This is a genomic window from Rapidithrix thailandica (assembly GCF_039710355.1).
Taxonomy (GTDB): domain Bacteria; phylum Bacteroidota; class Bacteroidia; order Cytophagales; family Flammeovirgaceae; genus Rapidithrix; species Rapidithrix thailandica.
Genome location: NZ_JBDKWZ010000003.1, coordinates 346,029 through 539,713, shown reverse-complemented (window position 1 = coordinate 539,713; position 193,685 = coordinate 346,029). Strand labels below are relative to the sequence as shown.

Genomic DNA, 193,685 nt, shown 5'->3' with positions numbered 1-193,685 from the left:
CCGTTTCAAGAAAAAGGCTGACTGGGCATCCTTTATCAAACGGATAGCTGATGAGATGTACCCGGACGCGGAAAGGATAACGCTGGTGATGGATAATTTCAAAACCCATTCGCCTTCATCCTTGTACGAGGCCTTTGAGCCTGCCGAAGCCAAGCGTATCCGGGACAGGTTCGAGTTCGTGTATACCCCGAAACACGGCAGCTGGCTTAACATGGCCGAGATAGAACTCCATGTACTCAACAGCCAATGCCTGAACCGGCATATGGGAGACCAAGAGACTGTCGCCAGAGAGGTGAATGCTTGGCAAAATGACCGCAACAACAAAGAAAGTCGGATAAACTGGCAGTTTACCACCAAGGAATCTAGAGTGAAACTAAAAAGACTTTACCCGTCATTTAATGATTAACATAACACTAGTTGAATAATCAATATGAACAGGAGTGTTAGTTTTTTCATTTTCCGTTTTTTGTTATGTGTAAACCTTCCAGGTTTTAGAAACCTGGAAGGTTTTTAAGGTCTATTCTCCATAAAGCAGGGTATATTCTTTTTTAGGAGCGTATTGTATTTGTTTCTTTTTCATAGAATGCAGAGACAATTCTTTGGAGATCGTCTCCCCTCCAAAATGATTGTCTGTAATATGCACTTCATCACAATGGGTCAAAGAGAACATGGGTTTATTTTTCCGGGGGAAGGTTTCCGAAAGACGGACTTGAATTTCATTCCCTTTAAACACCAGACCTGTGGTAGAGCGTGCAAATAACAAGGGGGTATCAAATACGGTAAACTCATTATCTATAATCCGGATATTTTCATGTACATACTTTCCTTTCACAAACCGATGAGTTTCCGGTTTGATGGCAATTACATAATTATCAGGAGAAGAGTTGTACCCGCATTCGATAAACTTATTATTGCGAATGGTCACATCCCGTACAGGCCCCGATTCGAACCAAAAATTACAATCGTTAGCGATGAGAATGGCATGCATGCCCGTTCGGAAAAATATATTGTTTTCAACTAACACCTTCCTCCGGGTGGTGATCAACAAGCCACGGGTATTGGTATGTTCAAAGCGGTTATTCCGGATAAGTACTTCAGGGGATTTGGAAATATTTTCAATACAATGTTTCTCTTTCAAAGCTTTAGGAACGGGCCTGTCCAACTCCAGTTCCATCTCTTTTCGGGAAAGCATCCGGGCTTTCTTTACGATGGCCCGATCGTACACTAGCAAATTTGCATTGTCCACATAGGCTATCGTATCTCCGGCTTCAAAGGCCTGTATGCCCCAGGTCTGATGGTGCATAAAACGGACTTTCAATCGAGTTCCTTCACTCGCCACTACCCGCAGATGGGTGCCGTGTACATTGACCGGATCATCATGCGAACCGGAGGCCAGGCAGTCTTCAATTTGAATTTTACCATAACAACCGCTGAAATGGAAACAATCGGCAAAAGCGGCAATTACTCTACCTGAACCCTTCCGGGGCATGACTTTTACGCCTTTTAAGGTAATATCTTTGGAAAACTGGCTTACTATGCCCAGCCCATGCATATAGTGCAAGCGCACATCTTCAAAAGTTACCTGATGTGAAAAGGTATTCAAGACCCCTACAGCTTCACGATAAGGATCACGGATGGTCAGAAGATCTCCTTTTTGAAAATTCGTTTGTGAAAAATCTCCTTTGAACCTTACAGTCAATGGACCCGTTTTTTCTGCTTGACTATTAGCAAAGGGCTTCCAGGAATCGTAATACATCGTTTCTTCTGAGGGAACGAAACGCAACATATGGTGATGACGGCTTTTCCACCCTTCTCCGTACCAAATCAATTTCCCTTGCTCAATGGCAAACCTGGAATCCGGATGGATACGGACAGTGACAAAATCTTTCCCTTTTTCCAGCATTTCCATTTCCGACATGGTGGGCCGCTCATAATCAAAGCTCAGTCCATTTACTGTAAAATTCCGGCAATGATCAATGACCATATGTACCATCTTACCATGGCAGACGATAAGTGTACCGTTCCCCTCCAAAGTAAGGTTGGAAATATTTTCGAAAAGCATTCCGATGGTTTTGATTTTGGGTATCGAATCACTTTCCGTAGCATTGGAAATATAGTACTCTCTTTGCTCTGCCCCTTCCGGCCATAAGTCGATCCTGCCACCGGGAAAACGGATCACTGCATTTTCATACTTGGCAGCGTCCTGTATAGCTTTTGCCAAAGCCGGAGAGGCATTTTGAAAAGCATTTGCCCGAATACCGTACTCTTCCAAATCAATCACCTTGGAAATGGTTGGTTGTGCTTGAATCTGAAATGAAAACAGGAAGTGAACCAGGATGAATAATACTTTATTTCTCATATATCTTTTTGTGAAAACAGTGCTATACTTCATTAGTAAAATAAAGACCGGAAAAATGCAGACATATACAAGGGAAAGAATAAAATCCGTACGGACACAAAAAAACCTACCAGATTTCGAAAACCTGGTAGGTGTAAACATGTTTTTAATGAAGTGAATTAAACTTTTTCTTTTTCCTGAAAAATGTTTCAAAAACGCCTCTTCTGTCTTACTTTTTTCAACAATAGCTTTGGCTATTCTCTTCAAAAAGTGCCTTGATGAGCCGATTTTGATTCCATTTCCGGTCAAAAACTATACGTTTAAACCACTTCAAGGTGAATAATTAGTCTACTAAATTTCAGCTTTTAATAATCCGGATTTTGCTCCAACTAATCATTGATGTCAACTTCGCTTTGTGGTAATGGCCATAAGTAATGTTTCATTTCGAAATTTCTAGGCTGCTGGGTTCCCGTATCGATTATTTTGGGAATTTCGATATGGGCCGTTTTCCAACGCTTCAAGTCAAAATAGTAAATCCCTTCAAAAGCCAGTTCAATGCGTCTTTCGTGACGAATTCTATTTCTCATTTCCTCTTTTGACAAGCCTTCCGGCAGAGGAGGCATATCCACACTTGGCCGCGTCCTTACCCGGTTAACCGCCTCATAGACCTCTGCACCAGGCCCCTCCACTTCATTTTTGGCTTCGGCATACATCAACAATACGTCTGCCAACCGCAAATGCACAATATCCGTCCCGGACTCATTCATGGCAGCAATTGTATTTTTAGCAGGATCCACCCATTTATCTAAACTATAGGAAGTCTGCGACAAGCTTGCATCCCAATAGTCTCTCCCGGCTTCATTGACTCCCACTGGCCATGGCTCTCCTGGCACTCGCACAATATAATCAAGACGGGGATCGCGATTATCATAAGGATTATCCGGATCGTAAAGCGGAGATTCTTCGATGGATTTGCCATCTGTCATTTCAAATTCATCTACGAAATCCTGAATAGGAAGTACAGCATTCCACCAACCGTATACCAAGTCCACATAATGACGTTCTCCCGGTTGATTGACAAAGCCGATAGAAAACAATATCTCCGGATTGTTAGCCTGCCCTGGTTCCAGGAAAAGTCCTTCATACTCCTCAGCCAAAGAAAACTGACTCCCCTTGACAAGTTCTTCTGCAGTGGCTGCGGCTTCTGTATACTGTTCATTAAAGAGCAATACTCTCGTTTTTAAAGCCAGTGCAGACCCTTTCACTACACGACCGGAAAAAGGTCCATCGGATAGGTGTTCGATGGCAAAATTCAGATCATTCAACATTTCGGCCAGTATCGCTGTCTTTGAGCTTTTAGGGATGTAAGCATTTTCCAGTGTTTGTGTTTGCAAAACCAAAGGCACATCTCCATATAACTCCGTCAAATAGTAATACCAAAAGGCCCTTAGAAACCGGGCTTCCCCTTTCCACTGGTTTACCAAACCGGCATCCAAACCTTCGATTTCATCTACTTTTTCCAAAAAGATATTACAAGCAGAAATCCCTTTGTAACAACTGTAATACACATCAGAAATTACACCTCCGGAGATTGGCTCTATCTGTCCAATGGAAGCACTACGAAAGCCGTAATCATGTTGTGTGTAAGCATTATCCGTCATAGCATCCCAGTGAGGCAAAGAAGGGGGAGGCCATCCGGAAGCCTGGGCTCCGATATGAGGTACCTGTAAGCGGCCATATGCTCCTGTCAAAGCCATTTCCGCATCCTGTCGCGTTTTCCAGAAGGTAGACTCCGACAGTTGGTCTTTGGGATTCCGGTCTAAAAAGCTTTCACTACAAGCTGCTAACAAGAAGGAAAAAGCAACCATCAACAGCCCTGTATTTTTTATCATTTTCATATTCTTCTTCATTTAGAATTGAACATTTACACCAAAAGAATATACTGCCAGTTGCGGATACATGGCCAAATCACCGGTATTGGTCGCTCGTTCAGGGTCAATTCCTTCAAAACCATCATCCACTAATGTGAATAGATTTTCTCCGGCAAAGTACACTCGCAACCTTTCCACAAAGAACTTCTCAGTAAGGGATTTCGGGAAAGTATAACCAACGGAAAGATTTTTCAAACGCAGGTAAGAGGCATTTTGCAGCCAATAAGAATTAATCATGGAAGTAGCACTTTTCGGATCGGTCTCTCCATAAAAAATTCTGGGAACAGTTGTAGAAGGATTTTCTGCTGTCCAAGCATTTCTCCACTTCACCGTAGGACTTGAGGCTCCTTGTGAAAACGGTTCTATTCCCCATCGCAACATATACAGTTTACGCCCTTGTACTCCCTGAAAAAATGCCGAGAAATCAAAACCTTTATAGTTTGCAAACAGATTGAATCCGTAAGAAAAATCAGGATGGGCTCCATCAAACAAGACTCTGTCATCCCCGTCCACAACGCCATCATCATTTTGGTCTTTCAGACGCAAGTCGCCCGGTTGAGCCCCAAAGGGTTGTGTGGGCGCATTGTCAATTTCTTCCTGACTTTGGAATATTCCATCCCACTCCCACATATAATAGCTACCCACCGGTTGTCCTTCTTGGTTGATCGTATAAGTACCGATTTCCTCCGCCCCTAGCTTTTCTACTTCCGTTTTGTAAATGGCCAGGTTGATAGTTGCTCCATACGAAAACTCACCCACAGTATTTCTATGACCTAAGATAAACTCCCAACCTTTATTTCGGTTGATCCCGCTATTAATGGTAGGCGCATCAAGCCCGGCACTTCCGGGTAACTGGGCCGTTCTCAAGATATTCTCCGTACGTTTATCAAAATAATCGACAGTGAGGGAAAGCAAGCCGCTCTTGATTTCCGCATCCAAACCTATATCGAAAATGCGGGTAGACTCCCAAGTAATAAGAGGATCTACTAAACGAGTCAGGGTTCCTCCAGGCAAAATAGAGCTGCCAAACGGATAGCTATAATTGGGATTAATAAGGTTTTGGTAAGGGTAATTTCCTATATTTTGGTTTCCCAATACTCCGTAGGATCCGCGCAGTTTGAGGTTTGTCAACCCGGCACTTCCCTTCAAAAAATTCTCTTCGGAAATACGCCAGGCAGCAGAAACGGAAGGAAAGGCTCCCCATTTTTCTCCTTTTTTAAACCGGGAGCTGCCATCATAGCGAAGGTTGACTTCCAACAAATAGCGTTCATCATAGTTATACGCAATACGGCCAAACCAAGAACGGGTAGCCCACTCGGTAGAGGTTCCGGTAGTAGATTGCCCTTCTGCCGACCCTGCATTAATTTCGGATATATCCAGACTAGGCAGGTCTTTACGGTTAGAGGTATTATTTTGCCATTGATACTCTTCCTGGCTGAACCCTGCCATAGCATTCAAATTATGTTTACCGGCAAAAGTCTTTTCATAGTTTAGCGTGGAATACACGGTAAAATGCGTGCTGAAATTATTATCCACATTTAACGTGGTGGTGCCGATGCCATCAAGGGTGGAAAGCCTTCTGCCATCACGATAGTTGTAGGTGGGCACGACCGGCCGCATGGATTTAAAATACCCATGATCATATTTTAGCGCGCCTTTTGTCAACCAAGTCAAGCCTTTGAGCAGCTTCAACTCGGTAAAGGCATTCATATTGACATTGTATTGGTTATTGCGTTGACCGATCCCTTCGTAGGCCGCTGCTACCGGATTTTTTTGTGCAGGTTGGCCAAATTCAGGGTAATCCCCGGGATTGTTGTTGTAGGCTCCTTGAGCATAGTGGCCACTGCCATCGGGTACATAAGGCGCATACGTTGGTGGTGAAGCAAAGGCTGCCAGCATGATATCCGAATCCCCGTTATAGGATTCTCTTCTTTTGGAATACAGTCCTGTAGCACCGCCTCCAACTTTAAATTTATCACTGATCCGCGATTCTAAATTGAGAAATAAGGTATATTTTTCAAACCAGGAACCGATCACAATCCCATCTTGATTCCAGGTACCAATGGAAATATTATAATTGGTTTTGCCTGTAGCACCGCTCACCCCCAAGTGATGTCTTTTCACAGTGGTACTTTTGACCACCTCATTCACCCAGTCCGTATTCGGATATAAAACCGGATCATCGGCATTCCGCCATTCGTCTAACAAAGCTTCAGGCACCAAATTACCTTTCCCGGAGCTTTCGGCAGCCCGGTTATACATCTCCATATATTCTACGGAATTGGTAATCAACTCCGGTAACCTGGTAGCCTTGTGAATACCAATATTTCCATGGTAAGTCACTGTTAACTTCCCCCCACTTCCTTTCTTCGTTGTCACCAGAATTACCCCATTAGCCGCTCGTGAACCATAAATAGCTGCCGAAGAGGCATCTTTCAATACCGAAACCGATTCGATATTATCAGGATCCAAATCTTGTAGGTTGCCTTCTACTCCGTCAATAAGGATGAGAGGAGCATTATTCGTTTCACTGGAAAAAGAGTTGATTCCCCGGATATTCAAATTAAATCCCTCGGCACCGGGCTTTCCCGAATTCTGTATGACTTGCAAACCGGGCATGGTACCTTGTAAGGCTTGAAAGGCATTGGTCACCGGCCGTTTGGCGATCTCTTCCGCACTGATAGTGGCTACCGACCCGGTCAAATTAACTTTTTTCTGTGTACCATAACCTACCACTACTACTTCCTCTAACTCAGATACGTCAGCTTGTAACACAATGTCAATTTGACTCCGGTTACTTATTACTACTTCCTGAGCCTCATAGCCAATAAAGCTGAATACCAACGTGGCATTTTCAGGTGCTGAAATGGAGTACTTCCCTTCAAAATCGGTAGTAGTACCCTTATTCGTTCCTTTTACCAGAATGCTCACACCGGGTAAACCTTCCCCGCTGTCGCCATCCGTTACCCTTCCACTGATGTTCACCTCTTGTTGTTTCTCTTCAACAATTTCGATAACCGGCCGGGCAAAACTTCTCCTGTTACTCACATAAATATGAGAATTCACCCGCTTGAATTGTAGTCCGGCATTTTTTGATAAGTCTCTGAGCAAAACAGCCAATGACTGATTGTTGACCGAAGCCGTCACACGCATCTCTTTCTCTACGGTTTTGCCATTGTACGCAAAAGAAAAGTCGGTTTTGGAACTAATGATTTCCAAGGCCTTTTCCAACTTAACTTGATGAAGTTGCACAGTGATATAGACGTCTTCCAGGCTTTTTTGCTGGGCCAATCCGTCATTGGCCAACAGCACCGTACATAGCCAAGTTTGCACACATATCCCGTACACCATATACTTTGAGAGCATAAGGATTTGTCTTAATATTTTCAAATTCATATTTTTAAATCATCGTTTGTTAAACATTCATTTGTTTAAGAAGCCCGCTTGCCGGAAGGGCAAATTTTGGCAGCGGGCAAGGCCAGGGATTGGCAGATTCCTGGCCTTTTTCAGGTTTAACCGGAATCGTAATTTCCTTTCATAGGCAACTTATTTTTGGGTGAGAATAACTCGATGGTCTTTTAAAGAATAGTGATACGTTGAGGTGTAATTCAAGGCGTCCAACACCTCTTCCAAAGGGGTGTTATAAAAGCTTCCGCTAAATTCTTCCGTAACCTTGAGGTCTTGAGGAACGATAAACTGCACATTGTACCAGCGCTCTAGTATGGATTTAATCTCCGGAAAATCAGCATCTTTAAACAAAACCAGGTTGTCTTTCCAGGCCAGTATTTTCCGGATATCCACCTTTGTTTTTTGTATGCTCGCCTGTTGTTTGTGGTACACCGCCATTTCATTGGGATGTAAAATCAAGGATGTTTTCCTTTGATGCTGTGTCTCCACCTTGTTATGTACTTGTACCTTTCCGGTGCGAACAGCCACTTGAATCTCACTTTCTTCCGGATAAGCCTGTATATTAAAAGAAGTGCCCAGTACCTTGGTTTGTATCTCTCCAGTATGAATGACAAATGGCCTTTCTTCGTCTCTAGTCACATCAAAATAGGCTTCCCCTTCCAAATATACTTCTCTGATGGAATGGTCAAAGGATTGTAGATAACGGAGCTTTGTTTCTGAGTTCAACTTCACTTTGGAATCATCCGGCAAGGTTAATTCGATTTTTTGCCCGGCAAGTGCTTCCTTTCGTACATAAACTGATTTGTGTGGAGGCTCCCCTAACCTACTGAGCATGTACCAATATCCAAGGCCTGCGATGATCAACATTACCAACACCGCCGCATAACGATAAAGGCGTTGGAGAGGTTGCCCGGTAACATTTCTACGTCCCCATCGCAAACTTTTCTTCTTCCGGTGAATATTCTCCAACACCTCCAGGAACTCTTGTTCAGTCGGTTGAAAAGTATGTTGATAAGTGGCCGAATTGATAATTTCTTTGGCAAGGGCCACTTCTTTTGACTTACCGGGGTGCTTGTCAAGCCAAGTTTCCCAGAAGTAATCTTTTTCTTTGGTGGGATATTTTACCCAACTGATGAAGTACTCATCTTCCAAAAAATCTTCCAGTTGATACTCTTTGTATTTCATGGTTTTATTATGCTTTCTAACCCTAGAAATACAAAGAATACAACGGCATATACAAAGAAGTGATTTTTTTTATTCTTTCAAATCTTAGCCATAAATCACTACATAAGCTATCTGAATATAGATTATCACTTTTTCATCATCACCCAAATGCCTCCCCCGATCACAATCACAGCCAATACACCCAATGCATAAAAAACATTGGAGAGCATGGAGGTCTCTACTCCAAGTTCATCGTCATTGTCTGTATCCGACTCGTCAAAATGCACTTCGGGAATGGCTTCGGACAGGCTTTGGTCGCTCAGGCTGATTTCTTTGGGTTCGAACAGGCCCAAACCATCGGATCGTCCGTTTTTCTTGGCTTCTATGGACAGGATCTGGCTCATCTCGGCCATCACCATCGGGTTATCCACATCAAAGTTCAACAGGGTACTTAAGCGGGTTTGAGTAGCGGGTGTCCACTCCAAAGGGATACGGGGTCCCATCATCCACTTACGATCCAGCCCACATTCACAATCGGCCCCGATCAAGGAAAGTAATTTGTACACCACATCGCTTTGAATTTCTTTCGCCTTCAGCACTTCTCCCATCTTCCGCGCTCTGCCGTACAGGATGACTGCCTGCGGATCGGTGTAGGTTTTGCCGGGATCAATGCCCAAACTCCAAAGTAAGGTAGATTCCTTGACCAAGTCATCTTGTTTGACAATGAGCAGCACCGGTCCTTCTTTCACCACCTTTGGCATGCGCACCATCACCTGTTTGATTTCTTCCAACTGTCGTTCAATGGCCTGTTCCGCTTGTTTATTTTGCACAGCATCCGTCCCTTCTAGCAGCAATACGATCCCGTACTTTTGTACAATATTGGCCAGGATCTCCTCCCGGAGGGGCGAAATTATCAGGGATTTTAAAGCCGTTTCAGCACCTTCTGCCAATTCCACCTGGCGGATTCTTCCGTCAGGGGCCAACAGCACTGCCTGGGGAAAGGTCTTTTGATTGCTCAGGTATTGAATCGCCCGGTCGGCAGATTCCATATCCACGTCAATCGCTTTGACTTTGATATTACTATAGTTGAAAAGCTGTTTGGCTTGTTTTTCAAAAGTGCTGACCGTTTGACCGGCTGTCTTTTGATTGTAAAAATAATACAGTACATAGGGGTCAGGCGAAAGCTCGGCAAAGCCTATCTCCCGCACATTGAACCGGCAAGCCATGCTGAGCAAAGCCAACAAAAGCAAGGCGGGTTTGAAATATCTGGAGTGCATCATGAGATTGTTTGATTTTGGGTTTGGAAACCTTCCAGGTTTTGAAAACCTGGAAGGTTTAACAGGCCTATTGTGCCAATGACTGATGAGACAAAGCCGTTGCCGGAACCACTTGTTTTTCCAGGCCCGGTCCTTCGTAAGACAAGTTTAACAACTGTCCTCCCGTACCCTGATAGTGAGTTACCGTAATCGGGTGAAGTCCCTTGGCCAGCGCTATTGACCCGGATTTTTCCGAAGCCCCGTGACTTCCGTCATGGTCCACTACCTTTTCATCACCGATATACACGGCACTGGCATCGTCACTTTGGGTAAAAAAGTGATAGACCCCGTCTTCCGGCACCTCGATATAGCCTGTAAATCGCAAGGCGTATTTGACATCCCGTTGGCGAGGCGTATGATCCACCTGGGCCTGTACCCCACTTTTCAATACAGGGAGTTCGCTAAAGTCAGGAAGCTTTTTAAACGATCCTTCGAAGTATTCAAAACGGATCCCCGGCTGGGTTTCTACGGTGCTGGCGCTGCGCAATACCGGTACTTCCAGTTCTTTTTCCGTAAGGGCACTTTCGTAAATTTTCCCTTTAGGGTCTTTCCAGAAAACCTTGGCCTTTAATACTGTTTTTCCCTGAATTACCACCGGTTTTTCATATACCTCAGCGGCTGTGGTAGGCTCAGAGCCGTCAGTAGTGTAGCGGATGGTTCCGGTAATGCCTTTGTGTGAAAGCTCAATTTCACGGGTCCCGTTTTTAATGGCCGGAAGAGGTTTGATTTCCGGTTCCGGAAATAAGCGGGTAAACGTTTTGCTACGAAGTAAAGGTTTCTGATTTCCTTCTGTGAATAAGCCTACGGTGACTGTAGTGGTGTATTCGATCTCGAAAGGTTTGGTGTATTCGGAGGACGCTTCGGTAGGCAAACTGCCATCCAAAGTATAGCGCAAAGTACCTTTTACACCTTCTTTTACTTTTAAAGTCAATTGTAAGGAATCTATAAATTGGCTAACCCCTCTGGAATCAATCATGACCGGGGCGCGGTATTTCGGAGCAAAAGCCATGGAGGTTTCCAGCCAGCTTCCGCAACTACAGCCTCCTCCGCCTTCAGGTGATAGAACCATTCCCCCGGCCGGAATCGTACTGATCCAACAATCCGGTCGCAGGCGGTTCCAGTCGGAAACATCCGTAGTTTCGGCATTCCACATGGTCACGCTTCCTCCCCGGTAGAATACACTTTGTTCCGTACAGGCATACGAACCGCAGCCATGCCCGTTCTTAGGCAACTCCGTTTCTAATTTTTCACCTGTAAACAGATCGAATAAGTAAGGCTTTGAAAGAACTTTATTATTAAAAATAGCCGGCTTTTGCATATGGCCCCCGTGGTGTCCTCCGTACTTCCAAGGTACCGTTTGTTCCCATACTTTTTCCCCATTCTCCGCCTTTAAACCATATACATAGTATGTCTCATCCGCAGAGGAAGAAGCCACCAACATGCCGTTACTGTACAAAAGATAAAAAACGGATTTGCCAGGCACTACTTCCAAAGGTCTCGACCATTTTTCCTGTCCTGTTTTCAGGTCGATGGCTGTCAGGTGCAGGTTTTTCCATAGCTCTTCTTCCAATCTACGACTGTCAGAGGCCTTGGCGGAAGGGTGGCGCGCCTCAGCGACATAAATTGTCTGTTGATCACTAATCGTGATGGTGGGATTGATAATCACTCCGGGACTTTCATACACCCATTGGGTACTGCCGTCTTCTTTATTTAAGGAAAAAAGATTATCACTACATACTTTCTTGGTTACCTCTCCCTCTACCGCGTCATACCATCCAAATCCCTGTGCCAGCTTCTTGTAGGAAGCACCTGCTTTTTGAGCACTTCCAATCAGTTGGTTATCGATTTGTGCCAGGTATCCCCACTCCTGTTCCCAGTTTTTCGCCTGGCTAGGCACTACATCCAACAAGGCAATCACTTTTCCGGTAGCGGCATCAAGTTGATAGCATTTGCTTTTCAACACCGTATACAGATAGTTCTCATCCGCACACCAGTTGCTGCAATCGCGGGGCATGTTATAGCGCATAAAGCCTGGCATGCTGTTGACCCATAAAAAGCGGCCATTGTACATATCAATCGCCCCAATACGCTTCAAGCCTTGTACAAATAAGCGACCGTTGGTTGCCAGAGGAGAGGTCTTTCGTCCGGAGCGGTCGGCCTGGAATCGTGGCCCGGGACGCCCTACCCATTGGATTTCGAAATCTTCAGCCGTGGTGGTCCCCCACAAGCTTTCCCCTCCGAAGTTGGAATTATCCGGATTGCCGTATTGGTGCGACCATTCTCCGGCCCCATCAATTTCCGGTTTTTGAAATTTATCCCAACTTTTCAATAAAGGTTCTTCTACCGTGGAGGTATGAAGCGTAGCCATGGCTGTTTTAGGGCCGGCATCCGGGGCATAAAAAGCGGTTCCTTTGGGGGCCAATACCCGTTGAGCCTCCTCTGCTACTTTAGCCCCTTTTTCCTGTACGATCACCAAATTGGCAAATTCACTGGGAATAAAGGGTTGTTGATAACTTCCCACATGCCTGACAGAGAGGCGCTTACCATAAACACCGGCATTTTGTAATTGCTGTCTTAATTTTTCCACCGCACTTTTACGGGTATCAAAGACAATGATGTTGAGGTCGCTTTGTATGGCCAGTTCAAAAGCCAATTGTCCGTCTCCCAAACCATACATTACTCCGATACCGTCAATCAAGCCGGAGGTTTCCAACATTTTCGCAGCGGTATTCGCCAGGTTTTCATCCTTTTCAAAAGGACGGTCTTCTTCGTTGAAAGTAAATTGATAGTAATTAAAGAAGTTATCCAACTCAAACTCCTGTGTCCAGGTAGTGGCATTTTCTTCTTCGAATTGTACGCCTACCTGATAGAAATACACGTAGTTTTTTCTAAGGTCGGATAAAACGACTTTATGCGAAGTTTTCAACATTTCATCCTGGATCATCACATCGGTGGTATCCATACCGTACTTGATAAAAGTAGGAGAAGGCTTGGTGGTATGCCAGGTGATTTCGACTTTGTCTTTGGACAAATACTGCACATAGGGCCCGGTTTCCAGCTCGTAGGAGCCGCCTCTTTTTCCTAAAATCACTTCGTCCACCGATTCGAAAGTTACCTTCGGCAAGCCGTCTTGCTCTTCCACCGGTACCGGAGCTGCCGCGGCATTCATCGCCCCGGCATACAGCGAGTTATGAGTAGTGATATTTTCCCGGAAACAATAAATCTGCCCTTCGTGGGTACTGGCAAACAGTGCACTGTCGGCCAAAGCCAAGCCAAAAGCCAGACCTTTTACCGGATTTTTCCAAAGAGCACGGCCGTTTCTGGCATTGATGGCGTACACCGTGTCAATACCCCCAGCATAAATCACATCCCCACCTTGTACAATACTTAAAGCATTGTAGGTTTTATTGGTCCAGATCGTCTTTTTTTCGGTGCGGCTAAAAGCCGAAATCGCATAATCGGAAAGGATAAAAGCCGTATCGCCCGACACCACCATCGCCTTGCCATACTCATAAGTCATCAGGGAAGGCTCATCCAGACTGCCGGTGATGGAAATACTTTTCTTCCGGCTGGTAGGGGTATGTACAATATGTTTTTCGGGGGTGACCAAAACAAAACAACCACCACTTCCGGGAAGTTGTCCGATCTTATCCCCGGTGGCGCGATCGAATAAGAAAGGAGAGATTCTTCCTTGCGGGATAATCAGTTTTTCACCAGAGGAAACCAAGGGGCCTTCCAGGGATAAATCTTCGTATTCTTTGATAAATGTTCCTTTTCCGTCTATTTTTCCGGTAGCTGCATTGACTGCACAGAGATAAGAGGTTTTCCAGGGCATCATGGAAGCGCCAAAATACGCAATGTTGTCCTCTACAATCACTCCGGTTCGAATAGGCCAGAGAGAGATCAAGCGGTCGTTAAAGAGTATTTGCCGGGCTTCCTCCACCGGATTCACTTTCCAAATAAGTTCACCGTCTTCCGCATTCACGCAGTAAGCATAGCCATCGTCCGAACCGAAATAGATATTTCCGTTGTGATAAGTCGGAGCAATCCGGACGGGGGCTTCCGTAGAAAAGACCCACTCTTCCTTTCCGGTTTTGGTATTCAGGCAATGTACTCCATCATCGGCACTGGAACCGAAATACATGCGCTCATGAATCACGATGGGATGGAATACCGGGTCGTAATTTCGCATGGAGGGCAAGGCTTGAATGTCCGCCCAGGCGTCCCATTTGGCCGGGCCAAACCAGGCCGGCTCAGGATATTGCCTGGATTTATACACCCAGGCTTCGCCAAAACGGCTCATATCCAATTGTAGCGCGGACTTGGCACTTCTGAAATTATCGTGTTGGTACATAGGCCAGTCGCCATTGTCTGCCTGATAAGGTTGTTGACAGGCACTCAGCATCCACCAGGCTATGCAAAAGTACAGTGAGGAATAAATCAGACGTTTCATGTAGTTGTTTTGCAAATAAATTAGTGAAAATTAATGAGTCGTGAATTATGAATGAGTTATTAGAAAAATCGTGTATTCAGGTAAAATCCAATGATTCATAGAGCTACTATTTTTTAACACTTCTTTCTATACTAATCCCAGTATTTCTCCGGTCTTCCGTAACTTTTCCATTTTTCAGGCGGATAATCCGTGTGGCCAGGGCATCGGCCTGGTCGCCATGGGTCACCATCACCACCGTTCCTCCTTGTTGGCTGTACCGGGCCAGGTAACGGACCACTTCTTGTCCGGTTTCGGGATCCAGGTTACCCGTAGGTTCGTCCGCCAGGATAAGTTTGGGTTGCTTGAGAATGGCCCGGGCCAGCGCAGTTCGCTGTTTTTCCCCGGCACTGAGTTCGGCCGGAGTATGGTTGAGCCGGTTTTGAATATTCAACTGTATCAGCAATTCCACCGCTTTGTCCCGGTTGATGGCCGGTTGTTGCTTTTTGCTTAAAAGTACATTTTCGAGGACGGTCAGGTACGGTAACAGATGAAACATTTGAAAAACAAAACCTATCTGTTCTCCCCGGAACCGGGCCCTTTCCTTTTCCGACAATTCATACAGATTTTGCCCGGCTACTTCTACCGAACCCCCACTGGGATGCAACATGCCTCCCAAAGCAAGCAAGAGGGTCGTTTTCCCACAGCCGCTGGGCCCTTTGATCAAGACAAACTCCCCAGCTCCGACCTCCAGGGAAATGGGTCCCAGGGCTTCCACCTTGTCTTTGCCCAGTGTATAGTTTTTTGTGATATGATGTAGTTTAATCATTTTCCATTACAAGTTTGAAGGATTGAGGGATGGAAGGACTGAAGGATGGAAGGCTGAGTGATCATAAATTTAAAATTCAATATTTTGAAAATTTTCCCTATTTCGTAAGATTCCTGATCCTTACAATCGACCCCTGCCCTGTACATTATTCTTCCCGCAATGTGACGGCCGGATCTTGGCTAATGGCTATAGTTGTGGGTAAAAAAGAAGCCAAACTGGCAAATACCGGAGCCCCAGCCAATGACCAGAACAGTAAGCTGTAAATCGGCTTGATTTTATTAGCTGTAAATTCGAAAATGTCCGGTCCGTACATCAGGGAAAATGCGCTACCGGCCGCAAAACCGATGATGGCTCCTATCAAACCGATGAGCACGGCTTTTCCCAAAAACAAACCGGCAATGTCCATCGTCCCGTAGCCCATGGCCCGCAAAATTCCGATTTCCTGTTTACGGTCGTTTACGTTGATCCAGGCCATCGCCCCGATCCAGACGGCACAGACTAACAAAACCACCGGTAAGATTTTGGCAAAGTATTGCTCCGTCATTACGCGTTGTTTTTCGCGGGCCGTGGCAATCGTACGGTTCATGGTCACTTTGGCTCCGGGCAAGGCCAAATGCAATTGTTCGCGTAGCTTGTCCAGGGGGTCTTTCCCCTCAATCAGGCACAAGCAATTAATCGCTTTGATCTCGTTAATCTGCCCTTCCATATTGACTAGCTTTTGCAATTCTCCCAATTCCAGATAAATGCGGATATCATCGCTGCTTCCGGTTTCGGCCAAGGTGCTTTGCACTTCGAATTTTTGACCAAACAACACGATGGAATCTCCTTTGTGCAAGCCTTCCCGTTGGGCCAGTTCATAGCCCAGGCTCACCGTGCCCGGATGCAACTGAAAAAGCATCGGGGCTTTTTTGGCTCCTGAGGGTTCCAGCTCGGGCGAAAGCCCTGTTAATATGACCTCTGCGTCTTGCCAGTTTATCCGCTTGTGTAAGGTGGCTGTGACGTGCGCATACAGGATATCTTTGTGTTGAGCCAGCTGGTTTACATACTCCTCAGGCATGGTTTCTTCCGAGAATCCCTTCAGCCAAAAGTCGTTCATATCGGTACCGGAAGGGATGATTCGCAAGTTAAATCCCATATCGCGGGTCAGACGCCTGGTCTCAAAAATAGAGGCGTTCGTCATCGTAAAAAAAGCCACAAACAATCCTATGGCCGTCATCATGGCCAAAAGGGAAAGGGAAAAGTTCAGCTTTCTGTGGAGAATTTCTTTGAAGATTAATCGCATAAATTTTCAGTAATTAGGGATTAGTTCGCTGGTATCCGATACCCATTCCGGCTACTGTTCTTTTTTTACTTCTCTTTTCCACATATTTTACACCCGGCAGCGCGCTCCAGGGAAATTCGCTCAAAGGTCATATCCCGTAAGTCCATGGTCAGTAAAGTATTGGTCAGTGGTTGGCCAATGCCGGTAATCAATTTGATGGCTTCCATCGCCCCCAGGCAAGCAACTGTACCGGACACGGCTCCGAATACCGGAAACTCCCTTTTCCAGGCCGGAGGCATTTCGGGATATAAACAGGAGAGACAGGCTGATTGCCCGGGAAGGATGGTCATGATCTGGGCTTCCAGCTCGTACATGGCGCAGTCTACCAAGGGTTTGTTTTGGGCTACGGCTTCCCTGTTCATTAAAAAACGTTCCTGAAACAAAGGCGCGGCATCCACAATCATATCGACTTGGCTAACCACTTCGGCCGCATTTTCTTCATTGATATTGGAATGGATCATTTCAATCTCCAAGCGGGGATTCAACTCCAATAACCGTCCCTTCGCAGATTCTACCCTGGGCTTTCCCAACCAATCGTCTGTCATCAATAATTGACGATTCAAATCGCTGGGTTTCACATTTCCTCCATGCGCCAGCACCAGCTTGCCCACACCGGCAGCCGCCAGTTCGTAGGCTACCACACTTCCCAGTCCGCCTACTCTCGATACCAGCACACTCGCTCCTTTTAATTTTTGTTGGCCTTCTTCCCCTACTCCGGGCACAGACATTTGCCATTCGTACACGGCTTTCTCTTTCTCCGTCAGTTGTATCATTTTATTTGTTGATTGCTTGTGTGAATAATTGTGTTAAAAAAAACAGGAAAATTACCTTCTCTCAACCTCCGGCAATGGGCGACATCAAGGTAATTTCATCATTTTCTTTCCATTCGGGAGAGGTGGCCGGACTGATACGATTGCCATTATAGGCAATTAACATCGAAGGGCGAAACTGTCCTTTTTCATCAAATAAAATAGTTCTGAACTTCTGGGAATGTTGTTCGGCTACGTTTGCCATAAGCTCTGTAATACTCTCGCCATTTTTCACTTCATATTCCTGGGCCGTTTTTCCTGCTTCACTTTTCAGCTGGGCCGTGTATTTGATTTTTATTTTCATATAAACAATGAGTTATTTTAAAATTATCAGTTATTCATCGCACTCAAGACACTTGAAAGTTAGTCAATAAAAGTTTAGTATATATAAACATTATAAAATTAATCCTTAAGAAACAGCCGCTTATCTCTCCTCTTTTGCCATAAAATGTTTTTCGATTTGTAAAAAGTCACTCAACGGGTGTGCTTGCAACTTTCCTTGATGAAGGTACAGCACCTTATCGGCCAGGTTGCGCACTTCGTCTAAGGCATGGGTAATGTGCAAAGCCGTAATTTGAATGTCTTTTCTGAGTCTGTAAATCAATTGATAAAGCTCTTGTTTCGTACTGTCGTCCAAGGCACTAAGGGGCTCATCCAGGCAGATGACCGAAGGGTAAAAACTCAATGCACGCCCAATAGCCACCCGTTGTTTTTCACCACCACTCAGCCCTTTAGGTTTCCGGTTTAGCAAGTGCGAAATATCCAGTAGTTCGGCCAATTCCTCGGCCCGGGTATCAATGGCTTTTTTAGACCATTTCCTGATTTTCAAGGCAAAGCCCATGTTTTCCCTGACGGTCATGGTTGTAAACAAAGCAGCGTCTTGTGGTACAAAGCCGATGCCCCTTTCGGCAGGTTTTAACTGAGTGATGTCTCGTTCATCCACTAAAATTTTTCCACCCTGTAAATTTCTTAAGCCACAAACCGCTTCCAGAATGGTGGTTTTACCGGATCCGGTTTTTCCCATCAGACAAGCATACTCACCCGTTTCAATGCGAAAATCCACCCCGGACAACCGAAAATCGCCTTGTTCTATTCGTAAATCAATGCATTGAATCATGAGAGTTCAGGGGTTAGGGATTAGGTTTTAGGGATTAGATATTGTGAATATTTTTTTAATTTAAAACAGTATTCGACCCTCAGTTTTTGGCAAACTTACTCTTTACCATACAGGTGTTTCCGCTTGCTCTTTTCCCAGCATTCTGACCAACATTAACACGGCAAATCCGGCTACAATCATTATCAAGGAGACGGCTACAGCAGCTTCAATATTCCCCACCGACATTTCTAAAAACACGGTTGTGGGCAACACTTCGGTACGCATCCGTGTGGCCCCTGAAAACAATAAGATCGGTCCGAATTCTCCCAAGGCCCTGGCCCAAGCCAAGGAAGCGGCCGTTAACATCCCTCGCTTTGCTTCGGGCAATACTACATGCCAAAATGCCTGGCTCCGGTTGCAACCCAGCGTAAGAGCTACTTCTTCCTGTCTTTTATCAATTTGGGCAAAGGTGACATACATAGTGCGGACAGCAAATGCACAAGCCACCATAAACTGCGCGAGAATGACGCTGGGAATGGCATAGGTAACCGAGATGTATTCCTCGATAAACTTACCGGGAGCGGTTTGGAATAAAATCAACAAACTCAATCCGATGACCAAAGGCGGCAAAATAATCGGGATATCCAAAATGGCATCCAGTAATTTTTTCCCCGGAAAGCGATAGCGGGCCATTAAATAGCCAAATGGCGTAGCCACCAATAAGGACAAGATCATGGTGATCGTACAGGAAAACAAACTCAGCTTGATCGCATACCGAATTTCTTCGCTTTTCAGGGCATTTAAAATATGGACCGGGGAAGTAAAAGTAAGATCCGCCAATACCATTCCCACAATCAAAATCACATAAGTACTGGCCATCACTCCCATGACCGCAAAAAATGGGAAATCGGATTTTACCCGGATGCTCGTTGTCTGTGTTTTCACAATTGCCCCTTGTTTAAACTGCCCATCAGTTTGCTTGTTGATATTCCCAGCCAAATCCGTTGTTTTCAAAATTAGCTTTGGAGGTTTGGCTGGTAATGGTTTGAAAGAGTCTTTGTGTCAGGTATTTATGTTTGGAATTTGTGCTTATCCCAAAATTTTGCACCGCCAGAGCACCCTCATTGCTCAAGGGGATGACCGTCAGTTGGTCTTTGACTTGCGAAGTATTGGCTTCGTACACAATGGCGGCTCCTAAAGCCCCTGTTTTGAGTTGATTTACCAACAGGTCTGCTGTAGGAGTTTGTACTTTTACATTCTTCATCACTCCCTCCAATAAGCCCATACCTTCGAGCATACGGGCCGTCAAAGCTCCCAGCGCGCTTTGTTGCGGATTACACACTCCTACCGAAATTCCTTCTTTGGTAAGGTCTTCCAGCGAATGAATTTGATGCGTATTTTCTTTATTGGTAAGAATGACGATCTTAGTATGAGAAACGTCCTGGATGTCTGTAAACCGGCTTTGTACATCGTCCATAAAAGAGCGGTCGCAAGAGAAATAAGCATCGGGATTTTGACCGGCTTTGATTTGGGAAACTAAAATACCACAACCGTTGTACACCCGGGTCACGTTCACACCTTCCCGCTTTTCAAATGCCTGAATGGTCTTTTCAATCGCAACTCTGTTCACCCCTCCGCTATAAAACAGGATTTCAGGTTGGTCTTCCCAAGTATCTCCTTCTACTGCCTGATACCCTAATTCTTCAAACACTTTTAAGCCTTTGTTTTTCGAAGCCATGTACCGGATAAAGTGAAGGGTTTGTGTCGGATTACTACTGCTTTTCAGTACGGCCACAGTGACTTTCTTCCGGTGAGCATCAAATTCGGGAACCGAGATTTGCTCAATTTCCGGGTATTGGTTAGCGGTAGCATCCCAGATAATCCCTGCATCTATGGCTCCCAATTTAATGTCATTGGCCACTTCGTTGACGGTCGGTTTAAGAACTTTTACGTTGGCATTAATCGCGTCCCAATCGCCAGTGCCTTGTAATATTTTTTTGGTTTGCCGGCCAACAGAGGCGGCATCCGGGTTAGCCAGAGCCGTTTTGATTTCCGGGTTTTTCAAATCGTTCAAACCTTGAATATTCTTCGGATTTCCCTTGGCTACGGCAATGACAGGACGCAAAAAAGCGACTGGTTGTACTTCCTCAATCAAATCGTATTCCCGGGCATTATCGATGTAACTCTGATCCGCTGCGAGATAGAGGTCGGCATTTCCTTTGGCAATACGAAGATTGGATAGCAAAGTGCCCGAGCCTCCATATTGAATGTTGACTGTAACGCCAAATTCTTGCTGGTAGGCCTTGGCTATTTTCTCCACTGCAGGTTTCATTCCGGCAGCACAGTAAAAAAAGAGATCTTTCTTTTCTCGATTCTCTTGACTGGGGGCACAAGCCGAAAAGCCCATAACAGTTATCAACAGCAAACATTGAAGCTGTGAATAAACAGTTCTGTTTAAGTTATGCATAATGAGTTAGTGTTATCGTACAAACAAATTTATATATTATATAAAGAAAGTAAAACCAACATTTTACAAGAAGGCTTCTTTATTTGTAAAATCACAGAAAATGTTTCACGAGTACACTAACAATCAAAAGGCTAAATGCATAGATGTTTTAGGGCTCCTTTCCCTCAAAAGAAAAAGGCTTCCATTAGATGAAAGCCTTTCTTTTAAAGATTTTATATAGGTAAGTTTATGCGATTGCAGCAGCATATCTTTTAGCTACTTCTTCCCAGTTAATTACATTCCAGAAAGCGGAAATATAATCAGGTCTTCTGTTTTGATAGTTCAAGTAATAAGCGTGTTCCCAAACATCCAAACCTAAGATAGGAGTACCGCTGCAACCAGCGCCATCCATTAAAGGATTGTCCTGATTAGGCGTAGAGCAAACTGTTAATTTCCCATTTTCCACACATAGCCAAGCCCATCCGGAACCAAAGCGGGTGGCGGCTGCATTGTTAAAGGTTTCTTTCAATTTATCCAATGATCCGAAAGCACTGTCAATAGCCGCAGCCAGATCACCAGAAGGAGCACCACCACCATTGGGACTTAAAACGGTCCAGAACAACGTATGGTTATAGTGACCTCCTCCATTATTTCTTACAGCTGCACCATGCTTAGTAATCGCCTCTTTTAATAGCTCTTCCAAAGAAAGATTTGCTAATTCAGTTCCTTCAATCGCTGCGTTTAGTTTACTCACATATCCTCCATGATGCTTAGTATGGTGGATTTCCATAGTTTTTGCATCGATATGCGGAGCTAAAGCATCATATGCATAAGTTAATTCAGGTAATTCGAAAGCCATTTTAATTGTGTTTAAAAGTTTAACTTTTTACTCAATTTCTATTTAAGTAGTATAAAATTAACAAATAAAAAAGACTCATGCCGCTTTAATTTGAGATAAATTACAACTCAAATTAAATATGGCAATCCTTTAGCTAAGTAGAATTTTATTTACACAAAAACAGAATCCTCAAAGATATTATTTCCTTAGTCTTTTAAAAAAAGACATCAACAATGCTTCACATTCTTGGTGCAATACCCCTCCTTTTATTTCCACTTTGGGAGGAATCAATTTGGGTGAAAATGACCGATACCCTCGTTTTTCATCCTCTGCACCATACACCACCCTTTCCACCTGTGCCCAATTGATGGCGGAAGCACACATAGGACAAGGCTCCAAAGTCACATACAAAGTACATTTTTGCAAATGGCGGGAATGGAGAAACGCGGAGGCACTGGTGATGGCCAACATTTCGGCATGAGCCGTTGCATCTTCCAATTGTTGGGTTTGATTATATCCCTTTCCTATAATTTGATCATTACAAACTACTACCGCACCCACAGGCACTTCATTTTCTTCATCCGCCAAGGCTGCCAGCATCAAAGCTCTTGACATATAGTATTGATCCGTATTCATCTTCAAAAAGTTATATTTTTTATAAGATGGAAACAAGGTGTGGTTACCAAGCGAAAACCATGGACAAACACAGCCTACAGTCCATTTATTATGTATTCTTTACCTTATCCTGTTTATCAAGGCTCATTATTCGATAAACAGCTTATATTCTTAGATTAACATTTGTTTGAAAATTTGCTTTGGCGTAGACTTTGCCATACATTTGTATAGTTACGTAATCCAAATTATTGATTTTCAAACTCATAGTCGACTTTTCATTTTTTACTGTTACTATTCATTATCACTTTAACTACCACTAGTCTATCAATATAGGCTTCATTCTACAATAGGAATTTTAATGTTTTCGTTAATTAAATGTAAACCAAATATGAGAAAGTATAAGATCAGTGACTGCGAACTTATAACCAAATACAAATCCGGTGATGAGAAGGCATTTGAAACGCTATTAATGCGTCACAAAAATAAGATTTATACAACTATATTTTTAATTGTCAAAGATGCCTATGTAGCAGAAGATTTACTACAAGATACATTTATCAAGGCTATCAAAACCATCAAGACAGGCAGGTATAACGAAGAAGGAAAATTTCTCCCTTGGATATCCAGAATTGCTCATAACATGGCAATTGATTATTTTAGAAAGCAAAAGCGGTATCCGACTATTGTGATGGAAGATGGTAGCAACGTTTTCAATACTTTAGAGTTTGCTGAAGAGGCAGTAGAGTCCCTACAAATCAAATCTGAGACTCATGCCCGACTCCGACAATTAATCCAAAAACTTCCCGAGGCTCAAAAGGAAGTGCTTATGATGAGACATTATATGCAAATGAGCTTTCAGGAAATTGCAGAAGTAACAGGTGTAAGTATTAATACTGCGTTAGGAAGAATGAGGTATGCGCTCATTAACCTGCGCAAACAAATGAATCAAAGTAACAGTAATTTTACCTATGACCACAAAAATCTCAGCAACAGAAATCCTTAAATATCTCTATAAAGAGGTGTCTGAGGAGGAAAAAAGAAAATTTGAAGAAAAGTTAAAAAACGATGCCCAATTTCAAGAAGAGTTTTACTCCTTTCTTCACCTTAAAAAAGAATTAGATGGCTTAGAGAAGGCTCCGAGCGAAAAGTCGATTCAAAAAATATTAGACTTTTCTAAGTCCTTTGATTTGAAAAAATCAATTAAATAAAAATAAAAGAGGTTTCTTTAAAGAAACCTCTTTTATTTTTTCTTCTGTTTTCCCTTTAAGAGTATGATTAAACCCTTTGGGCCAAAAACTCTCATTTCAGGAACCTCAGCATAGTATTTTCACTACCAAAGGGATGGCCTTCCGCAACGAATTTTAAATATGCTCTAATCACACCACAGCTCTCCGTCCATTTTTTTAATGCTCCCCTTAACATTTTTCTTTCCAACTAACTAAGAAATATGGTGTATAATACTCTTTCCTAACTATAATTTGTAAAAACACAATGTAAGAGATTTGAATCTTATATTTTTGCCCAAAAGGATTCCAGAGTGGAAATGAACTACACTACCATGAAAAGCTTGTTATTTTTTATATTGAGTTTTAGTATTGTGATGACAGGGTGTAACTACAATGATGATGAGGCACCCGTGGTAAAAAATCTAAAAATCAATGGCCAGGAGCAAGGCCTGATTAAATTAATCCTTCCTGACTCCCTAATCATTCAAGCAGAATTTTCAGATAATTCCTCTTTAGGCTCCTACAGGATTCACATTATGCCAGACCCTGCCGATCAATTCGAAATACCTTTTGGCAACCCTTCTTTATACAGATTAGACACGCTTATCAACATAGGAGGCCAAAAAGTAATTGCTCAACGTATTTTTTATCCAAGTGTGAGTAATGCAGCCAATGGTACTTACTCACTCTCAATGGAATTTGAAGATTTCAATGGCACACCTGGCCAATCACATCAATTTGATTTAACGATTGAAAACCCCGGCCCAAGAATTGAGATGTTTCAACCCCATTCAGACTCAGCAAACGCTTCCTTAAATACTCCTGTCATTTTCTCAGGTAAAACATATTCTCCCAAACATCTGATTGACTCGTTACAATTAACTCTGACGGATATTACCTCCAAAAGTGATGGAGGTATTAATTTAGGGGCTGTTGTCTTAGACACTATGTATAGAAATCTCTCCGAATCTATTTTCGAATTTACCGAAGCTTATCAACCTGATAGCATAGGCACCTATCAATTAGAATTAAAATCTTTTGATAATCAAAAACTCACTTCTATTTTCCAAAGCCATATTTTGATCTCTGAGTAGGCACCTACAAATCCTTTTTGGATCTTAAATGGCGAGTGAGGTAGCCATATAAAAAAGAACAGCCCTTCATTGAATCAATGAAGGGCTGTTCTTTTTTATAGTAAATCAAATATGAGCAAAAAAATTAATGCTTCGCCAGTATTTCTCCATAACGGTCGTTGTCATTTAATACTGCTACTGCAGTAAGCACATCATGATCATGATCAAAGGCAACCTCAATGCGTCCATTCTTTAAGTAATACCTCGAACAAATCTCTTTTTCCAACTCTCTCTTTATTTCTTTTTTGAAGTTATATAAGTCCGACTCTTTGTTGTGAAAAATCTTCTGTTTTAAGGCCTGAATTTCATTTTGAATATCATCATAATATTTTTCTGCCTTAGCACTGATTACAAGCTTATCATAAGACTTTTCCACTTCCGTGCGATAATCATACTCTTTGTCATTTAACCATTCGACAAACTCCTCAAATTCAGCATCTGTCAATGAAAAATCTTTTGCAGGGGGAATTTGCTCATGTTTAAATTTATATTCCGTTGCATAGTTAAAGATCAACCCTCTGTTCAACAGACTCATAGTGATGGTTGCATAATTCATAGGAGACACCCGAAGATCTGGAGACACCCCTCCTCCATCATAGACTGTTCGCCCATTTTGGGTTTTAAAAGCAACTCTCAAAGAATCCGGAATCTTTTCAGGGGATCCGTCTTTACTTTTATGGCTATAGTCAATCTCTTGAATGCATCTGCCACTTGGAATATAATATTTGGCAACGGTCACTTTCAGTTTAGAATTGTACGACAAGGAACGGGTTGCTTGTACCAGCCCCTTACCAAAAGAACGTCTACCTACTAACACTCCCCGGTCATAGTCTTGAATGACCCCAGAAACAATCTCAGCAGCCGATGCACTATGCCCGTTGATCAGTACTGCCAAAGGGATCTCTGTATCCACCGGGCTATTCAGTGCTTTATTGGTCCGGTTCCAATCTTTGATCTTACCTTTTGTACTTACAATTTCAAGGCCTTTTGGGAGAAAAACATTGGAAACATTGATTGCCTCAGACAAAAGGCCTCCGGGGTTACTTCTTAAGTCTAAAATAACTTTCTTTGCCCCTTGATCTTTTAATTTATTCAGGGCTGTAGCGACCTCTTTGCTTGCATTTCTTGTAAAATCCGTTAATTGAATTAAGCCAATATCTTCGGTTACCATTCCAAAATAAGGCACATTACTCAATTGAATCTTCTCTCTCTTCAAGTGAAAGGTCAACGGAGTGGTATGCCCGAACCTTCTTACGGTCAAATTTACTTCCGAACCTGATTGTCCTTTCAATAATTTACTTATATCATCAATATTCCTTCTCTCCACATCTACCTCATCAATTTTAATCAGCTCATCCCCTATTTCCAAGCCGGCACGATCAGCAGCAAACCCTTCGGATGCCATCAGTATCATGATTTTACTATTCCGGTTGCCAATCATAATCCCCACTCCTCCGTATTCCCCGGTAGTCATCGTACGATAATCTTCAATTTCATCCTCCGGAATGTAATCCGTATACGGGTCTAAGGTATTCAACATTGAATTGATCCCCGAATTCATCAAGTCCGTAGGGTTTACATCATCAACATAAAACTTATTTACCTCTTGGTACAAAGTCACAAAGATGTCAATATTTTTAGCTATTTCGAAGTATTTATCATGAGGGCTAAATGCTACCAGAGAACTGATAAGAGTAAATACCACTACACCAAGGCTTAATTTTTTAAATTTCATAGGGAAATAGTATTATGCTTTTGATTAACTATCATGATGCTTTTACAAAAAAGGACGGGATTTGGTTCACAGGCTTTATTGAAGGATTGCAAAAAAATCGTCCAATTTAATTAGCTGCGCCCTTCGTATGGGAAACACAATGGGAGCCAAGTAAATACTAACCTTAAAGCTAGTTAATCCGGTTTTTTTCTTTCAAAAAACCTCTCCTAAATTTAGGAATATCTAGCAAAAACATAACAAACTTCGCTCCTAAAAATTTATTTAGGCCCTTTGTAGGCTTTCCCACTGCGAAGATTACTACTTTTTCCCGATCTTTTGCAGTACAGCCGTCAGCTTTTTTTCCAAGAAATGAAAATCAGAGATTTCCTTGCCCACATAGATAATGGCTAGGCGGTCAGGATTGGTGTCAGAGGTAAATATAGCGGATTTGTGTAATCGATAAGCTTCACGTATCCTTCGCTTAAGCTTATTGCGGTGCACTGCTTTTGAAAATCTTCTTTTAGGCACCGAAATTAACACCCTGGGGTACTTTTCAGTTGAGGTTTCGGGAAAAGTGTACAGGATTTTGAAAGGAAATAAAAAAACAGAGGAGCTTTTAGTAAAAAGCTCCTGGATTGATTTCTTACCTGTCAGGCGTTCACTCTTAGGAAAGGTTTGATCCAAGGACTCTTTCAAAATACTATCTGATAAATAATAATATGAACAAGCCCGAACCGGATTTATTGATCAGCCTTTTTTCTACGCTCGTATCTACCTACAACAGTGTCAGCTTTTCTTAACTGCTCCCGGTTGTATTTCAGGTCTTCTTTTTTCTTTACGATTTTTTTTGCGATCCTAGTTTTCATCCTTCCGTATTGTTTAAGGAGTTTTTATCAAAAACAGATTAAGCTTTGTGTTTTCTTTCGTTAGAAACACTCAATTTTTTTCTACCTTTTGCTCTTCTTTTCGCAATAACCAAACGGCCACCTACGCTTTGCATTCTTGAACGGAAACCGTGTTTGTTCTTTCTTTTTCTATTAGATGGTTGGTATGTCCTTTTCATTTGTCCTCAAATTCAAAGTTATAAATTAGGCCTGCAAAACTAACAAACAATTCAGTAATCCACAAACCTGTTGAAAATTAATTAAGTAGCAAATTCAAAATAATCCTTCCAAATCACTGTCTACGTTCTTTGGTTCTGAATTCGGAAAAGCATTTTTTTAAAATATTCCAACCAAATCCGGTAACATTCCGTCAGAGATAAGGCAAGTAATTTGTACAAAGTAAGTGAAACTAATTTTTTGATATTATGCGAAACTTTCAAAGTAAACTTCTTCTATTATTCGTAGGTGCATTTTTGGCCTTTTCATGTGATAAAGACGATGATTTTGAGGGAGATTATAAAGATTTCTTTTCTGTAGAAGATTTCGACAAAGTGAGGATTAGTACCAATGCCAAACTGATTCTCTTTGAAGAAGACGAGGATGACTCTCATGAAATCAAAGTCACAGCAAATGCATATTTACATGACTTGCTTGAGTTAAAAGTGAGTGATAATACCTTGCATATTCATGGCAAAGATTACATTAAACCTTCTGACAGCCTGGTAATTTACCTGCCCACTGATGATGATCTGACAATTGTGGTAGAAGCAGATGCACAGGTGCTTTTAGAACAAGAAAACGGTGACTGGCTGGACGACTTGGCTTTACTTACTCAAGGGGATAGTAGACTGACAGCCTCCGGACTCCAGGTAGAAGATATTGAAACTACCTTAAAAGGAAGTAGTCAGGTTTGGCTGTCTTCTCTTATCCGTACCGAAGAGAAAGAATTTTTAATTTTAGAAGAAGACGATGTAGAGGTGGTGTATGAAAACGCGTTGATCCTGGATGACTCCCAATTGCTAATTGGTCAATCTATTGTCAATGTAGAGAATGGACTAAAAATCATAGGACCTGTTAAAATTTATCACTTAACCGATGAATTCAGCTCCAAAAATTCCGGAGACACGCGTTTGTATAGCTTTGACCTCCCTACTGATGATATTAAAATCATCAACGAAGGTTCCGCAGAGGCAGAAGTTTCTCCTGTTAAACAACTTAAAGTAACGGGTTCTGGTGCCTCTGTACTTCACTATAATTTACAACCTGATTTGGATTTGGATTTATCAGGGTCAGCCGTTGTAGAACCTGCCAAATAGTTAATGAAAATCATAAAAAAAGCTGGTAGCAGGATGATCCTGCTCCAGCTTGGTACTTTAACTTTACCAATTATATAAACGCTAAAATCATTTAATAGAAATTTTCCGGACAATCTGTTTGTCACCTATTTTGATTACAGCCACAAACAAGCCTCTGTTATAATTTGCTAAGTTGATCTGTAAAGAGTCTTTCTTCAAATGCTCTTCGACATATACTCTTTGCCCTACACTATTAAAGATGTTAATGGATTTTGGTAAATCCTCAGGATCATAAATATCAATTGTAACAACATCCGGAGAAGGGTTCGGATAAACGTCCACCTCCGCTTTTTCTTCCAGCACTTTGGTACTGCTTATAGTACTTGCCAATTTTGCTGAAGAACTATTGATTGGGAGAATCTCAATGGCAGAAATCTTCGCTTTATTAGCTTCCGTTACCAAGGTAATGTTGATTTTGCCATCTCCATTCGAGTCAGTGATTCCTGTAAAGGTTTCCACTACGGCAGTCGGAGGACTCACCACAACATTGATATCATAATTATCAATCAATACCTGTCCATTTTCAATATTGATATCAAACACCCGGTTTCCAGTACCTCCCGGCCCATTTACTCCCCAATACAATTCGACAAAATGTAAATTGACGGTGTACTCACTGGCCGCTTCCACAGGCAAATCATAAGTTAAAGAGCCGGCCCCCCCATCGTTTCGTTCGGTTTGGTACAAAGCATCGTCATTGGTCCCTTCAATGGCTATTTGTTTTTCAAAAGCCGTTCCCATCTGCAATAGATCTTCTGACCATTGTTTTCCATCGTTGGTTTGCAAATCGGGACCTCCGGCATTGATTCGAACAGGCGTTCCTTGCCCTTGTGGAGTTACCGTAATTTGGAATATTTCCATGGTCGACCCGTCCACATCGGATGCCTGAACAGATACATCCAATACACGCCCCGCATCTCCTACTACCGGAGTATATTGGAAAGACCCGGAGCCATTTCCATTATCATTAAAACTATATTCACTGGTAGAAACCGGAGAGCCGTTTTCCGTAACTTGCACGCTCAAACTAATCGCATCTCCTTCATTATCACTGGCAGACACAGGCACCGTGAGTGTTTCCCCTTCTGACACCTGTTGATCGCTTATTGCTGAGATTTGCGGAGGCAAACCGACTGTGCTTCCTTGAGGAACAATTTCAATGGCGGAAATTTTTGCTTTATTGGCTTCCGTTACCAACAAAATTTTGATTTTACCATCTGCATTATTGTCCGTAATCCCTGAGAAGGTTTTTACTGTGGCAGTAGCTGGCCCTACATCAGCATTGATATCGTAATTATCAACAAAAGCTTGACCGTTTTCGATATTGATATCAAACACTCGTTTACCCGGACCTCCAGGACCACCTCCAGGCGCTCCCCACCATAACTCTGCAAAATGTAGGTTGACGGTATAAGAGCTATAAGGCGGCACAGGAATTTCATACAGTAAAAAGCCTACACCTCCGTCATTTCGTTCAGATTGATACAAGGCATCGTCATTGGTTCCTGCAATTGCTATAACACGGGTGGGATTGTACTTATCTCCATCCGGATGTGTATCCGCACTCCAGGTTTTACCATCGCTGGTTTGTAATTGAGATCCTCCGGCATTAATGCGAATTGCAGCTACTGTATTTTCATCCAATACGGTAATGGTAAAAGACTCCGTAGAAGTCCCATCATTGTCTGTCGCACTAACGACAGCATCAACTATTTTTCCGGCATCTCCTGTGGAGGTAAAGAACTGCAGTTCTCCCGTGCCATTGCCAAAGTCTGTAAAGGAATACATAGAGGGAGAGACGGGGGAGCCGTTTTCAGTGATCTGAACATCCAAACTAATCGCATCCCCGTTGCCATCCATAGCACTGACCGGAACCGTAAGAGTTTGCCCTCCAAGCACCTCTTTATCTGGAATAGCAGCTAGCTGAGGGGGGGCTTGGGGCAAATCTCCCACCGGTAGTACTTCAATCGCAGAGATCTTCGGGTTGTTGACCGAGGCAGTTGCCGAAAGGCTCACCGTTCCATCCAAAATATCTACGGTAAAGGTCTTGCTAACGGCAGTGGCAGGTCCTACATCACTGACGATATCGTAGTTATCCAGCACTATATTCCCCTCCAACAAAATGTCAAATACTCTTTCGCCTTGACCACCTTGTGTTTTGACACCCCAATACAACTCGGCAAAGTGCAATACCACTTGATAAGAGCCATTGCTCACAGGTATTTCATATTGAAAATCTCCCCAACGTTCGGTTTGGTATACCGGTTGCATTGCCGAAGAGCTATTTTGAATAAACTCCTCACTGGAATAAGCACTTCCACCTGTAAAATAGGTATCACTAATATATTCTCCTATATTGGTCACAACCGTTCCTCCTCCGGCATTAATCCGTATAGCTTGCTCATTTCCTTCCGGCACCACTACTACAAGAAAGCTCTCCATAGTAGTTCCGTCATTATCCGTTGCACTGATGGTCACTTCAAACTCTCTCCCGGCATCTCCCAAAGCCGTAGGCAATTGAAATTCTCCTGTACCATTTCCATTATCACTATATGAATACAAGGAGGATGAAATTGGTGTTCCGTTTTCTTTTACCAATGCACTTAAACTGATGGGATCATTTTCATTGTCGGTAGCAGTGATAGGTACAAGTAGGGTATCTCCTTCAATGATTTGTTGATCGTTGATGACCGTAATTTGAGGAGGAAACTCCGTTCCGGAAGTAGCCGGAACAATTTCGATGGCAGAAATCTTGGGATTATTTGCCGAAGCTATTCCATAAAGGCTTACAGCACCATCTGTGATATTCACAGTAAATTCTTTGCTGACAGCTGTGGCGGGTCCTACATCACTGACGATATCGTAATCACTCAACACCATACTACCTTCAAGGAATATATCGAACACCCGTTCGCCCTGTCCTCCTTGTGTATTCACTCCCCAATACAATTCGGCAAAATGTAAAATCACACTATACGCTCCATTCGCTACAGGGATTTCGTATTGAAAATCTCCCCAACGCTCGGTTTGATACAAGTCCTGCATAGCCACAGTACTATTTTGAATCTCAATACTACTAGAATAGCTTGTTCCATCGGTAAAATACGTATCACTGATAAAATTACCCCTGGCGGTCTGTATGGCATTGCCTCCGGCATTGATTTGTAAAGCATCCGGATGGGCAGCTGTGAACATCACTTCGTCAAAATAGCCCGCACTGGTGTGGTCGGCATTCATCAATCCCAACCGCGCCCGGTAGATTTGTCCGTGTTTTAAGTCCGTAAATGGAATGGGATTCAAGTCCATATGCATACCGGTCTGCATACTGGTTACCTGTCCGTTCGGTTCCAATTCTTCAAATACCCAGCTGACATGACTGGAATCCTGGCCTACATACCAGTTACTTACGTTAAAGGCCACATCCACACTTAACCCTACTGAACTCTCATTAGTAGGGGAGGTAATTGTAATAGAAGGTTGGTTAGGATCATTGCCTTCTACCTGAACCCATATTTTGGCCGTATCGTAACCTGTGGCAAATGCCTTCAGTTCAAAACTATTTGTACCGGCTGCCAACAGGCTTTCGTCAACCACTAGTTGTACCTCGGCTCCATAGGTCCCTGTCTGGGTATGAGGAACATTAATGGTAAGCCAAGAAGGTAAACTACTCAAATTCAAATTAAAGGCAGTTTCTCCCGTATAAGTCCACAGAAGTAAATTCTTGACAATCGTACCATTAGTAGCCTCGGTATAGCTACTACTGATTTGCTGAGGCCAGAATCCCATCTTAGTACTTCGGGCACGGGTGACTTCGGTAAAATAAGTATCCTTCACCTTGATAGCTCCTCCCCCTTCTGTCACGATAAGAGTATCACCAATCACTTTGGAAGCCGGGTTAAGTCGGGATACGGGTACATTTCCTATATTCTTCCAAGTGTTGGTTTCCGGGGTGTATTCCCAGATATCATCAATTCCCGACCAATCTCCGGTAGTTTTCCCCGATACCACCACTATTTTTCCATCCAATACAAAAGTGCTGCTTTCGTGGTGTGAAATGCCCAAAGGCAAAGAAGCTGCCTGAGACCAAGTATTGGTATAAGGATCGAATATATCCACCCGGCTTTGATCTTGCCAAGGTTGGGGTACATCATCATGCCCAATGGCACCTCCTATTCCATAAATTTTCCCTCCTAAGGCTACTGTAGCCATATGGTTCCGGGCCACAGGAATGGCCAGAGCCACTTGCCAGCCCGCTTGTTGGTTATCCAGGTCCAATACATAATGATCATTGACTTCTACATTACTGGTTCCGTGCCGTACCCCTTTGAGTCCGCTGATGCCATGTAATTTTCTCCCGATACGCACCAAGGCTACCGATCCCAAAGCTTTCGGATAGGCTGGTCCTTCACGCCAAGTATTGGTATTGGGGTTATAAATTTGAACTTTGTTCACTCCGGCCCCCCAGTTGGACTCTTTAAACCCACAAACAATCCATATTTCTCCATCAATCAAGGAGGCCATGGCATGGTGTACCGGAGTGGGCATTTGTGCCTTTACCATCCACTGATTCCCCTGAGGAGCCCGGGGGTCCAATGCATCTGTACTGACGACAACCGGCTGGCCGGTACTGACCTGATCCAAACCTCCGAACACATACAATTTGTTCTGATAGACCGCATTGGGAACATCTACCCGGTGATGCTCGGCCTCGTCTTGCTCAGTCCAAGTGCCAATAGCCAACTCCTGTACTACTTCAAATTGTACAATGTCATATTCCCCGGTACTGGTATTGTCGGAGTTCATCAAATCCAACCGGAGTGTATGCGACCCGTTACCAACGTTGGAAAAGCTAATCGGATTTTCAGAAGTATGTTGCCCTGTTAGGGCTCCGTTGTCCAACGACCAACTGATATAACCGTCAGCCGGAATGGAAAAGCTATGAGCGGTAAAGGCCACCTCAAAACTTCCGTTGACTACAGCCCCTTCTAACGGATCATCAATCACAATGGAAGTAGGCAGTTGGTCTACCACAGTGATTTGGACGTCATCGTAAATGCCGGTACCTGTATGATTGGAATTATACAGTTCCAGGCGAATGGTATGATCCCCTAATTCCAGGTTGTTAAACGTAATTGGCTCCGTATTGTAAACACCTCCCATATTTAACCCATCAATGATCCAATGGAAATGTGTTCCACCCGATTTCACTTCCCAATTTTCAATTTGATACACCAAGTCAAAGGGTTGTAACACCATACTGCCGTCTTCCGGAGCAAGGATAGTGACCGAAGGCGGATCGCTTAGACTTTCATCTCCATAAATTTCAATAGCTGAGATTTTGGCATTGTTGACAATACTGATGAAGTCAATGGTCATAAATCCATCATTCACTTGAATATTGTCAAACGTTTTTGCCAAGGCTGTTGCCGGAGCGACTTCTGTCAAGATATCAAAATTATACAAAGAGGCTTGATTGTTTTCGATATTGACATTAAACACCCTGGAACCTGCTCCTTCGTTATTTTGTACGCCCCAATACAATTCGGAAAAGTGTAAAACCAACCGGTATGTCCCATTCATGGGCACCGGAATATTATAAGTAAAATCTCCCCATCGTTCCGTCTGATACAGTTCATCTTTTGAGGTACCTGCAATATTCAAATTATAATTTTGAAAGGTATTTTCGCTTCCGGTATTGTATTGGTCTATTTCCCAATCTTCACCACTATAACTTACAGCCAGCCCTCCGGTATTCACCCTCACTAATGGCGCCAAAGCTTTGTTGTACACAAAAGAAGCCTGGGTATTGACAGGAATCGTATTACCTACCAAATCTTTAATATTGTTTACCGTAACAGTATAACTCGCACCGTCTGTCATGGCACTGGTAGTCAAGGAAACCGTTTTACCATCTGGCTGCAATACCGCTGAGGAAATACTCAGTCCGTTATTAATCGCATAATTATTCACATTTTGTGCAGTGGCCTGTTGTACAGGCTCCCAAAAAATCACCTGTACTTCCGTTTTGCTTTCTCCTCGCACTTCCGTGATGCCAGGTTGGATATCATCTACCGACTCACCCACACCTTGGAATTCGGCAAAGTTGATATCAAAAATATTCGCACTCACCGATGCATTTTTAAATACAAAGTACAAATCGTGTTTTCCTCCCGGGTCTGTCACGGAGGTAGTAATATATTGCCAGGCATCCGTACTCCCCGTATTGGGTACATTGGCCGAACCCAAAAGGGTACCTGTCGGACTGTCGGCCCGCAACTCCACAATCCCACCGTTATAAACCGAGGCTACCCGGTATTTGACAGAAGATATATTATGCAGATTTCTCCCTTCAAATTTTACATAAGCGCCATTGGAAACCCGGATGGATTTCAGGCCTCCTAACCAGGGGTCCGTATTATTGATCAAGGACACACCACTCTGTTCATCGTAAAACTCCATTTCCTGCCGCTTGGGATAAACAGTCACCTGTCCATAGGCAGTAAGTCCTCCCTGATCCGTATAATTGACATAAAAGACAAAATATAAATCATCATCACCATCCACATCATGATCACCGGAAGCCACTACATAATCTCCTTCACAGGTATTTTCCGTATTATCATCATGAGTATGGTCCAAATGCCCCAGTGAAGGAATAATATTTACCTCATTACAGCTAATTCCGCCTCCACTAGTCGACCCATCTTCTGGGTCAGTGACCACCACTTTGTAATTGATGCGTTCATTCCAGGCAAAAAACCCACCATCCGCAGGATAGTCAAAATCAAATTCGGCAAAATTATTTCCGGCATGAATGGTCAACAGCTTGACACTTTCCCCTCCGTCAGCATCTTTCACTTTGAGTTTGGCATTGTAATCCCCCGGCAGTAGATATATATGACTGGCATTTGCTGTAGTGGCATCTACGATCCCATCCGATTCAAAATCCCATTCATAGGTCAATTCATTTAACGGACCATCCGGATCGTAACTGCCGGCACTGGAAAAATTCACCGTCAAAGGAATGGATCCGGCCACTTTATCCGCACTGATTTTGGCTACCGGGGACAAATTGGAATTCACGCCTACATAGTCCAGCCGTACCAATACACCCGTACCTGAATTATGGTCGCAACAACCGGTTCCGTATTCCAATATATACATATGATCATCCGGCCCGATTTTCATCCGGATAAACCCTTGTCCAAAGATTTTTGTGGGATTCCACAGATCATTGGAAATGATGTTCCCGTCATTATCCATTTTCACTACATAGGCGGTACTCACCTTTTGCCCACTATGCCAATGGGTATTAAAGTCAAAATAGAAAAATGCCCCGTCAAATTCGATCGGCAGTTTTTTATCGTCCACTACTTCCGGATCGTAGTAATAGCGCTGGCCTACCATATGGCATTCACTGGGAATCTCAATCCAAGCCGGTTGGGCGGCTGGCAATTCCGTAGCTCCGGTATTCCATTGCGAGTGGTTTTTGGGAGCATTGGCATCGTACCATTTATTTTCATAGGGATTCCAATAAGGTTGGTTTTTTCCGGCCAAATACGGCCAGCCCATGTTTCCCGTTTGTTTCATCAGGTTGATTTCATCATAGCCCAAGGGGCCTTGTTGAGGATCCGGTCCGGCCGCATCCGGGCCTACTTCTCCCCAATACAACCAGCCGGTTTGGGCATCCGAATGCAATGTATAAGGATTTCTAACTCCCATGGCATAAATTTCCGCCCGGCCTCCTTGTCCGTTGGGAAAGAGGTTTCCGGCCGGAATGGAATAGCTTCCATCCGATTCCGGTTTGATCCGCAGGATCTTTCCCCGTAAGTCCATCGTATTGGAAGAAGTGCGTTCCGCACTGTACAAGCTGTCCGTTTCATTGATTGTAGCGTATTCGGTATGATTGGTGTTATCTCCGGTGGCGATGTACAAATTGCCATCCATATCAAATTCAATATCTCCCGCAGCATGGCAACAACTGACCCGCTGTACCCCCCATTCTAACAACACGACCTCCGAATTCATATCAAAAAAATCCCCCTGCATGGTAAAGCGGGAAACCCGGTTGACCGACTTATTTAAAGGAGAATAATGGACAAATACATGCTGATTGCTTTGAAAATCAGGATGGGGTTCAATCCCAATCAACCCGTCTTCCAATTCGTGAAATACGGGGATTTGAGCAGCGGATACAGTGGTCTGCAAATCCGGTTTGTAAAGGATTACTTCCCCGAAGCGGTCTAGTAACAATACCCGCCCATCGGGCAGAAAGGTAAAATCCACGGCATTTTTCAGACCTGTGACTACGTCTACTTTTTGAAATTGATCAGGAATAGATTGGGCAAAACCTACTATTATTGAGAGCAAACTACATAACAGGGATAGAGTAATTTTTTTCATGGTAAAGCCGAAATTATAATAGCGTTGTAATACATAAGCCTGTAAAGAATTGATAGTTCGAATGACGTTTTTAAGACTTGGCAAATCTTATGGCAGGAGCAACCCCACAAGTACTATGAAAGCGATAAGTACAAGCAATTGATACTTCTCAATACGTTGATTTAGGTTGTAATTAGAATGCTATTGCATGTAACCTTTTTTCCCGGCAGACTCCAACTTAATAATGGGCCGGACCGCAAAAAAGGGTAGGGTATGAGGTAGTAATGGGTTCTCCACTTGGATTTGGTGGCTTAACAAAGTTGATGTTACATTGCTTATAGTTCTAGCCTTTCCATCCTCAGTCAAAATTTATTTGACCGATTTAGCATGTTCAACCAAACAATATAGTGGAGCATTTGTAGTCGGTGATTTTAAAGAAGACTATACCTTACAAAGGTAATCACTCTTGCAGACTTAAACCAATTATTAACATTTATTACCTAGTGATTTTCCATCTGATTATCAAATATTTACATTTCAAAACACTTCACAAAAGCATAAAAAAAGAACCTCTCGAAAACCCATAAAAACAACAGTTGTGCATACAATCAGAATAAAGATCTTGCTGCACTGTAATCTAGTCTGTTATAAAATGTACATTGTTATCCGAAAGTAAAAAATCCCAAGCCACACAATGATGGCTCAGGATTTTTTCAAGTGAAATACTTCTGAGATAAAATTTTAATTTCGGATCAACTTTTTCACCGTAAAGTACTTTTCCAATTCTATCTTAATCAGATAAATCCCTTTGGGCAAATGGCTGACAGATAGTTTTCTTTCCAAAACCTCACCTTCTTTTTTCATGGTCTCTCGGGTTAATACTTTTCCACTGACATCCATTACCTCTACCGACAGATCCCCCCGGGTACTACTTTCAATTTTTAAGTACACTTCTCCCTCGGAAGGATTTGGATACACCGTAATCGCTTTTGCCAGATCGTCAGAATTGATCGCGGTCACTCCTACTCCTTTTCCGATGACGGTAATCTTCCCTGCTCCATCTGCATTGGATACTATTTCAATCGTACCGTTGTATTCTTTTTGTTCTATGGGAGCAAACTCAATAGTAATTTCTGCAGTTTCACCCACCCCAATGACCCCGGAATTCCAATTTCCCGAATACCCTTCAGGAAAGAGAATTTCATTGACACTGATAGAAGCATTGCCTTCATTTTTCACCTTTAGCAACTTGGTGGATGTGTCATTGACCGCGACATCCCCAAAATTCAACGTATCTTTCAGGCTCATGGCCCGGTCGGCTTCCATCGCATATCCCATTGCTCCGGTACTGAATACACTGGCTTCTTCTCCGCTCTCCCCTGTCGCGCCTTTCACAAAATAATAGAAATTTTTATTGGCTTCTACAGGTTCGTCCATATACGTAGTGCCTTCTATCCAATTGCTAATGGCAGAGGCACTGGATGAACTGTTCACTTCAGCTCGGTATATTTTATAGTGAGTCGCATTGGCAGAAGCATTCCAATTCACTTCAACTTTTTCAGGAAGGGTACCTTGTGTAGCCTTGACATTTCCGGGAGCATATACTACCGGTTCAATTACCGTTACGGTCACTTTATCCTTTCCTTGCCCCCCTTTGTCATCGGTCACTGTCAATTCAAACTCATACACTCCCTCCACCATATCACTTACCGTTAAGGTAGCGGTATTTTCACCGGATAAGGTGATGGAAGTTGGTCCCATGAGTTGGTTCCACTCATAACTTACGATATTGCCATCACTGTCTTGCCCACTGCCTATTAATACAATACTATTTTCCGGCAGATACATCTGAACATCACTTCCGGCATTGGCAACCGGGAGAACATTATCAGAATCGCTGACAATGATTTCAATTCCTTTAATACTCGGATTTTCAATTACATCATGCAAGAGTGCAATATCCAGAAGGCCATCTGCGGAAACCTGGCTTGTCGTTTCCAACATAAACCCTCCTCGACTACCCGCAATTTCGAAAGGATCAATGTCATTAAATTCATTGGGAACCACTCCTTCTACTTCAATATCAAATACCCTTTGCCCTGGTTGGGTAATTCCCGCATACAGCTCGGCAAAGTAAACTCTCACTTTTACAATCGTCCCCGGGTACACCGGAAAACTCCACTGAATATTTGTAGCATCATCCGTATTGTCATACCGCTCAGAATTAAACAAACTTGCCGGTACTTGCAAGCCCTGCAAAGATGCATGACTCATGTCGATCGTTCCATTGTCCGAAAAGGTTTTTCCTGTCACGAAAACCAGATAATCACTAGGTTGTCCTTCGGAGTCTTCCTGCCAATCGGGCTCCGGATTGTCCAATGCACTCAGTGTTCCACCACCTACATTCAAGCGATAAAGTACTGTATTGGCCGGTTTGGGTCCTAAGTTAACCCTCCAGGTAAATTTAGCGATATCTGTTCCTTTATCATTACTCACAAAAATTTCGATAGGATATATCCCATTATTATTAGGCCCTCCTTCTGAGGCATCGTTTTGAATGGTACCATTGATAAGCCCGGTAGTAGCATTTATTGATAATCCCGGAGGCAAGCCATTGGCCATAAAGTTCAGGGGAGTTTCTCCTTGTACCACGATTGGGAAATTAATGCTTTCACTTTCAAAACTACTTTGATCATCTATCTTGGAAATAATCACGCTGCCATCGTACTTTATAATTTCAATCGCAGATATTTTCGCATTGTTTACGATACTTTGGGTGGAAATATTCACTGTGCCATCAGTGATTTCCAGATAAAAATTCTTAACGACCGCTGTAGCAGGCCCTACATCTGCCACAATATCGTAATTACTCAATACTTGATTTCCTTCCAGAGTGACATTAAAAATTCTTTTCCCTTCTCCGTTGGGAGTTTTTACCCCCCAATACAGTTCGGCAAAATGCAAGACCAGTTTGTAGGCGCCATTTTCCACCGGAATTTCATAATTGAATTCTCCCCAACGTTCGGTTTGATAGACTTCCTGCATTTCGGCAGTGGCATTGGCAATGGTGACATCACTTACATGGGTAGTACCCCCAGTAAAATAATTATCTGCCATAAAAATACCTTTCACCGTTTCTACCTCACTTCCCCCTATATTGATACGAACGGAACCCGATTGGTCCTCGGCCATAAAAATGACATCATCAAAATATCCGGCGCTGGTATGATCTGCATTCATCAACCCTAAACGCACCCGGTATTTACTGCCATGCTTCAATCCCTCAAATAAGACGGGGTCTGTACTCATATGCATGCCTGTCTGCATATCCAATACATCGTTGTTTGTATTCAACTCTTCCAATACCCAACTGATATGGCTGCTGTCCATGCCAATGTACCAATTTTCCACTTCAAACGCCACTTCCATACTTAAACCTGTGGTGTTGCCTTCTTTGGGCGAGGTAATGGAGATAGAGGGTTCATAAGGATCTTCTACTTCCATAGAGATAAAAATCGTGGCGGTATCATATCCTTCTGCTACGGCCTTTAATGCATAACTGTAATTTCCGGGAGCCATTCCGGTTGTATCCAATGTAACGCCAATGTCCGCTCCGTGAATTCCGGTTTGATACTGCGGAACATTTACTGTCAACCAATCAGGTAAGTTATCGTCTTCCAAAGTGAAACTGGTATTTCCGGTATAGGTCCACAAAATAAGATTCTTCTCGATCGTGCCGTTCTCGGTTTCCGAAGAGTGGAATGACATTTGCTTCGGCCAAAAACCTAGCTCAGAGCGTTTGTAGCGGGTTACTTTGGTATAATAGGTATTTTTTATTTTAATAGCACCTCCTCCTTCTGTAATGATTAAGGTATCCCCAATTACTTTGGAAGCTGGGTTCAATCGAGAAACAGGCACCTCACCTACTACCTTCCATTCATTTGTATCCGGATTGTATTCCCGGATTTCGTCCAAACCGGCCCAATTTCCGGTGGTTTTTCCGGCTACTACGACAATCTTACCATCCATGGCAAAAGAGCTACTTTCATGATGAGAAACACCCAAAGGCAAAGAAGCTACTTCTGTCCAAGAATCCGTATAAGGGTCGTACATATCCACCCGGCTTTGATCCTGCCAAGGCTGTGGTACATCATCATGCCCAATCGCTCCTCCAATCGCATAAATCTTACCGCCCAAGGCAATGGTAGCAATATGGTTTCTCCCTACCGGAATTTCAGCGGCAGGTTGCCAGCCTTCTTCCTGTTTGTCCAAGTCCAACACATAGTGATCTTTCACTTCTACATTGGCACTCCCATGCCTTACTCCTTTTAACCCACTGATACCATGTAACTTGCGACCTAAACGCACAAATCCGACAGAACCTCTGGCATGAGGATATTCAGGCCCTTCCCGCCAGGTATTTGTTTCCGGATGATAGATTTGGACTTTGTTGGTGCCCGGCCCCCAGTTACTTTCCGTAAACCCACACAAAATCCAGATTTCCCCATCAGCTTCCAAAGCCATCGCATGGTGAACAGGAGTAGGCATAGTGGCCATTACCATCCATTGGTTACCCAGTGCCGCTCTGGGGTCAAATGCTTCCGAAACTTCCACTACCGGTTGGCCGGCTGTCACTTGGTCCAGTCCTCCAAAGACATATAATTTATCATTATACACTGCATTAGGCACATCCACCCGGTGATGTTCGGCTTCATCTCCTTCATTCCAATGGCCGATGGCTAGCTCGGGGATTACTTCAAACTGTACAATATCACTTTGTCCGGTACTGGTCCCATCCACATTCATTAATTCTAACTTCAGTGTATGTTCTCCTTGGCTAATATTGGAAAAACTAATAGGATTCGTATTGGAATGGCTACCGGTTTCCGCTCCATTATCCAATGACCATTGGATATACCCCTCATCGGGCATTGTGAAACTATGAACGGTAAAGGCAACATCAAAGCTACTGTTTGTTGTACTGTTCTCTTCCGGACTATCTATAAAAATTGAAGTTGGCAACTGCTCTACCACATGAACTTTCACATCATCATATATTCCGGTTCCGGTATGGTTGGCATTGTACAATTCCAGGCGAATGGTATGTTCTCCCAATTCCATATCCTTAAAAGCAATGGGGCCATTCTGATAGACTCCGCCCATATTCAAGCCATCAATGATCCAGTGATAGTGTGTACCACCTTTTTTCACTTCCCAATTTTCGATTTCATAAGTCAGCTCAAAATCCGGAAGTACATAACTGCCGTATTCAGGCGATAAAATCGTAACTGATGGAGGATTCAATATACTTTTATCTCCATACACTTCCACTCCCGAAAGCTTCGGGTTATTTACCAACTTATTAAATGAGATATTCAATATTCCATCACTGACCTGAATATTGTTGAAGGTTTTGATCAGTGCTGTAGCCGGTGCTGTTTCTGATAAAATATCAAAATTTGATAACGTTGCCTGCCCGTTTTCAATCTCTACATTAAATACCCTTTCGCCTTCACCATTTTCGTTTTCCACGCCATGGTACAATTCGGCAAAATGTAATACTACCCGGTATTCCCCGGCTATAGGTACTGGGATATTGTAAGAGAAATCCCCCCACCGTTCGGTTTGATACAGTTCGTCTTTGTTGGTTTCTTGAATATCAATGATGTTGGAATACGTTTTATCCACACCTGAATAGTATTGATCGGCGACCCACTCTTCCCCGTTAAAATTACCGGCCAAGCCTCCAGAGTTAATTCTGATCAAGGGGGTCATTGGCTTGTTATAGATAAAAGATTTTTGGGTATTGGCAGGAATGACATTGTTGGCAAAATCTTTAATATTATTGACCGTCAAGGTGTAGCTCTCTTCATCACCCATTTCCGTAGTTGTCAAAATAACCGTTTTGCCATCTGCTTGCAAGGCCGCAGCTTGTAAAGTCAAGCCATTATTAATAGCATAATTGCCAAGTGTTTCCGCAGTATTTTTATCCACCGGTTCCCAGTACCGGACATGAATATTGGTCCGGCTTTTTCCCACTACTTCGATAATACCCGGAGGCACATTGTCTTGTGAAACCCCGGAACCGCTAAATTCCACATAGTTGATATCAAAGATATTATCAGCAACGGAGTTATTTTTAAAGACAAAATACAGATTGTGTTTGCCGCCCGGGTCGGTAACTGGCACCGTTATATTTTCCCAAACATCCGTACTTCCTGTATTCGGCACATTGGCTGAAGCCAACAAGGTTCCGTGTTCACTGTCAGCCCGTAGCTCCACTGTTCCACCATCATATACGGAAGCCACCCGGAATGTGGCACTGTTCATGTTGAACAAATTACGCTCTTCCAACATCACATAAGAATTATGAGATGCCCTCACCACTTTCAATCCCCCTACCCAAGGATCAGTATTATTAAGTAATCTCACCCCGCTTTGTTCATTATAAAATTCCAACTCTTGTCGTTTGGGATGCACTATTACCTGATCATATGAGGTCAAGTTATCCTGATCGGTATAATTCACATAAAAGACAAAATACAAATCATCTCCTCCGTCAATGTCATGATCTCCGGATGCCACCAGGTATTCTCCTTCGCAATCGTTAATCGTATTGTCATCGTGAGTATGATCCAAATGCCCCAAAGAAGGGACAATGCTCACATCACTACAATTGATTTCCCCTCCACTGGTCGAACCATCTTCCACATCGCTTACCGCTACTTTGATGGGAATATTCTCGTTCCAGGTAAAAAAAGCCCCATCGGTGGGGTAATCGAATGTAAATTCCGCAAAGTTATTCCCGGCATGAATGGTCAAGAGCTTCACACTTTCTCCGTCATTCTTGTCTTTCACCTTCAATTTTGCCGTATATTTTCCGGCAACGGTATAGGTATGTTGAGGATTAGCATGGGTGGCATCTACATTACCATCCGAATCAAAATCCCATTCGTAGCTCAAGTCGTTCACCGGGCCATCCGGATCGTAACTTCCTTCACTGGAAAAATTCACGGTCAGAGGCAATGATCCCGCTACATTGTCCGCACTGATTTTGGCAATCGGGGACAAATTGGAATTAACGCCTACGTAATCCAAACGCACCAATACACCTGTTCCTGAATTATGATCACAACAACCGGTTCCGTATTCCAAAATATACAAGTGGTCGTCAGGGCCGATTTTCATCCGGATAAATCCCTGTCCATAAATTTTGGTGGGGTTCCATAGATCATTGGAAATAATATTTCCTGTATCGTCCATTTTAACCACCCAAGCCATACTGACTTTTTTTCCATTATGCCAATGTGTATTAAAGTCAAAATAAAAAAATGCTCCGTCAAATTCGATCGGAAGTTTTTTATCATCCACCACTTCCGGATCGTAGTAATAGCGTTGTCCTACCATATGACATTCACTGGGAATTTCCATCCAGGCAGGCTCCGCAACAGGCAGGTCTTCTGCACCGGTATTCCACTTCGAATGGTTTTTCGGGGCATTGGCATCGTACCATTTATTTTCATAGGGATTCCAATAGGGTTTATTTTTTCCAGACAAATAAGGCCAACCCAAGTTCCCGGCTTCTTTTACCAAGTTAATTTCATCATAACCTAAAGGGCCTTTTAAGGGGTCGGGCTCAGCCGCATCCGGTCCCACTTCCCCCCAAAACAACCAACCTGTTTTTTCATCGGAATGTAAAGAATAAGGGTTACGGGTTCCCATGACAAAGATTTCCGGAAGCCCTCCCTGCCCGTTGGGAAAAAGGTTTCCGGGGGGGATCGAATAGCTTCCATCCGGCTCCGGTTTAATCCGGAGAATTTTTCCCCGCATATCCATCGTATTGGCAGAAGTCCGTTCCGCACTGAACAAACTATCGGTTTCGTTAATGGTCGTATACTCCGTGTGATTGGTGTTATCACCGGTGGCAATATATAAATTTCCGTCTTTGTCAAACTCTATGTCTCCCGCTGCATGGCAACAACTCTCCCTTTGTACTCCCCATTCCAACAGTACTACTTCGGAATCCATGTCAAAAACATCTCCTACCATTGTAAACCTTGAAACCCGGTTCACCGATTTGTCTAGTGGAGAGTAATGTACAAATACATGTTGTGTGCTTTGGAAATTGGGGTCGGGTTCGATCCCAAGCAAGCCGTCTTCCAATTCATGGTACACGGGAATAAGAGCCGCTGTCACGGTCGTTTGCAAATCCGCTTTGTACAGGATCACTTCCCCGAAGCGGTCTAATAACAATATACGTCCATCAGGTAGGAAACTGAAATCTACTGCATTTTTTAAACCCGAAACAATCTCTACCTTTTGAAATTGATCAGAAGGTTGGGCAGAAAGAATACAAATCTGAAAAAAAAGTAATAATAAAGATAGGATTATCTTTTTCATGGTAAAGTACTGATTAAATCATTAGCGTTGTTAGTGATCTTCAAAATGTGCCAAGGATTGTCGGTTCAATTCTTTATCAAGGAAAGCGGTTCGTTAATACAATAGTCAGCAAGCCCCACTGATTATGGCGCGTACCTTGAGCCATAATTAGGGGATAAACTACTGATGTTGAATAAGGTTAGTTTGGGTAATTATAGTAAGTAAGATAAACAGTTTGACTGCTATCTAACAAATTTAACGAGATTCAGAAAACTTGATTCATCGGTTAACATTTATTACGTTAATGCTTTCAGTTTTTTTGTGAAAAAGGTGTTTTTCAGAGCTTTACCTCCTTTTTTCATTGTTTTTATTCGGGCTTTTTGGGTATTACTATACAATGTTACTTTACCGGGGGTAAAACTCTTCTATCTCCCCTTCTTTGAATATTTACCTATGGTACAATGGGGACTTTGTTAATAGATAGTTGAGCATCACTCGGAAGAAAAATGTTAAACAGTTTTGAAAAAACCTTGTTTACCAAGAAAATAGAAAATCCTTGATTATTTTTGTCAAAACTTTTTTTCAGAAACACCAAAAGCTTTTATGACTCAAACAGCTGAGGCAGCCCCACAAAAACAAGTACGTAGCAAGCCCCTTCTCAAGCAAGAAATCGGGATGATTTTGATGCACTTAGTACCGCTGGCAGCAATCTGGACAGGAGCCACCCTGTTTGATTGGATTGTTTGTATCTCACTGTATTTTATCAGGATGTTTTTTGTTACCGGAGGGTATCATCGATACTTTTCACACCGATCCTACAAGACATCCCGGCCCTTTCAGTTTTTCATTGCGTTTATGGCAGAAACCTCCGCGCAAAAAGGAGTTCTGTGGTGGGCCGCACATCATCGCCACCACCATAAGCACAGCGATACCCCGGAAGATCCTCATTCCATGAAATGGTATGGCTTCTGGTATTCACATATTGGCTGGATTATCGGACCCGATTTTAAAGAAACCAACTTTGGGGTAATTCAAGATTTTGCCAAGCATTCCGAGATTCGTTGGATTGACAAGCATTACTTGGTACCTCCCACCCTATTGGCCATAGTCATCTTCCTCGTAGGAGGCTTTGTAAATGGCGATGGCAGTTTTGCCCAGATTTTCACACAAGGTTGGTCAAGTTTATTGATAGGCTTCTTTCTAAGTACCGTGCTTTTATACCATGGTACGTTTAGCATCAACTCTATCATGCACAAATTCGGAAAAGCCCGCTACAATACAGGAGATGAGTCGAAAAACAGCTTGGTACTGGCCTTGGTAACCTTGGGAGAAGGGTGGCATAATAATCACCACTACTATCAAGTAGCTTCCCGCAACGGGTTCTTCTGGTGGGAAATCGACATCACCTACTATGTATTGAAAACTTTTTCAGTATTGGGCTTGGTTTGGGATTTAAAGGGGGTTCCTCACCATATCAAATACTCAAAGACATTGGCCGAAGCCAGAGAAAAAATGAGAAAAGAAAAAGAACAACTGGGATAGCAACCTTTAGAAGATAAGAGTAAGGAAGCCGCTTTTACCGAAGAATAGAGCGGCTTCCTTGTTTTCATTATCCTCCAAATCCCTTTTCTTTGGATATATGGAAAATTCTTTACAACGCCTGAAACAAAGCCTTTTTCAGATCACCAAGGTTGAAAACCCTCAATGGTTAGAATTTGCCCAACAATGGGAGCAACGGTCATTTTCAAAACAGGAGATTCTTACTTCTTTCGATCAGGTGGAAAATTATCTATATTTTATCAGTAAAGGTTTAGTCCGGGTGTACTATTTACTAGAAGGGAAAGAACACGGCCTGGACTTTTGTTTTGAAAATGAATTTGTCACCTCTTATTCTTCCTTTCTAACCCGGCGACCTTCCAGAGTGCAAATTACAACCATTTTGCCTACCGAAGTTCTCCGGATTCATTATCAACAAATCCACAAAATGTATGATCAATCCAAAACCAGTGAACGCATTGGCCGGCGAATCGCAGAGGCAATGTATGTCCGGAAAACCCAAAGGGAAATAGAACTCTTAAGCCTGTCAGCGGATCAACGTTATCAGAATCTATTGAACAAAAACCCCCGTTTGGTACAAGCTATCCCTATCAAATATCTCGCATCGTATTTAGGCATTCTCCCGGAAAGTCTAAGTCGTATCAGAAGAAAATTAAGAAATAAAGAAGCATAGCAATCTTCTAACATTTTCCTAACCCAGGTTATTTTTTGGGGTGAAAATACTTCGTTGCTTTGTCAGAAAAAGAAATCATGAAACCATTAATTTGCTTATTGACCGTTTTTCTGATATTGTTTCTGGCCAAAAAGGTAGGCCACTTTCCTCGACTCACGCTCTCCCTTTCAGGACGTATTGCCATGGCATGCATGCTTTTAATGACCGGGATATCACATTTCCCTATGGCCGAAGGGATGGCACTTATGCTTCCGGAGTGGCTACCTTTCAAAATAGAAGTTGTATATACTACCGGAATATTGGAGATCCTTTCTGCTATTGGTTTATTAATGCCCTCAACGCAACGGCTGACGGGGTGGATGTTGATCATCTTCTTTTTCTTGATCTTTCCGGCAAATATCTTGGCTGCTCTTAATCATGTGAACATTCAAGAGGCAAATTTGAATGGGCCGGGTTCTGCTTACCTATGGTTCAGAGTACCCCTGCAAGTATTCTTTATAGGTTGGGTTTGGTATTTTACCATAAAAAATCCCTCCGGAGAAGTAAAACTCACAGAGGGTTGAACAATCATATTGGAAGGAAGATTAGCAATGAATCATTCCTTCCTTTATCCATACGTTATATTTTGAAAATCCAGTTGTGGGCATCTTCTTTATTACCTCGCTGGATACCGGTCAATTCTTTCAATACTTTATTGGAAAACTCTCGGGTTTCGATTGCAGGAAGTTCATAATCCGTACCATCATCACCAATGGCAATGATGTGTGCAATTGTAGCGGCTGTTCCGGTTCCAAAAGCTTCTTTTAAGGTGCCATTCTTAACGGCTTCAAGTACTTCTTTCACCTCCACAGGTCGTTCTTCTACCTCCATTCCCCACTCCTTTGCCAAGGTTAAGACCGTTTTACGAGTAATCCCGTGTAAGATAGAATCGCCGGCCGGAGCAGTGATTAATTTGTCGCCAATGACGAACATAACGTTCATACTCCCTGCTTCCTCAATAAACTCATGTTTGGCGCCATCTGTCCAAAGCAATTGGTGATATCCTTTCTCCTGGGCCAGTTTTGCCGGGTAAATAGAAGCTGCATAATTTCCGGCACATTTGGCATATCCGGTTCCTCCTTTGGCTGCCCGGGTATAATGCCGCTCAATTTTCACTCGTACCGGCTCTGCATAGTAATCCCCCACCGGAGAAGTAATGATCAAAAACTTATAAGAATCGGAAGGTTTTAAACCCAAATAAGCATCGGCCGCAAACATGAACGGACGAATATACAAACTACAGCCCGGCGTATTCGGAACCCATTCGCGATCTAAATTTACTAATTGAAACAGGCCGTCCATAAAAACTTCTTCTGGCACATGTGGCATACACAAGCGGGTAGCGGACTCATTAAAACGTTTGAAGTTTTCATCCGGACGGAACAACAAAACTTTGTCTTCTGTCTCGCTTTTATACGCTTTTAATCCTTCGAAGATGGATTGGCCATAGTGGATTGTGGAAGTGGCTGGACTCAGAGGTAAATCTCCAAAAGGAATGATTTTGCCTCCATCCCATTGGCCGTTTTTGAACTCGGCCACAAGCATATGGTCTGAGTAAATCTTCCCAAAAGGAATGTTGTTGAAATCTACTTGTGGTAATCTCGATTGTTTTACCTTCTCTACAGGTAATGCTTGCCCTATTTCCATATTCATTAGATGTTTAGATGTGTTTTATTATATTAACAGTCATGTGACATTTGTCAACGGACAATGGATAAAAAACAAGGTAGCCGGCACAATAGGTTACGGTATACTTTTTCTTTTTATCCTAAAAACCCTACCATCACTATTGATAAAAATTACGCGCTATGATTTCCTGCATATCTTGATGAACATGCCCGGAAGCGATAATTTCTTTACCAAAGATACAATTATTTCCGTTTTTAAAGTCACTTACTACTCCTCCTGCTTCTTTTACCAATAAGATTCCGGCCGCTACATCCCAAGGTTTAAGGTTGTATTCAAAGAAAGATTCGAAACGTCCACAAGCAACAAAGGCTAAGTCAATGGCAGCAGCCCCCATACGTCTTAAACCATGTGTTTTTTGCATCAATTCCTCTAAGACTTTTATATACAATGGCATTTTTTCGAATGCATAGTAGGGAAAGCCTGTAGCGATAAGACTTTTAGACAAAGAAGCTTCTGAAGACACGTTAATAACAGTATCATTGCGGTAGGCGCCTTCCCCCTTCGCAGCCCAATAACAGTGGTCCTGACATACATCATGAACAACTCCGATCAGGATCTCTTCCTCAGGGCTCATCAGCGCAATGGAAATTGCAAAAACCGGTAGCCCGTGAATAAAATTAGTCGTACCATCCAAAGGGTCGATGATCCAATTATACCCTGAGGCATTGCGCGATCCTGTGCCTTCTTCAGCTATAAATCCGGCCTCCGGCAAAATCTCTCCCAAACCCTTAACCAATTGCTTTTCCGATTCCTTATCCACATAGGATACCAAATCATTAAGCCCTTTATATTCGACCGCATCTGCATCAAAGCGATTAAATTCAGAAATAATAAATTTTCTGACTTCTTTGCTGATTTGTATAACTTGTTGGGTGGTTTTCTTTAAGTCCACTGTACTGAATTTTAGTCGTTTAGTTTTTACAAAAATAATTACTGTAGAAAGATATTCGATGTGTATATGTATTAATTAATCCATGTAATCGATTTTTCTGTACAAAAAAAGCTGCTCAAAAAGGCAGCCTTTCATCTAAGATCTTATAGAAAACAAACGTTTTATTCATTTCAAACTTTCTTTTTTTTAATACCCCAAGCCATAAAATGCTTTTTGACCATCCGGATAAACTCCTTCAATAATGACTCCCGATTCAAGATTTTGAAGTTTCTCTTTAAAATCCTTTAAAGAAGAAACCCGGACCTTGTCAATATGTGTAATGATAAACCCTTCTTCCATACGGGTAGATTTAAGCATTCCCTCATCCAAAGATTTCACCCGGATACCTTCTTCCACGTTTAAAGTTTCTTTATCCGCTTCGGACAATTCTTCCAAAACGGCCCCCATTACTGTTTCTTCTGGAGTTTCTACTTTTCCTTCCGGAATCACCGGGGTTTGGACAATCTTCGTATTGTTTTGTTTATTCTTTAATATGACAGTAACCGTATTTGTTTTACCATTTCTTCGATACACGACCTTAATCTTGTCACCCGGACTGTTACGGGCTACTAATTCCTGTAATTCTGAAGTCATATTAACTGCCACTCCGTTAATCGTAATGATCACATCACCTTCCCGTAGGCCTGCTTCTTCCGCCCCGCTATGAGGCGTCACTCCCAGTACATACACTCCTTCAATGGTTTCCAGGTCCCGGTAATCGGCCAACTGAGCCGTAATATTTTGAATACTAACTCCCATCAATGCTCTTTGCACTTCTCCAAATTCAGACAAATCATTCATTACTTTTTTAACCAGGGACACCGGAACAGCAAATGAATATCCACTATACGTTCCTGTGGTGGTAGCAATGGCCGTATTAATCCCGATCAGGTTTCCATTCAAATCCACCAAGGCTCCCCCACTATTCCCCGGATTCACTGCTGCATCCGTTTGTATAAAAGATTCAATGGAAAGGTTATCCCGGCTTCGAAGGATATTAATATTCCGGGCTTTTCCACTGATAATTCCTGCCGTAACGGTAGAAGTCAAGTCAAATGGATTGCCAACCGCCAGCACCCACTGTCCGATTTTAACATTGTCTGAATCCCCAAAAGGAATAAAAGGCAGCTGTTTTTCTTTGATTTTGATCAACGCTAAATCAGTAGAAGGATCAGTTCCAACTACTTTAGCCTTGAAACTTCTTTTATCATTTAGCACGACTTCTATATGCTGGGCATTGTCAATCACATGGTTATTCGTAGCGATATAACCGTCATCGGTAATGATGACTCCCGATCCGGAAGACATTCGTAAGCCACGGTCTCCGTAATATCCACCACCTTCATCCCCAAAAAACTTTCTGAACAAATCCTCTACCGAATGTTTCCCGTAATCGTTTGCCAACCCATCGTAATAGGTTTTAATATGCACTACGGCCGGAGTTACTTTCTCGGCCGCCGTCACGAAGTTAAGCCCTTCCGGGACGGTATAGTCGGACGTTTCATTCTCCCAAGCCGAAAGGTACTTGGAAAGAACTACATCTTGCTTATTTTCAATATTTTCAGAAGGGAGTATATCTGTGGTAGAGGCCTGAAAAATATAAACCGCTATTAGACCACCAAACAAGGCTGAAAGGAGGATACTTGCAAAGAACTTTGTATTACTCATGGTTGAAGGGATTAGGCTCAAATTGTATTAGGGTAACAGTGAGTAAAGATAAAAGATTTAATTCCTCAAAAAATCCCCGTATTTTTTCAAATACTCTTATTCTACGGAGAAAGCATGATGCAGATTTGTAAATAAATCTATGATTTATTGAAAATTAGATAAAAAATTCTGCTTCGGAAGTAGTAGTTAAAGATAAATCAAAGCAAATAAGACTCGATTTCTTCCATTGAAATATTCCAAGATGTAGCTCACCGAACTCCTAAGTAAATGATGAAAGGAAGAAAACAAAAATTGAAGAATGGTGTATAACTAATAAAGGAGATAACAAGCCGGTTCAATTCAAACCGAAACCCACTCCATCCAATATCCTTTGTCCCGTTGGTTTTATTTACATTCCGATAGTCCCGAATTTCAAGAAAAATTGGAAATAATGAAAATACCTAGTATGTTGTGTTTTCTTTTGAAAAATGCCCCTTTTGAGCGATGGGATTTATAAAGAATTTTGTATATCATCACCTTGAGTTATTGTTTTGGAGTGGTGGTTTAATCGTATTATTTATACTGCCTATAGGAGAAAGTCATTTTTCCATTTGTCCCTTTTACCATTTGGGATTCGACTTTTGCCCGGGTTGCGGATTAGGTCGTTCACTCCATTATCTTTTACATTTCGACCTTAAAACATCTTTTGAACACCACCCTTTAGGAATTTTTGCCGTAATTATAATCATCCAAAGGATTATAACACTTTTAAAAAACAACTTTAAATACAAACCCTATGAACCATAATCTTATTAGAATGCTACCGGGCATTGAAGGTGAGGAATTAATTTATCTGCAAAATCTTACAGAAGAACTTACAGAATCAGAATTACAGACTTTTATTTCCATTTATAGTGGCAAAAGAGTCAGAAGTGACAATTTACTCATTGGTAGCATCGTAGGTTTATTCGGTTTTGCAGGAGTCCAACGCTTTATGATCGGACAAATCGGTATGGGAATTCTTCATTTTTTCACTGCAGGGCTTTGTATGGTCGGAACCATTATTGATTTGATTAATCATAAAAAAATGGCTACTGAACACAACTTAAAAATAGCTTCAGAGACCTTGCATATGGTCCGGATGTTAAATGGATAGGAGCTTTTGAGAAGATTTTTTGATTATCTCAGTCATCTCAATTAAAAAATTTTCAAGTCGCATGTCTATTCGAAGTGCTACACTCAAAGAAGCCGAATTACTTACCCAACTGGCTAGCAGGTCTAAAGCACATTGGGGGTATGACGATGCCTTTTTACAACGTTGTGCCCCTGAATTACAAGTAAAAACAGCAGAAATACGGCTGAATCAGGTGTTTGTAATAGAGCATACTTTGCAAATAGCCGGGTTTTATATGTTTTCTCCTCTTTCTGAACAGGAGGTAGAATTGACCCTGTTTTTTATAGATCCTCCATTTATCGGACAAGGATTAGGCAAGCGCTTGTTCAAGCATGCCCTACAACAAACCCGCCAACGGGGCTTTACACAAATGTTCATTCAAAGTGATCCTTTTGCTCTTCCTTTTTATCAGAAAATGGGTGCTCTCTTACACAGTGAAAAAGTATCGGAGAGCACCGGAAGAAGCTTACCTCTTCTGTTAGTCCATCTTGAAAAAATTCAAAAAAACAATTAACTTCAAAGGACTGGAAAATTATTCATCCTTGACTTCATAAGTTATAACCTTTCATCTCTAATATATGAAAGGTTATACCTGTGAATACTATCATTTCCCTTAGTTTACCCACAAGACTAACTATGAAATCCCTGCATCTCCTCTTATTTATCGTAGTATATACAACCGTATCCCTTAGTTATGCGCAAAGTGTGAAATTTGAAAAGAGTGACTTCTTCACTGCTTTACAAAAAGCACAAACCGAAAATAAATACTTGTTTGTAGAATATGGAGTCTACTGTGGGTATTGCCAATTGATGAAAAAGGAAGTTTTCATCCAACCTGAAGTAGGAAAATTTTACAATCAAAACTTTATCAACATTGTTCTGGATGAAACCAGTAGTATCGGCATAGATATGGGAGAGCGGTTTCATATTTATCTGTACCCTACTTTTTTGTTCTTTAACCCTAAAGGAGAGTTGGTCCACCTCATTGGCTCTTACCGGAAACCAGATGAAATCATAGAAGAAGGAAAAAAAGCCCTTTACGCTCCCTATAGCGTCCCTAATGGAGTATGGTGGAATCAACTGAAAACCCAAGATGAAAAAGTATATTCCTTATTTAACTTGGCTAACCAAGCTTATCAAAAACTGAATGCACCGAGTTTGGATTACACTCAAATGCAGGATTTAAACCTTAAAGACTTTACGGTCACACATCCACAGGAATTATCTTCAGCTCTCTCACTCATCGAGCAATCTCTTGCCATTGAGCATTATTATTTCAATGTATTTACCGGAACCATTATCCATTATTTGGCTGGAAACCGTGTACAGGCATTGGCCTTGGCCAAAGAGGGTTTGAACAATTTCCCTCACCATACCAACAAAAGCCGGTATAGTCGTGATCAAGTATTGTATGAAGTTATAAAAAAATTAGAGTAGTTATCCCTTTACCTGGCCAATGGTGTTCATCTCCTGTCTATTCTAGAAATTCAATTTTGAAAACCTCTTCACCAACTGCACGAACATAACCCTACTTTCTAAAAACAGCGATTTTCCCCTCTTGTACAAGCATAAATTATGAAAGATTTTCCTCTCTATTTTTTGATCCCGCTTATCCAGATTGTTTCCCTCTTGTCCGATAAATTTTGATGAATGACCTACAATCATCTATAATTACAAATTAATTACCTGAGGCTTATGCTTTCATAAGCCATTACGGATAAACTTAACAAAATCAACTAAAAATGTTTAACACAACCCGTTTAGTAACATTATTAATTATCGGATTAGTCAACTGGGGCTATGCCCAACCTTCACTCCAGGAAAAGTTACCTGTAGATGAGAAGGTGAAAATCGGACAACTGGACAACGGATTGACATATTACATCCGTGAAAACAAAAAACCAGAAAATAAACTGGAGCTGCGATTGGTATTAAAAGCCGGTTCAATTCTGGAAAATGAAAAACAACTTGGTTTGGCCCATTTCATTGAGCATATGTGCTTTAATGGAACTAAAAACTTTGAAAAAAATGAATTAGTAGACTATCTGGAATCGATCGGGATTAAATTCGGAGCTGATTTGAATGCTTATACCAGCTTTGATGAGACGGTTTTCATGTTACCCATCCCCACTGATAAAGAGGAGTATATTGAAAACGGCTTCCAGATTTTGGAAGACTGGGCACATAACGTCTCTTTTGAACATGAAGAAATTGATAAAGAAAGAGGTGTGGTAGAAGAAGAATGGCGTTTGCGCAGAGGAGCCCAACAACGTATGCGAGATCAGTATTTCCCGGTCTTGCTGAAAGGTTCACGCTATGCCCAAAGATTGCCGATTGGCAAAATGGAGGTTATCCGGAATTTCCCATACGAGGAGGTAAAAACTTTTTACCGAGATTGGTACCGTCCGGATCTGATGGCTGTCATTGCCGTAGGAGATTGGGACCTCGCCAAAATCGAAGAAAAAATCAAGCAACACTTCGGAAGAATTGCCGGACCGGAAAACCCGAAAAAACGTACTTATTACGATATTCCGGATAACGAAGGTACGCTGGTCAGTATAGCTACTGACAAAGAAGCTAGCATCACCCAGGTACAACTCATTTATAAACATGAACAAAATAAAACAAAGACAGTAGCTGATTTCCGTAGAAATTTGGTGCACTCCCTGTACAATTCCATGATCAGTGCCAGGTTTACCGAATTGAGCAAATCGGCCAAGCCACCATTTTTAGGAGGGGGAAGCTATTATGGAAATATGCTTGCAGATAAAAATGCCTACCAAGGTTTCGCAACTATTAAAGAAGGAGAACTGGAAAAAGGTTTAAAGGCGTTGGTTCGTGAAAACGAGCGGGTAAAACAACATGGCTTTACCAACAGTGAGTTGGAACGTACTAAAAAGCAATTGTTGGTAAGTTATGAACGCTCTTTCAAAGAAAGGGACAAGGCTTTCTCCGGTAGCTATTTGTCTCAATACATGAATCACTTTTTGAAAGAGAGCCCGATTCCCGGTATTGCGTATCAATACGAAACCGTAAAGAATTTATTACCCACTATTCAATTAGAGGAAATAAATGCCTTGCCCAAAAAGTGGATGACAGAGCAAAACCGGGTGCTTATTGTTACTGCTCCGGAAAAAGAAAAAGCCCACTTGCCAGATGAAACTCAATTATTAAAACTGATTGAGGAGGTGGAAAAAGAAAACATCACACCTTATGAAGACAAGCTTACGGCTACTGCTTTAATGGAAGCAACGCCTAAAGCGGGAAAAGTGCTGAGTGAAAAGGTATATGAACGTATTGATGTCAAAGAAATTACCCTTTCAAACGGCATAAAAGTAGTACTGAAAGCTACTGATTTTAAAAATGATCAGATCAGTTTTTCGGCTTTTAGCCAAGGAGGAACATCGTTAAGTGAAGATGATAACTACCAATCGGCTGTGTATGCAAATACGCTGGTGCGTGAAGGGGGAGTCAAAGATTTTTCTCCAATCGATCTCCGAAAACTCTTGGCAGGAAAAGTAGTGGGAGTAGCACCTTACATCAATACTTTAGAAGAGGGAATTTCGGGTAATGCTTCCCCTAAAGACCTGGAAACGGCTTTGCAATTAGTTCATTTATATTTCACTGCTCCTCGCAAAGATCAAGAGTCAGCTCAGTCGTTTATTAATAAATACAAGGCTTATTTAAAAAATGCATTGGTCGACCCTCAAGCCTATTACAATGATCAGTTGGCAAAGTTAATGTCCCAAAATCATCCAAGAGGTGGAGGCTATCCCACAGTAGAAGACTTGGACAAAATCAACCTGGACAAAGCCATTACTTTTTATCAGGAACGCTTTGCGGATGCCAGTGATTTCACCTTCTTTTTTGTGGGGAATTTGGATGAGTCAACATTAATCCCTTTAGTAGAAACTTATTTGGGAAGTCTACCTAATCTGAAGCGCCAGGAAACATGGAAAGACGAAGGTATACGCCCTCCCAAAGGAGTTATTTCCCAGGAATATAAAAAAGGAAAAGAAGAAAAAAGTACGGTTAGACTTATGTTTACCGGAAAGGCACCGTATAGCCGGGAAGCTGCACGGGATATGCAAGCTTTGGGAGAGATCTTAACCATCCGCTTAACAGAAAGTTTACGAGAGGAAAAAAGTGGAGTCTACGGAGCCGGAGCTGGTGGGGGACTGAGTAAGCGACCTTATGAAAATTATTCCTTTTCAGTATCCTTTGGTTGCGCACCGGAAAATGTGGATGAACTAGTTGCTGCCACATTTATAGAAATGAAAAAACTCCAAAAAGAAGGGCCAAGTGCTGAAGATCTTGAAAAAGTAAAAAAAGCATGGATACGCCAGTGGAAAGAAAACTTGAAGAAAAATGGCTATTGGATGGGCGTATTACAAAGCGCTTATCGCAATGCGTTTAATCCTGAAAGTGTACTGGATTATGAAAAAAACTTGAAGAAAGTCACTGCTAAAAGTGTAAAAAAAGCTGCAAAAAGGTATTTCAATTTTAAAAATTATGTGCAAGCAGTGTTAAAGCCAGAGCAAGAACAATAACAAACTATTAATTGATTCTAGGAATTTAAGCGTCAGCAACTCTGTTTGCTGACGCTTTTTTTGCCGTCTACTTTTTTTAAAATCGTAAATTCTTCTTTTTATAATTCATTGAGGCTAAATATTAAAAAAAGAACCAATCCCAATTGAACGTTATTTCATCCATTGGGATTGGTTTTATTTGGCCGCTGGCATTTCAAGTATCCAACTTCAGTGATACCATTAGCTTTTACTTAATCATACGGGAATATTATAACTCCACTGATTGATACTTTTCCAAAGCTTCCTTCAAACGGTTTGATTTGGCATTACATAATTTGATAATATGTACTAAGATATCCGTAGAGTAACCTCCACTTCCCTTGCTTCGTCCGGGATTATTTTCCTCTTTATAAGAATCTTCCGCCAATTTTTTATGCGGCATCCGGAAGCTTTTCAACAATGTACAGATTTTCAAGACTTCTTTGATATTAGCCAATTCCGTATCATTGAGTTTTTTGTTTTCCACATATGTCAAAAGCTTCAAAAGTAAACTCCACTTATTTTCATATTCTTTGAAAATCTTTCTAAACTCAGGTAAAATATAGGGTAAATACGTTTGCCGGAATTCTTCATATGCGGGGTCATCGCAATCACTACCCCATAAGAGATGATCAAATACAAAAACCGGCATTTCTACGGCACCCGGACCGATCCAATCTTTACCTAATAAATGAATTGGGTCATAATAGTAGCGTAATTCATTGGCAAAAAACGCTGGAGAAACAAAGCGCTTTGCATGAACGACCCCATCAATCATACTTTTAAAACCTTCGTGTGCCTGTTTGGCATAATCACTGAACTTGGGGTTTTTAAGAGAAATTTGATGCAAGTTTCTCATATTATAGATTGCATCCATCAAAGGCCCGGTGGATTTTTTCACGCTATGAATCAAATGCAATTCATCCGGCTCTTGTGTATAGCTCCTCATCCTTTTACCATCGGGATTCCAAAGTGTATAGTGGATAAGTGTATCGCGCGGGGGAAGATTGTTTTTGTGTCCCAAAATTTCCAATACAAACTCAATTTCAGGTACCAACCAAACCGGTTCCACGCCATGGCGTTTGATAGACCCAAGCAAAATTCCCAAATCACGCATGGCTGCGGCTGCTTCTTCAAAGGAATAGTGCTCCAAAGCAGCAGGTGTAGGGAGTACTTGGTACAAGAGTTCTGCTAATCCATTTACATCTTTGGCTTGATTTAGTTGGCCTACTTTTTTTAAATACTTATCAAAAGATAGAGGATCCATACTGCAAACCTTCAGGTCTGTGGCTTGTCTATCGACTGGAGAGATAATTGACTTAACAACTTCCATAGGGTTTAAATTATTCGGTTAAGATAGCTAAGAGTCAATCTGGTATATACCAAATGTGACTGATGTTGAAATTTAGTTTACAAACATATCCTCAAAGAAATCCAAGTAAATTTTGGGCAATACTCACCCGGGTGCAATAACAATAAATTATTGCAAATCAGATAGTTACAACTAACCTATAGATAAGTTATATTGAACTTATTCAGATAAGTCAATAGGTAACTCGGATTGTTTCTTGGAAGATGATTGGTTGAGAATAATTCTCAATTAAACAGAAGATATAAGACATAATGTAATTACGGAATATGCACTTGTTGAGCACATATATATTGCCTTTAGCTTAGGTTATTAACTATATCCGTAATAAAGTATTGGCCATGCCAATAATTGAACTTATATGATAGTCTAGTTAAATTATAAGGAGTTGGGAGGATTGTTAACCCAACCCCTTACCTAACTCGTACAGTCAGATTTCATGAATGTTAATATACGAGAAATAAAACTGAACTGTTACTCATTCAACCAATCAAGACACTGTTGGTCCGTGTTGAATGATTTAATAGTCATCTTACCAATTTGAGTCGTATTATTTACTTTTTCTACGGTTGCCACAGCAAAAATATCATCAGCTGTTTTCACCGCTAATTTTGTAATCCCTACTCTTTCAAAAGCAGGAAGGCCATCTTCTACTAAGCGTTTCTGTAAATCAGAAGAAAGCACTTTTAATTCAGTATGATCGCTTAGATGTTTGGTAATTCCCTTTTTTGAGATATTATTAATAAGCGTATTCATGCCCTTTTCCATTTGGTCCGACTTAAGGAAGCCTTTCCAACGGGCCACAATTACTTTATTTTCACTATCGATGAAAATTTCAACATACGTCTCATCTAGTAGGGTAGTTGATGTTACTAACTCACTCATTTTGTTACTTTTTTAAGGGTAAAAAACGTAAATTCACTAGGTAATATTAATGGATAATTGTTTTACTGAAATAACTTATGCCTAATTTACTGTAATATTTTAAATTATAATGCACTCAAAATGTAAATTAATGATTTATTGTATATTAATATTTTATCAAAATCATATGCAATATAAATCTAAAAATACAGATAAATTTACTGTTGATCCAACGAAATTTCAAAATAAATGTTGCTAGATTTCACCGATACACTACAGCATTTTAGCTTGTTAATTCCCCTCAAGTTTCTTTGTACATCTTTCGGATTTCGCCCTATTCATGTATGCTTCTTTTTACCTTTGCAAAAAGTAAACGTATTTACCCCTCCAATCCCTTTATATTCTTGTAATAGTTCAAAATAGGTTTGTACTTAAATAGCGGTCATGCTACATTAATTAGTTTATTTACCTCCTTGATTTGTAATCATTTAATAAGTATTTTCTTCTGTCTTTATAAATAAATCACTCCTTAAACAAATCATATTCAGTGGTAGAGAACATGTATATTTCTCTCAACATGCGAAATATACAATATAAAAAAGCTCATACAGAAGAATTGAAAAACAATATATTTAACTGATTATCAGATACAAGCAAACTTTTATTTTAAAAAAAACCTTATTTCAGGGCCTTGGGAAAAGCAAGATATTCATAAAACTATCCTAAGTAATAAATAGTTATTTTTTGGTACACTTTTTTTCAATGAAGGAGTCGAGAAGGGAGGAAACCAAAGGCATCTTACATAGGGGGCCACAGTAGTATCCCAAAGGATACCGATGCCTTTGAAGGGTAAAATATTAGCTTACTTTTAGGTAGCTTACAGGCCTCTCATTTTTTCTAAAAGTTTGTTAAGCTGGATTGCTTCCAAGTCATTAAGAGGCATTGCTTCTGTAACATCGTGCATTACTTTGCTGGCTTTTTTCAATAGTATCAACCCTTCTTCGGTAATCAGGATGTCCACTTGCCTCCGGTTTGATTCGCACAGGTTTCGTTCCACCAAGCCTTTTAACCGTAATTTCTCTACCAGCCGTGTCGCATTAGAGGACTTATCCAACATCCTTTCCTGTACCAAACTTAAAGTACAGGGTTTAGGATATTGCCCTCTCAAGATTCTCAAAACATTAAATTGCTGGATAGAAATACCAAAGGGTTTTAAACATTTTGTGTGTACACTTGAAAGCCAACTGTTTGTGTACATTAAATTAATGACGGCTTTTTGCCGTTCACTTTCAAATTTCTTTTGCTTGATGGCTTCCTCTATCTTCATTATAAGTGAAATTACTATTCGAAATAATAGGACAAGACATTAACATCTGATGGTAAAACGACTTAGTTGTCCATAAGACTTTTCAATTCATTTAATTTTAACAATGCCTCCACCGGAGCGATGGTATTGATATCCAGTTTCTTTAACAATTCCTTTACCTGTTTGTAATTCGGATCATTGGGTTCAAAAAGATTTAACTGGTAATTTTCTTTCGGCACCTCATTCATCCTGTGTTTACGTTTGTCTTTGATTTTATCTTTTTCCAAATGATGTAAAATCTCATTGGAGCGAATCACCACCTTATTCGGCATTCCCGCCATTTGCGCTACATGAATTCCAAAACTATGCTCACTCCCCCCTTCCTTTAACTTTCTTAAAAATACAACCTTATTTCCGATCTCTTTTACCGAAACATTAAAGTTTTTCACCCGGGGCAAATCTTCAGCTAATTGATTCAATTCATGATAGTGTGTGGCAAACAAGGTCTTAGCTTTCGCTTGTGGGTGGTTATGCAAATACTCAACAATAGACCAGGCAATCGAAATACCATCGTATGTGCTGGTTCCCCGGCCAATTTCATCCATGAGGATTAAGCTGCGGTTACTCAGGTTATTCAGGATACTGGCGGTTTCCGTCATTTCTACCATAAAAGTTGATTCTCCTTTAGATAGATTGTCTGATGCTCCCACACGGGTAAAGATTTTGTCTACCAAGCCTATATGTGCTTCGGTAGCCGGAACAAACGAACCAATCTGACCTAACAACACAATCAAAGCCGTTTGCCTTAACAAGGCAGATTTCCCCGCCATATTGGGCCCGGTGATAATTAGCACCTGTTGTTCGGTATCATCCAACTTGATGTCATTCGGCACATATTCTTCACCGATAGGCAACTGTTGTTCAATAACCGGATGCCTTCCGTCTTTAATCATCAAAGTGCTACTTTCACTGATGCCAGGGCGGCAATAATTATTTTTCAGGGCTATGGCGGCAAAAGAGAGAAGGCAGTCCAAAGAAGCGATAACCTGTGCATTTTGCTGAATCTGCATTACAAAATCCGCTGCTGCCCGGATCAGTTCTTGAAAAATTCGATGTTCGATCACATAAATCTTTTCTTCTGCATTGAGTATTTTTTCCTCATACGATTTCAACTCTTCCGTGACATAGCGTTCGGCATTAACCAAAGTTTGCTTACGGATCCAACCCTCAGGTACTTTATCTTTATGCACATTACGCACTTCAAGGTAATACCCAAACACTTTATTGTATGCGATCTTTAAGGATGATATTCCCGTTTTTTCCGTTTCTCTCTGTTGTAGCTGCAGCAAATAGTCCTTCCCGGAAAAAGCAATTTTTCGCAATTCATCCAACTCTTCATCCACTCCATCCTTTACCAAGTTTCCCTGTGTGGCATTCAAAGGCGCCTCTTCTTTGATTTCCTTATTGATTTTATCAATCAAAAACTCACACGGATTCAGTTGTTCGGCAATTTTTTGAATTTCGGAAGCCTTACAAGTGCTTAACAATTCTTTGATAGGAATACAATGTTGCAGGGCTTTTTTTAGCTGAATCAACTCACGGGGATTAATTCTTCCCACGGCAACTTTCGAAATCAACCTTTCCAAATCGCCAATTTGCTGTAAATGTTGATTCACATCATCCATCAACTCTTCTTGTTCCAAAAAATACTGCACTACCTGATGCCGTTCTTCAATGGCAGCTTTTGAACGCAATGGCAATACAATCCACTTTTTTATCATACGGGCTCCCATAGGTGTAGAGCAATGATCTAAAATGGAAACCAAAGGCACCCCCCCATCGTGTTGGGGATAAATCAACTCCAGGTTCCGGATGGTGAATTTATCCAACCAGACATATTTCTCCTCATCGATGCGAGACACCTTGGATATATGCTTGGTTTCATGATGTTCGGTCACTTCTAAGTAATATAAAATCGCCCCGGCAGCAACAATACCTTCTTGCAAGCTTTCGATGCCAAACCCTTTCAAGGTAGAAGTTTGAAAATGATTGGTCAACTTTTCATACCCGTAATCATAGGTAAATACCCAATCATCCAAGCGAAAGTTATTATAATCAGTCGCAAAATGTTCTTGAAAAGGGTCTTGTTGTGTACGACAATACAATAGTTCGGAAGGAGCAAAACTTTGTACTAACTTTTCAACATATTGCAAAGTACCTTGGGCGGTCAAGAATTCTCCGGTGGAAATATCCAAAAAGGCCACTCCCAAGCGGTCTTTACTAAAGTGAACAGCGGCAAGGTAATTATTGGATTTAACATTTAAGACATTGTCGTTGAATGAAACTCCCGGAGTTACCAACTCAGTCACTCCTCGTTTCACAATACCTTTTACCGATTTGGGATCTTCCAACTGGTCACAGATGGCCACCCTTTGTCCCGCCCGAATTAATTTGGGGAGGTAGGTGTCCAAAGCATGGTGGGGAAAGCCGGCCAGTTCTACTGCGGAAGCCGAACCGTTTGAGCGCTTGGTCAATACAATATCCAGAATTTTACTGGTAGTGACGGCATCCTCGCCAAATGTTTCATAAAAATCCCCCACCCTGAACAATAACAATGCGCCAGGATGTTTGGCTTTAATAGCATTGTATTGTTTCATTAAAGGTGTTTCCTTTTCTTGCTTCTTTTTGACCTTTCCCACTTCAGTTATTGTTTATTCTCCTAATTTGGTTTTGATTGGGTAAAAATAATAGTTTTCAGATAGATTGGAGAAGTGTAAGGCTGAAGGATTTTAAATTCTTCTTGTGATTATCCGCTCTGACAACAGATCTTCAACACAAATTTCCACCCTGCCTGATGGCCCCGGCAATTCGCGAAAAGTAATTTTATAAAAACACCTGATATAGTACATAAGAAACGAAAGAGGTAAACCTAGGCACCTGGCTTCTGTATTAAATTATCAAATCTACCCTATTGCCTTTTTACAATGCAAGTAGCTCATCCAATAGCAGTTGGGGGTAAAAACTGTATAATAGTCAGAATTTTCGAAATATTATTCTTGATTTCTGATTATATAATAAATTATTATATACTTTTGGAGTACCGAACGGTGCTATATCCCCTATGTAATTTTAAAGACCTCTGTAAAAAATAAGTCAAGTCAAGACCATTTTTTGTTTTTAATTTCCTTCTGATTTCCTATACCCTTATTGCATTTCCTATGTAGGATTAAACTATATTGAAGTATTTTTTTCAACTTCAAATAGGACAACATCTCAAATCCTTACAAAGGAGATTCTGTCTATAGGAATAAACTAGTGAGCTATTTGAGGTACTATTCATAGATGTTTTTTTAAACTATAATTCTCTCATTACCAAATATTATCAAAAGAACACTCCACTTTTTTATCTTTTGGTTTTTACCATTAACCGACCCAAAAAAATGATACGTCTAAAAAAAACTAAATTCAACAACAAACAACTTTGCAAAACTTTAATTATGTACGACAACTCTCACTCTACTGGCATATTTTTTTAACCCAAAAATCTAAGAATTAGAATGGCTGAGAACACTGTATTACTAGCTGAAAGCAGATCCATTGATGCAGCATACATGCAACTACTATTAGAGAAAAATGGATGGAAAACGGAAGTTGTAACAGATGGCACGGAAGTGCTAGAACGAATTAGAAGAAAGCAATACTCTCTTATACTCATGAGCGAAGAACTGAACTGTATGGACGGTATCACTACCGTAAGAAAAATAAGAGAATTTGAAAATGGCACTCGTTACCATATTCCCGTTGTAGGTTTCACCTCGTATTCGTTGGAAGGTGAAAAAAGAAAACTCTTAGGTGCGGGAATGGATTTTTGCTTAAGTAAGCCCGTCTATAAAAACAAATTGTTGGAGATTTTACAAACCCTTGCCCACGTGAGCTCTAATGTCTCTGTAGCATAACATTGTAAAACTTAGCCATTTGTTTTTTACATATTAAACTATATAAGAAAGGCAGTGAGGAATCTCACTGCCTTTCTTTATTCTAAGAAACTTCATGTCCGTACCAATAGCAAACTTATAAAGAGGCTACTTCTGCTGCACGGTGGATTTTTTTCACCAACCCTTGTAATACTTTACCGGGTCCACACTCAATAAATTGAGAAGCTCCATCGGCCACCATATTTTGTACGGTTTGTGTCCAACGAACCGGTGAGGTTAATTGCGCAATCAAATTTTCTTTAATTTGAGCCGGCTCAGTAAAAGGCTTTGCATTTACATTTTGATACACAGGGCACTTAGGTGTATTGAATGTTGTCTTTTCAATGGCTGCTGCCAACTCTTCTCTTGCCGGTTCCATCAAGGAAGAGTGAAATGCCCCACCTACTTGCAAGGGAAGTGCACGTTTTGCCCCGGCCTCTTTCATTAGCTCGCAAGCCTTATTAATTCCTTCCAGGGAACCTGAAATTACTAATTGCCCCGGACAGTTATAATTTGCCGGCACCACTACTTCGTCAATTTGCGCACAAATTGTTTCTACTTTTTCATCTTCCAGTCCCAAAATGGCTGCCATGGTTGATGGTTGCGCTTCACAGGCCTTTTGCATGGCTTGTGCTCTTTTTGCCACCAAGCCAAGTCCGTCCTCAAAACTCAAAGTACCGTTGGCCACCAATGATGAAAATTCCCCCAACGAATGCCCTGCTACCATTGCCGGCTGAAAATGATCACTTGTCAATGCTACAATGACTGAATGTAAGAACACCGCAGGCTGGGTCACCTTCGTTTGTTTCAAGTCTTCGGCTGTACCATCAAACATAATGTCTGTAATAGAGAAGCCTAAAATCTGATTCGCTCGATCAAATAATTCTTTCGCCACAGGACTACTTTCATACAAATCTTTTCCCATCCCTACAAACTGCGCACCTTGCCCTGGAAATACATAAGCCACCATAATTCCGTAAGTTATTTTATTCTAAATTCAATTTTTTCAACCCGCAAATATATAAGTTTCGGACTTTGGCTCAGTTAGTATTCACAAAAACTGTCTAAACAAGTCAAGCTTATAAACTCAATTTATATTTCAGTAGTCATATCAAATTGCTCTAAATAATCAGCTACTTTTCTTACAAACATCCCACCTAAAGAGCCGTCCACAATCCGGTGATCATACGAGTGTGACAGATACATTAGTTGTCGAATACCTATAAGATCTCCTTCAGGAGTTTCAATTACTGCGGGCTTTTTACGAATCGCCCCAACCGCCATAATGGCAACCTGGGGCTGCATAATAATAGGGGTGCCCATCACATTGCCAAAGCTTCCCACATTGGAAACCGTATACGTTCCTCCTTGCAATTCGTCCGGTTGCAATTTGTTCGCACGGGCCCGGTTGGCTAAATCATTTACTTTTAAAGCTAACCCCCGCAAACTATAATGGTCGGCATTTTTGATCACTGGCACAATCAGGTTGCCACTGGGCAATGCCACGGCAATACCGATGTTAATATCTTTCTTTTTGATAATTTTATTTCCGTCTACAGACACATTGATCATAGGAAAGTCCTTAATTGCCTGAACAATGGCATGTACAAAAAGTGGCGTAAAAGTCAGTGAATTCCCCTCTCTTTGTTTGAAACTATCCTTTTTTGTATTCCGCCATTTCACCAAATTGGTCACATCCGCCTCGACAAACGAAGACACATGTGGTGAAATTCGCTTAGATTCCACCATACGGTCTGCGATCATCTTACGCATACGGTCCATTTCCATAATTTCATCGGCTCCATTAACTGAAACAGTCCGGGCTATTTCTACATGAGGGGTAGGAGCCGTTTGTGTAGTAGTCGCAGAAGGTTGTGTGCCACTACTTTCTTTCCTATTGGATAGATAATTTAAAATATCGTTCTTCGTCACACGGTTGTCTTTACCCGTGCCGGGAACACGTTCCAACTCTTCAAAAGGAATTTGTTCGGTCCTGGCAATATTCAAGACCAAAGGAGAATAAAACCTTTCCGATTGTTGCAATGAGGCTTTATATCCTCCTGCTGCCACAGGAGCTTCAGCTACTTCCAACACTTTTTGAGCTTCACTTTCACTCCCCTTTTCTTGTACCGGTATATCCGCATCTCCTTCAATTTCAATCATAGCAATCGGATGCCCTACCTGAACTACATCCCCTTCCCGCACCAATATTTTACTTAAAGTTCCATTGTAGGTAGAGGGTACTTCCGTATCCACTTTATCAGTGGCTACTTCCAATACTGACTCATCTTGTTCAATAGGGTCTCCCACATCTTTTAACCATTTCAAAATGGTTCCTTCCATCACACTTTCTCCCATTTTTGGCATGACCATCTCAACTAGTCCCATAGTTTTTTAGCATTTGGTTGTTTATTGATATCTGACTTTCACAAAAATATAAATTTTTACTTCAATCAGTAGCTCCTCAGCCGTGTACCTGATACAATCCATCCCGATTTATGCCCTTGTTAACTAACTCATGTTGTGATTTTTTACCATACTTCAATAGATGCATTTTACAGTGGCTCCACAAAGGGCTTTACCTACATGTCGAAAGGATGCATATTTTCGCAAAAAAGATTATTTGTTGAAAACTTTTAATGGGATTAACCGAATAATTCTCTCAAATAATAAAGCAGAATGCCGTTGATCAATATTTGATTTGAAATGAAAAACATTTCAAATTGTCAGCCTGAATTTATAATATGTGTAGCTACTCAAATTTGTTTCCTTCACAAAATCCCACCATCTTTGCTCTTCACCTTTGATTTATTTTATGAATGTTCATAGGCATCTCTTTTTTGATTTAGATCATACTTTATGGGATTTTGAACGCAGCTCTACAGAGACTTTGTCTGAGTTATTTTATGAGTATGAGATAGGGTCTCTTAGGAAAATTACCTTTGAAGAGTTTTTAGTTTCTTTTAAAAAGATCAACTCCGAGCTTTGGCATTTGTATGATCACAATCAAATTACCAAAGATTACCTCCGGAATAAACGGTTTCATTTAATCTTTGATCATTTAGGAATCGACCCGAAGCTTGTGCCTTCCAACATGAGTCAAATCTATTTGGCGCGTTGCCCACAAAAACCTTATTTAATTGAACATAGCCTGGAGGTTTTGGAGCATTTAAGTCAAAATTATATGCTTCATATTGTCACCAATGGCTTCAAAGAAGTACAGGGAGTTAAACTGAAAAGTGCCAACATTTCACACTATTTCAATTGTGTAATTACCTCAGAATGTAGCGGACATAAAAAACCCAGCAAAGAAATTTTCACCTATGCACTGGAACTCACCGGAGCCCAACTTAAAGAGGCCGTAATGATTGGGGATAACCTGGCAACGGATATCAAAGGTGCCCAGGCTGCGGGAATGGATTGTATCTTCTTCAACCCCGAAAGAATTGCTCACAATGAAAAACTCTTTAAGGAAATCACTACACTGATCGAGTTGAAAAATATCTATTAATCAATGTCCAAAACACTTTCTTATCAACCCGTATCAGAAGCAATATCGGATGCCTTGGCTCAAATGCCGCATCACGATTTACTCCTGCACACTTCCTACGGAGCAACAGAGCAAATGCCTGTAGAGGTATTTTTCAGGTCTTATGAAGAGATGCCCCTTTTAGAACAGTATGCCTTGGAAATGTGTCAAGGAAAAATTTTGGATATTGGAGCCGGAGCCGGAGCACACTGCTTGGTTTTACAGGAAATGAACCAACAAGTGAGTGCGTTGGAAATCTCTCCCCTTTTGACAAAGGTTATGCAAAAACGCGGAGTAAAAAATACCTTCACGGCAGATATTTTTACATTTACTCAACTACCTTTTGATACTTTACTGTTGTTGATGAATGGGATCGGGCTAGCTGGTCAACTCTCCAAGTTACAACAGCTGTTACAACATTTGAAAAGTCTACTTTCTCCTCAAGGCCAAATTCTTTTGGATTCCAGTGATATTCGTTATTTGTACGGAGATACGGATATGCCTGAAAACTCCTATTTCGGAGAAATAGCCTATCAATACGAATACAGAGGAAAAAAAGGCGATTGGTTTTCCTGGTTGTATGTGGATATTGATACTCTTTCTTCCATCGCTTCACAATGCGGCTACCACTGTCAACTTATTCATGAAAATGAAGAGGAACAATACCTGGCCCGACTTACTCTATTGGAAACAGAGTAAGGTGTAACCCGAATGGGTTCGTCTATTGGATTAACAGTGTACAAAGCCATCTACTAAACATGGGATAATTCACAAAACAAGTATACATTGTTACAAAGCAAAAACAACTGGTTAACAATACATAAGCCTTGCAGGCGGATTCAATTTTATTTATTCACAACTTTATCAACATTGTTGATAACAGCACTTTGTAATTGAAGTGGTTTCAACGTATAGTTTTTGACCGAAGATGGAATCAAAATCGGCTCATCAAGGCACTTTTTGAAGAGAATAGCCAAAGCTATTATTGAAAAAGGTAACACAGAGGAGGTGTTTTTGAAACATTTTTCAGGAAAAGGGAAAAGGTTAATTCACTTTATTGATAATAACACACCGTTATCAATGAAAGTTAAAATAGAAAGTAGTACCCTGTTCTTCAACCCCTTTGGCTATAATATTCCCTCCATGGCGGTTAATAATCCTTCTGACAGTAGCCAAACCAATACCAGATCCTTCAAAATCCTTCTTATGATGTAGCCGTTGAAAAGGTTGAAACAAACGGTCTGCAAATTTCTCATTAAACCCTGCCCCATTGTCTTTGATGTAGAACATCGACTTTCCTTCGTACATGATTTTGCCAAACTGGATCTTGGCATTGCGCTTTTTGGAAGTAAATTTCCAGGCATTATCCAATAAATTTTCTAACAAGATCCGTACAAAACGTTTATCAGCCTTCGTCTGCAAGTTTTGCTCTACTTCTATCGCAATGCTACGTTCAGGCAAACGGCTTTGAAGTTGCTCCATAATGTCGAGCACCATTTTGCTTAAGTTCAATTCTTGCCGTTGCATTTCAGAGCGGGTCACATTGGCCAATTGCATGAGGTCTTCGATTAAGACATGCATTTTATCAGTATTGTTAATAATACGCTCAAAGTAGGACTTTGCTTCTGTAGAGGGCCAGGTTTTATAATCACTCAAGATCACTTCCAAATACCCTTTGATTGCCCGGAGTGGGGCCCGGAGGTCGTGAGATACCGAATAGCTAAAAGCTTCCAGTTCGCTGTTTACTACCTCTAATTCCTGTGCCCGTTTGTCTAGCTTTTTGTTCAGGGCCCATGCCTGCTGTTGAGCTCTTTTTAATTGATCGATATTGGCAATACGGATGACACGGATATGGTCGCTTTCTTTGTCCAAACGGGTCACTGAATAATTCCCCCAAAAGGTTCCACCGTTTTTCTTCAAAAAAACTTCCTCCTTGTGAAAAGTGCCTTTCATATTCACATGCATGGCAATCTCTTTCACCTCTTCTTCGGAGTACGCTTTAGGCAATAGATCCATTGCAGGCTTTCCTACCAATTCATCCCAATGCAAAAAGCCAAACATATTTAAGGCTTGAGAGTTACAATCTACAATCTTCCGTTTTTCGCGGTCAATGATGATGATGGCATCAAAAGAGTATTCAAAGATATTTTGCAATAAAGACTCATTTTTTTTGAGTTTGAGGTTTTGTTCATTTTGAGCAAAGAGCAACTGTTGATTTCTGGAAGTCAACTCTATTTCCCTGAGTTTATGTTCGGTAATATCATTCAAACAACAAAATAGATGAGTTACTTTTTCTTCGGAACCTCTTCGAAAAACACTGATACGGTTTTTAATCCAGACTTTAGACCCCGCCCGGTTACTGACCTGGCACACCCATTCATCCAACAGGTCATCAATCAGGCAGTCCACGTTCTCCAAAAGATCACTCCAACGTTTCTTTTCTTCCTCTTCAAACAAATCCTCTACTAAATTCGCACCATCCGTATTGTACCCTAAATGGTAATAAAGGCTCTTATTGGAATATACAAATTGTTGATGGGCTATATCATAAATATAAAGGTAATCCGGAAAGTTATTCAGCAATTTTATCACAAATTGTTTATACTCATGGATTAACTCTTGCCCCTTGCCCATATCACTCTCTACTTTGTCAAATTGAGTATCCTTGATTCTGGGAGGCGGTGGCTGAATCGTATTGTGAATAGCTTTCTTAAATTCAGGTTCCCAATAACATCGCAAAGCTTTATATACCGTGGCAGGCAGTTCTTTTAGATTGCCTTTGGTCAAATAGTCGGCAGCCCCACTTTTGATCAAAGCAAACCCATCCTCTTCTTTTAATTCTCCTGTGATTAGGATAAAGGGTATTCTGGGATAATGTTCCATGGTGTATGCCAAAGCCTCTTTGCCATTAAACCCCGGGATATTCCAATCGGATAGGATCAAGCGAGGAGAAAATTCTTGCAACTCCTTTTCAAATTCCTTTTGAGAAGCCACCCATCGTATGGAAAAGGGAATGCCCAACTTCCGCAAATACAATGAAACTAACTCCACATCATCTTCTGAATCTTCCAGATAAAGAATTTTAATTACTTTTTCGTCCATAGCTACTATGTACTGTATAACTTGCAGGAGTTATGTTTAAAGGAATAAGTTAAAAAATTACTTTTTTAGTAACCTTTCTATGGGGTTATTAGGGATAACTTTTTCATTCAAGTTATTCATTTGTGTCAATAACCCTTCAAACCTATCCGAACGTTGTGATCGTCACAGATACACCCTTCTCTAAAAAGTAGTTCAAAGGCAAAATTTACCATCGTTTTGTATAATTGAAATAGGGAAATGTAAAATAGCCATCGTTGAAAGGTAATTTTAATTCATAAATTAGCCAATACTTTAAAAACAGCAAGTATTACATTGGTAACGGTAGGAAAGTTGTAAGAAAAAATGATAAGATTTACTACGCTAATCTACTAAAAAAATCACCTTTTCTATTCTTTATACCAAAAATAGTACATAGGTAGGTTTCAATTCCAGATACATATATTATGCAGCAATTAAAAAATTTTCTAGACGAAAAAGTACAAACATATAACCGCCCGGACTTTATCGAATCCGACCCTATTTGTATCCCTCATAGCTTCACCCAAAAACAAGATATTGAAATTATGGGCTTTTGGGCCGCTGTATTGGCTTGGGGACAACGCAAAACCATTATCAATAAGTGTAAAGAACTTTCTCAGTGGATGGATAATGCTCCTCACGACTTTATGATCAACCATCAAGAAAGCGACCTTAAAAAATTCGTACACTTCAAACACCGGACTTTTAACGCTACCGATACCCTGTATTTCATTGAGTTTTTCAAACAACACTATCAAAAACACGCTACCTTGGAAGTAGCCTTTTCCAAACACTTGACCCCTGGCTGTACCACTATTGAAAAAGCACTTATAGGTTTTGGAGAGGAATTTTTCCAACTGGAAGATGCTCCTCAACGCACCCGGAAGCACATCCCCTCTCCCACCCGGAAATCTGCTTGTAAACGAATCAATATGTTTTTGCGATGGATGGTAAGAACTGATGACCAAGGGGTGGATTTTGGCCTTTGGCAAAGTATCCAACCCAGCCAACTAATCTGCCCCTTGGATGTACATGTGGAAAGAGTAGCCCGACAAGTGCAACTGCTCCAACGCAAACAATGTGATTGGAACGCAGCCTTGGAGTTGACTGAAAACCTATGTAAAATGGATCGAAACGACCCCGTAAAGTACGATTTTGCTTTGTTCGGATTGGGTTTGGAGCAAAAAGAATCCGAAGAGGTAAAATTTTACCTTCAGTCTATTGCAGCCAATGCATAATCTGGGCCGGAGAACCCACTTCCCGTAAACGGACTATCCGGGTCACCAACCTCAATAAGATGCCCGGTTTGTACACTTTATTGGCCAACCGGGCAATGCGTTTATCCAATTTTTGAATGGCCCGGCCTTGTTCGCTTTCCGTCATGGAAGCTAAATTCATAGCAGCCATCCAGGCTTCATGACGGGCTTTATGTATACTGAAATTTACGATAGCTTCGTCCGTATCCCCTCCCAAATAATCCAAGGTTTTCATGGCAGGCCAGATGCGGGTGAGTTTGTTTTGTACTTCATCCACCATTTCCGCCAAAATCCGATTGATTTCATCAAAATCTTTTTTCAGATTCATGATCTCTGCGCCCGGGGCCGTTTGTGCTGCGGCAATTCCCAAATCCAGATTGATATGAGCATTAATCCCCAAAAGAAGATGTTGAATCACAATAGGCCAATAATCCTGGCTTGCCTTAAAGGCCACTTGCCAAGAGCGCGTGGGTTTGTTAAATTCCAGATATTCCTCCAAAGCTTCAAAATAGCGATTGGCAAAGGTCACATCTAGCTTCTCCATCCGCTCTCCCTCTTCAAAGGTATTCTGTTCAATTCCTTGTTTTACCCGCTCGGTTACCTGCTTATACAAAACCGGAAAATACCCCAAACGGCTCTGATGTTTAATGGACCATTGGATTATCTCATCTAGCTGATTAATCACTTCGTCAATCGAAGAAACAGTGGTAATTTTCATGTTTGTCAGTATACTTTTTTAATAATTGTCAATCCAAGTTCACCACTTTTCGCTAATAATCCAATTAATTTTTCAGGAATAGGTCTGTATCCAGGATGACTATGGCTAATTAGCGGACTTCCGGTAGGCTTTATAAATAAAGAGGAGATGTCCTTAGGGAATTGTAACTTTGCAAAATGATAAGGTGCATAACAGAGTACTTTTTCTTGGGTTCTACTTCTCCTGTTTTACTAAAGTGCTATTGATTTGTCAGGAATTTACATCCATATCCCTTTTTGCAAGCAAGCATGCTATTATTGTGATTTTCACTTTAGTACCAATACTTCACGCCAAGTCGAAATGGTAGATGCGATTTGTCAGGAATTAACCTTCAGAAAAGATTATTTGCAAAGCCCTGTCAAAACTATTTATTTCGGTGGGGGGACCCCTTCTTTACTTACTGATAATCAATTGATTAAAATCTTATCCACAGTTTATCAACACTATTTTGTGGATATCTCCCCGGAAATTACACTGGAGGCAAATCCGGATGATTTGAACCGGAACAAACTTCTTCAATTGAAAAAAGCGGGTATTAACCGCCTTAGCATTGGTATTCAGTCCTTTCATGAACCCCATTTAAAATTCATGCACCGGGCACATTCATCCAATGAAGCGGAAACTTGTGTAAAACAGGCTCAGGATTGTGGATTTGATAACATTACCATCGACCTAATTTATGCCATTCCCGGAGGTACCCATCAACTGTGGGAAAAAGACCTGAACAAGGCAATCGCGTTGCATACGCAACATATCTCTTCCTATTGCCTGACCATTGAAGAAAAAACCGTATTTGGCAATTGGAATAAAAAAGGTCAATTAAAACCCAAAGAAGATGAATATGCCGCCCGTCAATTTGAAATCATGGTGGAAAGACTCACCCACAACGGATTCGAGCATTACGAAGTATCCAACTTTGCACTACCGGGCTATTATTCCCAACATAATTCCAATTATTGGAAACAAACCCCTTATTTAGGCATTGGCCCCGGTGCTCATTCTTTTAATTTGCAATCCCGTCAGTACAACGTATCCAGTAATGCTCAATATCTCAAAGCCCTTCAAGAAGGTACAATCCCCGCTACCAAAGAAATTTTAAGCAAAGAGGATCAAATCAATGAATACTTACTCACCAGCCTGCGAACTCAATGGGGTTGTAATACCAACTACTTATTGGAAAAACTACATTGGGACTTACTAACAGAAAAAGCCGCTATTCTGAACAAATATCAGAAAAACGGCTATTTATCAATTTCTCCTCAAAATATCATCACTTTGGAAACCAAGGGCAAATTGATTGCAGATCAAATCACCGCAGACTTATTTGTATAATGTTCTCCCTTCATTCACATCATGATAGCTTTTACTACCCTTATTCCTTAGTTTGCTCTCCTGTATTTTCTGCTTTCGCAAAAAAACTCGATTCACTCTCTAATTTCTGTTCATGGGCATCAATTTCCTTTTGCAATTCAGCGATTTTCTCAGGGTACTGTTCGGATAAGTCATATTTTTCCGAAGGATCTTCTTCAATATTGAATAAAAGCGGAAGCTTCCCCTCAAAATATTGTTTGCCTGTTTGACTGTAAGTGTGGATATGCAATTTCCAGGCTCCCTTGCGCACAGCATACAAATAGTTGTTCATGCCGTAATAAAAATACGGTTGCTCCACACTGGCTTCACCGCTCTGTTTTAAAAGTGATACAATACTTTTTCCATCGACCGCCCGGTCAGTTGGGATTTCTTGTTTTGCCAATTGCAGTGCAGACACATACAAATCCAATGTGCTGGCAACCTCCGCACAAACACTTCCTTTTTTGATGGTACCGGGCCACCAGGCAATTGCCGGTTCGCGCATACCTCCTTCCCAGGTACTTCCTTTTCCATCCCGAAACAGTCCTGCAGAGCCGCCTTCAATGTCTTTGATGATCCAAGGGCCGTTGTCACTGGTAAAAAATACCAATGTATTTTCAGCCAGTCCCTCTTGTTGAAGAGTTTCCAAAATTTGACCGACACTCCAGTCGATTTCTTCAACCACATCCCCATATTTTCCTCGCATTGATTTTCCTTGGAAGTCTTTTCCAGGCATCAGTGGCACATGGGGCATAGCATAAGGCAAATACAAAAAGAAAGGATCCTTTTTATTCCCTTTGATAAAATTGACCGCCCGTTCAGTATACATTTTTGTCAATTTGGTCTGATCGGGGTTCAGTTCCAAAGTATCGTTATTTTGAAATAGAGCGATGTCCGGAAATTTAGGAGGGATCATATCATTACTGTAAGGCAAACCCAGGTATTCGTCAAAGCCATGCTGTACAGGTAAATATTCATGAAGGTTACCCAAGTGCCATTTTCCAAACATACCCGTTTTATACCCAGCGTCTTTCAGTCCTTCGGCCAAGGTGTATTCTTCGGGATGCATACCCTTGGGTCCATCCGGATACAGTACCCAACCAAAGCCGGAACGTATAGGGTATCGACCTGTCAATAAGGAATAACGACTGGCTGAGCATGCCGGAGAACCCGAATAAAATTGAGTAAATCGCATTCCTTCCCCTGCCATACGGTCGAGGTTAGGCGTTTTGATAGTCGGATGGCCATACACGCCCAAGTCCCCATAGCCCATATCATCACAAAAAAGAATGACAATATTGGGTTTTTCTCTCAGTGGTACAGATGTCTCTGCCTCTCCTTGTTGCTTTTGAGTACAAGAAGTAAAAAATAGGCACGCAAAAAGTAAACTTAGTAATAAGGTTCTCATCATCATTCCGGTACTTTATATCACAAAATTGTTAGTAATCGCTGTTAGTGCTTTGTACAACACTTTATACCTAACAAAATTAAGGAAAGTAAATTAAGAAAAAACCAAACTGGTTTCAGGTAATTTTTCTAATCTTCATTAAGATGAAAATCCTATAACTTCTTGAAAATGAATATTATCAAGAAGTATAAAAAACCGGTGTATATTCAACATTGTCAGAAATTTACTCACAAAAAACCTCCTCTGTAGTCAGAGAAGGCTTTCAAAATTTGACTATTTCATCACGAGCCAAGTTATGTACACAATGAAAAGGTATGAAACCTTAATACACGCCTATTTCGGCTAAGTGGGTAAAAAATACGTTTTCACCACTGCCATTATCATAGCCGCTTATTATGGTTATTTTAAAATATCTAAACGTTTGGGACATATCCAGGTCTTTGACAATACGCTGTGCATCACTCAAGGTAAAATCGCCCACTTTGGTCCAAGAGGTATTATCATTACTTACTTCTAAAGTGTAATCCTTTACCCTGCCGTTGTATTTCTCACCCCGTTGATCAAAGACCAACCCTTTCACCTCATGAGTGGCGCCCATATCCACAGTGAAAGAATGTGGATAATCCGGTTTCGCCTGATACCATTGAGAATGCCAAAAAGAAGCGGCATCCTGATCAATCAGATAAGCAGCCGCACCGTTATCAGCCCCTTCACCTACCAATTCCTCAGAGGATACTGCTATTACCGACCAGGTATCTTTTGGCAACTCTTCCACTTCTTTTAAATGAATATCAATATCCGGTCGACCACTTTGAAATTGATAGCTGTATTTTTGTACGGTGAAATTTCCATTTTCATGGCAAAAGCGTATCCTCAACTCAAAAGGATACTGTTGAAAATCCTTGTCAATTCCTTCCAAAGGCATCGTCAGTGAAAAGCTATTGTCCGGTTCAATTTGTTTCGTTCCCCAGGTAACCGCATTATAATCCGCATCACTTTCACTGGTCTTCGGATCATTGTACACAATTACTCCATTCACCGGTACATCCGTTTCAAATTTTCCACTCACATACAAATTTTGAGCATCCGCATAGATACGCATTGCTTTCAAATTGAATTCGGGTGTTTGAGTGTAATACGTTACCGCACTGTTTTTATTCACTATTTGGTTATTATTCAGAATCAAGGCATCGGCAAGTGTAAACCGAACATTTTCAGGAGCAGAAGCAAACTCATGATTGCCCCAAGCCATCATCGAAATCCAATTGTCGGTTGCTTTGTGTTTATTATGAGGTAAATTCAAACCATGGCCCAATTCATGTATCGTCCCACCAATCCAATGATCATCTGCTTCCTTGGAGTTGCTGCCGAAGTATTTCATATCAAAGTTTTTGTAATCCAAGGCAAAGCACCATTTGCCCAAGCCATAAAAAGGTACTCCTCCGGCATTCCAGCCATTGTCTCCCTCCCGACTGGGCATAAACACCAAGGTATGAGCCCCGTGATTGTCTTCGGGATGTTGCTCAAAATATTCCTTGATTTCCTGAATGGCTTTAGACCCTCCTCCCTCATAAGGGTAATACTCTTGATTGTTTTTCCCGCGAATCACAAGCACTTTCACATAGGAAGGGTCCACTTCGCTCTTCAACAAGCCAAACGTTTTATCAAACCCATAACGGGCCATCTCCTGAGCGTACCAATCTTGCATATACAACATAACACCGGACAAGCGTTCATGATATCGTTCCAAAGGTTCTATATCAGCAGGTACAAAATAGATCACATTTAAGTTATGCTGATGATCCGATGTGAAATTTCCTAAATCAACGGGTTCTTCCGGTGACTGCCCTTCCGGTTCTTCTTTATCAATGACTTCTAGTTGATCCTTTTCAGAACAGGCAATAAGACTGCAAAAACAAAGGAATAAGAGTGGTATATAGTACGCTAATTTTTTCATATTTCATTATTTAAATAAATAGTAATAAGCAAGTTTCAAGTATTTGATAGGGCACCTTAATTGCTTGAATGAAAACTGACTCTCAACCTTACATCCATTAATACAATCCGATTTCGGCGATGTGCACAAAGAAGTTTTTTTCCGTGCCATCGTGATGCCCTGAGTTTACGGTCAGTTTCATATACCTGAAGGTTTTTGTTTCCGGAAAATCAATATTCCCTCCATTGACAGGAATTTCGAAATCACCTATTTCTGACCATGCCGTACAGTCTTTACTCACTGAGAGATGAATGGATTCAGGCCGGCCATTGGACTTTGAACGATTCTGAATAATCATCCCTTTACTCTCCACCTGTTCTCCCAAATCAAGTCTGATAAAATGTGGATAACCCGGTTGGCTGCCCGACCACTGGCTATGCCAAAAAGTAGCCGGATGACCGTCTATTGCATCAGCAGCACGGCCATTTTCCGCCCCTTCCCCTGAAGTTTCTTCCGATGAAAAATCAAGCACCTTCCACATGGACTTATCCAATGGGGTAATTTCGTTTTTCAAAGCCTTGTTTACCCTGCCCTTCAACACATTCAAATCAACAGTGGGTGCAGTCATTTGGCGTTCGGAAATGCTGGTTTTATGCTCTTGAGCTGGTGTATATCCACCGGAACTCATAAAAAATTGAGCAGAAGAACCGGGTCTCAATCCACCGGCATAATCGCTGCGGCCTTCGGGCACTCCATCCGTATGGGTCATGGATGCCAGGTTGAAATTAACCCAATTACCTCCTACTTCTTTTCCCCACATATTGTAATAATAGGCTTTGCGCACCTTCTGACCGTTTCTATTGCCAAAGTTTTCCAAAAAAGAATAAAATCCGTTAAAATAACGGTCTTCCTTAGGTGCTCTCCAAGTAGCCATATATTTCCAACCCTCTGTTTCTACATCTTTGAACCAGGCAGATAACAATGCCGACTTATTTTTCAGCTTCCGGACATTCATGATAAATTTCACAGGTACTCCGGTATTCCAAGGATATTTCCAATACGACTGTCCACCTGTCCCTTCATTTCCAAAGCTTCCTGCATTTACCTGATGACCTTTATCTACCAAAGAAACCAAATTTTCTTTTTGTACATTGTCCCGGTCATTGTGCTCCTCCGAACTATCCCAAACCGAAAAAAGGACTCTTCTTTCAATGGAACTATTGACTTGTATCCCAAAATACCCCCGGTAAAATCCAATACACATGTAAAAAGTATATAAGGGATCATAGCCTTCAGGTACATTGATTTCTCCATAAAGCCAATCGTATTCCCTGGCAACCTGGTCTTCAGGCTGATAACGCAAATGTACGGACGGAGAAGACAACCATTTTGCAAAACGAACCTCTCCATTTGTCTGAAAATTGATACTTTTTACCTTAGCTATTTTCGCCCCGGTTTTGGAAACAGGATTCAATTCCAAGCGGTAAAATCCTTTTTCTTTTACTTGAAAAGTACCCAACTGTACCTCCTGAAAGGTACCTACACCCACAGCCAGTGTTTCAAAAGTTTCGTCATATTCACTTTGGCTGGGTGAGCTTACCGTAAATTGAAAGGAAGATTGTTGACCTTCTTCAACTTGCAAAGTAATGCCGGTTAAATATTCACCGGGAGCCAATTCCAGATACCAAACCAATTGATGCTCCAACGAAGACCAATCACGGACAACATCCCGATCGGCATCAGGATTATATTTCATGGCCGGACTTTGTTCCTCCCAGGGTTCTATATAGGATTTATTCGCAGGGATGGAAATATGATTGTCAAGTGGTGTTTTCCTATTCTCCAAACCTGCATTTGGGTTAGAGGAATCATTACAAGCAGAAAACAATGCAAAAACAGGGAAAAGTATAAAATAAGTGAATGCCTTATTCATTTGTTGCACATTAAAAATAAGAGGCTGTCCGAAAAGTCAAAAGAACATAAAATGCCGCGAAGATTCTAAGTCTCAATTCTTTGATTTACAATTAGTATTTATTCGTATAAATCTTTGTGGCTACATTTCGACTTTTTAGACAGCCTTTCTAAAATTTTAAAAATTATTATTCCCCGTAGGCATATACTTCTGCCAAAAAGGTGTAAAAGTTAGGCCCTTCCAGTCCTGTCACTTTAAAGTAGCGGATTTGGGGATTGGAAGTTAGCCTGAACTTCTGTTCGGCATTGATTTGCTCAAAAGGGAACTCTCCCAGGTTTTCCCAAGTGACATTATCCACACTGCCCTCAATTTTTATTTTGGTCATTCCTTGGGTATTATTTTGACGGTTGACCAAACCTAAACGGCTCACGGTACGAACCTCTTTCATATCAATGGTAAAATGATGTGGGAAATCAGGCTGTGACCCCGCCCAGGCAGAATGCCAGAAACTATCAATAGTATCATCAATCAGGCTTCCTTTTACTCCATTGTCTCCTCCTTCAGCCGGTTCCTCCGATGAAATATCGATCACTTCCCAATTGTTTTTTGCAAACGAAACTTCTTTTAATGGCTTGGCCGTGAAGGTTTTATTTTCAGAGCGCAATCCCTGTGCATTGGATACATACACTTCAAACGTTTGCTCCGTTGCACTTACATTGGAAATAGACATCGATCCTTGAGCTTCCGAAGTATTCACTACATGCGTTTGCGACACACCGTTCGCATCCGTATACACCACATTGATACCCACTTCTTTTTCCGTTTCATTTTCCCAAGAGACTACCACACTGCCAAAATCCGCTATCAAACCGATCGTTTCCTTCACAAACAAATAGGGTGGTTGATAAGGTGTAATATTCACTGATTTGGCATCGGATAAATTTCCACTTTTGTCCCCTACACTGATTTGAAATGTATACTCCCGCTCTTCCAAACCGGAAATAACCGCGATGTCCGTATATTGACTAAATTTTTGATGCAGTGATTTGCCTTCCGAATTTGTATAGTCCACCCGTACATATTCTACGCCTTGCCCTTCCGGAAAATCCCAGGTAAACAATGCTTCTCCATATCCCGGATTCACTTGTACATTTTCAGGTCCTGCAGGTAGTTGAATCTCGTCATCCTTATCACAAGAAAATGCAAGTAATAAGAAGAAAGTTATGATACTCAGATCTCTTATTTTTTTCATGTTCGTTGTCTTTTTAGGTTACCATCCAGGGTTTTGTACTAAGTTTTGGTTTTTCTCCAATTCGGAAATTCTGATAGGAAACAAGTAATAAGAAGGGGTTTTAAAAATTCGTGTTTCCACATTGATCACCTGATAAAACTCCTCTGGTGTACTGGCTTGAATATTAAACCCTCGTGCTGGTACATTAAAATATTCCTCTCCTAACTTCCATCTTCTGATGTCCCAAACCCGGTGTCCTTCAAATGCCAATTCGATATTTCGTTCCTGACGGATCATTTCCCGCATTTCATCTTTAGTAAAAGAGCTCTTACCCACCTTGGCCCAAGCATCTTGCACGGTGGGTATTCCTGAACGGGTTCTGATTTTGTTCAAATAGCTGATGACTTCCGTATGTTTAGCTTCTCCGTAGTATTCATTCAAGGCTTCCGCATAGTTCAGGTACAACTCGGCCAACCTCACCAAAGGCCATGGGTAGTATACCAGTGTATTTTGACTGGAGTTGATGATGGATTGAGGATGCACGCCTTTTTTCACTAAATATCCTGTAGGCGTATAGTTGTTTTGCCCTTCGGACAAACCATGTTCTTCCCCAAACATAAAATTCATGGTATACTCCGTATCATTAAACTCGTATACCCCCCTGTCATAAGCAATACTGGCATAAAAACGCGGCTCACGGTGCTGGTGTAATTTCACCGTGCTCCCGTCAATTTGATATCTTCCATTATAATCGTACTCCGGATCCACTTCTATTGGCAAGCCGTTTTCCGTATAGTATGTTTCCACCATAGTGATAGAAGCCCCTTGGCCGTTATAAGGCACCGAACTGTTCATTCGGGGTGCACTATGCCTCTGCCAACCGTAATAGTCTTCTTTAATCGAATATCCCCAAATCAATTCATCGTTCCAGGGGTCTACCATGGAATAGCGGTAGCTCATCTCATAACGCTGGTCCTCATCGTCCAATGCACCGGTGTATTCATACATTCGCACGCCATTTCCTTCTGCCGACTCAATAGCAACTTTGGTTGCATCTACAGCTTTCTTCCATTTTTCCTGGTCAAAAGAAGTATTGATTAACTGTGTCCCGTCTTTATTAACAAAATCACTATAAAACTCACCATTGCCATTAAACAGCGGACTGGCGGCATACAATAGCATTCTGGCTTTGATGGATTGTGCGATCAGCTTCGTGATTCGTCCTTCTTCCGTAGATGGTATCGATAACGGTAATAATTCTATGGCCTCATCAAATTTTTGAGTGATAAACTCCACACATTCATCATAAGGCTTTCTGGTGGGGAAAAACTCTTCCTCCGGGGCGTTGAAAGACACTTCACTTTCCATCAATACAATCGGACCGTATTGCCGCATCAGGATGAAGTGGTAATAGGCTATTAAGAAATTCACTTCTCCTTTCATCCGGCGGACCTCAGGTTCGGAAAACCCGGGAGTCTGATCAATGTTCTTCAGGAAAATATAACACTGCCGGATGCCATCGTACATATCAATGTCCCCGTTAGTCGTCCAATAGTCGAAAAAGGGGCTGGAAGCATTCAACTCTCCGCGCATCATTCTTTTCGCATGGTAATGGGAACGGTCCCAAGGAGTGACCATTTCATCGGTTCCCCACAAGCCAATGGCATCGAACATATCGTTTTCATTGGGCATAAAGGAATAGGTGGAATATAAAAAATTCAACGCTTCGTTGGGTCGCTTAAAGGCATCGTCCAAGGTAGAGATATCTTTAGGAACTATATCTAAATAATTACATGCATTCAAGCCGATCAACAATGCAAACAGGCAAGTAATTTTTTTGAGTATTCTCATATTCATCATTTTCAAATTTCATTGAGTTCGTTGACTAAAGGTTTACTTGTACACCCAGGTTGATGGTGCGCTGCGGAGGATACCCCAAACCGTTACCTCCTCCCATTTCAGGATCCCAAAGGTCAAATTTGGAGAAGGTTAATAAATTGACTCCATTGGTATAAAACCTCACCTTTTCATTCATTTGATAGCCGATTTCGGCATTTTTCAAGCGCACAAAGGAGCCGTCTCTCAGCCACCAGGAAGAATTTTGAGTATTGTTAGGGTTATCCACATCCGTCAACCGGGGATAAAAAGCGTACAGGTTTTGGTTTTCTTGTGTCCAATAGTCATCGGCAATGGCCTGTAACACGTTTCTTTCGTTTTGTGCAAAAGGCTGGATATTATTGATGAAGAATGATTTTCTGGCAATTCCTTGAAAAAGCACTCCCAAATCAAACTTTTTATAAATCACATTGACACCAAAGCCATAGGTGATTTCCGGAACGGTAGGATGCCCCATCGGAACGCGGTCATTTGCATCAATTTGGTTCATTCCATCAAAGTCATTAGAGACATCCGTATACTTAATATCTCCGGGATAATAATTGGAGATAAAGGATTGCCTGGCATGGTTTTCAATTTCCTCTTGGTCGATAAACAGCCTTTCTGCTTGTAAGCCCCAAAGTTGGTTTACCGGCCGGCCTACGCTGGATAAGTAAGGATAAAGGCGATCCGGATTACTGTCTTTCAAAACTTTATTTTTGGCAAACGTAAAGGTACCTCTGGAAGAGATAATCAAGTCTTTGCCGAAGCTATGGTTGTAGGTCAAGGTAATGTCCATCCCTTTGTTTTCCACTTCGCCTATATTGGCATAAGGGTTCGATTCTCCGATCCCCATCGTACCCGGTACCGTGTTTCTTTGTAAGAAGATACCGCTTCTGACTTCTTTAAAAACATCAGCATTCAACATTAATTTATGGAACAACTCAATGTCAATTCCCAGGTTTAATTTTTTTCCTTCTTCCCAGGTAATCTCCGAATTTTCGTACCGCTCGATAAACACCCCATTCCGGGTATTGTCAAAGTTTTTTCCGAAAGTATAGTTATAATCCCCATTGCTCAGGTTCACTTTACTGACATAAGGAAAGCGATCTCCTCCAATACGGTCATTTCCCGATAAACCATAAGACGCCCTCAATTTCAATAAACTGAAGATATCTTTGGCCCCTTCAAAAAAAGCTTCGTTCGATACCACATAGCCTACAGCTACCGAAGGGAAAAAACCAAAGCGCTTGCCTTCTATAAAATTCTCCGATCCGGTATAGCCAAAATTCAACTCTGCCAAATACCGATCGTCATAAGAATAGGTAAAGCGTCCCGAAATGCCTTGATTACGGCTAGGGAGTGAAGCGGTCAAATTTTCCGTTACCAAATTGATATTATACTGTCGCTGCAGGTAAACCAATAGCCCTGTGACATCGTGTTTTCCAAACGCTCTGGCATAATTTAAGGATGTTTGAAAAAACATAAACCGGTCTCCGTTATTCGAGGCTTCTTGGGCTAAAGTTTCTCTACCTCCGTTTCCTACCAATTCCAAATCGTATTCATACTTCCCGGTTTCTTCATTCAACGAGTAGGAAGTCATTTCGTACAAAAACGGATCATAGGTACGGGTCGTTTGGGTTTGGGCCCAATTTTTAAAAGACGCCAATCCGTTAAACGAAAGCCCTTCTGTCAACATTCCCAAATCTTGTTTTAACCGCACAGTAGAAATCAGCGTAGAAGACATTCTCTCCTTATATCCTTTGACCAGGTCTGCATAGGGATTATTATTGGAAAAACCGGAAGTACGGAATCCGAAGTAGATATGTCCGGATGCATCAGGTGTGGGATAGGTGATAGGAAAGCGCACCGGATTGGAATTCATCACACTGTTAAAAATACTGCTTGCATCTACGGCCGGGCCGTTATAATCCACAATGTCTGCGCTAATATTTAATTCCAACTCTGTAGTAGGCGACACTTTTGCCGAAATATTGTTGACAAAGTTGTAGCGCTCATTAATAATATTATTATTGAAATCGTTGACATTGGTTTTGGTCAGTATACCTTCGTCTCTGTAATAGGAAACTGACATGTAGTATTTGGCCACTTTTCCACCCCCTCTTACATTCACATTCGCATATTGCCGGGTTGCATAATTTTTAAACAACTCATCCAACCAATCGACATTGGGAAACACATAAGGATCCAGGCCTTTTCTGGTACCATCGATTTTTTCTTCACTGTATTTTGGGTTGAGGAATGGATCCCGGTTTCGTTTTGCCTCGTTATACATTTGCATAAAAGTGACTGCATCGGTAAACTTTGGCAACTTGGTCGGGCTTACAAAAGAGTTTTCTACCCGGAAACTCACCCGGGGTTTTCCTTCAAACCCTCTTTTGGTTTCGATGAGAATAACCCCGTTGGCTCCTCTGGCCCCATACACTGCCGTAGCCGAGGCATCTTTCAAAATGGAAAAATTATCAATGTTGGTCGGGTCAATCCGGTTCATATCCGAAAGGGAAATTTCAATCCCATCCAAAAAAACCAATGGGCTGGTATTCCCCAAGGTAGCAACCCCCCTGATCCAAAATTGAGCGGCATCCCTACCCGGTTCACCGGAACTTTGCACCGCCACCACCCCGGAAAGCCTTCCGGCAAACGATTGGGAAAGGGAACTGCTGGGATTTTTTAATGATTTGGGCTTTACGGTAGTGACCGATCCTACTACACTCAGTTTCTTTTGCTCTCCAAACCCTACGACTACCACCTCTTCCAACTCCGACACATCGGATTGCATCACAATATTCAATTTTTGCTGCCCGTTTACTTCTATCTCCTGAGTTTTGTAGCCGATAAAACTGAAAATCAATGTGGCTCCCTCCGGCATAGTCAGGTTAAAACTTCCATCCACATTCGAGGAAGCGCCACGGGTGGTACCTTTGATCAAAATACTGACTCCGGGTAAAGGCTGACCGTCTTCATCCACTACCGTTCCGGAGATTTGAATGTCCTCGGCTTTTTTTACAGCATCGGCAAAAGTCTCAGAATTAACTCTTTTCCGGCTTACATAAATATTTCCATTAACCCTCTTGAAGTCCAAGGGATGATCCGTAGACAACAAGCGAAGTAAATTAGCTAAAGAAATATGCCTTTTGCTCAGCGAAAGTTTGTTGAGGTTTTTAAGAACATTTTTGCTGTACGCAAAGTTAAAATTGGTTTGCTTCTCAATGTCCGTAAATATTTTTTCGATGCTTTGATTTTTAATCTGTACACTCACATAGATGTCCTCTATGCTTTTTTGCGCTTTTCCCTCCGCAGCAATCAACATACTGCAAAGGAAGCACTGAATAGTTAGTCCTAATAATGCATACCTAGACATGGCTAATACTTGTCGTATTAATTTCAATTTCATACTTTTAAGGATGTTTTTGTTGAGAAATCATTTTCATCAAAAGCATTATCTATCTCAATTGCTTGATCAGAGTTCGCCAAAATTCCACAAGCAAGAGGGAGAGAGAAATACTAGTTTCCAAGCCGGAGGTACATTGTTATACTTCCGGTTTTTTGTTTCATTAAAGGTAGCTTATTACGAAAGATCTACTTTGGGAAAGCATGCCCTGTAAAGTGGTAAATAAAAGAGATCCCTGAGAAATGCAATCGTAATGTTTTTTTCATAGGCATACTTATTTAGTTCCGGTGATAATAATGGATTTTCCTTGTTGGGTATAATCAAACCCCAGGGCAAAGCTGGCCCCTTTCAAAATATGACCGAGTGTTTGATTGTGAAATCGCCCGGTAAATTTCTTTTCGATCAGATGCGTTTTGGAGAGTGTTATATCCACCCCATACCATCGCTCCAACTTATGAGCAACTTGGTGAATATCAGCTTCCTTAAATACCAGAATATCATTTTTCCAAGCTAATTCTTCCTCCGGATCAAAAGCAGAAGCCACAATTCCCGTATCCAAACAAATGGCCATTTGGTTGGGGGTCAATTGCACCCTCCGTGATTTTTCCTTTATATCCTCTACTTGCACCTTTCCTTCTACCAGCGCTATTTTAAACACCTCTTGCGAGGGGTAAGCATTAATATTAAAAGAGGTACCTAAAACGGTCGTCTGAAAATTTCCCGTATGGATAATAAAAGGCCTTCCGGCATCTTTTACTACCTCGAAATACGCTTCACCTTCCAAATACACTTCCCGCTTGTCCAAGGTAAACTTCTGGGGAAATTTAATGCTGCTCCCCGCATTGATTTTCACGGTAGTTCCGTCCCCAAGTTTAAGGCTAAGTTTCTGTCCATCAGGTACTTTTCTTTCAAAGTACTCTTTGGTATTTTGTACGGTGTCCGTCTTTTTCACGGTGATCACCTGTGGGTAATAATATAAAAACCCTACGGCACAGACCATTACTACTACTGCTGCTGCCCAACCTCTCTTCCACAAAGGCACAACTTTTCCGCTTTTGCCTATAGTAGCTTGAAGCAAATACTTTTCAAAGCGTTTAATATCCTGTTCCGCATCCTTTATAGAAGGTTTCCGCTTTTGAAAGCGAACCCACTGCAGTATTTCCTTTGCCTCTTCTATTTCGGGCGCTTTGTCCGGGAAGTTTCGTAATATTTCTTCCCAGATTTTTTGACTCTCTTTATCTCCTTCCCGCACATATTTCTGAAAGGACTCATCCATCAAAAAGTCCTCTACAGAATAATTCGAATAATCCATTTTCAATTTACACTTTAGGTATAGTGGAAATAAGGCCGGTTTTGTACCCTATGTTTCTTTAAAAAAAATCAATAAATTTATAAACTATTGATATACAATATTTTAGAAGTAAAAAAAATAATTACAACCAATGATAACAATCGTTTTCTCAGGCTTGTTAAGGCTTTGTGAAGGGTATTCCGAACCGATTGATAGCTCAGAGACATGATGTCTTGTATTTCCTGATAAGAAAGCTCATCGTAAAATTTGAGGTAAATAATTTCCTTTTGCCGGGGCGACAAATGAGACAAAGCCTCCATGATTTTTTGTTGATTTTCCTTCGTAATATCTTGTTGAATCAGGAGGTCTTCAGGAGAAAAAGTGATTTGAAAAGATTCTTGTTGTAGTGAATCGATGGACGTTTGGCGATTTTTCTTTTTCAACTTATGAAAAATCAACCTCCGCAAATACTTCAGTAAATACGCTTTGATATGAAGGACATCATTGAGCTTAGCTCTTTGTTCCCAGAGATTTACAAATATTTCATGGATACAATCGCGTGTCAATTCCTGATCGTTGGATAGTTTTAAGCCATAGCTATACAATAGCTCATAATGAGACTTATAGATTTGTAAATAAGCCTCTTTATTGCCATTTTTCAAGGAGTTCCATATGGTTTGATCAGGAAGCTTCAAAGTGGACAATGGATTAAAGCTATTAAAAAAGTAGCTTAAAGACAGAGCCTAATATATAAATATTGTGGGTAAATTTCCTTCCTCTCATCATTTTACAGGCAGAAAATCTTACTTCTTATGCATTTACAGAGTAAATAACCTGCATCGCAAAGAATTATATATCAGGTTATATGGTATTTGCCAAAGTGCTGTCCGGTAGCAAACAAAAGAGGCTGGAAAATCCAGCCTCTTTTGTTTTTAGCATTTGTAAATGCTATGAATAGGTTTACTAGGTTTTATTTAGTTCTTAATAATTTGGGTTTTGTGGCTTCAAATTCTCATTCAAAAGAATTTCTTCCTGAGGGACCGGAAATAAATAATCTTTTTCGGGATTGAATGAGCGCTCCACCCCACCATAGCGTAAAGTTTGCACTTCGGTTTCACCGCTTTTGATGTACCTCATGCCTTCGATAGGCCCTTGCATCACCACATGGGCTATCTTCCATCTGCGAATGTCAAAAAAGCGAAGTCCTTCCAAAGCCAATTCAACCATCCGTTCATGCCGCAAAATTTGTCTTAATTCTTCTTGCGACTTACCGGCACTCACCTCAGGTAAGTTTACATCATTTCGCTGGCGAACGGCATTGATGGCAGCATACACCGATGCGTCTATTTGGTTGGCTTCTATTTTGGCTTCCGCATACATTAATAAAACATCTGCATAGCGAATCAAGATGAAATTTGTCCCTCCGTTTCCACGGTCATCTTTGTCTTCTCGGTTAATGTATTTTTTGGTGTTAAAGCCGGTCTTGGTCCGGAAATAATCCACTTCCACTTCATCTTCAGTTCCGGAACCGGGACGCGGGTCATAAATGATTCCGTTATACAGTTCATCTCCCGGAACATTGTCAGAGAAAGTCGGAATAAACAATGAATATCCTAAGCGAGGGTCCCGGTTGGCATACGGATCTAAAGGATCGTACAAAGGATCTTCATCAATTGCCAAACCGTTAATTGTTTGATAGGCATCCACCAAGGTCAATGTAGGACACACTCCTACCCCCCCTTGCATTCCTTTGGGTGCATATGCAGCAAAGAAATTATGGTTGGCAATATCTTGCGCATATTGACGGTCGAGGATGACTTCGGTATTGTTTTGCGCATCGTACGAAAACAGGTTCTCATATTCAGGATATAAACCATATACATTCAAATCCATCACCGATTTGGCTGCTTCGGCCGCTTTGGTATAGCGTTTTGCATACAACATGGCCCGGGCTTTCATAGCCCATGCCGCTCCCTTGGTGATCCGGCCAAGGTTTTCCCCTGAGTACGCTTCCGGCAACCAATTGGCTATCTCGGAAAATTCCTTTTCTACGAAGTCCCAGATTTCTTCACTGGAATTTTTGCCAATGGTTTTTCCTTCCGATACATCCAAGGTTTTCGTAACCAATGGAATATCTCCGAACAAAAACACCATTCTCGTATAAAAGAATGCACGGATAAAACGGGCTTCTCCTTTTAAGCGATTCAGTAAATCTTCGTCTATATCCGGCTCGTTTTCTTTTACTTTATCGATATTTTCCAAGAAATAATTGGCTGCCCGGATAGCAGCATAACCATTATCCCATAGATTATCAAAATATCCAAGGGTTGCATTATGCTCTCCTCTTTCAATGGTTACTTTTGCATCGTACGTGGTGTTGGTATGCCCGATGTCAGACATCATATCCCATTGCATTTCGCTAATTCCAGGCAACTTGGTGTACAAGGCATTGACCGCATTCACAGCATCTGCCTCCGTTTTCCAAAACAATTCGCTTCCCAATTGATCCTGGGGGTAAGTATCCAATAGGCTGTCATCACATTGAGTAAACAACAAGCTCGACAAAAAGACGATAGTAACTTTCAATAATTTCTTCATCACAGGTAGTTTTTTAAAATCCGACATTTAGGCCAATGGTGTAGGTTTTCAACTGAGGGTAAAAGTCTCCCCTTCCTGTGGGTGCTTCCGCATCAATACCCCATTCGTTCAGTTTTGAAATTGTAAACAAATTGGTTCCTCCCACATACACTCTGGCTCTACTCATTCCCACTTTATCCAAAAAGATTTCCGGAAGATTGTATCCGATTTGCAAGTTTTTCAAACGCAAATAAGAACCGTCTACCACCCACTTGTCCGAAGGTTGTGTATTTCTATTACTTTGTTTTTCAGGTCTTGGAAAGCGGGCATCCGGATTTTCAGGAGTCCAATAGTCTTTGGCAATATCCAAGGTAAACCCTTCCCAACTACCGGCCTCTACCAATGAGCCCATCACAGCCATGTCCTGTTTGGCCACTCCTTGAAATTGTATATTTACGTCGAAGTTTTTCCAGCCTAAGCCAAGGTTTGCACCATAGGTATATCTTGGAATGGTAGAACCCAGAATTTCTTTGTCCTCCGCATTCAATACCCCATCCTCATTTCGATCCACATACTTAATGTCTCCTACTTTGGCAGAAGGTGCTAACAGTGGATAAGGATTGTCCTCATCAAAATCAGCTTCGGTATAATAGCCATCGGTCCGGTAGCCCCAAAGTGAATTGATGGGTTGTCCTTCCTGCCAGGTCATCCAATCTTTCTCTCCATTGAAATACGGGCCTGTTCCGGCCAAGTCCACAATCTCGTTCTGCACATCAGAAAGGTTCAAGGTTACATTGTACCGAAAGTCTCCTTTCTTCTCCCGGTACGTTACCTGAGCTTCCCAGCCCCGGTTGCGTACTTTTCCCGCATTGATAGGAGATGCTTCCAAACCGATAATTCCGGGAATTTCCAAATCCAATAAAATTCCTTCCGTAAGCTTGTTGAACCAATCAAAAGTGAATAAGATCTTACCATTGAAAACCGAAGCATCCAAACCGATATTGGTTTGATTAGTCGACTCCCAGGTCAATTCGCTACTGGCCAGTTTGTTTTGAAAGACACCTGTTACCAATTGCCCGTTAAACACATAGTTGTTCAGCAACAAGTTTTCATAGGTAGGGTAATACACCCGTTGTCCATTCTGATAAATTTTATTATTTCCGGTTTCACCGTAAGAAGCCCGCAACTTAAAGTTATCCACCACATTTCTCAAAGGATCCCAGAAAGCTTCTTCTGACAGGCGCCATGCTGCTGAAATGGATGGAAACACGGCATAACGTTGGTCCTCTGAAAAGCCCGAAGAGCCGTCATAACGCAAGTTTGTTTCTAAAAAGTACTTGTCGTTATAGCTATACCGGAGACGGCCAAATACGGAACGTAAACCTTCATCCAAATAGCTGCTATTCATATTCCGCTTGGCTTTATCGGCATCATTTCCCAAGCCAATCAAATCATTGTTGTAATAGTTTTGCCCTTGGGCATTCATGCCTATATAATCGTAAGAAATTTGTGAATAGCCGGCCATTACATGAAAGCTGTGCTTATTTACCTCGAAATCATAGCTCAACGTATTATTCCAAGTCATTCGCTTCGATTCATACCTCAACTCTTGCAATTGATTAATGTTCCGCTGCTTTCTGAGAGCTCCGGTGTTGTAATCATAAATTTCGTAAGTAGGCCAATTTTTCAATTGGTTTTCTTTCCAATAGTTCACACCTACTTGAGTATTAAATTTCAAGCCTTCAAGGATTTCATAAGTCCCTTTCACATTCAGGTTTACAAAATCCGAAACCACTTTGGTTCTTCCCACAATGTCCGGATCAGTATACATCAAGGGGTTATGCCCTTGTTTACTTAAGCCATAGCTTCCATCGGGATATTGCGGCACTGCCCACTGCGAACCGTGTAACATATAGTGATAGATATTGCCATTATTGGTCGTATTGCGTTGTTGTCTTTTGTAAGAAATATCTGCTCCCAGGTTGATTTTATCATTGATCTTAATATCGTTGTTCAATCGCAACTGATAAAGTTTGCTGTCCCTGTTCGGAAAGATTCCCTTTTGGTCACGGTAATTGATGCTGGCCATGGTTTTCAGATAGTCCCCACCCCCGGAAATAGAGAGGGTATGGTTTTGCATAGGAGCATAGTTATCGATCACAGAATTAAACCAATCATTGGGTAAGGGATAATTCAAGCGATCCTTTCCACTCACATAATTTTGAATATCTTCTTCAGAATACAAAGGCGCACTACCCCGGTTCTCGTAAGCCAGGTTTTGTAACCTCAGGTAATTTTCCGTACCCATATGTTCCGGTAAGTTAGTGGGATTTTGGAATGCGACCCAGCCGCTGTAGTTAATACGAGGTTTTCCTTCTTCTCCCCGTTTGGTAGTAATAAGCAATACACCATTGGCCGCTCTGGAACCGTAAATTGCCGTAGAAGCCGCATCTTTCAATACGGAAATGGACTCGATCATAGAGGGATCGATAGACTCGTAAGGTTGCTCCACTCCGTCTACAATCACTAAGGGATTATTGTCATTTAACGTAGTAACCCCCCGCACACGAATGGAAATATTATTGCTACCGGGTTCCCCGCCTTTGTCCCAGATAGTCAACCCGGGTACCATTCCCTGCATACTGGATTTCAGGTTTTGTGTAGGGCGTTCTTCCAACTCCGCACCATTCACAGCCGTAACGGCACTGGTCAAAGAGGTTTTCTTCTGAGTGCCATAACCCACTACTACCACTTCCTCCAATTGAGCTACATCAGGCTCCATCACCACATTCAAAGAAGACTGTTTGTCAACAAGAATTTCCTGAGATTTGTAGCCGATAAAACTGAACAACAGTGTACTTCCTTCCGGAATCGTTACTTTGTATTTTCCGTCAAAATCCGTAGTGGTGCCTATGGAAGTACCTACCACCAGGATAGTGACTCCTGGCAAGGGCTGGCCGTCTTCCGAAGAAGTAACCACGCCTGATACCACCACGTCTTTCACAACCAACGGGATTTCCACTAAAGGCTGTTCCGGTTGTGCTCCCAGTTCCTTAACATTGATATTTTGATTGACTTGTTTAAATCCAAGTTGCCCCACTTTGGCAAGCTCTGTCAGAATCGCAGCGATCGTATGCCTTTTCCGTGGGAGAGTCACCTTCACCTGTGTACCGGTTACAGTTCCTTTTTGGTACACAAAACGATATTGAGTATTTGATTCAATGGAAGCAATGACTTCTTCAATGCTAGCCCGCTTAAAACCTACGGTCAAATACACGTCTTTGATACTTTTGACTTTTTGTGCATTTCCGTGAGAGGCAAGCCCTAACGTAAAGAAAAAACATTGAAGAATTGCTCCATACAGAGAGTATTTAGAGTACATTATAATACGCTTAGATAGAGTATTTTTCATATCTTTGATATGTTTTAATGAATAAACAGGTTTATTGAAACAGCACTTAGACACAGCAGGGAACAATGGGCAAATTGTATCCTGCCAAGTGCGCTAAGAGTATATCTGGTCGTTGGGCAAAACGACCAGATTTTTTTGTTTTAGGAGGTATTGTATCTGTTGGGCATACAATTTTTTTTTAATTAAAAATCACTTTCACATTACTATGATCTATTGAAAAGCGAAAGCCACAAGAGTAACTTAAACTGGTCAATACATTTTCCAAACTTTGTCGTTTAAATTCCCCTCTGACATAGATGGGTTTGCCTGGCTTATTCACTAAATCTATCTCCACTCCGTACCAGCGTTCCAAGGTTTTTTCCATATGTTCCAAGCTGGAATTTTCAAAGTAAATGACTCCTTCTACCCAGGCGGTTTCTAGCTTCGGATGAAAGGTGCTCTTTGTTATTGTCTGCTTTTCCGCAGTAAAATTTGCCAATTCTCCCGGCTCCAAAATCAGCTCTTCCACTGATTTCAATTGCGTATGTTTTACAGACACTTTTCCTGAAGTAAGTGCTACTTTTAACTCTTGGTTTGAATAGGCATTCACATTAAATGAGGTTCCCAAAGCTGTGGTGGCAATCCCTTGTGCGTACACAGTAAAAGGCCTTGTGGAGTCATGGGCTACTTCAAAAAACGCTTCTCCCTCTAACGTTACCTCCCGTTTATCTGCAGAAAAGCCTTTGACAAATGAAACCCCAGAGCCAGCATTCAATACAATCCGGCTTCCGTCACCTAACTTCAAGGTTCGCTTCTGCCCGGCTTCCGTTGTATATACCACTTTTTCCTGTTGAACTACGAATAAAGCATCAGGTGTGTTCTCCATTTGAAAATAATACAAGCCCACTCCCAACACGACAAGTATGCTGGCCGCAACTTTCAACCAGTTCCTAGGAAAAATCTTTCGAAGCGGTTGGTGTACCGGCAGTTTTCTATGAATTTGATCGAGTACTTTTTGCTCATCAAATTCTAAGGCTTCTTCTTCACTCTCTGTTGAAATTTGTTGTTCAACACTTTCGAAAATTTCCTCTTTGCCTTCTTGTTTGTTTAGCCAAAGCAGAAAATCCTTTTCCTCTTCTTTACTAAGTTGACCTTTAAAATATTTATCAAATGCTGACGGATCCACAATACATGCACTATCTGGTTTGTGAGTATATATCCCGGAATGAACGGATTTACTCACATACCTTTTAAAAAAAATATTTTTTTTGTGGACTTTTGAGAAAAGCTCTTCAAAAGAAATACATTATCAATTGATAGTCAATCAATTAAAACTATTCATTTTTTTCAACAAAAATCTAGTAATAAGCAAAGCATTCCTACTAAAATCCCGGCTTTGATCAGATCCTCCTTTAAACTTTTATTGGCCCGGTAGATCTGGTTTTCCACTGTACGCTTGCTAAGGGACAATTCTGTAGCAATCTCCTCCGAGTTGAGTCCCACGATGGTGTAGAGTAAAAAGATTTGTTTTTGTTTTTCAGGAAGTTTGTCAATTAATTGTTGTGAGAATTTTTTCATGTCTTCAAATTCCACCTCTGTGTGGCTATTGTTTTGCGGCTCTTTCCGGAAGGAAAGCGCATATTTTTTCAAGGCCAAGTCGTTGGCTTTGGCCTTTAGTGTTTTGTACACCTGATGTTTTGTGATGGTACTTAAATAGGCCTGAAAAGAAAGATTGGGATCTATATTCTGACGATTTTTCCAGATTTTGATAAACACTTCCTGCACCATTTCTTCCGCATCCTCCTTGGTCAAACCGAATTTCAACGCGATCACAAATACTTTTTTGCTGTATTTGTGATAAAGCATTGTAAAAGCTTCCCTGTCTCCGGATTTTAGTCGTTGTAATTCTTTCACTTCCATTATTACCCAGTAATCGTTTACCCCTTAGGTAAACGGCTATGCATTATGGCCAATAAAATTAGGAAAATTAGTGCAAAGTTCGTTTTTCGAATCCTTTTCAATGCGTCCTCTTTATAATTCTCATAAAGAAAATTTGAATCAGCTCATTCGCCATAAAAAAGAAGCCCAAGGGATATTCCCCTGGGCTTCAATAACTTAATTTTTAAAAAACAGATTGGATTTTACACTATGAAAAGCTTTATTGGTACCTTAAACACTCTTGGTGTAATTTCTCAATTCTCCCAACCGGGGTTTTGCGTGAGATGATCATTTAACGTAAGCTCCTGGGTAGAAATAGGACGAAGATAATCGCGGTTAGGATCAAACTGAAATCCGTTGGGAATTTGTGTTTGCAAAGGATCTACATACCCGTCATTATCTACATGTACGTCTAAATCAGGAAAATCACTTTGGTTAAATTTAACCCCTTTAATGCGCTTATTGACAAAAAGTGCATGAGCTCTCCAACGCATCAAATCATCATAACGATAGCCTTCCGCGGCCAACTCTACCCTGCGTTCGCGTCTGATCTCATTAAGAAGCGGTGACAAACCGGGAAAATCCCAATTAGGATCCGTAGTAATAGAAGACAATTCCAATGGAGACATATTTACTCTCGCTCTCAAAAGGTTAATCGATTTGTCCAAATCTCCTTGAGAAAGCGTTCCCAATTCGGCTTTGGCTTCTGCAAAATTCAACAAGGCTTCGGCATAGCGAAAAATGATGCTGCCGGTTTCACTTAAGTACGAACCTTTATGTTGTTCGAAATCGGGATCAGCTCCTTTGAAAATCTGATAACCGGTAGGACAATTACTTTCTCCCGTAGCATCCAAGTCGGATTTTTCAAAAGCTCTGGTTACCTCTCCTCCTTCTACCGTCATGGGGTCGCCCGGGGTGTAAATGGTTTGTTGAAGACGGGCATCCCGGTTAGCGACCACGGCTACTAAATCAGCATCGCCTTGATAGTCCGGACTAACGGCAATGGGCTTACCATCCGTACAGAGATAAGAGTCTACCAATGCTTTGGAAATGCCCCTTCCTCCTCCAACTCTGGCCAGGTAGCGTTGTCCGTTATGGGACATTCCCAAATCGGTATTGTACCTTTTCCACAACATGATTTCGGTATTTCCCGAATAATCTTTTTGATTGAATAAGTGCCAATAATCCTTTTCCGGATCACCTGTACTGTAAACACTGTAATTTCCTGAATTCATGACGGCTTCTGCAGCTTCTGCAGCAATTTGAAAATACTTACTCCCATCCGATCCGTCAACGCCAAATGGGGTTCCTGCATGATATTTCTCCCAAGTGCCTTCGTACAAAGCCACTCTGGATTTGAAGAGTTGCGCAATTTCCTGATTCAAACGATTCCCTCCCAAATTTGCCCCGGGAGCCATATAAGCGATAGCACTATCCAGATCTTCAAGGATATGATCAATCAACTCATTTCGAGGCGTTCTGTTGGAATATAATTCTTCCGAATCCACATTCAAGGGTTTATCTACCCAGGGAACATCTCCATAATTTTTGACCAAATTAAAATAGAAATACGCTCTGAAAAAGCGGCCTTCTCCTACAAACTGTTGGTACTCGCTAAAAGGAGCTTCCACACTTTGGTATTTGCTCAACAAAATATTGACAGAGCGAATGCTTCCATAACTCCAGCTTCCACTTGCCGGTATAGTTGTCCGGCCGGCCAGGTGGTTGTTCACACTATAGTGTGTCATATTATCACTATTGCTGTCAAACCAGAAGATACCACCGTCCCAGCCTCCCCAAGCGGGAAAAGAGGTATAAAATTGATTGACATACAACTCCAAGTCACTTGGGGTTTTCCAATATTCTGCAGCATCCACTTCATCCAATAAACTGCGGTTCAAAAAATCCTCATTACAACTGCTGAATACCGATAGCCAAAAAACACTTAAGAATATATATAACTTTCTCATATCGTCTTGATTTTTTTGATTAGAAACTTACATTAACACCCATAGACAGTACTTTTTGCAAAGGGTAAATTTTACCGCTTCCCCAGGCACCGCCCACTGTTTCAGGGTCAAACAGTTTGGTTAATTTGGTGAAGGTCAATAAGTTTTCACCACTGAAGTATACCCGGGCATTTTCTAATCCGATTTTATTTAAGAGGGAACTTGGCAGCGTATACCCTATCTGGATATTTTTCAAACGCATATACGCTCCGTTTTCCAAATATTTGGTTTGCGTTTTCGTGTTTTTGGTATGTTCTCCACTCATATAAGGTTTGGGATAGAAAGCATTGGGATTGTCAGGTGACCAATAATCCAAGTGTGCATCAAATACACTGTTTTGCCACATATTTCCGACAAAACCCCAATACACATTCGTATTGCTGGACAATGCAATATCCCGCTTGCCTACTCCCTGGAAGAATACATTCAAATCAAATCCTTTCCAGCTGGCTCCCATACTCAAGCCATAGGTATACCGGGGATTTTTGTTACCGATAATGCGTTGATCCCCCGGATCATCCGTTGTATTATCTCCCCAGTCAATTTTTCCATCCCCGTTGAGATCTTCATATTTGATATCACCGGCTCCCCAATTGGTGTGAAAGCGAGTTTGATCGGCCCAGTTGTTTACTTCATCATCAGACTGGAAATAACCTGCTGTGGTATATCCCCAGATATCTCCTAAGCGCTGGCCTACTCTGTAATCGCTTAAAATATTGGTGGGGTTATTATACTCCGTAATGGTAGAGTAGTTATCTGCCAGGTTCACTTTTACATTGTATTGAAAGTCAGACCCGATTTCATCTTGCCAAGAAAGTACGAGTTCGATACCTTCCGTTTCCAGGGTTGCATTATTTTCTTTCGGGGCACTGGTACCTAACAAGGCTGGTAGAGTATTGGCTCTTCCGAACATATCGGAGGTGGTTCGTCTGTACCAATCAAAGGTCAACCCAAGGCGACTGTCAAGAAATGTCGCGTCCATTCCGATATCAATGGTAGTGGCTGTTTCCCAGGTCAAATTATTACTGATGATTCCCGGGGCTACTGTATAAGCAGGGCGTTCGCTACCCATAATCCAACCTAAACGGGCCCCTACAGGAATCCGCTCTACAAACAAATAGCGCTCATTCCATCGCAGGTTACTATTTCCCAAAGAACCCCACGAACCTCGTATTTTCAAATCATTCACAACCCGGTCGATTCCTTGCCAGAACGGTTCTTTGGAAATATTATACCCAATAGAAGCCGAGGGGAAAAAGCCCCAACGTTTCCCTTCTTTGAAAAAAGAACTTCCATCGTAGCGGGCATTGAGTTCCAAAAGGTATTTCTCTTTAAAATTATAATTGAGACGCCCGAAAAACCCTCGGTTGGAATAGTGGTCCAAACCATCGCCAATATTTTGTTCCCCTGTAGCGGTACTGATAGAAGGGATTTTATCCGTCACCAGTTTGGTCTTACTTCCCGAAAGCGTATGTTCTTTTTTCAACTGATCTTCCACCCCTACCATTGCTTTAAAGAAATGGCTTCCCACTTGCCTTTCATAGGAGGTCGTAATATTTGCCAAATAAAACTCATCATTACTCATAGATTCGCCAAAGGAAGTGATGGGATACGCAATATTGGAAAAAGTACCATTGGGCTCCTGGCGTTGTACATTTTTATTATGATAGGTTTGCTTTCTGGCGAACGCATTCCAATTGAATCGAATATTGGTCTTCCAACCTTTTACCGGTTCCAACATGGTCCCGACCGTCAACCACAAATCGTTGTCATAGCGCTTGGTTTTTCCCCCTTCTTTCATTTTCAACACATCTCCTTCTATGTAATTTCCATTGGGGTCTTTTAAGGGATTCACCGGCCATTTACGGGTAATCTGATGATACAACACATGGCGGTCGTATCCTGCCCAGGCATTGGGATAGACGGTTTGGGAACGGGCATATTTGGCATTAAAATCCAAACTCATCCACTTACTCACCTGGGTGTTGATATTAGCCGTCAGGTTATACCTTTTATAAGAATCTCCGGCAAACTTATACTGCCCTTGTTGATCAAAAAAGCCTCCTGAAAGGTAAAAAGAGGTGTTCTCAGTTCCGCCACTGACTTTGATATCGTGTTTTTGACGATAGGACCAGTCGCGATAAAAAATATCATACCAGTCATAATTTGCATGTCCTTTGCCCCATTCCGCCCAACGACCCGGATCGTCCGGGTTGTCAATGGCCTCTTCTTTCAAAGTTCCGGCTTGGTAATCCCGGATGCGTTGTAAGGTAGCATCATCAAACACCACCCCTTGGTTCGAATTCAAGGCTGCAGTATTGTAGGCTTCGGCAAAAGCCAAAGAGTTGGCACCTTCGGGCAAGCGAATCGGGGCGGCCATCGCCAGGTTGTTCGAATATTGAAATGAAATTTTCTTGCCTTTTCTTCCTTTTTTAGTAGTAATTAACACGACTCCATAGGTTCCCTTCGAGCCGTAAATTGCCGCCGAAGCAGCATCCTTCAATACCGATACACTTTCAATGTCATTGGGATTTACATTGTTGATATCCATGGGGACCCCATCCACCAAAATATAGGGTGTTCCTCCGTCACCGGTCAAGGTACCAATACCACGGATGTTCCAGTTTTGGGTGGCTCCGGGTTCCCCTCCGGTATTGTTGACCGAAATATTCAGGTTGGGTGATATTCCCTGAATGGCCTGCGCTACGTTGGATACAGGACGGTTTTTTAAGGATTCCGAAGTAATTTGGTCTACGGCTCCGGTCAAGTTCACTTTCTTCTGTGTACCGTACCCAACGACTACTACTTCTTCTAACTGTTTGGTATCAACCAACATGATCACATCGATCTTCGATTGTCCGCCCAGTGCTATTTCTTGAGTAGTATAACCAATATAACTAAAGATCAATGTTGCATCCTCCGGTACCGCTATTTGGTAACTCCCCTGTATATCCGAGGTGGTTCCTTTGGTACTTCCTTTAATCAAGATGCTAACTCCGGGAAGTGGTTCTCCGTCTTCGTCAGTGATCTTTCCTTTAATGGTTACCTCCTGAAGAATGGCAACTTCCGGTTTGGAAGATAGCTTTGTATTGTAAGGCGACACCGTGATATCATGATTGGCTTGTCTGAATTTTACCTGAGCTTGTTTGGAAAGTGCTGACAACAAATCGGACAAGGGTGCATTGTAAAACTGTATGTCCACCCGCTTGTTCAGGTTTACTTTTTTGCGGTCATAAAAGAACTTAAAATCGGTCCTTTCTTCCAGCTGAGCAAAGATTTCTTTTAACTTGGTGTCTTTCATTTGTAAGCTTACCCTTACCTGATAGACACTTTTTTGGGCTATGGTACTGTTCGCCAGTAGCAAATTCACCATCAGGCACTGGACGAGCATTCCATAAAATGTGAGTTTTGATAGCATTTTTATTAGCCGTAAAGTTCTCCATTTCATATCTTTGTGATTAATAGGTTAATAATAGGTTTACTTAGGTTGTTCTTCTTTAACCAGGCGCAAAATCGGTTAAGGAAGACACATGAGGTCGGTGAACATAGGTTTGCCGGCCTTTTTTAACTGCTATTAAAAAAGGGAAGCTGCAACATGGTCAGTACGTTTAGTTATCCCATTCCGAAAAGCCAATCTGCTTACAGGATTTTACAGATAGAGACCTTCGGTCAATACCGGGGTTAAAATGAAGTATTCAACAGGTTAATAAATAATCACGTTATTCTTTTCAAATTTATAATTGAAACCGCTGGCAAAGCCAATGCTATTCAATACATACTCCAAACTCTTATTATCAAACTCTCCGTTGTATTTCCATTTAGCAGGTTGTGCTTTGTTATAGTGTACCTTTACCGCGTACCATTTCTCAATTTTCTCTACGATTTCTTCAAAAGAAGCATCTTTAAAGTAAAGGATACCATCTTTCCAACCCAACATTTCTTTGTAATCAAAATCAGACCGGAACATTGCATTGGCAGTTTTACTATAAGTCGCCATATGCCCCGGATTCAACCCTAAAGTTTGCGAGTCTGTTAAGTTCACTTGCACTTTTCCTTCAGCCAAAGCCACTCTGATTTTATCTTCTTCAGGATAGGCAGACACATTAAACCGAGTACCCAGTACCTTGGTAAAAACTGCATTTGCTTTTACGATAAAAGGCCTGCATGGATCTTTTGCCACTTCAAAAAAGGCTTCTCCTTCTAGCTGTACTTCTCTTAGAGAGTCCGAGAAGTGTTGATAAAACTTTAATGTACTCCCTGCATTCAACACCACTTTGGAGCCGTCAGACAATGTCAAACGTTTTTTCTCTCCCACTTGCGTGGAAAATTGCACCATTACTTTCCTTTCTTCCCGGGCCTCCGGAAAGCCTTCTTTCAACGTATAATACCCCAACCCGGCCATTAATAAGATCAAGAGTACCGCTACTAATTGTACGTATTTGTGAAAGAGACTCTGATGCTGGGTATGTACAGGAATATTTTTTGTATGCTGAGGCCGGGTTGCCGATAAGATTTTATTAAACAAAGTTTCCGAATTCAATTCCGGATATTCTACCGGTGGTTCAGCCCAGACTTTTTCGATTTGATTTTTCAGGTCCATCGTTGACTCTTTTGTATTGAGCCAATGACGTACATACTCCGCCTCTTCCGGAGTACATTGTCCCGTCAGGTATTTTTTTAAAAGTGTATGTTCCGGTTCTTTTTTCATTTTCGTTTACTAGACATTCATTCCCAAAGCCGGTAATGAATCAAGAATATTTTGTCCAAAACACTCCTTGTTACTACTGCTTGTATTGGTATATTGCCACAAGTAAATCGATTTACTCACTCGACTTATGATTTTTTTTAAAAATATTTTTACAAGAAGAAAAAAGAATTTTGAGGAAGAGGTTTATCTTCTATCAGCCACACACTTTTAAGCCAAAAACATCACTAATACCAACGTGCATATTTTTTGTAGATAGCTTTCTTTCGCCAGGTGATCTTTAAGAAATTTGGAAGCGCGATATAGTTGATTTTCTACGGTACGTTTGGAAAGGTTCAGTCGCAGTGCTATTTCCTCTGATGTCATTCCCTGCTTTTTATTCAATAAGAAGATTTCTTTCCGGGCGGAAGGCATTTGATCTATTCCTTGCTGAACATAGGCTTCCAAATCGGTAAAAATCACCTCATCTTCAGTGGTATTCACTTGCGCCTCATTGCGGTGTACAACCCATTCGTAGTACTGTATATTTAAAGCGGCTTTACGGATTTTTTTGATGATGTTCCTTTTGGCGATGGTAATCAACAAAGCGTTGACCGAAAGAGAGGGATCCAATTGCTTATGTTGTTCCCACAAGGCCAAAAACACATCCTGTACTACTCCTTCTGCATCTTCGTGCGAAAGGCCCATCTTGCGGGAAGCATGGTAGACTTTTTTGTGGTACACATCAAATAAGTGCCGGTACGCTTGGCGACAACCCTGTGCCAAAGCCCGTACCCACTTCTTTTCACTCTCATAATTAGTTGGCTCGTACATATTCCCCATATGCGCTTCGCTGTTAATGGCTATTCATGGTAGTTTGACCTTGCGCCTGTTACAAGGGAAGTATTTTACCAATATACTTCCGCCTATAAGGCCCAATTCATATTACTTTTTAGCATGGCAATAGTTAATCATTTGTTAAGGTACATAAAATTTTGAAAGAAAAATACTTTGTGAACGAAAACAATTTAGTATTCTTAAACAAATAAAAACGCATGCAAGCTTCACCATAACCTCAATAGGGCTTGGGATGAGGACTACTCAAACTTTACGACAAAAGCATCTTTAAAGCCTAAATCTTGTACTTTTTTGGCGAGTTGCTTGGCATGCCGGTGTTCGTATTCCCGCCCGACCATATAGCGGTATTTGTAGGAGCCGTTTTTCTTATCTACTACTTCATCTACTCTCATACCCAGCTTTTTATACCTGGAAGTTCCGGTATTCTCAGGTTGGGTAGCGGCAGTAATTTGGACCTTATAATAGGGTTTGCGTTTCTCGATGTGGGGTTTTTCACTCACAAAGTCACGAAAGGCTCTGAAAATAGCCGAGGCCACCAGGTCTTGTCCGTAATCGGAGTTTAAAAATTTTTCTTCGGAAGGATTCGTAATAAATCCGCATTCGACCAATACTCCGGGCATCTCCGTATATTGCAACACTTGATAATTGTAGCCCCGGTCTTTACGATCCATCACTCCCCGGCTTTTGCGTCCGGCACGGGTAGCAAATTCCTTTTCAATCATTTGTGCCAACTTCCGGCTTGCTTTAAACTTATGATTTTGGATATGTGTACGTGTTCCGTATACACTTCGAATAGGGTTGGAGTTACAATGTATACTGATAAAAAAATCCGCTTTATTGGAATTGGCTTCGTCTACAATTTCATCCAAACTGACAAAGGTATCCGTTTCCCGTGTATAAATGACCTTTACGTTTTTGATTCGCTCTTCGATGTATTTTCCCAATTTCAAAGCAATCTCCAAATTGAGTTCTTTTTCGTGTTTTAAAGTTTGGGTACCTCGCAACTTTCCCGGGTCAGTTCCTCCGTGCCCGGGATTAATTACTACTTTGATGGGCTTATAAGCCTTGGAGATGATCACGGTGTTTTTCTCTTGTGCAGATACACTGCTCAATGAAAGTACGCATAAGGCAAAGTAAACGAAATACAACCTCCATTGCTTCATAGTCATTTGGTCTTATTGTTAGTTGAAAAAAGTCCTAAAGGTTTCAAGGCAAAAATATACGGTTGACGCCATTTGTACAGTGCTTTTCCCTGTAAATTATAACCTATTTTACCTAACTCTGCTAAAGATAAAAGAAGTTAAGAAAAAGTTCAACAGTGGGAAAGTTTTCACATTCGCTTCCCTTTACTGTAAATTTTATACAAATGGGAATTGAACATCCCCGGGAATCTGTGGGGATCTGCTCTTCTTTAATTAATATTGTAAGCCTATAATAGTCCGGTAGGTTAAAAGACAAGAAATACACTTTGAAAGGCATTTGATTGAAAAATCTTGTTTTCAAATCCTGAATAGCCATCCGTTCATTATTTTACAAATGCAAATTAAAGCACCATTTCTAACTATATTTTAAATCATTATGAAGAAGCATTCTTATTCTTTCATATCTCTGTTGGCAATTGGACTTTCTGTATTCTTATTGACTGCTTGTGGCGATGCAAAAAATAGCACTTCGCAAAAGCGCAGAAATAAACCCAGCGAACCGATTTTCAAAAAAGAAGGCGAATTGACTTTTTTAACTTCAGGAGGAGAAAGTATTACTAAAATTGATATCGAAATTGTAGATCAAGAGTATGAAATCCAGCAAGGCTTGATGTACCGTAGTCATATGGCTGATAATAAGGGGATGTTGTTTGTATTTCCGGACTCACAACCCCGGAGTTTTTGGATGAAAAACACGGAAGTATCTCTGGACATCATTTTTGTGAATGAATTGATGGAAATCGTCAGTATTCAGGAAAACACCACCCCAAAATCCGAGTACTCCATTCCCTCCGAGGGCAATGCCCAATATGTGATTGAAGTGGTAGCCGGTTTTTGTGTGAAATATGAACTCAAGGCAGGCAATAAGATTGAATTTAAAAAGCTATAGCCCTTGTCAGCAAAAGGTATTCACAACAGTTGCCAATTCAGATAAGGCTCATCGCCAATATGCCCTCTTTCTATTTTGATGTACCATACCCAAATAACAAAAACACCATGCTACAAATTAAAGGACTATCAGCTGCCTATAGCGAACAAAAAGCGATTCACTTTCCCGATTGGAAAGTAGCCAAGGGAGAACACTGTTTGATACTTGGTTCCTCCGGATGTGGAAAAACCACCTTATTACATATCATAGGTGGCTTGCTTCAACCCAAGGCAGGAGAGGTACTGCTAGACAACACCTCACTTTATCAATTAAAAGCACACCAGAGAGATTTGTACAGAGGCCAAAATATCGGTTTGATCTTTCAAAAACCTCATTTGATTGACTCACTCACGGTAAAAGAGAATTTGTACACTGCTCAATATTTTGCCGGACTGCCACAGGATGAAAAACGTATTCAGGAAGTGCTTCATGAACTCAACCTGGGCGATAAACTCAATGCCCGTACTTTTGAACTCAGCCAAGGAGAAGCCCAACGGGCGTCTATTGCCCGGGCATTGCTGAACCGGCCGAAAGTTATTTTGGCAGATGAACCTACAGCCAGTTTGGACGATGATAATTGCCATGCAGTAGTGCAATTACTGCAAAGAGAGGCCCGGCTCTATCAAGCGGCACTCATTATTGCCACTCATGATCAACGCATCAAAGAAGTAATTCCGGAAGTTTTACAACTCGATAAACAACTGGCCTAAAGCACATAAAACTGTATTAATACGATTTCCTAAGAGGATAAATGATTTCAAATGACACTTGAATAATGTCTAATTTACTATGAACTTACCTAAATTAAGCTGGAAATATTTGACGGCTAAGCCGCTCAATTTTGTACTCAATACGTTGATCTTATCTTTGGGAATAGCCATTGTAATTATCCTTTTGCTATTATCCACACAGGCTGAAGACAAGATGATGAAAAATGCCAAAGGCGTTGATCTGGTGATAGGGGCAAAAGGCAGTCCATTACAATTAATCCTTTGTAATATCTTTCATATTGATTTTCCAACGGGAAATATCGATTTGGAAGAAGCTCAAAAGGTAGCCCGTAACCCGATGGTAAAATATGCCATCCCTTTGGCCTTAGGAGATAGCTATAAAGGTTTTCGCATTGTAGGTACCAATCACAAATATGCCGAATTGTACCAGGGGAATATTGCAGAAGGAAAATTATGGGAAAAACCTTTTGAAGTGACCATCGGGTACACCGCTGCCAAACATTTACAACTTAAGCTCGGAGATACTTTTCATGGGGCACATGGTATTGGAGAAGATATGGATCAGGCACACGAGCATCATGACTATCGGGTGGTGGGAATTTTACAACCTAATGGTTCCGTATTGGACAACCTCATCTTCACCCGTATTGAAAGTGTTTGGCTATCACACGAAGACCACGGAGAAAGTTCTCAGGAAACAGAAGAGGCCCATACCCATGAAGAGCATGAGCATGAGCATGAGCACAATCACGACCATGCCCACGATCATGAACATCATCATGCTGAAACCCATGCCCATGAGCACGGTCCTACAGAAGAAACCGTACAAGTATCTAAAAAGAACCCCTTGGGTCTTCCTCAAGGTGAGGGAAAAGAGATTACCTCCATGTTGGTCAAATTCCGCTCGCCCATGGCAGCAATGCAGATGCCCCGTTATATCAACAGTCAAACTTCCATGCAAGCGGCTTCTCCAGCAATCGAAACAGCCCGGTTGTTTTCTTTACTGGGCATTGGGGTAGACCTCCTCCAAGGTTTCGCTTACCTGATGGTGTTTATTGCCGTGTTAAGTATCTTTATAGCCTTGTACAATGCCTTAAAAGAGAGAAAGTACGATTTGGCCATTATGCGCTCCTTGGGATCTTCCAAGACCTCTTTATTTATACTTATCATATTGGAAGGTGTGTTGATTACCTTGATTAGCGCAGGATTTGCCTTAGTGATTGCTCATGGTGTGGTAGAACTAATTATGCAAATAATAGAAGGCCCGGGAGCTGTAGGAATCACCGGATTTACATTCTTGGTGGAAGAGTTGTATTTGATTGGCGGAGCATTATTGATCGGTATTATTACATCTTTAATACCCGCCATTCAAGCTTACAAAACGGATATTTCAGAGGTACTTGCCAAAGGATAAAATACTTCAATAAACCCAAACAGCCCGGCTAAGCAAAAGCCGGGCTGTTTTCCCACATTATTCTACTCGCTATTGTCAACTTCACTTGTTCTACCCACATAAAATCATTTGCCATAGTTTGTTGATAAGTTTTCACTTATCCACTTCACCATTAGCAATCTTATTTTCAAGTAGTTGTTAAGTTTATCATTCAAGGAAGCGTATCAAACAAGCGTTAAAGCTTTTATTCGTTCCGTTGAATTCATTTGTACATACAACATAAAAAAGAGGCTTAGTAGTTTCCCACCCTACCAGATTCCCTAAATTGATTAAACAGGTTTTGGTTTCAGGTTAAGACTTAACAGCTGGTTATAGTAATGAAAAGCCAATCGGGTAAAAACGACATTCAACAACGTGTGGATAAACAGTGTTGCTACTGATTAAGGCTATGTGTTGAATATATGGAAAAAGGTTAAAGATTTCTGTCAATTATGTAACAGTATATCTTCTGAGTACATTCACTAATGCGCATGTTTTTTAGGTAAGAAGGGAAGCCGTTTCGGAAAAAACACGGTGCAACCTTAGTACTTGCATTATCAACATTTCCTTTTCATCATTTTTAAGAATATGCTGGGCTAAAGGTAGCTTTTCCCTTTCAGGAAGTTGTTTTTGTATGATCTGTTCGACTTGTTTCCGGTCGCGTTGGGGGTCACGTTGTAAAACTCGTTGGATTCGCAATGTTTTGGGAGCATATACCAATACCAGCCTATCCAGTTGTTGATAAGACTTTGCTTCGATCAATAAGGCCGCTTCCTTGATCACATAAGGAAAGTGGCTGTGTTGGTGTACCCAGTCCTGATAATGTTCGGCTACCCGGGGGTGTACCAAGGCATTCAGTTTTTGTAATTCGGAAGCACTTCCGAATACCTGCTTCGCCAAGTACGTCCGGTTTACGGTTCCATCAGTCAGATAGGCCTCTTTTCCGAATCTCGCCTTGATCGAACGAATCAATTTTGCATCGTGAGCCATCAACCATTTTGCCATGGTATCGGCATCATACACAGGAGCTCCCAAGGTCTGAAAAATTTTACACACCATACTTTTCCCGGAGCCAATGCCTCCTGTAATACCAATTTGAAGTGTTTTAGTTTTCAAGGATTACTTTGAATTGAGCAGGTTTGACTTCTACATTTTTAAAATAAGAGGGGGCTTTCACCAACGGGCATATGGTAGAGTCCAAATTGTTGTATTCTTTAAAATCTAATCGTACTTTCAATGTATCTTGTGTATTACCGGAGTCATCTTCCTTGACCAGGTAGTTGACAATGGCCGTTTCAGGGGTGATATAGGCGGTCTGACTCTCGGGGAAATTGACCAAATCCAGTTTTACAATGGCCTCTTTGGACTCATAACGGACAACATCAAAAGCTACTTTTACATTTTCCGTGGAAGCAGTCAGGTACTTTACGGCCTTATATCCCAACTCAATTTCTTCTTCAAAATCAGCGGAAATCAACTTTCCACTCAATTGCAACACACGTGTATCTTCTGCTTGCCGGATAAAGGAAGAAGCTCCTTTCAAAATTATGGTATCCGGTTCAAGGGAAACCGGAGAAGTGCGCTCCACATTGGGGGCCAAGTGAATGGAAGCGGTGTCTAAGGCCAGTTTGACAACTTTGGAAGTCATCGTATCATATTTAAAGAAAATAGAATCTTCCATCACATAATTCACCTTAAACTCTTTCAACTTGTCAGACACAAAAGCGCGAATGGAAGAGGTTGTAAGGTAGTTGACAGAAAGCGGGTTTTCAGAACCAATCTGAATGATGACCGGATTTTCTTCCCGGTTCAGCCCCCGGCTAAGTAAATTCCAACCCAAGCCGGTCACGTTAACGGAAATTTCTTCCGGAGGAGGTTTTATGGCAACTATATCATTCCGTTCAAAAACAATGGCCAGCTTCACCCGGATATTGGCCGTATGTTCAGAATTCAATGAATTAAACACCCAAAACGTACAGGCCGTTACCAAACAAATGACAATGGCCTTCCACTCCCAATCCTTATATCCTTCGGTATTGGATTTCAGCCAACTAATCACCTGGTTAATCTGATCTACGGGTAATTTTCTCACCGTACTTGCAGAATTTGGTTAAGATGAAATGCGCTATCCCTGAACATGTAACCTTGTCAGGTTTGACCGATCCATATTCTCTACTAAGAAAAGAGGATAGGAAGAGGAATTTCTCTTTGCCGTTTGCGAACGGATCCTCTTTTCTTATGGAAATTTAGTACAAAAGTTTCATTAGGTCACACAATTTGAACAAAACTACATGACCATATCCCTTTTGTTATTTACTATCTGTAGCAGGTTTTTGGGCAAATTCTGTATTTTCCAAAGAAATAGAAGCCCGGTCTACTTTAATTTTTACTCCCTTGTCCACCTCCAACTGTAAGGTGTTTCCTTCCATGGCAATAATTTTTCCATGAATTCCCCCAATGGTCACCACGGTATCGCCCTTCTTTAAAGCTTCGGAAAACTGTTTTTGCTTCTTTTGTTTGCTCTGTTGTGGTCTGATCATGAAGAAGTAAAAAATCACAATTAACCCTACAATGAAGATAATGTTCATATAACTTGGCGCACCTCCACTAGGAGCTTGCAATAAAATAGTGTTCCACAAGGTCATTTTCAATGATTTTAATAGTGATACTTCATCAGAGCATATGTCAATATGCTCAAAGCAACAAAGAACGGTTAAAAAAAAGAGGCAGCCAAAAAAATCCGCTGCCTAAATATAAGCGGGCTCTTTTTTTGACTACCTCATCTCCCTTTCTTACGGAAGTGTATTTCTACTGTTTTTTGTAAGGCCCTTTAAGTTCTTCCTCTACTTTAACATTTGCCTGAATATTAATCACATAGGTCCCCCCCTCTACATTCGCATAAATGGTAATCGGCTTTTTGTTTAAGTTTCTTTTCCCGGCACTGTTAAACTGTACTAAAATCTCTCCGCTTTCGCCTGGAGCTACCGGGTTTTTAGAGTATTTGGGAGCCGTACAACCACATGTGGTTTTGATATCGGAAATGACCAAGGGCACCTCTCCGGAATTGACAAACTTAAATGTGTGTTTTACAATGTCTCCTTGCTGAATGGTACCAAAGTCATAAAAAGTTTTTTCAAAATCAAAAGCAGCATAAGCCTTGGGAGCTTCCGGCTCTTTGATCACTGTCATAGGAATACTACTACTTGTATTGGCCGTAGAAACATTCATTTGTGTATCCTGTTTCGCTTCGTGCGTTGGACTACATGCCCAAGTACCTATGATGAACACAAAAATTGATAAATGATTAAGTAATTTCATATCTAATGGATTTTTAATCATTCAAAAGTGTTTTTTTAAGAATTATGATTATTGGGAGCGATTTGACTTTTCAACTCGTCTACTTCGTGCATCAATTTTTCAGCATGTTTAATTGCGTCCGAAATTACTTTTTGCCCTTGAGACTTCGCTGAACTAATCGGGGTTTCTTTCCCTTCTACCAAATCATCAATAAGGCGTTGTAAAGCTTCTTTTTGCTTATCCAACTGATAGCTAAGTCGGTCTCGTGTATTTCTGCCTTTATCCGGAGCAAATAAGACTCCCAACACAGACCCCACAATGATCCCCAATAGAAAAGTTAATAATGAACTTCCATTGTTTTTGCTCATAGCTTTAGAGAGTTTTTTGTATAAAAAAAATTATGGTTTGATAGCTTTTTTGTATACCAGTGCTACCTGCGCTTCCTTTTTCAGCTATACCCTCCATCCAGAAGATACAGCCAATATGGTTCTTTTTTAACTGGTTCTTTAGGTTAATAATTCCTTTATTTGTTGTCGATCAATCCCCGTCCGCTTTTCCGGATTTTTCCAATATCCTGCAGCTCTTTGGAGATCGCATCTAAGATCCCATTCACAAATTGCCAACTTTTGGGAGTACTGTACGATTTCGAGATTTCAATATACTCATTTATTGTTACTTTCACCGGAATACTGGTAAAATTAACCATTTCACTGAGGGCCATAATGAGCAATATGCTATCAATTTTTGCAATCCGCTCTTTCGACCATTTTTCCAAGTGTTTCTCTATAAAGGGTTCGTATTCTTTTTCCTCCCGCAGCGAACGGATATACAGTTGTTCAAAGAAGTGCTTATCCTCTTCCCAATTCCGGGAAATAGTCAGTAGTTGAGCATGTTCACAATTTGAGGTATCGGCACTTTTAAACGTTTTCAGCAACATACTGCGCAAAATAGTTTTGTTTTCTGCCCAGCTTAAATCTTCTTCTTCAAAGTCCGAAACGATCTTTTCATTTTTGAAAAGAAACTCCTTCACCAAATATTTAATGACTTCCAGATCCGTTTCCTCACTTTGGGTCTTTTCCAATGAAAACGATTCGACAAACGCCTTGTCTGCTTTCAACTGACGGTACCATTCGCGCAAAAGCATCATATCGTACTCCAAATTGTAGCGCTTCACTTCCTCTTGCAACTGAAGGTTTTGCTTAAAGCATTGCAAGATTTTATTTTCATAAATGCGCTTCAACAAGGTTTCTTCCAGTCCCACATCCGCTCGCTTCTTACTGCGTTCATCATACACATCCTTCACCACTTCTGAAAACTCCAACAAGCCAAAAATAATGTTGATATATTTCAGATAAAGGCGCTCTGTTTCAAAAACCATTCGTGACTTATACGAGCGAAAGTCTTTCTCAATCTGATCTTGATAGAAGCGAATCGCGTCATTGGCAATCTTCACTTCCTCAGTCTCCTCCTTTACATTCAAGCCCAACTCATGATTTTCTTTGAGGTAGTTGATCGAAACGTTTTCTTGTTTTCGAATACTTTCCAGCTCAGTTCTTCCCACAAAACGCAACTTCTCCTCATACTTCTCCTTGATCTGGTCAATGGCCAGTTGAAAATTAGACTCTTTACTCTGCTTATAGGCGTAGATGGTTTGCATCGCCTTAATACGTAATAACCTGCGATTAAGCATTTTGATTTCTATTAATCTTTGTACACTGCAAAGTTATGAATTAGAACATCAAATTGTCAGTTCCACAGGAGCAATCTTAGAAAAAGAAAATAGGAGAGCTGGTTTTTGTAAATAGCTCCTACCCATTTTCAGGCCTCTACAGCACTTAGTCACTGGGCTTTACCTCTTTAAAAGTCGCTTTTTTTCAGCAAAATTGTTTTTTTAACAGGCTCTGTTTATTTCTGAATTAGTTTTTTGTTCAACAGACTCTGGTTCTTATCAAAAAGCGTTTAATCCTTTATCGTGTAAAACACAAGCAAATGATTTACAGGTTTTTATTAAAAAAATCCTTGAGAAAATGTTGGAGGCAATTATGGAAACCGGTACATTTGACCGAACATACGGTCAATAAAAATCACCTGCTTTTCACTTAAGATTGTTTAAAGAAAAAATGCCTAGGACGGAACAACAGTTTGCCGCCATACGGGAAAAAAGTAAAGCAAAATTTCTCCGGACCGCTCTGGAGTTATTTGCAAACTATGGGTATCATAGTACTTCCATCAGTCAAATTGCCAAATCTGCAGGAGTTGCCAAAGGTTCTCTTTACCATTATTTTGAGAGTAAAGAGCAACTATTGGAAGCGGTATTTATGCAGGGCTTAAATGAACTGGACGGACTTTTTGAGGAAATTGATATGGAAGCAGCCCCCGAAGACAAACTTACCCAACTGCTGGATTTATCAATTTCTTCGCTTCAAAAGGAAAAGCATTTTTGGCAATTGTATTTTGCTTTAATCACCCAAATGAAACTACCTGAGGTGCTCCGGAAACGGCTTCAGCCTGTCATGAACGAGATGTTCACGTTTTTCAACATTTTATTTCAGGAGTTGGGTGCTGAAGAACCTGAAAGTGAAGCAAAATTATTGGCCGCCACATTTGACGGAATTTGTTTACATTATTTGATGATGGGAGAGGAATACCCACTTGAAAAGGTGAAAGAAAAATTATTAGGTATGTATATTGGAAAAAGGTAATTTACTTTTTTCATTTGAATAGATAAAACCCACTCACTATCAGTTTTTTACTTGAACGATTGGTCAACGGAAACGTATATTAAAACAGGACTTTGACTTTCATTTAATCCTCGCATCAACCATGAAACTGTTGAATTTAATCTTGCCGGTTATTCTTCTTTTATTATTAACAGGCTTTCAACCTCACTTTTTTGACCTTAGTGCCACTGAAATCATTCAAAAAGCGGATAAGCGTCTAAGAGGAAAGTCCAATAAGGCAGAATTTACAATGGAAATTGTCCGGCCGGATTGGAAACGAACCATGAGCATGAAAAGCTGGTCAAAAGGGGATGACTACAGTTTGGTGTTGGTACTGTCTCCTGCCAAGGACAAAGGCACGGTTTCTTTAAAAATCAAAAATGAAATGTGGAACTGGTTGCCCTCCATCGAGCGAAGCATCAAAATTTCTCCCTCCATGATGATGCAATCCTGGATGGGTTCCGATTTTACCAACGATGACCTGATCAAACAATCCTCTATCGTACACGACTATACACACTCCTTATTGGCTGAAGAAAATTTTATGGGGATCGATTGTTATAAAATTCAAATGATTCCCAAACCTGATGCTCCGGTAGTATGGGGTAAAATCGTGACCTGGATTTCCAAAGAACATTTTAACCAACGGAAAACAGAGTACTTTGACGAAGACGGAGAATTGGTCAACCGGATGATCACTTCAGAGCTAAAACAATTAGGAGGGAAGCTGCTCCCGGCCCGTATGGAGATGATTCCCATGGAGAAAGAGGGGCATAAAACGGTGATGACTTATCTATCCATCGATTTTGATGTCAACATCGAAGACCGCTTCTTTTCCAAACAAAATATGAGAAGAGTCAGGTAGTACATCTGAGTGTAAAGATTATTTATTTCTACACATATGAGCCATGCTTAAATTAGTCACTCTTGCCTGGCGCAATATCTGGCGCAACCAGCGCAGGACGTTAATTACAATTTCTTCCATCTTTTTTGCCGTACTTCTGGCGCTCTTTATGCGGTCCATGCAGTTCGGGTCCTATGAAAATATGATTCGTAACAGTGTGGAATTTTACTCGGGATACATTCAAATTCATAAAAAAGGGTATTGGGAAAACAAATCCATCAACAAACTTTTAGAAGAAACCGATTCGGTCAAAGCACTTGTCAACACTACTCAAAATGTCCATTTTTATATTCCCCGGCTCGAGTCCTTTGTTTTAGCCGCCTCTGACAACCTGTCCAAAGGGGCTATGGTAATTGGCACCGGTCCGGAAGAGGAAAATCAAATGACTCGCCTGGCTTCAAAAGTGATAGAAGGAGAGTATTTTACTTCCGGTACCCGTGGAGTATTGATCGCTCAAGGACTTGCAGAGTACCTACAACTTCATTTACACGATACGTTGGTATTGATCGGGCAAGGTTACCATGGGGTAAACGCAGTGGACATGTATCCCATCACCGGAATTATAAAATTACCCAACCCACAAGCGAATAACAATATGGTGTATATGCCCATTGTTCTCGCTCAGGAATTTAATGCCGCTCCGGATCTTCTTTCAGCTATGGTGATCAAGGTAAATGATATACAGTCCGTTCAGCAAACTACTTCACAATTACAAAATACCTTGGGAGATTCCTATGAGGTAATGGACTGGAAATCACTTCAGCCAGAACTTGTTCAATTGATAGAATCGGATAATGCCGGTGGTGTCATCATGTTGGGCATTCTATACGTAGTCATTGCTTTTGGGATTTTCGGTACTGTTATTATGATGAGTATGGAACGGACCAAGGAATTCGGAATTTTGATCGCAGTAGGAATGCAAAAGCTCCAACTTTCCTTCATGATCGTACTGGAAACCATCTTTATCGGTCTTTTTGGTTTGGGGGTTTCATTGACAGCAGGCATTCCATTATTGTTGTATATGCACAAAAACCCCATCCCTTTGACGGGTAATGCCGCAGAAGCCATGCTTAAAATGGGAGTGGAACCCATCGTTCCGTTTTCACTTGAACCCAACATCTTTATTACACAATGCTTGGCCATCCTGGTCATCGTTGTTATCTGTCTGGTATATCCGGTATGGAATATTTATCAATTAAAAATTATTGAAACCATGAAAAGGTAAGTGAGCCCGGAAACGATCATATTTCTTTTATTACTGAGCAGCATAACGAGCCTGTTCATCTTATTTAAAAAATTTCATCTATGATCACCGCTATATCCTGGAGAAATGTTTGGCGAAGTAAACTGAGAAGCATTGTCATCATGAGTGCTATTACCTTAGGACTGACCGGAGGGATTTTTTCTGTTGCGATTTTCAATGGAATGAGTGAACAAAAACTCCGTTCGGCTATTGATGTTCAAACTTCTCATATTCAAATTCATCAACAAGGGTTTCGAAAAAACAAAGATATCAGGTTGTATATTCCTCATTTAGAAAAGCTTAAAACTGAAATTTTATCCACAAACCATGTGGATAAGTGGGCCATAAGGACGGTTATCTCCGGAATGGCTGCCACCTCCAATGGCAATGCAGGTATTCAGTTGAATGGTATTATCCCGGAGGATGAAAAACAAGTCACTACCCTGTCCCAAATGATGATCGAAGGGGAGTATTTTGAAACACAACGGAAAAACCAGATTGTCGTTGGAAAAAAGCTAGCAGATAAACTGGAAGTAAAGCTGGGTTCTAAAATCATCGTGACCTTGCAGGATGCAAACGGGGAAATTGTAGGAGCCGCTTTCCGAGTAAGTGGAATTTTTAAAACTCCCTCATCCCTATTTGACGAATCTCAAGCCTTCGTCAGAAAAGGAGATTTGGAAAAACTGGCCGGACAAGCCAATACAAGCCATGAAATCGCTATCCGGATGAATAATATAGAACAAGTGCCCGAGGCAATTCATGAATTACAAGCTGCTACAAACGGACAACCTTTGGCCATAGAAAGCTGGCGGGAAGTAGAACCGGAACTGGCCTACCTGACAGACTCCATGTGGCAAATTAACTATTTGTTCCTGGCCATTATTCTAGCGGCTTTGGCTTTCGGGATCTTGAATACCATGCTTATGGCCATCTTCGAAAGGGTTAAAGAACTAGGCGTACTCATGGCCGTTGGGATGAACAAATTCAATATTTTTAAAATGATTGTATTAGAAACCGTTTTCCTGTCGCTTTCCGGAGCTCTTGTAGGTATTGCTCTTAGTTTTGCCTTGGTAAAATGGATCAATCAAATCGGAATCAACTTATCCATGTTTGCTGAAGGGTTAGCTTCTTATGGCTTGAGTAGTATAATATATCCCAATTTGGACAATGAATTTTACTTAAGTATTACCCTTATGGTCATCATCACTGCCATATTGGCCTCTATTTATCCGGCTATCAAAGCCTTACAATTAAAACCTGTTGAAGCGATCCATGGCTAACGGATTTTTTTATAAATGAAAAGCAGATTTCAACTCAACTATCTACTCGCTCGTTCTCAGCAAAAAACGTCAACCATGAGTATTATTCAACTTTCCAATATTTCCAAAATATATAACCCCGATACGGTGCCTGTACGAGCATTGAATCATGTCAACTTAAATATTGACAAAGGAGAATTTACCGCCATTGTCGGACCTTCCGGTTGCGGAAAAACGACTTTATTAAATACGATAGGCGGGCTAGACCATCCTACGGAAGGAAAGGTAATCATAGACCATACCGATATTACCGCACTACAATCCAAAGCACTGATTAATTTCCGTCTTCATAACATCGGTTTTGTTTTCCAGGATTATAGTCTTTTACCTGTATTAACCGCCCGGGAGAATACCGAGTTTATTATGCAACTTCAAAACCGTAGCAAAAAAGAGTACCGTCAACGGGCAGAAGAACTATTGAAAGAAGTAGGCTTGGGAGATAAAATGGACTTTTTTCCAAGCAAACTTTCCGGTGGACAACAACAACGGGTGGCAGTGGCCCGGGCTTTGGCGCCCAAACCTAAATTTGTATTGGCCGATGAACCTACGGCTAACTTGGATTCCAAATCTACAAATGACCTGTTGGACATCATGCTCAAGCTTAATAAAGAGGAACATATCACTTTTCTCTTTTCCACACATGATCAGCGAGTCATTGATAAGGCAAGACGCATCGTAGTGTTGGAAGATGGCAATATCGTAAAAGATGAGGTCTTGACGGTGAGTTATTAATTTTGAGAAATCTTCAAACCAATGACTACCCACATGGTAAAGCACAAAACCAAATTAATACTACAAGACTGGCTTTTCATCCTGATTGCCTGGCAAGTAGCTATAGGCATAAGTAACTTGCATAGCTGGGCCATGCTCGATTTTATTGATAGCCAGGCCTTCGGAGCATTTTCGAGTTTTATTCACTCTAACTGGGCTATTTGGGACGGAGTCTTTTTCGGTTTATTTTTCGGAACGCTCTTCGCCATTATCCATACATTCTCCGAATACAAACTGATCCGGAAGTTGTCCTTCAGTAGGATTATACTCGTGAAAAGCGGTTTATACCTGTTAGCCTTAATCCTGTCATCCGGCCTGATTTTCTGTGCTTACTGGTTTTTGGATATTTTTCCACGCGAAACCGACTGGAATTTCATACTCAAGTTTATCCAACCCCGATTCTTCATCGTAGGGAGTATATACATGACCTTCTTTATTTTACTGATCAATTTTTTAGTGTTGATCAACCGGAAATTCGGACATGGAAACCTGTGGAAATTTATCTTGGGAACCTACCATAAACCCAAAGATGAAAATCGAATATTTATGTTTCTCGATTTGAAAGGCTCTACAAGTATAGCGGAAAAGCTCGGGCACAATTTATACAGCCAGATGATTCAAAACTGCTTTCACGATCTCACCGATTTTGTGGTAAAGTATAAAGCAGAAATCTATCAATATGTGGGAGATGAGGTAGTACTCACCTGGACGACCCATAACGGACTTGAAAACTTAAACTGCATTCGTTTGTTTTTTGACTTTCAACAAGCCTTAGAAAAGCGTAAAGCCTATTATTTCAAGAAGTTCGCTCATTTTCCGGAATTCAAAGCAGGAATGGCCATGGGACCGGTCACCGTAGTAGAAATTGGCGATATCAAAAGAGAAATTGCTTATCATGGCGATGTACTCAACACCGCAGCCCGTATTCAAAGTAAATGTAACGAATTTGGCAAGCCATTACTCATTTCGGAAAACTTGGAATCCACACTCCATCAAATCGCTCAAACCCCTTCGGAATTTATAGGTAATATTCAACTGAAAGGAAAAGAAAACCATGTGAGAATTTATGCCATTGATAATGGATATGAGGGGCCAAAGCAAAACCATAAAGTATTAGTAATGAATTAATTGACATCTTATTCACAGGTTATCCACATACCTCTACTTAACTTATCCACAACTTGAAATTGATTGATTTTTTTAAAATAATGAAATTTCTTTTCAAGCACCTGAAATATGTTTTTACCCTATCTGTTTGTTTGAGCAGTCTAAGTTTAGAGATGCAAGCCCAAAGCACTGAAAAAGCAAAAAATTACACCTTGGGCGGTTATTTAAAATATCTACATACCGTACAGTTCGAACATGCGGATTCGGCTTGGCTCACCGATAATATTCTGCATAACCGTATTAATTTCAAATGGTATCCCAATAACCAATTTACCTTTACTGCAGAAGTACGAAACCGTTTGTTTTATGGTGAAACCGTTAAAAATTTTCCTGGTTATTCAAGCCTGATAGGGGGGGATAATGGTTTTCTGGATATGTCTTTTATCCCTTTTGAGGGATCTTCTTACTTTTTCCATAGCCATGTCGACAGGTTGTACCTGGACTGGCAATCGGATAAATGGCAAGTGCGGCTGGGACGTCAACGGATCAATTGGGGACAATGCTTTGTGTGGAATCCCAACGATGTCTTTAACACCTATTCCTTCTTTGATTTTGACTACGAAGAACGGCCCGGAGCCGATGCTTTGCTTGCGAGGTATTATACGGGTACTACATCTTCCATTGAATTGGCAATAGCCTTCGCAGAGCGTTTTGAGGACTTTAAAATCATGGTGATGTATCGCTGGAATACTAGTGCATATGACTTTCAGGTATTGGCCGGCAAAGTTCAACAAGACTTGGCTTTGGGAATAGGTTGGTCAGGTCAAATCAAAACAGCCGGGTTTAAAGGTGAAGTTACCTGGTTTGAACCATATAGGGATTTGGCTACGGGAAAGGGAACGGTAGTCGCTTCGCTGTCTATGGATTATACCTTTAAAAACTCTCTTTTCTTGCATAGTGAAGGTATATACAACAGCAATGGAGTCAACGGAAAACCCGGCCAAATCAATTATCTGAATGAACAACTTTCGTCCAAAACCCTTACGGTTACTCAATGGGCATGGTTTAATGAAATTTCGTATATGTTCAGTCCTTTGATAAAGGGAGGGGTTAGCAGTATATACAACCCCAATGATGCCTCTTTTTATATGGGACCCAATGTGGATATCTCCTTGTCAGATAACTTATACCTCCTGTATGCCGGACAATTCTTTTTTGGCCCTGAGCGATCGCAATACGATGGGTTGGGGTATTTGAATTTTTTGCGGTTAAAATGGAGTTTTTAACCTCCTAAATTTTATCTCCTCTTAACTTCCGGAAGCGCTTACGGGCCTCTACGTTGTATACACTTCCCGGAAATTCTATGAGTTGATTCTTGTAGTATTCCATTGCTTCTTCTGCCTTATTCAAGTTTTCCTCATAGATTTTAGCAATCAGGAAGTTCGCATCATCTGCCAGAATATCGTATTTAAATTCTTCGACTACTCTTTTGAATTGGATCAATGCTTCCTCGTATTTTCCTAATTTGACAAGTATGTTCCCCTTTTGCCATAAAATTTCGTCCGTTAAACTATGCCCTTTGTACTTTGCCAACATGGCATCGTACTGGGTTAAGGCTTGTTGATATTTTCCCTGAAAGACCAATAAATCAATGTTGGCATATTTTTCCATGGTTTGGTTCGTGGTGTCCAGGTTGAGGTTATCTTCGATCAAAAGGGACAATTGCATGGCATCGTTAGCAATCTCCCGGTCTGTCGCCAGTGTCAAAATCTTCAAATGCGCTTTCGCTAATTCAAACTCTCCGGTGTAGTATGTCAACTTTGCATTTTTAAGTTTTGCCATATGGCCGAGGTTGGTATTCTTTTCAGCCTTCTCCACTTGAGAATATAACAAGGAGGCTTCCCAAGGCTCATCAATCAATACGTTGATGTCTCCTAAATCTAATTTCGCTTTAGAGACGATTTCCTTAGGCAAGGAGCGATGATCTATCAATCTGTGAAGGATGGTTATAGCTGTGTCTTTATTGTCCAGATAGAAGGCCTGTAATAAAGCCATGCTTCTCAAGGCATCCGCAGTGTTGGGTCGAAGTCCCAATTCGGAAATAATCTCTTCGTAGTCACTTGCCAGCGAACGGATTTTATCAATATCTACCGGATAGGTATTCTTAACCAGTTCTTCTTTGGAATTTATCAACAGACGTTTGGCAATCGGATACACAATCTGGTTCCGGTACTTTTCTACCAAATACTCAAAAATCTTAATCGCACTGGTATAATCTCCATTGTTTAAGGCAAGTTTTCCGATTTCCAAAATTTGAAAGCCCTCTTGTTTCTTTCGTTTGTCAATGGCCCGGGCTTGCATAAAAGCCCGGTAAAACTCTTTTTTCTGTAGTAAGTACCACAACAACATTTCATTGTAAACGATATCGTCCGGATACTTTTGAACATACTGCACCAATGCCCTTTCCAAAAAAGCATACTCTTCGTCACTGCTTACTCTGTCTTGCAAAATCACCTGCACATAGTCTGCTTGGTTAGGTTCCTGATGCAACAGTTGGAGGTATTCGTCCAACATCAAATCAATCCTTCCCCAAGTAGAGTACAAATCGGCTAATTCAAAATAAAAACCATCCTTGTCATTCTTCTTTCCAAAGAGGTAAGCCATTTCAGCAAACTGAAACAATCCTTTGTCTGAAAGATACAAAGCAGCATAACGCAACTCGGAGTTGTCGTTTTTGATATCTTCCAAATAGTGCTGTAAATGTTTATTGCAAGCTAGTGTGTCTCCTTCCTGTCGGAAAAGCAAGCCATAGTCAACATTGTAGGTGGGGTTCTCCGGAAATTTTTTTAGCAACCGGCTTAAATACTTGTTGGCATCTTTGTACTGTTTTAGCCGTATAAGTACATCGAGATAGTATTTATGAACAGCGGCAAGGTTCTGTTCTCTGCGTACCAACTTTTCATAAATGCTGGCAGCTTTTTCCAATTCATTGTTTGTGTAATATTCATAAGCGAGTTCGATGTCCTTATCTTGAGCGTACACTGGTCGAAGGGAAATGCTAAGGTAAAGCAATACCACAATGAAAAGAAGTTTTTGCATAGTTTATTTTTTTCTCGATTTGCTGTATTAAACTTAAAAAGTAACCGCTCAATTTAGTTTCTTACTTCATCAACATTTACACACACTATATATATAATTATAAATTAATATTTAAATATAAATCTATTATTACTTATTATACTGTGGATTTGTGAATAAACGACTTATTCAATTTTTATACACAATTAATAAAAAGTTATCCACAGCTATATATTCTATAAGATCTGTCAGATCAGTAAGTTATAGAACTATGCACAGCGGATTTTGAAGATGTGAATAACTATTGGAAAAGTTATTACGGTTGAAAACTTTTGGATAATCTGTTGATGAAAGTAGTACTTTTCAACAGCCCCTTTCAACTCTTACTTAAAATGTGAACATCCGTTGATAAATGAACAAGTTATTACACAATTGTTAACCGTATAAGTGGAAAACTTCATTTGTTCACATACTATGTTGATAGTATTAACATAGGGATTTTGAATTTGTTTGATAATAATTGGCTTCCTTTTTCCCTTTGGGGTTGAATAGATGTACTCATCTCACCATAAGAGAACATTCAAGTTGTGGATAACTTTTTTATTCGATTCATATAAAGATAAAGAAACAAATGGAGGACCTTGAGAAGATTGCAGGATTGTAGAAAAGCAAGCAGTTGATATTAGATGTGGATAAGGTTAATATCTCGTAAAGTATCCAACAGGGTCAATCATTTCCTTCAGTATAGTAAGTAGCATAGGATACAGCTTGGGGAGTAAAGGTTGGAGGGAAGCTTACTCTTTTTATTGGTCCTTTAAATTGTCAACGGTTGCTCATTGAGGTGTGGATAAGTTATGCATTTATAAATAGTAATTGAAATGACTTACCTTTTGGCATTTCAACTCGCTTTGCTCTATCCGAAGAATGATATGATTCTCAAAAGTGAATGAGGTAAGTTGACAGGTTCTAAGGTATTAAAAAGTTATCCACAAATTATACGGTTTAACGGGAGAGAAAAAGTTCGAGCAAAAAGCCAAGATAAGAAGGTTGGAGCAGGGGTGTTTTGTAAAAACAGCGGGAATTTCATTTTTACCTAACTATTTGTTAATTCCTGCTATTTTATAACTCCTTTTTTATAGGTGTTATTTATTGTTTTAAAGTTCTGTAATTCAGGTAATAATAGTATGAAATAGCCCGGTTTGAGCAGCGCTATAGTTGCGTATATAAAATCTATTGGGTAATTATACAGTTTTATCTTACGTAATTGTATTTTAATTTGTTAAATATTTGATAATCAGTTATTTATGCATTTGTATTAACTCGTTTAGCTTTATAGTCATAATTATTAACTAATTGATAATCAAGTGATTAATAAAAAAGCCTATGCTAAATGCATAGGCCAGCAGGTGTATTCTGAGTTTTCAACGATGTTAAAATACAATAGTAGTTTCTTTAACATTTTTAATCTCCCAATTGGCTTTGATATTAATAGTGCCCGGTTGTATATAAACATCCTCCGGGAGAATTTTTTCATTAAAGCTTCCTTTGTCCCATTTGCCATTTTGATTTTCATCAATCAGAATACGGAGTATTTTTTCTCCGGGAGCAACATAGTCGAATCTGTATTGTTTTTGGTTTTTGATTTCAGCTTCTACTTTATAATTGTTGTCCAACAATTGAATGATAAAACTAGGGTGATTGGTTGTGACGGTGCCTGCTATGCTTCCGAATTTACGTTTGTCTTTCACTGAAAAGCTGGCCGTTTTCAGGTAACTGGTATCGCTTTCAATTGAGATAAAAGATGCAGTGTCAAAACGTGCGGACAGGCTTTGTTGATAACTTAAATTATGAAAGACAAAGGAAGTGCGATATGCATTCATCGAATGTTCAAAAAGTCCGGTTGCAGAGGTTGTATCTCCATCAACGGCAAACTGTATTTTATCCAGATTGAAGGAGCTTACAGGTTTGTCAAATTGTAATTCCATATCAAAAGTTTGTCCGGCAACCATGGAGGTTTCCTTTGGAAATACTCCGGTTATACTGAATGAAGCTTTGTCTTTTTCCTTTTCCAAGGGTTCAAACAATACTTTGACAGTATCTTCTATTTTGTTGAGAATGGAATCTGTTGCACTGAAAAATACTTCAATAGAATCTGTCGTGTTCTCACTCAAATTATAAAGCCGGAGGATATCACCGTAACCCTGGGGGATAATCAGACCGTCATATTTAGCCTCTAAAGGCTTCACTGTATAATCTACAATTGTTTTATTGAAGCCCAGTTCCACATAATGATTTTTATTACTTGGGCGGATAAACTCTAGATCTTTGCTATCGAAATCAGTTACCTTAAAATCTAAGGAATCTATGGATCTATTAATTTCCAAGTCTTCGGAAAGGAAGGCAATTTTATCACCCCTTTCATTGTATCTGATATTTTGTCCTTCTTTAGCCAGGGCAAATATTTTATAAATTCCCGGCTTTAGGTTTTGCAAAATATACCGGCCTTCCTTGTCTGTTTTGGTGAGGTAGTAGGGCTTGTTTCCTTCAATATTCAGGGTATCATCTGTATACGGATAAAGTGCTACGGAGGCTTTTTCCAGCTTTTTTCCACTCATTAAATCCGTAATCTTTCCGGATACATACATTGAATCTATTTCACTGCCCGTACTAAATGCAATACTGATAGGCTCTGTTTTATTATTTTCATTGAGGTCGCCGATGCTTTGCTGAAAATTAAGTGTATAGGTAGTATTGGGCTCCAGTTCTTCATTAAACTCCAAGATCAATGTATTTTTCTTCACCCGGGTGTTATAAATCACATCAGATAGGGGAGTGATGATGAGGTCTTTTCGTACGTCTTTTGCATCAATGGCCTCATCAAATTCCAGTTTGATAATTTTTCCTTTGTAATTAGTGCTTTGATCTTTGGGTATGCTGCTTATTAATGTGGGAGGAATCGTATCCCTGGGCCCACCTGTAGGGGCTTGTTGATTGGCACAACGCGAAAGCAGTATCATGCTTGCCATGCAGGATAAGAGTATAAAAAAGGATATATTTTTCATGGGTTATAAAATGGTTTTCAAAAATCATAAATTAGGTAGTACTTTCCTGTAGAGGGAGGTACTATCCTTGTCAGAATGAATGCTTAAGTTTCTTTTTTGAGACGATAACTATGAGACAAATAAGTACTCAACTTCAGACATCAAAACCTTAACTAAACTTTGAAAATAGGCCAAAGATGTACTTCTAATTGTCAAGCCCAAATTTCCTGAAATCTGTCAATCTTACCTAATAAAAAAAGACATATTCGCATGTGGAATATGTCTTTCTATCAGCTCGGCTGATTTTGTTTTATTTCCCCAGGTAAACCATAAGTACTGAAATATCAGAAGGACTTACACCACTGATTCTGGATGCTTGGCCTATGGTAGAGGGGCGTATTTTATTTAATTTTTCACGTGCTTCGTTTGAAATAGCCTTTATTTGGTTGTAATCTACCGTGTCATTGATCCGGTAGTTTTCCAAAGCATTCAGCTTATCGGCCATTTTCTCTTCTTTTTCAATGTAGGTTTCGTATTTAAGTAGGATTTCAGCCTCTTCAATTACTTCCTTATCGTAATGATTTACCTGCTCCGCTAGTTTTTCGTTACAGTCTTTGATACTATTGATTCCTACATTAGGTCGTTTTATCAGTTGAGCTGCTTTTACTTTTTGAGTCAATACAGCAGAACCTAATTCACTAAGCGTACCGTTCATTTGGTCTGGATCTACGCTTTCTTTCCGCATAAACTGGATCAGCTCGTCTACATGACGTTTCTTTTCCAATACTCTCTCGTATCGCTCCTGTGCGGCTAGCCCCAATTGATAACCTTGTTCCGTTAAGCGCAAGTCGGCATTATCTTGACGAAGAAGTATCCTGTATTCCGCTCTGGAAGTAAACATGCGGTAAGGTTCTTCTGTTCCTTTGTTGATCAAATCGTCAATCAAGACACCGATATAAGCTTCAGAACGCTTCAAAATGAAGTTTTCTTTTTCTCTAATTTTGTTATGAGCATTAATTCCCGCCATTAACCCTTGACACGCGGCCTCTTCATAGCCGGTTGTTCCGTTGATTTGTCCGGCAAAATAAAGGTTTTCTATCAGTTTGGTTTCCAAGCTCAGGTAAAGTTGAGTCGGAGGGAAGTAGTCGTATTCAATTGCGTAGCCGGGACGGAACATTTTTGCATTTTCAAAGCCTTTGATTTTCCGCAGGGCTTCGTATTGAATATTCTCAGGAAGAGAGGTAGAAAAACCGTTCACATAGATTTCCACGGTATCCCATCCTTCGGGTTCTACAAAGATTTGATGGCGGTTTCGCTCAGCAAAACGGTTAATTTTGTCTTCAATCGAAGGGCAATACCGGGGGCCAATCCCTTGAATACGCCCATTGAACATAGGGGATTGGTCAAATCCTTTTTTCAGGGTATCATGAACATCATCATTCGTATAAGTGATATAGCAGCTTCGTTGATGTTTCAGCGCTTGTGTTTCTTGGCTAAAGGAGAATTTTTCAGGATTTTCATCCCCTGCCTGTTCCTCCATGGCATTGTAATTCAGCGATCGGCCATCCACTCGTGGAGGTGTTCCGGTTTTCATTCTTCCCGATTCAAACCCAAGCTCTACCAGTTGTTCTGTAATGCCTTTGGCAGCCCTCTCCCCTGTCCTACCGCCTCCGAAATTTTTTTCTCCTATATGTATCAAGCCATTGAGAAAGGTCCCGTTTGTCAGCACAACCGCTTTTGCTCTGAATTCAATTCCTAAAGCGGTCCTCACCCCTACCAACTTGTTTCCTTCCATCAGCAAGTTCGTTACCATTTCTTGCCAGAAGTCCACATTAGGGTTTTTCTCCAATGCCAACCGCCATTCTTCGGCAAAACGCATCCGGTCGTTTTGTGTCCTGGGGCTCCACATGGCCGGACCTTTGGAGCGGTTTAGCATCCGGAATTGTATCATGGATTTATCGGTAATGATCCCTGACATACCACCTAAGGCATCAATTTCACGTAAGATCTGTCCTTTTGCCACTCCTCCCATGGCGGGGTTACAGCTCATTTGTGCAATGGTATTCATGTTCATGGTGACCAACAGCACTTTCGATCCCAGGTTGGCTGCAGCATGTGCGGCTTCGCAACCTGCGTGCCCCCCTCCTACTACTATGATATCATAATTTGGATACATACACTTGTTATTTTCCCTTGATAAGTATTCGTGGATTCAGTACCAAATAGAACTAGGTTGTAATGGTTCTGATTCCTGCTCTATGAAATTATTTTGCAAAAGTAATAAACTCTCCGTTAAGGCAATTGTATCTCCTGGAATTTCAGAGAGTTATTTAGAGGTGAATCTGTTATTCTAGTCATTTGCTATCTGTAGCCTGAAGGCTGGTAAACAAAATGAATTTCCATTGGTATGCTATAAGCGACCGTGGGTGAATATTTAAAAGGAGGTGAACCCTACGTTTATAAAAATTAAGATAGAGGCGAGTACTTTTCTTGAGAGGTATTGAATGAGATGGACGAAACACCAAAGTGGATAAGAAAGGTGAACATTTAAGAAGCCTGGATTTGTATAAAGTGTGCCCCCCTACCCTAGGCATAAAAAAAGTGTTCCACGTGGAACACTTAGAAATTTCTATTTTGTAAATGCTGATCTTCGAGATTGCGCATTCGCTCTTTTTCTTTTTCTGATTTGTCTTTAAATCCAGCCAAATGCAATATTCCGTGAATAATGACCCGGTGAAGTTCGTCATCAAAAGAGGTATTGTGCAAACTGCTGTTTTCGCTGACACGTTGAGCACTTATGAAAATATCTGAAATCAGTTGCTCCTCCACGTCTGAATTATCAAAGGTGATAATGTCTGTATAGGTATCGTGGTCGAGGTACTGCTGGTTGATTTCCAGCAAGTATTTGTCAGAGCAAAAGATATAATTGATTGTGTCAACTTGCTTATTGTATTGCGCAGCGGCTTCCTTGACCCATTGAGCAAGCTTTTCGCTTTCGATTTTGCTTAAGCGAAATTCTGTGTCTTCATAAAAAAAAATACGTCTCCCATCTTGTTAAGAATTCAAATAAAAAATCATTTCAATCGTAGTGCCCTCATTGTGAAATTTTACCTCATCCGCTAAATGACGAATCAGGAAAATTCCCCTTCCCCCGGGTTTGTTTATATTCTCCGGTGAGGTCGGGTCTGGTAAATTGTGGAAGTCGAAGCCGTCACCTTCGTCTTCTACCGTAAAGGAAATATTGGAATTGTCGGCTTCTATTTTGAGAAGCACATCTTTTTCTTTGTTGCTTCTGTTACCGTGTATAATTGCGTTATTTACCGACTCGGTGACAGCCACAATGATGTTGCCGTAAATATCATCGTCAAAGCGAAAGCGCTCCCTTGCTTGATCGATGAAGCTTTCTACAATGCGGATATTATCAATTAATGATGGTATTTTTAATTGGAAGTCGGTCATATTGATCTTTAGATTTACAGCTAATGCTTTAACTTTTTAAAGTACTCGTTTACTTCGTTTTTGTAGTATTGGTTAAGTGATGCCGGAATTGTTTTTAACAGTTCGATTTGCATCTCTTTGGATTTTAAATATTCGGAAAACTCTTCCGGCAATTCTCGCTGAAATTGTTGCTTGGCCGTTTCGGCTTTCCGTTTATTGTCCAGCTCGCGTTCTTTATCTGCTTTTTCGGACTCCAATAGTCTAGTTAATATTTCCTTTTGCCGGTTAATGGTTTCTTGGGTAATCCTTTTGTTGATCAGATCCTCTTCCGTTTTTTCCATCTCTTCCAAGAGTTTTCCATAACCGCCATCCCGTCCATTTTCCCCTTCTTTTTCTCCAGGTTTCTCCCCTCCTATTTTGTCTTGCCCCATGCCTTGCTTTAAGGCATTCCTTATCATTTCTTGTTCAGCCGCTAGTTTAGCTAATTCTTTTGAAAGTTGTCTACCTGTCTTACCACTTTTTTTCAAATCCCTGATTTTTTGATTCAATTGCTGTTGCAAGTCACTGAGCTGTGGACTGCCATTTTGCTTCTCTGACATTTGTTGCCCGCTCATACTTTGGCTCATTTGCTGCTGCATAGATTGCAAAATATCGTTCAGCAATAAAGCCAGGTTGTTGACGGAAGTCATGGTGAACTGCTGTTTGCTGGCAGCAATTTCAGGGGTACGCTTTTTAATGGCGTCCACACTTTCTTCCATATATTTATTCATCTCAGCCACTTCCCGGGTCACAAAGGACTCGATTTGAAATACCCGTTTTGCCAGTGAAAGTAAACTGTCTTCTATCACCCTGGCATCGTCTTTCAACTTTAATTGTTGCTGACTTAATTCAATGAATTTCGGATCAATTTTTTTGATTTTCTGAAACTCTAGCATTAGGTCTTCCTGATCAAAAGACAATTTTAATAGATTTTCCAGAATTTTCCGCAAATCATCATAATTCTCATTTAATCGCTGCATCTCCATGGACTCCTGCATCTGTTGCATTTGTCGTGACATCTGCTGCATTTGTTGAGAGGATTGCTTTTGAGAATCCGATGCTTTTTTCATCTTTTTATCTTGCAACATCTGTTGTGTGTTTTGCTGTTGTTGCTTGATATCTTGCATAGGTTGATCAAAAGGCTCCAGGTCTTTGGGATTTTTTTGCTCTTCGTTTAGCTTGTCCAATTCTTCCATCTCCTTTTGCACATCCTCAAATTCTTTATCCAAGTTGTCTTGTTTTTCCTGGATTTGCTCCGTATCTGATTTTTTAGAGTCCTTGGTTTCTTCGGATAACTCTTCTTGTTCTTGGCTGAGCTTTTCCAAATCTTCTATAATCTCATTTGCCTTGGTATCAAACTTTAATTTTTTGAAAAGCTCCAGGGCCCTATCCAATTCTTTTTCGAGGTTGTCTTCTTTGAACTCCAGGTTTTCCAAGGTTTCCTGAAGGTTTTTGTTGATGAAATTTTGGTTGAGCAGTTTATTTAATTCTTCGTAAAGTTTTTTGGTTTCTTCATCCAATAGCTCATCCATCAACTTTTGAAGTTGCTGTGCTTTTTGACTGAGTTTCTCATCGTGAAAGTTAAACTTCTCTTGTTTTTGATTGAAGAGTTCGTTGGCCTTTTGTAAGTCTTCGATCTGTTTATTGAGTTCCTCTTTGCGGTTGATCAAGTCCTCTATGGATTTTTTATCCTGCCAGTCAAGCTTTTTCTTTCCTTTAAGACGGTCTTGAATATTGTTGATTTCTTCTTTTAGCTCCTTGGCTTTATTTAAAGAATTATCAATCTGATTTTCTGTTTCTTGGGAATCCTTTTCTATTTCAGCTTTAAATTCTTCTTTGGAAGGTAGCTTAAAGACAAAGGTGGATGTCCGGCTGCTTTTTCTTCCATTGACCCCATCATTATCCCATACTTCCACAAAATATTCCAGGTTTTGCCCTTGCCGAATGTTTAACTCTTTTAGTTCTAGTTTGTGAAAATAACTTTGATTAATAATCTTTGGATTGTAGGCAATAGGTAATGTTTGGAATTTTTGATTCCCCTCTCCCCTTTCGGAAATTCTGTATTTCAAATTAAGTCCTGTGATTCCATAATCATCCCCGATATTTCCACCTAATATCAGATAATCATATAGTACTGTATCTTCAAAGTGACTGAAATCTATGGTAGGATGTTCGTCCGGAACAACATTGAGGTAGTATTCAATGATATCCTTATTTTTGCTGTGTTTATTTTCTAGTAATACCTGATAAGTATCTGATAATGAGGCTTTTTTGTTTGTTTCAAACACATTTTCATTTACCTCGGTAGCAGGTAGTGAAGTGGCTGAATTGACAAAGAACAGTTCCAGTGAGTCGGCCTCCTGGGTTTTGAATTGCCACTTAATTTTTGTGCCCTCCGGTATAATTAAGTTTCCTGTATTTTCAATCTGCTCACTGCTTTTTTTAATATATGCCGGAAAGTCTAAGTATACACTAAAGTTTTTTAAGTTGGGTCGTGAAAAGACGCTGATCTGATAGACATCGGAGGCAAAACCGGATGCTTCGAAATGAAAATCTATATCGCGTTGGATTTTCTTAAAGGTATATTGAAAATTGCCATCTCCCAAATTCTCCATCTTGACTTTTCTACCGTCAGCCGTAATAAGCTGTACATCCTGAGGGATAGCAATCCCGTCCAACTGCAGTTGAATTGGAAGGTCGTCATTGCGGAAAGCACTTAAATTTTCATTGAGTAAACCGAATGAAAACGGGGCTTTTTTCTTATACTCTGTGGAGTAATTAATGATACGTGGAGTACTCTCTGTGAAAATCTGGGGGATAATCAAGAGTAACAATAGAATACAAAAGAAAGGGGTCACCAAATATTTGGCGTATTTCTTATTGGTTTTGTAATCTACGGCTTGGGTAAAACTGACATTGTGTATTTCGGCCTCTTTTTGTTGAATACTGGCATGTACTAAATCCGTTTCCTGACTATGTTTTTTTAGTTGCAGGATATTGATCAGTCTGTCTCCTACGGTAGGAAAAAACTTACCGATTCTTTCGGCTGCTTCCAGGTCGGAAAGTTGCTTTTTGGAATTGAATAACGTGTACAGCGGCCGAAAGAGCCAAAAATAGAAGGAAAGTACGGTGGTACTCAAAAAGGTAAAAAACAAAACTGCCCGCAATGTGGTATTCAGCGAGCCGAAGTATTCAATGGTATTGACTAACAGAAAAAGAGTTAACACCAAAGAAACAGCGAAAATACTACCTTTAATCAATGCATTAAGGTAGTATTTTCGCTTATACTTTCGTATTTCTTTTTCTAACATAGCTCATAAGTCTCGTCTAGTAAACTAAATCAGTATGAAGTTAGTGAATCTTCTAACAAAGCCATGACTTTGTCAGAAGAATTTTACTTGGTCCTTTTAAAATAACAAATATTGAGCAATTAGTTCACTATCTTTTTACTTTTTGGAATAAAATATACTGCGCTAAAATCCCTGAATTGCATAGGGTTATTTGCAAAGCTTTTGACATAAGATTGTACCAAGCGATAGCCTTCGTCATACCATAAAATCAAGGCCGGTGCATCCTGGATCATGATTTGTTCTGCCTGAAGAAAATACTCAAGCGCTTCTTGTTGTGTGGTGGCCCCGAGGGCCTTTTCATAAAGCTTGTCAAATTCGGGATTTTGATAACGGGTCAGGTTGGGATAGGACTTATCTTCTTTGGAAGGAGGGACATTTTTACCATAAAATGCCCAGAGGTAATTTTCAGGTCCCGGGTAGTCTGCAATCCAGGCCAACCGAAGAAGGTTATAATTGCCGGAAGTACTTTTTTCTGCAATTTGGGCAATGGGGCTGAATTGTAACTCGACTTCTACGTTGAGGTTTTCTTTGAGTTGTTTTTGGATTTCATTGGCAACGTTGTCAAAGCGCTTTCCTTCGGAATTAATATCCAGCGCTATTTTAGGAAATCCTTCGCCATTAGGATAGCCTGCTTTTGCTAAATAATACTGAGCCGAATCCAGGTTAAGTGTATATCCTTTTATCCGGGCGATATCATAATCGGGAAAAGAAGGTGGGGTCATTCCATGATAGCCTTCCAGATATCCTTCGCCTTTTAAGACAAATTCCATGATTTTTTCCCGGTCAATGGCAAAGGAAAATGCCTTGCGAACATTTACATTTCCGAAAACCGGTCCGCTGGTATTGAAAGCCAATAATTGAGTAGACATTTCGGGAGTCCGTTGCAGTTCGTAGTTTTTATACTCTCCTTTTCCCTTATCTATTTTTTCAACGATATCAATGATAAAGTCCGAAGGTAAGCGATAGACCATGTCTAATTTTCCTTTGCGGAATTGCATCAATTCTATTTTTTTATCTTTTATAAATGTAATGCTGATCGCATCCAGAAAAGGCAAGGGGTTACCGTATTCATCTGTATCGTAGTAATTTTTATTCTTTTTCAGAATGATGGAATTATCCTCATCGATACTGGAGATTTCGAAGGGGCCGGTTCCAACACATTTGATGCGCATATCTTCTTTATAGGCATCGTATGCTTCCCGGGGAAAGATAAAACCACCGGGCCGGGCCAGGTTGTATAAAAACTGGGAATTAGGTTTTTCCAAAGTGATCCGGAGGGTAAGTTCGTCCAATACCTGAATTCCTTCAATATCGAAATCCGGAGTATTTCCGTTGGCACTGGCTTCATAGTATTCGGAAGCACCTAGTACCAAGCCGTCAAAAAGGTGAAAGCTTTGATTCATCCGGCTCTGGGTAGATAATATCTGAAAGCAGTATTTGACATCTTCTGCTGTCATTTTACGGCCTTTTCCACCTGGAAAACAATCATCGTCATGAAAAAATACTTTGTCTTTTAAGTAAAAAGTATATTGAGTTCTGCTAGAGTCAATTTCGTAGTCGTTCACCAGGCATTTTTGTACACTGAGGTCGTCCTGATCAAATTTGAATAGGCCCTCATAAATTTGTGAAGCGATCCGGTATGAATAGATGTCAATAATACTGTGAGGAAATAAGTTTTTGATATACTCCGGTTCGTTAAGCCGGAAAACTCCTCCATAAAACTTCCCCCCTTTCGCTTCAGTTAACTCAACATTGGGGTTCTCTTGATTAGGCTGTTGGTTACATGCCGAAAGGATGCAAAAGCCTACGATGCATATAATGAATGAAACTCTTCTCATGAATTTCTATAGTTTCAGTAGATGTTTTGGATTATTTGGAATTAAGCACCTGAACATTTCCGGACTAAATACTCCTAGTGGAATTTTTGCAGAGGTGACTTTATTTACTATCAATCGGTTTTATGTTCCGGTGATGGTTTGTCTCATGTATTTCAGTGAATGAACCTTAGGACTCTTGATACAAAAAGCTTGACTTGCACAGTATTTACCCGTGAAATACTTACTTCTAAAAGTTGCATTTTTGCGCAAAAATAAGAAGTCCGCTAATCCACTCACTTACAAAAAAATAGTTATGTTGTTCTAAGATAGTAAATTATGAGAACTGATTCTACCCAAAGAGGAAGTTAAGGTTGTCGTTTAGTAAGATGATTCGAATCACTTAATGCATTTCTAAAGCTACCGGACAATGGTCGGAATGCACCGCCTCGTTGAGGATCGTACAGTTACTTAATTGTGGTGTGAGTTCCTGGCTCACAAAAAAATAGTCAATTCGCCAACCCAGATTTTTCTTTCTCGCCCCTGCCCGGTAACTCCACCAAGTGTAGTGATGAGGAGCCGGGTTAAAATGCCGGAAAGAATCTACGAAGCCGCTTTCCAGAAATTTGCTAACCCATTCGCGTTCTTTGGGCAAAAAACCCGATGAGTTTTTATTACTGACCGGGTTGTGAATATCAATAGATTTATGGCAAATGTTTACGTCACCACAAAGAACTAATTTATTGTGGGTTTTCTTTTTCTCAGCGATGTACTCAAAGTAATCGTCTAAAAATTCATATTTAAAATCTTGACGGATGTCTCCGGTAGTTCCGGAAGGGAAATACGTATTGATTAGGGTAAAATCATCAAACTGTAATTCTACGGATCTGCCTTCCACATCGTATTTTTCTATACCCATACCATATTGGCTGGAAACAGGCGGAACCTTCGTAAAGGTAGCCACTCCACTGTACCCTTTTTTCTCGGCCGGAAACCAATAGTAAGTATAGCCTAATTGAGTGAATTCTTCTAAATCTACTTGTTCGGGAAGGGCCTTTACTTCTTGTAGGCAGAAAATATCGGGATTTTCGGTTTTGACCCAATCGACCAGCCCCTTTTTCATGGCAGCCCGTATTCCGTTGACGTTGTAAGTGATGATTTTCATTACAGCTTGTCTGTGGTTTTTATAGTTGTACTTCTTGATCGAAATATTGAATAATATGTAATTTCAATAATTTTTCCTGATGTAAAAGATCAAAAAAAGGAAGTTTTTTTACAAGTTTCCAATGAGGCCATCCGTCTTTGTCTAAACCTTCTAATTCATAATAACCGGACAGGCTTAGTACTTTACAAATGGCAATGTGCATTAAGTCTTGTTTTTCCTCCTTACTGAAATTACGATTTCCCTGCCCTAACTCCTGCACCCCGATCAAAAACAAGACCGAATTCAAATCTGGTTTTTTGCCCATTAAGTTGATTAATTTATGACTTAGTGCTTCCCAGTCCTTCTCTAGTTTTTCTAAATCTTCCATAAGTTTTCATGATTTTTATAGTGGTAATGGCGGGCTATAAACCCAAGCCTTATTCAGCTGGGTTTTGCTCTAATACTTCCAAGTACTCTACTGCTCTGCGTAAATGTGGAATGACAATCGTCCCTCCTATCACATTGGCAATACCCATGGCTTCTACAATCTCCTCTTTTGACAGGCCGGCTTCTTTGCATTTTTCCAAATGGTATTTTACGCAATCATCACAGCGCAGCACCAGAGAACAGGCCAAGCCCAAGAGTTCTTTCGTGGCAATGTTCAATGCTCCTTCCTGGAAAGTAAGACTATCCAGACTAAAGATCCGTTTCAACACCTTGTTGTCAAGATCCAGAATCTTTTCGTTCATTTGGGAGCGGTATTGATTAAATTCTTCCAACGTATTCATACTTGCGAAGTTAATCAAGTCCGGTAAATTGTCCTTGTTACTCAGAAAGTTCTTATTAAAAAAGCCCCGTGACCTTACTTCACAGAAGTACTGTTGGAATTTTGACGTTATCAGCATTCTGGAAGCACTTTTTTCTATCTGGGAAAAGAGGGGTCCCAGCATATCATTTTTTACAAATTTCAATATTATGTTTCTTGACTTTTTATCCCTGATTTATCCGGATTGTTGCCTGACTTGTGAAGCAGCCTTGGTAAAGCAAGAAGAGTTGCTTTGTACGGCTTGTCTACATCAATTGCCGCGCACCTATTATCATAAAGATCAAGAAAATGCCTTGGCACAGCGCTTTTGGGGAAAAGTACAATTACGATGGGCAATGGCTTATTTAAAATACACCAAATCCGGGAAAGTACAGAAGCTCTTACATGCTTTAAAATACCAAGGAGAGCAAGCAATATCTTATCGAATGGGCAAGCTCTACGGTCAAGAGTTGTTAGCGTCCGGTTTTGCACAATCATTTGATCTGATTTTACCCGTACCACTTCACAAAAAAAAATTAAAGAAAAGGAGATACAATCAGGTAGATGGTTTTGCCAAAGCATTGGCCGAATGTATGGCCTGTGCGTGGATAAGTAATGGCCTGGTCAGAACTCAATACAATACTTCACAAACCAATAAAGGCCGCATGAATCGCTGGAAAAATGTACAAGGACTTTTTCAAGTCGGTGATAAGGCAGATGTTCAGGGGAAGCGGGTATTGGTAGTGGATGATGTAGTAACTACCGGAGCAACTTTGGAAGCCTGTGTGGAAGCGGTTCTGGCTCTTCAACCAGCTTCCGTAAGTGTAGCGGCTATTGCTTCAGCTGAGTTTTGAAGCGGGTACTTTTTAAATATTAAAATCGCTAAGCCATACAAAATTCCGTTTTTATCCATATAATTCGTTCAAACATTAATTTTGAAAACACCGAGTCGGTAAAACTACTAGGTACAATTTTGAGTGTTGAGCGAATTCAATCGTCTGATTCTTTCAATCTGCACTAAAATTTGCGTTAGTAACAAGTACAACAAGCTTATTCTCGTATCATGAAACCTCCTATTTTTTTAACTATACTTTTTGGTCTTTTCAGCCTTACCGGCATTGCTCAAGACGGAGTTGTAATTAATAATAAGGCTAAGTTTACCCCAACTGCAGAGGTGAGTTTGCATATCACGGCTCACAATGCCTTTGAAATGATGATTACCAATAATTTTGAATTTGAAGGAAGTGAGTGGCAACCTTTGCAAGCAAATGTAAAGTGGACCTTAGAAGAAGGGGATGGACGTAAAGTGGTGAGTGTGAAGTTTAAACGCAAGGACGGAAGCATTTCTACCATCTATACGGATGAAATTGTGTTGGATACTACCCCTCCTGAACTTGAACATTTTGAAGTGGATGGCAACACTTACATTAATTATACCCATGATGTCAAACTGCTCATCAAAGCCAGGGATGCCGAGTGGATTGCTGTCAGTAATACTCCTTCTTTTAAAAATCCCAAATGGCTTCCCTATACGGAAATTCTTCGTTGGGATCTGGCTCCAGGGCCGGATGGAACACGAACGGTTTATATTAAATTCAAAGACAAGTCAGGGAATGAAACGGAAATGTTTGAAGATGACATTATTCTGGATACAAAAGGACCTTCCGCTCAAACATTAGAAATCGTCTCCGAACATCTTATTCAAGACCCTGAAACGAAAAAGAAATATCTCAACCGGAACGATGTATTTGTCAATCTGAAAATAGAGGCTACTGACGCTGAGTTTATGATGATTGACAACTTCCAGTACTTCTATTCTACCCGTTATAGTTATTTTAAAAAAGAGCTGATCGATTGGGAACTTTCCGGAACCCTGGATGGAGAGTATACGGTCTTTGCGAAGTTTAGGGACAAAGCGGGCAATGAAACCGACATTATTCATGATAAGGTCATCATTGATACCGAACCTCCTTATACCAATCAAATCACCATTAATAAAAGTGAGCATTTTACCACCAGTGAACAAGTAGAATTACAGCTGTTTTCCAAGGATGCCAAAGAGATGATGCTCAGCAATTATGAAGACTTTCGAAATGCAGAGTGGGAACCATTCCAAGTAAAACGCAACTGGGAATTGGATGGGGAAGATGATATCAAGCAAGTCTTTGTCAAGTACAGGGATATTGCTTTAAATGTAAGTGAGCCGGTATCATCGGCCATTATCCTCGATAGGAAACCTCCGGAAAAAATGAAACTTGTGGTAAACAATGGTGATGAATCCACAGTCGTGCCACATGTATATCTTAGAACGTATGCCCAGGAGGCTTATCAAATGCAGGTAAGTATGAGTAAAAATTTTGAAGGAGAAGTTTGGAAAAATTACCATAACCGCCCTTTCTATTTTCCCATTCCTTTTACTCCCGGTACTTACTATTTTTATGCGCGTTTTCGAGACGAAGCGGGCAATATTTCCGAACCAGTCCGTAGCAGTATCATATTAGCCAACCCTCCTTTTGCACAAAAAATAAAAATAGATAACGATACCAAGTATTGTAGTCAGCCTGATAAGAAAGTGAAACTTTCCATATTTGCCAAACAAGCCAAAGAAATGAGGATCAGTGACAGGGCTGATTTTGAAGGTGCTCAATGGGAGCCTTTTGCTACTCAGAAAGATTGGGTATTGGAGGGTGAAGACGGGCATAAAGTGGTATATGCACAGTTTAAAAGTTTTACCAATCTCCCATCCGAAGCCGTGTTTGACGAAATTATTTTAGACCGTACCGCTCCTTACGATGCAGAGGTATTGTTGAATAATGGAGCCCGCAGTACTTTTTCAGACCGGGTTTGGTTGGAAGTAAAAGCACAGGAAGCAGACCTGATGCTAGTGAGCATGAACGAGGATTTTATGGGTGCACATTGGCAAGGGTATAATCCCAATCCTATCCGGGTGAAAATCGGAAACGATGGAGGGAAAAAAACAGTGTATGTCCGTTTTAAGGATGTAGTCGGCAACACTTCGAAAGTGTACAGTGCCAGTATATTGCAGGAGGTCCGGCCGGTGATGTGTAAAATGGAAATTGACCGGGGAGCCCTTTACTGCATTGATCCGGAAGGGTATGTTAATCTTTCCCTGGAAGCACGAAAAGCTTCGGAAATGATGATTAGTAACCTGGCTGATTTTACAGGAGGGGAATGGGAGCCCCTCCAAGAAAATAAACGCTGGAAACTGGATACTCAGGATGGAATAAAAGAGGTGTTTGTCAAATTCAGAAGCCATACCAAAACGGAGAGCCGAGCGATTTCCGGTAAAATTTACCTGGACCGTCAGGGACCTTCCGGTATGCAAATCATAGCGAGCCGGGATAAATGGGGGGCTTACCTGAATCCTAATAAAGTGCATGTACAAGTGGAAGCGAAAGATGCCCGTTTTATGCAAATCAGCGAAGCGTCCACTTTTGCCAATGCGCGTTGGGTTTCTTATTCCAACGTACGCTTTTCCAAGTCATTGACTCATGGCAATGGTCAGAAGTTTTTGTATGCCCGCTTTAAAGACCGGGCCGGAAATATTTCTAAAGCGGTGCAGACCACTGTCAATCTCGATCGTATTCCTCCGGAAAATAACTCCTTGGCTATACAAGAAGGAAAAGAACACACCAATACTGCAGACGTAAAATTGTTCTTGTATTCCAAAAATGCCACTCAAATGCGAATCAGTGACCATCCAAGTTTTAAGGGTGCTCGTTGGGTTGCGTATTCCGAAACGTATGATTGGAAATTAAAGGGAAGTGATAATTTTAAAACCGTATATGCTCAGTTTAAAGATGCTTCAGAGAATGTGACCAAAGCAACTTCTGCCCGCATTGAATTGGATAGGCAGGCACCTCAAAATATATCGGCAAGCATTACGGAAGGAGAATATTGCCGGAATGCCCAAGGAAAAATTACCCTTAACTTAAAAGCACTCGGAGCCACAAAAGTAATGTTGAGCAATACCGGAAGTTTCACGGATGGGGCTTGGGTGAAATACCAACCCAAAGTGTCATGGTATTTACAAGGCGAAGATGGAAGCAAACAGGTATTTGTAAAATTTGCCGATCAGGCAGGGAACGAAGCCGGACCGGTTGTGCTCAATATTACGTTGGACCGCCTCCCTCCTGCCGACTACCAACTGTTAATTGATAACGAAGCTGAATTTGCTACTCAACAGGATGTGATGCTCGCTCTGAATGCACATAATGCTCAGGAGATGATTGTTAGTAATAATGAACATTTCACTATGCCGGCACGTTGGGAGCCGTTCAGAAAGGAGAAAAAGTGGCGTTTAACACCCAATGATGAAAAGAAGATGGTATATGTAAAATTTAGGGACAAGGCTAAAAACGAATCGCCTGTGATTACCGCTTCCGTCAAATTGGATACGGAGGCTCCCGTATTATATACCTTTGAAATGAATGAAGGAGCCACAGCCGTAGATGGTACTCAGGTAACTTTAAATACCCATGTGAAAGATGCCAAATTCATGATGATTTCCAACAGTCTGGATTTTAGCAACAGCCAATGGGAACCCTACTTTGCTAACAAAGAATGGCAGCTTAACCCGGATGGAGGAATGCAAAGAGTATATATGAAATTAAAAGATGCTGCCGGTAATATCTCCCAACCTTTTTCTGCGAAGATTATGGTGTATATTAATTAGTGAATACAGAACTGCTGAATAAAAAAACTATAAAAAAGGGAGGTTGAATAAACCTCCCTTTTTTATAGTAAAGTGGTATTATTCTGTAATGGTTTTTACTTTTGAGTTTTATTTACAACTTGTATAAATACAAGAAGCAATTTTTATAAAGAGGCTATTATGAACAAAATTTTATTAACATTTCCTCTGTTAATTTTTTCATTGAACATGTATGCTCAGGAAAAAATCACCTGGCAAGAAGATTATCAGATTCAACCAGCATATTTTCAGGCTATTACACCCAAAAAGAGAATTGAAGGCAGTCAGCGGTTTTATATGGCTAGTATCGTGGATTTTAATTATGCCATGAATGCTTACCAATTTGCCTTTAAGAAAAATTTTAATTCCTATGTAACTGCCTTGTTTTACCCTGCTTCTTCCTGGTTGGAAGAAGGTGAACATACACAAGAATTAATGCAATTGGCACAAGTGTTTTTTGACGTAACGGAACTCCACGCACGGAGATTTAGAAAGCGCTTATATGAAGCTAAGAATTTAGGCTCCGGTAGCAATTTTTATAAAGAGGCTTATGATGAAATGATGAAGGAATATACAAAAGACCAAGCCACTTTGAATGCAGAATTGACCATGGATAATATTGCCGAAGTATGTGCCAAATGGCAGGAAAAAGTCCGGGCAGAATTGGACGTATTATCCGAATATTGCAAAGAATGCAAACCCAAAAAGCGTAAAAAGAAGAAAAAAAATCAGTGATTTTCAACGCATTTACTTGTGGGGAAAGGTTCTGAAAAATGCCGGAAACAATAGCGTTTCAGGCATTTTTTATATGCATAAGCCTATTCAAATCCAATCCGATTATACTGGAATTTATTAGTGAGCGGTGAGGATGTCTTTTGATGCAAAAAAGAAAAATGTTATGCATGCATAATAAATTTTACTATATTTGTTTTAGCACTTATCCTAATTAACTATCGAATGGAAGTTCAAGAGAACAAGAAACGCTCTGTAGACTTTAGTCTTAAAGCAACTTGGCTAGCTATTTCAAAAATGTACAATACCATTGGATCCACGTATGACGTGACACATTCCACTGGGTTTGTATTACTTAATATCGATAAGGAGTTTGGTACCCCCGCTACTAAAATCGCTCCTTTAATGGGTATGGAAGCCCGCAGTCTCACCCGGATGTTGAAAACGATGGAAGAGAAAGGGTTGATCAGACGGGTAGCAGATGAAAACGACAAGCGGAAAGTAATTATCAAACTGACGGAAGAGGGGAAAGTAAAACGGGAAATGTCCCGGCAAACGGTAAAAGCCTTTCACAGTAAATTGAAAGATGTGGTGACGGAAGAGAAGTTGGATGTGTTTTTTGAAGTAATTGAAAACATCAATAACCTCATCGAAAACCCACATAATGGCATTGCCGAGGAGTTATACCATCGATTAGCCGAATTGGCTATCGTTGACAAAGAAGTGTTGAAGAAAGAACGTGAACGGTTGACATCCATGAAACTTTTATAAGGAAATACAAGGAAAGATTCACAGATCAACACTAACTGTAAACTGTGTATTCACTCCTTTTCTGGAAAATAGATTTTTAATCATAAACAACCCTAAACCACTTTTTCACCATGAAAAATAGGACTATCCAAAGGGTAGCGGTATTAGGTTCGGGAGTCATGGGCTCCCGGATTGCTTGCCATTTTGCAAACATTGGCGTCCAGGTATTACTCCTGGATATCGTACCCAAAGAATTGACTGAAAATGAAAAAGCCCGAAGCCTCTCCCTGGAATCTCCTCAGGTACGCAACCGCATCGTCAACGATTCCTTACAATTTGCCCTCAAGTCCAAACCCTCACCCGTCTATCATAAAAAGACCTCTGATCTGATTACTACCGGTAATTTTGAAGACGATATGTCAAAAATTGCCACCTGTGATTGGGTAATAGAAGTTGTGGTAGAGCGCTTGGAAATTAAAAAGATCATTTTTGATAAGGTCGAGAAATATCGAAAACCCGGCACGCTTATTACATCGAACACTTCCGGAATCCCCATTCAGTGGATGAACGAAGGAAGGAGTGATGATTTCAAAAAGCATTTTTGCGGTACGCATTTTTTTAACCCGCCCCGGTATCTGCGTTTATTAGAAATCATTCCCGGTCCGGACACTGATCCGGAAATCATCAAATTTTTGATGCATTACGGTGATTTGTTCCTGGGTAAAGAAACTGTATTATGTAAAGATACCCCGGCTTTTATTGCCAATCGAATTGGGGTATATTCCATTCTCTCCGGGATGCATACCATTGAAACAATGGGGCTTTCCGTCAATGAAGTGGATAAATTGACCGGGCCTGTACTAGGACGGGCCAAATCTGCCACTTTCCGTACCATGGATGTAGTGGGCTTGGATACGATCGTCAATGTTGCCAACAACCTATATGCTGGTTTGCCCAAAGACGAATCCAAAGAGGTGTTCCAATTGCCTAAGATTGTCAAAGAACTCAGCGACCGCAAGTGGCTAGGAGATAAAACCGGTCAGGGATACTACAAAAAGACAAAGGATGAAAAAGGCAAACGCCTCATTCTGGAATTGGATCTGAATTCCTTTGAATATAAAGAAAAGTCCAAAGCAAAATTTGACATTCTGGATGAGGTAAAAGACATCGAAAATGTTAAAGACCGATTACCGAAACTGATTCATTCCAAGGGAAAAGCCGGAGAGTTTTACCGGGCTACCTTCTATGATTTGTTCCGGTATTGTTCATTCCGAATTCCGGAAATTTCTGACGAACTATATAAAATTGACCAGGCAGTATGTGCCGGATTTGGTTGGGAAGTAGGGCCTTTCGCTACATGGGATTTACTAGGTGTAAAAGCTACCGTAGAAAAGATGGAGCAAGCCGGACATAAACCCAATGCCTGGGTGTACGAAATGTTGGAAAACGGAGTGGACTCTTTCTATTCTGTAATCAACAATACCAAACATTATTATGACATTCCTACCAAATCGTACAAACCGGTACCAGGTACGGAAGGCTTGATTTTGTTGGACAACTTACGGAAAACCAGCAAGGTTTGGGAAAATGCAGGAGCTACCATTTTCGATTATGGAGAGGGCATTTTGGGAGTTGAATTCCATACCAAAATGAATTCGCTCGGAGCTGAAGTCATTCAAGGTATTAACACAGCTATTAACATGGCTGAAGAAAATTACAGAGGCTTGGTAATTGGAAACGAAGGGCAAAACTTCTCGGCAGGAGCCAACTTGGCAATGTTGTTTATGTATGCCTGTGAGCAGGAGTTTGATGAGGTGAATATGATGATTGATCAATTCCAGAAAACCATGATGCGGGCTCGTTACTCTTCTATTCCGGTAGTAGTAGCAACTTCTGGGATGGCTTTAGGCGGTGGGTGTGAATTGTCTTTGCATTCCGATGCTTTGCAAGCCCATGCCGAAACGTATATCGGTTTGGTGGAATTCGGAGTAGGGTTGATACCGGCCGGTGGGGGTACCAAAGAGATGACTCTCCGCGTATCGGACCGTACGGAACCGGGTGATGTGGAATTGAATGCCTTACAGGCGGCCTTTATGAACATTGCTACCGCCAAAGTGGCTACTTCGGCTCAGGAAGCATACGATATGCACATCATGCGCCCAAGCGACCGGGTGACTTTAAATAGAAAACGTTTGTTAGCAGATGCCAAAGCCAGAGCCATTGAATTGGCAGAAGCGGGGTATACGCAACCTAAACAACGTCAGGATGTGAAAGTACATGGAAAAGCGGGAATGGCGTTGTTTGAAGCGGGAATTACGGCGATGCTTTATGGAAATTATATCAGTGAGCACGATGCCAAGATTGCCCGGAAACTTTCTTATGTGATGAATGGCGGTGACCTTTCTCAACCGACACAGGTGTCCGAACAGTATTTGTTGGATTTGGAAAGAGAAGCCTTCCTTAGCCTAAGTGGAGAAAAGAAAACATTGGAACGGATTCAAAGTATTCTTTTCAAAAGAAAGCCTTTGAGGAACTAATGCCGGTAAAGTGGGAAGTGTAGTTTATGAATAGTAACTCACTTGTCAACCATCATTACATCATTCTATTTAAATACATTTTACCAAACTCAGATTCAACTCATGGAAGCATATATTGTAGCTGGATATAGATCTGCGGTAGGCAAAGCCAAAAAAGGAGGCTTTCGCTTTACCCGCCCTGATGACCTGGCAGCTGAGGTGATCAAACATTTAGTTAATTCTGTTCCGAATTTCGATGCCAAACGAGTAGACGACCTGATCGTTGGTTGTGCGGTGCCTGAGGCAGAACAAGGGATGCAGATGGGCCGGATGATCTCTTTATTGGCATTGCCAATGGAAGTACCGGGTGTGACGGTCAACCGTTATTGTGGCTCAGGGGTGGAATCCATCGCTATGGCCACCGCTAAAATCAAAGCCGGAATGGCAGATTGTATAATTGCCGGAGGTACGGAATCCATGTCATTGGTACCGATGCTAGGCCATAAAACTGTTTTAAACTACCAAATCGCAGAGAAAACTCCTGAGTACTATTTAGGAATGGGACTGACTGCGGAAGAAGTGGCCAAGGATTACAATATCACGCGGGAAGATGCTGATACATTTGCCGTGAAATCTCACGAGAAAGCCCTGGCAGCTATTCAGGCAGGTAAATTTAAAGATGAAATTGTACCTGTCAAGGTAACGGAAACGTATGTGGAAGATGGCCGGAAAAAGACCCGGGATTTTGTAGTGGACACGGATGAAGGACCGAGAAAAAGTTCTTTGGAGATTTTAACAAAATTAAGACCTGCTTTTAAAGCCAACGGGCAGGTAACTGCCGGTAATTCCTCTCAAACCTCGGATGGAGCCGCATTTGTAATGGTGATGTCTGAGCGCATGGTAAAGGAGCTGAACCTGGAGCCAATTGCCCGGATGGTGACGTATACTGCCGCCGGGGTAGACCCCAGAGTGATGGGGATTGGCCCGGTAGCAGCAGTGCCGAAAGCATTGAAGATGGCCGGCCTGTCTCTGAACGATATCCAACAAGTGGAACTGAATGAGGCGTTTGCCACTCAGTCATTGGCGGTAATACGGGAGTTAGGCTTGGAGCCGGATATTGTAAATGTAAACGGTGGCGCTATTGCATTAGGGCACCCGCTCGGCTGTACCGGGGCCAAATTATCCATTCAACTGTTTAATGAAATGCGCAGAAGAAAGCAGAAATACGGTATGGTGACGGCTTGTGTAGGGGGAGGACAAGGTGTGGCTGGAATTTATGAATTATTGCGATAAGCAAACGATATAACTACAACTATTACTTAGCATCTATGTATGAGAAACACCGGGGCTTAACGCTCCGGTTTTTTATGAGGTGTTGCTTCGAGGAAAAATCAACCGTCACATGCTTAGCGATTTTCACTTTACGTGAAAAAGTTTAAAAGATGTGGCAGATGATCTTGTATAATGAAAGCTTTTCAGGTGTTAAAAAAATATCTTATTGAGAATTCCTCTTCAGAAAATCCCCGACACTCTTTTTCCATTCTTCTCTGTGATTTCGTAAAAAACGGGTATGCCCCGAGTTGGGGAGTAAAAGCAATTCTTTTTTTCCTGACAGGTTTTCAAAGACGGCATCGGTTTCTTCACGTTTCACTTTATCATCTTTTTCTCCGTAAATCATTAAAGTCGGAATGGCAACATGAGCCGCATATTCTTCCGGATTGTGGTCAAATGCCCAAAAATCATTTTGTACACTTCCCCAGAATAATAATAAATCGGATAAAATAAAAGAAGGTACTCCTGTGAGTTCAAACCGGTTTTGAACTGCTTGTCGCAACGTTCCGAAAGGACATTCTAAAATAAGCCCATCGGCTTGTAGATCAGAAGACTCCATAGCCTTAAGAATGGCCGCGGATCCCATAGAAGTGCCAAAGAGAAAAACAGGTATGCCGGCAGCGTGGTTTTGAATGTATTGATAACTGGCAATAACATCTTTGGCTTCGTGAAAGCCAATGCTGGTGCTGTTTCCTTCAGAGCCTCCCGAACCGTAAAAATCTACCAATAGAGTGTTATAGCCCATCTTAAGAATTTCTTCGGCCTTGTTAATCATTCTGGATTTTTTGCCCCTGTAGCCATGAAACATAATAACAATCCCTAGAGGATTTTCAACTTGGCAATACCAGGCCTCCAGTTCGGCATATCCTTGAATATGTATGGTTTGATAGTTTTGTGAAGGGCTTGATCGGTTTTTAGGTCTGGAATTTTCAAAACCGTTAAATAATACTTTGAGCTTTTCGGACGGGGCTAAGCTGGTGATACGGGTGTGGGATTGTGGAGAATTAGTAAAGTGGGTAAACTGATAGGCATGATTGTACGCTATAAAGTTGATCAGGATCAAAAAGATAATGCCCCCTGAAAATACAGAATATTTAAATTTTTTAGACATGGATTGATGGTTTTGAGTATTGTATTGGATACATGCTCCCTTCGTCACACTTGATCCAGTCCCTTTCGCTTGTATTCCCCGATTTTTTTAAAGTGCGATGGAGAAAGCCCGGTTACTTTTTTAAATTGATTGGATAAATGTTGTACACTGCTATAACCAAGCTTCCAGGCAATTTCGCTCAACGTCAACTCATTGTAAATTAATAATTCTTTCGCCTTTTCAATCTTTTGAGCGATGTTAAACTTTTCAATAGTAGTGCCTTCAACCGATGAAAACAGGTTGCTTAAATACGAATATTCATACCCCAGTTTTTCTTCCAGAAAATGGGACAGGTTCTTATGTCCGGGTTTATCTTCACTTTGATAATGGACCAATTGGATAATAGAAGTCTTGATCCGGTTAATCAGCTTGGTCTTTTTATCATCGATCAATTCGAAACCCAGCGCTTCCAGTTGTTGGGTTAGTTGTTCCCGTTGTGCCGGGGATATTTCTCCGGAGATTTCAACTTCCCCTAAGGAAATATGCCGTACATCTAAATGAGCCTGTTCCAGTACTTGTCGTACCACCAGAATACACCGGTCACAAACCATATTTTTGATATGTAAGGAAGAAGTTATTGTTGGCATATGAAAAGTTACTGATTAAATAAGTGAAAGACAACTATGAAAAACCGGAAGAATGATCAGGCATTCTTCCGGTTGTATTCTTTTTTATCAGCTGATAAAAAGTTGTAAATATGCTTTTATATCGAAAACTAATTCACCACTTCTTTTTGAAGAGCCGCCCTTTCTAAGTTTTCAATATTAGTTTTCATCATAGAGATAAAATCTCCGGATACAGGTTTGTTACCACAAGGATTGAATACTACCGGTTTTACACCATGATCGTTCAAGGTATTTTGCGTTTCCTGGAGTGCTTCTCCTTCCCACAACATGATTTTAGCCGGGTGATGATGCAGGTTATGTTGAAAAGCTTCCCATTGTTCTTCTGAAGGTATTTGTCCGGGTTCCCAGTGTTCGCTGACAATTTTCAGCGCATATCCTTTGGCCAGGTATTGATACACCGGATGAGAGCCAAACAGATTTTTATCTTCCAATTGAGAAGAAAGAGATTGCATTTGTTCGTCTAATTGAACCAACTCCTTTTTCAATGTTTCGAAATTTGCCTCCAAGGCTTGTTTTTGATTAGGTAGTTTTCGGATCAAGGCTTCTTTTACGGCTTCTGCTTGTTGCAGTGCAAATTTGAAATTCAACCAAGTAGTGTTGGCAATTCCTTTATGTGTATGTTCTCCTCCCGGGCCGTGGCTATGGGTAATGGTTTCACCACTTTCGATGTACTGATGGTGGAAAGCGTCCGAAGTATTCACCAGTTTGGATTCCGGCAAGCTGACTTTCTTCATCCATTTGGCATACCCGGCACCGTTCGTTAAGATTATATCGGCTTGTTGGTACAACTCCACGTCTTCTACTTCGGGTTGCCAATAAGCGGGGTCCGCATTTTCTGCCACCGGATAAATCGTTTCGATCAGGTCACCGCCAATTTGCTGTGCAAAATAATGTAACGGGTAATTCACCGAAGCCACTACGGGCGTTTTATTTTCTGGTGTGTTGTCAGCAGTTTCTTGCTTTTGTTTCTTTTTACAAGAATAAAAGGATACACCAATCAATAAGAATAAAAAAATACGTTTCATATGATTTAACGAGGTTTGTGTCAGACAAGAAAAGAGCAGGTTGTCTGTTAGTACTCTTGTCATCTTGTCCCTATAATTTGTGATCGGTACAAATTTACAAAACATACAGATTGATAAAGTCCTCCACAAAGAATCCGGTGAGAAAATATCCGGAAAACGCAATACAAGTACTTAATACCAGCACAATGATAATTTCCAGACTAAGCATTTGAGCCACTTTGCGCTTACTGGAACCTAAAATACTAAAGGTCAATAGTTCCTCCTGTCGCAACCGGATAGACAATGCCAGTATTAATCCCAAAATACAAACGGTGGCTAAACCCACCAATACAAACATGGCATTGAACAACTGTTTGATCCGGAAAATACTTTGTAGCAAGTGATTGACAACTTGTTGGGGAACCGCAATTTGATGGGGTAATTCCCCGGAGACAAACCGTCCCCGGAGTAGCGTAGCCGATTTTTGATCATGAGGAACCACAATGACGGAAGTAATGGGATAAGTATTCATATCTCCGTGAAAATGAAAACTATTCCGGTTTTTCTCATTGATCTCATTGTACAAATACAGTTTGGCATTTGCCTTTATATTATTTTTATCCACCTCTAAAATAAGTGAAGGATCTTCTACCTTTACCATATCTTGATGCCCATGGCCCAAACCTTGAATGATCCAGGTGGTTTTCAAATCGGTAAAAACGGCTTGATCATCCGGAGAGTCTGAGGGTGCCAATACCCCTACGACTTTCATTTTGAGCGGATACACTCCTGCCAGATCAAAAAAACTTTGGGGAGAAGAAATCAGGCTATCACCCGGTTGCAGGTCCAACGTTTCTGCTACCGTAGCCCCTATTACACACTCCCCCAATAAACTTAAGTTTCTACCTTGTAAGAGAGACAGTTTACGAAAGTGAAAATATTCTAAGGTTGTACCTACAATAGGAAAATTTTGAGCTGTAAACACCGAATACAAAGGAATACTGATTCCTAATCCGCTTTGATTTAGTTGTTGTGCGGTATGGTAATTAACCGTTTCAATTTCTTCTTGTTGAAAGTACAAAGTATTGATCACCAAGTCCGTAGGACTTCCTTTTGCCCCGACAAGTAAAGGCGTTGCCTTGGCCCGGTTCATCAGACGCTGTTCACTTTCGTGAATAAGTTTTTGTAAACCATTGGGTAAAAATAAAATGACACCCAAGGAGAAGGCCAATACCAGTGTCCGGTATTTGTAAAATTTCAAATATTGTAGAGCCAGGTATAAACTTTGGAACATAGTTGTTAGCATCAAATAGGGTTCCCGTGTTAACTTTTACAGGTACAATTTTTATTCGCAAACAAATGGATAGTATCTTGAAATCAAGATTTTTTAAGCACTGCTAAGTGGTGAGTTCTGTCAGATCAATCACCCTGTCAAAACCTGAGAGTAATTCATAATCATGCGTAACCGTTAGCAAAGTGGCTTGCTGTTGTTGACTGTATTCAAACAGCAAGTGCATAATATGCCGTTTGTTTTTGGGATCCAGGTTGCCCGTAGGTTCATCGGCCAGAATCAAGTGAGGTTGATGAATTAAAGCTCTTCCAATAGCAACTCGTTGCCGTTCTCCTTGCGATAATTTGGACGGGTATTTATTCAGTTTATCCCCGATTCCCAACGAAGTAGCTAAGTTTTGAGCTTTGCTTTTCAAGCCGTTTTGGTAAGGAAGTTTCCGGTTAATCCGGAAAGGCAACAGTATATTGTCAATTACTTTTAAATACTCGATAAGTTTAAAATCCTGGAAAACAAACCCTATTTCCTGAATTCGTAAATTTCTACGTTCTGCCTCTTTCAACAGGGGTACTTCCCTCCCATTGACCCGGATGCTTCCATTCTCCGGTAAAAATATACCGGCAATCAATTGTAGCAAGGTGGTTTTGCCAAAACCACTAGGGCCGATTATCGCTACCCTCTCCCCTTTTTCCACAGATAAAGAAGGAATAGTGAGTTGAAAATCGGATTTGGGATAATGGTATATTAAATTTTGAATTTGGAGCATTCTTTCTCAATCAATCGTGAACGGGACAGGAGGCCTTCCTGATTCAAAACAGTCCCCTTAGTTTATTTGCTCCTAAAGTAGTTACCAGTATTAACATACACAAATTACCCATTTGCCCGATGAACTCAAGTGGTTGGATATCACAGAGGTCGTTTTTATGGAAAGCCCTTTTTAACACCTTGGCATCTGTAAAAAGCATTTGTATCTTTAGATAGATGAGTAGGTAAAGTGGATACTCACCTAAGTAATACTTAATATAACCATAAGACTTAAGCAAAATGACCATGAACAAACTACGACTACTTTTGAGTGGCTGTCTTTTATTGTGCCTTTCAATGGGGGCAATTGCCCAGAAAACGTATATTCACTGTGGACAATTGATCACCGGAATACACGAAAAACCCCTTCCTGAAATGACACTGGTAATCAATGGTAACACCATCGAGCAAGTGGCTAAAGGCTTTGTACAAACCGGAGAACAAGACCGACTGATTGACTTGAGTGAAAAAACCGTAATGCCTGGGTTGATGGATATGCATGTCCATCTTGAGTCAGAGACCAGTCCTAAGCGTTATGAAGAAAATTTCCGGTTTAACGAAGCGGATATTGCTTTTCGGTCCGCTACTTATGCCAAAAAAACGCTGATGGCCGGGTTTACTACCGTGCGGGATTTGGGAGGAACCGGAGTAAATATCGCTTTGCGAAAAGCCATAGAGGACGGTTGGGCAGAAGGACCGAGAGTATTTACTTCCGGAAAAAGTATTGCGACTACGGGAGGGCATGCCGATCCTACCAATGGAGTGAAAAAAGCCTTGATGGGGGATCCCGGTCCGGCAGAGGGAGTGGTAAACAGTCCGGAAGATGCCAAGAAAGCCGTTCGGCAACGCTATAAAAACGGAGCGGATCTCATAAAAATCACGGCTACCGGAGGGGTGTTAAGTGTAGCTAAAGACGGACAAGGGCCGCAATTTCAAATGGATGAGTTGGAGGCGATTATTGAAACAGCCCGGGATTATGGCATGAGTACTGCTGCCCATGCACATGGTACGGAGGGAATGAAACGGGCGGTATTGGCAGGGATTACTTCTATTGAACACGGTACCATGATGACTGAAGAAGTGATGGATTTGATGATTGAAAAAGGCACTTATTATGTGCCTACTATATCAGCTGGAAAATTTGTAGCCGAAAAAGCTGAAATTATGGGATATTACCCGGCTTTGGTGGTTCCCAAAGCCAAAACTATCGGTCCACAAATTCAAAAAACCTTTGGCAAAGCCTATCAAAAAGGAGTAAAAATCGCTTTTGGAACGGATGCCGGAGTGTTTCCACACGGGCAAAACGGAAAGGAATTCGGCTATATGGTAGAAGCGGGCATGCCCCCCATGAAAGCAATTCAATCGGCAACGATCGAAGCGGCCAAATTACTACGGGTGGAAGAGTGGTTGGGCTCTATCGAGGAAGGTAAACTGGCTGATATCATTGCCGTAGATGAAAATCCTCTGGAAGATATTCATACCATGGAACGGGTGAGTTTTGTAATGAAGAACGGAAAGGTTTTTTTACAGTGATAAAAAGAAAGTTTACTTGATGAAGTAAGGCATTCAACTGTCATCATAGCCCTTTCTCATCCCTCCAATCCCTCATTCCTTCAATTCCTCAACCCTAAAAAAACGGCACCTCATCAGGAAGTGCCGTTTTTGAATTTAAATAGGTTTGAACTCCAAATCATCGAGTCCAATCTGGAAGATAATCTTGTGTACTTTAATAACCCGGGTTCTGAATTAGCTTGTTATTCTTTTCCATCTCCCCTTGAGGAATAGGCAAAAGATACATGCGATCGTTCCAACCCCGGTCTTGTACAACTATAGGTGTGTATGTGTATGTATGTGTATTGTCTCCATTCAGTTTGGCATAAATCTGAATTCCCTGGGCATCTTTTGAAAGTACATCGGGGGCAATCATCCAACGTCTGGCATCGAAATAGCGCTGTTCTTCGAAAGCCATCTCCACTCTCCGTTCGTTGCGGTAACGTTGTTTCAAATCTGCTCCCGTATCGGAAATCGTAGGCATGCCTGCTCGCTCCCGGATCATGTTGATCGCCATCCGGGCATCGTCTTCTTCTCCCAGTTCGATACTGGCTTCCGCATAGTTTAACAGAATCTCACCATAGCGAAAGAAAGGCCAAGGCGTTTCTTGTTTGAAGAATTGATGATCCACATTGACATCTACAAACTTTCGCAAGTAATATCCGGAATAGCTTCCGTTCCAGTCTTCGATCGGGCTTTTCCGGGTGTCCAGACCTTCCATAACTTCAATTTCCCCACTACTGTTTTTGCGTTCATATTGACCGGTTTGGATGATACCTTCCGAATCCATATCTATTACATCAGAGGGTCTGGGTCTCCATTTTGCTCCGTCATAAAGGATACTGGCATAAAAACGAGGATCACGGTTTTTGTAGGGAGCTGCGGCATGGGCAGGGTCATCCCAGTCAAATAAAGAACCGTCTTCCATTTCATAATCGTCAATCAGGTTTTGCAATGGAGTATTGCCTCCCCAGTTGTGGTATCCATTCGGACCGTTGTGTTTTCCAAAGTTGTAGCCATCATCTCTTTTCTCCAAGAAAAAGCGGTTGAAAATGACCTCTTCGTTTTGTTTGCTTAAAAACAAGTCCGTATACCCCTGGATAGCATCTTCTTGAGAGTTGGGGGTTCTGTTGTACAAATCGTAAGCCCCAAGGTCAATGATGGCTTTTGCCGCATCTTTGGCATCTCTCCACAATTGGTTCCGGTCAGCTCCTACATACCCGACCAGTTCAGGGTTGCCAAAGCCCGAAGTCCAGCCAGTTGTATGATATAAATCACTGGCGGCATACAGAAGCATTCTGGCTTTTAAGGCCATGGCGGCTCCTTTGTTGGCACGGCCTACATTTGCTCCCTCTTGCCGAAGGGGTAACAGACTTGCTGCTGCCTCACATTCCACAGCGATGAAATCAATACATTCTTTCAACGTATTTCTTTCCACCAGGAAGTCATCTCCCAATTCATATACCTTGGTAACGATAGGCACACCACCGAAGAGCCGTACCAGGTTATGGTAGAAGTAAGCCCGCAAAAAATGCGCTTCGCCTTTCATGCGCTTTTTCAAATCTTCCTCAAAAGGTGTTTCGTCAATTTTTTCCAAGAAGATATTTGCCGCTCTAATACGCTTATACGAGTCATTCCATTGGAAATGCGGTAAACGGCCACCATTGAAATTCCCTAAATCCGTAGGTGTCAAAATGGATTCCACCACTTGACGGGTGTCATAGTTATGTATAAAATGGGTTTCGTCCGTATGAGATGCCAACATGGTTTCGTACATACCATGCCCCAAGCCCCGGTAAATATCGTTGAGGAAAGCTTCGGTTAGTGTGGGATCGTTCCATACATCATCTTCCGGGAAACCCGCCAGGGGCTTTTTGTCCAAGAAGTCTTCATTACAAGCAGAGGCAAACAGAAAAAGACTCGCCAAGAAAAATATACTTAATTTTTTATTCATAGCTCACGAAAATTTAGAAGGTTAAGGATACACCCATGTTGAACACTCGTTTTTGCGGATAGTACTGTCCTGAGTTACTAGTCGTTTCAGGGTCAAATACATTGAAATTGTCTATGGTCAGCAAATTGTATCCGCTCACATAAATCCGGGCATTTTGAATCTTCAGCTTTTCATTTAAGCTTTTGGGGAGATTGTAGCCGAATTCCAGGTTTTTCAAACGCAAATAATCCGTTTTTCTCAGCCAATAGGTATTAGCGTTGGCTACCCAGTATTCATCATTACGGTTGAAAGTCCGGGGGTGCTCGCTGTTCGGGTTGTCAGGAGTCCAACGTTGATCGGCAAATTCTTGCAGGAAATTTCCGATCTCACCGGATTCGGTAAAAATATATTGTACTCCTCCGGTTGCCCCTTGGAAGAGCATATTGAAGTCAAATTGTTTGAATGTGATGCCCAAAGCCAAACCTCCGGTAAAGGTAGGGTATTTGTTTTTGTCGATTCGTACCCGGTCCAAACCGTTGATTTCACCGTCTTTGTTGACATCTTCGAAGATGATATCCCCCTCCCGGGCGCCTTCCCAGTGCGGATAATTATCCAATTCGTCTTGGGAATTAAATACACCAATGGCTTTATAGTATAAGTCGGGGTTGTTCGGGTCGTTCATCATCGGATGCCCGGTAAACCGCTGCCATTCGGGCTTGCCGGGGGCTTCGTCCCAGTAGGTAATTTTGTTTTTGGACAATCCGGCATTTACAGAAATGTCAAATCCCCAATTCCCCGCCTGTTGTGCGTAGGATATCCGGCCGTCAACACCCCGGTTGACCACTTTCCCAATGTTTTCCTGTGGCAAGTCTATTCCGGCTGTTCCCGGTACGGAAGCATTGCGAAACCAAAGAATGTTTGAACGCTGGTTGTAGAAATAATCAAATTCGAATGCGATTTTTCCTTGCATCATTTGTCCTTCTATCCCTATATCAAACTGGTTGGCTACCTCCCAGGTAATATTCGTATTGGGCACCCGGGGAATATAGATGGACTTTATATCATCGCTAACGCCAAATACATAGCCATCTCCGAATTCATACGGGGCCAGGTATTGGAATTCAGCATCTCTGGGGTTTTCTTTGATCCGGTCGTTACCGGTTTGTCCCCAGGAAGCTCTCAACTTAAGATCGTCAATAAACTGGATATTGTCTTTCCAAAAAGGTTCTTCGGAAACTCTCCAACCCAAGGAAACACCGGGAAAGAAACCGTAACGGCTTTCTTTGGGGAAGAGGTAAGAACCGTCATAGCGCCATACAAATCCCAACAAGTATTTTTCGCGGTAGTTATAGCTGACCCGGCCAAAGTAGTTCAACCGGGCACTTTCCCATGCCTCACCTCCGTTGTTCAACTCTTTTTCTCCTCCCGCATCCAATTGATCTACGGCCGAAGAAATATAATATCTTCGAAAAGCATCAAAGTTGTCCTGGCGGATTTCCTGCGCTTCTGTTCCCACCATTACACTGAAAAAGTGATTGCCCAAATTGCGCTCATAGGTGGCGATCATGTTTAGAGTGGTATTGTACCCGTTCTCTGACCATTGTTGTAAGCGAGGTTCGCTCAGCCCCCTTTTACTTTTTTGCAAAACGGGTTCGTTGTTATTATCCAAGGTACTTCCGTCCCAAGTGTATAAATACCAAGGCGTTTCGAATCTTTTTCGAAAACGGTAATTTTTATCAAAAGAAACATTGGAGGTGACCGACAGTCCTTCTACTCCGGGAATTTGAATATCCAAACGTAGGTTAGACTGTAAATAATAGTTCTTGTCCTGATCATATCCGGTAGCATCGGTACTGGTGACTACCGGGTTGTTACCGTTTTCGATATCCGGTCCGGGCATGCCGTTGGGCCAATAGGCATGTAAGTTCGGTTTTCCACGCATCAAACCCCGGAAAATACTGCCGGCAGAGCGGGTGGGAAAATCCCGGTTTTCCTGTCTGCCACTTACATCAAAGCTGACTTTGATATGTTTGGTAAGGTCGGCATCAATATTACTTCTGAAATTGTATTGAGTGTATTTGGTAGCGCTATTTTCATAATACCCGTCTTCTCTGTTTGTACCCAATGAAACAAAATACCGGACTTTTTCTCCTCCACCGGATACGGACAAATTACTTTTGTATTGGCTGGAAAAAGGTTTGATCACTTCATCGTACCAATTGGTGTTGGGGTAATACCAGGGATCCGATCCGTCCCTGAATTTTTGGATTTCCTCGTCTGAAAAACGGGGAGTACGACTGCGGTACATGTCAATTTCGTTGAGCATGGTTGCATACGTGGCCGCATCGGCCATTTCGGGCAAACGGGTAGGTTGGTTAAAACCTTGGTTGAAATTAAAATTGACCGTTGGTTTTCCCTTTTTCCCTCTTTTGGTGGTAATTAAAATTACCCCGTTCGCGGCTTGCGAACCATAGATTGCAGCAGAGGCATCTTTCAATACGGTCATACTCTCGATATCATTAGGATCGAGCCGGGCCAGGCCTCCTTGCCGGTTGGCAATTCCGTCAATGACGATCAGGGGGTTGTTGTCTCCTAAAGTATTGCTACCCCGGATGCGGATTTGTGAGCCGTCAAAGCCAGGTTCCCCACTTTCGTTCAAGGCAACGACTCCCGGCATCCGGCCTACCAGGTTGTTGGTGAGGTTGGTAGTAGGAGATTTTTGTAACTCTTCTCCCCCAATGGTGTTGACCGAACCGGTAGAAACCAGTTTCTTTTGAGTACCATATCCCACAACCACTACCTCTTCCAGTTCGGATATGTTTTCCAGAAGGGTAATGTCAATACTGTTGCGGTTACCTACAGCCACTTCTTGTGTTTCAAATCCGATATAGCTGAATTGTAAGGTCGCATCTGCCGGAACGTTGAGTGAATAATGTCCCTCCATATCGGAGGTAGTTCCGGTGGAAGTCCCTTTCAGTAAAATGGTAACCCCCGGTAAAGGAGCTCCTTTCACATCTTTGACAATCCCGTTCACTTTGATCTCTTGTAAAAATCCCATAGACACTTCTTCCACTTGCGGGGCGAAAAGCCCTTTTTTGGAGACGTGGATGTTTTCGTTTACCCGTTTGAAACGCAAGCCTGTTTGCTGGGAAATTTCCCGTAAAAGTGAGGCTAAGGATCCCCGGTGAACAAATGATTCAATGCGTTTTTGGTCGTTGACCAGCTCCCGGCTGTAGGCAAACATAAATGCTGTTTGACTTTCAATTTCATTAAATACCTCTTTTAACTCTGCATCGTGCAGATTCACAGATAGGTATACTTCTTCTATACTTACTGACAATTGTGCCTTGCTATTGGAGGCTAATAGCATGGAACACAAGAAGCCTTGTATAAAAATTCCATAAAAAGCATACTTTGACATAGTTAGTACTTGGCGTAAAATTTTCACTTTCATATCTTTAAAGTGTTTTTTGTTGAAATCCTTATTCAATAAAAAGCCTAGCTTCTCTTCCGGCTTTGGATCGCGCCAACGATTTTCCACAAAAGCTTGGGAGAGAAGAAAAAGTCAGGCCGGTTGTATGGTAGGTACAACTGGCTTTTTTGATTAACTGGAGTTGTATTTCATAAGCATAGCGATTAGAAGATGAGTGATCTATTTAATTGATTGAATTCTCTTCGTTATTGGATAATTACTTTTTTGTGTTTGACTTGATAGTCGAATTTCAAAGCAAAGCTTACCCCCTCCAGTACCTGGGCCAATGACTTGTTCTGATAAGTACCGTTAAACTTATTGTAGAATTTCCGTTGGGGATTTTGGATGATGAAATCCACTCCATACCAGCGTTCCAATACTTTGATGACTTCTTTAAAAGAAGCATCTTTGAAATAGATGATATTATCCTGCCAGCTCAATACTTCCATAGGATCAAAGATTTCTTTGGCCACTTCCGATTCTTCTTGTTGAAAAGTGAGCATCTCTGTAGGAATCAAATACTCTGTAAATGTTTTTTTTAGGTTTGATTCGGGGTTGCTTCCTACTTTCACTTTGCCTTCCACCAATGCCACTTGTTGACTTGTTTCCTCCGGATAAGCCTTCACATTAAAAGAAGTACCCAGTACTTTTACATTCAAATCGCGGGTGATCACTTCGAAAGGATGTAGAGAATCTTTTTGCACTTCAAAATAGGCCTCACCTTTTAAATAGACTTGCCGGTGAGTGGCAAAATCTTCCGGATAGCGGATTTCGGTATCGGCATTGAGCTTTACCAGGCTGCCATCGCTAAGCGGAATGGTAAGTTTGGTCCCTTTTTTCGCTTTTTTAGTGATATAACTAAATGATTTTTGCGGGTGGACAATTGATGGTTCGGAACGGAAATACCATACGGAGAAAAGACCTAATAATAGCATGGCGGCATAAGAAATCCATCGTTGCCACGGGCTGATGCGGAAATGTTTGTATGTAGGTTGAGTAGTATAGTCCGCTTGGGTGCTTGGCTCCTTTTCCAGGGTTGTATTGATTTTTTGCCAAAGTTGGTTAACTACTTTTTCTTGATCCGGTACTTGTATCAAATCCTCTTGGGACAAGGCCATTAAGAGTTGCCTTGCCTTTTCAACGGCTTCCTTTTCATGAGGATGCGTTGCCAAGTATTGTTCCCAATAAATAGCACTTTTCTGATCGCCCTTCACCCAGCGCTGAAAAGATTCATTTGTCGTATAATCTTCAATCTTCATAGACTTGTGTCATTAGCTACAATGGCTTTTCCGGTTTAGGATTATTTGAATATGTTAGAAGTAAGTATTTCAGGGGTTAAAATTGATATGAATTTGTAGAGTAAATAGAGGAAAGTAAATTTTGTACTCAAGCTTTTTTAAAAAAAATCCGGGAAAGGAGAATAAGGACTCAAAAGTCTTGAAAAGGGAGTAACCAAGCTTGTTTTAAAGAAAAAAAATTACAAACAAATATGTTTGTTTACATGAAAACATAGAGGAGAAAAAAACAACTTAGGAGTAGTTGTTTACGCAATTCGGTCATCGCCCGGTAGATGGTATTCCGCACGGATTGATAATTAATATTGAGCAGTTCGGCTATTTCTTCATACGAAAGCCCATCGTAAAACTTCAGATGAATAACCTCCTTTTGCTTAGGGGTAAGTTGTTGGAAAGCAGCTTGTAAATTTTTCGCAAACCCCGAAACAATTTCCTTTTGAATTAATTCTTCTTCGAAAGCAGAGACTTTGTTATCAGGATGTTTGTGAAAATACTCCAAAGAAAATCCCGGGTGTTTCATGGCGGTATGGAGCCTTCGTTTCAGGCTTTTGAATAGATAAAACTTGATATTATCCGAAGTACCTAAATGAGCCTTTCTTCTCCACAAATCCACAAACAGATCGTGAATGCAATCTTCCACGATATCCTGCAGTGGGCAGATACGTAAGCCGTAAGCCAACAGTGGTCGGATTTGCTGTTGATACATATGGGCATATGCTTCTTTATTTCCCGACTTAAAAGATTCCCAAAGTTCAGCATCTGATAAAGTAAGCATAGCTATGTTCAATACAATTAGTACTTATAAAGCAGCGAAATAGTTAGACTGATATGAAAATCTACTCATCTCTATTATAATTTACAAATATCCCTGAGGTTTACCCTGAGAGTTTGAGTCAAGAAACTTCCTTTTCAAACGGGAGAAACATTTTTGGGTGGATGAAAATTCTTCCTCCCTCCTATCCGCTTACCCCATATTTGTGATATTAAGGTCCAACGATTCTGTTGGCGATTGCTCCTGTTCCATGGTGTGAATAATCACAAATTGTTGAATTGTTTCTAATGTCAATCATAGTAGACTGGTGATATTATTCATCTTCCGGTATGTTGGAAATCATCCTTTACAACAGTAGCCCGGAATACATTTGTACACACAAACATCACGCAAACAGAAATATGAAAGCATTACAGATAATTGGTTTTTTTGCTGCTTTGTTGAGTGTACAACTGGTCCATGCACAGCGTACTTATACTTTCTCTGAAAGTACCAAAGTGGTGGTTACAGGAACCTCTACCCTACACGATTGGGAAGCGAAAGTAGATGAAGTAAGCGGAACGGCTAAACTGGATTTGAACCAGCAGACTTTAAACTCTATTGACTTGTTGTCTTTAAAATTTGCCTCCGAATCACTGCACAGCGGTAAAGATGCGATGGATAAAAATATCTATAAAGCCTTAAAAACAGGAAAGTATCCCCATATCCAATTTATCCTGAAAGAAGTAAAGGAAATCCGCAAAACTGGCGAAGGAAAAGCTGCTGTCACTGCCAAGGGGAACTTGACCATCGCCGGTGTGACAAAGCCCATACATCTGACCGCGCAAGCCATCCTGAAGCAAGAAGAGGTGGCCTTTCGGGGAGAATATACAATTGATATGACTCAATACGGTATTGAGCCTCCCAAAGCCATGTTAGGCACGATCAAAACCGGAAAAGATGTAGTATTTCATTTTGACTTGACTTTTAAAACTCTTCCAAACGGAACCTCTGGGAAATAGGATTTCCCCTATTCCACTTGAGATACAATTCTATTGATTAATACACTACTAAATAGTACAACTATGAAAAAGTTCATCACACTTTTGTCTGCTTTGATGTTGGTAAGCGGCATGCTGATGTCACAAGACAATAAACCCGATTTCCTTAAAAAGCCTTTTGAAAACAATCCTGATACCAAAATTATTTTTGGGGCGCAAACGGTAGGAACCATGCAATTTTTATCGCATGAAAATAGCAATGAAGCCGGAAGTGCCGGAGAGATCACTCCTATTGCCTCCGGATTCCAAAATGCTGCGGGAAATGTGTTTATTAATGGTACCATTACTGATGGAATCAGTGCCTATTTTGAAGTATATCTGAGTTCAGAGCACCACACTGAGGTATGGATGCGGGAAGGCTATATCAAGATCGACAAACTTATCGTACTGAACAGCCCTTTGATCGATAAAATCATGGAAGTGGTGAGTTTGAAAGCGGGGCAAATGGAGATTAATTACGGTGATTGGCATTTGCGCAGATCGGATAACGGTTCCGTACAAAACAACCCCTTGATTGGTAATTATATTATCGATGGCAATACAACGGAAATTGCCGTAGAAGTTACTGCCGCATTAAAGCAATTTGAACTTATGGGGGGAATCAGTGGCGGAACCACTAAAGGCGATTTGAATGAAGACCATGGCTTGGCAACATACGGAAAGATTGCCTACAATCAGGATTTGGGTGAAAAATCATTTTTGCGATTAGCAGGTTCTTTATACCATGTAGATCACAGCGGTAATTCAGCAGCCTACGGCCAAGGTACCAAAAACTATTTATTTTCCGGCAACCGCTCAGGTGCCCGTTACAAAGGCATTCTAAATGCTGAAACCGATGCCGGACAAATGCTGGTAACCAATGGACAAAAAATAACTTCTTACCAACTGAACTCCACCTTGGTTTTTGATCGTCTGGAAGTATTCGGTACCTATGAATGGATCAATGAAGGGGATATGGATGGTGCTGATTCTGATGAAACGTTGGAAGAAACCTGGACACAAATAGCCGTGGATGCCAAATATAATCTGACGGATAAATTGTATATCAGTGGCCGGTATAATGTTGCCAATGAACAGGAATATCAAAGCATTGATTCTGACAGGCAAGTTGTAAGGATTCAGGGGGGATTAGGTTTTATGCTCACGAAAGGATTGTTATTAAAAGGTGAATATGTACACCAAGAGTATAAAAACTTTGGTGTGGAGGATGCCCGTTACGGAGCGGAATTCAATGGTCCGCTGTTAGAAATGAGTTTTAATTTCTAATTGCAACCTTGGTACAGGTCTTGGCTGAGAGGGCCTGTACCTTACTTGAATCCATTTTGCAAACTTTACCTTTGGTTAACTATGAAAAGCAAAGAGTTGATATTCCGGGTTGTTTTGCTTTCTGTTAGTAGCTGCATTCTTTGGATTTGTTTTGCCTTTACTACTGATAATCCGGTCAAGTTTGTCCTCACCGATCAGAGCAAGGTAATCCTCAAAGGAACCACTAATATCAACCAGTTTACCTGCCTTACCGCTAACATTTTTACTTACAATCAATTACAATTATTTGCCAAAAAGAATAATAAACTTTTTACGTTTAAAGGAGCTGAATTTTTTATTGAGGTTACTGACTTGGATTGTGGAGGGCGAGTGATCAATAATGACTTGCAAAAAACACTTCAGGCAGAGAAGTTTCCCCAAATACAACTTCATTTAAAACAAGCAGAAGTTGTTCAAGCTTTGGAAGGCAATCGGGCAAAAATTTCTACACAGGCCATGATCAGCATTGCAGGCCAGAGTAAACTTCGCAACATTGACTTACAAGTCATTCAACTCAACGAAGATACCTTACATATTGAAGGTTCGCATCAAATTTTGATGAGCGAATACGGCATTACCCCTCCAAAGCCCATGTTGGGATTGATCAAAGTGCATGATCCCATCTCCATTACATTTGATTTAAAAGTGGCACTTTTAAAATAACAGGTTAGCCCCCTTTCTTAAATTTTCTTACAAATTTCCTTGCATTTACAGTAAAAAGGGTTATTCTTACCCCTATTTACTTTTAAATAAGTATACTTAGGAAAATTGGAAGGATTACTTTTGTGCTTTTGCTATTTTTTAATGGCCTCTATTTTCCCCTTATCATTTAGAGCAGTAAAAAGATTTGAAAAACACTAATACAATAATTTTATTCACAACCAAACTTATTCAATGATACCTTTACCGACCTTAACAGACCCGGAATACAAGCGGCCTGAGAAGTACAGTGCATTTGACAACTATGTATTATCGATGCTTAGAGATAAACGTGATTTACCGTTTGTCTACCTGACTTTGAAAATTACATTCATTATGGTACCCTTGGGTATCTTGTTGTATTTGCCATTTGTCACCGGTTGGATTTGGTGGGTAATATCAGCTGCATATTTCATTGTGAATAACTTGGTGTTCAAAGGGCCTTTCGGGTTGATGTTCCATTGTACCAGTCACCGTCCTTTGTACAAAAGCAAGCATACGATTCTAAATCAATATTTGACTTGGTTTATTTGTCCGTTTTTCGGACAAACCCCGGAAACGTATTTTAGTCACCATATTGGGATGCACCACTTGGAAAACAACCTGGAAGAGGATGAGAGCAGTACGATGATGTATCAAAGGGACAACTTTAAAGACTACATGATGTACTTTGGCAAATTCTTTTTCAGAGGCTTGCTGGATTTAATAAAATACTTTGATATCCGGAAGCTGTTTAAGTTTAGAAATAAAGTAATTCTGGGAGAAGCAAGTTTTATCATCTTCTGTGTGTTGATGTCTGTATTTGTAGATTTTTCAGCCACCTTTATGGTGTTTATGCTCCCGTTTTTGATGTCGCGGATTGTGATGATGTTAGGAAATTTCGGACAGCATGCTTTTGTTGATTTTGACGATCCCGGAAATTGCTATAAAAACAGTACGACTTGTATCAATTCCAAATACAATCACAAGTGCTGGAACGATGGGTACCATATCAGTCACCACCTAAAGCCAAATATGCACTGGACAGAGCATCCGCAGCATTTGCGTGACCATGCCGACGACTATGCCAAGAACAAAGCCCTTGTTTTTGAGAAGTTGGATTTCTTGCGTATCTGGTGGTACCTGATGCACAAAGATTATGAAACCCTGGCAGATCATCTTGTAAATATCAATGGAATGTTTGCAAGCCGGGAAGAAGCCATAGCATTGATGAAGAGCCGCACCCGGAAAATGCCGGCCAGAGGAATTACAGCAACGAGCTTGAGAAAAACACAAGCAGCTTAAAAATAGCTTATAGTTTTAAAAAAACAGGCGTCAATATTTCCATTGACGCCTGTTTTTTTAAAGTAAATGTTATTTCCCCCTCAATTCTTCAATCCCTCAATCCCTCAGCTCTTCAATCCCTCAACCTTTTGACCCCGGATTATTCTTCTTTTAGCAATTTTTTCCTTAACCAGTTCATTAAGGCATTGTAGGTGAGGGTGATATTCATCTGACGGGTATGAGGAAAATGCAGTAATTTAGCTTCGGTTGTATTAGCATCCGAATAACCGACCCAGACGGTTCCGACTGGTTTTTCAGGGGTACCTCCATCGGGGCCGGCAATTCCCGTGGTAGAAATACCAAAGTCCGCTCCATATTTGATACGGACTTGTTTCGCCATCGTTTTGGCTACTTCTTCACTGACGGCTCCATGAGCTTTCAGCATTTCTTCGGGTATCCCCAGTTGACTCATTTTGACCTCATTACTATAGGAAACGATGCCTCCTTTGTAATAAACCGAGCAGCCGGGTACATTGGTAATCTTATTGGCAATGAAGCCTCCGGTACAACTCTCCGCAGTAGCAAGGCTGGCATTTTGGTCTTTTAATAACTGTCCGATGATATGTTCTACCTCCTCATTGTCATAGGCATAAATATATTTTTCTGCGATTTGTGTCAGTGTTGTTACTTCACGGTCTAATTCCTGTGCGAGGAGTTCCGCCTTCTCTCCTACTCCCGAAAGTCGTAATTTCACTTGTCCCAGGCTTGGCAAATAAGCCAATGAAATATGTTCGGGCAATTGCTCCTCCCACGGAGCCAGTAATTCCGATAACGTAGATTCTGGAATTCCGATGGTTTTGACCATCCGGTGCAGAATTGTAGGCGTTTGAAACTTTTGCTGTAATTTTTCTATGATACAGCTGTTCATCAAACCCTTCATTTCATGTGGCACACCGGGCATAGAGATGTATATACAATCCTCTTTTTCAAACCACATGCCTGGTGCCGTCCCCAGTTGATTAGGGATGACCTGGGCACATTCGGGCAAGTAGGCTTGATTTTTATTCAAATCGCTCATTTTGCGACCGATTTTATCAAACAAACTTTGTACATGATCCAATACTTCTTGGTGAAAGACCAATGTGGAATTGAAATATTCTACAAATACCTGTTTGGTAATATCGTCTTTGGTGGGGCCCAAGCCTCCGGTGACCAACACGATGTGTGCCCGTTGGCTGGCTTCTTGTAAAGCAGAGAGAATGGCTTCTCGTTGATCTCCCACGGAAGTTTTTCGGACGGTTTTGATTCCGATTCCATCCAATTGTTGACTAATCCATTGCGTATTGGTATCGGTAATTTGTCCGTATAAGATTTCATCACCGATGGTAATGATTTCTGCACTTACAGTATTCATTTGTCTGGTTTGCTAAGTCTGAGAATTTGATGTTTCTATATGATAAACTGAACCTTTCCCCTCTCCTTTTCTCCTGTTTTGGAAAATTATATAAAACAATTCAAAAATGGTGTAACACGGCCCCTTTACTTATAAGCTAACTTTGTAACACATAAGTTAAAGAATTCAACACGCCATATCATTGGGAAATACAAGACCCGGGAAATGGATAAAAAATAGAAAGAACCATGGAAACTAAATTATTAGAAAAACCAACGCAAAAAGAAAGCTATCCGGTGGAAGGTATGACTTGTGCTTCTTGTGCCGTCAGCTTGGAAAAGCAACTATTACGGCAAAAAGGTGTAATAACAGCTAGCGTTAATTATCCTAACAAATCGGCCTATATCGAATACGATCCTAAGGAAGTATCGGAAAAAACATTACAAAAAATTTCCAAACAAATCGGGTACAGCCTCGATTTGGATAAACGGGTGGATACCCGTCAGAAGGAAGAGGAACGTCTGAAAGTGCTCAAACAAAAATTGATCACATCGGTCTTATTGACACTTCCTGTGTTTGTGATTTCAATGTTTATGCAAGGCAGCATCCCCTACGAAAATTGGGTGTTAATGCTCCTGACTTTACCGGTGCTGTTTTGGTCCGGAGGAGAATTTTTTCGCATCGCCTGGCAAAAAGCCAAACATCTCAATACCAACATGGATACCTTGGTTGCGTTGAGTACCGGAGTCGCATTTCTGTTTAGCTTGTTCAATACGGTTTATCCCCAGTTTTTTGAGCAACAAGGAATACCACCACATGTTTATTACGAATCGGCAGCAGTAATTGTCTCTTTGATTCTGTTAGGGAGATTTTTGGAAGAAAGGGCCAAAACAAAGACTTCTGCTTCTATTAAAAAGTTGATGGGATTGCGCCCTACTATGGTCACACTGGAGATAAATGGAGAAACTCAGGATATCTCTATTGAAGAGGTTCAAAAAGGAGACAGAATCATATTGCGCCCCGGAGATAAAGTTCCGGTGGACGGTAAAGTATTATCCGGGAAGTCCTATATCGATGAAAGTATGTTGACCGGTGAACCGCTCCCTGTAATGAAAGTAGAAGGAGATGCTGTAACCAGTGGTACCATTAATCAGGATGGAAGCCTTATATTTGAAGCGGAAAAAGTTGGCAATGAGACGTTTCTTGCACAAATGATTCGTCTGATCCAGGAAGCACAAGCTTCTAAGCCCCCTATTCAAAAACTTGTGGATAAAGTAGCGGGAGTATTTGTGCCGGTCGTGATTTTAGTTGCTATGGCAACGTTTTTCGCTTGGTATTTTTTGGGGCCTGAGCCTCCCATTACCTATGCTTTTCTCACATTAATTTCCGTACTGATCATCGCCTGTCCTTGTGCTCTGGGTTTAGCTACACCTACAGCCTTGATGGTGGGAATTGGAAAAGGAGCGGAAAACGGAATTTTGATTAAAAATGCGGAGAGCCTTGAAATTGCCCACCGGGTAGACACCTTGGTATTGGATAAGACGGGCACTATTACCGAAGGTAGGCCTAAAGTAGTGGAGGAATATTGGGCAAATGTGGAAAATAAAAACGAACTGGTTGCCATCTTGTCAAAAATGGAAGGGCAATCCAAACATCCACTGGCCCAGGCTGTTACTAATTATTTTGGAAAGGTAGGAAATGGCCCTGAACTGGAAGAGTTTGAAAATATAAGTGGAAGTGGGCTGAGAGCAAGTGTTTGGGGGGAAGGATATTTTGTCGGGAATGAAAAATTACTCACATCAAATGGTGTCGAAATACCGGTTGAACTCAAAACCAAAGCAGGGGAGTTATTGAAGAGAGCTGTCACCGTGATCTATTTTGCGAATCGAAAAAGTGCATTGGCTGTACTGGGCATAGCAGATAAAATCAAAGCGTCTTCGGTGGCTTCTGTACAAAAACTTCAAAAAATGGGCATAGAAGTAATCATGCTCACCGGAGATCAGGAAAACACGGCAAAAGAGGTGGCTCAACAAGTCGGGATTGACCATTATCAGGCTCAGGTGTTGCCACATGAAAAAGGGGCTTATGTCAAGCAATTGCAGGAGCAAGGCAAATGTGTCGCCATGGCGGGTGACGGAATTAACGATTCTCAGGCTTTGGCACAAGCAGACTTAGGGTTGGCTATGGCTTCCGGTTCAGACATTGCCATGGAGAGTGCCGGCATTACTCTGTTGCATTCGGATTTGCAACATATTGCCACTGCGATACAGCTTTCTCGCCAGACCTTACAAACCATCCGGTTGAATTTATTCTGGGCATTTATTTACAATGTATTGGCAATACCTGTCGCGGCAGGAGTATTGTTCCCGGTATTTCAATTTTTATTGAACCCTATGATTGCCGGAGCGGCTATGGCTATGAGTTCGGTTTCTGTTGTCACCAATAGCCTTCGCCTGAAAAAGAAAAAACTGATAGTGAATACTTGAACCCCGGAAATCTGTATTCAGCCTTGACTGAAAAAAATAACAATTTACTAAATCGTGAACCATTTAAATTCAAATCGTATGAAAACGTATAAATTCAAAACCAATATCAATTGTAGCAGTTGTGTAGCCAAAGTAACCCCTTTTATGGAGAAGTTGGATGGTATAAATTCCTGGAATGTAGATACGGCTAACCAAGACAAAGTACTGGAAGTCTCTTCCGATTCAGTGTCGGAAGGACAAATCATTGACAAGGTAAAGGAAGCCGGGTTTAAAATAGAACCTGCTAAAAAAGGTTTTCTGGATAACCTGTTTTAAAATAAGTCGTGAATTATTTGGGCAATTCAACTGTTTGGTAGTGAGTTGCCCATTTTTTATTGGATCATTTTTTTTAGATTGAATGTTGTTTAGTTTCTTTACTTGAAATTCCCTTCAGAAGGGGAACATGTTTAAAAATGAAACTTTGGTACTCTCTTATTATATAAGTGAACCCAACCAACTAAACCAGTATAAATGAAATTATCTAACGGACTTCTTTTAGCGCTTATCAGTTGGATGCTCCTTTCGGCTTGTAGTACGAAACAAACCTATCAGGAAAATTCAAGTACCGATAAACCCTTAAATAAATTAGTGTCTCAAGCCATTGCTTCGCATGGGGGAGAACGGTACGAAAGTTTTAGTTTAGCATTTGATTTTAGGGGTAAACATTACACGGCTTCCCGTAAGGGAGGATTGTACATTTATACCCGTGAATTTAAGGATAGTTTGGGTAATTCAATTATAGATAAGCTTGATAATGAGGGTTTTGTAAGAAGTATTAATGGAGAGAAATCCGAAATTCCGCAGGAAAAATCCTTGGCATACAGCAATTCCGTCAATTCGGTGATCTACTTTACTTTACTACCCTTTGGCCTTAATGATCCCGCTGTGAATACGGAAGACTTAGGTGTGGTGAATGTGAAAGGAGAGCCGTACCACAAAATAAAAATCACCTTTGACCAAGAAGGAGGGGGAACGGATTATGAAGACGAATATATCTATTGGGTACATCAACAAAAGCATACCGTAGACTTTCTAGCCTATTCGTATCATGTAAATGGAGGAGGAATCCGGTTCAGGGAAGCCATTAACCGTCAAACCATTCAGGGAATTATTTTTCAGGACTATATCAATTATAAACCTGACAATAAGGATATTGCAATCGAAAATATTGATCGCCTGTTTGAAGCCGGTGAGTTAAAAGAACTTTCCCGTATTGAAAATAAAAATATCGAATTGGAACTTACTTCCCAATAACCCTTTTTCCAAAATCGGAGAAAAAGCCTTTGTCTCGTTCATTGAGTGACAAAGGCTTTTTTGTGGCTATATGTTAACTTTTTTGTCAGAATGCCACCTTATTGGTCCAAAACCGTATATTTTATAGGAAAGTATTGAAATAAACCAAAAACCTAATCATATTTGGGTAGTCTTTAATTATTGCATATAAAATTTTATTTATCGAGTAAAAACTTGAAGAATTTCTATGTTATTATACATAAGTTGGAGATGCGAAAAAAGGGGGTTGGCACTATTTTCGATTGTTTTTACTCAAAATTCCCTCATTTATGATGAATATTTTTACCTATTTTTATATTGTACTTATCGTCAATTTTTTACAATTGGGCTTTATGACCTCTACTGTAGGACAGGATGAGGATGTAATTGCGAGTGCAAGAACGGCTATTAAACAAGGCAATGCAAAAAACTTGTCTTCTTATTTCAATGAATTGGTAGAATTGAATTTTGACGATGAAAAATCTAGCTATAGCAAAACCCAAGCGGAATTTGTATTAAAAGAATTTTTTAAAAAATATCCGGCGAAAGACTTCCGCTATATCCATAAGGGGGCTTCTAAAGAAGGATTGTTATATGCCATCGGGAAATATACATATGAGGGAGGTTCTTTCCGGGTGTACATCTTGGTCAAACAGATGAATGGCAAATACATTATTGATACCATTGATTTTGGGGAAGATTGATCTCTCTTATTGAATATTCGGAGACAATTTAACAATTATCGCATACTGAAGATAGGTAGACACTGAAATATATCAGTGTCTTTTTTTATTTTTGCCGCGTGAAACACAAATATTTAACTGATAGCGCAATAGAAACCTTTATCCAGGCAGCCCTGCAGGAAGACTTGGGCACGGGTCCTCAAGCCGGTGATCACTCTTCGTTGGCAGCTGTACCCGCGGATGCTCAAAAGTCTGCTCAACTTTTGGTAAAAGCCAATGGAATAGTGGCAGGAGTTGCTTTGGCAGAAAAAATATTTGCCTCTGTGGATAAAGAGTTGCAAATCGAGGTATTGGTACAGGATGGCTCTCCGGTGTATGTCGGAGATGTTGTCTTGACGGTAAGTGGGAATGCTCAAGCCATTCTCAAAGCAGAACGATTGATGTTGAACTGTATGCAACGGATGAGTGGGATTGCGACACTTACCCGGCGCATTGTAAACTTACTGCAAGGAACTGCCACGCAAATATTGGATACACGTAAAACGACTCCTAACTTTCGCATTCCTGAAAAATGGGCGGTAAGCATTGGCGGAGGGACCAACCATCGCTTTGGCTTATTTGATATGGTAATGCTCAAAGACAATCATATTGATTTTTCCGGGGGAATTACACAAGCAGTAGAAGCAACGGTAAATTACTTGCACAAGAAGGGGTTGGATTTAAAAATAGAAGTAGAAACCCGCAACCTGAAAGAAGTTCGAGAGGCTTTGGATATCGGAAAGGTAGATGTGATCATGTTGGATAATATGTCCAATGAGATGATGAAGGAAGCGGTACGGTTGATCGGAGGAAAATGCCAGACGGAAGCTTCAGGGGCTATCACTGAAGAGAGGGTAGAAGCGATTGCTCAATGCGGAGTGGATTTTATTTCTATGGGCGCTTTGACTCACTCAGCCGGTATCTTGGATTTAAGTCTGAAGGCATTATAATTTAAGCAAATGCTGGAAGAAAAAGTATTGATAAAGTGCGTCTCTTAGGCATACAGGATGTTAAATAAATATTTACGGAATGATTATTAAAACAAAAAAATACAAGCTGGATCCTAACAAGTATGTGATGTTGGGTTTGAAAACTGTGATGAAAGAGTATTGGTGGGCGTGGCTTGTGCCAGTAGCCATCATGTTTATTCCTCTATTTGCGGCTTCTGCTTTGTGGTGGTGCTTTGGTATTGCCTTAACCCTTTCTATCTTATACGTATTGTTCTGGTTGGTACAGTTTGCCGGGGCCTCCCAAATGGAGCAAAACAAGATATTGTTTCAAAAATTAGGATACGAAATTGACAGTCGTCAAGTGATGATCAAACTCAATGCCCGCCAAGGGATGCCTATCACCTGGGACAAGGTTCAAAAAGTAGAGAAAAGCAAAAAACATTATTTATTGGTCATTGCCAAAGGACAATTTGTTTATCTTCCTTTTGAGATTTTCCGTACGGAAAACGATCTCAAATTTATGGATACCATTCTTCGCAGAAAGAACTTATTGAAATAAATTCTGTTTTCCACCCTCTCTTTTTTGCTTCTTATGAAGAATGTCATTCTAGGCAAATAGGAGAGGGGTTGGCAAATACTCATTTTCACTAAAGGGTTGATTAAGAGTATATTACTTCTTTGACAAAGGAAAAGAAATGCTGATTCTGATAGATTTTTCTTATTTTTAAAGTAATCCTGTGAAATTTTTAGTTACAGGTAGGGCAAGAAAAACAAAATACTCCTAGCAAAATCACAGAGTACTTGAATAAATAGCTTGTCAACAATTTTTGTTAATTCTATAAAAGCGTTGAAGATTGACTGTATAGCGCATTAAGAAATCAGTCAAAAACAAATTTGAAGTAGCTCAACTCCTACATGGACACCAACTTACTGATAGTATTTATCTCCCTATTGTTTTCCGGCTTTTTCTCAGCGGTGGAGATAGCTTTTGTATCGGCTAACCGCCTCCATATCGCTGTACAAAAAGAGCAAGGCAAACTTATCGGACGGATTCTTTCGCATTTTGTCAGTAAACCTTCTTTTTTTATCGCCACTACTCTTTTGGGAAATACCATTGCACTGGTGGTATATGGTATCTTTATGGCGGCCATACTCGATCCGGTGATTGAGGGTTTTCTAACCCAACACTTTCCCGGTTTTGCGCATGGTACGGTACAGGTGATTACCTTGGCCATCCAAACCATCTTGGCTACCATCGTAGTGCTAGCTACCGCAGAGTTTTTGCCCAAAAGCATATCCTTGGCCAATCCCGATCAATTTTTGGCTTCTGCAGCCATTCCGATGAACATCATTTATACCATTAGTCATCCATTTGTATGGATCGTGGTAAAACTTTCAAAATTATTGATCACCAAAGTTTTCCGTTTGCCATACTCCGAGGATAGACCGGTATTTGGCCTGACGGATTTGAGCAACTATATCACCAACACCATTGTCAGTAATCCCGATGAAAGTAAAAGTTCCGATGCAGTGGACAAAGAGATTTTCAGCAATGCCTTGGAGTTCAAAACGATCAAGGTGCGCGACTGTATGATCCCGCGAAAGGAGATCATTGCAGTAGACATTGAAGACGAAATCCCCGAATTAAAAAATGCCTTTAGCGAAAGTGGCCATTCTAAAATTCCGGTGTATCAAGACTCTATTGACAATATCATTGGGTATTGCCACTCTCTGGCATTGTTTAAAAATCCCAAGTCTATAAAAGATATTATTACCGATATCGTCATCGTTCCGGAAACGATGCCGGCAAACGAATTGATGATTCGCTTTATCTCCGAGCATAAAAGTATGGCCTTGATTGTGGATGAATTCGGGGGGACTTCCGGTATCGTGACAATTGAAGATATTATGGAAGAGATTTTTGGTGAGATTGAAGATGAGTACGATGAAGACGAACTGGAAATCAGAAAACTCGATGAAAATCGCTACGAACTAAATGCTCGTTTTGAGATTGATTACCTGAATGAACAAGAGAATTTTTACTTTCCGGAAGGGGACTACGATACCTTGGGAGGGTACATCCTTTCTATCAAAAATGATATTCCGAACATTGGAGATGTAGTGGAAAACAATCAATACAAGTTCATCATCAAATCGATGGAAGATGCTCGTATCGACTTGGTGGAAATGGAGATCAAAGCTTCCTTAAAAACCGAAAGTTGATCCACAAAAAAAAGGAAAGCTTGTACTTTCCTTCCTTCAATCCCTCATCCTTCAATCCCTCAAGCCTTCTTCTTTTAGTTGCTCAGTTGTCTGAACTGATCCCAAACGGAGTCTTGAGGAACCCGTGCATCGATCAGACAGGGTTCCTTTTTCACCGGGTGAATAAAGGATAGCTTACGCGCATGTAAGTGGATAAAACCACCCCTGTTTTTTTCCGAATAGCCGTATTTAATATCTCCTTTAATCGGACAACCGATTTTAGCCAGTTGCGCTCTGATTTGATGTGGTCGTCCTGTGGTAGGGTTTACTTGTAACAAGTAATAACTTCCCACCTTGCCTAAAATTTTATAATGCAACTCTGCCTTTTGCGCCTTTCCGCTAGGGCGTGTATAAGCTTTCGTAATATTTTTTGAGGGATCTTTGATCAAATAATGGGTAATGGTATCTTCATCTTCCGGTGGGCGTTTATGCACAACTGCCCAGTAGGTTTTATCTACATCCCGGTTTTGGAAAAGTTTGTTCATCCTTTCCAAGGCTTTGGAAGTACGGGCAAAGACTACGACCCCACTCACCGGGCGGTCCAGGCGGTGAATCACCCCACAAAATACCTGACCGGGTTTATTGTATTTTCGCTTGATGTATTTTTTTACCATTTCAGACAACGGCTCATCTCCTGTGCTGTCCCCTTGCACTAACAAACCGCTAGGCTTGTTCACTGCGATCAAATGGTTATCCTCATAAAGTACCTGAAATGGCTGCATAACTTTTTATATTTATAAGTTTAGAACTACAAAAGTACAGGAAATCCCAAGGAAAGGGATGCGGAACTTGAAAAAAATGACCGGAGTACATTTCTGCTTTGACCGAATGAAATTTCAACGGATTCAGCATATTTTGCTGCTATTGTGAACAAAAAAAGACTTTAAAGTAAATATTTTATGAATCGGAAAAGCTATATTATTTTTTGAGCGGAAAATTTTACTAATTTCGACCGGATGAAGGTACTCAAGGTGGAACATATACGTAATGACGAGCAACTTTGGCGAGCTTTTAAACAGGGGGATAAAAACGCCCTGTCGGAAATTTATTACGCGCAATATGAGTATCTTTTTAATTACGGATTAAAAATTTCCCGGGAAGAGGATTTGGTGAAGGATTGTATCCATGAGCTTTTTTGCGAACTGATCCGTAAAAAACAAAATTTGGGAAATACGGATAGTATCCGGTTTTACCTGTTCAAAGCCTTCAAGCGAAAGCTCCTCAAAGAAATTAGAAAAGGCAGCAAATTGGTCTCTTCGGAAAGCACTCTACAAGAGAACCATGATTTTTCCGTGGAGTTTTCTTTTGAAGAGCAATTGATCCGCCAAGAAATGTCCGAAGCGCAGCAGCAGAAGCTTAAACACGAACTGGGAAATCTCTCCAAGAGGCAAAAAGAAGTCATCTTTCTAAAATTTTATGCGGATCTCAGTAATCAACAGATAGGGGAAGTCATGGCTTTGAACGACCAATCTGTGCGCTCTTTGTTATACAAAACTCTAAAAAAATTAAAAGAACTTATGCTGCTTTTCTTCTTTTTATCATTTGCTGACTAGTTTTGTGTTTGATTGATTTTCAATGAGTTGTATAATAAATTGGAAAGAGTCAATATTTTTTTAAAAAAAAATCAAAAAAAATTACCTACAAAGTCACCCTCACCCTCTTTTTACTATTAGAGAAGTTTACGAAAACGGCCTGATTTTATTTTCAATGAACAAATGCATCGTTCCGGATATCGGTGTAGGAAAAATACAATGAATGGCAGACGTAAACCTGAATTTACTAACGACTATTTCATGACGAAATATTTCATTCGAATATGAACGATGAAAGAATGACTGCAGAAGATCTGGTTTTGGACGAGAAGTTCAGGCGCTGGGTAGAAGCTGCCGATACTACTTATGAAGTGTATTGGCAGGAGCGAATGGCTAGAGGGGAGGTGGAGCCGGCTGAACTGGATCGCGCCAGATTGCTGTTGAAGTCGTTACAAGTAAAAAACAAACAGGTACGCAAAGATGAGTTGGATGCCGGATGGAAACGTTTGGAGCGTTATTATCAATTAGCCCAAATGCCATCTGCCAGACAAAGAAATATAACCTTTTGGCCCAAAATGCTGGTTGCTGCCAGCGTGGTTTTGCTCATCTGCGTAGGAATTTACTTTTCCAATACCCTTTCAATCGAAGAAGAAACGCCTGCCATCACCTACATCGAAAAAGTAATCCCTAAAGGTCAGAAAGTTATTTTAACTTTACCTGACAGCACAATTGTGCACCTTAACAGCGAAAGCAGAATCAAATTCCCCCAAGGCTTTACCAAACAACTCAGAGAAGTGGAGCTGGAAGGAGAAGCCTATTTTGAAGTGCAAAAGGACCCTGCACGCCCCTTTGTGGTAAAGAGTAAATATCTACAAGCAAAGGTATTAGGGACCGCTTTTAATTTTAAAGCCTTTCCGGAAGAAAAACAAGTGAGGGTTGCCTTGGTAGAAGGGAAACTACAAGTATCAGACAGTTTAGTGGCTACAGGCCATTCTATGATACTTTCACCTACGGATATGGCTGTATTTGATATTCGGAAGAAAACTTTACAAAAATCAGGTTTTGACCTACAGGAAGAAATCGGTTGGAAAGATGGGCAATTGGCATTCCGTAAAGCCTCTTTTCAAGAAATTATTCATCGCTTGGAACGCTGGTATGGGGTAGAAATAGAAGTGAACAGAGTTCCTGATATACAGGGTTTTACAGGGGATTTTGCCCGGCAAAGTCTTGATGATGTATTAGAAGGGATTAGCTATGCCATTCCTTTCGATTTCCAGATTAATAAGCAAAAAGTAACGATTACAGTAAAATAAAAATCTACTGAAAAGGAAACAAGCAAATTAAAATTATTGGGAAAGTTTACAATGAAATGAGTGGAGAAATCTGCTGATACTTTCCCTTGTATGTGTCAAAACTTACAAGTTAGTAAAATAACTGTTGAATCAACGGAAACAAACCATTATCGGAAATGAAGTATAAGCTTTTTTATACTTAAAAATAAGTGTATATAACAATGTGTACCAGATGCAGCTATGCTTGGCGTGTCGTCTGAAAGAAAAAAACCGGTCATACAGATTGTACCACCGGTTTTTAGCCCCTGGTATACCCAAAAATTGGCCTGAGTAGGGTATACAGGGGATTTAGAAAATCAAATTAATAATTGTACTAAACCCTAAAGGTATGAAAACAAATTTACCCAGACAACTGCTGCTTATGTCTAAGTATCTACTGTATGGAATTATTTTACAGGTATTTTTAGCAAACATGTTGATTGCTAAGACTGTCACTGCACAGAACAAAAGCTGGAATGAAATCATTGTCAGCCTGAATGTGGAAAATGAATCCCTGGCCAAAGTATTCTCCAGGTTAGAAAACAAAACCGGGCTAAAATTTGCCTATGAGCATGGCCGGGTGAACTTGAATGCCTTGGTGAGCACATCTGCTCACAACAACACCTTGGCAGAGTTACTTACGGATATTTCCAGAAATACAGGTTTGAAATTCAAGCGGGTGAACAATAGCATTTTTGTGAATAAACGAGGAAATGCCACTGTGCCTGTCATTGAAGAAGTAGTAGAGGAAAGGATCATAACCGGGTCGGTAAAAGATGAGAAAGGACAGCCGTTGCCAGGAGTAAATATTGTGGTGAAAGGAACAAGCAATGGTACCATTACCGATATGGACGGAAAGTTCAAACTCTCTGTTCCGGAAAATGCCAGCATTGTATTTAGTTCTGTAGGGTATTTGCCTAAAGAGGTTGCCTTGGGTGAAAGTACAAGCCTTCAAATTCAACTGATGCCCGATGTACAAACCTTGAATGAGGTAGTGGTAACCGCTTTGGGAATTGTAAAGGAAAAAAAGCGGATTGGTTATGCCGTGCAGGAAATTGGAGGAGAATCACTGCAAAAATCCAAAGCGCCTAATGTGATGGAGGCACTAACCGGTAAAGCCGCAGGAGTAACTGTAGCGAATACCAATGAATTTTTTGGGGACCCCAAAATATTTGTCAGGGGGAAAACACCATTGATTGTTGTGGACGGAGTGCCCGTATCGACTGATTTATGGAACATTAGCTCGGATGATATTGAAAACATCACCGTACTAAAAGGGCCTACAGCGGCAGCATTATATGGAGCTGCCGGTAAAGACGGTGCTATTCAAATTACAATGAAAAAAGGAGCCGGTAAGGAAAATAAAACAACATTTGATTTTAACTCAAATACAACCTTTCAGACTTCATTTATCCGTATTGCCCGTGCTCAAACGCAGTACGGCCCAGGTTCCGGAGGAAAATATGCCTATAAAGATGGGAGAGGCGGTGGAATCAATGACAGTGATTACTCTATTTGGGGACCAAAATTTGATCCGAATGTACTGATCCCTCAATATGACAGCCCGATTGATTCCGAAACCGGCGAAAGAATTCCCACACCTTGGGTTTCCAGAGGAGAAGATAATTTGGGAAACTTCTTACAAACCGGAATGGTCTCGACTAACAATATTACCATTACCAACAGTGGTAAACACGGGTCATTTGTCTTTTCAGATACTTACAAAAGACAAAAAGGAGTAATTCCGAACTCCAAACTGGATATTAATACATTACGCCTTACCGGCATGTTGAATCTTACGGATAAGCTTAGTCTAGAGTCTTCATTACAATATAATTATCAACATACTCCCAATATACCACGGAGTAATTATGGCCCTCATAGTCCGATTTACTTAATGAGTATTTGGGGAGGAGCACACTGGGATATTCGGGATATGCGCGATTATTGGGTGGAAGGAAAGGAAGGGATCGAGCAAAAATTTGTGGAAAGCTGGCGGTATAACAACCCCTACTTCTTGGCATACGAATGGCAAAAGGCATATACAAGGCATAGCATTATAGCTTATGGCAAAATCAATTATAAGTTTAATGATAAGTGGAGTGTTTTTTTCAGAAGCCATATCAATACTCATAATACCATCAGGGAAGAAAAAATGCCGGTATCTGCCTATGGCTACTCTGCTCCTGACCGGGGAGGGAGATACAATCAGCAACATTATACTACGACAGTTCTGAATAATGACTTCCTGATCAATTTTGAGGATAAGTTTTTGGGTGATCAGTTGGAGGTAAAAGCCTCTCTAGGGGGAAATATGAAAATTCAAAATTACAAATATTCCAGTGCCTCTACTTCCAAGTTGGTGGTGCCCGGAGTGTACAAATTGAGTAACTCAACAGAAAAAGTGGTTCCCTACAGTTCCCTGGAGAAATTCGGAGTATATAGTGGCTATGCATATGTGGATTTGGGTTATAAAAATATGTTGTTTTTAAGCTTAACAGGTCGTATAGACAAATCCTCTACCTTACCGAAGCAAAATGATACCTTCTTCTATCCATCGGCTTCTTTGAGTACAATGGTTAGCAATATGGTTCAGCTTCCCGAGGCGGTTACTTATTTGAAAGTAAGAGGAGCTTATGCCAATGTCGGAGGAGACCGGTTAGGAAATGATATATATTTTACCTCCAATGCCTATTCAACCGGAGAGTTATACAGAAACACTCCTTATGCATCTTCTAATTCTGACTTAATTGATCCCAATATCAAACCCTCATTTAGCTCTTCTTATGATGTTGGGCTGGAATTAGGCCTCTTGAATAATCGCCTGGAGTTTGATGTGACTTATTATACCATGATCGATGGACCTCAGATTTATAAAAAATATTTTTCTACATCTACCGGTTACAACAGTATTATCCAAAATGGGCGGAAAACAAAACGCTATGGCTTGGAACTGACTTTGAAAGCCAAGCCGATTGTAAAGGAAGATTTTTCCTGGTCAATTTTGGCAAATTATGATCGCAGTAGAGAGGTACTCCATGAATTACCCAACGGAGAAACCAAAGAAGGCCGGAGGAATATTGGTGACCGGGTAGATGATTACTGGTATTATCAATGGCAAAAAACGCCTGAGGGTGATTTGATCATTGGCGGCAATGGTTTACCCGTTCGTACAAAATACAAGTATTTGGCGGGTTATTATAAGCCGGATTGGTCCTTTAGTGTTTCCAATACCTTTCATTATAAAAACTTCGCCCTTTCATTTCTGTTTGATGGCCGTATCGGAGGTTTTTTGTTTGACGTAATCGAAAGGGATTTATGGAGGTCCGGTTCCCATCCGGATGCAATTCACCCTGAAAGAGAGCTTGGCAACCAAGGAGAAAAGGCTGTGCTGGTGGAAGGAAAGGTAGTAGTAAGTGGAGAAGCAACCTATGACGATGAAGGTAATTTACTTTCAGATACCAGGGAGTATGCTGATAATGAGACGATGGTGTATTACCAGAGTTGGGCTAAAAACTACAAAGCGGATTGGCCAAGTGTAGGGGTTTCTAAAACCTTTGTGAAGTTAAGAGAACTTACCTTGACGTATACGTTACCGCAATCTGTCTTGGGTAAAACTTTTATTAACTCAGCACAAGTCTCCTTTGTAGCCCGCAACTTATGGTATTGGACTAAAGACGATACCTTCTTGGACTTGGACACTTTCACCATGGGAGGTAGGTCTAGCTCTCCGGACGAAGGCGAATTGCAATTGCCTTCCATGAGAACTTTTGGATTTAATGTAAACTTAAAATTCTAACAGATCTCCATGATAAACTCTATAAAAACAACGATATCCGCCATTACAATCGTAACACTTTTGAGTGGTTGTTTGGATTTTGAAGAATTACGAGTCAACCCCAATGATCCGTCTTCTGTCGCCCCTAGTTTATTATTGACAGAAGTTCTTCCCAGGCCATCCGGGGCATGGGGTAGCACATTTGAATATGCCCAATACTGCCTGTTTGTACATGCAGATTCTCGCACACTGGATTATGATGCGTATGAATGGACACAACCCGGTTTCAGTTATGGTCGCTTACGGAATATTTCCAAAATGGAATCAGAAGCGGAAAAAGTAAATGCTCCGGCCTATCTCGCATTGGCGAAGTTTTTAAAAGCCTATACATTTATCGAAATGGCCAGAAGGCATGGCGATATACCAATGAGTGAGACATTGATGGCAGAAGAGGGAGTGTTTGAACCCGTTTATGACACTCAGAAACAAGTGTTTGTTCGCTCCTTGAACCTGTTGAATGAAGCAAATGCCGATTTGGCAAATTTGATTCAAAACAGCCCGGGATTGACAGTAGATGGTGATGTTTATTTTAATGGTGATTTGAAACAATGGCAAAAGATAATTAATGCTTATACCTTGAGAATCCTGATTACCCTGAGTGCCAAAGAGGAAGATACCGATTTGAAAGTTAAAGAGCGTTTTGCCGCGATTGTGAATAATCCTGCTCAGTATCCACTTTTAGAAGGCTTGGAGGACAATATGCAATTGACGCATAAAGATGAAGATGGCTTTCGCTATAGTTTAAATCCTAATAATGCCTCGACCATTGATGGTAAAGTATTGGGCAAAACGTATGTGGAGATGTTGAAAAAATATGAGGACCCACGATTATTTAAAGTAGCTGACCCGACTCCTGCTTCTTTAGAGGCAGACCCGGATGCCGCTTCCAAATTCGAGTCGTATATAGGGGTGGATATCTCTAAAAATAATACCGATTTGATTAATCAAAAATCAGCGGGTAACGTGTCTAAGCCTAATAATGCCAGGTATGTGAATCATAAAGGTGAACCGAGTATCTTCTTAGGTTATGTAGAACAAGAGTTGACCATTGCCGAGGCTATTCACCGGGGGTGGTTCAATGGAGATGCTAAAATGCATTTCGATAATGGTGTGAAGGCATCCATGAAGTTTTATGGTGTGGGCGAAGCCGATATTGCAGCGTATCTCTCAGGGTGGGCAGCGTATAAGACGGGAGAAGAAGGATTGGTTCAACTGTTGGAACAAAAATACATTGCTTATTCTCAAAACTCCGGATGGGAAGCCTTTTTTACCCAGCGTAGAACTGGCATTCCGAGTTTTGATGTTTCCGTTGAAAATTCACGTTCGGGACAGATTCCGGTTAGATGGAGGTACCCACACAGTGAATCTCAGTATAATAAAACCAATCTAACCGAAGCCCTCAACAGGCAATTTGGAGGGCCAGTAGACGATGTGTTAAACCCTCTCTGGCATCTTCAATAAAATATTGATAAATCCAATAGTTACGCTTCGACTCAACTAACCAACATAACTCAAGTAAACTAATTTACATTGGAAAAGCCGCTGCCTTAGGTACCGGCTTTTTTTGTTTCTTTTTCCCGCCCTGAAATAGGTTGACAGTATGCTGACTGATGATGATAAGGAAAATTCAGGGAGGGGGAAAAACCGGGAAAAGTGCCATTGCAGATAAAAAAAGCCTGCTATTAAGTGTCTTTTGCCATATATTCTAACCTTTTTGCAAGATTATTATCCCCTCCTTTCCTACAAAATTTGCCAACTTGCCTGCTTAAAAAAATACGACAAGGTACTTTTAGAAAGAGTTGTACTTGGATACGGTTCATTGTTTTATGGTGAAGCAGATACGGACTGGTTTCCGAACAACAAAAACGCTTTCTTGTCCTCACCTTGGTTAACTTCAAGAAGATAAGATGTTCAAAACTTTTATAAATTACTAACCCCGAGTACTTTTCAATGAAGTGGTTTCAACGTATAGTCTTTGACCGAAGATGGAATCAAAACCGGCTCATCAAGGCACTTTTTGAAGAGAATAGCCAAAGCTATTGTTGCAAAAAAGTAACACAGAGGAGGCGTTTTTGAAACATTTTTCAGGAAAAAGAAAAAGTTTAATTCACTTCAATATCTTCAGGAGCTATTACAAGATCAAATAGCTAAATTTCAATAACTTTAACAGATGGTACATCCCCTTTTATTATTCATAATATCTCTCAAATTAATAACCTATGAGAAAACTTCTATGCTCTTTACTGTTTGTGTTGACGGCCTTGCAAGCTTGTCAAAAATACTCCGATCAAGCCCGGATTGAGCAAAGCCTGGTGTTTGAATATGTGGACCCTTTGGAAAAAGTGTTTCCCGAAACTGCGTATTTTCAGAAACAAAAAGCCCATGCGGATGTGGCTCGGGGGGAACACGCCTCCTTTCAATTGGTGGTTCGCTCACCCTTCCCGGTGGAGGAGTTACAGCTTGTGTTGACTCCTTTTCAAAATGGGGAATATACGCTTTCGGAAATGAAGACAGGCTTTGTCGAATTCGTACGGGTAGGAAGGCCTGCTCCGGACCCGGCCAAAGACCGTTTGCAGCCTCTATCCGGTTACTATCCCGATCCGATTGTGGAAAAAGATACGATTACACTGCCTGCCAACAAAACCCAACCGATATGGGTCTCGGTAAATATTCCGAAAGAAACAGCCACTGGTGTGTACCATAGTACCGCTCAATTGAAAGGAAAGGTTGCCGGACAGGAGTTTACCCTGGAAAAGCCATTGGAAATCGAAGTATTCAACCCTGTAATCGATAAAACACGCTTGTGGGTCACCAATTGGTACTCACTGGAGAAATTAAAGTGGATGAACGAGGGCAAAGAAGTGGAGAAGTACAGCGATACATATTGGGCCTTGGTAAAGCAACTGGCCAGGAAGATGGCCGATTATCGGCAGAATGTGGCCCTTATTCGCCCCTTGGACTTAACCGGCTACAACAGAGAGGAGAAGCAGTGGCAATTTGACTTCACGAACTTCAACAAGATGGTTGAACTCTTTATCGAAGAAGGAGTGGTAGGCCGGATCGAGGGAGGGCATATCGGTAGTCGTCTGGGCAATTGGTCCAGTGATTTTGGTGTGTTTGTTCCTCAAAAGAAAGACGGGGAATGGGAGTTGGTGAATACCCCCTTTCACGAAGCGGAGGCCCGGGAATTTTATCAACAATTTATGCCTGCCTTGGTGGATAACCTGAAAAACAAAGGTTGGTACGACAGCTATTTGCAACATATAGCCGATGAGCCTATCGAATCCAATTTCAACTCCTATGTACAGATTGCCAAGTTTGTCAAAAAACAGGTGCCCGATATCAAAATTATTGAAGCTTGCCATACGCATAACCTGGAAAATACAGTGGATGTATGGGTGCCTCAGCTTAACTTTATGCACCAGAGTTATGATTTTTACCAAGAGCGGGCCGAGGCCGGAGACGAAATATGGTATTACACCTGCCTGGCTCCTCAAGGCAATTATGCCAACCGCTTTATCGAGTTACCCTTGATCAAAACCCGGATTTTGCACTGGATCAATTTCAAGTATGATATTCCCGGTTACTTACATTGGGGGTTGAATTTTTGGGATGAAAACCAAGACCCTTACGGAGAAACTTCGGGCATCATTATCGAGTCGGGTAATACCCTGCCAGGCGGAGATGCCTGGATTGTATACCCCAACCAGGGAGCGGTGTATTCTTCCATCCGCCTGGAAGCCATGCGCGATGGCATTGTGGATCATGAATTGTTGAAAATGTTTGAAGAAAAATATCCGGAAGAGGCTCGTGAACTGGCCCGGCAGGTAGTCTACCGCTTCGACCACTACGATACCAGTATTCCCGGGTTCAGAGAAAAACGCAGAAAGATTTTAGAGCGACTGAGTGAGTAGCGGGTATAGAGGAACTGTATTTCTGAAAGAATATCTAATCCTACTCTACCTTTATTTATTGTTCGTTTTTGTATTTACTTTTTTGGAATGGAGGTTGTCCGAAAAATCAGTATATAAGCACAAAGACACAATGGCAGCAAGATTTATTCATACATAACTTACTGTAAAATAATTAGTTATAATTATTTTTATTTTGAGATCTTCGTGATATTTTATGCTCTTTTGGCTTTTTGGACAGCCTCTCATTGTTAATTGCGAATGTAACCAAGAGGGAGAAACCTACTTTACAAATTCCCATAAAAGATGACAATAATCAGAGCAGCCATACTCTTTTGTTCAATTTGCTGGGGCAGGTTGATGGCCCAACCGGTTTCTTTGGAAGTGGAGCTTCTCTCAGGTAAACATGGCTTGCATGGCAATAAAATACATTGTATCTGGCAGGGGCCTGACGGCTATCTCTGGCTGGGTACCGATAAAGGCCTGAACCGCTACGATGGTTATAATTTTACTTCTTTTCCTTTGGAACAGCACCTTATACCTGTACATCAGTTGGAGGGAGATCGCTTTACAATCTGTATAGGGACTTGGGGAGAAGGACTTTATTTGTTGGATCAACGTTCGGGCAAAACAAGCCGCATTTCCAACAAACTACACACGGGGGCATTTATTTATGCAATAGCATATTGTCAGGAGAAAACCTACTGGGTCGCTTCGGAAAATGGATTGGGTATGTTGATTTTACCTGGAGAAAAACAAAATACCCCTGTATTTCATCAAATTACCTTACGGACGGAAAACAAAGATCTTATACAGACAGGTATCCGGCAAGTAACCCGAAGTAAGACAGGGCAGCTATGGCTGGCAGATTGGGAAGGAAAAGTTTATGCCCTCCCAGAAACGGACTGGACAGAGCCCGTCTATGAAGTACAGGAAAAAGCTGTATTGCTCAATAGGCAAATCACGGCAATGGTAGAAGATGCAGCCGGTCGTATATGGTTAGGCACAAGTGCTGACGGAGTCTTTTTGTTGGATTCACTAGGCAGACGACTTGCTCATTTTCAATCGGATCAAAAAGTACCTTCCAGCCTTAGCAGTAACCAGGTGGTTGGCATTCGAATAGACCGACAAGGCAGCATATGGGTGGCCACTGCGGATCAGGGTTTAAATAAGTTGCTGACCGTTACAGAAAAGGGAGAAGCGGTTTTCCTCAACGAAGCAAATCCGGACAATAGCACTTATCAGAATAGTAAGGATTTTTTTACCACTTTTCCGGATAATCTACTTACCTGTATGTACTTTGATCGTGATGATGGAATATGGGTAGGGACTTATCATAAAGGACTTGTTAAAGTTTCTCCGCAAACGGAATATTTCAAGTATTACCAACGGGAAGGAGGAGATCATTTTACTTTGGCCCACAGAGATGTTAGCATCCCTTTAATTGCCCAAAATGGAGATTTGTGGATAGGCACCTGGGGAGGAGGGCTACATTTTTTAAGCAAACAAGAAAAAACGAAAGCCAACCCTGTATACAAGCGCTTTAAAACCAATCCTGCTACCCCTCATTCAATCAGTTTTGACCAGGTTTTTCCGGTTTATGAAGACCGCAGAGGAAACCTATGGCTGGGTACAAACGGTGGTGGCCTGAATTTTTTGGCAAAAGAAGAAAAGTATAAACCTGAGCCTGTATTTTCAAGTTACCGACATAATTCCTACGATCTCCAAAGCTTAAGTAACGATTCTATTTGGGCCATTCACGAAGACCGGCAAGGGCAATTATGGGTTGGGACACAAAATGGCCTGAATAAACTTCAACCGGGTACCCGTACTTTCCGGAGGTACTTGCCTGGCATCTGTGTCTTGGGCTTTACCGAAGACTCTCTGGGTAACTTATGGCTGGGCACGGAGAACCGGGGAGTGATGGCCTGGAATATTTCCGGAGATACACTGACAGATCAGTTTCAGCAGTTTACCTTTCAAAACAAGACCTATTCCTTGGGAAAGGTTTATGACCTGGAATTTGATCAAAAGGGACACTTGTGGCTGGGTACCAACCAGGGGTTAATTAACCTGACTCGTCCGGGCAATCGTTTTAGTCTTTTTACCGTGGAAGACGGCCTGGTAAATAAAGATGTGGAATCTATCCAGTTGGACGAAAAAGGGCGGTTATGGCTGGGAACGTACTCCGGGCTTTCCCTATACGACCCCGCCCTTAAGACCTTTCGTAACTTTCAGATGAGTGAAGGCCGTTTCAGCAACAGCTTTACTCAAGGGGCCTCCCAAGGAAGAGATGGCCGGATGTATTTCGGTAGCAGAAACGGGTTTTATGAATTTCAACCCAGCAGTATTTCTACCAAGTCAGAGGACTTGCCTGTGCACATTTCTCAGATTAAGACCGGGCAACAAACTCTGAATTTTACAAAAATGTATAGCTTTGAGAAGAAACCGTTTTCCCTTCCTTATACAGACAGAATGTTATCCATTGCATTTACGGCACTTCCATACCATCAAGCGGATAACATCATATACACCTACCAGTTAGCGGGGGTAGATCCTTCATGGCATATCACTCATTTAGGGGAACACCGGATTACCTATTCCTATCTTCCGGAGGGGGAATATACGTTTAAAGTCAAGGCAGGCAGGGTAGGAGAAAGCGGCTGGGGGGCCGAAACGTCTTTTTCAGTGAAAGTAAATCCTCCTTGGTGGCGAACCAACTGGAGTTACGCTCTTTATCTCGTAATCTTTTTCCTTGTAAGCAGACTACTATACCGGATCAGGAAAAAACAGCGAAAAGCCAAGGAAGCTGCCTACCGGACCCAACTGGAACAAGAAAAAACCGAAAAATTGTACCGGCTGAAACAACAGTTTTTTACACAAGTTTCCCATGAGTTCAAAACCCCGTTATCACTAATCAAAGCTCCTTTAGATCATTTATTGAGCCGTTCCACCCTGTCAGGTGACGAGAGGGATTATCTTGAACTGATTCAACGGAATACTCAACGGATGATTCGCCTGATTGATCAATTGTTGGATTTTCAAAAACTTTCTGCAGGGCGGATAACCGTTAAACAAGAAGCCACGGAACTTGTCGGCTTTGTTGAAACCTTGGGAAGTCAATTTGAAATATGGGCAAAACAACAAAGGGTCAGGATTCGCTTAACAAGCAATGTGAAAAACTGTATGGTTTTTCTCGATAAAGAAAAGCTGGAAACGATTTTATATAATTTAATTTCCAATGCTTTAAAACATGCGCCCCAAGACAGCGCGGTTGCTGTGGGTATTGAATATAAGGAATCGGACAAACAGTCATTGGAGCATCTTTCTATCAGTGTAAAAGACGAAGGTCCGGGAATCCCAAACCAAAAGCAAACACAAATATTTGAGGCCTTTTACACTGAAGTTCCTTATAATCCTCAGCAAAAAGGAACAGGAATAGGCCTTGCTCTGGTGAAAGCCTTGACAGAGGCTTTGGGTTGGACGGTCCGGGTGGATTCAACGCCCGGGGAAGGCGCTTGTTTTCAAATTGATGTGCAGGCAGAGCTGTTTTCTTTTGAAAGGGGCTTTTTTCAAAAAGAGCTTCAATATTCTGCAAACCAAACGGCAGTGGATTCTACCGATACGGAGCCCTTACTCACTACGGCTTGTACTTTATTGCTTGTTGAAGACCATCAGGATCTGAATGATTATCTGAGATTGCTTTTTCATAAAAGGTACCGGCTTTTGCAAGCCAGGAACGGGGCCGAAGCATGGGAACTACTTGAAAAACATCCGGTGGATTTAGTACTTACCGATTGGATGATGCCCGTAATGAGTGGCGTTGAATTGTGTCAAAAAATAAAAGATACTTCGTCTACCAGCCACCTCCCGGTAATTATGCTAACGGCTAAAACGGCCCCTTTCGAGCAGTTAGAAGGTATTCAAGCAGGGGCGGATGCTTATATCACTAAGCCTTTTGCAAATGATTACCTGATGACCAGAGTTGAAAAATTAATTGAAAGCCGCAGGGTATTAAAAGAGCAATTTAAGCAAATTATTCAGGTAGAGCCCTCTCAACTGATCATCACTCCCCAAGAAGAAAAGTTTTTGAAAAGCGCGATTGATTTTGTGGAGACGCAAATGGAAGATGCGAATTTAACTGTGGAACAGTTGGCAAATGCAATGGCCATGAGTAGCACCAAGCTCTACCGGAAACTCAAAACGATAGCCAACATCTCACCGAATGAGTTCATCCGGAATATTCGTTTGAAGCGAGCTGCTCAATTGTTGAAAGAAACGGATCACACCATTGCGGAAATCAGCTATCAGGTGGGTTTTTCCAGCCCTAAATATTTTTCCAAATGCTTTGGTGATGAATACGGTCAATCTCCGAAAAGCTTCCGGGAAAAGGAATAAAACGCATAAAAATCCGACTTAAAGAGCCTTTTGTCTATTTTTTTACCCTTTTGCAAGATTTTTAGCCCCTCCTTTTCTGCAAAACCGGCCAACTTACCTACTCAAAAAAATTACGACAATGAGGCTTTATAATTTTCAAAAGATTGCTGTCTTGGCTCTGTCCATGGTTTTGTGGTGCAGCGGATGCCGACCGGTTTCCGAGCAACAAAATGCTTCTATGTTCTCGCCTTTGTTGGCCGAAAAAGGCCTGACCGAGGCCGATGTACAACAATTTCTTCAAAGGGGTACTCCCGAAGTTTTTTCGGGGAATGAACTTGATTTTATTGGGATGCCCATAGGCGGAATTTGTGCCGGGCAAGTCTATTTAGGCGGAGATGGCCAATTATGGTACTGGGACATCTTTAATATCAAAACCCTTGATCCGGGAGGGTCGGGCGATAAATTTTATAAAAATCCTATGCGGCAAGACCATAAGTTCGAACAAGGTTTTGCCTTAAAAACTACGTACCAGGGAAAAACTCAGCTCAAAGCCCTTAACCGAAAAGGCTTTGAGGATATTTCCTTCCGGGGCGAATACCCCATCGGAAAAGTAGACTATCAAGATGAGGCCTTTCCTGTTACCACATATCTGGAAGCTTTTTCACCCTTTATTCCTACGGATTCGGAAAACTCCGGTCTGCCCCTGATTGTATTGGAATATAGGATAAAAAATATCAAGAAGGAGCCTGTGGAGGTAACGTTAGGCGGATGGTTGCAAAATACGGCTACATATTTCAAAGGCCAGCCAAATCAAGGCCGTCATGTAAACCGGCTCCATGCTACCGGGGAGATGTTACAGCTTGTTTGCCTGGCAGAAGGAGACAAAGCCTTGGAAGAACTTCCGGATTATGGCAATATGACTCTTTCCTTATTAAAACCAGGAAATGCCAAAGGTGCTGCAGGCAGTGAAGTCAAGGGCGATTTTGGAGCGGAACAATTCTTCGGTGCCCTGGACAACCGTTCGGAAAGCCAAACGGCAATCGGAAATAAACTGATAGGAGGACTGTCCGAAGCTTTTGTTTTACAGCCCGAAGAAGAAAAGACCGTAACCTTTCTACTTTCCTGGTATTTTCCGAACCTGCACAAGCCGGAAAGCGGCTTGCCTGGTTTGAAAAACTTAGATAATCTGCGTTTTTACTACCATAAAAAATTTTCTTCCTCCCAAGCTGTTGCAAATTATGTAGCCGGAAACCAGGCATTGATCCGCAATACTAAAAACTGGAATGAAACCTGGTATAACTCTTCCTTACCCTATTGGTTCTTAGACCGTTCCTTTGTCAATACCAGTACCTTGGCAACCACCGCCTGTTACCGTTTTGATGACCTGACGGAAGACCCGGACAATGAAGGGCGCTTTTATGCTTGGGAAGGGGTATATCTTGGAGACGGTACCTGTACCCATGTTTTTCATTATGAGCAGGCCTTGGGAAGGCTCTTCCCCAACCTGGCCAGGCAATTGCGCAGTCAGGTGGATTTTGGTTTGTCTTATCAGGAAAATGGAATCATCAGTTACCGGGGAGAGCTTAGTCATCAAGGGCATCACGATGGCAGAGGACATGCGGTGGACGGACAGACGGGTACCATCTTACGGGCTTACCGGGAGCATACCATGTCCCCGGATAGAGAGTTTTTGGAGACTTATTGGCCTAAAATAAAAAATAGCGTCAAGGTGCTGATTGCTCAGGACCAGGAGAAAACAGGTGCAACGGATGGTATTCTGGAGGGAGCGCAATACAATACATTAGACCGGATATGGTTTGGGAAAATTCCTTGGATCAGCACTATGTACAATGCCGCATTGCTAGCCGGAGCTGCTATGGCAGAGGAAGCGGGTGATATCGCCTTTGCAAAGCAATGTAAAGAAATTGCAGACAAAGGTTATCGTAACCTGCCTAAAGAACTGTTTAACGGAGAGTACTTTATACAACAATTAGATTCCGGTCATCTGGAGGCGCCTAATACCAACCAAGGTTGTCATATCGATCAAGTATTGGGGCAAGCCTGGGCCTGGCAAGCAGGATTAGGGCGGGTTTTACCGGAAAAAGAAACCCGGCAAGCCTTACAAGCTTTGTTCCGGTATAACTTTCTGCCCGATGTGGGGCCGTATTTGGATTCGGCTTTCATAAAGCCGCAACGCTTTTATGCCTTACCGGGTGAAGGAGGTACTTTGATTTGTTCTTTTCCCCAAGGAGGGGAGAAAATGGCTCCGGGAAAAATCAATAGCGAATGGGAAAAGCTGGTCGTAGGCTATTTCAGTGAGTGCATGACAGGCTTTACCTGGCAAGCGGCCAGCCATATGATAGCCGAAGGGCAGTTACCCGAAGGTTTTGCCGTCATCAAAGCCATCCACGACCGTTATCACCCTTCCCGGAGAAATCCCTATAACGAAATCGAATATGGCAACCATTATACTCGTGCCATGGCCAGCTACGGGGCTTTTGTAGCCGTAAGTGGCTTTACGTATCATGGGCCGGAGGGCCGTATTGGGTTTACCCCGAAATTACATCCGGAGGATTTTCATTCGGCCTTCGTAAGTGCTCAGGGTTGGGGTTCCTTTTCACAAAAGAGAACCTCAAAACTACAGACCAATATGCTTTCTCTAAAATACGGCCAATTATTTCTGAAAGAGTGGAACGTTGTACTCCCTCAAGGCAACACGGCAAAATCCATCAAACTAAGGCTCAATGATCAGGACATCCCTGTACGTTTCGAGCAAATAAACGACCAACATTATACCTTGACTTTTGAATCCGGAACCTTACAGGCCGGGGATCATTTGGAAGCGGAAATTTCTTATGAATGACTATATCCACCTATCAAAACATCATACGGGAAACTTCTTGATTTTAGCTGAAATTTAATGTTCTGAATAATGAAAATAATAGCTGCGAACTTCTTTTTTTTGTTAGTAATTGCTTGTCCTTCACTGTTTGCCCAACCGGAATGGAAGCCACAAAACTGGCCTGTTTTAAAGCAGTATGACCAGGCGCATTTGTACAATATTGCTCTACCCCTGGGAGGTATCGGTACCGGAACGGTCTCTTTGGGTGGTCGTGGAGAGCTCAGGGATTGGGAGCTGATGAATCGTCCGGCTAAGGGATTTAGTACGGTAACGAAAGGTAATAATGCTCCTTTTTTTGCAATTTATACTAACACAAAAGGAGCAAAACCCCAAACCAAAGCCTTGCTGGGGCCATTGGATCCGGTAGAGTACCTGCATTATGAAGGAAGGGCGGTAAACCATCACGGGCTGCCCCGGTTTACAAAGGCTTCGTTTGAGGCCGCCTATCCTTTTGGGCAAGTCCATTTGACAGATGAAAACTTGCCTGTAAAAGTGAAAATCAAAGGCTTTAATCCCTTGGTTCCTGCCGATGCAAACGCCAGCGGCATTCCTATTGCAATCCTTACCTACGAAGTAAGCAATTTATCCGATGAGCCACTGGAGGTTTCCATTTGTGGTTCTATGCGCAATTTTATTGGAAAAGACGGGAGCAAGGTGCGTAAAAACTGGAAAGGAGATATTATTCCGGTGGGTGCCCAAAATAATATCAACCGGTACCGCGAAGAAGCCGGACTGAAAGGCATTTATATGCATTCGGACAGTGTTTCCAAAACGGATCCGGCCTGGGGAACACTGGCCTTGACAACCCAAGCCAAGGATGGAGTCACTTACCGGACCAGCTCCCGTTCGGACGATTGGTCCAATGCCCTGCTCGACTTCTGGGACGACTTCAGTGAAGATGGGCTTTTGACAGAAAAAAACAGGTTGGTAGATCAGGACCCAATGGCATCCCTGGCCGTCAAAAAAACACTTCCTCCGGGAGGTACCGAGAGCTTCACCTTCTTTATTTCCTGGCATTTTCCTAACCGCACTGCCTGGGAAGCTACAGCCCTGGCAAATGGTGAAAATATTGTCAGTAATTACTATACCACACACTATACGGATGCCTGGGATGTAGTGCAACAAACGGTCCCTGGTTTAGCCGAATTGGAAACCAAGACCCTTCGGTTTGTAAATGCACTGATTCGTAGTGATGTGCCGGAGGTGATTAAAGAAGCCAGCCTTTTTAATTTGGCAACTTTGCGCTCACAAACCGTTTTTAGACTTCCCAGCGGGCATCTGATGGGTTGGGAAGGGGTAATGGATGAGCATGGCTCTTGTTTTGGAACCTGTACCCATGTGTGGAACTATGAGCAGGCTACGGCTTTTCTCTTTGGTGAACTCTCCCGTTCGATCCGGGATGTGGAATTTAACTATGCGACTGCACCGGATGGCAAAATGAGTTTCAGGACGATGTTGCCTTTAACCAAAGCTACTGACTATAATGCAGCTGCTGCGGACGGCCAAATGGGTACGGTCATGAAGTTTTACCGGGACTGGCAATTGTCAGGTGACCGGCAGTTCCTGGAAAACAACTGGGAACAGGTAAAAAAAGTCTTGAGCTATGCCTGGGTGGAAAACGGCTGGGACGGCAACCAGGACGGAGTAATGGAAGGCTCACAGCATAATACCATGGATGTAAACTACTTTGGCCCCAATCCGCAAATGGGCTTTTGGTATCTGGGGGCTTTGAAGGCTGCCAGCATTATGGCCCGTTCTATGAAAGACAAAGCTTTTGCAAAAAAATGCGAACAATTGTATAAACAGGGCAGTGCCTGGATGGATACCCACCTTTTTAACGGGGAATATTATGAGCATAAAATTACCGACCCGAAAACCTTTGAGTTTTTAGATTGGGAAAATAACCCGCAAGTAAAAATTCCTGATTACCAACTGGGAAAAGGTTGTTTGGTAGACCAATTGGTCGGGCAAATGATGGCGCATATTTGCGGTCTGGGATACCTTGGAGACCCTGCCCATATCCAGACCACTTTGCAGAGTATCATGAAATACAATTACCGGGAGAGCTTTGCCGAACATTTTAATAATATGCGCTCCTATGTGATGGGTGACGAAGCCGGCTT

At 41.2% G+C, this 193,685-nt stretch carries 130 protein-coding genes (1 of these 130 only partly in view); 54 read left to right on the top strand and 76 right to left on the bottom strand.

Translation table 11 applies throughout. From position 1 onward, the window contains the following. The coding region (locus AAG747_RS07725; protein WP_346820575.1) for a transposase at positions 1 to 406 on the top strand (406 nt) is incomplete at its 5' end. Between the two features lie 111 nt (positions 407 to 517). Here AAG747_RS07725 and AAG747_RS07720 read toward each other — a convergent pair. The 15 genes from AAG747_RS07720 to AAG747_RS07650 form a co-directional block, all read right to left on the bottom strand. Then, the gene (locus tag AAG747_RS07720) at positions 518 to 2,359 is read right to left on the bottom strand and encodes a right-handed parallel beta-helix repeat-containing protein (protein ID WP_346820574.1); all 1,842 of its coding nucleotides are present in this window, start codon (positions 2,357 to 2,359) and stop codon (positions 518 to 520) included. Positions 2,360 to 2,727: 368 nt separating this feature from the next. Beyond that, a complete protein-coding gene (locus AAG747_RS07715) occupies positions 2,728 to 4,236 on the bottom strand; it encodes a RagB/SusD family nutrient uptake outer membrane protein (RefSeq protein WP_346820573.1) in 1,509 nt (502 codons plus the stop codon). Positions 4,237 to 4,248: 12 nt separating this feature from the next. Then, the gene (locus AAG747_RS07710) at positions 4,249 to 7,665 is read right to left on the bottom strand and encodes a TonB-dependent receptor (RefSeq protein ID WP_346820572.1); all 3,417 of its coding nucleotides are present in this window, start codon (positions 7,663 to 7,665) and stop codon (positions 4,249 to 4,251) included. Positions 7,666 to 7,815: 150 nt separating this feature from the next. Beyond that, positions 7,816 to 8,862, bottom strand: a complete 1,047-nt coding sequence (locus AAG747_RS07705; protein ID WP_346820571.1) for a FecR family protein — start codon at positions 8,860 to 8,862, stop codon at positions 7,816 to 7,818. 125 nt (positions 8,863 to 8,987) lie between these two features. After that, the gene (locus AAG747_RS07700) at positions 8,988 to 10,121 is read right to left on the bottom strand and encodes a thioredoxin domain-containing protein (protein ID WP_346820570.1); all 1,134 of its coding nucleotides are present in this window, start codon (positions 10,119 to 10,121) and stop codon (positions 8,988 to 8,990) included. 64 nt (positions 10,122 to 10,185) lie between these two features. Next, entirely contained in the window at positions 10,186 to 14,610 is a 4,425-nt protein-coding gene (locus AAG747_RS07695; protein ID WP_346820569.1) for an outer membrane protein assembly factor BamB family protein, read from the bottom strand. A gap of 106 nt (positions 14,611 to 14,716) precedes the next feature. Beyond that, the gene (locus AAG747_RS07690) at positions 14,717 to 15,415 is read right to left on the bottom strand and encodes an ABC transporter ATP-binding protein (protein WP_346820568.1); all 699 of its coding nucleotides are present in this window, start codon (positions 15,413 to 15,415) and stop codon (positions 14,717 to 14,719) included. Positions 15,416 to 15,560: 145 nt separating this feature from the next. Further along, the gene (locus tag AAG747_RS07685; RefSeq protein WP_346820567.1) at positions 15,561 to 16,697 is read right to left on the bottom strand and encodes an ABC transporter permease; all 1,137 of its coding nucleotides are present in this window, start codon (positions 16,695 to 16,697) and stop codon (positions 15,561 to 15,563) included. A 65-nt stretch (positions 16,698 to 16,762) separates the two neighbouring features. Continuing rightward, entirely contained in the window at positions 16,763 to 17,509 is a 747-nt protein-coding gene (locus AAG747_RS07680) for a HesA/MoeB/ThiF family protein (RefSeq protein WP_346820566.1), read from the bottom strand. A gap of 61 nt (positions 17,510 to 17,570) precedes the next feature. Next, positions 17,571 to 17,849, bottom strand: a complete 279-nt coding sequence (locus AAG747_RS07675; RefSeq protein ID WP_346820565.1) for a MoaD/ThiS family protein — start codon at positions 17,847 to 17,849, stop codon at positions 17,571 to 17,573. 120 nt (positions 17,850 to 17,969) lie between these two features. Then, on the bottom strand, positions 17,970 to 18,662 hold the full coding sequence (locus AAG747_RS07670; RefSeq protein ID WP_346820564.1) for an ATP-binding cassette domain-containing protein: 693 nt from the start codon (positions 18,660 to 18,662) through the stop codon (positions 17,970 to 17,972). Positions 18,663 to 18,764: 102 nt separating this feature from the next. Further along, positions 18,765 to 19,655, bottom strand: coding sequence for an ABC transporter permease (locus AAG747_RS07665; RefSeq protein WP_346820563.1), 891 nt, complete (start codon positions 19,653 to 19,655; stop codon positions 18,765 to 18,767). Beyond that, positions 19,612 to 21,048: a molybdate ABC transporter substrate-binding protein gene (gene modA / locus AAG747_RS07660; protein ID WP_346820579.1), complete on the bottom strand. Its 1,437-nt coding sequence runs from the start codon at positions 21,046 to 21,048 to the stop codon at positions 19,612 to 19,614. Before modA ends, AAG747_RS07665 begins: the two co-directional genes overlap by 44 nt. Positions 21,049 to 21,334: 286 nt before the next feature. Continuing rightward, positions 21,335 to 21,946 carry a superoxide dismutase gene (locus tag AAG747_RS07655; protein ID WP_346820562.1) on the bottom strand — a complete coding sequence of 204 codons (612 nt, stop codon included), beginning with the start codon at positions 21,944 to 21,946 and terminating at the stop codon, positions 21,335 to 21,337. Between the two features lie 177 nt (positions 21,947 to 22,123). Further along, on the bottom strand, positions 22,124 to 22,561 hold the full coding sequence (locus AAG747_RS07650) for a nucleoside deaminase (protein WP_346820561.1): 438 nt from the start codon (positions 22,559 to 22,561) through the stop codon (positions 22,124 to 22,126). 367 nt (positions 22,562 to 22,928) lie between these two features. Between AAG747_RS07650 and AAG747_RS07645 the strand changes: the two genes are divergently transcribed. The 3 genes from AAG747_RS07645 (at position 22,929) to AAG747_RS07635 (ending at position 24,860) form a co-directional block, all read left to right on the top strand. After that, on the top strand, positions 22,929 to 23,543 hold the full coding sequence (locus tag AAG747_RS07645) for an RNA polymerase sigma factor (RefSeq protein ID WP_346820560.1): 615 nt from the start codon (positions 22,929 to 22,931) through the stop codon (positions 23,541 to 23,543). Continuing rightward, positions 23,509 to 23,748, top strand: coding sequence for a hypothetical protein (locus AAG747_RS07640; protein ID WP_346820559.1), 240 nt, complete (start codon positions 23,509 to 23,511; stop codon positions 23,746 to 23,748). Before AAG747_RS07645 ends, AAG747_RS07640 begins: the two co-directional genes overlap by 35 nt. A 350-nt stretch (positions 23,749 to 24,098) precedes the next feature. Continuing rightward, the gene (locus AAG747_RS07635) at positions 24,099 to 24,860 is read left to right on the top strand and encodes a hypothetical protein (RefSeq protein ID WP_346820558.1); all 762 of its coding nucleotides are present in this window, start codon (positions 24,099 to 24,101) and stop codon (positions 24,858 to 24,860) included. Positions 24,861 to 24,984: 124 nt separating this feature from the next. Here AAG747_RS07635 and AAG747_RS07630 read toward each other — a convergent pair whose 3' ends face one another. From AAG747_RS07630 to rpmH, 4 genes are all read right to left on the bottom strand, one after another. Continuing rightward, on the bottom strand, positions 24,985 to 26,634 hold the full coding sequence (locus AAG747_RS07630; protein ID WP_346820557.1) for a S41 family peptidase: 1,650 nt from the start codon (positions 26,632 to 26,634) through the stop codon (positions 24,985 to 24,987). 297 nt (positions 26,635 to 26,931) lie between these two features. Continuing rightward, positions 26,932 to 27,297, bottom strand: a complete 366-nt coding sequence (gene rnpA / locus AAG747_RS07625; protein WP_346820578.1) for a ribonuclease P protein component — start codon at positions 27,295 to 27,297, stop codon at positions 26,932 to 26,934. A gap of 56 nt (positions 27,298 to 27,353) precedes the next feature. Then, entirely contained in the window at positions 27,354 to 27,479 is a 126-nt protein-coding gene (locus AAG747_RS07620; protein ID WP_346820556.1) for a hypothetical protein, read from the bottom strand. Between the two features lie 38 nt (positions 27,480 to 27,517). After that, positions 27,518 to 27,676 (bottom strand): 50S ribosomal protein L34, encoded by a 159-nt coding sequence (gene rpmH, locus AAG747_RS07615; protein ID WP_346820555.1) that lies wholly within the window; start codon positions 27,674 to 27,676, stop codon positions 27,518 to 27,520. 246 nt (positions 27,677 to 27,922) lie between these two features. Here rpmH and AAG747_RS07610 point away from each other — a divergent pair, with 246 nt between their 5' ends. After that, the gene (locus AAG747_RS07610; RefSeq protein ID WP_346820554.1) at positions 27,923 to 28,813 is read left to right on the top strand and encodes a GIN domain-containing protein; all 891 of its coding nucleotides are present in this window, start codon (positions 27,923 to 27,925) and stop codon (positions 28,811 to 28,813) included. Between the two features lie 87 nt (positions 28,814 to 28,900). Here the strand turns inward: AAG747_RS07610 and AAG747_RS07605 are convergent, their stop codons facing one another. Continuing rightward, complete coding sequence (locus AAG747_RS07605) at positions 28,901 to 37,255, bottom strand: malectin domain-containing carbohydrate-binding protein (RefSeq protein WP_346820553.1); 8,355 nt, start codon at positions 37,253 to 37,255, stop codon at positions 28,901 to 28,903. Between the two features lie 720 nt (positions 37,256 to 37,975). Beyond that, a complete protein-coding gene (locus AAG747_RS07600) occupies positions 37,976 to 45,634 on the bottom strand; it encodes a malectin domain-containing carbohydrate-binding protein (protein ID WP_346820552.1) in 7,659 nt (2,552 codons plus the stop codon). Positions 45,635 to 46,216: 582 nt separating this feature from the next. On the opposite strand from AAG747_RS07600, the gene AAG747_RS07595 reads away from it, so the two are divergent. The 3 genes from AAG747_RS07595 to AAG747_RS07585 all read left to right on the top strand — a co-directional run bounded on the left by AAG747_RS07595 (position 46,217) and on the right by AAG747_RS07585 (position 48,406). Beyond that, positions 46,217 to 47,155 (top strand): acyl-CoA desaturase, encoded by a 939-nt coding sequence (locus AAG747_RS07595; RefSeq protein WP_346820551.1) that lies wholly within the window; start codon positions 46,217 to 46,219, stop codon positions 47,153 to 47,155. 97 nt (positions 47,156 to 47,252) lie between these two features. Continuing rightward, positions 47,253 to 47,843 carry a Crp/Fnr family transcriptional regulator gene (locus tag AAG747_RS07590; protein WP_346820550.1) on the top strand — a complete coding sequence of 197 codons (591 nt, stop codon included), beginning with the start codon at positions 47,253 to 47,255 and terminating at the stop codon, positions 47,841 to 47,843. Between the two features lie 77 nt (positions 47,844 to 47,920). After that, a complete protein-coding gene (locus AAG747_RS07585; RefSeq protein WP_346820549.1) occupies positions 47,921 to 48,406 on the top strand; it encodes a DoxX family protein in 486 nt (161 codons plus the stop codon). A 55-nt stretch (positions 48,407 to 48,461) separates the two neighbouring features. Here the strand turns inward: AAG747_RS07585 and AAG747_RS07580 are convergent, their stop codons facing one another. The 3 genes from AAG747_RS07580 to AAG747_RS07570 form a co-directional block, all read right to left on the bottom strand. Beyond that, a complete protein-coding gene (locus tag AAG747_RS07580; protein ID WP_346820548.1) occupies positions 48,462 to 49,529 on the bottom strand; it encodes a branched-chain amino acid aminotransferase in 1,068 nt (355 codons plus the stop codon). 139 nt (positions 49,530 to 49,668) lie between these two features. Beyond that, positions 49,669 to 50,463: an inositol monophosphatase family protein gene (locus AAG747_RS07575; protein WP_346820547.1), complete on the bottom strand. Its 795-nt coding sequence runs from the start codon at positions 50,461 to 50,463 to the stop codon at positions 49,669 to 49,671. Positions 50,464 to 50,649: 186 nt separating this feature from the next. Beyond that, positions 50,650 to 52,170, bottom strand: a complete 1,521-nt coding sequence (locus AAG747_RS07570) for a S1C family serine protease (protein WP_346820546.1) — start codon at positions 52,168 to 52,170, stop codon at positions 50,650 to 50,652. Between the two features lie 483 nt (positions 52,171 to 52,653). Here AAG747_RS07570 and AAG747_RS29200 point away from each other — a divergent pair, with 483 nt between their 5' ends. The 5 genes from AAG747_RS29200 to AAG747_RS07550 all read left to right on the top strand — a co-directional run bounded on the left by AAG747_RS29200 (position 52,654) and on the right by AAG747_RS07550 (position 57,873). Then, entirely contained in the window at positions 52,654 to 52,956 is a 303-nt protein-coding gene (locus tag AAG747_RS29200) for a DUF2752 domain-containing protein (protein ID WP_430300559.1), read from the top strand. Then, on the top strand, positions 52,946 to 53,305 hold the full coding sequence (locus AAG747_RS07565; RefSeq protein ID WP_346820545.1) for a TM2 domain-containing protein: 360 nt from the start codon (positions 52,946 to 52,948) through the stop codon (positions 53,303 to 53,305). Before AAG747_RS29200 ends, AAG747_RS07565 begins: the two co-directional genes overlap by 11 nt. A 61-nt stretch (positions 53,306 to 53,366) precedes the next feature. Continuing rightward, positions 53,367 to 53,837 (top strand): GNAT family N-acetyltransferase, encoded by a 471-nt coding sequence (locus tag AAG747_RS07560; protein WP_346820544.1) that lies wholly within the window; start codon positions 53,367 to 53,369, stop codon positions 53,835 to 53,837. A 122-nt stretch (positions 53,838 to 53,959) separates the two neighbouring features. Next, complete coding sequence (locus tag AAG747_RS07555; protein WP_346820543.1) at positions 53,960 to 54,760, top strand: thioredoxin family protein; 801 nt, start codon at positions 53,960 to 53,962, stop codon at positions 54,758 to 54,760. Positions 54,761 to 55,065: 305 nt separating this feature from the next. Next, complete coding sequence (locus AAG747_RS07550; RefSeq protein ID WP_346820542.1) at positions 55,066 to 57,873, top strand: M16 family metallopeptidase; 2,808 nt, start codon at positions 55,066 to 55,068, stop codon at positions 57,871 to 57,873. 247 nt (positions 57,874 to 58,120) lie between these two features. Here AAG747_RS07550 and AAG747_RS07545 read toward each other — a convergent pair whose 3' ends face one another. The 4 genes from AAG747_RS07545 to mutS form a co-directional block, all read right to left on the bottom strand. Beyond that, positions 58,121 to 59,224, bottom strand: coding sequence for a monodechloroaminopyrrolnitrin synthase PrnB family protein (locus AAG747_RS07545; protein ID WP_346820541.1), 1,104 nt, complete (start codon positions 59,222 to 59,224; stop codon positions 58,121 to 58,123). 510 nt (positions 59,225 to 59,734) lie between these two features. Beyond that, positions 59,735 to 60,145 (bottom strand): hypothetical protein, encoded by a 411-nt coding sequence (locus AAG747_RS07540; protein ID WP_346820540.1) that lies wholly within the window; start codon positions 60,143 to 60,145, stop codon positions 59,735 to 59,737. 856 nt (positions 60,146 to 61,001) lie between these two features. Beyond that, positions 61,002 to 61,451, bottom strand: coding sequence for a MarR family winged helix-turn-helix transcriptional regulator (locus tag AAG747_RS07535; RefSeq protein ID WP_346820539.1), 450 nt, complete (start codon positions 61,449 to 61,451; stop codon positions 61,002 to 61,004). 62 nt (positions 61,452 to 61,513) lie between these two features. After that, on the bottom strand, positions 61,514 to 64,087 hold the full coding sequence (gene mutS / locus AAG747_RS07530) for a DNA mismatch repair protein MutS (RefSeq protein ID WP_346820538.1): 2,574 nt from the start codon (positions 64,085 to 64,087) through the stop codon (positions 61,514 to 61,516). A 900-nt stretch (positions 64,088 to 64,987) separates the two neighbouring features. Here mutS and AAG747_RS07525 point away from each other — a divergent pair. Further along, complete coding sequence (locus tag AAG747_RS07525; RefSeq protein ID WP_346820537.1) at positions 64,988 to 65,386, top strand: response regulator; 399 nt, start codon at positions 64,988 to 64,990, stop codon at positions 65,384 to 65,386. Positions 65,387 to 65,501: 115 nt separating this feature from the next. Here AAG747_RS07525 and fabD read toward each other — a convergent pair whose 3' ends face one another. After that, complete coding sequence (gene fabD, locus AAG747_RS07520) at positions 65,502 to 66,374, bottom strand: ACP S-malonyltransferase (RefSeq protein ID WP_346820536.1); 873 nt, start codon at positions 66,372 to 66,374, stop codon at positions 65,502 to 65,504. 122 nt (positions 66,375 to 66,496) lie between these two features. After that, a complete protein-coding gene (locus tag AAG747_RS07515) occupies positions 66,497 to 67,792 on the bottom strand; it encodes a dihydrolipoamide acetyltransferase family protein (protein WP_346820535.1) in 1,296 nt (431 codons plus the stop codon). A 427-nt stretch (positions 67,793 to 68,219) separates the two neighbouring features. On the opposite strand from AAG747_RS07515, the gene AAG747_RS07510 reads away from it, so the two are divergent. Continuing rightward, positions 68,220 to 68,915: a YjjG family noncanonical pyrimidine nucleotidase gene (locus AAG747_RS07510; protein WP_346820534.1), complete on the top strand. Its 696-nt coding sequence runs from the start codon at positions 68,220 to 68,222 to the stop codon at positions 68,913 to 68,915. A gap of 3 nt (positions 68,916 to 68,918) precedes the next feature. After that, entirely contained in the window at positions 68,919 to 69,632 is a 714-nt protein-coding gene (locus tag AAG747_RS07505; protein WP_346820533.1) for a methyltransferase domain-containing protein, read from the top strand. A 378-nt stretch (positions 69,633 to 70,010) separates the two neighbouring features. On the opposite strand, the gene AAG747_RS07500 is transcribed toward AAG747_RS07505, so the two are convergent. After that, positions 70,011 to 72,035, bottom strand: coding sequence for an ATP-binding protein (locus AAG747_RS07500; protein WP_346820532.1), 2,025 nt, complete (start codon positions 72,033 to 72,035; stop codon positions 70,011 to 70,013). Between the two features lie 443 nt (positions 72,036 to 72,478). On the opposite strand from AAG747_RS07500, the gene AAG747_RS07495 reads away from it, so the two are divergent. Further along, a complete protein-coding gene (locus AAG747_RS07495) occupies positions 72,479 to 73,291 on the top strand; it encodes a TIGR02757 family protein (protein ID WP_346820531.1) in 813 nt (270 codons plus the stop codon). On the opposite strand, the gene AAG747_RS07490 is transcribed toward AAG747_RS07495, so the two are convergent. Beyond that, positions 73,272 to 74,027: a DUF5995 family protein gene (locus tag AAG747_RS07490; RefSeq protein WP_346820530.1), complete on the bottom strand. Its 756-nt coding sequence runs from the start codon at positions 74,025 to 74,027 to the stop codon at positions 73,272 to 73,274. The genes AAG747_RS07495 and AAG747_RS07490 overlap by 20 nt on opposite strands. 246 nt (positions 74,028 to 74,273) lie before the next feature. Here AAG747_RS07490 and hemW point away from each other — a divergent pair, with 246 nt between their 5' ends. Then, positions 74,274 to 75,398 (top strand): radical SAM family heme chaperone HemW, encoded by a 1,125-nt coding sequence (gene hemW, locus AAG747_RS07485; protein WP_346820529.1) that lies wholly within the window; start codon positions 74,274 to 74,276, stop codon positions 75,396 to 75,398. 40 nt (positions 75,399 to 75,438) lie between these two features. On the opposite strand, the gene AAG747_RS07480 is transcribed toward hemW, so the two are convergent. The 17 genes from AAG747_RS07480 to AAG747_RS07400 form a co-directional block, all read right to left on the bottom strand. After that, on the bottom strand, positions 75,439 to 76,830 hold the full coding sequence (locus tag AAG747_RS07480) for a sulfatase family protein (RefSeq protein WP_346820528.1): 1,392 nt from the start codon (positions 76,828 to 76,830) through the stop codon (positions 75,439 to 75,441). 316 nt (positions 76,831 to 77,146) lie between these two features. After that, complete coding sequence (locus tag AAG747_RS07475; RefSeq protein ID WP_346820527.1) at positions 77,147 to 78,781, bottom strand: discoidin domain-containing protein; 1,635 nt, start codon at positions 78,779 to 78,781, stop codon at positions 77,147 to 77,149. Between the two features lie 97 nt (positions 78,782 to 78,878). Further along, complete coding sequence (locus AAG747_RS07470; protein ID WP_346820526.1) at positions 78,879 to 80,606, bottom strand: DUF3472 domain-containing protein; 1,728 nt, start codon at positions 80,604 to 80,606, stop codon at positions 78,879 to 78,881. 253 nt (positions 80,607 to 80,859) lie between these two features. Next, positions 80,860 to 81,924, bottom strand: coding sequence for a DUF5126 domain-containing protein (locus AAG747_RS07465; RefSeq protein WP_346820525.1), 1,065 nt, complete (start codon positions 81,922 to 81,924; stop codon positions 80,860 to 80,862). An 18-nt stretch (positions 81,925 to 81,942) separates the two neighbouring features. Beyond that, positions 81,943 to 83,754, bottom strand: a complete 1,812-nt coding sequence (locus AAG747_RS07460) for a RagB/SusD family nutrient uptake outer membrane protein (RefSeq protein ID WP_346820524.1) — start codon at positions 83,752 to 83,754, stop codon at positions 81,943 to 81,945. A 34-nt stretch (positions 83,755 to 83,788) separates the two neighbouring features. Further along, positions 83,789 to 87,193, bottom strand: coding sequence for a SusC/RagA family TonB-linked outer membrane protein (locus AAG747_RS07455; protein ID WP_346820523.1), 3,405 nt, complete (start codon positions 87,191 to 87,193; stop codon positions 83,789 to 83,791). 271 nt (positions 87,194 to 87,464) lie between these two features. After that, positions 87,465 to 88,502, bottom strand: a complete 1,038-nt coding sequence (locus AAG747_RS07450) for a FecR family protein (protein WP_346820522.1) — start codon at positions 88,500 to 88,502, stop codon at positions 87,465 to 87,467. Between the two features lie 77 nt (positions 88,503 to 88,579). Then, positions 88,580 to 89,176 (bottom strand): RNA polymerase sigma factor, encoded by a 597-nt coding sequence (locus AAG747_RS07445; protein WP_346820521.1) that lies wholly within the window; start codon positions 89,174 to 89,176, stop codon positions 88,580 to 88,582. A 286-nt stretch (positions 89,177 to 89,462) separates the two neighbouring features. Then, a complete protein-coding gene (locus tag AAG747_RS07440; protein WP_346820520.1) occupies positions 89,463 to 91,079 on the bottom strand; it encodes a RagB/SusD family nutrient uptake outer membrane protein in 1,617 nt (538 codons plus the stop codon). A gap of 13 nt (positions 91,080 to 91,092) precedes the next feature. Next, on the bottom strand, positions 91,093 to 94,470 hold the full coding sequence (locus tag AAG747_RS07435; protein WP_346820519.1) for a SusC/RagA family TonB-linked outer membrane protein: 3,378 nt from the start codon (positions 94,468 to 94,470) through the stop codon (positions 91,093 to 91,095). Positions 94,471 to 94,648: 178 nt separating this feature from the next. After that, positions 94,649 to 95,635 (bottom strand): FecR family protein, encoded by a 987-nt coding sequence (locus AAG747_RS07430; RefSeq protein ID WP_346820518.1) that lies wholly within the window; start codon positions 95,633 to 95,635, stop codon positions 94,649 to 94,651. Positions 95,636 to 95,796: 161 nt separating this feature from the next. Beyond that, positions 95,797 to 96,369 carry an RNA polymerase sigma factor gene (locus AAG747_RS07425; protein ID WP_346820517.1) on the bottom strand — a complete coding sequence of 191 codons (573 nt, stop codon included), beginning with the start codon at positions 96,367 to 96,369 and terminating at the stop codon, positions 95,797 to 95,799. A gap of 272 nt (positions 96,370 to 96,641) precedes the next feature. Then, positions 96,642 to 98,357: a RagB/SusD family nutrient uptake outer membrane protein gene (locus AAG747_RS07420; protein WP_346820516.1), complete on the bottom strand. Its 1,716-nt coding sequence runs from the start codon at positions 98,355 to 98,357 to the stop codon at positions 96,642 to 96,644. A gap of 19 nt (positions 98,358 to 98,376) precedes the next feature. After that, the gene (locus AAG747_RS07415) at positions 98,377 to 101,844 is read right to left on the bottom strand and encodes a SusC/RagA family TonB-linked outer membrane protein (protein WP_346820515.1); all 3,468 of its coding nucleotides are present in this window, start codon (positions 101,842 to 101,844) and stop codon (positions 98,377 to 98,379) included. 255 nt (positions 101,845 to 102,099) lie between these two features. Next, on the bottom strand, positions 102,100 to 103,104 hold the full coding sequence (locus tag AAG747_RS07410; protein ID WP_346820514.1) for a FecR family protein: 1,005 nt from the start codon (positions 103,102 to 103,104) through the stop codon (positions 102,100 to 102,102). Between the two features lie 207 nt (positions 103,105 to 103,311). Continuing rightward, positions 103,312 to 103,914, bottom strand: coding sequence for an RNA polymerase sigma-70 factor (locus AAG747_RS07405; RefSeq protein ID WP_346820513.1), 603 nt, complete (start codon positions 103,912 to 103,914; stop codon positions 103,312 to 103,314). 263 nt (positions 103,915 to 104,177) lie between these two features. Further along, on the bottom strand, positions 104,178 to 105,107 hold the full coding sequence (locus AAG747_RS07400; protein WP_346820512.1) for an N-acetylmuramoyl-L-alanine amidase family protein: 930 nt from the start codon (positions 105,105 to 105,107) through the stop codon (positions 104,178 to 104,180). A gap of 409 nt (positions 105,108 to 105,516) precedes the next feature. On the opposite strand from AAG747_RS07400, the gene AAG747_RS07395 reads away from it, so the two are divergent. From AAG747_RS07395 to AAG747_RS07385, 3 genes are all read left to right on the top strand, one after another. After that, positions 105,517 to 106,029, top strand: a complete 513-nt coding sequence (locus AAG747_RS07395) for a DUF192 domain-containing protein (protein ID WP_346820511.1) — start codon at positions 105,517 to 105,519, stop codon at positions 106,027 to 106,029. Between the two features lie 107 nt (positions 106,030 to 106,136). Beyond that, the gene (locus AAG747_RS07390; protein ID WP_346820510.1) at positions 106,137 to 106,778 is read left to right on the top strand and encodes an ABC transporter ATP-binding protein; all 642 of its coding nucleotides are present in this window, start codon (positions 106,137 to 106,139) and stop codon (positions 106,776 to 106,778) included. Positions 106,779 to 106,857: 79 nt separating this feature from the next. Further along, positions 106,858 to 108,213 (top strand): ABC transporter permease, encoded by a 1,356-nt coding sequence (locus AAG747_RS07385; RefSeq protein WP_346820509.1) that lies wholly within the window; start codon positions 106,858 to 106,860, stop codon positions 108,211 to 108,213. A 516-nt stretch (positions 108,214 to 108,729) separates the two neighbouring features. On the opposite strand, the gene coaE is transcribed toward AAG747_RS07385, so the two are convergent. From coaE to nusB, 6 genes are all read right to left on the bottom strand, one after another. Beyond that, positions 108,730 to 109,347: a dephospho-CoA kinase gene (gene coaE, locus AAG747_RS07380; RefSeq protein ID WP_346820508.1), complete on the bottom strand. Its 618-nt coding sequence runs from the start codon at positions 109,345 to 109,347 to the stop codon at positions 108,730 to 108,732. After that, positions 109,337 to 110,323 carry a YbbR-like domain-containing protein gene (locus tag AAG747_RS07375; RefSeq protein WP_346820507.1) on the bottom strand — a complete coding sequence of 329 codons (987 nt, stop codon included), beginning with the start codon at positions 110,321 to 110,323 and terminating at the stop codon, positions 109,337 to 109,339. Before AAG747_RS07375 ends, coaE begins: the two co-directional genes overlap by 11 nt. A gap of 217 nt (positions 110,324 to 110,540) precedes the next feature. After that, positions 110,541 to 110,876: a preprotein translocase subunit YajC gene (gene yajC / locus AAG747_RS07370; RefSeq protein WP_346820506.1), complete on the bottom strand. Its 336-nt coding sequence runs from the start codon at positions 110,874 to 110,876 to the stop codon at positions 110,541 to 110,543. A 163-nt stretch (positions 110,877 to 111,039) separates the two neighbouring features. Beyond that, entirely contained in the window at positions 111,040 to 111,549 is a 510-nt protein-coding gene (locus AAG747_RS07365) for a DUF1573 domain-containing protein (RefSeq protein WP_346820505.1), read from the bottom strand. A gap of 35 nt (positions 111,550 to 111,584) precedes the next feature. Next, on the bottom strand, positions 111,585 to 111,896 hold the full coding sequence (locus tag AAG747_RS07360) for a YtxH domain-containing protein (RefSeq protein WP_346820504.1): 312 nt from the start codon (positions 111,894 to 111,896) through the stop codon (positions 111,585 to 111,587). Positions 111,897 to 112,051: 155 nt separating this feature from the next. Continuing rightward, positions 112,052 to 113,218, bottom strand: a complete 1,167-nt coding sequence (gene nusB, locus AAG747_RS07355; RefSeq protein WP_346820503.1) for a transcription antitermination factor NusB — start codon at positions 113,216 to 113,218, stop codon at positions 112,052 to 112,054. Positions 113,219 to 113,648: 430 nt separating this feature from the next. Here nusB and AAG747_RS07350 point away from each other — a divergent pair, with 430 nt between their 5' ends. The 7 genes from AAG747_RS07350 to AAG747_RS07320 all read left to right on the top strand — a co-directional run bounded on the left by AAG747_RS07350 (position 113,649) and on the right by AAG747_RS07320 (position 120,878). After that, positions 113,649 to 114,230, top strand: coding sequence for a TetR/AcrR family transcriptional regulator (locus AAG747_RS07350; protein WP_346820502.1), 582 nt, complete (start codon positions 113,649 to 113,651; stop codon positions 114,228 to 114,230). A gap of 121 nt (positions 114,231 to 114,351) precedes the next feature. Further along, complete coding sequence (locus AAG747_RS07345; protein WP_346820501.1) at positions 114,352 to 115,113, top strand: outer membrane lipoprotein-sorting protein; 762 nt, start codon at positions 114,352 to 114,354, stop codon at positions 115,111 to 115,113. A gap of 43 nt (positions 115,114 to 115,156) precedes the next feature. Continuing rightward, positions 115,157 to 116,377 (top strand): ABC transporter permease, encoded by a 1,221-nt coding sequence (locus AAG747_RS07340; protein ID WP_346820500.1) that lies wholly within the window; start codon positions 115,157 to 115,159, stop codon positions 116,375 to 116,377. Positions 116,378 to 116,457: 80 nt separating this feature from the next. Further along, on the top strand, positions 116,458 to 117,675 hold the full coding sequence (locus AAG747_RS07335) for an ABC transporter permease (protein ID WP_346820499.1): 1,218 nt from the start codon (positions 116,458 to 116,460) through the stop codon (positions 117,673 to 117,675). Positions 117,676 to 117,690: 15 nt separating this feature from the next. Then, positions 117,691 to 118,446, top strand: a complete 756-nt coding sequence (locus AAG747_RS07330; RefSeq protein WP_346820498.1) for an ABC transporter ATP-binding protein — start codon at positions 117,691 to 117,693, stop codon at positions 118,444 to 118,446. Positions 118,447 to 118,467: 21 nt separating this feature from the next. Then, complete coding sequence (locus AAG747_RS07325) at positions 118,468 to 119,613, top strand: adenylate/guanylate cyclase domain-containing protein (protein ID WP_346820497.1); 1,146 nt, start codon at positions 118,468 to 118,470, stop codon at positions 119,611 to 119,613. A gap of 80 nt (positions 119,614 to 119,693) precedes the next feature. Further along, positions 119,694 to 120,878 (top strand): hypothetical protein, encoded by a 1,185-nt coding sequence (locus AAG747_RS07320; protein ID WP_346820496.1) that lies wholly within the window; start codon positions 119,694 to 119,696, stop codon positions 120,876 to 120,878. 4 nt (positions 120,879 to 120,882) lie between these two features. Here the strand turns inward: AAG747_RS07320 and AAG747_RS07315 are convergent, their stop codons facing one another. The 10 genes from AAG747_RS07315 to AAG747_RS07270 form a co-directional block, all read right to left on the bottom strand. Next, a complete protein-coding gene (locus AAG747_RS07315) occupies positions 120,883 to 122,691 on the bottom strand; it encodes a tetratricopeptide repeat protein (RefSeq protein WP_346820495.1) in 1,809 nt (602 codons plus the stop codon). 1,409 nt (positions 122,692 to 124,100) lie between these two features. Then, complete coding sequence (locus AAG747_RS07310; protein WP_346820494.1) at positions 124,101 to 125,696, bottom strand: Ig-like domain-containing protein; 1,596 nt, start codon at positions 125,694 to 125,696, stop codon at positions 124,101 to 124,103. 325 nt (positions 125,697 to 126,021) lie between these two features. Further along, entirely contained in the window at positions 126,022 to 127,887 is a 1,866-nt protein-coding gene (mnmG, locus tag AAG747_RS07305) for a tRNA uridine-5-carboxymethylaminomethyl(34) synthesis enzyme MnmG (RefSeq protein ID WP_346820493.1), read from the bottom strand. A 443-nt stretch (positions 127,888 to 128,330) separates the two neighbouring features. Beyond that, positions 128,331 to 128,711 (bottom strand): rRNA maturation RNase YbeY, encoded by a 381-nt coding sequence (gene ybeY / locus AAG747_RS07300; protein WP_346820577.1) that lies wholly within the window; start codon positions 128,709 to 128,711, stop codon positions 128,331 to 128,333. A gap of 54 nt (positions 128,712 to 128,765) precedes the next feature. Beyond that, the gene (locus tag AAG747_RS07295; protein ID WP_346820492.1) at positions 128,766 to 129,170 is read right to left on the bottom strand and encodes an ATP-binding protein; all 405 of its coding nucleotides are present in this window, start codon (positions 129,168 to 129,170) and stop codon (positions 128,766 to 128,768) included. Positions 129,171 to 129,190: 20 nt separating this feature from the next. Continuing rightward, entirely contained in the window at positions 129,191 to 132,499 is a 3,309-nt protein-coding gene (locus AAG747_RS07290) for a DUF4175 family protein (RefSeq protein ID WP_346820491.1), read from the bottom strand. 119 nt (positions 132,500 to 132,618) lie between these two features. Further along, positions 132,619 to 134,376, bottom strand: a complete 1,758-nt coding sequence (locus AAG747_RS07285) for an ABC transporter substrate-binding protein (protein WP_346820490.1) — start codon at positions 134,374 to 134,376, stop codon at positions 132,619 to 132,621. Positions 134,377 to 134,755: 379 nt separating this feature from the next. Next, the gene (locus tag AAG747_RS07280; RefSeq protein WP_346820489.1) at positions 134,756 to 135,517 is read right to left on the bottom strand and encodes an exodeoxyribonuclease III; all 762 of its coding nucleotides are present in this window, start codon (positions 135,515 to 135,517) and stop codon (positions 134,756 to 134,758) included. A 19-nt stretch (positions 135,518 to 135,536) separates the two neighbouring features. Beyond that, the gene (locus AAG747_RS07275; protein ID WP_346820488.1) at positions 135,537 to 135,884 is read right to left on the bottom strand and encodes a hypothetical protein; all 348 of its coding nucleotides are present in this window, start codon (positions 135,882 to 135,884) and stop codon (positions 135,537 to 135,539) included. A 49-nt stretch (positions 135,885 to 135,933) separates the two neighbouring features. Continuing rightward, positions 135,934 to 136,284 carry a carboxymuconolactone decarboxylase family protein gene (locus AAG747_RS07270; protein ID WP_346820576.1) on the bottom strand — a complete coding sequence of 117 codons (351 nt, stop codon included), beginning with the start codon at positions 136,282 to 136,284 and terminating at the stop codon, positions 135,934 to 135,936. 187 nt (positions 136,285 to 136,471) lie between these two features. On the opposite strand from AAG747_RS07270, the gene AAG747_RS07265 reads away from it, so the two are divergent. The 6 genes from AAG747_RS07265 to AAG747_RS07240 all read left to right on the top strand — a co-directional run bounded on the left by AAG747_RS07265 (position 136,472) and on the right by AAG747_RS07240 (position 146,306). Then, on the top strand, positions 136,472 to 137,155 hold the full coding sequence (locus tag AAG747_RS07265) for a ComF family protein (RefSeq protein WP_346820487.1): 684 nt from the start codon (positions 136,472 to 136,474) through the stop codon (positions 137,153 to 137,155). A gap of 209 nt (positions 137,156 to 137,364) precedes the next feature. After that, positions 137,365 to 140,997 carry a hypothetical protein gene (locus tag AAG747_RS07260; protein WP_346820486.1) on the top strand — a complete coding sequence of 1,211 codons (3,633 nt, stop codon included), beginning with the start codon at positions 137,365 to 137,367 and terminating at the stop codon, positions 140,995 to 140,997. A 159-nt stretch (positions 140,998 to 141,156) separates the two neighbouring features. Further along, positions 141,157 to 141,750, top strand: coding sequence for a hypothetical protein (locus AAG747_RS07255; RefSeq protein ID WP_346820485.1), 594 nt, complete (start codon positions 141,157 to 141,159; stop codon positions 141,748 to 141,750). Positions 141,751 to 141,972: 222 nt separating this feature from the next. Then, on the top strand, positions 141,973 to 142,518 hold the full coding sequence (locus AAG747_RS07250) for a MarR family winged helix-turn-helix transcriptional regulator (RefSeq protein ID WP_346820484.1): 546 nt from the start codon (positions 141,973 to 141,975) through the stop codon (positions 142,516 to 142,518). Positions 142,519 to 142,628: 110 nt separating this feature from the next. Beyond that, positions 142,629 to 145,034: a 3-hydroxyacyl-CoA dehydrogenase/enoyl-CoA hydratase family protein gene (locus AAG747_RS07245; RefSeq protein WP_346820483.1), complete on the top strand. Its 2,406-nt coding sequence runs from the start codon at positions 142,629 to 142,631 to the stop codon at positions 145,032 to 145,034. A gap of 102 nt (positions 145,035 to 145,136) precedes the next feature. Beyond that, entirely contained in the window at positions 145,137 to 146,306 is a 1,170-nt protein-coding gene (locus tag AAG747_RS07240) for an acetyl-CoA C-acyltransferase (RefSeq protein ID WP_346820482.1), read from the top strand. A gap of 202 nt (positions 146,307 to 146,508) precedes the next feature. Here the strand turns inward: AAG747_RS07240 and AAG747_RS07235 are convergent, their stop codons facing one another. The 5 genes from AAG747_RS07235 to AAG747_RS07215 all read right to left on the bottom strand — a co-directional run bounded on the left by AAG747_RS07235 (position 146,509) and on the right by AAG747_RS07215 (position 151,179). After that, positions 146,509 to 147,456, bottom strand: coding sequence for an alpha/beta hydrolase (locus AAG747_RS07235; RefSeq protein WP_346820481.1), 948 nt, complete (start codon positions 147,454 to 147,456; stop codon positions 146,509 to 146,511). Between the two features lie 44 nt (positions 147,457 to 147,500). Further along, positions 147,501 to 148,082 (bottom strand): helix-turn-helix domain-containing protein, encoded by a 582-nt coding sequence (locus tag AAG747_RS07230; RefSeq protein ID WP_346820480.1) that lies wholly within the window; start codon positions 148,080 to 148,082, stop codon positions 147,501 to 147,503. 128 nt (positions 148,083 to 148,210) lie between these two features. Continuing rightward, positions 148,211 to 149,146, bottom strand: a complete 936-nt coding sequence (locus tag AAG747_RS07225; protein WP_346820479.1) for a metal ABC transporter substrate-binding protein — start codon at positions 149,144 to 149,146, stop codon at positions 148,211 to 148,213. Positions 149,147 to 149,240: 94 nt separating this feature from the next. After that, positions 149,241 to 150,419, bottom strand: a complete 1,179-nt coding sequence (locus AAG747_RS07220; RefSeq protein WP_346820478.1) for an ABC transporter permease — start codon at positions 150,417 to 150,419, stop codon at positions 149,241 to 149,243. A gap of 103 nt (positions 150,420 to 150,522) precedes the next feature. Further along, the gene (locus AAG747_RS07215; protein ID WP_346820477.1) at positions 150,523 to 151,179 is read right to left on the bottom strand and encodes an ABC transporter ATP-binding protein; all 657 of its coding nucleotides are present in this window, start codon (positions 151,177 to 151,179) and stop codon (positions 150,523 to 150,525) included. 284 nt (positions 151,180 to 151,463) lie between these two features. On the opposite strand from AAG747_RS07215, the gene AAG747_RS07210 reads away from it, so the two are divergent. After that, entirely contained in the window at positions 151,464 to 152,750 is a 1,287-nt protein-coding gene (locus AAG747_RS07210) for a metal-dependent hydrolase family protein (protein ID WP_346820476.1), read from the top strand. A 193-nt stretch (positions 152,751 to 152,943) separates the two neighbouring features. On the opposite strand, the gene AAG747_RS07205 is transcribed toward AAG747_RS07210, so the two are convergent. From AAG747_RS07205 to AAG747_RS07190, 4 genes are all read right to left on the bottom strand, one after another. Then, positions 152,944 to 154,722: a RagB/SusD family nutrient uptake outer membrane protein gene (locus tag AAG747_RS07205; RefSeq protein ID WP_346820475.1), complete on the bottom strand. Its 1,779-nt coding sequence runs from the start codon at positions 154,720 to 154,722 to the stop codon at positions 152,944 to 152,946. A gap of 13 nt (positions 154,723 to 154,735) precedes the next feature. Continuing rightward, entirely contained in the window at positions 154,736 to 158,155 is a 3,420-nt protein-coding gene (locus AAG747_RS07200) for a SusC/RagA family TonB-linked outer membrane protein (RefSeq protein WP_346820474.1), read from the bottom strand. Between the two features lie 224 nt (positions 158,156 to 158,379). Continuing rightward, positions 158,380 to 159,432 carry a FecR family protein gene (locus AAG747_RS07195; RefSeq protein WP_346820473.1) on the bottom strand — a complete coding sequence of 351 codons (1,053 nt, stop codon included), beginning with the start codon at positions 159,430 to 159,432 and terminating at the stop codon, positions 158,380 to 158,382. 238 nt (positions 159,433 to 159,670) lie between these two features. After that, positions 159,671 to 160,243, bottom strand: coding sequence for an RNA polymerase sigma factor (locus AAG747_RS07190; RefSeq protein WP_346820472.1), 573 nt, complete (start codon positions 160,241 to 160,243; stop codon positions 159,671 to 159,673). A gap of 398 nt (positions 160,244 to 160,641) precedes the next feature. On the opposite strand from AAG747_RS07190, the gene AAG747_RS07185 reads away from it, so the two are divergent. The 4 genes from AAG747_RS07185 to AAG747_RS07170 all read left to right on the top strand — a co-directional run bounded on the left by AAG747_RS07185 (position 160,642) and on the right by AAG747_RS07170 (position 164,568). Further along, a complete protein-coding gene (locus AAG747_RS07185; protein WP_346820471.1) occupies positions 160,642 to 161,241 on the top strand; it encodes a YceI family protein in 600 nt (199 codons plus the stop codon). A 63-nt stretch (positions 161,242 to 161,304) separates the two neighbouring features. Continuing rightward, complete coding sequence (locus tag AAG747_RS07180; RefSeq protein WP_346820470.1) at positions 161,305 to 162,546, top strand: hypothetical protein; 1,242 nt, start codon at positions 161,305 to 161,307, stop codon at positions 162,544 to 162,546. Positions 162,547 to 162,627: 81 nt separating this feature from the next. Beyond that, positions 162,628 to 163,248: a YceI family protein gene (locus AAG747_RS07175; protein WP_346820469.1), complete on the top strand. Its 621-nt coding sequence runs from the start codon at positions 162,628 to 162,630 to the stop codon at positions 163,246 to 163,248. 231 nt (positions 163,249 to 163,479) lie between these two features. Further along, entirely contained in the window at positions 163,480 to 164,568 is a 1,089-nt protein-coding gene (locus tag AAG747_RS07170) for a fatty acid desaturase family protein (RefSeq protein WP_346820468.1), read from the top strand. 139 nt (positions 164,569 to 164,707) lie between these two features. Here AAG747_RS07170 and AAG747_RS07165 read toward each other — a convergent pair whose 3' ends face one another. Further along, positions 164,708 to 165,961, bottom strand: a complete 1,254-nt coding sequence (locus tag AAG747_RS07165; protein WP_346820467.1) for a competence/damage-inducible protein A — start codon at positions 165,959 to 165,961, stop codon at positions 164,708 to 164,710. 227 nt (positions 165,962 to 166,188) lie between these two features. On the opposite strand from AAG747_RS07165, the gene AAG747_RS07160 reads away from it, so the two are divergent. The 7 genes from AAG747_RS07160 (at position 166,189) to AAG747_RS07130 (ending at position 173,632) form a co-directional block, all read left to right on the top strand. Then, positions 166,189 to 168,426, top strand: a complete 2,238-nt coding sequence (locus tag AAG747_RS07160; protein WP_346820466.1) for a heavy metal translocating P-type ATPase — start codon at positions 166,189 to 166,191, stop codon at positions 168,424 to 168,426. 78 nt (positions 168,427 to 168,504) lie between these two features. Further along, entirely contained in the window at positions 168,505 to 168,741 is a 237-nt protein-coding gene (locus AAG747_RS07155; protein ID WP_346820465.1) for a heavy-metal-associated domain-containing protein, read from the top strand. Positions 168,742 to 168,936: 195 nt separating this feature from the next. Then, positions 168,937 to 169,719 (top strand): DUF6503 family protein, encoded by a 783-nt coding sequence (locus AAG747_RS07150; protein WP_346820464.1) that lies wholly within the window; start codon positions 168,937 to 168,939, stop codon positions 169,717 to 169,719. 308 nt (positions 169,720 to 170,027) lie between these two features. Continuing rightward, entirely contained in the window at positions 170,028 to 170,441 is a 414-nt protein-coding gene (locus tag AAG747_RS07145) for a DUF4783 domain-containing protein (protein ID WP_346820463.1), read from the top strand. Between the two features lie 98 nt (positions 170,442 to 170,539). Continuing rightward, positions 170,540 to 171,409, top strand: a complete 870-nt coding sequence (gene nadC / locus AAG747_RS07140; RefSeq protein ID WP_346820462.1) for a carboxylating nicotinate-nucleotide diphosphorylase — start codon at positions 170,540 to 170,542, stop codon at positions 171,407 to 171,409. A 79-nt stretch (positions 171,410 to 171,488) separates the two neighbouring features. Next, positions 171,489 to 171,968, top strand: a complete 480-nt coding sequence (locus tag AAG747_RS07135) for a YcxB family protein (protein WP_346820461.1) — start codon at positions 171,489 to 171,491, stop codon at positions 171,966 to 171,968. Between the two features lie 356 nt (positions 171,969 to 172,324). Continuing rightward, a complete protein-coding gene (locus AAG747_RS07130) occupies positions 172,325 to 173,632 on the top strand; it encodes a hemolysin family protein (RefSeq protein WP_346820460.1) in 1,308 nt (435 codons plus the stop codon). Positions 173,633 to 173,706: 74 nt separating this feature from the next. Here the strand turns inward: AAG747_RS07130 and AAG747_RS07125 are convergent, their stop codons facing one another. Further along, complete coding sequence (locus AAG747_RS07125; RefSeq protein WP_346820459.1) at positions 173,707 to 174,393, bottom strand: RluA family pseudouridine synthase; 687 nt, start codon at positions 174,391 to 174,393, stop codon at positions 173,707 to 173,709. Between the two features lie 234 nt (positions 174,394 to 174,627). Between AAG747_RS07125 and AAG747_RS07120 the strand changes: the two genes are divergently transcribed. The 8 genes from AAG747_RS07120 to AAG747_RS07085 form a co-directional block, all read left to right on the top strand. After that, entirely contained in the window at positions 174,628 to 175,224 is a 597-nt protein-coding gene (locus AAG747_RS07120) for an RNA polymerase sigma factor (RefSeq protein WP_346820458.1), read from the top strand. Positions 175,225 to 175,502: 278 nt separating this feature from the next. Beyond that, positions 175,503 to 176,516 (top strand): FecR family protein, encoded by a 1,014-nt coding sequence (locus AAG747_RS07115; RefSeq protein WP_346820457.1) that lies wholly within the window; start codon positions 175,503 to 175,505, stop codon positions 176,514 to 176,516. Between the two features lie 367 nt (positions 176,517 to 176,883). Beyond that, on the top strand, positions 176,884 to 180,333 hold the full coding sequence (locus AAG747_RS07110) for a SusC/RagA family TonB-linked outer membrane protein (protein WP_346820456.1): 3,450 nt from the start codon (positions 176,884 to 176,886) through the stop codon (positions 180,331 to 180,333). Positions 180,334 to 180,342: 9 nt separating this feature from the next. Next, entirely contained in the window at positions 180,343 to 181,833 is a 1,491-nt protein-coding gene (locus tag AAG747_RS07105) for a SusD/RagB family nutrient-binding outer membrane lipoprotein (protein ID WP_346820455.1), read from the top strand. A 758-nt stretch (positions 181,834 to 182,591) separates the two neighbouring features. Further along, on the top strand, positions 182,592 to 184,286 hold the full coding sequence (locus tag AAG747_RS07100; RefSeq protein ID WP_346820454.1) for a DUF4091 domain-containing protein: 1,695 nt from the start codon (positions 182,592 to 182,594) through the stop codon (positions 184,284 to 184,286). Positions 184,287 to 184,589: 303 nt separating this feature from the next. Then, entirely contained in the window at positions 184,590 to 188,681 is a 4,092-nt protein-coding gene (locus AAG747_RS07095; RefSeq protein ID WP_346820453.1) for a hybrid sensor histidine kinase/response regulator transcription factor, read from the top strand. Positions 188,682 to 188,799: 118 nt separating this feature from the next. Next, complete coding sequence (locus tag AAG747_RS07090; RefSeq protein WP_346820452.1) at positions 188,800 to 191,523, top strand: GH116 family glycosyl-hydrolase; 2,724 nt, start codon at positions 188,800 to 188,802, stop codon at positions 191,521 to 191,523. A 69-nt stretch (positions 191,524 to 191,592) separates the two neighbouring features. Next, on the top strand, positions 191,593 to 193,685 hold the 5' portion of the coding sequence (locus AAG747_RS07085; protein ID WP_346820451.1) for a GH116 family glycosyl-hydrolase. 520 nt of this gene lie beyond the right edge of the window; the window shows 2,093 of its 2,613 coding nt (coding positions 1–2,093); the start codon lies at positions 191,593 to 191,595; its stop codon lies off the right edge, out of view.

Bases quoted from the DNA above. Each gene is read 5' to 3' on its own strand.
- AAG747_RS07220 (WP_346820478.1), bottom strand. From the start codon at position 150,419: ATGTTCCAAAGTTTATACCTGGCTCTACAATATTTGAAATTTTACAAA.
- AAG747_RS07285 (WP_346820490.1), bottom strand. From the start codon at position 134,376: ATGAGAAGAGTTTCATTCATTATATGCATCGTAGGCTTTTGCATCCTT.
- AAG747_RS07135 (WP_346820461.1), top strand. From the start codon at position 171,489: ATGATTATTAAAACAAAAAAATACAAGCTGGATCCTAACAAGTATGTG.
- AAG747_RS07225 (WP_346820479.1), bottom strand. From the start codon at position 149,146: ATGAAACGTATTTTTTTATTCTTATTGATTGGTGTATCCTTTTATTCT.
- AAG747_RS07475 (WP_346820527.1), bottom strand. From the start codon at position 78,781: ATGAAAAAATTAGCGTACTATATACCACTCTTATTCCTTTGTTTTTGC.
- AAG747_RS07410 (WP_346820514.1), bottom strand. From the start codon at position 103,104: ATGAAAAAAGAACCGGAACATACACTTTTAAAAAAATACCTGACGGGA.
- mnmG (WP_346820493.1), bottom strand. From the start codon at position 127,887: ATGTATCCAAATTATGATATCATAGTAGTAGGAGGGGGGCACGCAGGT.
- AAG747_RS29200 (WP_430300559.1), top strand. From the start codon at position 52,654: ATGGGATTTATAAAGAATTTTGTATATCATCACCTTGAGTTATTGTTT.
- AAG747_RS07700 (WP_346820570.1), bottom strand. From the start codon at position 10,121: ATGATGCACTCCAGATATTTCAAACCCGCCTTGCTTTTGTTGGCTTTG.
- AAG747_RS07340 (WP_346820500.1), top strand. From the start codon at position 115,157: ATGCTTAAATTAGTCACTCTTGCCTGGCGCAATATCTGGCGCAACCAG.
- AAG747_RS07330 (WP_346820498.1), top strand. From the start codon at position 117,691: ATGAAAAGCAGATTTCAACTCAACTATCTACTCGCTCGTTCTCAGCAA.
- AAG747_RS07500 (WP_346820532.1), bottom strand. From the start codon at position 72,035: ATGGACGAAAAAGTAATTAAAATTCTTTATCTGGAAGATTCAGAAGAT.
- AAG747_RS07635 (WP_346820558.1), top strand. From the start codon at position 24,099: ATGAAAAGCTTGTTATTTTTTATATTGAGTTTTAGTATTGTGATGACA.
- AAG747_RS07540 (WP_346820540.1), bottom strand. From the start codon at position 60,145: ATGAGTGAGTTAGTAACATCAACTACCCTACTAGATGAGACGTATGTT.
- AAG747_RS07385 (WP_346820509.1), top strand. From the start codon at position 106,858: ATGAACTTACCTAAATTAAGCTGGAAATATTTGACGGCTAAGCCGCTC.
- AAG747_RS07390 (WP_346820510.1), top strand. From the start codon at position 106,137: ATGCTACAAATTAAAGGACTATCAGCTGCCTATAGCGAACAAAAAGCG.
- AAG747_RS07090 (WP_346820452.1), top strand. From the start codon at position 188,800: ATGAGGCTTTATAATTTTCAAAAGATTGCTGTCTTGGCTCTGTCCATG.
- nusB (WP_346820503.1), bottom strand. From the start codon at position 113,218: ATGCTTAATCGCAGGTTATTACGTATTAAGGCGATGCAAACCATCTAC.
- AAG747_RS07265 (WP_346820487.1), top strand. From the start codon at position 136,472: ATGTTTCTTGACTTTTTATCCCTGATTTATCCGGATTGTTGCCTGACT.
- AAG747_RS07675 (WP_346820565.1), bottom strand. From the start codon at position 17,849: ATGAAAATAAAAATCAAATACACGGCCCAGCTGAAAAGTGAAGCAGGA.
- AAG747_RS07115 (WP_346820457.1), top strand. From the start codon at position 175,503: ATGACTGCAGAAGATCTGGTTTTGGACGAGAAGTTCAGGCGCTGGGTA.
- AAG747_RS07650 (WP_346820561.1), bottom strand. From the start codon at position 22,561: ATGAATACGGATCAATACTATATGTCAAGAGCTTTGATGCTGGCAGCC.
- AAG747_RS07180 (WP_346820470.1), top strand. From the start codon at position 161,305: ATGAAAAAGTTCATCACACTTTTGTCTGCTTTGATGTTGGTAAGCGGC.
- AAG747_RS07165 (WP_346820467.1), bottom strand. From the start codon at position 165,961: ATGAATACTGTAAGTGCAGAAATCATTACCATCGGTGATGAAATCTTA.
- AAG747_RS07420 (WP_346820516.1), bottom strand. From the start codon at position 98,357: ATGAGAAAGTTATATATATTCTTAAGTGTTTTTTGGCTATCGGTATTC.
- AAG747_RS07680 (WP_346820566.1), bottom strand. From the start codon at position 17,509: ATGATACAACTGACGGAGAAAGAGAAAGCCGTGTACGAATGGCAAATG.
- AAG747_RS07150 (WP_346820464.1), top strand. From the start codon at position 168,937: ATGAAATTATCTAACGGACTTCTTTTAGCGCTTATCAGTTGGATGCTC.
- AAG747_RS07415 (WP_346820515.1), bottom strand. From the start codon at position 101,844: ATGAAATGGAGAACTTTACGGCTAATAAAAATGCTATCAAAACTCACA.
- AAG747_RS07395 (WP_346820511.1), top strand. From the start codon at position 105,517: ATGAAGAAGCATTCTTATTCTTTCATATCTCTGTTGGCAATTGGACTT.
- AAG747_RS07210 (WP_346820476.1), top strand. From the start codon at position 151,464: ATGAACAAACTACGACTACTTTTGAGTGGCTGTCTTTTATTGTGCCTT.
- AAG747_RS07595 (WP_346820551.1), top strand. From the start codon at position 46,217: ATGACTCAAACAGCTGAGGCAGCCCCACAAAAACAAGTACGTAGCAAG.
- AAG747_RS07455 (WP_346820523.1), bottom strand. From the start codon at position 87,193: ATGAAATTGAAATTAATACGACAAGTATTAGCCATGTCTAGGTATGCA.
- AAG747_RS07100 (WP_346820454.1), top strand. From the start codon at position 182,592: ATGAGAAAACTTCTATGCTCTTTACTGTTTGTGTTGACGGCCTTGCAA.
- AAG747_RS07600 (WP_346820552.1), bottom strand. From the start codon at position 45,634: ATGAAAAAGATAATCCTATCTTTATTATTACTTTTTTTTCAGATTTGT.
- AAG747_RS07690 (WP_346820568.1), bottom strand. From the start codon at position 15,415: ATGATTAAACTACATCATATCACAAAAAACTATACACTGGGCAAAGAC.
- AAG747_RS07335 (WP_346820499.1), top strand. From the start codon at position 116,458: ATGATCACCGCTATATCCTGGAGAAATGTTTGGCGAAGTAAACTGAGA.
- AAG747_RS07185 (WP_346820471.1), top strand. From the start codon at position 160,642: ATGAAAGCATTACAGATAATTGGTTTTTTTGCTGCTTTGTTGAGTGTA.
- AAG747_RS07255 (WP_346820485.1), top strand. From the start codon at position 141,157: ATGAACAAAATTTTATTAACATTTCCTCTGTTAATTTTTTCATTGAAC.
- AAG747_RS07720 (WP_346820574.1), bottom strand. From the start codon at position 2,359: ATGAGAAATAAAGTATTATTCATCCTGGTTCACTTCCTGTTTTCATTT.
- AAG747_RS07450 (WP_346820522.1), bottom strand. From the start codon at position 88,502: ATGGATTATTCGAATTATTCTGTAGAGGACTTTTTGATGGATGAGTCC.
- AAG747_RS07230 (WP_346820480.1), bottom strand. From the start codon at position 148,082: ATGCCAACAATAACTTCTTCCTTACATATCAAAAATATGGTTTGTGAC.
- AAG747_RS07270 (WP_346820576.1), bottom strand. From the start codon at position 136,284: ATGAATACGTTGGAAGAATTTAATCAATACCGCTCCCAAATGAACGAA.
- AAG747_RS07535 (WP_346820539.1), bottom strand. From the start codon at position 61,451: ATGAAGATAGAGGAAGCCATCAAGCAAAAGAAATTTGAAAGTGAACGG.
- AAG747_RS07195 (WP_346820473.1), bottom strand. From the start codon at position 159,432: ATGAAGATTGAAGATTATACGACAAATGAATCTTTTCAGCGCTGGGTG.
- AAG747_RS07460 (WP_346820524.1), bottom strand. From the start codon at position 83,754: ATGAGAATACTCAAAAAAATTACTTGCCTGTTTGCATTGTTGATCGGC.
- AAG747_RS07320 (WP_346820496.1), top strand. From the start codon at position 119,694: ATGAAATTTCTTTTCAAGCACCTGAAATATGTTTTTACCCTATCTGTT.
- AAG747_RS07405 (WP_346820513.1), bottom strand. From the start codon at position 103,914: ATGTACGAGCCAACTAATTATGAGAGTGAAAAGAAGTGGGTACGGGCT.
- AAG747_RS07240 (WP_346820482.1), top strand. From the start codon at position 145,137: ATGGAAGCATATATTGTAGCTGGATATAGATCTGCGGTAGGCAAAGCC.
- AAG747_RS07620 (WP_346820556.1), bottom strand. From the start codon at position 27,479: ATGAAAACTAGGATCGCAAAAAAAATCGTAAAGAAAAAAGAAGACCTG.
- AAG747_RS07605 (WP_346820553.1), bottom strand. From the start codon at position 37,255: ATGAAAAAAATTACTCTATCCCTGTTATGTAGTTTGCTCTCAATAATA.
- AAG747_RS07710 (WP_346820572.1), bottom strand. From the start codon at position 7,665: ATGAATTTGAAAATATTAAGACAAATCCTTATGCTCTCAAAGTATATG.
- AAG747_RS07655 (WP_346820562.1), bottom strand. From the start codon at position 21,946: ATGGCTTTCGAATTACCTGAATTAACTTATGCATATGATGCTTTAGCT.
- AAG747_RS07125 (WP_346820459.1), bottom strand. From the start codon at position 174,393: ATGCAGCCATTTCAGGTACTTTATGAGGATAACCATTTGATCGCAGTG.
- AAG747_RS07510 (WP_346820534.1), top strand. From the start codon at position 68,220: ATGAATGTTCATAGGCATCTCTTTTTTGATTTAGATCATACTTTATGG.
- AAG747_RS07160 (WP_346820466.1), top strand. From the start codon at position 166,189: ATGGAAACTAAATTATTAGAAAAACCAACGCAAAAAGAAAGCTATCCG.
- AAG747_RS07360 (WP_346820504.1), bottom strand. From the start codon at position 111,896: ATGAGCAAAAACAATGGAAGTTCATTATTAACTTTTCTATTGGGGATC.
- AAG747_RS07610 (WP_346820554.1), top strand. From the start codon at position 27,923: ATGCGAAACTTTCAAAGTAAACTTCTTCTATTATTCGTAGGTGCATTT.
- AAG747_RS07130 (WP_346820460.1), top strand. From the start codon at position 172,325: ATGGACACCAACTTACTGATAGTATTTATCTCCCTATTGTTTTCCGGC.
- AAG747_RS07480 (WP_346820528.1), bottom strand. From the start codon at position 76,830: ATGATGATGAGAACCTTATTACTAAGTTTACTTTTTGCGTGCCTATTT.
- AAG747_RS07560 (WP_346820544.1), top strand. From the start codon at position 53,367: ATGTCTATTCGAAGTGCTACACTCAAAGAAGCCGAATTACTTACCCAA.
- AAG747_RS07295 (WP_346820492.1), bottom strand. From the start codon at position 129,170: ATGACCGACTTCCAATTAAAAATACCATCATTAATTGATAATATCCGC.
- AAG747_RS07550 (WP_346820542.1), top strand. From the start codon at position 55,066: ATGTTTAACACAACCCGTTTAGTAACATTATTAATTATCGGATTAGTC.
- AAG747_RS07345 (WP_346820501.1), top strand. From the start codon at position 114,352: ATGAAACTGTTGAATTTAATCTTGCCGGTTATTCTTCTTTTATTATTA.
- AAG747_RS07425 (WP_346820517.1), bottom strand. From the start codon at position 96,369: ATGGAAGTGAAAGAATTACAACGACTAAAATCCGGAGACAGGGAAGCT.
- AAG747_RS07190 (WP_346820472.1), bottom strand. From the start codon at position 160,243: ATGCTTACTTTATCAGATGCTGAACTTTGGGAATCTTTTAAGTCGGGA.
- AAG747_RS07545 (WP_346820541.1), bottom strand. From the start codon at position 59,224: ATGGAAGTTGTTAAGTCAATTATCTCTCCAGTCGATAGACAAGCCACA.
- AAG747_RS07630 (WP_346820557.1), bottom strand. From the start codon at position 26,634: ATGAAATTTAAAAAATTAAGCCTTGGTGTAGTGGTATTTACTCTTATC.
- AAG747_RS07110 (WP_346820456.1), top strand. From the start codon at position 176,884: ATGAAAACAAATTTACCCAGACAACTGCTGCTTATGTCTAAGTATCTA.
- AAG747_RS07435 (WP_346820519.1), bottom strand. From the start codon at position 94,470: ATGAAAAATACTCTATCTAAGCGTATTATAATGTACTCTAAATACTCT.
- modA (WP_346820579.1), bottom strand. From the start codon at position 21,048: ATGGGCTTTTCGGCTTGTGCCCCCAGTCAAGAGAATCGAGAAAAGAAA.
- AAG747_RS07565 (WP_346820545.1), top strand. From the start codon at position 52,946: ATGAACCATAATCTTATTAGAATGCTACCGGGCATTGAAGGTGAGGAA.
- AAG747_RS07695 (WP_346820569.1), bottom strand. From the start codon at position 14,610: ATGAAACGTCTGATTTATTCCTCACTGTACTTTTGCATAGCCTGGTGG.
- AAG747_RS07245 (WP_346820483.1), top strand. From the start codon at position 142,629: ATGAAAAATAGGACTATCCAAAGGGTAGCGGTATTAGGTTCGGGAGTC.
- AAG747_RS07310 (WP_346820494.1), bottom strand. From the start codon at position 125,696: ATGGCAAGCATGATACTGCTTTCGCGTTGTGCCAATCAACAAGCCCCT.
- fabD (WP_346820536.1), bottom strand. From the start codon at position 66,374: ATGGTGGCTTATGTATTTCCAGGGCAAGGTGCGCAGTTTGTAGGGATG.
- AAG747_RS07105 (WP_346820455.1), top strand. From the start codon at position 180,343: ATGATAAACTCTATAAAAACAACGATATCCGCCATTACAATCGTAACA.
- AAG747_RS07490 (WP_346820530.1), bottom strand. From the start codon at position 74,027: ATGAAAATTACCACTGTTTCTTCGATTGACGAAGTGATTAATCAGCTA.
- AAG747_RS07205 (WP_346820475.1), bottom strand. From the start codon at position 154,722: ATGAATAAAAAATTAAGTATATTTTTCTTGGCGAGTCTTTTTCTGTTT.
- AAG747_RS07515 (WP_346820535.1), bottom strand. From the start codon at position 67,792: ATGGGACTAGTTGAGATGGTCATGCCAAAAATGGGAGAAAGTGTGATG.
- AAG747_RS07095 (WP_346820453.1), top strand. From the start codon at position 184,590: ATGACAATAATCAGAGCAGCCATACTCTTTTGTTCAATTTGCTGGGGC.
- yajC (WP_346820506.1), bottom strand. From the start codon at position 110,876: ATGACCTTGTGGAACACTATTTTATTGCAAGCTCCTAGTGGAGGTGCG.
- AAG747_RS07315 (WP_346820495.1), bottom strand. From the start codon at position 122,691: ATGCAAAAACTTCTTTTCATTGTGGTATTGCTTTACCTTAGCATTTCC.
- rpmH (WP_346820555.1), bottom strand. From the start codon at position 27,676: ATGAAAAGGACATACCAACCATCTAATAGAAAAAGAAAGAACAAACAC.
- AAG747_RS07645 (WP_346820560.1), top strand. From the start codon at position 22,929: ATGAGAAAGTATAAGATCAGTGACTGCGAACTTATAACCAAATACAAA.
- AAG747_RS07350 (WP_346820502.1), top strand. From the start codon at position 113,649: ATGCCTAGGACGGAACAACAGTTTGCCGCCATACGGGAAAAAAGTAAA.
- AAG747_RS07400 (WP_346820512.1), bottom strand. From the start codon at position 105,107: ATGACTATGAAGCAATGGAGGTTGTATTTCGTTTACTTTGCCTTATGC.
- AAG747_RS07715 (WP_346820573.1), bottom strand. From the start codon at position 4,236: ATGAAAATGATAAAAAATACAGGGCTGTTGATGGTTGCTTTTTCCTTC.
- AAG747_RS07670 (WP_346820564.1), bottom strand. From the start codon at position 18,662: ATGATTCAATGCATTGATTTACGAATAGAACAAGGCGATTTTCGGTTG.
- AAG747_RS07585 (WP_346820549.1), top strand. From the start codon at position 47,921: ATGAAACCATTAATTTGCTTATTGACCGTTTTTCTGATATTGTTTCTG.
- AAG747_RS07505 (WP_346820533.1), top strand. From the start codon at position 68,919: ATGTCCAAAACACTTTCTTATCAACCCGTATCAGAAGCAATATCGGAT.
- AAG747_RS07590 (WP_346820550.1), top strand. From the start codon at position 47,253: ATGGAAAATTCTTTACAACGCCTGAAACAAAGCCTTTTTCAGATCACC.
- AAG747_RS07440 (WP_346820520.1), bottom strand. From the start codon at position 91,079: ATGAAGAAATTATTGAAAGTTACTATCGTCTTTTTGTCGAGCTTGTTG.
- AAG747_RS07235 (WP_346820481.1), bottom strand. From the start codon at position 147,456: ATGTCTAAAAAATTTAAATATTCTGTATTTTCAGGGGGCATTATCTTT.
- AAG747_RS07170 (WP_346820468.1), top strand. From the start codon at position 163,480: ATGATACCTTTACCGACCTTAACAGACCCGGAATACAAGCGGCCTGAG.
- AAG747_RS07250 (WP_346820484.1), top strand. From the start codon at position 141,973: ATGGAAGTTCAAGAGAACAAGAAACGCTCTGTAGACTTTAGTCTTAAA.
- AAG747_RS07685 (WP_346820567.1), bottom strand. From the start codon at position 16,697: ATGCGATTAATCTTCAAAGAAATTCTCCACAGAAAGCTGAACTTTTCC.
- AAG747_RS07280 (WP_346820489.1), bottom strand. From the start codon at position 135,517: ATGAAAATCATCACTTACAACGTCAACGGAATACGGGCTGCCATGAAA.
- AAG747_RS07640 (WP_346820559.1), top strand. From the start codon at position 23,509: ATGACCACAAAAATCTCAGCAACAGAAATCCTTAAATATCTCTATAAA.
- AAG747_RS07275 (WP_346820488.1), bottom strand. From the start codon at position 135,884: ATGGAAGATTTAGAAAAACTAGAGAAGGACTGGGAAGCACTAAGTCAT.
- AAG747_RS07465 (WP_346820525.1), bottom strand. From the start codon at position 81,924: ATGAAAAAAATAAGAGATCTGAGTATCATAACTTTCTTCTTATTACTT.
- AAG747_RS07365 (WP_346820505.1), bottom strand. From the start codon at position 111,549: ATGAAATTACTTAATCATTTATCAATTTTTGTGTTCATCATAGGTACT.
- AAG747_RS07200 (WP_346820474.1), bottom strand. From the start codon at position 158,155: ATGAAAGTGAAAATTTTACGCCAAGTACTAACTATGTCAAAGTATGCT.
- AAG747_RS07495 (WP_346820531.1), top strand. From the start codon at position 72,479: ATGCAGCAATTAAAAAATTTTCTAGACGAAAAAGTACAAACATATAAC.
- AAG747_RS07155 (WP_346820465.1), top strand. From the start codon at position 168,505: ATGAAAACGTATAAATTCAAAACCAATATCAATTGTAGCAGTTGTGTA.
- AAG747_RS07145 (WP_346820463.1), top strand. From the start codon at position 170,028: ATGATGAATATTTTTACCTATTTTTATATTGTACTTATCGTCAATTTT.
- AAG747_RS07325 (WP_346820497.1), top strand. From the start codon at position 118,468: ATGACTACCCACATGGTAAAGCACAAAACCAAATTAATACTACAAGAC.
- AAG747_RS07290 (WP_346820491.1), bottom strand. From the start codon at position 132,499: ATGTTAGAAAAAGAAATACGAAAGTATAAGCGAAAATACTACCTTAAT.
- AAG747_RS07215 (WP_346820477.1), bottom strand. From the start codon at position 151,179: ATGCTCCAAATTCAAAATTTAATATACCATTATCCCAAATCCGATTTT.
- AAG747_RS07175 (WP_346820469.1), top strand. From the start codon at position 162,628: ATGAAAAGCAAAGAGTTGATATTCCGGGTTGTTTTGCTTTCTGTTAGT.
- AAG747_RS07120 (WP_346820458.1), top strand. From the start codon at position 174,628: ATGAAGGTACTCAAGGTGGAACATATACGTAATGACGAGCAACTTTGG.
- AAG747_RS07555 (WP_346820543.1), top strand. From the start codon at position 53,960: ATGAAATCCCTGCATCTCCTCTTATTTATCGTAGTATATACAACCGTA.
- AAG747_RS07580 (WP_346820548.1), bottom strand. From the start codon at position 49,529: ATGGAAATAGGGCAAGCATTACCTGTAGAGAAGGTAAAACAATCGAGA.
- AAG747_RS07525 (WP_346820537.1), top strand. From the start codon at position 64,988: ATGGCTGAGAACACTGTATTACTAGCTGAAAGCAGATCCATTGATGCA.
- AAG747_RS07570 (WP_346820546.1), bottom strand. From the start codon at position 52,170: ATGAGTAATACAAAGTTCTTTGCAAGTATCCTCCTTTCAGCCTTGTTT.
- mutS (WP_346820538.1), bottom strand. From the start codon at position 64,087: ATGAAACAATACAATGCTATTAAAGCCAAACATCCTGGCGCATTGTTA.
- AAG747_RS07705 (WP_346820571.1), bottom strand. From the start codon at position 8,862: ATGAAATACAAAGAGTATCAACTGGAAGATTTTTTGGAAGATGAGTAC.
- AAG747_RS07260 (WP_346820486.1), top strand. From the start codon at position 137,365: ATGAAACCTCCTATTTTTTTAACTATACTTTTTGGTCTTTTCAGCCTT.